Here is a 204,739-nt window from a genome sequence, read left to right on the forward strand (position 1 = left end):
CCGCCAGCGTTCGTCCTGAGCCAGGATCAAACTCTCCATAAAAAGAAATTTGATTAGCTCAAATTGTTTTGCTGGCATCATGTTTGATGTCCAAATTTTGTTTCGTTCACCAACTCAAGGTTAGCTACTTAAAACTTTATTGATTACGTTTTGCTTGTTCAGTTTTCAAGGTTCATTTCGTCACCATTTGTTTTCAGCGACTTTATTATCATAACTTGTATTCAACAAGAAGTCAACAACTTTTTTAAAATCTTTTTTTATCAAGTCGTCCTTCTTGTTAAGGACAAGTAATAATATATAATATAGCATTTTAAAAATCAAGCTTTTTTAGAAAAAAACTTAAAAATCTTTTTCTCATCGACTATAAACAATAGAATTCCTACTATAACAATGAATCCACCAATAATTTGTGTGGCTATTAAATACTCTTTAAAAATTACAAGAGCTAAAATGGCCGCTCCAATTGGTTCAAATAATATCGCAATCGAAACTACATTTGTACTAACGTATTTGATGGACCAATTAAATAGTGTATGACCAAATAAATTAGGAACTATCGCTAATAAAATAAAACATATCCAGTCCATAATAGAATAAGGGCCGAATGATTCACCTTTAATAAGAACATAGATCAATAACGTAATTGTACTAACAACATAAACAATCATCGTGTAAGTCACAAGAGATAACCTTTTACGTACATCCTGTCCAAATAAAAAGTAGGCTGTAACAAGTACACACGCAATCAAAGCAAGCATATCTCCATAAAATGCAGTTCCACTAACTTTAAAATCTCCCCAACTAATTAAAACACTTCCGATTATCGCAATTGCTCCTGCAATAATAGTTTTTAGAGTAATCTCCTCTTTAAAGAAAAAATATGTACCTACAAATGCAAACAATGGCTGAAGGGTAACCAAAACTGTAGAACTTGCTACAGAAGTGTAATTGAGTGATTCAAACCACAATATAAAATGAAAAGCTAAAAATATGCCTGCAATTGAAGAAAATAGCCAATCACGTATTCTTAATTGTTTTACCTCGTTAGTGTATTTCCAAAAAAACAGAGGAGCCATTATTAAGACTGAAAACAACATACGGTAAAACGCAATAACTCCTGCTTCTGCATTTGCTAATTTTACTAATATGGCAGATAAGGATACAGAAACAACGCCAATAAAAATAGGGATGTATGGATGAATTTTTGGTTTCTCCATAAAATCCAACCTCCAATTAATTATGCCTCGGCATAATTGCGTCCGGAATCGCCCGAGGATTTAACTGCTTTCAGTGAATGTTTGGACACCCGCTGAACACTCACTTAAACCCACATTCACCTCACTACCTATAGAGGCGAGTGACTTATGCCTAAAAGAAGTTAAAAAATACTTATACATCATTCCGATCGTGATGTACAATACAAAAAAGTAATGTACATATAATAATGACACCTTGCATATCTCTTAGCAATACGAAATATCTGTGGAGGGTTGCTTATGGAAACCTTATTTGGAAATATGATTACATATGAAGTTGGCATAAAATTAGTTATTGCAGCCACATTAAGTTTAGTAATCGGCATTGAAAGGGAATTAAAAAAGAAACCTGTAGGATTAAAAACAAGCTTAGTCATTGCTACATTTAGCTGTTTATTAACTATTATTTCGATTGAAACCGCCTATTCAACACCCCCAAGGTCTGACATCAATATTACAATGGATCCTCTTCGCTTGGCTGCCCAAGTTGTTAGTGGAATTGGATTTCTTGGAGCAGGCGTTATTTTAAGACGCGGAAATGATAGTATCTCAGGTTTAACTACCGCTGCAATGATTTGGGGAGCAGCTGGGATAGGAATTGCAGTTGGCGCAGGATTTTATATGGATGCTACATTAGCTGTTATTATCATTGTCTTCGGAATTGAGGTTTTATCGCCGTTTCTTATGAAAATAGGACCAAAACGGATTCGTATGCGAGAAATATCATTGAAAGTTCAGATTAACAATGATGAAAACAGCGAATCTTTTCTTCAATTTCTAAAGGAGAACAATATTATCATCGAAAACATTCGTATTCAAGCTGTTCCAAACAATGATAATGTTTTACATGAATTAGATTTACGTTTATCATTAATTATCTCTGATAACTTACTGTCATTTTATCGTTCATTACGAACACTATCTTATATAGAAAAAATAGAAATGGAAATTTTAAACTAGTTGGAGGATTCTTCGTGGCAGAAATATTAAAACTATTAAAAGACGGTAATAAACCCTCTCTTATGGCGGCATTTGTAAATGCCTTTTTAGGAATTATTAAAGGTGCTGCCTTCTTCTTTACAGGTAATGTTGCTATGTTTGCAGAAATGATGCACTCTTTGGGAGATGCAGCAAACCAGTTTTTCGTTTATATCGGCTCAGCTCTTTCGAAAAAAGCACCGACAAAACAATTCCCTTCAGGCTTTGGTCGAATTGTAAATTTAGTTTGTCTTTTTGCCGTAATTATCGTAGCTATCCTTTCTTATGAAACAGTAAAAGAAGGCTGGCATCATTTTATACATCCTGCAGAAGAATCTAAAGGAATGCTCATTGCACTTGGAGTATTATTGATCGGGATTGTTTTAGAAGGGGCTGTGCTTGCTAAAGCTGCGGTTGAAATTCTCCATGAAGCCGGTCAGGAAAAAGCAGGAATACTAACAGCAATTCCTAAAGCTTTTGGCTATTTGAATCGCGCAAAACCAGCAACAAAATTAGTATTTATGGAAGACTTAGTTGCTACAGGTGGTAATGTTTTGGCCTTCGCTGCTATTTTAATCGCACATTTTACAGGCTGGACAAATATAGAAGGACTTGTTTCAATGATTATTGGCTGTATGATGTTCTATGTAGTAGCAAAAGTGTTCCTTGATAATGCACGTGGCGTTATTGGTGAAACAGACGAAGAAATGCTCAACCATATTGCTCATATTGTCATGGATGACCCGAACATTCAAGATATTGTACGCTTAGAGGTTATTAAAGAAGGCGAATTTTTACATGTGGAATTAGTTGCTGAAGCTGACGCTAATCTATCACTCGCTTTTCTAGATGACGTACGCGACCATTTAACAGAGATCATTTCAAGTCAGAAGGGCGTAACAAAAGTGACCATTTTATTTGATGAGGATGATGGCACAATAGATTGGGTGCATATTGGCGAAAGACCAGAAACTAAACATTAAAACAGTAACATCAACCTTATTATCCAAAATATTTTTTCTATAATAAGATAAATAGCCAATTGCCATATTTCAGGCACTTGGCTATTTTTTAAATTAATTGTAGACGCCCTCGTTTCACTTAATCATATCTTCAACGAAGCCACCTTGAACCTCTCCATTACATACAAAAATATGATTCTGACACGACAATAAAAATATGAGACCACAATGCGTAGCCTCATATCCATTTTCAATATTAAAGTGAGTTTTGCAAAATAGTACGGACATCTTCTTCTTGTAATTTGTTGAAGTTTCCAAAAGGTCCATTTTGCATAGCATGTTCTACAATTTGATTGAATTTCGAATCATCAATATCATAATCTGCAAAGCGACTCGGAGCTCCTAATGAAGTCCAGAATGAAGATATACGATCAATCCCCTCATATGCAACTTCTTCCGGTGACTTCCCTGTCGCATCAACGCCAAAGACACGTGTTGCAAGGCCTGCAAAACGTTCTGGATTCACCGATACACTTAGACGCATCCAATGAGGCTGTAAAATTGCTAATCCACCTGCATGAGGAATATCGTAAACTGCAGATACAGCATGCTCAATATTATGTGACGCCCAATCACCGCGAGAGCCAATTGATAAGAATCCATTTAACCCAATTGTTCCAGCTAATAAAATTGTTTCACGTAACTGGATATTCTCCAAATCGTCAAGTAATTTAGGCGCTGTAGAAATGACAGTTCGTAACACACCTTCACACATTTCATCTGTAATTGGTGTATTCGTCGTACTATGGAAATACTGTTCAAATACATGTGACATCATATCAACGATTCCATAAACTGTATGATCTTTTGGTACTGTCACTGTATACACTGGATTTAAAATTGAAAATTTCGGGAATGCAGCAGGACTACCCCAACTTAGTTTTTCTTCTGTAGCTGCGTTTGTAATAACAGAGCCAGAGTTCATTTCGGAGCCTGTTGCAGCAAGCGTTAAAACTGTTCCGAGCGGTAAAGCGTCCTGCACGAAGACTTTACGTTTCACAATATCCCACGCATCGCCATCATATTTTGCACCAGCAACGATTAATTTTGAACAGTCAATAACGGAACCTCCGCCAACGGCTAGAACAAGGTCAATTCCTTCTCTTTTACAAATATCAATACCAAGTCTTGCCGTTTCAACACGCGGATTTGGCTCGACACCACTCAATTCAAAGATCGTTTTATCCGCTTCATGTAACTTTTCGATGACGGCATTGTATACACCATTTTTCTTAATGCTACCTCCACCATATACAACTAACACCTTTTTACCGTATTGCGCGATCTCTCTTGGTAACTTTTCCAGTGCATCTTCACCAAAATGTAACTTCACCGGATTATAAAATGTAAATGAATCCATTCAATTCGCCCCTTTCTAGTTGGATTTTCTCATATTTCTATTAGGGAAAGCAAAGATTAAATTTTGACGTGTAGTCGTTATAAATCTTATGAAATGAATCTATTCGGGAACTGGGACATTTATTTCTGCTTATTTCTCCTGTATGAACTCATAGCATTTTAAACAATCCTAGTTTTTGTTTTACTCGATTAAAAATTCTAACAGTAAAAACATATACTGCTCATCAAAGTATCAGCGATTTTCTCGATGTTATCAGAGTGAAGCGGCTCATTAGACGCCCCCAAGAATGCGCCCAGCCGGAACGGAAATCACTCCCTCGTTTTGCCCAAGAGCCATACTTTATTTAATTTGACGCCTTAATTTCATTGACACAATAAGTCTTTAAAAACATGAAACGAGCCATCCCATTAAAGGAATGACTCGTTTCATATTTATATTTTGATTAAACCCATCCACGGAAGCGTGAAGCTTCTGCAGTACGGCGAACACCTACCATATAAGCTGCTAAACGCATGTTAATGTTACGTGTTGTTGCTGTTGTATAAACGTTTTCAAATGCATCAACCATTTTTTTGTATAGACGTTCTTCAACTTCTTCCTCAGTCCAGTAATAACCTTGGTTATTTTGTACCCATTCGAAGTAAGAAACTGTTACCCCACCAGCAGATGCTAATACGTCTGGTACAAGTAAAATGTCACGCTCAGTTAAAATTCTAGTTGCTTCAGCAGTTGTTGGACCATTTGCTGCTTCTACTACGATGTTTGCTTTAATGTTGTGTGCATTATCAGCAGTAATTTGATTTTCAATAGCAGCAGGCACTAGAATATCACAATCAAGCTCTAATAATTCTTTGTTTGAAATTGTGTTTTCAAATAATGTTGTTACTGTACCGAAGCTATCGCGACGATCTAATAAGTATTCGATATCTAAACCTTCCGGATCATGAAGTGCACCATAAGCATCTGAAATACCGATTACTTTTGCACCTAAATCATGCATGAACTTCGCAAGGAAGCTACCTGCGTTACCAAAGCCTTGAATAACAACGCGTGCACCTTTAAGATCAATGCCACGTTTTTTCGCTGCTTCTTGGATAACGATTGTTACACCTTGTGCAGTAGCACGGTCACGACCTTGAGAACCACCAAGCACTAGCGGCTTACCTGTGATGAAACCTGGTGAGTTGAATTCATCCATACGGCTGTATTCGTCCATCATCCAAGCCATAATTTGCGCATTCGTAAATACGTCTGGAGCAGGAATGTCTTTTGTTGGTCCTACGATTTGACTAACTGCACGTACATAGCCGCGGCTTAAACGTTCAATTTCACCCATAGACATTTGACGTGGGTCACAGATGACACCGCCTTTACCACCGCCATAAGGTAGATCCACAATACCGCATTTCAATGTCATCCACATTGAAAGCGCTTTAACTTCTTCCTCAGAAACTGCTGGGTGGAAACGTACCCCACCTTTAGTTGGTCCTACAGCATCATTATGTTGTGCACGGTAACCAGTAAATACTTTAGTTGTACCATCATCCATTTTCACTGGGATGCGTACTTGTAACATGCGAAGTGGTTCCTTTAACAATTCATACATTGCTTCGTCATAGCCAAGTTTATTTAGAGCATCTTGAATGACATCTTGTGTTGATGTGAATAGGTTTAAGTTTTCAGACATATTAAATCGCCTCTTTGTTTTATTTAATGATAGTATATCGGCATCATTGTAACATACTTCCGAATTAAAATGTGAACATTTTGTTAAAGATTAAAAACTTTTTCAATTTGTTCAATTGACCAATCTAAATCTTCTTGAGAAATAACAAGTGGTGGTGCAAAACGAATTACTGTATCATGCGTTTCTTTACATAATAAACCTAATTCTTTAAGCTTTTCACAGTATGGACGTGCTGCCTCAGTTAATTCCATTCCGATGAATAAACCACGACCACGAACTTCTTTAATAACCGGGTTATTAATGTTGCGTAATCTACCTTTGAAATATTCACCTAGTTGGTGTGAACGCTCAGCTAATTTTTCGTCTAATAATACTTTAATTGAAGCAACGGAAACAGCACATGCTAAAGGATTACCACCAAATGTTGAACCATGTGACCCTGGATTGAATACACCTAAAATGTCACGATTAGCCGCTACGCAAGAGATCGGGAATACACCGCCGCCTAAAGCTTTACCTAGGATGTACATATCAGGCTCTACTTCTTCCCAATCACACGCAAACATTTTACCTGTACGTGCTAAACCAGCTTGAATTTCATCCGCAATAAATAATACATTGTTTTCACGGCATAACTCGCGAGCTGCTTGTAAGAAGCCTTCTGGTGGAATAACAATACCCGCTTCACCTTGAATTGGTTCAATTAAAAACGCTGCAGTATTCGGTGTAATTGCTGATTTCAATGCTTCTAAGTTACCATAATCCACTAACTTAACATTCGGTAACATCGGACCGAAGCCACGACGATATTCTTCATCAGAAGATAAAGAAACAGCAAGCATTGTACGGCCATGGAAGTTTCCGTTACATGCAATGATTTCAGCCTTGCCATCTTCTACACCTTTTACATCATATGCCCAACGACGAGCTGCTTTAAATGCAGTTTCTACCGCTTCTGCACCTGTATTCATTGGTAAGACCATTTGTTTATTCGTTAATGTACCAACAAGCTCATACCATTCACCAAGGTTTTCGCTATAAAATGCACGAGAAGTTAATGTTACTTTATCAGCTTGCTCTTTTAACGCAGCGATAATTTTTGGATGACGATGTCCCTGATTCACAGCAGAGTAAGCTGATAGCATATCTAAGTATTTGTTTCCTTCTGGATCTTTTACCCAAGCACCCTCAGCCTCTGAAATAACGATTGGCAGTGGATGATAGTTTGCAGCACCAAAATTTTGAGTTTGTTCAATAACTTGTTGTGTTTTTGTCATATAGTATTCTCTCCTTACTTTCATCATGAAAAATCTATGGAAGACTAAAAGCTAATTTACTAGACAGCATTTTCTGAATAAAGAAAAAATAAGAATCTACTCGCTTCCCCTAGGTAAAGCCGCCTCGACGTTAGCTACTGCGGTTCTTGCCAGGCTTACTTTCCCAGGAGGAGTTTCGCAGATTCTTTTTAATTCTAATACTTATAGAAAAGCCTTACCTTAAACATTAAAGCATTTCTGAAGTTGTTTTTGCTTGCATGTGAAGTTGTAGATAGTCAGGGCCACCTGCTTTTGAGTCTGTACCTGACATATTGAAGCCACCAAATGGTTGGTAACCTACGATTGCACCTGTACAACCACGGTTGAAGTATAAGTTACCTACATGGAAATCTTCACGTGCTTTTTCTAAATTCACACGATTATTTGTAATAACCGCACCAGTTAAACCGTATTCAGTATCGTTTGCAATATCAATTGCTTCATCGAAATCTTTAGCTTTTGTAATAGCTACAACTGGTCCAAAAATTTCTTCTTTCATAACACGTGCATTACGATCTACGTCTGCAAATACTGTTGGTTGGACGAAGTAACCAACTGAATCATCAGCTGTACCACCAGCAACAAGGCGACCTTCTCCCTTACCAATTTCAATGTATTCTGTAATTTTGTTGAATGCTGCTTGGTCGATAACTGTTGCCATGAAGTTGCTGAAGTCTACTGGATCACCAACTGTTAGTGCATTCGTAAGCTCCACTACACGATTCACAACTGTATCATATACATCTTCAACGATAACAGCACGAGAACATGCTGAACATTTTTGACCTGAGAAGCCGAATGCTGATTTTACGATAGATTGTGCAGCAAGTTCTAAATCTGCTTCTTTATCGACAACGATTGTATCTTTACCGCCCATTTCAGCGATTACACGTTTAATCCAAATTTGACCATCATTTAATACCGATGCACGTTGGTTAATACGTAAACCTACATCACGTGAGCCAGTGAAGCTGATGAAGCGTGTTTTTGGATGATCAACTAAGTAGTCACCTACTTCTGCCCCAGAACCTGGTACAAAGTTCACAGCACCTGCTGGCAGACCTGCTTGCTCTAATACTTCGATAAATTTATAAGCAACTACTGGAGTTGTAGAAGCTGGTTTTAATAATACAGTGTTACCTGTTACTAAAGCTGCAACCGTTGTACCTGCCATAATAGCGAATGGGAAGTTCCAAGGTGAAATAACAATACCAACCCCTAATGGAATATAGTCATAACGGTTGTATTCACCTGGACGGCTTTCTACAGGTTGACCGTCTTTAATACGTAGCATTTGACGACCATAGTATTCTAAAAAGTCGATTGCTTCTGCAGTATCTGCATCAGCTTCAGCCCAAGGTTTACCTGCTTCTTTTGTTAAAAGTGCAGAGAATTCATGTTTACGACGGCGAATAATCGCTGCTGCTTTAAATAATACATCTGCACGAATAGCTGGATCTACTTTTTTCCAAGTTTTAAATGTTTCATCAGCCGCTTGCATCGCTTTTTCAGCTAACTCTTTACTTGCTTTTGATACGCGACCAATTACTTCTGTTTTCTTTGCAGGGTTATATGAAATGATTTTATCTTCTGTAGTAATACGTTCGCCACCAATAATAAGTGGATAGTCTTGACCTAAATAACTCTCAACTTTATTTAAAGCCTCTACATATGCGTTGTAGTTTGCTTCTTGAGTAAAATCCGTGAATGGTTCGTGTTTGTATGAAATCATAATTTATCCTCCCTAGTGAGATGTATTTTAGTGTGCAAAAAACATTGACGCAAAATATTTTTGCGTTTAGAATATTCTTACACTTATTATAATGCAAAATTTCGTTGCATATTTCAAGTAAAAATTTTTTTGAGGTGCACATTTTATGAAAATTTCTGAACCCTTACTACCTTTTTATGAGTTTATTGCAACAAATGTAACTGTTGGTATTCACGCCGTAGACCTTTCTGGCAAAACAATTATTTATAATACAAAGATGAAAGAAATTGAGGGATTTCATTTTGATGAATTAGCAGATCGTTCTGTTATTGAAATGTTTTCCTTCCGCCAGCATGAAAGTACTTTAATGCGTGTTTTACAAACTGGTCAAAAAGAAATTAATGTTAAACAAACCTATTGGAATAAAAATGGTCATGAAATTACAACGATTAATGATACTTTCCCACTTTATACTGAAAATAAACTAATTGGAGCAATTGAATTTGCTCGTGACATTACATCACTCGAAAAGCTTGTTTATCAGCCTCTTCGTCGATATGGTGAACCATTAACATTCGATGTCATTACTTCTGTTTCCGAATCGATGCAACAGGTTATCGCAAATGCCAAAAAAGCAGCAGCTGTGAAATTACCTGTTTTACTAATTGGTGAATCCGGTACAGGAAAAGATTTAATCGCAGAGGGTATTCACCATGCAGCATCTTCTGATCCTGAAGCATTTGTCACTCTAGTGAGTCGTCGTTCTGCACAATCTGTTTTAGATAAATTACAGGAGCTCTTACAGGATGACAAAGCATACACTTTTTTCTTTGAACGCATTGATTTTTTAAGCCTAGATATCCAAGAGCAATTATTAGAAGTATTGCAATCCCTTCCACAGTCAAAGTACATGCTCATTGGGAGTGTTGGTAGCGATCCAATTACATTAATTGCGGAAAAGAAGCTTTCAAAATCACTCTATTATTTCTTTGCAACAATGGCCATTACCATCCCAAATTTAACAGATCGAAAAGAAGATATTCTTCCATTCGTAGAGGATTATTTTAGCCGCCATCGAGAACGCTTTGCTTCAAATGTAGCGGAACTTGCACCTGATGTACGGGATTTATTCTTGCAATATGATTGGCCGGGGAATTTAAAGGAGCTTGAGCTATTACTAGATGAAATTGTGTCGTTTATGACGACTGAGTCAACAGTTACCTCAGATTTACTCCCGCTGCATTTTCGTTTCAAGGTACAACAGCAAGATGAATCCAATCGCGAGCCGGAATTCTTTATGTTCCATCAACAAAATGATGTAATGCCGCTCGATGCTTATTTACGTGAAGCCGAATCATATTATGTGCAAAATGTCTTAAATTTATATGAAGGCAATATTACAAAGGCTGCTAGCGCACTTGGCATGAGTCGCCAAAACTTACAATACCGAATTCGGAAAATAAAAAATCAGTAATTTTGAATATAAAAAACGAGGATGCCTTCAATATGAAAGCATCCTCGTTTTATTATCCCGCATTAACAGGCAGTAATTTTTGCTGTATCGAAAGTGAATTCACCTCACCAACTATAGAAGTGGGAGACTTCCGCTGAAAGAAGTAAAAGATTCACTTTATTGTCCTGACTGCTCGATCCAGTCCTGTAATTTATCTTTTAGTGAATTAAAACCATTCGCATCCGATTCATCTACACGGTCCTGCAATGATTTACGTGGTGGTGCATCTTTTTTACGCAATGTTGCTGGGCGCTCTTGCAAAGCTCGAATCGATAAACTAATTTTTTCGGCCTCTTCATCGATTTCAAGTATCTTCACTTCTACCTCTTGCCCAACTGATAAAAACTCACTAACATCCTTTACAAAGCCATACGTAATTTCGGAAATATGCACAAGGCCTTGTGTATCTTCATCAAGCGCAACAAATGCACCGTACGGCTGAATACCTGTAACTTTTCCGTTCAACACGTCTCCTAATTCATATTTTTTCACCATAACCTCTTGCCCACTTTCTTTTTGATTGCTACGTATATATCACCTTAAATTATAACATACGTGTAAAAGTCGGGCAAAAAATCTCCTTAATTGTTAATAGCACTAATTAGGTAACGCGTCCCACCATTTTCAGTTGCTACAGTGGTTAATTTAAAGGATAATTGCTGTCCAATTACTCCATGTGCCGCACTTTTTACAGTGGCTCTAATATTAAGTGACGAATCTCCTATTGCATGAAGAGCCGTAAAATTCCCCATCCCATCAAACTGAACAACTGTATTGATATCCACATCATCAGTTAAAAGTCTCTGAGCTATGTCACGATCACCAACCCCATGAGCATATAAAAATAAACTAACGATATTAATTGGATTTAATGTGTCGATCATTGTATCATCCCTCGTCTCAACATAAGAATTGTAAAGTAATTTAGTTTGCTCAATCCAATTGTCATCAATCGCTATACTTGTTGTTCCATCTTGTGTCTGCATAAATATATCTTTTCGCAAATGTAATATGCCCATCCATATATCGTATGTTGTTAACTGTTCTAGCGTTTTGGATTGTCCAGTTACCTTTATTTCATCTAGTATTAATTGGGCTGTTTCGCGCATGGCCTCACCATAATCCCCATTCGCTATTTTAGCTAATAAATCCATGTATTCAGACTTGTATTGCCCAGTTTTTGTACGAATTGGATTGGTTTCAGTTCCTTTAAAAATGGCAAGCCATGTATTTTCAAACTCTCCCTTTAATACGTTAAAATTATCATTATACTCATCGGAATTATCCGCTAAAAGTGTTTGTTCATAGAGACGCAGAATCGTTGTAGAGTCCTCTATAGAATAGCGTAATTCCCCGCCAATAAGTAATGAACCTGTAGCTAAATGTTTGAAATAACCTAATACATCCGGATGAAGACGGTCAATATATTCAGGTGCGTCTTTTCCGAAAACGGCATTTGGTTTAAATTCAAAACTTTCTCCATTATATCGTAATTCTAAATATTGTTTATTAGCCGAAGCAATTAATTGATTTAAGTCTGCAGGAAAACTTTTTGGTTTTTGAGATAAAACTTTTTCATACTGAGCAAGTTTATTGGAATAATAGAGTGCAATGTCTTCAGCTCTGTAAGAATATATACTATAAAAATAATAAGATTCTTCAAATGTCATAAGACCTTCGTAAGTTTCGATATACTGTATAAGCTCACGTGGCGTTTGTAGATCATCCAATATATCTGTTTCTAATCCTTTAAAAAAGTCATTATTTACGGTCTGTATCTCTAGAAACATCTCTTTTCTTTTAGGTAAAGAGTAGACTTCATTATCTGCATTTTGAATTAATGATATTTCACTAAACTCTTTCTCTGGTATGTCGAGCTCTTTACGCATTTGCTCACGCTTTTCTTGATATTTCTTTGTAAAGTTTGAAAGCCATTCGTCATATTCTTGGTCCTGTTTTTGTTCTTGTTTTTGTTCAGTTGTTTGAACAAATGTCGATGGATTAATTACATACGACGAAACTAGCACACCCACTAAAAGTACACTTGCGATACTTGCTATCCAAACAGCTGGCTTTTGCCATTTTGAGGGAGGCTTTTGAGTGGTATTGGATTCTTCTGCTTGTTGCATTGTATTTTCTGCCTCAATTTGTACGAAAACAGCTTCTGGATCTAGCTGTGGTTCTATCCGATCGTAGGATTTTTTTAGAAGCTCCATTCGTTTTTCAAACTGTTTATCGTCCATTTTTAACACTCCCCTCTTGCATTAACTCTGCTTTGAGTTTTTCCTTGGCACGTAATATACGAACTTTGACAGCTGATAACGAGATATTTAGTACCTCCGCTATCTCCTCATACTTTAATTCATGGAAGTAAAATAATATGAGCGGGTAACGATATTTTTCATCAAGTGCTTGAATGGCATTATGTAATAGCCTATCCTCCTCAAAATTAAGGACATGCTTCTCTGCTGAAGATGAGGGCGTTTGTTGCTGAGCACTTAGCCTTTCTTCTTTCGCCTGCTCTCGTTGTTCTTTGCGATAATAATCACGTGTGGCATTTAGTGTGATTTTATAGAGCCATGTTGTAAAACGATCTTGCTTAAATTGATGTAAAAAACGGTAGAGCTTCACAAATACCTCCTGCGAAACGTCTGCTAGGTCATTACTATGTACGCCGCATTGAAAGGCAAATTTTTCAACTGTTCGTTGATGTATTCGGATAAGCTCTATATAAGCGTCTTTGTCTCCTCGCTGAGCTCGTTCGATTAATTCAGTTTCTGTCACTGTCATCCCTCCTTTGTACATGAAACGAAACATTTCTCCTAATTGTTACATATTTTACTTATTATTAAAAATCCATATACTTTTGCCGGTAAGATTTGCAAATTCACCGGTTGAACCATTAATTTCGCCGCTAAGATTCAATACTCCGCCGCTGGAACCTCGAATTCCGCCGGTAAGACCCCTAACTTCACCGCTAACACCTCTAACTTCGCCGCTAACACCTCTAACTTCGCCGCTAAAACCCCTAACTTCGCCGCTAACACCTCTAACTTCGCCGCTAACTCCTCTAACTCCGCCGCTAACACCCCTAACTCCGCCGCTAACACCTCTAACTTCGCCGCTAAAACTCCTAACTTCGCCGCTAACACCCCTAACTTCGCCGCTAAATCCCCTAACTCCGCCGCTAACACCTCTAATTCCGCCGGTAAGACCTCTAACTTCGCCGCTAACACCTCTAACTCCGCCGCTAAAACCCCTAACTCCGCCGGTTGAACCAAATATTAAGTTACTAGAACAACCTCTGCCGCATGTGCGAGCTTAATTTACTGAAATTTGCTTGTGTTATGAAAATATTGCGGTAAAATAAAACTTTAGTATAAGGAGGATGTATTTTCGTGTCTTCAAGAGATCAATTTACAACTAAAATTGGGTTTATTTTAGCTGCCGCTGGAAGTGCTATAGGGTTAGGAGCTATTTGGAAGTTTCCTTACATGGCGGGTACTAATGGCGGAAGTGTCTTTATTTTATTATTCATCTTATGTACATTTCTCATCGGCTTACCGGTGTTAATTGCAGAATTTATGATTGGTCGTCGTGGGCAAAAAGATGCCGTCACGTCGTTTAAGGAACAAGCACCAGGAACTCCGTGGTACTTGATAGGATGGGGTGGCATGATTATTGCCGGTCTAATACTTTCATTCTACAGTGTTGTTGGTGGCTGGATTTTAAGTTATTTGGGCCGTGCCTTTACATTACAGCTGAATAATCCTGGTTCAGATATTAATTATGCAGATTTGTTTAATGACATCATTTCAAACCCACTTGAAGCAGTACTTGTACAAGGGTTATTTATGTTATTAACTGTAACGATTGTATCAGCAGGTATTAAAGGTGGTATTGAAAAAGCTAGCACTTGGATGATGCCTCTTTTATTCATCTTCTTCATCGTGTTAGTTATTCGCTCCTTAACATTGGATGGCGCGATGGAAGGCGTCAAATTTATGTTCGTTCCTGATTGGTCATACTTAAACGCGGAAACATTTTTAAAGGCGCTTGGACAAGCATTCTTCTCGTTAAGTGTCGGGATCGCCGTAATGATCACATATTCTTCCTATCTATCCAAAAGCGAAAAAATTGGAAACTCGGCCATCAATGTTGCATCCATGAATATTATCATTTCTTTACTTGCAGGCCTAGTAATTTTTCCAGCAGTGTTCGCACTCGGCTATACACCTGATCAAGGTCCTGGCCTCGTATTTATTATTTTACCTGCTGTTTTTGAGCAATTACCTCTTGGTGGACTGTTCTTAACGATTTTCTTTGTTCTTCTACTATTTGCAACAGTAACTTCTTCCATTTCCATGTTAGAAATCGTCGTGGCAATCGCAATTGGAGATAAGCCTGAAAAGCGTAAAAAAATCGCTTGGATCGGTGGTATCATTATTTTCATCATTGGTATTCCAAGTGCCCTATCATTCGGCATCCTATCCGATGTAAAAATTTTAGACCGCTCTATTTTTGATTTTGTAGACTTTTTAACCAATAGTATTGGTATGCCAATTGGAGCCTTACTAATTTCCATCTTTGCAGGCTACTATTATACAAAGGACATTTCGCGTAAGGAGCTTGCCTCCTCAAATCTGATGTTCAATATTTGGTATTATTCAATTCGTTATGTTTCTCCGATTGCAATTTTAATTATTTTCATTCAGGGGATTTTACCGTTATTTAAATAATTTGAATCTAAAAAACGAGGTTGTCACAACATTGAATGACAACCTCGTTTTCTATAGAAAAGCAAAAAGCATAATTAGATAATGCATTTTGCTTCAAATTTTATCGCAATAAGTTTGTATGAAATGGCTACACAATTTTCAAATGGAATCCATTCTTCAAACGAATGCTCATACGTTTCTTGAATAACCTTTGCAAGAACGGATGGGTCATCAATGCCTTGCAATGCTGCTACAACATCTGCCGTTTCAGTATCATAATGGTCTGGACCTAAGTTAAATGGATCCCACTCCTCTAGCAGATGTACAGCTGCTCGATTCATTTTTATATTTTCCAAAATGCTCACCTATTATCCTTTTATCATACTCGTATGATACCATAGTAAAAAAAAAAGAAAAGAGTGATTTGCTTGTCTATTTTCGATCAAACTAATAAACGTCGATGTACAAACTCTGTAAAATGGGACGCAATGGAAAACGTCTATGGATTAAAAGATGCTTCAGACATACTGCCAATGTGGATTGCCGATATGGACTTTTCCGCACCAGCAGCGGTGTCAAAGGCGCTACAAGAGCATGCTGAAAAGACTGTTTTCGGTTATAGTTTTGTAAGCGGGGAAGCCATACAGTCGATAGTAGACTGGCAATTTATTCAACATGGTTGGCACATTGAAAACCAATCTATTCTATTCTGTAACGGTGTTGTCGCTGCTTTAGCTAATAGCATCACAGCACTGACAAATCCCGGAGATAAAGTACTAATTTCCACACCAGTCTATCCGCCATTCTTTAACATAACAAAAAGTAATGCTCGAGAGATTGTTAGCTGTCCTTTAGTCGAAAAAGACGGAACATTTGTCTATGACTTTGAAGCTTTTGAACAGGCACTTGCTCAAAATGTGAAAGCCTACATATTGTGTAATCCGCATAATCCAGGTGGCTATGTATGGGATGAAGCAACTTTAAAGGAAATCGTGCGCCTTTGTGCAAAATATGATGTAGTGATTATTTCCGATGAAATTCATTCCGATTTGATGTTAGATGGCTCAAAACATACGCCACTAGCAAAAATTGCTGGGGATGAAATGGATCGTATTATTACATGCATGGCACCAACTAAAACATTTAATTTAGCTGGTATTCAGGTTGCCTATATGATTGTTACGGATAAGAAAAAGCGTATGTTGCTAGAGGCAGTGAATATGGCTAGTGGGCAAGGCTCATTAAATACCTTTGCTTCGGTTGCACTTCAGGCTGCTTATACTGAGGGGTCTCCATGGTTAGAAGAAATGCTTACTTATATTTCTAATAATATGGACTATGTCATTGCTGAATTAGAACAATTACCTGGTATTCATATTACAAAACCTCAGGGCACTTATTTACTTTGGATTGATTATCGGGAATTAGGACTGGATGAAAAAGAAATCATGAAACGCTTGCTAGAAGATGGCAAGCTTGCATTAGAGCCAGGAACAAAATATGGCGAAGAGGGACGCGGCTTCTTGCGTATGAACATTGCTTGTTCATTTGATACAGTAAAAGACTGTGTTCAACGCTTTAAGCAAGCACTACAGGCATAACAGTAAATTGTAAAGGATATCTCGAGTTGTTCGGAGATATCCTTTTTATGTTTAGAAATATGTATTGGTTGAAAAGTTTGTTATCCCGAATAATGAGAAAGGTAGTAGAGATATTTATCACTTGTACTCGTTTGCTTTACAACTTTCAAAAAAGTAGCAATCCTAAAAAAATTGCCTCACAGTCATTTTTAACTGCGAGGCATCTGGCTTTCTACACTTTAAATATTTTGCTGATTGTTTGTATTTTTTCTCTCAGCTAGAATACGTGCTTCGATTTCCTTTGTTTTCATTTCTTGTTTTTTAGAAATTTTACGGAAAGCAATAAATACAATAATACATAAAATAAGCATTATTAAAAATTCAAAAGCTGCAGGAATATAGCCTGATTTATCTTCTGGGAAATATAAAAATTGATACATTAAATGTTCCATGTTTTACACGTCCTTACAATTATTATTCAAAAACTGTAATTGACTCAATTTTCACATCTTCTAACGGTTTATCACGGAAGTCTTTTTCTACATCTGCGATTTTGTCTATAATGTCCATTCCTTCAACAACATGACCAAATACTGTATGTTTATGGTCTAACCAAGGTGTACCACCATTTTGAGCATAGGCTTCAATAATTTCTTCAGGGAAGCCCGCACCTTGTAATTGGCGAAGCATATCACTTGGAAGGTGCTTCATTTGAACGATAAAGAATTGTGAACCATTTGTGTTTGGACCTGCATTTGCCATTGAAAGGGCACCGCGAAGGTTAAATACATTATCAGAAAACTCATCCTCGAAAGAGTTACCCCAAATTGATTCGCCGCCCATACCTGTACCAGTTGGGTCACCGCCTTGAATCATAAAGTCTTGGATTACACGGTGGAAAATGATGTCGTTATAGTAACCTGATTTTGCATGACCTAAGAAGTTTTCAACAGTTTTTGGTGCATGCTCTGGGAATAATTTAATTTTGATGGCACCTAACGTTGTTTTCATTTCTACAAGTACTTCACCTGTTTGTACTTCTGTTGTTAATTGTGGAAACATTCAAGTCTCTCCTTTAAATGTAAAATTTCTGTTTTCATGTAAATGATAGTAGTATATCATTTCTGACCTCATTTTAGTCTACCATACTTCTTAATGGTTTTCTTCACCAAAGTATTGACGATTTATGCACTTTTAACTTTTTAGCTCATTATCATAACGTTGGGTTGATTTCCATTCCGACTGGGCGCTTTTCTGGAGTCGCCTAGCCTCCACTCCAATCAACACATAGCCAAATGCCATCTCCCATTTTCTATAATGAACCAACTCTATAAAAAAATATTATGTACTTAAACATGTCAACAGTTCTTAATACAGCTATCTAAGATTTTCGATAAAGTGCAAATAGGTCAGAACGAGTATTTGGAAACCATCCAAATTATGTTATTCTGTAGAATGACCCATATTTAGAGTGGAGGCACATATGAAAAAGGCTTGTGGTTTTTTTATCATTTTACTATCCTTACCTGCCCTTTGGTGGATTAGTACAAATATTAGGACAGAAATCAATTCAGCAAAAGCGCATGAGGAGCAAATTGTTGATGCGATTCATTTACCGGAAGTACAGTCACAGCTTCCAGTAATACTTATTGACCAAAACGGGGAAACATTTAGCGAGGAATATGTCGAATGGCGGCAACCTCTAACATTACAAGAAATTCCACAAATTGCCCAGGAAATTTTTATTGCAAGTGAGGACGCTAATTTTTATGAACATATCGGCTTTGACCTCAGTGCGATCATTCGTGCAATGGTTGCCAACTCAAACACAGATTCTACTTCACAAGGTGGTAGTACCATTACACAGCAGCTCGTTCGTATGCGTTATTTATCCGATGAAAAAACATATGAACGAAAATTAACTGAGCTTTTCTATTCCTATGAGCTTGAGAAAGAATTTGATAAAGACGCGATATTAACGATGTATTTAAATGAATCCTATTTTAGCAATCAAGTTTATGGAATCGGAGGAGCAGCTACATATTATTTTCAGAAACCACTCCAAGAATTATCTGTTGCTGAAATTGCATTTATTTCAGCCATTCCAAATAACCCCTCACTTTATAATCCTTTAAAAAATTTTGATAAAACAAAAGCGAGACAGGAGCGGTTATTAGATACTCTTGCAGCGAGTGGGGCTATAACAACAGAAGATGCTATTACATATAAAGCTGAAACAATCACGTTAAATGTAAAGAATAAAGTTCAAAACTATCCTATGTACAGCACTTACGTTCTACAAGAGCTTAGATGGTTAGTTGCAGAAAAAGAGGGCTATGCAGATCGTCTTGCAAATACGCAAAGCGAGGAAGAAAAGAAAAAAATTAAAGCGCAGTTAGACAATCGACTAAATACATTATTTCAAAATGGATTAACGATTCATACCGCACTTGATCCTAACAAACAAGCGCATGATGAGAAAGAAATGACAGCAATTCTAGGTTCGGGCAAATTACAAGCAGCTGGAGCAGTTATTGATAATAAGTCCCGTGAAGTCGTTAGTCTTTATGCGGGGAAAAACTATGAAAAATTTGATTTTCACCGAGCCTTTCAAGGTACAAGGCAGCCAGGCTCTGCCTTTAAACCGCTAGCGGTATATGCACCTTTGTTTGAAACGACAACATACACACCAGATTCTACAGTCAGTGGTGGCAGTTATTGTGTCGGTTCATTTTGTCCACAAAACTATGGAGGCTTTACGTACGGTGATGTTTCAATTCGGACAGCATTTCGATATAGCTACAATACATCGGCTCTCCGACTCTTTAACACAGTTGGGATTGAAACAGCCTTTAGTTATTTAGATCGCTTTAACTTCCGCTCCATCGTTGAAAAAGATCATAATTATGCTGCCTCGTTAGGAGGATTAACATATGGTGTTACAGCACTTGAGCTAGCAGATGCCTATACGAGCTTTATAGACGGCTCATATGTACTAGCCCATAGCATCCGTAAAGTGACAGCAGCTGATGGAACGGAGCTTTACAGCTGGGATACAGCACGCGATCAAATTTGGTCACCGAAAACGGTAAAGTATATGCGTGCATTGCTTGCGGATGTTGTCGCGAATGGTACAGGACAAGGTGTTTATAGTAGAAGTAACTATGTCGGTGCCAAAACCGGAACAACAAACAACTATCGCGACTACTGGCTTGCTGGATTAAATGATGAATATACGGCGGCAGTATGGCTTGGCTATGATAAGCCACAATCTATGGAAAACTTAGAAGCTTATAAGATTCATCATCAGCTATTTAATGTATTGATAGAATAAAGATTCTCGATTAAAAGGAGCAGCCCTTTGTGACATTCATCACTCTAGGGCTGCTCCTTTCATTGTTTAAGTTGCTATTTAATTTGCAAACGGTAAACTCGCCAAGATGCCATTATACAATTTTAAAACGACATAAACTAAAAGTGATAATAATATTGTCCACATAAAAAGCTCAAATACTAGTAGCCCAATCGTTCCACTCATAGACATATAATGGCTCATTTTATAAATAAGGTAAATAAAATAAATAAAGACAGTTAAGACAAAAATCCCTATTAAAATATAAATAAATTGAATAGCAAAGGCTGAGCATATTGCACCTACAACTAAAATTATGTAACCGCCTCGTGCTTGATGGACTGTCGCACCTTCATTGTCTTTTGAGAAAAATAACATCCCCAGCTCGTGAATAGTTTCCCCTACTAATTTTAGTGCTGAAAATAGCATAAAAAAGATGACAGCAAAGACAATTAGCAAAAAAACACGTAGTTCGAAATCGGATAAAAATTCACGCATGCCAGAATATACGCCAATTGCTTGAAAAATTTGCAACGATTCACTTACAGCATACATCCCAAATGTTAAACTAAATAACAAAATCGTAATTAATGGTAAATAACCATAAATATAAGGGTTCTTCATAAAAATTTTTTTCCTCTGATTCTATTGATAACTTCCTATTTATAATATAGCCAAATTTCTTCCACTATCGCAAGCTAAATCCTATTAGTGCATATGCATTCGTACAAAAAGTACGTTATAATTGACATACTACCTGCATAAAGGAGGATTTTTTTGTTACAAGTACTTTATATTTTCATTCCAATGCTTGCCGCAATATTTGTGCCATTTTTATATAAAAGCATTAAAAATATTCATACAGGCTGGTTTGTTCTTGCAGTACCTGCTACACTTGCGATTATTTACGCCTCTTATATCCCAAAAGTAGCAGATGGTGAAGTATTTCTTGAAGAGCTTCCTTGGATTCCATCGCTCGATATTTCCGTCGTTTCTTATATCGATGGACTTAGCTTGCTATTCTCATTACTAATTACTGGAATTGGCTCATTGGTCGTACTTTACTCGATTTTTTATTTAGACAAACATAAAGAAAAATTACATAATTTTTATGTTTATTTATTATTATTTATGACCGCGATGCTTGGAGTAGTGCAGTCGGATCATTTAATTACTTTGTACTTTTTCTGGGAGCTAACATCTATTTCATCATTTTTACTAATCGGTTACTGGTATAACCGTGATGCCTCTCGCCTTGGTGCACTTAAGTCTATGATGATTACGGTCGGTGGCGGCTTAATGATGTTAGGAGGATTCATCCTTCTTTATTTAATGGGAGGAACGTATTCAATCCGTGAACTTATTGTCATGGCACCTAATTTAGTGCAGGATCCGTTATTCACTTGGTCGCTCGTTTTAATACTTCTAGGTGCCTTTACGAAATCCGCACAATTCCCATTCTACATTTGGCTACCAGATGCAATGGAAGCGCCAACACCAGTTAGTGCATACCTTCACTCCGCAACAATGGTAAAAGCAGGTATTTATTTAGTTGCACGTTTTACACCGATTTTTGCTGCTTCTGAACTTTGGATATGGCTCGTTACAGGCGTTGGTATCTTAACTTTATTCTGGGGATCTTTCTTTGCAGTGAAGCAAACAGATTTAAAAGGAATTCTTGCATTCTCTACCGTGAGTCAGCTTGGACTTATTATGTCATTGCTTGGAGCTAGTGCCGTAGCGTTTCATGGCAATGGAGCAACAGATTCTATTAAATTTGCTGCTTTTGCGGCGATTTTCCACCTTATAAACCATGCGACGTTTAAAGGTAGCTTATTTATGATTGCAGGTATTGTCGATCATGAAACAGGTACGCGTGATATTCGTAAACTCGGTGGTTTAATGAGTATTATGCCGCTTAGTTTCACAGTCGCAGCAATCGGAAGCTTATCAATGGCTGGTCTACCACCATTTAATGGCTTCTTAAGTAAGGAAATGTTTTTAACAGCAATGCTTGCACTTCAAAATTTCGAATTTTTCGGCTTTGATACATGGGGAGCACTCTTCCCTATTATCGCTTGGGTTGCTAGTATTTTCACATTTATCTATAGTTTCTATTTCGTCTTTAGAACATTTACTGGTAAATATACACCAGAGAAATTACCTCATAAACCACATGAGGCACCAATTGGCATGCTAATTTCGCCAATGATTTTAGCAGCATTAGTCGTAACAATATTCTTTATTCCAAACTTTGTTGGTGATACTTTTGTAAAACCAGCAGTACAAGCTATTCAACCATTCTTATATGATTCACCAAAGGATATTGATATTCATGTGTCAGCTTGGCATGGAATTACACCTGAATTACTCATGACAATTGGCATAGTGATTATTGGGGTTCTCTTGTTTGTAGCATTACCGAAATGGCAGAGCATCTATGAAAAATTCCCACGAGCTTTGACATTAAATAATGCATACGACAAAATTATGCTCGGACTAGATGTTGGGTTAAATCGTGTATCACGTCTTTATATGACAGGCTCTATGCGTCACTACCTGCTATATATGTTTAGTAGCATTGCAGCAATTGTTATAGGTTCTTTATTTGTGAAAGATGCTTTTACAGTTTCCTTCCAAGACACTGCTCCTATTCGTCCTTACGAAATCATTTTAGTTGTAGTTTTAGTCATTGGAACGTCCATTACAATTTTGGCAAAGTCACGTTTAACAGCCATTATAGGTCTTGGCGCTGTCGGCTACACAGTGGCATTATTCTTCGTTATTTTTAATGCTCCTGATTTAGCATTAACACAGCTTGTCATTGAAACGATTTCTGTAGCACTATTTTTACTAGCGTTTTATCATCTGCCTAAGCTTGGCAAACGAGAAGAACGTATGAGATTCCAATTAAATCGCGCGATTGTTTCAATTGCAGTCGGTGTTATGGTCACTCTTGTAGCGCTGTCTGCACAATCACAAAAATTGATTCCAACTATTTCGAAGTATTACGAGGAAACAGTTTATTCAAAAGCCGGCGGTGGAAACATTGTCAATGTTATCTTAGTAGACTATCGTGGCTTTGATACATTATTTGAAATTACAGTGCTAGCTATTGCTGGGATGGCCATTTTAGCAATGATCAAGCTACGCATGAATAGAAAGGAGAAATCACATGAAAACAAATGATGTAATTATACAATTTACAGCAAAAATTGTATTCTTCATTATTTTCTTCTTCTCCATTCATATTTTTCTTGCTGGACATTATACTCCTGGGGGCGGCTTTGTAGGTGGACTGTTAACATCGAGTGCCATTGTGCTCTTAGTCCTTGCCTTTGATTTAAATACGGTTCGTAAGGTATTACCAATAAATTATACGTATTTAACAGCAATAGGTTTACTACTAGCCTTTGCAACAGCCGCTTTCCCTATGTTTTTGGGCGAACCGTTTTTTACACATTTCTTTGATTATTTCGATTTACCGCTTCTAGGCAAACAGTCATTACACACGGCTATGCTTTTTGATAGCGGTGTCTATTTGGTTGTTGTCGGCGTTACGATGACCATTATTCAAACAATTGGGGAGGATGAATAATGGAAATAATTATGGCGTTTGTCATCGGCTTTCTGTTTATGGCAGCGGTTTATTTAATCTTATCTAAAAGTTTATTGCGCATTATTATTGGGACAGGTCTTTTAAGTCATGGTGCCCATCTTCTCATTTTAACGATGGGTGGACTTGGCGGTGAAGCACCCCCTGTTTTAAAAGAAGGGGCGAAAACATTTGCAGACCCTTTACCACAGGCGCTAATTTTAACAGCGATTGTTATTAGCTTTGGGGTAACAGCGTTCTTCCTTGTACTTGCTTACCGTTCTTATCAGGAGCTCGAAACAGATGATATAAGCTTAATGAGAGGAAGTGATGAGGATGAATAACTTCCTTCTACTACCAATTATCATTCCGTTCTTCTTCGGCATGATTTTAATGTTTGGGCAAAAGAATTTAAAATACCAGCGTTCATTCGCATTACTTGGTATAGGACTTGCACTTATATCAGCCATTTCACTGCTTATAAAGGTGAAAAATGATGGTATTCAAAAGGTGACATTCGGGGATTGGCCTGTGCCATATGGCATTACGATGGTTTCAGATATGGTGTCTGCACTACTTGTCACAACAACGCTGCTTATCACCTTCTTTGTTGTTTGGTATGGCTTTGGTTCCATCACAAAGGAACGTGAACGCTTCTTTTATTACCCTGGAATCATGTTTATTTTAACTGGGGTTAACGGGGCATTTACGACAGGCGATATTTTTAACCTTTTCGTGTTCTTCGAAGTATTGTTAATGGCCTCGTATTTACTCATCGTTCTCGGTGGCGAAAAAGGGCAGCTTAAAGGTTCCATTAAATATATTTTAATCAATGTTATTTCATCTGCATTATTCGTTATTACAGTTGCCTTCCTTTACTCTGTAGTAGGTACATTAAACATGGCAGATATTGCAGTAAAAATTGCTGAAATCGATCAACCAGGCATTATTACTGTTATAGCTGTACTATTTTTAATGGTATTCGGGTTAAAAGCGGCTATTTTCCCGCTATACTTCTGGCTTCCAACATCTTATGCGGCAGCACCTATACCCGTGTTAACGCTATTTGGTGCACTACTAACAAAGGTCGGTATTTACGCGATTACTCGAACATATACTTTGTTCTTTGTTCATGATTTATCGTATACACATGATTTACTAATGGCATTAGCAATTGCAACAATTATTGCAGGCTGTATTGGCGCACTTGCCTATCACGATGTTAAGCTCATCATTATATATAACATCGTCATTGCTGTAGGTGTTATTTTATTCGGTGTATCTCAAATGAATGAGGTTGCTCTAAAGGGGGCAATGTTTTATTTAATTCATGACATGCTTATTAAAGCAGCACTCTTTATGTTGATCGGTATAATCATCTACATTACCGGCACATCTGATTTACGAAAAATGGGCGGTCTTATGAAGAACTATCCTGCTCTTGGTTGGTGCTATTTAATTGCTGCATTGGGTTTAGCAGGAATTCCCCCACTTAGTGGCTTTGTCGGAAAACTCTTGATTGTCCAGGGTGGTTTTGAGGCAGGTAGTATGTGGAGTAGTATATTTATTTTAGCTTCATCACTCCTCGTTTTATTGTCTGTTATTCGTATTTTCCTTTATGCCTTCTGGGGTGAAGAAAAAGAAACAAAGGGTACTGTCGATAAAAAAGTTTATCATACACTGTTTGTACCTACTGTCCTTTTAGTGCTCATTACCGTAGCATATGGTGTTGGATCTGAATGGATTACACCATTCATGGACGATGCCGCAAAACTTTTAAATGATCCATCTATTTATATAGATGCTGTATTGAAGGAGGATTAGAGTTATGGCATTTCAAATTATTTTAAATTTTGTACTTGCCTTCGTCTGGATGTTCCTTTCTTCTAATTTCACAGCAACAGGCTTTATTGTTGGGTTCATTCTCGGTATTATATTGATCATTATTATGCGTAGATTTTTTACCACACGTCTTTACGTCTACCGTATCTGGGCAATTATTAAGCTAACTTTACTCTTTTTAAAGGAATTAGTGTTAGCGAATATTCAAGTTCTTCGAGTGGTCTTAAAGCCAAAGTTGGATATGCAGCCTGCATTCTTTGCCTATCCGACTGTTTTAACACAAGAATGGGAAATTACTTTATTATCGAGTCTTATTACTTTAACGCCTGGTACAGTAGTAGTGCATGTATCAGATGATGCAAAAACTTTATTTGTACACGCAATCGATATTAGCGATGTCGATGAAGCGGTTGCAGCAATTCGAGATTCATTTGAGCAAGCAATTTTGGAGGTGAGTAAATCATGACAACGTTTATTATTGCTGCGATTGTAGTGATTTGCTTATCGATGATTGCAGTCGTTTATCGAATGGTTAAAGGTCCTTCTGCATCTGACCGTGTTGTAGCATTGGATTCATTAGGTGTGTCAGTAATCTCGCTAATTGGACTGTTTTCAATATTGGTTGAAACAAGCTTCTTCCTTGAAATTATATTATTGTTAGCGATATTATCGTTTATCGGTACTGTTGCATTCTCTAAATTCATAGAGAAAGGAGATATCATTAAACGTGACAATTCTCGCTAATAGTTTAGTTATCTTTTTCATTTCTATAGGGGTGCTATTTATTGTCGTGACAGCCATCGGTCTTATCCGTTTACCTGATTTATACACACGTGCTCACGCTGCTTCAAAAAGTGCAACGCTCGGTGTCATGTGCGTACTCATTGGCGTATTCTTTCACTTTTGGCTGATTGAAGATCACTTCAATCCCCGCATTTTGCTAGGTATATTATTCCTGTTCATTACAGGTCCTGTTGGAGGACATATTATGACCCGCTCCTCATACATCGCTGGCGTAAAGCCTTGGAAAGGCACAGTACGTGACGATCTCGGGCCTGAAATTGATCGAATGAAAAAAGAACAAGGCATTAAATAACTTATCTAAAACATATGGCCAATGAAATCATCTAGACTTCATTGGCTATTTTTTAATTACTTGATAGCATAAAAAACTCTTTTTCTAATCCGATCCCTTCCCAAAAGTTTAATGCTAAGTCATTTTCTAAATCTACATAAACATTTATTACAGACGTATCGTGCTCTTCGTCAATCCAATTCACTAAATCATCTACTAGACGTTTAGCAACCTTCTGTCTTCTATAAGTAGGTATTACATAAACTTCATCTATTTGGCCATAGTTCATATCATAAATTAAATCTTTTTTTATCGAAGCCATTCCAAAACCAATAATTTGATTGTTGTCATTAGTTGCGATATAAATAACCCCATATTTTGATTGAATATATTGTTCTAGCTGTTCTTGAATACCTTGTCTTTCACTCTTCTCTAATTCACTATCTGCCGTTTCTTTGGCATTTTCATTCCACAGTTCCACTATTTCATTTAATAATTTCGGGTTCACGTCATCTTTGGTTAGTAATTGAATATGTATGCTCATTTTTTTCATCTCCTATAACATTTGATAATTAAATCATCTCACAACAAATGGAATAACTCTATAAAAATAGAAAAATTTGGACCATAACCAAAAGTTGTGGATGACATTTTAAAATATATGTCCTTTATATTAGTTGATCTTCGTTCCGACTGGGCGACTCCTTGGAGATTAGCGATAGAGGAACGAAGGCTAAGAGCATCACGTCCTGTGATAACGCCTTCGTGACCTACATCGTGTAGGCCCAAGCGGCTCATCAAACGCCCCCAGAGGCTATGCTCTGTGCGAAGGTGAAGCGTCAGCAACAAATGTTTTATCTGCGCGAAAGTGAAGCGTCAGCAACAAATGTTTTATCTGCGCGAAAGCGAAGCGTCAGCGGCTAAGCGCCCAGTCGGAACGGAAATCAAGCACACGTTATGGTGATGAGCCAAAAATTTCTCACAAAAAAAATCTGCTTCATCAAAAGCAAGCAGATTCTTTAAGAAAGCAATTTTTATTAAATATATCCTTTTGAAGTTAAAATGTCTGTGAGCCGGTCTACACATTCTTCAATGGAATAACGTTCTGTGTCTAAAATAATTTCTGGATTTGCTGGTTCTTCATAAGGCGCACTAATACCTGTAAAGTTTGGGATTTCTGCATTCCGTGCTTTTTTATAAAGTCCCTTTGGATCACGCTTTTCACACGTTTCTACAGAGCACCTCACATATACCTCTATAAATTCTCCTTCTTCTACCAGCTCACGTACAACTTGACGATCTTCCCTATAAGGAGAAATAAAAGCTGTTAATACAATTTGACCACTTTCTACAAAAAGCTTAGAAACTTCTCCGATGCGACGAATATTTTCCTTCCGGCCTGCTTCGTCAAATCCTAAATCCTTATTCAGGCCATGACGAACGTTATCACCATCTAAGACAAATGCTTGATTGCCACGTTCAAAGAGCCGGTGAGCGAAGGCATTCGCCACAGAAGATTTTCCTGAAGCCGATAAACCAGTGAACCATAAAATAAAGCTTTGATGTTTATTTTGTGTATGACGCTGCTCTTTCGTAATGGATGCTTCATGCCAAACGATGTTCGAACTCACTTTAAAACCTCCTTACGCATTCCTTTAATCAGTACATCAACAACCTCTTTACGACTAAATGTACTTGGTGGCACTTCACCATTACGTAACATTTCACGAACTTTAGTACCCGATAAAATGACGTGTGCTGAGCTATCATGAGAACAAGTTTTCGTCGTTGCCATGCCCTCACATTTGTTACAATAGAAGCTATGCTCAAATTTTAACGGAACAATCCCTAATTCATCTTCAGAAAATTTTTCAAAGATTTTTTGTGCATCATATGTGCCATAGTAATCACCAACACCCGCATGGTCACGCCCAACGATAAAGTGCGTACAGCCATAGTTTTTTCGTACAAGTGCATGGAAAATGGCTTCCCTTGGTCCTGCATAACGCATTGCGGCTGGAAATACGCCTAATTGCACGCGATTTTCAGGATAATAATTTTTAAGTAGAACCTCGTAGCTTTCCATACGAATTGCAGCTGACACATCGTCTGATTTCGTTTCCCCAACAAGCGGGTTTAAAAATAATCCATCAATTGTTTCAAGTGCCGCCTTTTGAATATATTCATGTGCCCGGTGTACCGGATTACGTGTTTGGAAGCCAACAATCGTTTTCCAGCCCTTTTCTGCAAACAGATGACGTGTTTCAATCGGATCAAATGAATAGGCGGAAAACTTTTGCTCAAGACGTTTTACTAATGTAATTTTGCCGCCCACATAAATACTTGGACGTTCATGCAGCTTTTTAACACCAGGATGCTCTAAATCCTCTGTTCCATATATTAGTAATGCCTCTTTCCGCTTATTCGGTTCATAAATATCAACAACTTCGATAACGCCATAAACAGCATCACCATAAACTAATTTTGCCTCATCGCCAGACTGTAATGTTGCCGCTACTTCCTTTGTTACAGGTAGTGTAATCGGAATACTCCACACCACGCCTGATGCTAAACGTGTATGCTCAACAACGGATTCATAATCTTCCTGCGTTAAAAAACCTTCAATTGGACTGTAACCGCCGATAGCAATTAACTCTAAATCACTAAGTGAAATGGCATCAAGTTCAATAACTTTTTTTATTTGTGTTACATCCTTCTCTGGATTGAAAGCTTGCACTAATCGTCCACCATGTGGTTGTAAACTCATCAAAATCTCCTCCTATTTTTATTAAATTACTTTGTTTTATATTTAAGCAGATGTGTTGATTAACCATTTTTATCCATCCTAATGTTTATATGCGCATTGATTGGGGTTCCACACTGATTTAATTGACTCCCATTAAATACCTTCACCTGCGTCATATATTGAGCGCTCTTCTTCACGCATTGTTCGCATTAAGCTAATGACACCAAGCGTTCCGACAATAATACTGCCAGTTAATACGATGGCATAGATATCTTTCTCTAAGAATAGCTGTACTAAAAAATAAGAAATGACTAAAGAAAAAATTGGGGAGACAATCCAAATACGGATTATTTTTTTCACGATATACTTATGAAAAATTTGTTTACCGTTTTTGGCCATCCCCATCCCGATGATGGAAGAGGATGTTACTTGTGTTAACGGCACGGGAAGCCCAAAAATAGAGCTAATACCGACAAGGAGTGCTCCTGTACTCGATATCAATATCCCCTCTGGCTTCTCAAAGTGCATAATTTTTTTACCGTTTGTTTCAAGTACTCGTTTTCCTAGTAGCATAGCACCGAGCGCCACAAATGCCCCACCAAGCCATATTCCACTTGTTACGCCCATCACTCCTGCACCAACAAGAGGGCCAACTGCATTTGCTACGTTATTCATCCCTGCTGAAAATGCTTCGAAAAATCCGGCAAAGACAAGAAGAATCGTTAATATCGGTCGATCCTTTAACAAGCCCTTGCCTCGTAATTTATATAGCCACTTACCAAAGACAAGTGCTATAACGAACGCAATAATCGGAATAATGACCCAAAATGAAATGATGACAAGCAATGATTTTACATATAACACTTTATAGGCAATCCCAACACCTACAACTGCTCCCACTGTTACTTCACTCGTCGATAGTGGGATGCCCAAAAGATTAGCAAGGAATAGTGAGCTTGTGGCAGAAATCAAAATAATTATGACAATCTTTACAGTAATGTACTCCTGCGGCATTATCCCTGAGCTGATTGTTTTTACTACCTCTCCACCACCAAGCACAGCCCCACTAAAAACACCCACTGAACAAATTAACAATGCTTGCCAAGCTTTTTTGATGGCACCTGCACCGTAAGCAACCCCCATTGAGGCTGCCGCTCCACTGGCCCCTATATTCATCGCAAAAAATAAACTAATCGCTATCGCAACATATTCAAGCATGACAAAACCCCTTTATTCATGTAAACCACACTCGGTTTTACCAGATTCCTGCCATCTCCCTGAACGTAAATCATCCATCGTAAATGCTGGTTTTGTACAGTGCTCACAACCAATGCTTGGATAACCTCTGTCGTGTAAAGGATTGTAAGGTAAATTAAACTTTGAAACATATCGCCAAACATCCTTCCATGTCCAATGAATAAGTGGACAAATTTTAATCGACTTAAATTTATCGTCACGATTGATAAAGTTTGTATTTTGTCGGGTTGATGATTGTTCACGACGCAAGCCTGAAATCCAAGCTTTTGCACCTGCTAACGCTTCATGTAGTGGCTTTATTTTGCGAATTTCGCAGCATTTATTTGGATTAGACTTCCATAGTTCTTCGCCGTATTGTGCTGCTTGCTGTTCTAATGTAAGTGCTGATTTTTGCATAATTATGTTAAGCTGCGGATATTTTTCTTTTACTCTGTCAATCGTTTCATATGTTTCCTTAAAATGAACATCTGTATCTAAAAAGACAATCGTAGCATCAGGCTTCACTTTTGAAATAAGGTCAATCAAGACAATTCCTTCAATCCCAAAGCTACATGCATAGACGATATCCTCTCCGTATTCAGTATAGCTCCACTGTAAAACCTCCAGTGCAGCTTTATAAGTTTCATCAACATTAAAATCCATTGTTGGCTCATGCCAAGTTGCATATGTTAACATAATAATCCCCCTCGAACGAAAAAAGACGTTCTAACGAAAGACATCGTAATAGACATGCCTTTGTTAAAACGCCTCTAGTTTGACTAGCCAGCTTATTATGAAACGATGGTATTAGCTACCTCGTTCTACAATATTCCCTCTTATCACCAAGATATACTAAGTACACCTAGCAGACAACTAGGTTTTATAAGAAAATTCATTTTTTAATGCGCGAACATCCCCACGAAATCCACATTGAAACAACCCTGGCATCGTTCTCGTTAAATAAGCCATATCTACTTGCTTGAACTTATCGTGCAGATGGAGCTATGTCGTGAATATATTGATGAATGTTTAGAATCAATTAGCTTAAGGTTAGTGATCATGGAATTGTCAGTTCACAGCGATTAACGGGTTAATTATGAAAATCTCGCCCGTCGTGAACAGCTGTTACATAACCTGCACGAATTACAAAGTCTCCGAAATGTTCACCCTCTAAACGTTCCTTTGCATAGTGCAGAAGGATCGGACGAAGCTCTGCTAAAATCTCCTCTTCCCCAATATTTTCACGATAGATTTTATTGAGACGATTACCAGTAAAGCTTGCTCCTAAATACAAATTATATTTCCCTGGGCCTTTACCGATAAAGCCAATCTCAGCCATTGCCGCACGTGAGCATCCATTCGGACAGCCTGACATACGAATAACAATTTCTGTATCGTTTAAGCCTGCCTCATCGATGATTGTTTCAATTTTTGTAATTAGAGAAGGCAAGTAACGCTCCGCTTCTGCCATCGCTAAACTACATGTTGGTAATGAAACGCAAGCAATCGAATTACGACGCAATGCAGAATAGTGCGCACCATCTGAAAGCTTATATTGCTCAATAATAGCAGCGATTTTTTCCTTCTTTTGTGATGTTACATTACTAATCATTAAATTTTGGTTTGGTGTTAAGCGGAAATCACCCGTATGCACTTTAGCAATTTCACGTAATCCTGTTAGAAGCTCATAATTTTCAAAGTCTTTAATACGGCCATTTTGAATAAATAATGTATAGTGCCATTTGTCGTCTGCACCTTTAATCCATCCATATTCATCACCTGTACGCTCAAAGGTAAATGGACGAGCTTGTTGGATGTCCCAGCCTAGACGACGCGTCAGTTCATCATTAAACCATTCAAGTCCTCTAGCATCAATTGTATATTTAAAACGTGCATTTTTACGCACTGAACGATTCCCATAATCGCGCTGAATCGTAATAATTTTCTCCGCTGTTTCCAATAGTTTATCAGGAGTAATAAAACCAATTACGCGAGCGAGCTGGGGATATGTTTCATGATCACCATGTGTCATACCCATTCCTCCGCCAACTGCCACGTTAAAGCCTACTAACTGATCATCCTCAACAATGGCAATAAGTCCAATATCTTGGGAGAATACGTCCACATCGTTACTTGGTGGAATAGCAATACCAATTTTAAATTTACGCGGCAAATATTGCGCACCGTATATAGGTTCAATTTCTTCATCCTGACTATCGACTACCTTTTCACCATCCAGCCATAGCTCATGGTATGCTCGTGTTCTAGGTAGTAAGTGCTCACTTAATTTTGCGGACCAGTTATAAATTTCCTCATGTAATGCGGATTGGTTTGGATTCACATTACACATCACATTACGATTTACATCCCCACAGGCAGCGAGAGAATCCAATAATACCTCATTAATTTCCTGCATATATTTTTTGACATTCCATTTTAATATCCCATGCACTTGGAATGCCTGACGTGTTGTTAATTTTAAGGAGCCATTGCCATACTTTCTCGCCATGTCATCCATTACTAGCCATTGTGCTGGTGTGGCTGCCCCTCCTGGTGTTCGTACACGCACCATAAATTGATAAGCTGGCTCTAGCTTTTGACGTTGGCGTTCATTCCGAAGATCACGATCATCTTGTAAGTAACTACCATGGAATTTCATCAAACGGTTATCATCCTCTGGAATACCTGAGCTTAATGGATTATTCATCGTACGTTCAAGTGTTCCACGTAAATAATTACTATCGCTCTTAATACGCTCTACATCACTAGGTTTTCCTAGTTGTGGAGGTAAAACAATTTTTTCAGTCATTTGTTATCGCTCCTTTAATCAATTATGCCTCGGCAGAATTGTAGCTTACGCATTACTTTCGCTACATAAAACATTTGCCGAAAGAAGTTAATAAACGTCACGTTGATAGCGTTTCTGTTGTTTAAGTTCATTGACAAAGGCTTTTGCTTCCTCTGGCGTTTTTTGCCCTTGCTGCTCAATGACGCGATGTATTGTTGCATCAACATCAGCCGCCATCGATTTCTTATCACCACAAACGTAAATGACAGCTCCTTGTTCTAGCCATTCATAAAAGTCCGCAGCATTTCCCTCAATTTTATGTTGTACATATATTTTTTTATCTGTATCACGGGAGAAGGCGACATGCATTTGACTTAGTGTGCCTGAAGCAAGCCAACGCTGCCAATCTGTTTGATAAAGAAAGTCTGTGACGAAGTGCTGATCACCCAAAATCAGCCACGCTTTTCCTTCGATACCTAGTTCCTCACGCTCCTCTAAAAATGCACGGTACGGAGCGATACCTGTACCGGCTCCAATCATAATAATCGGTGTGTCCTCATGCTCTGGCAATCTAAAGTTCGGATTTTTATGAACATATATTGGTAATGAATCACCAATTTGTACACGCTCTGCAACGCTACCAGAACAAACGCCAAGACGTTGTCGTCCATTTGTCTCATAGCTTACTTTCCCAATTGTTAAATGTACCTCTTCACTGTTTGCCTTCTGACTACTAGCAATTGAATAAAGTCGCGCCGGAATTTTACGCAGTAAATTAACCAATTGCTGTGCATCCCATGTAAATGGTGCAAAGTCTTCTACAACATCGAGCAAATCTCTTCCTTTTGCATAGTCTTTCCAGGCACTCGTGTCTTCAAGTAGCTTTGTAAATTCTTGATGCACCGTAAAGGCACCCATTTTTTGTAACAACGGCTTAGATAGAACTGTTATTTCTAGCTTCTTTTGTAATGCATTCTTTAATGGCAGTGTTTCTTCAAATACGTTTACTTCAGTTTGTGGATCAAACTGTAAGGCTGTTATTAAAGCATCGACTAGTTTTTCATCATTTTCTGGTTGAATCCCAATACTATCCCCTGGTTCGAAATGAAAATTTGCATCCTCGATTGATAATTCAATATGACGTGTTTCTTTGTTTGAACCGCGGCCATTTAAATTAATGTTTTCAAGTACTTCAGCATAAAACGGATTTTTACGAGAATATGTAGTGTCTCCTTGTGCTGGCTGATTTTGTGTAGTAGACGTAGTAGCTATATCCGTTTGTTGAAGCAATTCCCGCTGAACAGCTGAGAACCATTGTGCTGCCACATCATCATAATCTACATCGCAATCTGTGCGAGGGACGATTCGGGTTGCCCCTAACTTGGCAAACTGCTCATCAAAATCCTTTCCTGTTTTACAGAAAAACTCATAGGAGCTATCGCCTAAAGCTAACACTGAATAATGAAGATGCTCTAACTTTGGAGCACGCTTACTATGCAAAAATTCGTAGAACTGAATCGCTTGATCAGGTGGGTCCCCTTCCCCATGTGTGCTAACAATGAGTAAAAGATTTGTTACCTTTTTTAAATTGTTTGGCTTAAACGTTGCTAACGATGAGATTGTTACGTCAACTCCATTGTCTTTCAATGCTGAGGCGTATTTTTCAGCTAACCCCTGGCTATTGCCTGTTTGTGATCCATATAAAACGGTCACTGTTTTGGTGATTGGTTTTACTGTCGGCTTTTCTTCTTCAACAATGGCATCAATAGTTGCTAGTGGAGCACTTAAATAGCCGTTTAACCAAATCCTCTGTTCTCCTGTTAGTTTAGGAAGCAACTCATTTAACAGCTTTACCTGCTCCTCATTAAATGGACTGTTTATTACTTGCAGTTTCAATCTTGCCACCTCACGTATTCGTATCATTTTCTTCTCTTAGTAATTTGTCTGAATTTGAGCTCATCACCATAATGTAGGGTTGAACATACTAGACCGACGCTATACTTTAACCAATATAAAATTATCGGAGTCGTATTTTTTCCTTCTTTTCAATTTGGACCACGTAGGAATTTTGTACAATCAATGTAATGGATCCATGATTCATCGTATTTAAAATTTGGCGGACATGATCTAATGCTAGATTTATATTTTCAGTCCTTTTATCTACCATTACAAACACCTTCCTCATTCAATTGTAGTAATTGATAAATACGTTCCACTAAAACTTTCTTTACATTGTCGTCATAGCCTAAACTTTCACATAAAATAATATTATTGTTTTCATAGACCTGTAATCGTCTTGTTATGCTTTGGCGCAAAATCCCAGTAAACAATAAATACGGTACTATAAATACTTGATTGGACCCATTCTTCTCTTGCTGTAGCCAATCTTCCAACGTAGGACCCGTTCCATATAAAAAACATGTGTCTGCAGCTTCATAAGCATATTTATCACGTAATCTAGTTGCAATTTTGGCTAAATCACTCTTTACTGCAGGATCACTACTCCCACGACCTATAAGTAAAACACTTGCATTGTTAGTAGGTAACCTTGCTTCTAAAATTCTAGTCTGTAGTGTATCAATTAATAGTTCATGGACACCAAGCGGTTCACCGTATGTAAAGCGCACTTGTGGATGCTGTTTTTTTGCTTTCTCAATCTCACTTGGAATATCATGCTTTGCGTGCTGAGCAGCTAATAATAAAATAGGCATGACGGCTATAGCTGTAGCCCCTCGTTTAATACAACTATCTATACCTTCAGCAATAGTTGGCGCCGCGAGTTCTAAAAAACAAATTTCTTGGATTGGTATCTCAATCTCCTGTTGTACGCTCTTTAGAAAGGTAACCGCTTGCTCCACTCCCGCCTTTACACGACTACCATGAGCGATATATAAAATGGCTTGCATGAACCCACACCCTTACACAGAATTTTCCGCCAATTTAAGCTGTGGAATCTTTTGCTCGAACCATTGAATTTGTTCCCTTAAAGCAACAACTTTTCCCACTACAATTATGCTTGGATTTTGAATATTTTCTTGCTGCACTATATCTTCAATATTGGCTAAAGTACCAGTGACTGTTTTTTGCTGAGAAAATGTGCCCCAATGGATGAGTGCTACCGGTGTTTCTTCGTCACACCCATACTTGAGTAGCTGCTGACGGATATAGGGAAGATTACCGACCCCCATATAAATCGCAATTGTCTCAATCCCTTTTGCAAGACTTTCCCATCGAATTGCATCGTCCTTGCCCTCTTGCATATGTCCAGTGACCATTGCAAAACTTGAGCTTAAATCACGATGTGTAACGGGAATCCCTGCATAGGCTGGCGCTGCTATCCCTGAAGTGATACCTGGTACAATTTCGAAAGGAATATTATGCTGTGCTAATACCTCTGCCTCCTCAGCTCCTCTGCCAAAAACGAATGGGTCACCTCCCTTTAATCTCGTGACAACCAATCCTTGCTGTGCATAGCTGACAAGTGATCGATTTATCTGTTCTTGAATCATGGCATGTTGCTGAGGTAGCTTACCGCAAAAGATGAGCTTAGCTTCTCGTTTTGCATAAGATAATAGCTCTTTATTGATGAGTCTGTCATACAGAATGACATCTGCACATTCGATACACCGTAATCCTTTTACAGTAATAAGATCAACATCGCCAGGACCAGCACCTACTATAAAAACTTTCCCCATTTGTTTTCACTCCTTCTCGTCTCTTGATAGATAGAGATCAATTTCGCCTTGGCGTAATTGCGTCCGGATTTTGAATTGTGTTTGGACACATGCTGAAATGGAACCACCCCCGTATTCATCTCCTCACCTTTAGAGATAGTAGTTTTCTCTGAATGAAGATAAAAAGAGACTCAAATTATCCATAGGCATAGCAGTACCTGTGAATAATAAGAGCCTCTAGTTTACTAGTCAGCTTCGTTTTTAATCCTTAGTAATGTAATAAGAATAATAAACAATTAGGTGTATTCTTGTCAACAATTTTTTTAATACTTAGTTAATAATTTTCATTCGATTACAAAACGCCTTTAATTTTTCGTCATTTCCAAATAAATGTTATTTACTTAATTTATTTAGGAAATATTAAAATGGCTACAATTATTATTAAAGGAAAAAACCAGCTGTCGATATTGTTACCGACAGCTGGTTTGCAATTTTTGTGTTGATCGATCTTTATTTTTTTCGAATTAATACGGTCGATAACGAGGCCGTCTATATGGTGGATATGGTGGGTATGGTGGGTACGGTGGATATGGTCGATAGCTAGGATAGTATGGATATTGATTAAATTGCGTTCCTAGTAAACCTCCTAAAAACCCTCCAAAAAACGGCGCACCGAATGTCCAAAAGCCTCCTCCTGGATAACCTCCGAAAAATGGCATATGCTTCCTCCCTTTTTACTCTATCGTATGAAGGAAGATACATATCTCACATGTATATCGCCTACTCTATTTTTCTTCTCCTAAACGTTGCACAAAGTTTGCTAGTGTACGTACCATTACACCTGTACCACCTTTTGGGCCTAGGTCATGTACTGCAATCGCATCTGATGTCCCTGCAATATCTAAGTGAATCCATGGTGTATCACCAACAAACTCACCAACGAAGCCTCCACCAAAGATCATATGTCCATCACGACCTGGAGAGTTATTTAAATCAGCGACATCTGATTTACGAATTCGTTTTTTATCACTTTCTGTTAAAGGCATACGCCATACAAACTCATCAGTCTCTTGTGCAGCTTCCATGAAATCCGCAAAGAATTCATCATCATTAGCCAGTGCACCAGTTTTATCCATACCAAGTGCAGTAATGACTCCACCTGTTAACGTTGCAACATCGATAAGGGAAGTAGCACCTTGTTGCTTAGCATATGTAGTAGCATCTGCTAATACTAAACGTCCCTCAGCATCGGTATTTAAAACCTCAACCGTTTTGCCACTATATGTCGTAATAACATCATCCGGCTTAAACGCTGTGCCAGATACCATATTATCGGTAGAGCCAATAACTGCTACAACATTTTTATTAGGGCGTAATTCACCGATGATTTTCATAGCACCTAGTACTGCTGCCGCACCGCCCATATCGCCCTTCATGCCTACCATTGCATCTCTTGGCTTTAAGGAATAGCCACCTGTATCATACGTAACCCCTTTGCCGACAAGGCCAATTGGATCGTCGAAATCTTCAGTCGCTTTATATTTTAATGTTATTAAACGAGGTTCTTCATGGGAGCCTTGATTGACACTTAAAATACCGCCCATACCTAGTTCTTCTAGTTGTGCTTTATCTAAAATTTCAACTTCAAAATCATACTCTACTGCTAAACTCTCTGCATAATTAGCTAAATCTGTTGCTGTAAGTAGATTTGGTGGTAAATTGATTAAGCTACGCGCTTCGTTCACTGCATCTGCATAAATAACACCAACCTCAAAGCTTGCCACTACCTCATCTATGTCATCGGCAGTAGTCACAAGATGAACCGCGTCAATACGCTTATCTACTTCATTTGAAGTTGTTTTGTAATGAGGAATTGAATAATAACCAAGACTTGTTCCTTCACCAGCTAAAAACGCAACATCTGCCACAGTAATAGCATCTGTCGTAAACGATTCAAGCCAAATTGAATATTCTTTAACTTTTAAGGCTCTAAGTTCCTTGCCGACCAATCCAAAAGCTGCACGAACATCGCCTTCCGTTAGGTTTTTACGCTCATCCAAACCAACAAATATAATACGTTTAAGATTTGGGTGAACTTTCAAGAATGGCAATTTCGTCATTTTTTTTAGCTCTGTCGATACGTCCCCTGCACCAAGCCACGCATCAAGGGATTCTCCATAAAATGCAGAAAAACTTGCCCAATCCTGCATTTGCTCACGATGTTTAGTGACTCCTACTACTAACACCTCAGTAGAAATCGTTTCAAACGTTTTTGCTTCTTTTTCAATATGCATGTAAATTCCTCCATTCAATACTTTATTATACCTAAATTTCAGAAAACACGTAATATTTGGCTTTTAGAAAAAAATGAATGGTATAATAAAAGCATTATAAGTGAAGGTTGTGATGATTATGAGTTTACTTCAAAATACCCCTTTACTCGTTGCCCTCTTTGCAGTTCTCTTTGCTCAGTTTGTAAAAATTCCTATTCATTTTTTAATGACAAGACAAATTAACTGGGGACTAATTACTTCCACTGGAGGTATGCCTAGCTCACACTCCGCTTCCGTAACAGGACTAACAACCTCTATTGCCTATGAAACAGGGCTAGATTCCCCAATTTTTGCCGTAGCCGCTATGTTTTCATTTATCGTCATGTATGATGCGAGTGGAGTACGCTATCAGGCAGGTCAACATGCAGCTGTTTTAAACCAACTACGTAAGGACTTTCAAATACTGCTTCACGATTTTAAAAAATGGCCACAAATGGATGGGCAAGAAAAAATGGAAGAGCTAAAAACATTGCTGGGTCATAAACGAAGCGAGGTATTTTTTGGGGCACTAACCGGGATTTTTATCGCCATCATAACCTACCAGTTTATTTTGTAAAAAAAAAATGGACACATCCTCCTGTTGAGGCTGTGTTTTTTTATTTATCGGAACACTTTTATGATTTATCGGAAACATCTCGAGTTTTATCGGAAACTTTTCACGATTTATCGGAAACATTCAAAAAAAAATCAGCGGATGTTTGGGCATCCGCTGAAAGAAGTTAAAACATTCGATATCCACTTTTACGTAAAAAAATCATGACAATTCCAGCTACAATTGAACCTGCAAAGCCACCCGATAAGATTGCAATATCTACAAATTGCAGTGCTTGTAACTTATCTAAAAGAGCTGGAAATGCGGATCCTGGTTTGAAAATATAATCAAAAAAGCTGACCTCATCAACAATAAATATAACAACAATTGGATACACAATCGCCATTAACCAAGTCATTCGCAGAAGCATATTCAATAAAAATCCGATACCAAAGAACATGACGAAAAATAACAAAATTGAAATGATTAACTGTACTATTGAAACTGGACCTTCCATGTATGTATAACCTCCGTTTTCCTCTCATTAGTTTACATGATTACTACAGCGCTTTCAATGAACTTATCCTTGATTTCGCTTGTTCGTCATATTTAGGAAAATCCACAAGTACATCCCTTACATACTTTTTCTTCCACTTCCTCTGTCACTTTATTTTTTAAAGAACAATCTATAAGAGGAATATCCAAATATATCTCCTGGATTAATACCTTCAATTCCTTCCAATTGATGCTTTTCAAATTGGTTGGATGCCATTTCCTTTAACATAACTGATGTCATTTCATCTTGTGCAAGCTCCTTTGGGTACATCCATTTCGCTTCTAATAATTCATTTTCCTGAATGTAAATCTGCTGCTGCTCATCTTTCATCCGACAATAAAATATCGCCATATTATCGCTAATGTCACCACGAATAACACCCGTTCGAAAACCGATTAAGCCAGATACACAACAATCAATACCCGTTTCTTCCTTTAATTCACGTACAACCGCTTCATCCACAGTTTCACCAGCATTAACAAAACCGGCAGGCAATGACCATCTTCCCTTTAAACCGCTATATGCTTTTTTGACAACTAGCCATTGACCCAGCTCATTTACAGCAACCCCTGCAACCCCTAACCAAACTTTTCCTCTATCTTTTCTCATAACATTCACCTCTATATCGATATTATAACGGCTCATTTTCAATGTATAGAAGTATTAATTCAGAATTTTATGGTTACTTCATACTCTTAGTCATAAAATTCGTGTAAGCTCATCACCATAACGTGTGGTTGACTTCCGTTCCGACGGGGCGTCCAGTCTCCACTCCAATCAACTTATATTCAAGGCATACGTCTAAACAAATGTCATCCACAACTTTAGGTAATGAGCCTTATGTAATCCTTATTTATAAATATGTTACACTCAGATGAAATAACCGAATATTCAAACACCTAAAATAGGGGGAGGTTTATGCTTAACGAACTATCACCTAGTGCAAGGCTTTTTATTTTAGCGATAGCGTTACTTTTAGTATCACCCATCATTGTTTTCATATTGCCATTTGCTATTTCCCAAACGTTTTATTTTAGTAGAGATAATATCGTACTAATCACTCCAACAAACAACCTCACTATGCTTGTCTTAGCAATTGCATTAATTATTTTAACGTTGATCATGCTTGAATTCAAAAGAAATAAATACACCTATTTGATTACGATTATAGTAATAGTGAGCAGTCTGGTTTTAGGCTATTTTTCTCTTATTAATTATATCGCTATACAGAAAACACAAATTGTTTTCAAAGAATTTCATCATCAAACCACATATAAATGGCAGGATATTAAAGAAGTCATTTATGAGTATGAAATAGGTACAGTAGGCACTTATTATTTCCAAACGAAAAATAACGAAGAGTTTGTCATTGCAGAAAACGGGCAATTTGGCACAGAAGAAAAAAGTGCCATTTACCATTTAGCACATGAAAATGGAGCTACATTCATAGAGCGCGAGAAGGTAGAGTAACTATTATTGTTTAAAAAAAGCTGGGTTAAAATCTAAAAAAACAATTGCTTATTTTCGATTTCTCATCAAGATTTTCCTCGATATCGATATTATAACAGCCCATTTTCTTCGCTCGGCAGTTAATATCCTTGCCACAAAGAGCCTCTTTCGTATAGGACGAGAGAGGCTTGCTAACTTTTTTTGCATCAGTATTTGGTCTACTTGCCAAAAATAGTGTATTACTTTTTTCATTCATATACTTGTTTGCATCACTAAATCCAACGAATCTTATGCTTTCAAATGCTCCATATTCCAATTAAGCTTTAATATTTTTTTTAATTTGGTCACTTGATCTTCTCCAATAGTATTGATCAGCTGTTGTACAATCACAGCTTTATAATATTCGTTCTTTTCAAAACAGTCTTGACCAAATTCAGTCATTTGAATTGCTTTATGTTTTTTACTATGTTCGACATCGATAACCTTCACTAATCCTTTTGCTTCCAAACTTTTAATAAATTTATGGGTTGCTTGTCTTGAAAAATCAACATCCTTAGCTACCTCTGAAATCATAAGTTCCTTTTTATATACTCTTCCCAAAATACACCATTCTGAGTTTGAAATATAAATATTATGATGTTTATTCCACTTCTCTTCAACAAGTCGTCGAAGTAGTTCGTGACGTTCGCTCAACAAATCAATTACATCTCGACTCTTCAATTCGTCCTTCAGCTAGATCACCCTCATTCCATATTTTTTGTTATTAATATACAAAAAAACAACAGTAATCGTCAATCAAGTTGACAAATTTCTTTAAATTGCTTACAATTACTTTAGTCAACTAAGTTGACAAAAAAGTTTGTTGGAGGGAATATACATGTATAATGTTGGCGATGTAGTCATTTATTCAACACATGGACTTTGTTCTATTGAAGATATTTGTGAACAAACTTTTAACGATATTACAAAAACTTATTACGTTTTACAACCACTAAATGAACCACAATTAATCATTCGTACCCCAATTGACAATTCCAAAAAACAGCTTAGAGGCATTATTAAAAAAGAAGAAGCACTCAAAATTTTACATTCATTCACATCACCTGGCGTGGAATGGATTGAACAAAGCACTCATCGATCGAGATTTTATCTAGAAATAATTAAATCCGGTAATCGCCAAAAACAAGCAAACCTTTTAAACACATTATTACGAAAAAAGCTCGAATATAGCGTTACTGAAAAAAAATTCCCTAACCAAGAAGAGAAATTACTGCAATCTTTACAAGACAACATTTTTTCAGAGTTTTCCATAGCTCTTGATAAATCATCAGATGAAATTTATGATTATGTATTAACAAAACTTTGCTGACTGTGAATTGTTAGTGCATTAATAAGCCACGATTAGAAAAAATAATCGTGGCTTATTTCATATTAAATGAAGTTTATATTCAAAAAGAAATATAAAAAGGTTCTACTCCACAATTTAAACAATGTAATACTTCGTGTTTAAAATCTTCATTTTCTATTAATAACAACGCTTCCTCAACCTCAAAAAATCCGACCTCTAAACTTTCACAACTCGTTTGTAGCTCCCCGCCAATAGGAGTTCCTAGCCACCACATATTACAAATACTATTTTTTATTTCATGTGAAACACCACAAAATTTAATAACTTCGACTTCAATACCTGTTTCCTCTTTTACTTCCCTAATAACCGTTTCTTTAATTGTTTCATTTGTTTCTACACAGCCACCTGGTAATTCCCATCCTCTAATAGGATCCTTTTTCAAAAGTATTTTATTTTGTTTATTTAAAATAACAGCCCCTGACGTTACGATAAATTTGCGAATGGTGGTTCAACTCCTTTACTATTTAATTTAAAAATAATAAATAATCAATTAAAGTAAAAAAAGCCTCCCTCATTCACACTGTTTTACAACATCATAAATCAAAGAAGCTGATTATTTAGAGCCAAAACTAAAGGGGGAATTTATTTATGTTTACTCACAAATCTCAGGTGTCCCTTCACGTTTCGCCGTTTTGAAAGACTTGTCGCATGATACAATTGCATTTGGATTGTCGATGGTGAAGCCACCACTTGTTAGCGATTGTTTAAAAATGCTGTTATATCAACGTTTATTGATGTTTTGATGGATTATCAATCATAACAGTGTGAATTTAGTTGGTTCATCATTTCGTTGTCTATAACGTTCAATCTCAATTGTTGCACATTTACTATATTGATACCAATTCGCAATATGCCATGTTATAATTTTCAATATAATAAATATTCTGTTATAAAAAACCAGCGTAAATTTAGGAAAATAATAGAATGGAGGAGTTACATTGATTAAATTAATTGACATTAGCAATAGAAATAACGCTAAAGAAGTATTATCTATTCAAATACCATCTTATGAAGTAGAAGCTAAAATAATCGGCTACTATGAAATACCTCCATTGAAAGACACCGTTGATACATTACAAAAATGCGAAGAAACTTTCTTTGGTTATTATGAAAATACAGAGCTTTGTGGCGCAATATCATTAAAAGTAGTAGATGACAATATTGCTGATATACACAGATTAATTGTACATCCGAACCATTTTAGAAAAGGAATTGCCCAGCTTCTTTTAAATTTCGTAATAAGTAATTTTGTTGTTAAAAAAGTAGAAGTGGCAACTGGTTCGAAAAACACTCCTGCAGTTAAATTCTATATAAAGAATGGCTTTGAAAAAACTAAAGAAGTTACAGTAAATGAACAATTATCTTTAACCTTCTTTGAAAAGAAATTATAAACTTTTATTGATGTAATGTGACCATATTATAATTTAATGAAGGACATACCCTTCAACTTTCCAATCAATTAATAAAAAAAGCCTCCCTCATTTATCATGTATAAAACATGACAAATCAAAGAAGCTCGTTATTCACAACCCTTTTTAGCCTAATTTAGGGTTGTTATTATCTATTTTTGGGATTGTGTACATACCTTTTAGCTGTGATTCATCATGCATCCAATATTTTTAGATAAACGCTAATTAATCACAAATCTCAGGTGTACCTTCACGTTTTGCTGTTTTGAAAGACGTGCCGCATGATGCGATTGCATTTGGATTATCGATGGTGAAGCCACCGCCCATTAGCGATTATCAGAAATGTTGTTAAATCAACGTTTGTTGTTGTTTTTATGGATTGTAAATCACAGTGTGGATTGTGTATCCCATACCTCTATGATTATGTACATCGCTGATTCAATTGTACCCTAACTAACATAGAATAACCATTACTAAATGTGGTTAATCGTTTCGTTCTTATCACCATTTCGTGTGAGTGCAACAGGTCACATTTATATAGGAAGATACCCTACCTCAATATCAAAACTATTCCCACCTACGAGGGAATTATGCGTAAGATTAGTTATTGAACTCCCATGAAAGAACTTAATCCTCTTTTATTTTCTGTGGTGCAGTGCTGATTTTTACGCTTCATGGATGGCTAACAGGTTGCTCTAGCTTAATAAGAACAGGACTTACGTGTATGATTCAACCTCATTACATGCAAGTCCTTTTGTTATGCTTCCTCAACCTCTCCTGTAGCTTCTCACATGGCTTTGTATCAACAACTAGATAACCTGTATTGATTCCTCTACTCCACAATCAACGCTCACAGGTTCGTTAAATACTTATAAGAGCTTGCTATTCAGTTCTTGTAACAGTCAATCTTTCTTGTTAGCCATACACATTCATCCTACATCAAAATTTGGAAATATGTTACACTAAATCAAACGACTGATTATTCAATTATTCAACTCCCATGAAAGAACTTAATCATCTTTCATTTTCTGTGATGTAGCGCTGGTTTTTGCGATACATGGATGGCTAACGGAGCAATTTAGTATATCAACAAATAAGTTGTTTTCTGAAACGCACTCAATCATGAACACCAAGTTATTTTTCTTTAAGAAATACCTTAGTTTGGATTTGGTAAACTAGTGATTGAATAAGGAGGAAAGATGATTGCGCCAAAAAAATCAAGATAGAAAACAGATGCAAAAAAAGATTCAAGTTTTATATAGAAAGATAAAACAGCAGCAGAAAGAAGATAAAGATGTCAATAAAATTGCAATAGTCATTGTAAATATTTGTGTTGTATTAGCTATTTTAGTACTTATCTTATATTATTTCTGAATGCGTTTATTGAAGAATTCTAGATTGTTTTATTGGGGAATTCGAGCGTAGAAAAAGTAATTAAACTACAGAGCTTTAGTTTAATAAGAATAGGACTTGTGTTTATGATTATTCCTCATATATGCAAGTCCTTTTGTTATGCCTTCACAATCAACTAGTGTAGCTCCTGTATCTTCACACATAGCTCTGTATAATGGTTAAACAACCTGTGTAAATGAATCCTCTGCTTCACTTCCAACTGTCACAGGCTCGTTACACGCTTCTAAGAGGTTGCTTTTCAACTCTTATAACGGTCAATCTAACTTGTTGCAAATTTACCATTTTCCAACAAAAACGCCATATCACTCTGTTATAATCTTATTTAAGAATGATTTTTCAATGAGTTAACTAAAGCCCAAAGATAGGAGAAAAAGATGGAAAAATACAGAAAACTAATCATTATAGGTTCATCTCTAGGAATCGTGGGATTAATATTAAGTTTTTTTAGTGTTAGTTTTGGAACTGCCATAGCTGATATTTGGTTAGACAGACAAGGTGAAGCTGATACATCGAAGTATGAGTTGGTAATGCAATCAAACACAAATAATTTTTTAGTTATTGGGAGCATACTTTTTAGTGTTAGCCTAATTTCTATTATTTTTTCTTGGTATAGGATATTCGATATAAATGACAAATAAGAAATAAATACCACTTTTTTATTACAGAAACAATAACCTTTACACATCAAGCTAAGGGACTCATGCGTAAAATTCCATGCAAGTCCTTTTGTTATGCTCTCACACTTTCACATACTCGCTCCTACAGCTCCGTTCATGGCTTTGTAACTTCATTCAGACAACCTGTGTAAATGATTTCTCTAATCCATTCTCAAACTCATAGGCTCGTTAACCCCATCTAAAAGCCTGTAACGGTCAATCTTTCTTGTTAACCATACACATTCACCTCACTCCAATATTTGTGGATATGTTCCATCTAAATATAATATTGATTATTCAGTCATTTAAACAATAGAACAGTTAATTTCAATATCTTAAGTAGGTTTAAACCCTTATATACAGTCATATATTTAAAGTAAAAAAGGAAGTGTACAAAATAAAAAAGGGCAAAATCATTTTAATCGGAACCATTGTGATTTTATTTGTTGTAACCTTTCTATTTATCAATAACACCTCAATCAAAGAAGAAATATCTGAAGTCCCCCCTTCAATAAGTCCTGAAATACAAGCGGAAAATGAAAAGAAACAAAAAGAAGTAGAAGAAATTTCAAACCTACTTTATCAAGAGGGGGGCTTTTTTGAACAGGTAAACAACAAATTAAAAGAAAAAGGGTATGATTTTCAAATGTTGCTTGCAGTTTTTTCAAAAGATGATATTCGGGTGAAATATATCTTAACAAATAAAGATGCTATTGAATCCATACAGGAAGATGTAAAATCAATTTTCTTTGAATCAGTTGACAATAACAATCTAGATTCCAATTTATTTAATCTTACAGTTGGTGATAGTAAGGATGCATCAGATTGGTAATAAAGTTTTCTATTTCACTAAGGGTGCTTTATCTCAATAAGAATAGGACTTGCGTTTATGATTGAATTTCATATAATGCAAGTCCTTTTGTTATGCTATCTCTATCTCTGCTGTAGCTCCACAAACGGCTTTGTAGCACCTATTAGATAACTCAACCTCTTCCCTATCAACGCTCACAAGCTCGTGTACAAGGTGCTACGGTCGTTATTGTAAGCTAACTCAAAGTTGAATCTGTTAAGATCTTATCGTATCGCTACGAGATAGCAGTCAATCTTTCTTATCAGTCATATACACTTCCCTACGCCAACATTTGTAAATATGTTACACTATTCCAAATAACTGATTATTCATTCATTTGAATAATGGAGCAATTTAGCTTATCAACAAATAAGTTATTTTCTGAATCGCAATTAATCATGAACACCAAGTTATTTTTCTTCATAAGAAATACCTTTATTTAGAAAAAATAATGATTGAAAAAGGAGGAGAAATGATTGAGCCAAAATAAGCAAGATAAAACCCAAATGCAAAAAAAGGTTCAAGGTTTATATAGAAAGATAAAACAACAGCGTAAGGAAGATAAAAATGATAACAAAATTGGTATAGTCATTGTAAATATTTGTGTTGTATTAGCGATTTTGAGTCTTATACTAAATGCATTTATTAAAGAGTTCTAGATTGTTTATTGGGAAATTTGAGCGTTGAAAAGGTTTGCCAATATATAGTTTCAAGGAGGATAGAAAATTGAAAAACTTTAGACCAATTATTGCACTTATGTTGTTACTAAGTTTAGTTACTGCATGTAATCAACAAAAAGTCGACAAAGATGAATTTGTTGTATTTGCACACCAAGAAAATATGAATGATGAATTGAGGGAATCTTTGTTCATATGTTTAAATACTGAAGAAATTATTTATCAGGTTGATAACGATAATAATGTTTTAATAAAGAATAAAGATGTTGACCATGCAGTTACACGTTGTTCATAAAAATTGAGTAATGCTTTTCGCTACTCAACTCCCATGAAAGAACGTAATAATCTTTCATTCTCAGTGGTGTAGCGTTGGTTTTGCGCTACATGGATGGCTAACGGGAAACTTTAGTTGAATAAGAATAGGACTTGCGTGTATGATGACTACTTACTACACACAAGTCCTTTTCTATGCTCCACAATCGCTCTACAGCCCAACACATGGCTTTATAGCACCTAAACTACCTATTATAAATGACTCTTCTGCTCAAATATCAACCCCCATAAACTGTTAAATGTAGATAGAATTATAATTACCGATTGACCAAATGCTAAAATAGTGAAAAATTACACTATCAGAGATGCTTTAGTGGATAAATTGAGCAAATGATTTGTAGCTTCAATTTTACTCGGAATAATAGGGGGTATCTTCATTTTTCAATAAGCGATACAAAGCCTATCACACATCAACCTAGGACTTGAGCGTAAAAAATGATAATTCTGTTATTAAAGAGAAGGAAGAAACAATATTGAGGGGTGATGTAAGATGAATAAAAAAAAGATATTAATTATAACTAGTACCCTAATCGCTGTTATTGTCTTTGCTCTGCCAATTGGTTTTATTTATGTTCTAAACAACGGTAATCCATATACAAAATACATCGCTAATAAGTATGTTCCGAAATATTTAGAAGCGAAGGGATATACAGACGAAAAAATTGAAGAATCACATTATGTTGAGCCAAAGCACTTAATAAATAAAGATTTTTATCACGGACATTATATGGTCATCTTTAAAGATGAACCTAATACAACTTATTATTATGGAATAACTAAAAAAGGAAAACAAGTTCAGCAATTTTGTGAAAAAAATAGACTTTCAAATGGCATTACTGAAATATTTGAGGGTGAGACAAAACATAGTGAACATGACTGTAAAAATTCACTTGATAATAGAGATTAGTATTAAGCTAACGTGTGCTATAGTTTAATAAGATTAGGACTTGCGTGTATGATGAATCTCATATATGCAAGTTCTTTTGTTATGCATTATAACAATCACAAGAACGCTTCTTAGAATCGCTCTGTGAGATTAATCCACGTGACCAATCATCCACTTGAACGAATCTTGATGCTTTACAATGCTGTTCTGTAGCGTTTGAAATAGAAAAGCACACCAAATTAATTGATGTGCTAATTAAAAAAATTCTTCTTCACCGTCTACCAAACGAATACTAATATTTTACCATATCCACAATTCGGCATCAAATTTACGTATAAACAATTCTTGGATTGTCTGAGTGCGTTCTGAGGGACATGAAAAATAAATTTCACATCAAATAATTAATGATGTTCTATATGCTTTAAAATGGCATCTGTGCTTCAATTTCAGACTCACTGTATGAAGTAACTGCAATTAAACCAACTGCCTTTTTTCATCTTCTGTAAGTAAGTCTTCATGAAAAGTTACTTGACCAAATCCGCCCGAATATCTCTCGAAATATTCCAAACACCAATCAAGAAGCTCCACATCATATCCTTCAATCACTTTTGCAAGGATGAAGCTCCTATATCGCTCAAAAAAACTACCATCCAAAGTTGATGAAGCTTCAATGTAATGCGCTTTTACACGCTTCAAAAGAATGTCTGAATAGACCTGTGTAGACAATTCTGGTGCAACTTTAACACTCTCTTTATTCAGAATACGAATAACATTTTTCTTATAGACAAGAATGTCACTTTTCTTTTCCATATGCTCCAAAAAGTCTCTTTCTTTTTCATTGCGAAAACGCTTTTCTTTGGCTCTCATCTTTTGATAGGCGTTCAATGTGTATCTAGTATTATTTCTATAATTGAAGTCATCTATTTCAGACTCTATCTGTGCCTTCATAGCAGTATAACCAAATTCATCAACTTCATTGTTTCCTGTTTTGTCAGCAACAAAGTAACGAAATGATAATATTATTCTGTCGCTTTTCTCAAGTGCATTAAGAGAACTTGTTAAAATGTTACGATTTGTATCTCGAATATAACCTCGAATATACTCAGTGATTTGATGTGCGTAGACTAGCTTCGATTCACCAAAAATATTATCATGGATTATTTTCAAAATTTTTTTATGCTCAATTTCATTTGGATTTATCAGAGCATAATGTTGAATAAGCTCCGTTGTTGTAATTTCAACAGTATCTTTTTCATAATTCCAGTATTTTGGTTCTAGCTTGACAATGGTTCTAAAGATATGTTCGTCAAGAAGATTTCTGTCTTCTTCTCTGTTAGCCCCATTGCTTCTCCGACCATCTAAACGTTCTGCTCGTTCGCTACGTTTCTCACTTAAAAGGAATCTGCGCTCTTTACCTTTTAGAATCTCGCCTTCTTCATCTGTTTTAAGTTTACAAGTTACATGAATTGTAAGAAGGTCTTTTATCAAAGCTTCTAGAACACTTGAATTATCAATTCTCCCTCTACGTTCATAGCTTTGTAACCTTTTCTCTGCTCCCTCAATACCTTCATCAATAGTTAATATAATCACGGAAAATCTGTGGTGTTAGTTCATCAACTGTCTCAATCTCATAGGTCTGCTCTAACCATTTAACAAAGTAGCTCCAATCTTTACGATAATCTTTTAATGTTCTTGGTCGAAGCCCATCTGCACTTTTAGCAGATACCACAAGGTCAATTGCTTGCTCAAATCTTTGGATATTCTTTCTCCATTGCCATCTTACCTATAGCTGTTCGTTTCTTCTTTTTTAAAACCATACAAAAAAGCCTCCTCAATTTGTTATGTTTTCGCAACATACAAATCAAAAAGGCTTGGTATTCACAACCCTAAATACGCTAATTTAGGGTTGTGTTTACATATAATCGGGATTGTGTACACTCATATTTTCACTGCAATTTACAATCCTTCTTCTACATTTATATCACGTTCAATTACTCACAAATCTCAGGTGTACCTTCACGTTTTGCTGTTTTGAAAGACGTGCCACAGCCGCATGATGCGATTGCATTTGGATTATCGATGGTGAAGCCACCGCCCATTAGCGATTGTTTATAGTCAATTTTTGTTCCCATTATAATCGGCGCATCTTCACGGGAAACAAGAATTGTTAAACCATGTTGTATATCTTCAAAATCATCTTCTTTTTTCTCTTTATCAAAATGCATGCCATACGATAGACCGCTGCATCCGCCACCATTAACAACTACACGTAAAAAAGATCCTTGCTCTTCATTGTGCTCCATCATTTCATTAATATGAAAGATTGCAGCTTCAGTAACTTCAATTACTTGCTTACTTGTCATCCCAATCACCTTCCTTATTTATTATCATATCAATTTTGACTATTGTATGACAAACATTCAGCTCAAGAGGGTTTTTAGTAAAAATTCTAATATCTTTCACATTATCAGTAATTTTTATTCATGTTTATAAAAACTACCTTGGTATAATAGTTATACTAAGTCAATGAAAGAGGTATAAAATATGGAGATTTCACCTTATTACGAAAAAAAAATTCAATGTCATAATTGTAAAAAAGAATTTCCAACATTAAAAGTACGCTCTAAATTCATAAAAGTAGATCATACAGAAACAGATTTTCACCCTATCTATGCAGACGGTGTAAATGCCCTTTATTATAATGTATTTGTTTGTGAGCATTGCGGCTTTTCATTTACAGAAGACTTTACAAAATATTTTGCGCCTGGCACGCAGGATGAAATTCGCGCGCACATTACTGAAAAATGGGTTCATCATGATTTTAAAGGAGAGCGCACTGTATTCCAAGCGATACAAGCTTATAAATTAGCATTTCTTTGCGCTACAATAAAAAAAGAAAAATTTGTCGCAATAGCGGGACTTACGTTGCGTCTTGCCTGGTTATATCGTTCACTTAAAAACGAAGGCCAAGAACAGCGCTTTATGACAATGGCTAGAGATTACTATATGGATTCTTATTCCACTGAGGATTATAGCTCAACTCAAATGTCAGACGTACGAATTATGTATATGATTGCCGAATTATCACGACGTATCGGTGATTTAGAAAATGCGACACGCTTCTTTTCAAAAGTTATTGAAAAGCAAAGTATTGGCGGAGAAGCAAAAATAATTGATATGGCTAAAGAACAATGGGCAATTATTCGTGAGGAAAAAGAACACGCTCGCCAAATATAAGAAAAAAAAAGTTCTAGTCTGAGTGATCAGCTAGAACTTTTTTATAATCAATCGATTAGAATACTTGCTCAACTTCAATTATACCTGGTACTTCTTCTAATAATGCGCGTTCGATACCAGCTTTCAGTGTAATTGTTGAACTTGGGCAACTACCACATGCACCTAATAAACGTAATTTTACAATGCCGTCTTCTATATCTACTAATTCACAGTCTCCACCGTCACGTAGTAAGAATGGGCGTAATTTATCTAATACTTCTTGAACTTGGTCGGTAATTGTTACTTCAGCCATTTGTCTCGACTCCTTTCCTTATAATGATTATAATGTTAGCAACAGAAAAAATCCAATATAGAATCACAAGGAGAGGAAATACTATGGAACAAACAAAACCGATGATTGAAATTTATGGAACAGCAGTAATTTGCGCGAGCTGTGTCAATGCGCCATCTTCAAAGGATACATATGAGTGGCTACAAGCGGCCATAGATCGAAAATATCCAAACCAAGCATATGATATTCGCTATATCGATATAGAAGGACCAATTGAGAATGAGCGCGATCAAGATTATGCTACACGTATTCAGGAAGATGAATTTTTCTATCCTCTTGTTCTTATAAATGATGAAGTCGTAGGGGAAGGCTATGTGCAGTTAAAGCCTGTATTCACAACACTTGAAAACTTAGGCTTCACGCCAGACGAAACTGTATAAAGTGAAACTTTAATCCGGGAGGGTTCTTTATCCCGACTGATTATTAGTCTTCACCAATCGGGCCTTTACGGGAAGTTCATCTTCCGCCTAATTTCTTTGCTTTCGATGAATTTTGAAGTGAGATTCTTGTACCTGACGCTTCGCTTTTGGTACAGATAAATTACTGCCCGTTATTTCGGGATAAAATAAGGGATTGCTTCGAAATTTATTTCGAAACAATCCCTTTTTATAAGGCTCAACGAATTAATCATTTTGACGTTTGTAATACCATAATAATCCTGATTTCATCAAGCGAGCAATACGTCCTGTTACTGTTGTATCTGCTAAATATACAAAGCCTTGTTTTTTACCAAGGGCTCCCATGAAACCTTTTAATTTAATGTCAGGCATTTTCTCAGGTAAGTTTTCGCCTTTCCAACGCATGCGAAGTACTTTGACGATTTGTTCTGCTTGCTCCTCAGCTAACTGAGCAGTTGGAGGTAAATCTGAAGCAGCACAGTCACCTACAACATATACATGCTCATCATCAAGAAGATTGAAATATTGTGTTACAAGTGGACGACCTTGTTTATCTTTTTCAACTTCCAAATCGCGAACAATTTTGACAGGCTGTACACCAGCAGTCCAAACTACAGTATCGAGTGCAATTTCTTCTTCGTGATTGTAAATTTTACCTTGCTCAATTTTTGTAATATTTGAATTGGCAATGACTTCAACATTATGTTTCACAAACCAGTCTTTCACGTATTTACTTAACTTTTCTGGGAAGTCCTTCAAAATACGAGGACCACGGTCGAATAGCTTTATTTTTAAATCTGATCGACTTTCACGTAACTCACTTGCAAGCTCAATACCACTTAAGCCAGCACCTACAATTCCGACTGTAGAGCCTGCTGGTAAACCACAAAGTGATTGGAATGTTGAACGTGATTTCGCCATTGTCTGAATGCTATATGTGTACTCCTCTGCACCTGGTACACCATGATATTTATCCTCACAGCCAAGACCAATTACTAAATCATCATATTCAATACGTTGACCATCTTCTAGAATGACTACTTTTTCCGCACGATTAATTTCAACGACTTCTCCATAGACAGCCGATAAACGTTCATGCTCTGGGAAATCTACACGAATTTCTTTATCTGTTGCAGTCCCTGCTGCTAATGCGTAAAATTCTGTTTTTAAACTATGGAAAGGGGCTCTGTCTACTAGCACAACTTCTGTGTCTAATGGAATGTTTGGTAATAATCGAAGCATCAGACGCATATTGCCGTAGCCGCCACCTAAAAGTACTAATTTACCCATAATAGTCTCCTTTTATATCTCTTGTAATAATTGTTCACAAAGTATCCACAAATGAGTATAACCGATTGTGAGAAGTTTCACAATATCAGAATGCAATTTTGTGAAAGATTTCACAAAACGACTGATAACTTGCTCTTTTCTAACGATAATTGCATCATTTACTACTTAAAATACGCCAAATATATTGTTTTCTGTTACTTTATTCTTGTACAAATCACTTGTCCCTGTAGTTTATTTTTGTTTACGTCCTAATTCAACACTTAGTATTTGCTGTTGTTCATGATAAATTTAAATCATTGACGAATGTTTTAAAAGCGAGTAGCATTACTTTGGTGAGGTGACATGTATGAATCCAATGGTTGAATTTTGTATAAGTAATTTGGCAAACGGCTCTCAAAAAACTTTTGAAATACTAGAGCGCGATCCTAACATTGATGTTTTGGAATATGGCTGCCTCAGTTACTGTACAAAGTGTTCAGAATCATTTTACGCAATCGTCAATGGTGAATTAGTTGAGGCAGATTCTCCTGAAGAGTTGACGAATGCTATTTATCAATTTATCGAAGATAACCCTTTATGGTAATGAAAAACCTTCTACTTATAAATTTGAACATATGAAAAGGATGTTATGCCAAAAAATTCGACATAACATCCTTTTTTTTGTTTAGTCCCAATAGACTAATCAATTATGCCTCGGCATAATTGCGTCCGGAGGCTTTCATTTCAGCAGGTGTCAAAACACCTGCTGAAAGAAATTAAACTAAAGCTTCCACTACATAAGTAGGCTGTTGCTCTCTTTCTAGCACAACCTTTGTTGGGGTAACACCTGTATTAACATGGATTGTGTCACAGCCAAAACGAATGCCACACATTATATCTGTGTCATAATTATCGCCAATCATCACCATCTCATTTTTTGCAAAGCTATGCTCTGTCGCAATGACTTCAAGCATTGCAGGTGATGGCTTACCGATGTAGATGGGCTCAACGTCTGCAACCTCACCTACTAATCGGGCGAAGGACCCATTCCCCGGGAGAAATCCATATTCTGTCGGAAATTTAATATCTTGATTCGTTGCGATAAACGTCGCTCCGTTTTGCACGGCAATCGTCGCCTTTGCAAGTGCCATATAATCTAAGTTTCGGTCAATCCCCATGACAAATACTTCAGGCTCTTCCTCGATAGGTTCAATACCTTCATTAAGTAACGCTTTACGTATACCATCAGAACCTAACATGGCTACTTTTTTGCCTGGGAAATTCAACGCTACATATTTCGCTGTAACTAATGCACTAGAGTAAATATGCTCTAACGGTGCTTCCACACCAATAGCGCCTAAAGCTTCCTGTAGCTGCTCTCTTGTCTTAGAAGAATTGTTTGTTACGTAAAATGGCTCAATTCCTGCTTGTTGTAAACGATGAATAAAAGTAATCGCAGAAGAAATACCTTCTTTACCACGGTAGACTGTACCATCTAAATCAAAGCAATATGCCTTGTACGTTTTCATTGATGATCCTCTGGCAAAAAAGCTGAAACAGGGCCTAGTTCATTTGTTAAATAACTACTCACGGCAGGTGAAAATTGCTTTAACACAGATTGATTCGCTGTTAACACATTTATAACTTCCTGAATATCTACATCTATAAATTCACGAACAAGCACTTTACGTAAGCCAACTACTGCTTTTAACGGTGCTTCCATTTCAGTTGATACGACTTTTTCATCGATTAAAATATCAATAATATCCTCATAGCTTCCTGGATCACGCATAATGAAACCGTCTATCATTAAATTTCCTACGTCCATCATCGACTCCATCACATTGTGACCAATTCGCTCGATTGCTAATTTCTTAATATCGTTTTCTAGCCAGTTATTTTCTGCCTCTAAAATAGCTAATAGTCCATCTAAGTACTGTAAATTTTTTGTGATTTTATTACGATCTACAAAATACACAAGGAAAGCCCCCATTCAAATCTTTAAAAGTTGATAGTCATTTCTCTTCTATAGTACCATATCTATAGGACTGGAAGGAGATTAAAAGATGGAACGGTTTTTTTTATATGATGATGTAGAGGATACGAAAACACGCTTTGTTAGTTTTGCTGGAGATAAGTTACGTTATGATTTAGCCATTTTGCAATCAGGTCGCTTCTTTGGTAAAGTGCTTGTCATGGATATCCAATTTGGACGCTTTGCTATAATAGGGCCAGATGATGTAGAAGAGCCCGGCTACCTAGAACATGTTTACAATCGTACAGAAGAAGACACAGTAGAACTACGTGAATATTTACGTGAATTATTGAACTAACACCCTTGATTGGGTGTTTTTTTATGCTTCCATAATAAGATTCAATACCAGGCATATTGATTAGGAAAAACTAGGTTTATTATAGAGCGATAAAAGATTTATTTCGTTACTATTTTGCTAATATATTTCCATTTTAACTGATTGTAGCGTAGGGCTACTCGAGTGCTCCTGTCGCTTCGCTTTCGTCGCAGAGCAAAGCTTCCCGCGGGAAAGCGAGACAGACGAGACCCTGAGGCCAACACGATGTTGGTCACGAAGGCATTGTCACAGGACGTGACGCACTTAGCCTTCGTTCCTTAAGCGGAGGAAGCGGCTCGACGCTCGCCCGCAGGAAAGCGAGTAGCCCGTAGCGGAAATCAGCCTCTTCGAATTAATTCGAATGTGTAATGGTTAATTAACACACCTGATTCAATACAAAAAAATTCCGCTCTTTCTGCAAGCATATAGTAGCTTTGTGCACCGTTCGGCAGAAGGTAAGCGAAATTTTTTTGTAAATATCTCAAATTTAAACCTGAATGGAGAGCATTTATCGGGCCGTTCTATTCATTATTATTTACAATTGCAGGATTATCCTTATTGTGAGGCTTGTCTTTATTTTCATTATCATTTTGCTTTTTCGCTTGTTGATTTTGTCCAATGACAGCCAAATCATCTACACTAATATCAAAGCCAAAACCATATTCTTCTCGGTCTAACGGTTTTTTATTGCGTTTTTCTTTAGTCAAATTCATCACCTCCAATAAATAAATTATCCTTTTTTAATGGATTTATACGTATCTTGGATGATGCTTTGCTACATCGAATTATGCTGTTGCATCCTTTATAATCCAAACAGCAGCACTTATTAAATCTGGAAAAACGGCATCAGCAAGTGGATCTTTCTCACCTAAGAATACTCCCTTAGTCCCTGCTCGTTTACCTGCTATAATATCTGTATCCGTATCTCCCACCATATAGGATTGTGTTAAATTAATATTATACTTTTCACCCAGATCAACGATTAATTTACTATTGGGCTTGCGGCAGGCACAGCCCGACTTTGGTTTATGGGGACAATATACGACTTCATGAATAGTAGCCCCTTCCTTCTTCAATTCCTTAATCATGTGCTCATGTATTTTTTGAAGCTGCGTTTCTTTCATATACCCTAATCCAACTCCACCTTGATTGGTTACCACAAATATATAGTCAAAGTACTTATTCAATTTTTTTATAGCTTCCGGAACATGCGGCAGGAAATAAAGCTCCTTAGGCTTATTCACAAATTTAACGCGATTCGTTAAGACTTCATTGATGACCCCATCACGGTCCAAAAATACAGCTTTTTTCATCTAAACAACACACACCTTTAATTAAGACTAGGAAAAATTTAACATTCATTCCTTTTGATTCACCACCAAAAATTGAGGATGTTATTTGTTGAAACGTATACCATGTATTTAGGTTGATTGGAGTGGAGGCTGGGCGACTCCTTGGGGATCAGCGTCACAGATGAGACCCTGCAGCGAAGCGAAGCGGCTCATCGGACGCCCCCAGGAAAGCGCCCAGTCGGAACGGAAATCAACCCCACGTTATGTTGATGAACCATGTTATTATTATTCCCAATTTTAAAAAAACCTATCACTACAAAGTAAAAACCTGATGCAAATTACATCAGGCTTTAAAAGTTTATTCTGCTAGTTGTTCATTCTCAACAGGCTTTGTCACTTCGCTCGCTTCACTCACTACAACTTCTGGCTGTTGAATAGACTTACCAGATTTGTGCAAAACAAAATATGCACAGCCAAAATTACAATACTCGTATAAGTAATCTTGAAGTGTACTAATTTTTGTATCGAACGTAGCTTTCTGGTTTTTATCGTCAAAAAAGCCTTTTAAGCGTAATTGATTATAGCCCCAGTCGCCCACAATATAATCATATCTGGCTAAAATATCTGAGTATCGTTCCTTGAACACTTCTTCTTGAAAAGCTTCTCGGTAATCTTCAATAAGCTCGTATTCATATCCTTCAATATTAATCAAAGGGACACCACCTTCTATTTCAACATATGTTTTTACAGTTCTGCATGTAACTGACGCGCTTTTGTTGCTTCGTTAACTTGTTCATCAGCATGATAGCTACTACGTACAAGTGGACCTGCTTCACAATGCTTGAAACCTTTTTCCATCGCTATTTTACGCAGTTTACCAAACTCTATTGGAGAATAATACTTTTTGACAGATAAATGCTTTTTCGTTGGTTGTAAATATTGGCCAATTGTCATAATATCTACGTCATTTGCTCGTAGATCGTCCATAACTTCTATAATTTCTTCCTCTGTTTCCCCTAAGCCAATCATTAAAGATGACTTCGTAGGGATATCTGGCTGCATTTCTTTTGCTAAACGCAGAAACTCTAATGAACGCTCGTATTTTGCACGTGCACGTACTCTTGGCGTTAAGCGACGCACTGTTTCAATATTATGATTTAAAATATCTGGCTTCGCATCCATTAAAATTTGAAGGTTTTCTTCCAAGCCACCTAAATCAGATGGTAATACTTCAACAGATGTAAGCGGACTTTTACGACGAATCGCACGCACTGTTTCAGCTAATACTTGTGCACCGCCATCCTTTAAGTCATCACGTGCTACCATTGTAATAACAACGTGCTTTAAGTTCATAATAGCTACTGAATCTGCTACGCGTTCTGGCTCTGCTAGGTCTAACTCATTTGGTAAACCTGTTTTAACAGCACAGAAACGGCAAGCACGCGTACAAACCGACCCAAGAATCATCATTGTTGCTGTACGTCGTTCACCCCAGCATTCATGAATATTAGGACAGCGTGCTTCTTCACAAACTGTATGCAGATTTTTTTCACGCATGAGCTTCTTTAGCCCTTTATATTCATCATTTGTGTTTAGTTTTATTTTTAGCCAATCTGGTTTTCTTAAATGTTGTTCTTTATCTTTGCTTGTAGGTTTACAAGATGTCATACGAATATCGCCCCTATCAAAAATATGCATTTTTATAAAACTATCTTCACTGTTGTCAATGTAACATAATATATGAACTCCAACAACTATCACAGTAACTTTTCTATTGATTATCCTTAGAAAGAGGGACTTCAATTGACGGCTGTGTTGCTCCTTCTCCATTTGAATAAACATTTGGCACTTGACCCTTCACTATGCCCATTGCTACCGGAATATCCTGAGAAACTATAGCGGTTTTACTAGCAAAAGGGACAATAATTTGTACATTTACCTCTAAATGAATTCCTATCTTCACAAATGCACTATTAATACCATATTCCTCTATTGAAGAAGTAACATCACTATGCACATTACCCATTACATGGAAGCGTACTGGAATTTTAGGTCCTAAATTCCCGAGTAAAGGGATATTGGCCGCCTGGCTGAGAGGTACATAAAATACAATACCTTCCTTCTCTTTTATCTTGTTGTAATCATATTCTATGTTATCAAGATTTGGTAAATGCGATAACTCCCCTTGCTCAGCCTGTTCTAAATTCATTTTTACTTGCTTTACCGTTTCGGCACGAACTCGATTAATCATTTCTGTATTAATTTTCAAATTAGAGTTATCACCAGGGGATACTTCTACAAGAATATCATTAATATCTAAAACATTTGTTGTGGCATTACTGACAACATAAGAGGCAATCTTGTTCGTTTGTGCTTCAGCATATTCTAAATAGGTTGGCATAAGTCTTTCATTGAGAAGATAAATAAATAAAAAAACACCAACAATCACGCATACAATTAATAGGGTTAAACGATTTAATCGACTTCCCTTTTTTCCATGGTTTCCAGAATTGCTATATGATCGTAATTTCATCCTTTTTCGAGGGAAAAACAAAAAAATCTCCTCCTGTTCCATAACGTATGAACAAGAGGAGATGTTTATTCGATTTTCTATGGTATATAATCCGCTTCAACACTTTCAATTGTTACGGATGGGTAGTCCACTAAATTAATTTCATATGTAGCTGTCAATACTTGATTTTGCTTCTCAAAAATACGAATCCATGGTAATGCTGCACAAGATGTATTTTGTCTAGATACAATACCTCGACTTCCATCCGATAATTTCAAAATAACACCGTTTGGATAATGGACAACAGACTTTTTCAATGCTTGCACAATACGTGCATCGTATATAGTTCCAGAGCCTGCTTCTACAATTGCTAGGCCCTGAGAAGGTAGCATTTTTTCACGATATACACGACTTGTAGTCACCGCATCAAAGACGTCTGCTACACCAATAATTTTTGCAAACGGATGGATTTCTAAATCAACTAAGCCCCGTGGATAACCACTCCCATCAATTCGTTCATGATGTTGGAAGGCACAGTGTGCAACAAGCAATGATATAGAATGTAAATTACGTAACAAATCAAAGCCATATCGAGTATGCTGCTTCATCGTTTCAAATTCCTCATTCGTCAGTTGCCCTGGTTTAGTTAGGATCTCTATTGGTACCATCAACTTCCCTACATCATGTAACAAAGCGCCAATCCCAATCAAACGTAAATCCTCAACTGAATATCCAAGCTCTTTAGCAATTGCTATCGAATAAAGAGTGACTTGAAAGGAGTGTTGATATAAATATTCATCAAATAAATAAGCATCTGTTAGGATTGTTAGAATTTCATCATTACTACTAATTGCAGACAATAACTCATCTACAATTGAAATAATTGCTTTTGATTGCTTGTCAAGTACATAAGAGGCATTTACTGAATTTAAACCATTGATTGATTGGAAAGACTCTTTAATGGTTGAAATTGCTTTATTTCGAATAACAGTTGGAACGGTTTCCTTTACCTCAATACCTTCAGAAATTGCATCATTTATATATACATAATGTGTATTTAATTGTTGTAGTCTTTGAATAATACGTGCATTAATGACAACGTCTTTCTTTAAAAGAGGGTGTCCTGCCTCATTCCAAATGGTTCTCCCTAATAGCATTCCTTCTTTTACTGCATCGATTGAAATTAATCGCATGACCTCTTCCCCATTCCATTCTAAAGCATCTTTATCTATTGCTTAAAGAATCTTTGCCCATAATCTATCATAATATTTCGTAAAAATTCTGGTAGAATATATTTCTTCTTCGCATATTTAAAGCTTGGATAAAAATAACCGAACGTAAACAAATCCAGCGTTACTAATTTATAAATTCGATCGTTATCTGCAACCTTACCATTGATAAGTAATTGACGATCCTCATTCATTGAAAAGCCATAAGTCAGCATCTTTCCAAAGATAACGCCTCTAAACCCTAATCCTTTGAGCTCAATATAGGGCCACTCTTCATTTTTAGATTCCTGAAAAATCTCTTTCATTTCAGCAACTGATAATTCAATCGTACATAAATTTATAGGATGAGGGAAGATTCGATGCAAATCTAGTGCAGTCACTGTTCCTTTAGGTAAACCATCTAAAAAAATACCCGCATTAAATAACGCACAGTCCGCTCCACTTTTTTCTAAAATGGCCTGCGCAAACAAATCGGATAATTGCGAATAATGGAACCATTCCTTGTTGTACGATTTTTTCGTGGTGAATACTGGAATATCAAGTAATCGTTTACCTTCTTCCTCAAAAGACTGTACAATATTTTTTTCGTATTGAACAGTTGGCAAGTCCTTATTATGAATTAATATATCCTTTTTTTCAACAATCTTCCTCATTTTTTTATCAAATTCTACAACAAGATGACCAGTATATTGTCCAAATTTACCGCCACCTGTTAATAAAACGCCATTCACTAGTTTTCCATTCGGGAGAACATGATGTGTATGTGAGCCGAATATAACATCAATTTCTGGGCATTCCTCCGCTAAAAGCTCATCCTCTGTTATCCCTAAATGTGACAGACAAACAATAATATCTACTTCTTTACGGAGCTGCAGTGCTAAGTGAATGAGTGTACTTCGTGCCTCATTCATCTCCCAGTTTAATTCCTTATAATAAATTTCAAACATAGCAGTGGCTGCAATAACTGCAAGCTTTGTACCATGAGCAGTTGTTAATACAACATACGGCTTCATCCACGCTGGATTTGTTCCTTGTGAGGCATACACATTAGCAACGACAACATCAAAAGCTGCTTCATCATACAGATGATATAGCTCCTCATGGGACAATGTTATCCCTTCATTATTACCAATTGTCACTACGTCATAGCCAGCTTCATTCAATAACATCACATTGCCCTTACCGACTGTTGCTTCTGTATAAATATTTGAACGATCTAAATGATCTCCTACATCAAATAAATAGCTTGTTTCTCCCAGGTTTGTAAGCCCGATACGCATCTCTCTCACATAGCTTTGCATTCGTGGCCAATACTTAAAATGACTGTGCAAATCATTCGTATGAAAAATATGAATTTTTTCCTGCATAAAAGCCACCTCATCTTTAAAATAGCTTCTGTCTCTGTATAAGTGCTATAAACTCATCAGACCTTAATGTCTGTATAAAGTCGATTTCTAGACACTTCCAATCAAGTTGACAATAAACCCTCGATAATAGAACGAATTCCCAATAACAACAAAATAACTCGAAGTGCTACTACAAGAGTATCCGATTTAATTCTTTTGTTTAATGCTGCCCCAAGCTTTGCTCCAATATAAGCTCCTGGAATAACTGGTATTGTATAGAGCCATGGTACATGCCCTAAATAAATATGACTCGCTGAGTTAACAAGCGACGATAGAAATACCATAAACATCGATGTTGCCACTGCAACATGTGGTGGAAACAAAAATAAAATAATCATAGCAGGTACCATCATCGAGCCCCCACCGATACCAAATAATCCAGAGGCAAAGCCTATGCCAAATGTTAATATAATGGCAAACCAAATTGGATAGCCGTATACAAAGGTATTTCCTTCATTATCCGTGAATTCCTGTTGCACACCATTTTTTACAAACCATTTTACAGGTTTCAATCGATCACGTACAAGTAATATCGTCGCTAAAATGATCAATAAAATACCAAAATATAAATTAAATGATGGTAAATCTAATCCCTTATTTACCCATGCCCCCAGCATTGTCCCAGGAATACTCCCTATGAAAAATATAAAACCGCTTTTATAATCAACTGTTTTCGATTTCATAAAGCTTAACGTAGAGGCAAGACCAGTGAAAATCATCATGACAACAGATAAACCAACCACTTTTTGGGGAGTCATATCTGGAATCATCCCTAGATTTAATCCAATGAATAATGTTGCAGGGACTAAGATAATTCCTCCACCGAGCCCAACTAATGAGCCAATTAACCCTGAAAATAATGCAATAATCGCTAAAAGAATAAATTCCATTATAGTTCCCCTTCAAACATGTTTAATTGTTTAGGCGCTAAACCTACATCTCTAATCGCTAAAATCCCTTGTAACTCCTTTGCATTTTTAGCAGCATGGAGCCCTGAATTATTATTGAATAATACATACAGATCCTGTACCTCTGATTGGAGACGTTTCACATGCTGACCAAGCTGCTGTAATTCTTCACTATTATAATCATATAAAAAACGAACCTTGCGCCAGTTTTCGGCATTACCAGTATTGCGCCACCCATGAATGTTACGTCCATGAATACGTACAAGTGCCTTAGTCGCAGTAACAGTCGGATAAAATGGTACAGAGCCTACGCCAGCCTGTGGTTCATCACAAATAGTGTGAATAAATTGATGCTCTCGTAATAAATCCATCGTTTGCTGCACTACATTGTCCGCATACCATGTCCGATTGCGAAACTCTATAGCTACGTCAAAGCCTTTGAGCTGCTGCCTAATATACAAAAGATATTGAACATTTTTTGCCTGACAATCAAACCAAGGCGGAAATTGTGCAAGTATCATCGCTAGCTTCCCATGACGTTTAAATTCATTAGCACATTCGATAAAGGCATTAAACATGTCATTCTTCGATTCAAATGGTATGTCCCCACGTAAATGACCAGTCATCCCTTGATAGGCCTTCACAACAAAACGAAAATTTTCTGGCGTATCCACACACCATTTCCGAACATTCTCTATCGAAGGTATGGCATAAAAAGAAGTATCTACTTCTACCGTTAAAAAATGACCTGTATAATCGAATAATTTTTCCTTTGAGGCAGTCACTCCACTATAAAGTGAAGGATGATCACCCCAACCAGTTAATCCAACTCGAATCATGTGACTCCCTCCTCTATGTACATTATCATAGCACACACTTTGCTAAACGAAATATGAACGTAACATAAAAAAACATAGCTCATAAACAAGGGAAATATGGATAATTCCCTTGTTTATGCAAAATATAGGATTATCATCAAAACGTGTGGTTGATCTTCGTTCCGGCTGGGCGCTTTGTTGGGGGGCGCTTCGCTTTCGCACAGAGCAAAGCTTCCTGGGGGCGTCCGATGAGCCGCTTGGGCCAAAAGGATGTTGGTCACGAAGGCGTTATCACAAGACGTGATGCTCTTAGCCTTCGTTCCTCTATCGCTTTATCCCCAGGGAGTCGCCCAGCCTCACTCCAATCAACTTATACGCATAATATACGTTTTTATAAATGTCATTCCAAACTTTAGTGATGAGTCAAAATATATGAAATTTAACATGAAAGGGATTTGATTGAAATGATTACCGAACTACAACAAAATGAATTTTACAAGTGTAATGGGTTACTAAATGAGGAAGGGCAATTAGAAGTGAAGGCAGTCGTAGAGGGAGTTAATCCTGGACGAATATTTGTTGATCAAATCGATACACCTCAATCAGCACTTATTTGGTTAGGTAACAATGATGGATTTTTATTTATAGGAAATGAAGATAATGAACAATTTAATAATCAAATAAATGATTTTATTGATCAAGTAATTGTACCCGAAGGAAAAAAAGTGGGGTTACATTACTTTGAAGGCATTGGTAACCATCCGAAGTGGAATCAAAAGATTGAAAAAATATTTAAACATCGTGAACTTGGTAGTTGGAAGCAAAGAGTATATAAGCTCCATAAAAATAACTATCTAGTAAATAATGAGCCCGATGTTAAAGAAGGATACACTGTTTTAAAAATCGATCAAGCTCTGTTTGATGATAACGCCATTAAAAATCCTGAATTTTTACATTCAAAAATTCTTTCGTGTTGGTCTTCTCCTGAGTGTTTCTTGAATAAAGGAAATGGATATTGTGTCGTTTACAATCATCACATTATTAGTCTTTGCTTTTCAGGCTTTGTCGTTGAAAATGTTCACTGTATTGACATTGAAACATTAGAAGCTCACCAAGGAAATAAATTAGCCCAAAAGTTAGCTCACTATTTTGTAAAAGATTGTTTAGCGCAAGGTTCGATTCCATATTGGGATTGTATGGACTCAAATAAGCCTTCCATCGCTGTAGCAGAAAATATAGGGTTTACCAATGTTTTTAACTATGTAGGATACGAGTTTTCATTTAATTAATATATTTAAAACCCCGTTAAGGGAATCGCGTCCACTTAACGGGGTTTAATTGTAGTTAGGCTTTAATTAATAAAACTTCACTACATCTTCAAAAGGTAAAGAAGTTTTTTCTCCTGGTTGTTCATTTGGTTCACCAAATGGCATTTGAGCTACTAGGCTCCATTCTGCAGGAATATTCCAAGTTTGTTTAACTTCTTCGTCAATAATTGGATTGTAGTGCTGAATAGATGCCCCAATCCCTTCAGTCGTTAAAGACATCCATGTTGCGTATTGTAATATAGCGCTTCCTTGATGTGACCAGAACGGGAATTGCTCTTTATAGGAAGGTGCATTTTCTTGCATTTGTTTGATTGTTGCTTGGTTCTCAAAGAATAATATTGTTCCAACACCATCTTTAAATCCTTGTAAACGCTCTACAGTAGCGACAAAACTCTCTTCTGGAACACGTGCATGCAATGTTTCCTTTACAATATCCCAAAACTTTTCATGTTCATTTTCCATTAAAACAACAACACGTCCACTTTGCATATTAAATGAAGACGGTACATGTAAACTGATTTTTAATAGCTCTTCAATTTTTTCTTGTGTAATAGCTGCGTTCTTTTTCACCTTACGGATTGAACGACGATTAATGATTGCATCTTTTAAATTAGTTGTTGCTACTGACATTTGTATTTCCTCCAAATTTTAATTAATATATGCTTTTTTACAAACAGCTTTATTTTATACACTACTGTTTCTATCTAGTGTTTACATTACCTATTTTTTTAATTGCTGGTCGATTACTTGTGCTATTCTTTCTTTACTAGCTAATCCTTGGATCATTTCATCACCAATGATTAGTGTTGGAACAGCAGTAATATTTGCTTCTTCATAAGCATGCTTTAAAGCCTCTTGATGAGCTTCACTATATTTACCTGAAAGTAATGCTTCTTTGAATTCTACTTTAGGTAGACCTACCTCATTCGCTAATTGAGTTAACACTTCTACATCCTCAATATTTTGTTCCTCTTGGAAAAACGCTGTAAAAACTCTATGATGAAATTCATTTCCTTTTCCATGTACTTTAGCGAATTGATATCCTTCAAAAGCTAAATTTGTATATGGATGTGGAGAAACACGTGGTAATCGCATATCAATCCCTAGCTTGTTAGCTGTAGGGAGAATATAGGAATCCCATGACCCTAATTTAGCAGGCTCTTTCCAAGGATCGATTTTGGGATATGGTTTTGGTCTTAATTCAAATGGCATCCACTCTACTTCAATATCCTTTTCTTTTGCAATTTCATCTAATGGCCCTTTCCCTAAAAAACAGAAAGGGCAAATAAAATCCGAATAAGCTTTTATTTTAAGCGTCATCCAATAAAACCTCACTTTCTCTTTTCCGTTGTAACCATCTCAATTACAACTCAGTCAAATAAATATGCATTCAGTGAAGAGAATGCATTTATCATGATTGTTGAATTTCTTATTGGCACCTATAGGACAATCAGGATGTGAATTTTCATGTAGATGAAATAACTTATCTTCTTCTACAACTTCCACTAAACGAAAAACCTCTAGCAATTTGATAGAATCTAAATCTTTTACTAAAGAACCTCCAGCTGTAACTATTATAGTTACAACTCAAAAAGAAGTCAACTGCTTAATAAAAAAATATTACATTACGTCAACACTAATCGACTGAATGCTAGTCCTTCTCTCATTTGAAAGTCCACCACATTAGTTGCCCTGACCAATCGGAATGACATATCCAAGCGACTTTCTAACCGTCGCTCTACTTATCCATCCATCTTCTACAGTGGTAAAAAAAAAATCCCGTCACAAACAATAATGTGACAGGATTTAAAATATATTAACCGATAGAACCTTCCATCTCGAACTTGATTAATGACTATATAAATAGGAAGAAACACAATAAAATGATTACTCTATATAGTCGATTTCGCTATTGTTTATCGAAATACTAAAAAATAGTTCGAAATGGATTTGTGGTCATTTTGTGGGTTGTCCACATTTTTAACTAATAACCTTACACATTATATGTAATTTACTAGTGTTTCACTTTATTTAAATCAATTACTCTATTGAAAAGTACATCATTCATAAATATTAGGACATCGTTATCATAACATCCTAATACATTATTATTATGTAATAGATAAAGTAACTCTATTTCCATATCATTAACTACTTGCTGCCACCAACTACCAATATCATTTGACCAAGGTGGTGGTATATTAAATATTTTTGAAAATTCCTCTAGTACATTAAATAGTTCTTTTGTCGTTTTTTTCATTTTAATGTGCCCCCTCTAAGTTGGGAGTAACATCCACTTCTAATTGTAACAATTAAATGTTACAATACAATATAGTTTAATTGGGGTGTATGTCACTCGGATTACTACCACATTTCAAGTTGCACCTTGAGATGTGGTTTTTTCTATTTGTCGCCTTTATGGTAGCACTGGAATCATTATATTGGAATGGGTTTCACGCCCAATTTGAAAATAAATGCAAGGTTATTACAATATTCGACAAAATCATACATAATTAGAGTGAAATAATCGCAACCAATTCACCACTTGGTGTTAGAATAACTTTTTTTACCATTACTCTACGTTTGCATCTGAACAATCCAAAGAAAGCAAAATTTACATCTCCTTCTTCTGCGTATGAATAAATATTTAAAAACTCACAATTAGATCTCATATGTTCAAAATAATAATTAGCTACGACGTGTAATGTCTCGATGTCCATACTTTAGTATTTGTGCATTTCACAAATTCTAATCGATGAACTATAAATATAGACCGTTTCGCTAGTTTGATGCGTTAAAAACGACACTGACAATACTTACTATTATTGATATAATTCAATTGATACAAATATATACATTAAAGGAGACTACTTTACAAATGAAGAAAAAATTAATTTTCAGCGCAGCACTTGTACTATCACTTGGATTAGCTGGATGTGGCACAGATTCAGCGAAAGAGGAAAAGCCGAAAGAAGAAACTACAACTGCATCTACTGGTGAAAAAGATGCAGCTAAAGAAGATACAACTAAAGAAGAGAAAAAAGATGCAGATAAAAAAGAAGATAATGCATATGAAGATAAAGACCTTAAAGGTATAGATACTTATTCAAAAGAATTAAACATTACTGGACAATCTGGACCATTGAAATACAATATTGAAGATGTAGTGTTAAAGAAGGCTACTCCAAAATCCGAAGAAGCTGCTAATCTATTCGATGTTCCTGTAGGGACAGAAGTAGATTTAATTACTATCTTTATGAATGGTGAAAATACATCTACTGAGGATATGAGTTTTTATCTAGGACAAGCAACGATCATTACTAATACAAAAGAACAATTAGAACCTGATATGATTCTATCCGAACATATAGAAGGTAATTATCTTGGACAAGTAAAACAAGAAGGTTATAATGTATATGTTTTAAAAAATTCCAAGGTTGAAGATTTAAAAACTATTGAAATTCGTATAGACGCACCTCTTAATTCTAATATGGATAGACAAGGTGAAGATATTACTCAAACTTTTGAAGTAAATAAGTAATTAAAATAAGCCACTCATTATTTTTCAAATGAGTGGCTTATTTTTATATAAAACTGTTCATGGCTTCTTTCGTTTCGAATGAATATGACTCATCTTCTTGTAATATCGGTTCATTTTTATCTATCCTGATTTCATTACCTGTACCGCGTTTCATATCTTCCTCAATCAACCTTTTTACATATTTACTGAAATTCCGCGGCTTATTAGTAAGTGGGTTGATTTGTTCAGCATGGGTTAACAGTGCAAGATCATGCTCATCATTAACGTTAAAGCTAACAGGCTTATTCTTCCTACCTTCATTACTCATCCAAATGCCCCTTTCGCTATTGCATAAAATCCAACAGCATTTGCAAAGACAGGATGTAAAGAAGTCACCCCATTTCCGCGCTGAATTGTTGGATTGATGATTTCTGCATTAGTGTAATGTTCTATTATATATGGTGCTATTCCTTCTGTAATACCTCCACAAATCAATATTTTGTCGTTTTTATCCCATTTTAACTTAGTTGTGTTCCTGATGATTCCTCTAGCTATCTTTTGAAGATCATTCTTATTCGCCACTGTTTCTACCCCGAAATTAAAAGTGGTACTGGCATTATTGATATGCCTTTTATCAATGATTGTAGCTGCATTCACGGTACCACTACCCACATCAATTATCCGGATTGTTCCATCACTAGGTTGTGTCCAAAATGCACCACTACCTTCTGGAGCTACAGCAACCTGTTCAATAGTTACTTTTCTACTCTTGCCATTCACTTTTACCTCGTGTTGCCCTCTTAACATCTCAATAATTGCTTCTTTTTCATCCCGTTTATGCCGTTTAATTGGTTGACCTGTTACAAAGCTCACCTTCTCTATATGCGAGCAGTATCTACTTAAGTAGCGATGTATTGCAAGTAATACTCTAATCTCTGTATCCTCATGAGCCTTACTATCTCCGTATCTGGTGCCGTCCCCAAACTCATCCTCAAATTGTGCTATAGTACCAGCAAATCCCTTTCGACCAGCTATTTCAAACTCCATATCATCTGGACCGAAGCTCTCCTCTACATCCCGCTCAAACCAATCGCAGATATTCGTTTTAAATGAATCAACACCGAATGGCCCAACTACTTTCGCTTTGTGATTCCCAGCATCAATACCCAAGATAATTCTATCCAGTACAATCCCCTTTCGTTTTGTATTACAAATGTAGTACATTTTATTGCTTTACGATCTTGATTATTACAATTGTAATAAATATTTTTATCATGGTTCTTTTACGAAAATCGGCTGCGTATACCTACATTAAGTCTAGGAATCGATTAAGTTTAGGATTAATTCCTAGGGATACGTTATTAAAAGGTACGGGGAGGAGGGAAATTTTTCGATGGGGAGCAGGAGATTAACTCGCTCAGATAAGAAAGTTGATGTGAAGCCCACTATCTCGGAGTCCTTGAAAATCACTTTGTATCGATTTGCTGAAATTTGTGATGAACATGTAAAAGATGTTGCAGAAAGGTTATGTAATACTGGGGCAGTATCGGAGATCGTCGTTGAAGATATAAGAAAATGGTTCCGGAGAGATTATCGATGGAATAACACAATTACTATGGGCTATCCAGAAAGACCAAAACTAAGAATAACAACTGAATCTAATACAGGAAAAGTGACCATTAAATTTAAAAGAAGAGACTATGATCAATTGAGCGTGTTGGCCTTCGCTCTAGATATAACACCAACCACTACTGCAGCTGTACTTATTCGTATAACGCTCGGTAATAAAAAGTTCATGCAATGGTACTTGTCAAAATACTTGTTACATCTAGACCAAATGAAGATTCGTGAGATTTATAGGTTGTTAAAATTATAAGGAGGTTATACATGGGGATCATTGATTTTGTTGGTTATACATTTAGTGGTGGGATAATCATTTTGTTTGTTATGGAGAAGTGTGAAAGGGTAGTGCGTATCATTAAGTTGATGTTTGAAGAGAAGATTGATGAAGTTGTTATGACCGTTAAAAAGATTGTCCCTAAAAAGAAAGAACATGATGAATTAGAGGTTTAATTTAAAAATGACCAGGTTCACAAATGTTTGTGATTACCTGGTCTTCGTTGTTATGCAGCTACTATATTAGCAACTTGTGCCAATTCTGCAGTTTTAATTTTATTTGCCCCATCTTTTGCGGCTTCGGCACCAGTAAATGTACCTGTTTTAACTCGCCATAACTTGCCGTCAGGCTCGATATAAGCGACCCATCCGAAACGATGTTTTAATACATCCGTTACATTTTCTGCTGCTTTATGTGTACTGTACGTGCCTGTTAAAACACGATATTTATTGTTATCTGTAATTGGCTTAGGATCCTGTGTAACACCAGCATTCTGAATCATTTTTAAGAACTCACTCCACGGAACATTGCCTGAACGGATCTCTCTAGGACAGTTCTTACCACTGTAATGATTATGCTGCACTACATCATTAATTGTAAGCTTTTCATCCTTCAAGATCTTAGCGATTAATGTAGCAGCGTTTTCTAAAGTTTTTTTATAATTACCATCACTATTTACACACGTTTCAACGTGTATACCTTCTGAGTTACCTTTAGATGTTCCTGCAGCCCAACATTTCCATTGATGTAAAAATGATTGAACAGCTTCCTTATCATCCACTGTCCAGTGCCACGAAGCATTACGACTGTTACCATTGAATTGTAGTCGAGCGTGAGCGTCTGCATCAGCTCCGGTTTTGTAGTTATCTGTACCATGTACAACAACTTTTTTCTTTGTATTACCTTTTCCATTAGTTACTTTGGCTGCCTGAGATTCAGATACTAACTTTTGACGAATTGTTACCATTATTGAACACCATCCTTTGGCTTGTCGTAATCCATTGCTTGTGTGCTATCTGAAACTCCCGATGTTGTCGGGTCGATAATAATACCAAGCAACGCTAAAACACTTAAAACAGTCTCAGAAATAGCTGTTACTTGGTCGTTATAAATAGTAATATCGACATTAAAAATGCCCGCAATTTGATTTGCGAGCACGATAAGTAATGCGATTAGTGATACCAAAAATTGTTTGTGTTGTAAGCGTACTTTCCAGTTAATTTTCATGAATGACTCCTCCTAAAAAATGTGTTTTTCCATGCGGTCCATACGACCTTCAAGTGATGTTAAACTTTTACTAATTTCTTGCATCGCTGCAGCTTGCTCACCTTGTGCTTTCGTTAATTCATCTAAATTACTAAGTAAGCGTTCTTCTCGTTGATTAGAATGCTTTAGTACATAAATAGCTAATCCGATACAAAGTATTGACCAAACCACTTGTGAGTTCGCTACCTGACTTACTGCTGTTACTGTGGATACAATATCCATACAATCACCAATCCTTTGCCCTATATGATTAAAATGTAAAGCCATGAGAAGCATCGAGAATCAGTACCACGTACCGTTGCCCATCTCGATTGCTCTCACAGCACTTAAAAAATGCATAAAAAATAACACTAAGCTTCTGCTTGCGTTTTTTGCTCATCCATTACAGTTAGTAACCCTGTATATTCATCATCTTTTAACTGATTATTAGCATAAAAGACATTTACCTTATTTAACATAGCACTCTGCTCATAGCGTTTACGCTCAATTAAAAATTTACATAATTCGTAGACTGACATTTTACATTCCTCCTAACAGATCGCTTTTTGATATTAAGTATTCGGTGTTTAAAAGTGTTTGTGCCTGCATTTCTTCTAACGTTGGTTGCGGCGAGATTGGCGGCGACTCTACGATGATTGGCGCTGTAAATTCGCCTGTTTTTGCATCGTAGTCCCAGCCTTCTTTTACTTCGGGTTTGTCTGTCACATCGACAAGTAGTACATCGTCTGGAAATGGGGGGCGTTCTTCCACTTCGTAGATATAAAACACTTTGTTTTCCTGTATTTGTGCGTAGCGTTTCATGTTGTTAGTCTCCTTTTACCATACGATTTCTATAATGCCGTTACCACCATAGCCACCATAGTTTTTAAATATACCGTTGTTCATTACACCGCCACCTCCTCCTCCAGCACCGAAACCTCCTATGTTACCTGACGTGTTTGTACCACCATAACCACCGCCACCATAGCCAGCACCGCCACCGCCACCTGTCGCATAGCCACTCACTATGAAAGCTGAGTGACCTCCCACAGCTTTTGGGGTATTCCCTCCTATGCGATAGGTTGCATAGTTTTCGTTCACAGCCATACCTAAGCCACCATATGCACCCTTACTTACAACGTTACCAGATGATACAGTACCTCCAGGAGTTATTGGGGTAGCTGAATTATTAAAAGAGCCTACCCCGCCAGACCCCCCATTACATGTGAAACCAAATGCGATTGACGCACCACCGTTACCACCATGAGAACCCTCTGTAGGTACACCCCCCAAACCTACAAACAAGTCGTAGGTTTGACCTGGAACTACTTCTATTACATGGTCAATAATAAACGCACCACCACCTCCCCCAGCGCCTGCCGCCTGGTTATTCGTATTTATATGAGCACCACCACCAGCGCCACCAGCGCCGAACATTGTTAATTTGACGAACTTTACGCCCTCGGGGGCTGTCCACGTAGCCGCACCTGGCGTTGTAAATCTCGCAAAGCCATTTACGGCTTTGTTTCCTATTGCTGCAACTTTTGTGTTTAAGTCGTTTACACCTTGTTTTATTTGGTCTGATTTTGTGTTAATTTCATCTACTCTTTGCTTAATAGCCATTTGTGTTGCTTTATCCGGTAAATATGTTTTTTCTATTTCAGCCATCCTACTCAACCTCCTGCTGAATTATATAAGGTCCTCCTGCATCGATACCAAATCCATGTCGATAAGTTTTACCGTTATCTGAATTCGTGTATTTATGAGGCATTGGATCATTGAGATGATTATCGAAATTTTGTTTTAATGTATTTACTAGCTGTTCCAATGCTGAAACATCACCATTTTCTATAAGATGATTAATAGCTAAATAGATACGATTAAAAAGCCAGTTCATATGTTGTGCAGATGGTTTCATACCCGGTTGCCATCCTGATGTTTTTAAGCTTTCAGGAGGTTCTACACCAGGGTCTAACCATACTGGTAATTCATTTTCCAATATCTTCACGCTCCTTTAAATTGGTAATTCAGTATCTTGAGAAGGTGTATATACAGCACCGAAGTAGCCGCCTATTGAGGCATCGTTTATGTCGCCTAGCCCTTTATGGTTATCGATCGAGTTTGTAATATCACCAAACTCAAATGTACCTGTAAGCTCGATTACCCCTACCTTAACTCCTGCTGCAACGGTCCTTTGTACGATACGAACAAAGTTCGTAGGGTCTAATCCTGCCTCATTCAGCTTTGTTAAAGGAAGCTCAATAACTTTGATTGCAGCTGGTTCGGGTTCTTCAGGATCGTTCCACTTTTCCTTAATTTTTATCATTTTAGGCTCAACTGATAAGGCAATGGCAAGTACTTGTATGATTGTATCGATTGTTCCATCACTTAAGTTTCTAGCGATTTTCGACTTTAATAAGATTCTATATACTTCATCGTTTGCGACACCGCGAGGCTGATTGACGTTTTGCCCTATTAAATCAAGACCAACACCTTCAGCATCGTCTATGTTTCTCCACTGCCTGATGCGGTCATTTGTAACTTTAACTTCTTCTGCTTCAGCAGCGAAAATACTCATTAATTTCGATATGTTCGAATCAGGTGTCTTGTCAAAGTAATCGGAAAATCGTTTAACAATCGATTTTGTACTAAACATTGATTGTCACCTCAATGTCATTAAAATGCGTTTGAGCTACCTCTTGTAAGCCGATAACCACGTTTGAATCATTGTAATTAATACCGTCCTTTGATACCTCAACAATTACATCTTCAATACCATCAACACTGTATGTTTTGGCGATTAAACGAGATACTATTACATCGTCACCCATGTTTAATCCAGAGTAAGCATTATTGTTAACGTCAGTGCCTCCGACATATTTGATAAGAGCTGTTTTGATTTGATTAACGCCATTAGATGTAAACGATGTATTTGTTGTTACATTTACTTTAATGAATACATTTACTTCATCAGCTCTTGTGAATCCTATTTGTTTCACATCACCACTTAAATCAAGTACATCCACATAAGTTGTTCCGAACGGTTGAATGCCTCCAGCTTTCTTTTCGTGAATTGCCTTGGCAATTTCATCATCACCACCACCTAGCACAAAAGCTTGAATGGAACGTGGTGGAGTACCATATTGATCTACTACATCTTTATAATTTTCAATTACCTTCGCCGCGCGAATACTTGGGATATTTAAAAGATTAGTACGTATTGCAGCTGTTGTAGCTGAGCCAATACCTTCAACAGTTATGTCAGATCGTTCTCTAGCTTCTGCATCAGTTTCTTTTTCGCGGCCACCATTAGTTTTCAAAAGGTTATTCACACTTAAAATGTCCGCATCAGGATTTACTATCTGAGTAATTGTATTTGCCCCTACATTACCAATAGCACCGTCATCTAACGCTACAATTTCAACAGTACCCTTACCTTCTGAATCTAGTGTTAGATCGTATAACGTTTCAAAGAAAATATCGTTATTGGTAGACACTAAAAAACCACTCCCGATGAAGTGGTTGGGTGTACCGGTTATTTCGATTTTCCCATAAGCAAAGTCAGCTAAATTACGAGTGATGCCTGCGTATGGTAATAACATATCTAACTGGACACCTTGGGCTGTCTTTCGATATGCGCTGTGGTAAACATCTTCCGTGTCCTGCCAAAGTAACGAGAAAAACCACGCCATAATGCGAATTAAAATACCGAGGAATGAACGTTCTGTAGTATTAGCATCAGCACCGAATTTTTCTTTTGCTTTAGATGACATGCTATCAACTAAATCGTTATAGGTCTTACGCTTAAAACCGTTCTTATCCAATGCCACCGACAGCCACCTCCTTGTTTATTACTGTGCCATCGATAAGTGTTACTGCAAATACGATTGTTCTAATCCTATTAGCATCGTTTATTTCAACACTATTGATCTCTTTAATTCGTTCTTCTTGCGAAAGAACACGCATAACCTCGGCTCTCGCTTCATTTTTTGTTGATTTCTCCAACACTCGTTTGAAATCAAGACCGAATTCCTCGTTTAAAAACCATTCTTTTAAGTTAGTGCCAAGTGATATAGCTATACATTGATCTACCTCTTTTTCATCTTCATCAATCTTAAAATCACCGTTTTCAAAGAGTAAATCTCCGCCTAATAGCGCTAATGTTTTCACTAAAACACCCCCACTATTACGGCATCATGAATATCGAACATTCTAGCTGTACCAGGGAAAGCATTTTTTCCGTTCATTGCTTCATCGATGGACCTTTGGTTAAAAATTACTTGCACTATATCGCCATTTCTTAAATCTGGAATCATTTCAACTGATTCTGTAAAAGTAATTACATTATGCACATGTTCACCAGTACCTGAATATTGAGCGTGTGGTGCAGTATCTGTTGTTATTGAAATCGGTGCATTGTTATGCACTTTATAACGCTGAAATATTACCGGCACATTTTCGATAGGAGCCAAGGAGCTTTCAGTTTGGCCATATTCTTTCACTTGAAATAAAGGCTGTATCTTAGCTCTTCTTTTGGTTTCATCATATGCGAGCACTTCACAAGGCATAGCAGTGTTTAAATTCATGAGTATACTTTGTTGTTGGCCATTAAAAAATTCTGTTACACTCGTCATAATATTGCCTCCACTTCTGTGTAGAACGAGTTCCCTTTACAAACGTGCTTGCCTTTTTTCACACGCACTTTGCTTTTCGTGACGATTGATTGAAGTTCGATAATCGATGCTGTATTCATCCGATGTTGTAGTAATGATTTTGCTTTGTACCCTTTCATTACTACACCTTTACGTTCAGTTTCAAAATATTCTGGTGATCCAACAAGACCAGTATCAGGACTAAGGATAAATTTATGATTATCTCCTTCCGTGATAGGCCTTATATATGTTTGTTGTCTTGATATATAAGCTGAAGCACCACAATCATTCGCAACATCCTGAATCTTCTTAAATATCTCTCCGTTAACCGAAAATCCTTTGTCATACACTTTATTTTTTGGCAATTTTAGCACAGCCACTTTTAAATTTAGAGCTTTTACTAAATCCTTGATAATAGCATCAGCCTTTATTTTTCCTTTATATGAGCGTTGGAGCGTCTTTTTAGTATTGAATGAATAAGTATCCAATACTTTGATTACTGTAGCTCTGTCGGCTCCTAATGGTGTTGTGTGGATGCTATTGATACGACCACTAAGAATTAATCCCTTGTCCTCTACATACCCAGCATTAATTGATATGACCTCACCACGTTTCAACTTATTTCTAGTTGATTCTGATAAATTGTAAATAGTGATTTCGCTGATGTTTGGCTCTAAGTCGTCATCGAACGGTACCTCAAACTCAATATCTAGGTCGGTGTTATTAAATTTTAAATTCCCTGTTACAACCTCTACATATCGTTTAAATAATTTACTCATTGCTGTTCACCAACTTTAAAAATACTGTTTTATTCAAGTTTGCAAATGTCACACGTGTTTCTTTATTTGATGGATCAATAGGAATAATAGTTGGTGCTGGGAAACGACTGTCAAACACCTCATTAAATAAAGGCATAGCATACACAATCTTTTCACCATGCACCAATACTTCTCCGTCCTTTTGTAGGTCCAGCGTGAAATAATCATGCAGCTCGTTATATCTAATTTCTATCACAAACAATTCAGCGCCCAATTCCACCTCGAAACGATAGGGAATGAGCGCTTTTTCTATTTCTATATATTCAAAGTCTAGCATTATCACACCACCCTCAATTTTGCACCGATAGGGATTTTCTTCGGATCATAACCGTTCCATTTTTGAATGTCTTGCCACTTAGTACCGTATTTTTTACCAAGAGAAGAATAAGTATCACCTTTTTTTACAACGTGATATACTTCTTTCCCCTTTTTGTTCTCAGTTTGTTTACGCCCAGCCTCGGCAACAGGTGCTGTAACTGCTTTTACTTTTGGGTCTACATAAGATGATTGAGCAATTCGAACCTCAGTTAAGGTACAACTGAAATTATGGCCGTTCATAACTTTCGAACTTGCCTTAATAGCCAATCCACTCATAAGCATATTCTTATAGATTCGACGACCTTCATAAGTGACTGGTTGACCTTTTATTTCAATGTTTTTTAACTTATTTATGAGTGATTCAACTCGCTCATTTGTTGGACGTACTAAAAGACCTGATAATTTAACAATCTCTGACTTTCGCTCAACGTGGTCCGATAAATTAATTCCTTTTTCAACTTTATGAGTAGGGGTGTCAACGTCAAAGTTGGCATCCTCACCCGTCACATGTATCAACAGACCATTAATACGTGACTTACCCACTAATTCTTCAGTCACTGACTATCCCTCCCTTGGCGTTGGCATAACACTCATTAAGTCTGCAAAGAAATCTTCGAGCTCTTCTTTGACACTGCGAGCTGTTTCTTGTGGGTTATCTGTGCCTTGTACAGTGATACTTACCGATGCACTCACTTTGTTGGAATTGGTATTTGTTGAATACGTCGTTTTATAACTTCCACTGTCGTTTCCACTTAAATCTAGTTGTGGACTACTGCCATCACCTTTTAATACACCTATATCTCGCAATGCATTTGATTGGTCAGCGGTTAAAACAGCTTCATCTTTATGCAGTTCAGCAGCATATCCGTCGAAAGGTACTCTACCTAATCCAGTTGCGTGTGAACCATTGAAGAAATTACCTACTGCACTAGCCGCACCCTTTATTTTTCCACCTACACTAGACATCCAATCCGGAACCTTGACATTAGCAAACGCGCTGACTAAATCTTTAACAGCTCCAACAACTATTTCTATCGCACCAGTAACATTGCCAAACGCTCTAACTATTGCCTCAAGGATAGGTTTTACTATCGACCACATATTAGAAATGAAATCACCAATTTTAGGAATCATAGGCGCAACGACTTCATTTATTAAAACTACGATTGTGTCACCGATTGTAGAAAGTAGACTTTTCAATGGATCAAGAATCGGTTTAACAACTGACCATACTTCAGAAATTACTGTTGCTATCATAGGCAACAAAGGAATCACTACATTTTGTATAAGAGAACTTATGATATCATATAAACTTGTGAATACCTCAACAACTATAGGAACAACCGTCATAACAATGTCTTGTATAGTAGGGAAAATAGCTATAAACGTCTCTACTAGTGCTTGTCCTAAACTCATCAGGTTGCCGAAATATTCCGCTAAAACAGGGAACAACTCCTGTGCGAGTGGACCTAATGCTGACATAAGAGTAGAGAATGCTTCGCTTAATAAAGGCATCAGTTGCTCTGCTAACGGCATAATTGCTGGCATTAATTGATCAATGAATGTTCCAGCCAATTGCGTAATCCATCCGCTAAATTCGACGAATAACGGTGCTACATTGCTCGCTATAAATCCTGTTAGTAACTGCAGACCTGACAATACCACTGAACCTAGTGGAGCAAGTGCGGTTACTACACTACCTATAACACTAAATACACTCCCGAATATGTCCATCAGCTTAGGTCCGTTTTCCACAGCGTAGTCTATAAATTGTTGGAATCCGTTAGAAGATGATAAGTTGCCGGCCCACTCACTGAAACTAGCGGTCATTGACAGCAAACCTTCCTCAATGCTTGCGCCTATTGGAGAAAATGCACCTAACATCTTGAAGATGCCACTGAACACATTCCCGAAAATATGAGCGAAATTATATATTGCTCCCGCCGCGTGAGTTTCTAACCAGGTAAAGAAATCTTTTAAACCTCCGCCAACAACAGAATTATTCATTTCGTTCATCAATTCGCCTATGACACCAGCAACAGCATCAATCGTCGGTGCTAAACCTGTTAAAATATTTTGTACCAATGACAACCCTTTTCCGAATATATCGAAAACAGGCGCTTCAAATTGCTGCACAAAACCTTTCCAAAAATCCTGGAACTTTTCTAACTCATTTCTGGCGGCTTGTTGTGAGGCGGTTAAATTGTCTGCTCCTTCTATTACTGGACCTAACGCACTCATGGCAACTGCACCAAATGCGGCTATACCTATTCCGGCAGCTAGGAATGATGCACCCAATCCACCAACTAGAACGAGTAACGGTGCTAAAATGGCAATGATTCCACCTATCGCACTAGAAACCCCCAACCCCATCATGACACCATTCATTCCAGCCATCATAAATGCGTTGCCCATTAATAACGTTGCAACACTTGCTTTCATTATGTCTGTGGTAATATCCTCAATTTCATCTTCAAGAATGTTTGCTAAAATAGAAGCTTCGGCTAGTTCGGAATTCAATCTATTGAGAGTATTATTATCTAAATCATTTACTCCTCTGTCAGCTTGTCTGAGTTCTCTTGATAAATCTTCAAACTCTTCTGCCACTTCACTAGCTCTTCTTTCGATTTCGTCTAATCCACTAGAATCAAAACCTCCTAGGGATCTCTTCACTTCATTAATAAGCTCATCAAGTTCATCTAAGGGATCATCATCGATTTCCATTCCGATTTCAACGAATAAATCACGAACGCTACTCATTTACTCGCCTCCCTTGCTTGATTGATTTTCTCAACATGAATATCGATAGCTGCATTCGCTTCACGGATTTCGTGTTGCGTCATTCGTTGTACTTCTTCGTATGACAATACTTTTTCGACTATTGGACGCCAAAAAAGCCATCTACTTTCAGCTTTTAATCGATAAATTGAGTCCTCATATTTATCGAAAAAGGAATTTAAGTGCCTCTTTCATTACTTCTGTAAACACCTTCATAGAATCAAAGTTTTCTTCGAAGTATGTGAAGTTTATCTTTTGAGGTACACCATCAACGTCAACAAAAACAACATGTTCCAAGATTTCTGCATAGAGTTCTTTGTTCGATAAATTTCCGTTTCCATCATTTGCTCGTTCTCGTAGTTCTAAAGATGATTCCAGTCCTGGATGTTGAAAAATAAATGTTTTCCCTGAAATTTCTTTTTTCTCTTGTTTGTTTTTAATAGCCATTTTGTATCTCTCCCATTCTTTTCGTTTTAAATGATTTGTAATGTGTCGTTTTTTCATTGCAAATAAAAAGAGTGAGCAAATAGCCCACTCACTCCTTCGATTTATTTAACGCCGTAATCAAACACTTTAATTACATAAACACGGCTTGATATTTCTTTACCAAACTCTTTGTCAGCTGGCTTAGTAACCATCGCTTTTGTTCCACCAACAATTTCTTTTGTTTCATTGTTTGAGTTAACCCAAGCCGTTACCATAGCACTGGTTGTTGCTAACTTGTCCATATATGATACTTGGGGCGATGTTTGGGATAGTGTAACCTCAATTGTCCCTAATCCATCACCGTTAATAGCGATGGCTACATCACCCTGGGCTCCTGAAGAAGCTACAAAATTGTCATTGTCCTTAGAACATTTGACCATTGTTCCGTCGGGAAATCCTGTTAAAATAACGCTGCCTATTACTGTTGTAACTTTACGAGCGTCATACGTTGCGATATGTCCTGACATTTAAAATCCTCCTTTATACTAAAATCTCACCATGAATGCCGGCTTCGTGAATTGCTCCTTCAAGCTCAAATCTAAACGACAGACCATTATACTTACGTGCTGCACGATCAGAAGCTAAGACTTCATTTCTACCTTTTGCTGTAATGGTATATAGATATTGACCAGCGTCGTCAGTAGCGATAATGCCGTTTTGTCCTGCAATTTCTAATACAGTACGAACAGCACTTTCGATTTGAGCAATACCACTGTCTGTGTAAGGAATTTTAGGATTAGTTGATAACAAATACTGAACTTGTTGCTCGATGTTTAATTTAACCCAATCCTTACCGTGAATAACGTCAATGTATTCTCCACTAATCATCTTGCCTTCAGACGTTTGGTCAATACCCGCCTTTGTTACATAAGCGAAAGCACCACCAGTATGAATGTCATTTAACTGTGTTGGTGTCAGGTCTTGTGGCGTTACAAATTTAAGTGTTTTAAACTTCCATGAAACTGAACCTACTGGCTGTGAACCAACTTGTCCGATTAATGCGGCATGTGGTAATTCAGCAAGTGTATTATGTTGAATAACAAAAGTTCGGTCATACTTCCCAGCTTTTAAAATCTCTAAATCAGTAGCACTATCAACTATATGAGCAGCCATTTTCAACGCCTTCGCTTCTACCACATCACTGATTTCTTTGTACTCAGTAGCTGAACCAGTGTCCAACATCACAAAGTACCAATCGTTATAAAAATAGTTTTCTAGTACCGATACTGCTGTAATTGGAGTTTGACCTGCAGTATCATAAGTTGCAATAGCTACTTTCTCAGGTCTGTTATCTCCTTGTGCAAAAATTTGTTTCGCAATCTTATAACCATCAGATGTATCGCCTATCGCCTCCTTGATACCTTCTAAATCAAGGTATTCTTTGTAGGTACTTGCACCGGCTTTATTAACTAAAATCAACGGTGTACCTAGTCCAATAAGCGCTGATGGCTTCTTAATGTCAATTGTGACTGTTACGTCTTGTAATGGCATTAAATTCCCTCCTTAATTTCAATATTTTCAATAGTTCCTGTAGCTTCAATGCTTTTGATTACATCAACTTCGAATGATTCTCGCCCTCGAACTCGTAATCGAATATCGAATCCTACACGACGTTCATAATCGACCGTTAAAAAAACATCACGGTTGTTAGCGTCAAGCACCTCTACAACTGCGATGTTTACATCTGACAATTCAATTGAACCTTTACCTAAAAAATATCCCCGTGCCTTATTGGAATAATCCTCTGCATCTTCAATTTTCCCAGCGTTGCACGTGATAGATAAAATAATTTCTACATCTTGTTCTATAGTCATTATGTTATCTTCTACGTATTCAGTGGCCTGCCCTACACCAATTGCAGGTGATATATTTTTTATAGAGAAAAAAGGATATGGAGGCTGTTTCCCCATCCCATCAGCTTGGATTACCTCAATTCCTGTGTAACGCGAGAGTCCACTTTGCAGAGGTAACCATACATCATCGTACCTAAACATTAAATCGTGTTCCCTCCTTCAGCATTTTCTCTATATCGCATGAGATAAATGTGTACGTCGGTATAGACTGATAAATCTTTAAATGACTGAATTGTGTAAGTATCACCTTTGTATTCCACTTTGGTGTCTATTTTTATTGGATCAACTACAAATAATTTCTTTTCTTTTACTGTGTACACTCCACTTTCGATGTACTTTAGATCATCATTGTTTAGTGGCAATATGATACCAGTCATTGGGACTTTTGTAGTTTTACCTGGAACCCATTTACCGTTAATGTGTTGTCCTTCTTGATCTATTAAAGCGACAAAAGGAACACTATTTTGCTCAACGACTTCTTTAAAAATCATTAATTCAGGCATTATTTCGCACCACCTTATAAGTGACACGCATTCGTAAGCCACCAGTATCAATAAGTGGATTGCTTGAACCTTTTTTAGCAATGGTAGAAGGGGCATTAGGTGGAGCATCTAAATCAGTGATTTTCTTTTGAATATCTCCTACCATACGAGCACCTAAGCGTTCAAATGACGTTTTAGGATCCATTTCGAATGCAATGACTCGTTTAATCTGCTTTTTAAAAAAGTTAAACCATTCCTCATTTTTTTCGTCAAAAGTAGTTCGTATAAAAGAACGTTCAGGTATTGTAATGGTACCTCCACCTTTTCGAATAGTGGCACCGAACTCATGGACACTTGCTATCATCACATATTCATCGCTTCCAAAAATACCAACTTCAACGGAGTATTCTTTGAGTTCTTTTAACACAGCTTTCAAACGGACAGTATTATTTTTATCCGTGATTTTTACATTGATTCTGGCCATTTACAGCACCACCAAGTTAATTGATTTCTTTGGTTTCAACTGTTCTTCTAACTCATCTAGAATTCGCTGATATTCTTGACCATATTTTGTTGCTAAAAGCCCAATATTTTTATTCGGATCACTGTATTGACGTTCGATTACATCAACCTTTTCACGAATGACTGCTTGACCTTTGCTGACACTTAAAGTTGCTAAGTGAGCAGCTAAATAACGCGTTAATCGCTCCTGATATGTTTCCATAACAGACAAAGAGGACACTTCAAGTGAAGCATCCTCAATGTACATTGTTAATCGTTCATCCGAAATCGAAGTGAATTCATCACTAAGCATGCGAATACGTTCGATTGATGTTAATAACATGTGAATCCCTCCTATTTTTCGGGATTTGTTAATTCTTCAATGCGTTCGTCAATGGCATCAAGTACAGTTTTACGTTCTTCTTCAGCTTTCAAAGCCTCTAGCATATCAACATCAAATGAATCCTTAATCATAGCGATTAAATCTTTTGCGGAAGGCTTTGATTTTTCATTGTCATAGACAAATTCGCCTTGTTTATCTAAATGGGCCATTAATGGATGAGAGAGAAACTTCTCGAAATTTTTCTCATCCACTTTATTTGTACCTGGAACAAGCGTAAGTCCATTAGCTTGGTAAGAATGGTTTCCTTTGTTTTGAACTAACATTGATAAGTGTCCTCCTTAAATCCCATCTGCACGGCAAATAGCCATCGGATAACGAATAATTAAACCTGTTGTACGTTCTTCAAATGGCACTTTTGTGTTAGGGAATGCGTATTCTTGCGGATGACGCATAATATCTAACGGAATACCAAGTTCCACAACATCAGGTGAAGAATCAAGTACTACCAAACAATCCGTACCTGCTAAACCTTTACCTTTTAGATCATTAATCGTTTCAATAGTTTTGAACATTTTTTCCGATTGTAGATATTGAAGGGCAGTTTGCTTCGTGAATTCATTAAACACTTTCTTTTGAAGTTGTTTCTTTGCATCAGGTGTTAAAAGCAATGTATCAGCTTCGTGGCCGTTCAACATATCGACTTTTGACTTCGCTTCGATAATGTCATCAATAATTTCCTCACCTGTTTTATCAGCCCACTTTGTAGATGTACCAGCATCATTCTGTGGTGTAGCATATACTTGAATGCCTACAGAATCTGTTAAGCCTTTAATACCATGGGTTTTATCACCTGAAAAAGCAATTTGATTTTCCTTTTCAGCAATAGCTTTACGTACAGTATCAGCTTTCGTAACTTCGATAGGACGACCAGACATCTGCGCCTCTCGTACTTCCTGTACGGAAATATTGAATGCTGCAGCAATAGAATAAATTTTAACCGTTTCTTCCGTTAAATCTGCATCTACTAAAGGTACATCTGTTGCACCAGGAGCTAAGATTTTAGCAGCACCTGAGCGTGTTAAAACATCATAGCTATAAGTCTTTGCTCCTGCCGGAATATCCGTTTTTAATGAAAAAATAGAACGTGCTTTTAATTCTGAAGCATGCGGTTCATACACACGCTTGTCAATTGCATTTAAGTCTTGCGGGCGGATTAAAGCATCTCCGCGATATGATGGAATTGTCATGTAAAGTTTCCTCCTTAAGGTAAGTTAATTTCGATTTCTACTAATTGATTTGCTGTAGCATTGGCTTTAAATACGGCACCATTAATGGCGATAGCCCCATCTACCGTAAACTTTTGAGTAGTAGGGTCCACTTTGACAGTTTGGCCGTTAATAACATCTCCACCAGCAACTACAAAAATACGACCACGTTTAACAATCGCTGCTGGTTCACCAACAGGATAGTTTTGGTCATCCTTCTTTTCCACCCAGTCATGAATGTTTTGAGCTAAAGCGATACCGATTACTGTACCACCTGTTGCGATTGGTTTAATTGCTGTGCCAGTTGCATTTAATTGTACAGCTGCACCGAATGGTACTGTCGCTTCTACTGCGTAAGTATCTGCTAAATAATCTTGATAGCTAGATATTTGACCAGCTTTACCGGCAGGTTGCATATAATCAGGATAATTTGTAATAGGCATTTATTTGTCCCCCTTATTACGCATGTTTAAGCGTTTATTTTTTAATTCTTCTAGCTCTTTATTGGTAGATGCCGCATCACCTGTGTATGCGCTATTGGTACCAGTACTAGAGAAGCCACTTGACTGTACTTGCTCAACCGTTGCATCAAAAAAGGCGTTGATATAGTCATCTGACTTACCATCACCTTTAAATTCTGCCTTAGCAGTCGATATAACAGCCTCTTTGATTTCGCGCTCTGATTTACCTGTAAAATCAAATGAATCGCCAAGAAGTGGCTTTGCTGTACTAATTAATGTCACTCGTTCTTCTACTTTTTTATCAAGTTCATCTTCTGACATTCGCTTTGCCTTTTCGTCAGCAAGATCTCTTTCAGTGTTTTGTAGCTTCACTTCCAAAGCATCAAAACGCCCTTGTAAAACATCCATAGCATCTGTCTTTTTCTTTTTATTTTTCGGCTCTTCCTCTTCCTCTTCCTCTTCATCTTTTGAAGATGCTAAACTTTCAATGTGCGCCTTTACTGCTGGATCAATCTCATATTCTTTTCCGTTAATTTTGTACTTTACCAAAGTTGTTCCTCCTTTATCTTTATCCTCTTCGGAATCTATTTGCCATGCATCACTATCCGAACGTATAGCAACCTCTGGACCTGCTCGCCCTTGATCTACAATGGCAATGTGATTAATTTCAATGTTTCGTTGAACATATTCGTAGTTCTGTCCATTGTATGTGCCAGTTTCAGCAACTACATCACTAAGGAATCCAATGCTAATCTCACGCTTTCCATCAAAAACCTTTTGAATTAAATCTTTGTCTGTGATTGTTAATGACACATACAATTTAAGGTCCTCTACACGTGAATCGGTATGACTCATACCTTTCGAATACTGCTGATGGTTGTCGATTGTTACTGGTTCATTTGGATGTTCATCTGTCACTGGTTTAGAACGTGCTGAATAAATAGTACGGTCACTAAATATTTCGTCTGGTAGTTTTGCCTCCATCTGAACAGTGCCATCTTGTCGTTGATACGGAAAAACACCAGGACGAGTGATCGGCACATTAACCGTTAAATACCCTTCTGATGTTTCCATGTAGTCTTTTATATAAGACGTGTCGTAGCGTTGTAGTTTCAATGTTTCACCTCCTTTTATCCAATGAAATCAATAGAAATATCACTCTTGTTCATGCAATTTATTTTGTAATGCATATCCTTCAAGTTCCCATAAACGATTTTTAATGTTTTTCATTGCTAAATCATATCCAATCTGCTCATCATAATTAGCTGGATCAACACAAGCTGATTCTCCAACTACTGTAAAGCCATTTGGTAATTTTGCTACTACTAAACATTGCTTTTCATGCACTCGATGAAATACTTCAAATTCAGAATGTTCGACGATGTTATCGATTTGTTCTTGAGTTACTGTGTTTTTAGACATGTTTAATCACCTTTTCCAAATAACTTTTTAATTCTTCAGCAAAATCTAAGGCTATAACTTTATCACCACTCGGTGCTACACAAATGTGAAAGTTGTTAGTTGTCTCATTCGTCTCATTCGCACGAGTAGATTATAATATTTTAATTACATCATCTACCGAACCGTCAATTGTTAAAGTTTCACTATATTCACCCACGCTTGTTATTACTTGGCAATGTACTTTTTGCAATATTTGACCAGACATATTCAATCCTCCTCTTCATCATCAAAATTAGGAATAGCAACACATCTACAACGATAATCCTCACCGGGTAATACCACTCTTCCGTTTACAGTAGGTGGGTCATTATACGAAAACACCTTTCCACTAAGTTCTTTATGCGATTGTCGCACACGTTCATCAGCCGCATCGTACCAAGTGAATTTATCAATCCCGATATTTTGGTGGCGCTGAGCTGTCATTTGTCCTAAGATGGTACCTGCTTGGTCAATAGCGATAAACTGCGCCTTATTCTTAGAAATCTTGACTTCTTCCACAAGTTGCTCACGTATTTTTTTAATCGAGCGCCCTTCCTTCACGCCATCATAAACAACATTCTCAATACTAGTGAAATAATCCTCGTGGATAGTTTTGATATAGCTTACATTGTCTGAAATTTTCGTGTGCAGAAAATCTTTTAACCATGGTTCTGTAGCTACTAAATCAATTCCCTTCACTTTCATTTGTTGCTCAAGGTTATGGCGATTAAAGCGATTGATGCCCTTTACGAAAGACGATGCAGCAAGTTCAATTCGAGTAGTAGTGAAAATCTCACTCACCTTATTCTTCAACAAATGAAACATTTTCTTTAAGTCGTCCAATATGCCATCTAAAACATAATAAGCATCTTGCCTTGTTGTTAGTTGTGGCACAATGTACTTTTCGAATAACTTTAATGTTTCAGCACCAAGCGTTGTAATCATCTTTTCTATAGCTCGACTATAACTAACAGTTGCAGCATTTGGGAAACGAGTAACAGGCACCTTCTTAGTCATTTCGACCACTCCACCCTTTGTAAACGTTGTTAGCTAGGTTCTTTAGATCATCTTCATCTCCACTAAATTTAAGAGTATCTGATAAACCAAACTGACCAAAGCGCGCCTCACGGATTTCATCAGCCATAATAACATTGTTAAGTAAGTATATCTGGTCTGTTTCTGCAACAAGCTTACGAATCTCTGCATCCGTCTTAGCATCGACGTTCCAAAGAGGGTTAAATTGTATCTCCCATTCCAAGGATTCTGGGTCAATGCGTCCACCTAGCTCCTTTTCAGCCATTAACAGCATTCGGATAAGTTTTTCTAAATGCGGCTTCATTTCGTTCTCTTGGTCAGCAACGATACGAGAATAGTAGTTCATAACATCATATTGAGCGCCAGTAATAGTGCCTGATTCTTGCCCTTTGATAACCGTTTTAGGCATTCGCGCAGCACCAGCTAACAAGTCCCAAACAAAATCAAGTAAGTCTTTAATACCTGATACTGATGTACTTTGTTTCGTAAGATCCTCATCACTCGCAATCATTGCTAACGCTTCTGTACGGAACATGAAGTCCATAATCATAGATAGTTGCTGTTTGTCCTGCGTTGATAAGTTCTCAATATCCTTAGATTTATACACCTTAAACGTAAAATCATGAAGGATTTGACCAACCGACCATACAGACGTGTCAAAAACCGTCAGAATGTCGTATAAAGGCTCTAACAGTGAACGTCCTTGTGCTTCCCCTTCGAATCTCCTCGTCTGACTGTGAAGCAAACGTGATACGTGTACAGCCGATTCAGTTGTTTGCGTTTGTAACCCATGACTAGATGCACGATTAATACGTAATTGCTCTAATTGACCGTATTTAATATCAAATACGTCCTCATTAATCAGGAATTCATTCACCTTCATGGAACTGAATGCATGTAGATAGTCAACTTTCCACAATTTATCTAATTTTAATTCTTCACTTAAATCGAATTTATGGGCTTGTGTTACACCTAATGAAATAAAACCATCTCCTCTGAGACGGTCATAAGTAAACATTTCTTTGAATGCTTTCTTGGCTTTTAGATCAGCAAGCTTACTCATGATGTTACGCGCTAATTGCTCATCTTTCATCTTAAGAGTGAACCAGTTGCGTGTCATATCTTCAGCAGGAATATCGATAATATTTTGTACAATACGGCTGTCACCATATAAGTTCGTGATTTCATCATGCGTTAATTTACGACCAACACCAGCAACCTGTCGGGTCAGTTTATCTTTATGATTCGCCTTGCCGTTACCTTGCATGAAGTCATTACGTAATTCCTTTGCTTGATCAATTGTTTTCATCGTTCTCACCTACTTTCCTAATAAGTTTTTATAGCGTTCTAACGGATTAGAATTGCTTGTATACAACTGATTCAATGCTTGTGTTATCATATCCACTAAATCGTCATGCGCTGCGTTAGGGAATGATACAAGCTCTTCCATTAGATCCTCAACCCAAGGACACATATTTGGATGTGGTAGATATACATTTCCAGCCTCAAATAAAGGAGACACCGCATTAGCACGTGCCTCCTTACCACCTTCGGGATCAACTGGAACAATACCACTTATCTCATCTTTTAACATTTCGATGATAGCTGAACCATTTGCTTTATCCTCAATATATTTACTTCGTGCATTGGGCCACTTATCAGACATAGCACGAATCGCTTTCATAGTATCCGCAAAGCCCATTCGCCTGTGGTCAATATCAAATAAGAAATACTGCGCTTTTTTACGCCCCCACACGCCACCAGCTACATAGTCGCTAGTGTCAGTTCCTTTAAAAGTACAATCCCACGATTGAGCCATCTTATCGAAATGAGTCGGTAAAATAGCCACGGCATCTGATAAAGCCCATTCTCGATGTTGCTCTTGAGTGCGCACGTAATAACGGATCCATTCACGTTTAAAGATAGAGCCGCCTGCCGGAGAAGGTCTTTGTTGGTATAAAGCGTTCCATGTTCGACTACCAACTTCTGCTTTTTTATCAGCAGCCCATTGTTCATCAAACCCAAGCTCCCTACATAACGGCTCGCCTGGTGCACGACCTAATAAATCATTTTCATCCTCTGCAATAGCAGGTAAACGCAAGCGTACCCAATCACGAGGACTACGCACTAACAATCGACCAATTAAATCATCTTCATGCCAACGTGTCATAATCACGATTACTGAAGCACCATCATGTAAACGTGTAGAAAGTGTTGCCTCCCATTCATCCCAGATGTTATCTCGGATAAGCTGAGAACTTGCTTCTTTCATGTTTTTGATAGGGTCATCGATAATCATTAAATCTGCACCTTGACCAGTGATAGAACCACCAATACCTGTGCTGATCATTCCACCACGTCTATCTTGTACGCCCCAATCTTTATTGGCTGCATTCGCTTCAGATAATTTAATATCAAACAGCTCTGACGAAAACTCATTGAATTTATTACGATTCATGCGTCCGAACTTTGTAGCAAGGCCATCTGAATAGGCGGCAGTAATAACACGTTTTTCTGGATTACGCCCGATATAGTAACTAGGAAATGACTCAGTCACTGTCATTGACTTACCATGGCGCGGAGGCATCTCGATTAAAATGAACTTCTGTTTACCTTCTGCGATTTCTTGCAATTCATCACAAACGATTCGAGTATGTGGATAATGCTGATAGTGCCCATGGTGTACATACTCTACATAATCATGGTAAGAACGACGAGCAAGTTCCTTCTCAGCCTCTTTAGCTAATACTTCAATCTGTTCCGCGTTTAGAGTTGGCAATTGCTCTCAACTCCTCTGTACTTAATCCGCTGAAATCTACTTTAGTTGATACAGAACCACTAACATCAACTTGTTGTTTGTCAGTCCACATGCTGTAACGTTTTCCCAACAATTCAGCAGCTTTGATTCGTTCAGCCATAGTTGGCGGCATATCATTCGTAATATCTTCCTCGCCACCACCAAGACCAATTAACGTTGCTGCTCTCGTTTCACCTCGTGCCACTGACGTTAACAGCTCCAATATTTCTTGTTGGTCAGCAACACGCGCTGATTTTAATTGTTCCATGCGTTCATCAATATAGGCTTTTACCTTAGCATTTCCAAGCATACGGCTTCCATTTGTACTAGCTGTCGTTTCCTTCTTCACATTCGGATAAGCTCTTAAATACGCTTGTGTGGCGTTTCCTAGTTCGATGTAGTAATCAGCAAATGCTAATTGTTTATCTGTTAATTTATGTTCAATCAATGGCATCACCCCATTACGTTAATCACTTCATGTATTTCACTCTCAAAAGCAAGTACCGTTGCCCAGCAGTAAAGGGGGTAACTGCTCGATACTCACTTTTCAGGGTAAAATAAAAACACCTTTTATCAAGGTGTAAATTTTTTGTAATATATTTTTCCTGAAATATCTTCTATACCGATATATAATTTTTTTATATCATTCGTTTTAGTCCCTGTAAGTCTCATGAAACTGTCACTATCGAAAGTAATTTCTTTGTTCACCATTTCACCATATGCTAACGATGCTATAAGAACGTCTTTACTATGCGTAGTTTTAGATAACATTTTTTTCTTTATTAATTTTCTTTTATAAAATCCTAATGAACGAATATGAACAGTTCTGACTCTTATATTCGTTACGCACACATCATAAGTATTACCATGACCTTCGTTTCCAAAAGCCCTAAATTTATCGTTGATTATTTGAATATCCAGTTTAATTCTGTTGTCCCTTGTACCAAAATATAAAGCAATTAGCGCTGCAAATATAGTGCCTGTCCCACTTACCCAATCAGCTATACTACCCCAATCTATTTTCATAAGTTATCCCTCCACTTCAATCATAAAGTGTTAGGTTGATATTTGGAACAATTTTCTTATACTCTCAAAACCACACCAAACCCCGCCCTATCGGTTACTAGTGCATGCCCAGTGCTCTTTGGTATCTAATGCTCCTGAGATACTTAGTCACCCGTAAACTAGTCCTTTGTTATTTGTTTTGGCTGTTTGATGCAGTTTTCAAAGCAAAAGAAAAAGCCTTACCGTGCTAGGGATAAGGCTCGTCTACTGCGGTAAAGTATTTAGTTGTCGAGTTAGCTCACTTTCAGATTCGTGGTAGATCTGCACCACGTTATATTTGTAAAGCGAATTGCGTTTTTATTTATAGTGCGTATCCGCGCACTTTGTTGCTGTAGTAAGTTTGACTGAATTATGGAAAGTGGACGAAGTTCACATAAAAACCACTCCTTCAGCAATTTTTAGCCTTTTATATTAATTAAGATACCTAATCTCTTAAAAATATGGGCCGGCCGTGTTTGTCTTGCTCCGAACAAATTTGCGGAGCGCAGGTCGGTCGTCGGTCTGTCTTTCCCTAATATTTAGGATTTTATAAATACCAAGGGAGGAAAACATTGCCGCGCCGTCCTGCCTCCAATTTTACAATATTATTTTATCCTCACCTAATGTGTAACTAATGTAACGTTTGTAACATCTATCACATTTGTAACATGTTCTAGAATTATTCAGTTATCTATAACTTCAAAACCACCCGATAACTGATCCCATACCCATTCGTTATAGGCTTCTCCGATAGCTTCTTCTAACTCTTCTGCTGGAGTCTCATCAATACCAAGTTCTTCGAATGTATAAGTTCTTTCTTTGTATGCTCCTTGCACATTCATTGATACTGAGAAGTGAACTTTTCTCATTAGATCACCTTCCTAAAATATCTTTCATAGGGGCACGAAGACCCTGTTGTTATGCAATCATCTGTTTTACAATGTTATCCTTAATGCGCTTAATGCTAGTTGCTGATAAAGCCATGTGTTGCCCTATCCAGCGTTGTGACTTGCCGTCCAGCATCCAGTTCAACACTTGAACCTCCCTATCACCAGTAACTCTATCTAGTAGATTTTGAACCTCTAACAGCTTGTTCTCATACTCTGTAACACGTTTAATATTTTTCGAACGTCTAATAGCCTCCTGCATAATTGGATCACCTACACCGCCTACTGCCTTTGGTAATGTAGCCTCGATACCATACTGTGCCGTTTTTGCCCCAATAACCATTTCTGCTCGCATTTCTTTGATGGCGTTAACCATCCAGTGGTAGTCTGTAATCATTGAATCTAGCTTGTCTTGTGTTAGTAATTTCATAGGTTTGCCCTCCTACGGTGTGTTATAATAATTTTGATAAACCTCAAAGGGCATGAACCAATTCTGAGCTGTAGCGTGTGACGACGCTGCGGCTTTTTCTTTTACTTAGCTTCCTACATAGACAACAATCACAGGTTCCCATTCATAATTTTTTATTTCTTCCTTTGCTAACCGTTCTATTTCAGCATTTTCTTCATCTGTTAAAATTTTATTTGCATACTTTTCTACATAAATATCTTCTTCGATAGTTTCTAATAACTCTTCCTGCTCATCACTAAAATAAACTCTTTCGTCATTGTAAGTGGTCGTTTCGGTAACTTCGACTTTTTGAATCTCTCCGAGAGTGTATGCATAGTCGCTATTGCCATTTTCAGAGTCGTACAAAACAACCAATCTGCGCTCTGGGTTTTGTGTTATTGCATTAATAAGCTCCTGTTTTTTATCCATGGTTATCCTCCTACACAACATCTTCTTTAAATTTTGATACCAATTCAGATTTCCTCATGTACTTACGCTCTTTTGTCTCTGCGTTATCTAACCAATACACAAGTTCTGTCATAGTAAGACCATCTGGGTTATCAGCAATTATTTCTGAAGTAGCTGTAATAACTTTATAATCAATTCCGTCAATTTCGTAAATTTCTCCCGGTTGAATTATTGGTCTACCGTTATAGAATTTTGGTTTTTTCATTTTCTATCTCCCTTTCTGTGGCTTTTTTAAATGTATAAGTAATGTTAACTTGCACAAATTATCATCGAGTGTTTCGCACGCACTTGCTGTGGCGTTTGTTGACCGTCACAGCCTCCCTCATTTATAACTTAGGGTCACTTCCGACTTAGTGACCCTTTTATAATTTCTTTGATCAAAATGTTCATTAGTTTTTATTTTTTTCTGTGCGAATGTATTTTACGTTGTTAGACCTGCAATAATCTTTTCCTATCTGTTCAGCTTCTTCAAATGTCATTTTGTTTTTCATAACAGCATTCACAGTACCATAAGAAGTTTCATACACAGTTTGATGTTTGGATTTCATCTCTTTTCTAACTCCTTTCTTGTTAAACAATTTCTTTCAAATATTTGCTGCATACTCATTCCAACACTTTGCTTCTGCATCGTTTTTACCTTGAATGATTTTTTCATACTCCTCTTTATCTTCAACCGTTCCTTTAATTAGTTCACAGTCCATAAAGTTTTCGAATGTATTTCCAAAAAGGTGATAAATACTATCAACCTCTTCGCATTCTTCATTATAAATTCCTGGACATTCAGTTTCATAAGAGTAAAGACCATTGTCATCTTCAAACCACTGTGGCGTGAATTTAATAACCTGATTTAAAAGGTCTTCCCTTCCATGTTCTTTACACCACTTCTCTCCAAATTTCACACTATCCCCGCGTTCAATATTCATTACGACTTCACTCCTTTATTCCACATTTTTTTATTGAACAATATCTTTCAAAGATTACACAGCTCTAATTCTCTATTCTTTTTAAATCCTTCAAACCAATCATCATAATCACCATCTAGCCTCTTACCAATCAATCCATGTTTCCTAGGTTTAATTACACCTAACAACTCCAGATCCATAGCGATAAGAGCAGCACTAACCTTATGAATATTTAGCTTTCGATAAATCAAATTAAGAGAGAAATCAGCTTCCCACATACCAATGAATTTTTCTATTTGCCAATGAGTGAAATCCAGTTGTACCATCCCGTGTTCTTCTTGCGAGAATAAGATGTATCTACCTTTTACTTTTCTGCCCATTCGATAGTCACCTCAGCCCTCGGATTATCCGAATACCACTTACGAGCAATCAATTCTGTTACTTGACTGTCGTCATACCATATAACCTTGCTAAGACCGTCTTTGATACCTTTTGCTAAATTGTCGATGTCTGGCTTAGTTGTTGGTCTTAATTCACCGTTTAGCGCCTGCTGTAGCTTTTTCTTACTGTTGCTGATAGCTTTTGGCATCTTACGGTACACATCAATGCTCAATTTTATTTCCTCGGTAATAAGCGTATCTGGCGCAACCTGTGAGGCTACCAACCTTACGAATGATTTATAGTCCTTAGATTCTTTTGGATCAAATGTGCCGTTTCGTGTCACTCGTGGTCGTTGCTGTGCCTGCACATCACCTGGTATTTCAATTTTGAGTACGTTCATGTTTGCCCTCCTGTTAGCACTCTTATAAATCTGCTGATAAAACAACCAAATGCCGTTCTACCAGCAGCGTGTATTTAATCCTCAAGCCTTACTAGTTGTAACCTGTTGTTATCTTCACTCGTAAAACGTCTTTGCCAACATGGTGTACCGTAAAATCTAATCGTCCTAGGTTTAACACCACGTTCCTCAGCTATTTCTTTAATCGTTCCTACGGCTACCATCTGATCACCTTTGTAAAGTGCGTATTCTTTCATTTGGATGCACCTCAGTAGCCGTTTACTTGTCTAGCATAGTTAATCTGATTCTTAGTGTAATAAGTTTCTTCTACCTGTTCCCAAGTAAATCCTAAATTTTCAATAAGACCTTTAAAAAGCTTCCAAAGTGATAAAACATGCTCACGTTTTTTATTTGCATTTGGATACATTGCAATAAATGATGCTGCGTGATGCATAGCGATGAAATGTGTAGATACATCCGTATACCTCACTGCACCTAAACCATTAATGTCTTCCTCTGTCACCTTGAAACGATTGGATAAAGAAGCTAGAAAATGTGTGACATCTGCAATTTCCTCTAATGTTGTATCTTTTTGTGCATTATTAACTTTCCAGTACTTAAAACCTTGCCAATCGTTAGCCACTTCGCTTAATTCCGTTAGCAAAGATAAGATCACTTTCGGTAATTCAACGTACTGTAGGTTATGTTGTTTTAAAATGTGCTCGTCCAATTTTTCTTGTGCTTCAAATAATTTTTTTAAGTTCATGTTTACGCTCCCTCGCTAACCATTCTTTTTCTACTAAAATCTGATAAGGAAATTTTTCGTCTTCGTAATACTTAACCTCACTTATTGGTACATAAGCTGCCTTTTCTTGAAACTTAATTTGTTTCTTTAACTCTCCGAGTGTTCTTGCATACAATATCCTGCGTTTATCTGTATTGTTCACTTTAATCACTCCTAATTACCTTAAAATGGTAAATCATCCTCAGAAACCCCTATCGGTGCCTTCGTATTTGCAAACGGATCTTCATCTACCCTCGTAAAACTTGGCTGGTTGTTGTTACCGTAATTCTGCCCTTGTGGAGCCACTGTATTAGCTCCTTGATAATTTGTACTAGATTCGTAGCTTGAAGTGCTCTGTGAGCCTCCTGTGCCGTTTGAACGTGGTTCTAAGAATCGGATGCTGTCAGCTACCACATCAGTTGTGTAGACTTTTCCGTTTTGCCCCTCATAGCTGCCTGTTTGGATTCGCCCTTCCAAACCTATTAAATTTCCTTTCTTTATGAAGTTCGCTAGATTCTCAGCCTGTTTTCTAAAGGCAACACAGCTAATGAAATCTGCCTCACGTTCACCCTGTTGATTTTGAAATGTCCTGTTTACTGCCACCTGAAACTTACATGATGCAATTCCATTAGTGGAATACTTGAGCTCAGGATCTTTTGTAAGTCGGCCAACTAAAACAACTCGGTTAATCATGCTGTTACCTCCTGGATGAACTTTTGTAATCGCTCAAGTGACATTTTATCTATTAATTCATGGGCTTCATTGCGTGCATTAGCTGTGTCAATTTTACGCTGTACAGATGCTTCAAAATCTTCTTTGCTAAACCAAACATGATAGGTAGTTCCAAAAGTACCACCATCACCCGATAAAGTTTTCTGCGCTATTTTACGTTCATATACTTTTTCAGCATCTAAATCCTCTATATCAACCACATAAGCACTTGTTTTGTTTGCTCTAACGACTTCAACTTCTGAAATTCTTCTATCATAGCCACCACCTCGCCACATACGATAAAAGCGTATTTCTAGCCATACACGTTGACCAATTTCAAGCTTTAACTTTTTAGTCTTACTCATGCTGAAACCTCCCTCTTATCCCACTTCTCAGTGATACGATAACCTTCTTTTCTTAACTTCTGGTAATCCGGATGCATCAGCGGAACCATTGTCCAGATTTTTTGACCACCATCACATTTGTACATAGTTACATACACGTTGTACTGGTTGTATTCTGCAGGTTTTTGAGTTTTAACCTTTGGAACCTGTTTACGAGCACTAGGTACGTCGATTGGTATGCCGTTACGTTTTCTCATGCAGGATCCTCCTCATATTCACCTTCGTTTAAAATGTCATAAGCACTACATCCATCTTCATTTTCCGTTTCTCCCAAAGGCTCTCCGTCCAACATTGCGAAATATCCGGTTGGATAAAGATCAACACAATCTTTGTGGTATATTTCATCGTTTACAAGAATTACATCATCATTCCAACTAAATGTTTCTTCACAGGCTTCACACCGTTTTAATTTTTCACTCATGCAGCCTTCACCCCTTCTGTACATGCAATCGCATAATCCAATGCATTATCTTGATTACTAAAACCTTTCAGCTTTCTTAGATCCTCAAGGTTTTGATAAAACCCTATTTCGTTTTCTTTATACTGATATTTCTTATACAGCTGTGAATGCAAAATGATTTGATCGATTAGGTATTGTTCATTCATTAGCTTCACCACCTAAAGCTTCACACGCAATTTTGTAAGTACTTGTTTCCCAACCTTCCATGATAGGTTCTTCGGCTTCCATGATTTGTTCTAGTGCTTTACGCAATCGTTTAATTTCCTCTTTCTGTTTTTCAAGATTTATCGCAATCATTGCTAATTCAATACCTGATAACTCTCTAGCTTCAGGTAGTGGTTTTTTCTTCATCACTCATTCACTCCCCACTAATTTATTAAAAGCCTCACGGTCGCCAGTAGCCAAAGCGACATCGATAGCAGCATCTTTGTAATTTCGTTTGTTGAAGTCCTCAAGATCACTCATGAGATTGTTCAGTTCAAATTCACGATAAGCTTCACCCATCCTTGCCACGAAATCAGCGACTTGTTGAAATGGATTAGGATTGGTCATTGCCTGCACCTCCGTTAAAATGTCTTTCCGCATATTTCGCATTCGTCGTATTTTGGTTCCTGCGCGTAATCCTCACCGAAAATCAACCCCCATACTGTGTGACTCTTCGGATGTTTGCATTTATCTGAAGTTACGAACTTTGCAAAACGTTCTTTTTTACGTTGAATTTTGTAGTTACAACGAGCGCAATAATATAAGTTCCAAGAAACAATCCCAGTGCCTTCCACAACTTCGTTAAAGACTTTCCTTTCCCGGTAATACACTTCACCAGAATTAATTGATTTGTTACAACAGATACACCGCTTGGTTGATTTGTATTTCGCAACGAAACGTTTCACATTCACCCTCCAATCAAGGGGCTGTGCGCCCCTCTAAAATCCGATATTTTTAATACGCTTGTCCGATGTTTCTGTAAAAAGAATTGTTTCTAATTTTTTCATCATGCGGCTAATTAACTTAGGATCATACATATTCATCAGCGCTTTACTTGATAGATTCGTAGTAACAATTGTTGACTTGTCCTGCCGTCCATTAACAACAGCTCGTAATACTTTGCTAGTGAAATCTGTTGCTTGTTTGTTTGTATCAATATTTCCTGTTTCTGCTCCTAAATCGTCCAGTACCAAGTAATCAACGTTTGTTAGCAGATCAATGAAATACTGTTCAGTAAATGGAGATTCTTTGTCGTTAAAACTGGATCTTATCTTTCTTAACATTTCATCGATGTCGATATATAGACATGAAACATGTAAGCTATTAAGTACTTTTAAAATACTCATAGACAAATGACTTTTCCCTACACCCGGCTTGCCGTTAAACCATAGATTGAATTGGTGCCCTTGTTGGTATCGTTCGACAAAACGCAATGCTTGTTGTTTGTTTGTCTGTTCCTCAGTTGACTGTGCAATATAACTATCAAACGTGGCATCTAGTAACGTTTTGTCCTGTATCAAACTTTTATTTGCGAGTGTATTAAACTTAACCTTTGCTTGTTGTTGCTGAAGTTCAGCTTTAAATTCAGCTTCAAATTCAGCATTTTCTTTCTCGCAAAAGCATCTAGGACAAGATTCTTCGCCATTCAGAATCAACATTCGTATATCATGTTTTTCGCATTTATTAGAAGCCCACATTAACCCCGAATTCACTTTCTGTAGTACGTTGTCCCTTTGTAGCGCTGTGCTGATTGCTTCCAAGTTGCTGATCCTCCTTTTTTGCTAATAATTCGATAGATGTTACGCCTTCATGTTTCCAATTGCGTAATGTGCCTAATGCATACTTTTCTTTTTTAGTAACCTGGCCATTTATAAGTGCTCGTTCAAATGCTTCAATAATGAGATCTGCATCCTGATAAGTTGCTAGGTAGTAATCAATATCTTCTCGTAACTTATCACTAGGAAACTTTTGCAGACGACTGACAAAGAACTCATATAGCTTTTGAGCATGCTTCGTGTCTGTAGTCAGTACTTGGTTATTATCAATATTTGGTTTATTCAATACTTGGTTATTATCAGTACTTAGTAGTGTTCGATTTTCTACTTCTTGAAAACCTACTTCTTGGTTTTCTACTTCTTGCTTTTCTACTTCTTGAAAATCGGTAAGTAGAGAATTTATAGGTACTTCATGAACGATTGTTTCCCATTCTTTAATTCTTTGCCCTTCACGAATAGGTTTTCGTTCGATGTAACCACATGTCTTTAATTCATTGAAACCAGCTCTGAATGATGCCTTACCATCTGTTGAGTGAGTCATTAATTCGTCCATATAAAACACCCAATCATCCGGCATTGAAAGCATGTATGCCATTATGCCTTTAGCTTTCCAAGATAGCCTGTTGTCGTTCAATGCCGTTCGATTCATCACTACATAGTTGCTGTTCTTAGCCACTCGGATGATGCCCATTTGCCCTCACCTCTCCTACCACATTAAATCTATGCCATAACGCTTTTTATCTCTGTCGAGAGTCGCAATCCTACGTAACATACGTTCCGGAATATCTTCTTTCGCTTTAATAAAGCCTTTGAAGTCATACACTAAGTAATATTCTGCACCACATTTAATACATTCATCGTGACTAGGTTCACTTAAATGTTCTTCACCTGGTATTGGTGCCCAACGTTCTTTCCAATCATGTTGGCAATTAATCAAAATTTCATAGCCTTTATCGATTAATTGAGCCGAGCTTTTGCAATACTCTTCTTCATGGATTTTGGCACCGTGTTTAGTGAGCAATCGCTTGCCACAGTGATCACATTGAAATAAAGTTTGGTTTTCCAAAACCTTCATGATTAGCCCCCATATTTTCAATATTCAAATTTTTAATCATAGGTTTATTTGAGAAATTCAAATTGTTTAGCGATTACTTTTCGAATTTAGCCTTTAAACGTTCGTATTCGGCACGTTCTTTCACTTCTTGCTTTTTACGATATTCCTCTTTTTCTTTTTCTTGTTTGATACGCTGTTCTTCTTTATATTTTTCAATATCAAAAATACCTAACTTGCCTAATTCATTACGTATCCAATCATGTCTGTTAAGGACTTGAATTACGGAATGAGGGTACATAACCCTTACCCTTGATTCTTCTGCCATATCGTCATAATCAAATGTCGCCATTAATACACAACCGTCTTCAGTTGCTAATGTAATTTGTTCAGCAAACTGAGCCATGTGTGAAAATACTATTTTCTTACCAACTAAGTCTTTATAATCTGTTAAAATCTCCAAATTTAACTCCTCCTACGGAATAAAAATCATCTTGCCTGTTACCCTTGCTACTGCTTTAAAGATGCGCTCCGTGTTGCTGTTGCCATCGGATAAATGCAGTAGATGTATTTCTTCGACTTTTGATAAGTCGTTAGCTTTAAAGAACTCTAGTAAATTTTCTAAGCTGAAATGCGATCGCATAACACGCTTTCTCATAGCTGGATGTACTCGACCACTCTCAACATTTTCGTCTAAAGTTTGTTGGTCGTAGTTACATTCGATCATGATATAATTCAGTCCACTGAATCGATATTTAACGTAGTAAGTATCCGTTGCAAAAAGTAACTTCGAGCCATTGTCGCTTTGTAATAAAAATCCTAACGGCTCATTAACGTCATGCTGTACATCAAACGGCAATATGGTCCATGTACCAACTTTAAATCGCTTCTTACTTTCAACTGTTTTAATTCGGTGATGATTAAGCTGCAATGCCCCTTGAGTACCTTTTGACATATAAACATCAAGCCCTCGATTTAACACCGATTCCACGCCTTTACAGTGGTCTTTGTGCTCATGGGTAACAAGTACACCACCAAGGATAGAAGTCTCGAAATTAACGCCCTGCTGTATCTGTTTGAAGCTGATACCACACTCCAGGAGTAGAGGAGTGCTACCATCTGTAATGTGATAGCAATTCCCCTTACTTCCAGTTGCTAGAGTTTTGATTTGGATCATCAGAAATTTGGCCCATCTGCAAATGATGCTTGCTGTTGTTCTTGCACTGGCTGCTGTGGCGTCTCTACAATTTCTGCATCTTGAATAGTTACAGTTGGTTGTTCCTTAATATCAATTTCTTCTGTATTGGCGTTCTGCTCTATTTCTCGCTTCACTTCTTCAATATCGCCCATATCTTTTACTTGTGGTTCAAACTCGTTTTCTGTTGTTCGATTTAAAGATTCTATTAATAGATCGCTATCATCAGATGTGTTAATAAAGGCTTTTGAAGCTCGATTGATAACTGTACGTTTTGCCATTTCCTGCGGATATTTATTTTGAACATTTTGAGTTTTAGCCGTTGACCATGCTGTTAAGATTTCATCAATTGTCATAACCGTTAAGAACTGCGTGCCATCCTCACGCTCAATGATGCAATATGCACCTTCAATATCCTCTTTCTTACCTGTTGCAGCTTTCCAGTTAACCTTGTGTGCTTTGAATGCAAGTTGACCACGTTCGTTGTATTCAACCTCAAATTCTTCACCTTTCCAGATAACGTTTGCCCATAAATCTTTTACACCATGTAATCGTTTAAGAACTGCTTGAGTACCGTGGTATGAGCGCAAGAATTGTAATTTGTCACCGTATGGCACGAAATAACCTTGTTTCTTAGCTACTGATAAACCTTGAATCGCCATATCCTGTAGCGCAAATGCAACCGATTCAGGAGTTACTTTATCAATTAATGCTTGTTTACTTCCGAAATCTACTGCAGTTAAGGTGAAGTAAGCTGCTTGCAAGGCATTAACTGCCGAATAGTTATCTGGCAAGTTGATTTGACCTTGTTGCTTCATACTTTCAATCTTTGTGGCTACCTGTGTAACGAAAGCGTTTTGTTTTTCCTTTTGAGCTACTTGGTTTTGTTGTTGTGCTACTTGATTCGTCATTATTAAATTGCCTCCTTAAGCATTGGTTGTTGACCTTCTACTTCTACACGTAATTGCTTGTCCTTCTCTGAAACTACTAAGCTAACAAGTTGAGTATCCACATCTATAAACTTGGTTACAGCTTCGGCATTGTCCACAAAAATTGGTGCCTGGATACCATAATGAGCAGATAGTGTATTGATGATGTCTAAGCCAACATTAATTTTTGCTGCATTGTTTAGGCCTGTGCCGTATGGAACGCCTTTGAATGTCGTTTCACATACTTCGTTAAGACCACCGTTTACCTGAGTATCGAATAGTTTGAATCGTGCATATTTGAACTTGCTGTTAATAAGATCTGTGAGCATGTTTACTTTAGTACGAATAAATTCTTCTATTAAGAATGTTGTATGCTCTAGTTTTTCGTACTCTTGAGCAAGTTTCGCTTGTTGATCTTCAAGTTCAACAATACGTTCTTTACTTGCTTCAATGTTTGCATGCTGAGCAATAGCACTATTACACTCATTACGCTCAAAATTAAGCTTCGTGATTTCTTCATCAATACCAGCAACTGCCTCGTATGCATGCTCATTTAGTTGCTTAATATCAGCCTGTAACGCTTCGATTTGAAGATTGATAGATTTGTATTCGTCTGTAGTTGCTACATCTGGTACCAATGTCTGTGCTTGCTGTAATTTATCAGTGAACTTAGTCAACTCTTTCTGAGCAGTTTCAAGTTTGTTCTTAGCAGCATCGATTTCTGTGTTGATGTTGAATACCTCTTTGTTTATTGCATCTTTACGTTCTTCCTTCTGTGCCTTTTCCTGAGCAAGCGCCTTTCCTCTTTCATTTACACCTGCAAGTAGAATCGTTCTTTTATCATTGAACTGTGCTAAAGCTTCATTTCGTGCAGCTTCCACTTGATCTACTGGTAATGTCTGTTTACATGTTGGACATTCGCATTTATCTTCATATTCAAACTGCATAGTGTTGTGTTGATTCCATTCGTTACGAAGTTTAACTAAGCTGTTTTCAGTGTGCTGAATATCATTTGAAAGTTGATTTAACTCAGATTCTTTCGATTTCTTGAAAGCTTCTTTATGGTTAATATCTGACTGGATGACCTGAACATTACCTTGGGCTTCTTGAACTCGCACTCGGAGCTTAGTAACATTCTGTAAGCTATCAGCTTCAAAATTTATTTTAAGATCACTACGCTTCATTTCTAGCTCTTGCAACTGGCGCTGTTTATCAAGTACCGATGCACCATTCTTCACACGTATTTTTTGTTCCTGCAGCTCTTCAATATCAGCCTCAATCTTAGCTACCTGTTGTTGCATTTTTTCAACATCTACAGTTGTTTCAGGCATCATTTTATTGATTTCATCAATACGTACCGGAATCTTATCTAGCTCGTCATTGATATGCTTTTTCTTACTGGCGATGATCTTTTTCATTTCATCTAATGTTTTGCCACTAAGTAACTCATTTAACTTTGCTAAGGCCTTGTTTGAAGCGATAACTTCCTCATCTGAAATATCACCGCAAATTTCTAACAATAGCTTGCGTTTATCCTGCCATTTGATTTGTTCATTAAAGTAAGTTGGTGATGTTAGAAGCTTGAATACTTCTTCATCTACGATGCTTTCAACCTTCGTTGTGTACTCTTTTTTAGACATTGGTACATCGTCCACAAAATGTTCTACAACGTGGCCAGTAAATTCAGCTACAGCTTGTCCACGCTTTTTAGTCCACTTCTCTTTGTAAATTTTCTTTAATGTAACTGGCACACCATCAACTAAAAACGTACCTTCAACTGTATGCTCCAGGTTATGTCGTTCGGATCCATCGTTGTTTAATGTCTTGATAGCAAAATCCTTTTTGTTGTTGCTGTCTTTATCGAATAACAGCCATAAGAACCCATCAAACGTTGTAGTTTTACCTACCTCGTTATCACCATAAATCTGCGCATTACCACCATCTAATTGAATGTCTAATGATTTAATGCCCTTAAAATCACGTAATTTCAATACTACTAACTCAATTTTCTTCATCTTTTTTGCCCTCCTGTGGTAGAATGATTTAAATAATGTTTTTGCAGACCACTGTTAGCGCAGTGGTTTTTTATTTTGATGGTTTGTCCCATCAAGCAGCCTGCAAATTCCTTAGAGGATACGGCTAACCAACCATTTGCAAACTGCTTGACGAGAGCGAGATAACACTCGCAAACGTCTTATTTAAGGTCATACGTTGTTGTCATGGCTTGACCGTATGCTTTACGTTCCAATACGTTTACTGCATCGATGATGCAGTTTATCGCTAGTCCTATATCGATGTCTTGATTAGCTGCATATATTTCATACAAAGCTCTAGCTTCGTTTTTCAAATTGTTTATGATTTCGTCCACTTTATGACCTCCTTGTGGTATACTGGACTTGTGTAAGTAGTCGAGCTGTTTAATCACTCCAATGATTAAGCAGCTTTTTTATTGCCAACATGTGATTATTGTTGGTACTCCGATAACTAACATCGTTAACATGGCACCAACACAAAATTTTCTGTGTGATTCTGGTACATCTTCTTCTGGTAAGTAAAAATAGTTATCAAGCCATTTCCACAACCTCTTTCACCGCCCTTTGTAGTGTTCCGTTCTTATTTAAATCAGCCACAGTAGACCATAATCGTTTGCATTCCCGGAGTTTTTCTAGTTGTTTTAACGAAAAATGTAAGTCTTGTTTACGTTGATGCGCTTTACCAGTTTCACCTTTACGTGCAAGCATGCTGATTTCTTTCGTTAGATCATCGATACACAATAATTCACGTTCAATTTGTTCTTCTATTTGAATAAAACTCATATAATAAATCCCTTCTGTCTCAAATCCTCATAATGTTCAGCATAAGCCTCTGAATAACTCATTCCGACATACTCTATAGCTCTCATAAGCCACATTTTCTTTGCTGTTTCAGCCTCTATTCCTTCCTCAATAGCTTTTTTAATATTTTCTTTTTCTTCAAAAGTTAAAGCATGAGCTGGTTTAGAAAAATTAGTGCGCTTAAGTGCTGCTACAAATTCTTCTTCCTCTTCTATTGTTTTTTCTCGGACACTACAACGGTGTAGGTCAACATTCGGACCATTTAGCAACACTGGACCCGTTCTTGTGTATTCATATTGAACAGCTATCGCAAGCTTTGGATCATCGTATTTTTTCATCAAAGTTTGACTAATATCTGATGGTAATTTAGAGCGTCCGGTTTCAATTTTTGATACAGTCTCTCGTGACAAATCTAATTCCATGCTGAGTTGCAATTGTGTTTTACCACCTCTTATCCCTCTAAATGCTTCGCTTACTAAATTGGTAGTTGCATTCATATTTCCATTCCTCTCTATTCAGTTAAGGTCACATATCACACTAAAGTTAACTCGTATGCGACCATCAATTTTAAGTAATTTGTGTATAATAATGTTAAGAGGTAGATTTGCCCCTACCTCTTAGATTTCTACTAGATTGGTAGTTTGATTTATACTGAGGCCATTTGCCCTGGCCTCTCCTAATTTTTCGGTTGTTTTTGCCACCACTTGCGAATGTATTCGTTAGCGAGTTCGGCATCCATCCACCACTTAGAACCGATTTTCTTTTTTGGAAAATCTTCATCATAAAAGAAATGCTCTTTTATAAATGGAATACTCATTTTTGTTTGTCGAACCAATTCTTCCATATCCCAAAGAGTATGTTGAATAATTAATGTGTCTAGCCTCTTTTGAGCCTCTTCACGTAGAATAGATTCAGCTTTTTTTTCGTAGTAATCAGTATCGACTGTAATCATTCTGATGACCTCCTACCAAAGGTTGCTTTGCCCAGCAGCCTTTTATTTAACTAATTTAAGTTGTGATTGTTTGTTATAACTTTCAATTTCGATTTCAAGCGATGTACTTGGTCGCCATTTAGATATGAAGTAAACAGCATCGTCAAATTTTGTTTTTGGCAACTCACTATAACGAGGTAATTGGAAGTGACGTTTGAAGTCACGCCATAATTCTCCGAACGCTTTGCGAGCTACTGCGTTATATGCCGATGAATCGTATCCACCAAGAACTTCAAATACTTTAGCTTTACCTTGCGAATTCAGTGCGAACTCTTGGGCACCGTTAATTCTCATGTGATCTTTTAGATATTCAACATCACCTTTGATATTTTTTATTTCTTGGTAGTTTTTGAGTGATGTTTGTAATGCAAGTTCAATCGGATCTTGTTGTTTTGTTTGCTCAATGACTTTGTAATATTCATCAACTAACATTTCGTAAGCGTTCCAAGCTTCATTAGTATTCAAAGACTTTGCGTGCAGTAATGCACCTTTTTCTGTCCATAAATATAAAGAGGCTGTATTTTTCTTAACCAACCCTAAATTTTCGAAGTGGTCTTTAAAGGTTTTTAACTCTGCACCTTGTAATAAGAAGAAGTGTTTTCCTTCTTTAAAACGACCTTTGTTATTACTGAAATTTTGTTGTACTAATTTTTCTTCAGCTCCATAACTTTCAGCGATTTGAGCTGTTGTAAGTACTCTTCGATTGTCGTGTACGATAATTTGTAATTGATTCATAACGAACCTCCTTTTTGTATTTAATGCTAAAACATTAAGCTAACTGCTTTTCTATTGATGAAGAAACACTCGTAACCTCTTTTATAACGGATTCCGTTAGTTTTTCATCAAAAAAAGTCGCTACTGGTACACCTAGTATTGTAGCTATAATTTTTAAGTGTTCTGCACTTAACTTACTAATTCCATTTTCGATTCGACCATATGTCATTTCTGTTACATTAATACCTTTTGCAACACGTCTTTTAGTTACACCGCGTATTATACGAATTTTTTTTACGTTCTCGTGAATCATGTAATCACCTCTTTCCGACTAACGTAATCCGTTAATAACACTATACTAACGATTTCCGTTAGTGTCAACTAGTTTTATATTATTTTTCTCAAATTCCGTTAATAATATATCAAATTCCGTTAGTTTTGGGTATGCTTCAATTATAGAAAAGAGGTGTTTAAATGAGTGATATGATTGGTTCTCGTATTAAAGAACAACGAAAAAAGATGCACCACACACAACTACAATTAGCTCAAAAAATTTCTGTTTCGCCTCAAGTGATTTCAAACTGGGAGCGCGGTTACACTGAGCCAAGCGCTGAAGATATAGCTAGATTATCAGAGGTTTTATCATGTCCTAGTGATTACCTATTGGGTAAAACAACCGATACTTCTATTAAAGAAAATAATAAACTATCTAAAGATGAACGTGATATAGCTAAGCGCATGGACGAACTACGAGGAGACTTATCATCTGCAGAAGGTTTATTATTCAACGGTGAGCCAATGAGTGATGAGGCAAAAGAATCTTTGTTAGAAGCAATGGAGTTTGGCATCCGACTCGCGAAGAAAAATAACAAAAAATTCATTCCTAAAAAATATAGAGATAGAGAAGAATAACTGATTCGAGGGATGCAAATGGATTTTATCCAGTCTAAGGTCGATGATTTATGCAAAAAATATGGTACTAGAAATCCATTTGAATTAGCAGAGTTTCTGAATATTAACGTTATCCATTGGGATTTACATTATGAAATAAATGGCTTCTATCAGTACGAAAAACGTAATCAAATTATTTTTTTAAACAACAATCTTTCATACGATGATCAACGTGTGGTTTGTGCGCATGAATTAGGACATGCTGTTTTGCATAGATGTTCTAGTGTTCCGTTTATGCGTGCTAACACTCTTTTTTCTATTGATAGACTTGAAGTAGAAGCAAATAAATTTGCTGCTTATCTATTAATTCCAGATGAAAGTTTATTTGATTCATATGATCAAATGACTATCTATGATATAGCTACCTTATTTAATGTTCCTGTAGAATTTGCGGAACTAAAATTTAAGGGGCTATTTTAATACGTAAAAAAGAACATATATTCTGCTCCATAGGAGGGGTTGCACGATGGCTAGTTTTCGCAAACGAAATAATACCTGGCAATACCGTATTAGAATAAAAGATCATCAAACAGGTCAGTGGAAAGAAACAACTAAAAGTGGATTCAAAACTAAAAAAGAAGCTCAGCTTGCAGCAAGTAAAGCTGAAATAGACAATGAATATTACGGTTTTCAAGAGGATGGCAAAGAAACAATAGCTCAATATATGCCAAAATGGTTCGACTTATATAAACGACCACATTTAAAAGAAAGTACCATCAATCTGCAAGAACGAACTATAAATAATGTTATTTTGCCAAGATGGGGCAACTATGCATTAAAAGATATAACGAGAGCTGAATATATGAAGTGGATTTTAGAACTAAGCGATACCTACTCTGACGGATCTATTAGACGATTCCACAGTATTTTCGCAAGCGCATTAAATGATGCTGTTTTTGAATTTAAATTATTAAGGGAAACCCCTTTATCTCGATTGAAATTACCGAATAAAACTCGAGATAAAAAAGTAAAGTTCTTTACTATTGAAGAAATGAACTTGTTCCTAGATGCAACAGCATTAAAACCAAAAAACGCAAAGTATCAGCACTCAGTTGAAAGATATGCAATGTTCTTTACCATGGCTCGAACAGGATTACGTATAGGCGAGATTTTATCGCTTGAATGGGAAGATATTGATTTAGTAAATAACACCATCGATGTTAATAAAACCGTCTATTATGACAATGATACAAATAAACCTGTTGTATCTGATACTAAGACGACATCTAGTGAAAGAGTTATAGAATTTGATGAAGAAGTGGCGAAGGTTTTAAAAAAGTGGAATATCAATCAGAAAGAAATCCATTTGCGCTATCCATATATGAGGCCACAAATTAAAGAAAAAGAAAAAATGTTAGTTTTCCATAATACAAGTGGTACCTACTGGCAAGCTAATGTAGTGCGAGAACATTTTAAAGAAATTTGTAAACGTGCAAATGTTCCTGTATTATCTCCTCACGCTCTTAGACATAGCCATGCCGTTCATCTTTTAGAAGCTGGCGCAGACCTAAAATATATCTCAAGAAGATTGGGACATAAAACAATAAAAACAACTGCAGATACATATCTGCATATAACAAAAAAAATCGAGCGCAATGCACTCGATTTATATAAAAAACACGTTAATTCGTAAATTCGTGGGCAAAATGTGGGCAAAAAGGGTTTTTGGCACTTAACCAAGTAACCACAAACCCTTATATACCAACGTTTATCGGTGTTTTATCCGATAGACCCTTCCATTTCGAACTTGATCAGACGGTTCATTTCTACTGCGTATTCCATTGGTAATTCTTTTGTGAATGGTTCAATGAAGCCCATTACGATCATTTCTGTCGCTTCTTCTTCAGAAATACCACGAGACATTAAGTAGAATAATTGTTCCTCTGATACTTTTGAAACTTTCGCTTCATGCTCTAAAGAAACATTATCATTTAAGATTTCGTTGTAAGGAATTGTATCTGAAGTAGATTGGTTATCCATGATTAACGTGTCACATTCAATGTTCGCACGTGCACCACTTGCTTTAGGGCCGAAACGAACTTGACCCATATATGTTACTTTACCACCTTGTTTTGCAATCGATTTCGAAACGATTGTTGAAGATGTGTTTGGTGCCATATGAATCATTTTCGCACCTGCATGTTGGTGTTGCCCTTTACCTGCTAGCGCGATTGATAATGTCATACCACGAGCGCCTTCACCTTTAAGGATACAAGCTGGGTACTTCATTGTTAACTTAGAACCGATGTTACCGTCGATCCATTCCATCGTACCGTTTTCTTCAACAACTGTACGTTTTGTTACTAAGTTGTATACGTTGTTCGCCCAGTTTTGAATCGTTGTATAACGGCAGTATGCGTCTTTACGTACAACAATTTCTACTACTGCTGAGTGTAAAGAGTTTGTTGTGTAAACAGGAGCTGTACAACCTTCAACGTAGTGTACGTGAGCACCTTCGTCTACGATAATTAGCGTACGTTCGAATTGACCCATGTTTTCAGAGTTAATACGGAAGTAAGCTTGTAACGGTGTTTCCACTTTTACACCTGGTGGTACATAGATGAATGATCCACCTGACCAAACAGCTGAGTTTAGTGCAGCGAATTTGTTGTCAGTGTAAGGAATCACTTTACCCCAGTACTGTTTGAAAATATCTTCGTTTTCACGTAAAGCTGAGTCTGTATCTTTGAACACAATACCAAGGTCTTCAAGATCTTGTTTCATGTTGTGATATACTACCTCAGATTCGTACTGAGCAGATACACCAGCAAGATATTTTTGTTCTGCTTCTGGAATACCTAATTTATCAAAAGTAGCTTTGATTTCATCAGGTACTTCATCCCAAGATTTTTGTGTAGCTTCTGATGGTTTTACGTAGTACGTAATTTCATCAAAATCTAAGTCTCCTAGGTCGCCACCCCATTGCGGCATTGGTTTTGTATAGAAAGTTTCAAGTGCTTTTAAGCGGTATTCAAGCATCCACTCAGGCTCTTGTTTCATATTTGAAATTTCACGGACGATTTCTTCAGTTAAACCACGTTTTGAACGGAAAATTGATACGTCCTTGTCATGGAAACCGTATTTGTAATCGCCAATATCAGGCATTTTTTTAGCCATTGTTTCTCCTCCGTTCATGAATTATTGTTATTTATCTAGTCTAAAACGAAACCCCTCGTCCTGAATGAAAACATGTATTATTGCTTTTATTCAAGTGTTTATTGGGATAAAATTATTACTTTACGCCTTTTTCCATCGCTTTCCAAGCTAACGTCGCACATTTAATACGTGCAGGGAATTGTGAAACACCTTGTAGTGCTTCAACATCCTCAAGGTCATATTTCTCGCTATAGTCTTCACCCATCATCATTTTAGAAAAGATATCAGCAAGCTCTAATGCTTCCTCAACCTTTTTCCCTTTGATAATTTGTGTCATCATGGATGCAGACGACATCGAAATTGAACAGCCTTCACCGTCAAATTTCGCATCCTCTACAATACCGTCAGTCACTTTAAGCGTTAAGTGAATACGGTCACCACAAGTTGGATTGTTCATATCTATCGTTACAGCATCTTCTTCAATCGATCCTTTATTACGAGGATTTTTATAATGATCCATAATGACTGAACGATATAGTTGATCTAAATTATTAAAAGACATCGCCAAAATACTCCTTCGCAGAACGTAACCCTGTAACTAGGCGGTCAATATCTTCCTCTGTATTATACAGATAGAAACTTGCACGCGCTGTTGCTACTTGTTGAAGACATTTCATTAGTGGCTGAGCGCAATGATGTCCTGCACGAACAGCAATACCGCTCATATCAAGAACCGTTGCCACATCATGTGGATGTACATCGTCTAGGTTAAACGTTACAAGTCCACAACGCTTCATTGGATCACGCGGGCCGAAAATTTTAAGTCCGTCAATTGTTTCAAGCTGATCCATCGCGTAGCCTGCAAGCTTATGCTCATGCTCCGCAATATGATCAAGCCCAATTTCAGTTAAGAAATCAATAGCGGCTCCTAAACCTATTGCACCTGCAATAATAGGCGTTCCACCTTCAAATTTCCACGGTAATTCCTTCCACGTCGAGTCATAAAGCCCAACAAAGTCAATCATTTCGCCACCAAATTCAATTGGCTCCATCTTTTCAAGGTGTTCCTTTTTACCATATAGTACACCTATTCCTGTTGGTCCGCACATTTTATGCCCTGAGAATCCTAAGAAATCTACATCCAAATCCTGGACATCGATTTTCATATGTGGTGCTGCTTGTGCCCCATCAGCTACCATTACAGCACCATTAGCATGTGCAATTTGAGCAATTTCTTTAATTGGATTAATCGTTCCTAATACGTTTGAAGCCATTGACACCGACACAATTTTTGTTTTAGGCGTAATAGTCGCACGTACCTTCTCCAAGTTAAGTGTGCCATCTGCTTCAAGTTCAATGTATTTCAGTGTTGCATTTTTTTCCTTTGCTAGTTGCTGCCAAGGAATAATATTAGAGTGGTGCTCCATGTGAGTAATGACAATTTCATCACCCTCAGCAACATTAGCACGACCATAACTTCCTGCCACTGTATTTAAAGCGGTTGTAGTACCACGAGTAAAGATAATTTCTTGTGTTGATGTAGCATTGATAAACTTACGAACCTTTTCACGTGCTCCTTCATACTTGTCAGTAGCACGATTTCCTAATGTATGCACACCACGGTGAACATTGGAATTATCGAATTCATAATAATGCTTCATTGCTTCTATCACTTGAATAGGTTTTTGAGAAGTTGCTGCACTATCAAGATAAACAAGCTTATGACCGTTTACTTCCTGATTTAAAATTGGGAAATAGCTTTTAATGTCTTTATTCATCATTAGCGAACTTTCCTTTCAATAACCTCCGTCAGTTGCTTTTGAACGCCCTCGATTGGTAATTGCGTAACAACTGGCGCAAGGAATCCATGGATAACAAGGCGCTCTGCTTCTGCTTTTGAGATACCACGACTCATTAAGTAGTACAGTTGTAGTGGATCTACTCGACCAACAGATGCTGCGTGTCCTGCTGTTACATCGTCTTCATCGATTAATAGAATTGGGTTTGCATCGCCACGAGCTTTTTCAGAAAGCATTAATACACGTGATTCTTGTTGTGCATCAGCTTTTGTTGCACCGTGTTCGATGTAGCCAATACCGTTAAAAATTGATTGTGCTGCGTCTTTCATCACACCATGCTTTAAGATATGACCGTTTGAGTTTTTACCCCAGTGACGAACTTCAGTAGTAAAGTTAAGTTTTTGTTCACCGCGACCAACAACTACTGTTTTTGTATCAGCATGAGAACCGTCACCGATTAGATGTGAAATGTTTTCAGAAATAGTATCTGAATCATTCATTAAGCCAAGAGCCCAATCTACTTTCGCATCACGAGCTAGTCGAGCGCGACGATTAACATAAGTAGTATATCCTTTTGCAAGTACATCAACAGCACCGTAAGTAACTTGTGCATTATCTTGCACTACTACTTCTGCAATAATATTTGCTTGACCTTTTGCTTCTTCAACTGTTGAAATATATGTTTCAACATACGTTACAGCTGAATTTGCTTCAGCTACAACTAATACGTGGTTATATAAAGAAGCTTCTGCGTTATCGTTTAAGAATACTACTTGAAGCGGCTGTTCGATAATTACATTTTTCGGTACATATACGAACACACCACCATTTACAAGTGCCGCATGAAGCGCTGTTAGCTTATGCTCATCAACTTTTACTGCTTCTGTCATAAAGTACTTTTTAACAAGCTCATCATGTTCACGAATTGCTGTTAAAATATCTGTAAAAATAACACCTTTATCAGCAAGTTCTTGTGATGTTTTAATGAAAGCTGGTGTGTTATTGCGTTGAATATAAAGATTTTCTTGTGCCTCAAAATCAATTAAGCTTTTTGCTTCTTCTGGTAATGCATCAAGTGAAGCGAATCCTTCACTGTCAACTGTATGCGTTGGGAAATTCACAAAATCCCATTTTGTAATATTTGTTCTGTCTGGTTTTGGCAAATCTAAACCAGTTACTTTGTCTAGTGCTGCCGCGCGAAGCTCTGTAAACCAAGCCGGTTCACCATTTGCTTCTGAGAACGAGCGCACGTCCTGTACTGTTACAGGCAAGTTAAGTTCCACTGTCATGCTAGTTCGTCCTCCCTCTTATGCTTCTTGTTCTTCTGTTTCTTCTTCGATACCTAATTCTTTTTTAATCCAGTCATAGCCTTCTGCTTCTAAACGTTGTGCTAATTCTTCGCCACCTGATTTAACAACACGACCTTGCATCATTACGTGTACATGGTCTGGTGTAATGTAGTTAAGTAGGCGTTGGTAGTGAGTGATCATTAAGCAGCCGAAGCCTTCTCCACGCATTGCATTGATGCCTTTTGATACAACTTTAAGTGCGTCAATATCAAGACCAGAGTCAATTTCATCTAAAATTGCGATAGTTGGTTTAATCATCATTAATTGAAGAATTTCGTTACGTTTTTTCTCACCGCCAGAGAAACCTTCATTTAAATAACGTTGTGCCATATCTTCATTCATTTCAAGGAATTCCATGTTTTTATCTAGTTCACGGATAAATTTCATTAGTGAAATTTCATCGCCTTCTTCACGACGTGCATTAATAGCTGAACGTAAGAAATCAGCATTTGTTACACCAGCGATTTCAGAAGGATATTGCATTGCTAGGAATAGACCTGCCTGAGCACGCTCGTCTACTTCCATTTCAAGTACATTTTCGCCATCAAGTTCAACTGTACCAGATGTTACTTCATATTTAGGGTGACCCATGATTGCAGAAGCTAGTGTAGATTTACCAGTTCCGTTTGGTCCCATAATTGCGTGAATTTCATTTGTATTGATAGTAAGGTTTACGCCTTTTAATATCTCTTTCCCGTCGATTTCAACGTGAAGATCTTTAATAACTAAAGTTGACATGAAAATACCTCCATAGTGTGTTCAGTGAATGGTGAACCATTCCTTAATTATCATCATTCTAATCTTAACTGAAAATCGTTCTCTATGCAAACCATTTCAATCACTTTCATTCTCTTCTGATATAATCCCTAAAAACAAAGACTTTGTAAGCATTTTCAGATTATTGCCAATCATTATTGACAATGAGAATCGACTTCCTTCATTTTCAATAAATAAGCTCTAATTGAGAATGAATTTCATCTAGCAACATAGTGGAAACCTCGCAGGAAGCGTTAATTGTAGCGGTTTTGTGACAGTTTTGCATAAATAACAATATCTATACTATAACCTTTTTCATTAGAATGGAATCAATTAAGGGAAAGAAATAAGGGACGTAAGATTTTATCGGAATCTTATTCTGCTTACTATAAAGATTCAGGGATGACATTAGTAATAAAAACGTATGCCATGTAAATACGTTGATTGGAGTGGAGGCTGGACGACTACTTGGGGATCAGCGATATAGAGGAACGAAGGCTAATAGCATCACGTCCTGTGATAACGCCTTCGTGACCAACATCCTGTTGCTGACGGTGCGTTTGCAACAAATGTTTTATCTGTGCGAAAGCGAAGCGGCAGCGGCAAATGTTTTATCTGTGCGAAAGCGAAGCGGCAGCAACAAATGTTTTATCTGTGCGAAAGCGAAGCGGCAGCAACAAATGTTTTCTGTGCGAAAGCGAAGCGGCAGCAACAAATGTTTTATCTGTGCGAAAGCGAAGCGGCAGCAACAAATGTTTTCTGTGCGAAAGCGAAGCGTCAGCAACAAATGTTTTATCTGTGCGAAAGCGAAGCGGCAGCAACAAATGTTTTCTGTGCGAAAGCGAAGCGTCAGCAACAAATGTTTTATCTGTGCGAAAGCGAAGCGGCAGCAACAAATGTTTTATCTGTGCGAAAGCGAAGCGGCAGCAACAAATGTTTTATCTGTGCGAAAGCGAAGCGGCAGCAACAAAGCGCCCAGCTGTAACGGAAATCACCCCTTCGTTATAGCGCAGACCCTTTCTTGCCAATACTTAATTGATGGAGACATCTGTTTTATTTACAATCATTTTTCATCTTAAATAGTATATAATTGAGGTATAATCAATCGTATTTTTCGATTAATAGAGGTGAAGATCTAGTGGAGTTACGTCAATTACGTTATTTTGTTGAAGTTGCTGAACGTGAACACATTTCTGAGGCTGCTGAACATCTTCATGTTGCTCAATCTGCAATTAGCCGACAAATTGCTAATCTAGAAGATGAATTAGGCACACCACTTTTTGAACGGGTAGGACGAAATGTTAAATTGACACCGATTGGAAAAACATTTCTTGAGCACACAATTACCGCTCTGAAAGCCATTGATTTTGCCGCAAAGCAAGTAGAAGAATATTTAGATCCGGCTAAAGGTACGATAAAAATCGGTTTTCCAACAAGCTTGGCTAGCTATGTATTGCCAACTGTTATTTCAGCCTTCAAACGTGAATATCCAGATTTGCAATTCCAGCTCCGTCAAGGCTCCTATCGCTTTTTAATTGATGCAGTCAAAAATCGCGAATTAAATTTAGCATTTTTAGGCCCGCTTCCACCGAAGGATGAAGCGATTCAATCAACAATTTTGTTTACTGAAAATATCGCCGCTTTACTACCAGCAAAACATCCATTAGCCAAAAGGGAAAGTATCCAACTCGCTGATTTACGCAACGACTTATTTGTGCTATTCCCAGATGGATACATATTACATAAAGTAGCAATGGATGCCTGTCGAGCTGCCGGCTTCTCGCCAAACATCATCTCCGAGGGTGAAGACTTAGATGCACTAAAGGGGCTTGTCGCTGCAGGCATTGGGGTCAGCTTATTACCAGAAAGCTCCCTGTATGATTCAGCTGCCCGCTTCACAGTAAAGGTGCCAATTACATCACCTACGATTCCAAGAACAGTAGGCATCATTTCACCCGTAAATCGTGAAATTGCACCATCAGAAAAAATATTTTTAAATTTTGTTACGAACTTCTTTTCACGCCTTTCACAATTCCAATAAAAAAATCGCCAGCTACGGCGATTTTTTTGTTTATGTGATTCTTTCCGTCAGATCGGCTGTTCTTTCCACGACTTTGACTGTTCTTTCCGTCGCTCTCGCCTTTCCATCCGTCGTTCTTACCTTTCTTTCCGTCGCTTTGATATCCATCCGTCACTTTGGCTCTTCTTTCCGTCGCTCTCGCATTCCTATCCGTCACTTCAGCTCTTCTTTCCGTCGCTTTGGCGTTTCTTTCCGTCGTTCTTGCCTTTCTTTCCGTCGCTTTGATATCCATCCGTCGCTTTGGCGTTTCTTTCCTTCGTTCTTGCCCTTCTTTCCGTCGCTTTGATTTCCATCCGTCGCTTCGACTCTTCTTTCCGTCGCTTTAGCGTTTCTTTCCGTCACTTTGGCGTTTCTTTCCGTCACTTCAGCTCTTCTATCTGTCGCTTTGATGATTCTTTCCGGGCTTCCCCTTTTTCGGGGGTCCTTTTAACATGGGGCACAAAAACGACACTTTACTATATCAAATTGCTTAAAAGAGTTAAAAGCAATACAATTGTAATTGGAGGGATAATTATGATTAAGACAGCTATCTGTGATGATATACCCCAAATGGCGGATGCAGTAGAAGAATTGTTAATACAATATAATCAAAAATTATTTGAGTCCAATGTTTTCTATTACCCTGAAAAGCTAATCAGACATATGAAAAAAACTGAATTTGATTTATTTATTTTAGATATTGAATTTCCTAATACTACAGGTATTGATCTTGCTGAAATAATTCGCCAAAACAATTTAAATGTTCCTATTATATTTTTAACTAATTACAAAGAGTATATGGAGGACGTCTTTAAGGTACAAACCTTTGATTACATAATCAAACCTGTAACTAAAGAGAACTTATTTCCAGTTTTAGATAGAGTAATGAGATATCTAGATGTAAGAGAAGAGAGGTTCATTTTTTCCTATAATAAAATATCTTATAGCCTCAAAATAAATGATCTTGTTTATTTCGAGAAAAATCGTCGCCAAGTTATTATTCATTCGTTAAATGAAGATTATGTCTCTAATATGTCTACCACTACGATTCTATCTAAACTAAATGACTGTTTTGTTCAAGTACACACGTCTTTTATAGTTAATGTAAAATATATCAAAGAAATCGGGAACAATTTCTTGATATTAAAAAAAGACAATAATTCTATTGAAATACCCATGAGTAGAAAATATAAAGAAACCGCTCGAGATAAAATACTAATGAAATTAAGGGACATAGTATGATAATCAATATATTTATTCGACTACTAAGCTTTGTAACTTATATTTTCTTACTTAACTTTTTTTTTTCAAGCTGGTCTACGTCCCAAAAATTATTTAGTAAACTAAATTTGTTAATTATCCTACTTCTTTTCCTGACTGTAGGAAGTTCCTTCATTATTAATGGAACTTTTTTGCCCTTCGTTAATATCCTACTAACCGTTTCATTGATATTGATAATTGCTAAGCAACATGATGTTCCCATTAAAGAAACTTTTTTTTGGACAATAGTTCTTTTATCAATTAACTTCATATGCGAATCACTGTCACTTGCATTATTCAAAAATTTATTCTCATCAACCGTCTATTACTCAAATAATACCATTTTCATTATTATTACTACTAGTTTTACAACGATTTTTGGAATACTAATATTTTCTGGAATTAAAATCTTATTTCTTCAAAAAGACAATCTTTTTCAATCCATTAATATTTCTGCATTATTAGCTCTAATTTCAATCCCTGTTATTTCGATAATTGTTTTGTTAGGCTTCTTATTATCCGAGATAAACATCAACATGAACTCACAACTAATTGAGTTTTTAGTAGCATCGGGTATTCTATTTATGAACATATGTGTTTTGTATTTGTACAATAGTCTAATCAAACACTTAAGAAAAATAAATCATATTTCAATCCAAAAAAAGGCACTTGAATCAGAAATAAAATATATTGAAGAAGTTAAAAAAAATCAACTAAATATCAAAGCTATAAAACATGATTTAAAGAATCAGTTTCTAGTTTTATTAGGTCTACTTGATCGTGAAGCTACCGAGGAAGCAAAAGATTATTTGATGAATTCCATTGAAGGACTAAACCAACAATCAAATTTTTACACTAACGACAGTGTGCTAAATTATTTATTGAATGAGAAAATCTCAATTGCTAAAAAGGAACAAATTGATTTCAAAGTTAAGATCTTTCTATCAGAAAAAATTAGTATTGATAACGATATTCTTGCAATAATAATTGGAAACTTAGTCGACAATGCTTTAGAAGCTTGCATTAGAATAAAAAAAAGTGAAGACAAAGAAATATTTCTAGTAATTAAGCAGTTCAATAGAAACCTCTTAATTGATATATCTAATACTTTCGATCCCTTAGAAACAAAATCTAGAAGAGATCGTCAAAATGAAGGAATAGGTGTTAGAAGTATAAATGCTTTAGTTGAAAAGAATGGTGGTTTATATAAGCATTGGATTGAAAACAAGAAGTATTTCGTAAGTATTGTACTTTTTGATATCTATTAACTTTATGACAATCTATTCTTAACCAAAATATTTTTAATAGATAAACACTCGACCTCAAAATTTTAGCTATTAAGGCTATAAAGGTCGAGTGTTTATCTATTTTTTGTTTCTTCTGAAAAGGTGCATTTGATTCCGAACAAGAAACATAACACTAATATAGCAAGATCGAATAGCTATAAAAACATTACTAATAAAGTTCGTTAGATAGTCTCGCTTTCATCTATTCTTTTACCAACATAACGAAGTATAGGAAGCATTACCAATAATACACATGAAGCTCCTATGGATGCGGCAAATTGAAAGTTTATCAACGACAGTGCAGAAACGTTAGCTAATATAACAATAGAAATAATGCTAGTAATTACTGTATACATTGTTGATGAAAAATAAATGCCAATAAAGCTAGAAAAGAGGACGATTGATAAAGTTAATAGTACACAAACTACAGCAACAAAAATAAAATCCACCCAAAAACTTTTAATTGGTTTACCCAGTATTGGAAAAATAGTTTCTCCTATTGAAAAAATTAAGTTGACCAATAGTAGTGCTACAAATTGAGACGAACCAAGGATGCATCCAAATACTATGTTCTTGATTAAATACAATCTACTCCGCTTTATTGGAAATAAAAAAACTCTATTTCTATTATCACCAACATAATTTTTAACAATGTGACGGCTTATTACTACAGCTCCATATACTGAAATAATACACATAGTTATTGTGCTTGCTAAACTAAGTATTGCTGGGTAACTTGTTAAAATATCATCTACATCATTTTCCTCAAATTTCCCCACGATTACAAAAAAATAAGTAAAAATCAATTGTGAAAGAAAGGTTAAAGTAAATGTTGGGAATATAATTTTCTTCATTTTAGAAACCTCAAAATGATAATAATTCATTAAATAAACACCTCCATTTACTTTCACTTTGTTGCAGTTAATTGGTGGTAATAGTCTAATATTCCACCTTCATAAATACGATTGATATCATCAATTTTTCTCATCTCACTCGTTCTACCATTTGACATAAAAACAATGTCAGTTGATATATCTTCTAGGTCAGCGAAAGTATGACTTGTTATAAGTATAATTTTTGTTCTTGCTAAAGATTTCAAAATGTTCTTAACTAATTCAATTCCATCAGGGTCTAGTCCATTAAAAGGTTCATCTAAAACTAAAATTTCCGGATTGTGTGTTAGAGCTACTGCCAACTGTAGCCTTTGCTTCATCCCTAAAGACATTTTTCCAATAACCGCTTCTGGAGAAACATTCAATTTCACCTGCTGCAAAAGAGGGAGCCATGAACTAGGTTTTTTTAACCCATAATAGTGAAAATGTTCTTCAAATAACTCATGAACAGTAAGTTCAGAAATACTGTCTAAAGAAGTAAATATCGTTCCTATTTTCAGTAAGTTTTTAAAATTATCCTTTTGTGAAACAAGATTATCACCAAACCAGATTTCTCCCTCATCAACAACAACCAACCCACAAATACTTTTCAACAAAGTAGTCTTTCCAGCACCATTGGGTCCTATTAAAGCATGTATTCCTCCTCGTTCGAAACACAAATACTCTACGTCTATCACTAGATGATTCTTAATATACTTTTTTAAGTTTTTTAGCATGACTTGATTCATATTGACTTACTCCTTTCTCGATAGGGCAAATAATGATAATCCAAAAGTAAATAGTGCCCATATAATAACCACAAATAAATCCACAAATGAAATTGATCCTAGGCCAAATAGTGTAGCCCTAATCAGATTACTCGTTGGTACAAAGGGAAGTACATTGTATATAATCGTCATCCAATCCGGAAGTCTATCAGCAGGGTAAGTAATGGGAGAAAACAGTAGGCCACCTATCATAATAATTTGTGTCACCAATGCAACAAAATTCGATGGAAGCCAATATGCTATCGCGAAGCCAATAGAAATCATTGCTACTTGTGCCAGCAGGGTAATAAGAATACTTGTAAGAGATACGTTGATTGATATATTAAATCTAATCATAGCAGCAAAGCATGACATAAATATTCCCGGTAGTGAAGCGAAACCCCAAATGATAATATCCGCAATTAGAATACTCATACGATTAACAGGTAAAGTCTTTTGATATCTTACAATTCCATCTTGTTTAGCAGTATTAACTATTTGAGCTGCTAAAACACAACCAACAGCAATAATCCCCAAAGTAATCGCACCTGAAGATAGATATAGTGAAGTTACTTCATCTATTTCCGGTATCAATAAAGCAAGCCCATATACAATGGCGAGAGCTAAAGCTGCTTGAGCTATACTAAAAGTTGGCAATAAATATTTGTGCCTAATCAGACTCCAACGCATCAAACCGCAAAACTGTAGTAAACTATAGTTTTTTAGCATTGCTTCAAAATGTATGTCAAGTTTACGTTTCATTTATCAACTCTCCATATAGATTATTTATTGAAGATGGTGCAAGCCGATAGTTGACTACTTCTTTTTGACTGATTTTTCTTAACACCCAATTTAAAGCATCTGGAACTTGTTCATGTGTTAGCTCGAAATCATATTGCATTTCCTCATCATTAAAATCAATATCTAGTGCTTCTGGAAAATCATTCAAGTCCAAAGAATTACTAACCGTTATCGTTAGTATGTTTGATACAGATAACCCTAAATTCACCTCTCTAATAGGAGAATCCTTAATCAATTTTCCTTGATCCATTAGAAGATATCTGTCAGTGTATTGTTCTACTTCTAACAAATTGTGCGTGACTACAACGATAATATGTCCTTTTTGCGCAAGCTTCCTCAAGTATCTCCAGATGATTTTTCTTCTCACAGGGTCTACATCATTTGTAGGCTCATCTAATAAAATAATAGGTGGCGGTGCTACAACTGCCATAGCAAATGAGGTTAGTCTTTGCAATCCCCCAGATAATTTTTCTCCAGATTTATTTGCCCATTCCTCAATCTGCAATTCCTGAATTATGTCATCAGTCAATTGCTTATTTTTATATCCACTAACACCTTTTATTCTTAAAACTGACTCAACAGATTGTCTCAATGTCACACCAGCTAACGGTGCATGAAACTGCGGCATCATTGATATTAAGCGTCGGGCAACTTTAGTTTCTTTAACCAAAGAATGTCCCTGATAAGTTATAAAACCACTATCTGGTTTTGTTACACCAATTATTTGGTTTAAGAATGTTGTTTTACCAGCACCATTGTGACCTGTTAGAGCTACAACTTCACCCGCAGAAAAACAAGTCGATATGTTATCGTTTGCTTGTACATTACCTTTTCGATAGCTTTTACTAATTGAGTGAATGCATAAATCATTTTTCATTTCTTCACCCCTCGTATTCTCTTATAAAATTTAGTGCACTATGTTAATTACACTATGCACAAAAGGAATAAACCATAGAAAAACTAATATGAGCGTAACGAAGTATCCTATTAAGCGAATTTTACTTAAAAAGGGAATCTGGCTGTTTAAAGCCTTTGAACTAAATTCTGTGAAAGGATCGTCAATAATCATAGAAACTAAAAGTTGTCCATCACTTTTTTTATGAAAGCGCAACTGCCAAAGAATTCTGATCCATAATATGGAACAAGATACAGGAAGAACCCAGCTATTAATCCAGAACTGAGAATAAGTCAAAATTGAAAGGAGAAATAAATCAAAAATTACTCCCGCACTAATTGCAGTAATTCTACCTAAGAATGACCATACCCAGATATGGGACATTGCAACTGTTGCGGTTGCCTTTTTAAAGTTTAGCTTCAATCCTCCTTTTGTTCTTTTCCAACTATTAGCGAATAGCATGTGCATTACCTCATGAATAGAAGTAGTCACCATGGAGAAGAGTATAATAAAAAGAATATTTACCCATATGTTTGTATCTTTTGAGATTAATTTGCTACCAATTGGAATACCAAAAAAGAATGTAGAAACAATTATACTTATTAAAGAAACGAAGCCAACAATCAATATCCCTTTTCTAAGAGCAGTCCACTTTTCCGCAACATTTTCTTCAGAAAAAACAAAATTTTCTAATTCTACAGACTGAATAAATCCAGTTTCAGTAAGAGTGTTTATGAACTCTTGGTCATAAATTTCTGGATTAAGAACCCCTGATGATAAAACAGTAACAATCTCTTCGTCAACAACAATTGGTTCGGATTTAGTTGATAAGATTATATAGTCCCCACACTTAAGTTTTCTACTAAATGTTGGATTCAAGACCAATAATTTAGACATAATATACTCACTTTCCACCTTCATAGTATTGAAAGATTTCCCAATCATCTACCTTCCCTTCACCACAAGTTGGACATTCTTTTGGAAATCTCGGCCATGAAGGATGTCTAAAAGAGGAACCATCTTCATAATTGATTTCGTATTGAGTTCCTAGACTTCTTGGTGTGGCATAATTAGTCACCAATCTGACTAATTCATCAACAATTCCTGAGGTTAATTGAAAAATTCCCGGTCCGTATGCAATTGATGGGGGATCAAAATTAATTTCTCTAAATCCAACAAATTGTTCGATGAACTTTGGATCATTTTTACTGAAATTTAAATTTAAACAGTCGAAACAACCTGTTTCCCTTGGAATCACTGTGTAAACTCGTCCTCTACTTACTTGAGAAGCTCCAAATACACATGGTAATCCAGCCCGTACAATTGCTTGGTTAACAATTCTATGAATAACAAAAGGAGGTTCATCAATTGCGCAAATTACCACATCCGCATCATTCGTAAATAATAGAACATCCTCAACAGTGACAATTTTTTTATTATGACTCTCAATGGTTATGTTTGAATTCATTTGAGAGAGTGCTTCCTCAGCTACTTCGATTTTCAACCTACCAATATCAGATTCTCTATATAGAAATTGTCTCCCAAGGTTACTTGCTTCAACTCTATCATAGTCAACAATAGTAATTTTTTTTGGGCCTAATCCAGCCAGAAGGGTCAAAATATTTGACCCTCCACCTCCAAGTCCCAATAAAAGTATACGTGTATCATTCATTTTTCTTTGAATGTCAAATCGATTACCTTGAGTATTCGTGAATCTGCTGAAATAGTTAACATTGGCAATGTATCTATCTTGAATTTCTTGTTCAGGCAGTGCTTCTTCAAGGACTCCTTCACTTTCAAGTAATTCTATTCCACCAATTACGTCCTCCTCAGTTAAGCTAGGAAACAAAGTCTGCATTTCCTTTACTACTTCATCTATATGTCGTCCGTCCAGTATTTTGGCTAGTTCCCAATACTGGTTTTCTGGATCTTCGAATTCTGTTGTAATCCCCAGTTGCGCTCCAATTCTGAATACTTCGGGATTTAATTGATATAAAGGATAAATCGGTTTTATTCGCGGGTTTTGAAATGACATAACTAAAGACCTCCTTATGTTATTATTTATCTGGCGTGTTTATTAGCGAAAGTCATAGAGTAGATTTTTGATAAATCAGCTGTGCAGATTTCAAAATATCGTTTATGTGTTCTGAAATAAGTTAAATAAAAACCAAAGGCAAGATTATTAGATAACCTCGCTTTTGGTTTTCGTCTGTCCTTAAACGATAATCCACCATGCTGTAGCATCAACCTTTACCGCTTTGCTAACTTTAACATTTTTCATAACTATCCCTCCCTTCGTATTAAATTACACTTTGCATAATAGGTTAGGGCGTTTGATCACATATAGGGTTTAAATAACAATAGTATTCTTTTAACCTAAAAATTAAAAGATTTTCCTTGCTATCGTTACATTCATAATAATGTTAAATTCCAAAAAAATTGGTGAGCTGTAACAATTGACAATCTAGATGTAATAATTAACCCCGTATATGACTCATAAATCAAAAATATGGTCAAATTCTTTCGTCTCCAATCGGAAACAAGAAATGAAGTTATTTTTATTTTTTTATTAATGCAGTGTAATCCTTACTAAATATCTTTTTGGAGTACACTAAAATTGCTAAATCCAATGCATCTTTACGGAATCTTTTCGATGAAGCAGCGAACAGCAATTTCAAACAACTAACACTAGAGTTAATACATAAAATGAGCGAGAAACCTATTGTTCATGAACGAGATACAAGCACACAAAAAATTGAGATTCATTATAGTTTTGGTCTTGGAAAATTAATCATCACAGAAGATGAATTAATCAAACAGGAAAAAATAAGAAAAACAAAAAAGCAATATGACCACAAATGCGATCAATATTGCTTATTCGTAAATATTTCCTTATGACAAGTTACCTAAATGGCGATGTCGAGCTTAATTTATTCTTTTTGTCACTTTAGCGATTCTATCAATCATTTTAATGGCTCTATCCACGATTTTGACGTTTCTATCCACGACCTTGGCTCTTCTATCCACGACTTTGGCGGTTCTATCCACGACTTTGGCGGTTCTATCCACGACTTTGGCGGTTCTATCCACGACTTTGGCGGTTCTATCCACGACCTTGGCGGTTCTATCCACGACCTTGGCGGTTCTTTCCGTCGCTCTCGCCTTTCTATCCGTCACTTCAGCTCTTCTTTCCATCGCTCTGGTTTCCATCCGTCACTCTCGCATTTCTATCCGTCGCTTCAGCACTTCTTTCCGTCGCTCTGGTTTCCATCCGTCACCTTGGCTCTTCTATCCGTCGCTTCGACTCTCCTTTCCGTCGCTCTCGCTTTTCTATCCGTCACTTCAGCTCTTCTTTCCGTCGCTCTGGTTTCCATCCGCCACCTTGACTCTTCTTTCCGTCGCTCTCGCCTTTTCATCCGTCGCCTCGGCACTTCTAGCCGCCACTTCGATAGTTCTATCCGCCACTCCGACGTTTCTATCCACCGCTCAGCATGTATTAATTCGTTTTTTTACTAAAACGATCCACAATCATGGATAATGCACCATCTCCAGTTACATTTGTAGCTGTGCCAAAGCTATCTTGCGCTAGGTACAATGCTATCATCAGTGCAACCATTGTTTCATCAAAGCCGAGCATTGTTTGCAGCAAACCAATCGCTGCCATAACAGCGCCCCCTGGGACACCTGGTGCGGCAACCATCGTAATACCTAACATAAAAATAAAGCCTATATATTGTGCAAAACTTATATCCATACCATTCATCATCATAACACCTAAAGAACATGTCACTAATGTAATCGTACTGCCTGATAAATGAATTGTTGCAAACAATGGGATTGTAAAGTTCGTTACTTTTTCTGAAGCGCCCGTTTTTTGTGCTTGACGCAATGTAACCGGAATTGCCGCTGCTGAAGATTGTGTGCCCAATGCTGTAAAATACGCAGGAAGCATAATTCGAAGTAACTTAAGAGGGTTTTTCTTATTTAAAATTCCCGCAGCTGTATATTGAACTAGTAATATTACCCAATGCATCACAATTATTAGTACGAATACAATTGCGAAAACAGATAAGATTTTTGCTACTTGACCACCAAATGTCATGTTCAAGAAGATACCGAAAATATGGAATGGTAAAAGTGGAATAATAACGAATGCTATCAATTTTTCAATGATAACATTAAACTCTTCAAAACCACGTTTCATAACATCACTTTGAATGGCGGCCATCCCAATACCTATAATAAACGCAAAAATTAGTGCAGCCATCACATCCATTAATGGTGGCATGTCAACTTTAAAAAATGCCTGCGCTAAAAATTCCTCAGGGTTTTTCATACTTTCCATTTCACCGTTTGCAATGAAATTAGGCAATACATTTCGCGCTACGAAAAAGGCGACTATACCAGCCAGTATTGTTGAGAAATAAGCAAAGAATGTTGCCAACCCTAATAATTTCCCTGAGCCTTTTCCAAGCTGGGCAATACCTGGCGCAATAAATCCAATAATAATAAGTGGTACAACAAAATTTAAAAAATTACCGAATAAACCATTAAATGTTGCAAATATACGTACAAATGGCTCTGACACAAAATTCCCAAGTATTACCGCTAATAAAATAGCGATAACGATTTTTGCCAATAGACCCAATTTTAGTTTCATCTCAATGTCCTCCTTAAAAAAACAACTGTCTTCCCTGAATGTATATTAGTAATTTATCATAAATTGTTGCTCTAATAAACCGTTTGATAAATAGACAGAATCGCAGAATTATTATTTATAATCTAAAAATAATCCTAACCTCGTTCTCAGAAAAGATAAAAAACCTTAAAGCAGACAAGTACAATGTGTCTACTTTAAGGTTCCTTTTCAATTTACTACTATTACATAGAGAACTTATAGCTTAGCAAAGGATTAGCTTCATTCGTTACGTTCAAGTTGTATGCTAGTCTCAAATATTGACAGCTACTGATTTTTGGATTCCACTTTCCTATTTAGTGAGCTGTAATCCTTCCTCTGTACTCACTGGTAAAATTGAATCTTTACCTAAACCATTAATATATTTCATAATCTGTTCTAAAATTTCTGGCGTTGTTTCATACTCTTCCAATCGCTCTTCTGTAATACCGTGCAACATAATAATGACCCAAGATTTCTCAGCAACCGCTTTATCAATCCATTTTTTCACATCCGAAAATTCTGTTGTATTTGTAATAGCATATGATTTTAGCCAGTACGGATCGTAATTATTAGGTACATTCGTTTCTCTACCTAATACACGTATACCGTCAAAATATTGCATAGCAATTTTCCGTATTTCTTCATTATAATCAGAATAAGGAATCGCAACAGTTGAAACGACACCTTTACCTAGTAAAGACTCGATTGTTTTTATGCTTTCAGCAAATTCATAATGAATATCGCCCACAGATTTTTTTGTTAGGAATTGATGATTTTGTGTATGAGATGCAATTTCTAACCCTAAATCATGTGCAACCCATACTTGAGATGGTGTCATATAAATCTCATCGTCTGAGTACAATTTATTACCGATAATATTAAAAGTTCCCGGCATATTATATTTCGAATGAAGTGGTAGTGCCTTATCATACCAATTTCGATAGCCATCGTCATAGGATAAAGTTACAAGTGCCTGTCCATGATAATCAGAAGGATTTAAAGGCGTGATTTTTTTAATATTTTCAATCGCAAAATTGGTCGTAAAAATCAACTTAAAACTATTTTTTAAACGCTTTGATTTATCATTTTCAATATCAGTTTGGACATTTAACGTGTATGTCGTATAGTTTTCGTATGGTTTTTTAGGCTTCACTTTGACTTTATTCTTATTAATCTCTAATGTAATCGGAAAATCATTTCCCGCTTCATCTTTAAGCGTAATTGACGAGCTAGTAATCGATTCTTTATTAATTGGATGGTTAAATGTAATCGTCCATTCCTTATTCAAATCTGTAATTTCTTTGTGCTCTACCAAAGATTCCGCTTTTGTTATAGTAATACCATTCATGCAAAAAAGCACAAATGGTATCGCTAATACAACGATCAGCTTTCTCCACTGAATCAATCGTTCTCTCTCCTTTAAACCACTATTCAAACCTCTTAAATGTTTCTTGCATAATTCCATAGGATTTTTTTAAGCGTTCTTCAGTTTTAGGCATATTCCAATTATCCCATGTAAAACTATGCAATTGATTAAGTTCACCTTTTTCAATCTCTGGCAACGAAGAGACAACCTCATGCTTATCATTAACAAACAATGCACCTATATTTATTTCATCTACAAAAACTGATACTTCTCCGTTTTCTTTATAAAAATCCCCTATAAATTCTTTATGGCTAGGATCTTTTGATTGAAGAAGTAACCAAGGAATACGTAATTCTATAGTTCCGTCGTCGCTCCAATTATAATCGACAAGTGAATTATAATTCTCTGCCTCCGGATTACCATTCCCCTCTATTAATTTGCCTGTTTCATATGCTTCAAAAGGTACAGTTATATCCCGTTCTGGCAGGTATAGCTCCTTATTTAAAGCATAGTAAATCGGGCTGAACGTAGTGTTCTCCTTCATAACGTTTGGAGATGGTATGTCGATAAGCTTTAATTCATGCCCATATAAATAAGAATAGAAATCATAATACGGGTCGATGACAATACGTGACTCTTTATTCTTATTGAGCTCGACAACAAACTCAATACCATTACTAAACGTTACTCCTTTTAAATCTGATTTGGCTGTTTTTCCTTGATTCGGAATAACATCTAATAGAATTTGAGTCGAAGATGTTTTATTGAGTAAATCTCCATTTAATTGAAGGTACAAGTATCTTTCATCATAATCCACGCTCATTGAAGGCTTGTTTTTTTGTTGTTCATATATGGGAGGAGCTTTCCATTCTGACGTATCTCCGTCAACCTGCACCTTATGCTGATCAAAGCTTAGTAAACCAAATTGTTGTTCATTTGTTTGTGCATTAGACCAATAAGGGCGTTGGTTTGGATTATCATAGTCCATCGTATTCCATGTGCGTTTAAACCACTCATCTTGCCAGGTAAATACTAATCCGCCCAGTAAATCCTCTGCCATAATATCCTCAAACAGATGTGTTAATATTTCACCTTGTTCCTGCTCTGATACAAATCCTTGAGTCCAGCCGTACGGATTATCATGAGTTAAACCGCGTGAACCAGGGATTCCAAACTCAGCGATTAATATCGGCATACGATGTGCAGCGTGTAAGTCTGCTAAATAACCAGCATAACTATTTTTTTCTCCACGATGATCCACATACGACAAGTATTTTTGATCATAGTTAAAGAAATCTGGGTAGTATGGATACACATGGTACGATGCAAATTGACCTGTTTGTTTCGCCAACCCTTTTGTATAAATAACATTCGGATTAACACTTGCAATATCTTCATCTGTATTCGGCTCAGATGGATGATTTAATAAATCTGTTGTAACCCAGTTTGTAAAGCTCATAGGGTGCATCCAGCCATAATTATTTTGCTCATATTGCGTAAGGTAATCCATTTGCTCTGCAAGCCAATACTCAAATGGGGTAGCATCTTTCGTTTCGAAATAAACACCATCATATTGTCCAATATTTGCATGCTTTTCATTTGTTCCGTTTACCATATGAGGGTACCATTCAATACCAACAACCCAACCGATTATATACTGAGAAACATCCGTATCATAATAACCAGAAGCATGTCCTACTTCGTGTTCTACATATTTATTACCGTGAATAACATCTACAAGGGTTTTCATTTCTGCTCGGAATTTCTCAAGCGTTGCAGGATCATAAGCATCTAAAGTTTCCTCTAAACCTTCTTCTTCAATCCACACTCCATGTAGTACATATAAAGGATTTTCTGCTTCTTCATTATATCTTTTCAAAGCTCTATAAAAGCCAGGTGGATGTAACGTATAGACTCGAATTGTATTGGCATTCATTTCACCAATCTGTTGGAACCAACGATAATATTCATCCTCCGTAATGGCTGCCTCTCCAGGGAAATAACCGGGTTTTGCCATCCCCAGATTAACGCCTTTAAGGGTGATCGCTTCCCACTGTCCATCTTTTAAGATTTCAAATGTTTGATCATTAATACGTGCATTATAACCTAATTTATTTGTTGCTGAATCGTTAGCTTTCTGCTTAACTTCTTTTTTCTCGAACTCTTCTAAAATAGACTTCATCATCGGTACATAGGCTGACCAATAAAAATCATCATCTGAAAAATGTTGTAAAACTTTATAGACCGATGCTAGCCCTTTCATCTTATAGAAAAATGGCACTTTATTCATATCATTAAAATCGCCTGCAAAATAATAATTTGTAGCGTTTTTTCGTTCACCTGAAACAACTGCTGCGAATGAAAGGGGAATATCATGTTCATTTAATAATTTTTTACCTTCATTCGTTAAACTCCACTCATAATTCGCTAAAACATCTTGCTCATTTTCCGCGGTAACAATATCAAACCAGTAATCATAACGTGGGCTTGATGAAACATCCAAGAACTTTTGTCCTTCTTTAGTGAAGTTAAGATAAATACCTTCTTTATCAATATGTTTATTGAATTCTAAAACAATAACCTCATCTGTAAAGTCATTCACTAATATGAAGCCCCCACCTTCATATTTCCAGTCATCCTTAAATTTATCAACAACCCATTGTGGTATTTCATTATTTTTTCTATAGTCTAATTCTTCAAAATAGCGACCAATCCAGCCAGTCCAATCTATTTTCAAATACTCTAGCACTTGATTTCGAACTTCTGGAGACGTTGGTGATGCAATAGAGTTAAATTCTGCTATAAATAAACTTTTTTCTGCACTAGTTAAACGTTTCATAATAGCATCCCATTCTTGCGATTCTAATCCACCAACCATTTTCTTTGAGCGTGCCCCCAATCTTTCTTGCTTTGGGTTAAGATCATCTTCATAGACACCATACGTATCTGCTAAATAGATGGCATCATAACCTTTGTAATCTTTTGGCATTTCAGAAGTAGACACACTGTTATTTTTCACATCTGGAATTGTACCAAAATAATCTTCGGACTCATCATATTGGCCTTCTTTATGTTCGTACTTCAAATAATTTAATAGCCAAGTTAACCCTAAATGCTCTCGATATGAATCATCCTTCACTGTTTTATCAATGATTGCAACATTCAGTTGTTTATTAGGTGACACAAACCAAAGAGCTATTGGTATCACTATAAGTAATAGCACTACTATTATTCCCAAATAAATACGTTTCATATCGATTCTTGCTCCTTGCTTGAAATACCTTTACGATCCATTCTGCCCCACTCTCGTCTTCTTACTAAAAAGTTTAAAAGACCTTCACAGCGCCAAATGAGTGTAATGGGACGATACCAAAAAATTTCTGTGAAACTTAATAACATCATACGTAATAAATCAGCAACCTTGAACGTTTTATTTTTGCTCCATGCTTCAAATAACACCGCCATCATTGAAAATACAACACCATAAAGCACAAATGCTAAAAGTAGCAAAATGGCTATCTCATAATAGATATCACCTAAGAAAAAAGCACAAACAATATAAATATACCCACCTAGTTCGATAATCGGCCCTAAACCTTCTACCAGCCAAAAATACGGGACGGATAATAACCCAATACCGCCATATCTCGGATTTAAAGTCATGGTTTTATGGTTCCATAAACTCTCCAATAACCCTTGATGCCATCTCCTTCTTTGTCGCCTTAAAACAGCCATCGTTTCTGGTGCCTCTGTCCAACAAACAGGGTTCTCTACAAATTCAATACGTTTATTTTCTTTCTTTTTACGGATATATCGATGCAGTTTTACTACAAGTTCCATATCTTCACCAATCATACTTTTAGTATAACCACCTGCTTCTACTACCCATTTTTTTGAAAACACACTAAATGCACCTGAAATAATTAAAACCAAGTTAAATTTACTTAATGTAACGCGACCTATCAAAAAAGCTCTAAAGTATTCAATAATTTGCATAGTAACTAAATAATTTTTAGATAAGTTTGTTTCTAATATGGAGCCAAGTTGCATGTTCATTCCATTGGCTATTTGAACATTTCCTCCTGCCGCAATAACCTCACCATCAGATAAGGCAATTGGCTTCATCAAACGCAATAAAGATGTACTCTCCAGAATTGAATCTCCGTCAACAGAGCAAAAATAAGGATATTTTGCAACATTAATACCTACATTCAAAGCATCTGCCTTTCCACCATTCTCTTTCTCTACTAAAAAACAATTTGGGTGTATTTGTGATTGATAGATTTGAATAATGGGACTTGCTGGGGTTTCCATCTTTATTACTTTTTCAATTTTTTTCATTTGAAATTGCTCAATAACTATTTCTTGAGTACAATCAGTAGAACCATCATTGACAATGATGATTTCAAATTCTGGATAGTGTAAACTAAGTAGAGAATGAATACTATCCACAATACCTACTTCTTCATTATAAGCAGGTATAATTACAGATACTGGCTTAGAATAGAACGCATCAATATACGTATCATCCATTTCAGATTGATCAAGCCTATATTCTTTTCGTAGCTTTAAAAGGGCAAAGAAGAACATAAGTCCATACGTTACTATAACTAGTAGCATATAAATTATGATTAACCCGCCAAAAAACCACATTAAATAGTCAAGTATTATCATACTGCACGCATCCTTTTTTCTAATACTTCATTAGCCATATCAATTGCATATTGGTCATTTGTTGTTGCAATGAATTCTTTTAATCTCTGATAACCTCGTGGATCTTCAATGATCGTGTTTGCTGCTTGTGATCGCACCCACCAATTACTATCCTGTAACAATTTTTCTAAATGCTCGGCAGTATATGTTAAAGGTGCATATTTAAATAATTTTGCGATCATTAATTTTTCTTCCCATATAGACGAATTGACAAATGGAATATACGTCTCTAAACTTCGAATAACGCCAATTCTTTCAAGTCCTCTAAGAGTACGAATACGAATTTCAGTATCCTCACTTACTAGTAATTCTTCAAGTCCCTCTATAACAGCCATACTGCCCTTTGCTGCAATTGTATCAATCAATGCATATTGTGCTGCTTGTTGTAAATTCTCCATCTTTTCCATAAGGCGTTGAAGCATCTCTACTTCTAAATATGAGAATAACTTTTTATATTCACTTTCTGAAAAAGAATAATTACATAGCAATATTTCTTGTATAAATTTTTCTTTTTCAAGAATAGAATATATTTTTAATAGCTGAAATACTTCTATAGAATGTTTGTGTTTAATCGATACTTCGCAAGTACCGATAAGCTCTTGTATATGAAAATCAGCAATGCGGTACATAGCATTCATTTTCCTACTCCAGTTTCTGGATTTTAATTCATTTTGGTAATATTCCTTTAAATACATCTGTGCAAAAGTATAGATTTTTTGTTGAATAATTGGATTGGATATATTTCTTAAATACGATAAAAATATGTGTTCTACCGCTAATATTTGATGTTTATTTTTAGGAATTAGCGTCACAGTTAATTGGTCGTCGCCTAGAAAGTACCCCTGCCAAAGTATTTTTGTATTTTGTATATACTTTTCCATCTCTTGATTCTTTCTTTCTTCGTTCCTTCTTTGATAAATTAAATAGATCATTGCTACACCACAAAATCCTAAGAGAATAGCAATAATATACAAAAACAATTGAATAGATAATTCAATCATAATCATAACCTCGCAAATGTTCTTTTTAATTGTGCTTGAAATAAATTTAAATCAAATGGCTTAATTAAATACTCATCAACGCCACTTTCATATGCGTAGATCATATCTGACTGAGATTTTCTATTTGTCATCATATAAATAATAAATTTCTTTTGATTAGCCATTTGCCTTAATGCGTGTAAGACATTGAGGCCATTTTTACGAGGTAAAATATCATTCATAATGACGATATGCGTATGTCCAGATAAATACCAATCTGACTGTAAAAATTCGTATCCATCTGAAAAAACTTTTGTTTCCAATTGAAAGTGATCTACTATCATTTTTTGAACTGTCAATTCTAATACTTCGCTAAAAATAGCATTTTCCTCTAAAATACTGACTTTCACTCTTTTAATTGGCTGTGCCTTAAAGCTCGTCACGATTTCGATTTCCCAAGGTTCCGATAGTTGACTTAAAACTTCAAACTGTTTATCTATTAAATCTTCAAACATTACTTGATCATTTTTAATCTCTACAATGATTCCCTGCAATGTAAAAGCTGAATCGATTTTAGTAGGGAAGTTCTCATTTTTTACGAGTTGAAAAATTCGATTTAAAAACGCTTTTCCCTCCTCCTCACCATTTTGTGGTAGCAAAATTCCCCATCGTAAACTTCCCTCTAACTTAAAAAGCATATCGGTGTTCCGAACTTCGGATACAAAAAAATGAGCAATTTGTTCTTCTAATTTTTCAATCACATTAAATTGATGGGAATCAGTTACAGTTGCCTTTAAAAAAATAACTGTCATTTCCATATGTGAACGAATAACATTTGCCTTTAATACATCAAAAAGTGGTATAATATCACTTTCATTCAAAATTTTTACTTTTTGTGTAGCTTTAATTAAAGTGTCCATCCTATACTCCTCTTACATTTTTTTAATATGATATTTGATTGTTCTGTAAAACTATCATGATCAATAGATAGTTTTCATAGTTTCATGCGATTTTCTTATTTTTAAGTTCACTTATTGAAGTGCGGGAATCCATTACTGTAAAATTAAATAGAATATATTCCACAAAAAAATTGATGATTGCTAATACAATATCCGCTATAACAAATTTGTATAGACTCAATCATCTAATCCACCCTAAAATAAACTTAGTTTTATCAAATGAGTATAACTGCTTCTAGAACTTTCTACATAGAGGTACAAGCATTCTGTAGCTGACGCTTTGCTTTCGCAGCAAAACATCTACTGAAGGAAGATAAAAAATAGTTAACGGTCACACGAATATATACAAGATATTTTTCCTTAGTAATATGTGCTTCTTGGAGATACAGATAAAGGTAGGATATTGCTTTTTACTCGATTTCGTTATGTGCTTTTTCAACGTTTTACAGTATATCATATTAGAATCCTTTTTTAAGAATATCAGTTCAAACTAAACAAATTCTAAACAAATCAAAAATTTTAAAAATTCCATCAAAATACCATAGGATAAAATGAAAAAATCTGCTGTTTCCCCCACATAAGCTGAAGAAGTTTTACAGATTATTAGCTCATCACCATAACGTGTGGTTAATTTCCGTTCCGACTGGGAGCGTCCAGCCTTCATTCCAATCAACCTATAAACATGGCATTTTAACAAATGTCATCCACAACTTTTCGTGATGAGCTAGATTATTTCCTTTTATGACAACGAACAAATAAAGGAAAAATGCCTTTTTATCGCTGATTACAAGACAACTTTATCTCGGTTAATTAAATAGCCGATAAGATATTTATGGTCGCATTTCAATCCAACTTTCAAGATGGTGGATTGCAATACCATTAAAGCTCTGTTTTTCGGAAAAATATTTTTGAATTTTGTTCAATTGTCGATTCATATACGCTTCCCCTTCTTCTGAGAAGCTAACTAAGTCGCCCTCTGCTGACTTCAAAGATTCAACACCTACAACAACTTTTTTGTCCATTCGTTTAGCATATTCAATTTCATTTTTTACGATTTGTATAATGTCCTGTGAATTATCTCGATAAGCCATTATCGTCACACCATCTGAATAATTAATTAACCATTCAGATAAAATGCCTTTACCATATTTAGTCTCAAATGAAATTTCGTCATACCAAAAAGGTATATCTAATTCTAGAGGTAATTTTAATGACCTTGCTTTCATTTTGGCATGTATAACTAACTGTTGATAGGTTTGAATCGCGGTTGTTTGTTTTGTAGACCAAATATTTGTATCATATGGCTCAATATCTAGATGAATTCCTAAAAAACGTTGTGCCTCTGTTGCTTCACGTTGATAAAGCTCTAGCCAATTCATAAGTTGATTTTGATACTCAATGCCATTCTCTGTAATCCAATAGGCTTCCCCAGCAAGTGCGTATATTTGGATGTTTTTTGCGGTAGCCTTTTCAATAAAGCTTCGATAAACGCTTCTCGACATTTCATAATCAATTTGTAAATAAACTTTGTTTATTCGTTTACTTTCTAAAAATTGCAATGTACTGGTTTCGTTATCTACAAGTATCCACGGATTCCATATCCATGTAGAACGTTCATCTTCTGTAATACTATCTGCCTTTATAGTTGTACTATTTAGCGACATAAACATTATGCATATGATCACCAACTTTAACTTTCGACTATTAATAATTTCAGCCAGCCCCATTCATTCAAACTAGTTATACCATATCGAAAATTTATGTAAATAGAAATAAACAAAAAGAAGGATATCTCTCTTTTTACTATTATTCCTTATAAAGCAGGATTTTCTTCTTAGAAGACTGGTCAATCCCTCTCTATTTTTACAAAAAAAATAGTACAAACCTAAGTTTGTACTATTACATCCACTGAATGAGGATAAATTATTTAACTGGAACAACCGAGCCTTTCCACTTTTTAACGATGAAGTCTTGGATTTCTTTAGACGTTAATACTTCTACTAATTTTTTAATTTCTGGTTTTGTTTCATCACCAGCGCGTACAGTAATAATGTTGACATATGGAGACTCTTTATCTTCAAGAGAAATAGAATCTTCCATTGGATTTAGACCGTTGTCGATTGCGTAGTTAGAATTGATAAGAACTGCATCACCTTCATCATTTTCATACATTTGTACAAGCATTTCAGGACCTGTATTTGCGTCGAATTTGAACTTTTTAGGGTTTTCTTCGATATCTTTAAGCTCAGCAGATGTTTTATCTACTCCATCCTTTAGTTTAATTAAGCCCTTAGCTTCTAATAATGAAAGCATGCGCCCGTGGTCTGTAACGGAGTTAGAAAGTAAAATTGTTGCACCTTCTGGTAGATCATCAAGAGATTTATACTTTTTAGAGTAGATACCGATTGGCTCGATATGAATACCACCAGCGTTTACAAAATCATAACCTTTATCTTTAATTTCCTTCTCTAAATAAGGAATATGTTGGAAGTAGTTTGCATCAATTTCTTTAGCTTCTAAATCTTGGTTTGGTAATACATAGTCTTGATATGTTGCAATTTCAAGATCGATACCTTGTTTAGCTAAAATTGGTTTTGCTTGTTCTAGAATAACTGCGTGAGGTACATTTGAAGCACCTACTTTTAATGTTACATTTTCTTTACCGTCTGTTCCGTTTGTATCTTCTTTTTTACCAGCACCACAAGCAGCTAAAGCTAGTACCAGTACTGATAAGAATAATCCTGCTAATAATTTCTTCATTTTATTACACTCCTTTAATCTTGTTTAAATATGTTAGTGGTATAAAACCAAAATAACCCTGTAATTCTTAGCGTTTATCGGTTTTCGCTGTAATCATATCGCCAATCCATTGAATGATAAATACAACTACTAAGATTAAAATAGTCGCCATTAATGTCACATCTCCATGATTACGTTGGAAACCGTCTAAGAAAGCTGAATTCCCCAAACCGCCTGCACCGATAATACCTGCCATCGCAGTATAACCAACAAGTGCTACGGCAGTAACTGTAATACCTGAAATAAGTGCTGGTAACGATTCTGGAATTAGTACTTTCCAAATAATCGTTGACGTTTTAGCCCCCATTGAACGAGCTGCTTCAATAACACCCTTATCAATTTCACGTAATGCAATTAATACCATTCGTGCATAGAATGGTGCAGCACCAATAATTAATGCTGGTAAAGCTGCGTTCGCTCCGCGAATTGTGCCAAGTAAAAATTTCGTAAATGGAATTAATAAAATGATTAGCACAATAAATGGAATAGAGCGAAAAATGTTAACAATCGAATTTGTCAAAAAATTCACAATTTTGTTTGCCCATAGTTGAGTTGGACTTGTTAAAAATAGTACGATCCCAATTGCTAAGCCAAGTATAAATGTGATAACTGTAGAGATCGTTGTCATGTACAGTGTTTGATACGTAGCTTCCCACATTTTTTCCCAGTCGACATTCGGAAAGAGACTAGTTAGCATTTGCAATCACCTCCGTTTGTACTTCGACTGTATTTAAGTAGTTAAGTGCATCCGCAACATTATCCTTTGAGCCGTTTATTTGCACTATAAGTGTACCGTACGCACCATTTTTCGTTTGCGAAATATTACCATGTACAATGCTGACTTCCACATCAAACTGTTTCACAAGATGTGAAATGACAGGTTGCTCTGTTTTTTCTCCTACAAAGATCAGCTTTACAAGTTGTCCAGTAGGGTAATTTGCTTTAATTTGAGCCACAGTTTCCTGTGTTTCTTTCGTATCTGTAATTTGAGAAACGAATTTTTTCGTAATGGTAGCTTGCGGTGCTTGGAATACTTGTAATACCTCACCACGCTCTACAATTTCTCCGGCTTCCATAACCGCTACACGATGACAAATTTTGCGAATAACGTGCATTTCATGTGTAATTAATACGATCGTTAGACCTAAGCGTTCATTAATATCGACAAGTAGATCAAGAATAGCATCTGTTGTCTCCGGATCGAGTGCAGACGTTGCCTCATCGCATAATAATACCTCTGGGTTATTAGCAAGCGCGCGCGCAATACCTACACGTTGCTTTTGTCCCCCTGATAGCTGTGATGGATACGCCTTAGCACGCCCCCCCAAGCCAACAAGTGTGATCAATTCGTTCACTCGTGCTTCACGTTGTGCCTTTGGAACACCTGCGATTTCTAGTGGGAAAGCGATATTTTCCTCAACAGTTCTTGACCAAAGTAAATTAAAATGCTGGAAAATCATACTTACCTTTTGTCTAGCATCTCTGAGCTTTTGCCCCTTTATAGATGAAAATTCTTGATTGTTAACCGTCACCGTACCAGTTGTAGGCTTTTCTAAACCGTTTAATAAGCGAATCATCGTACTTTTACCAGCGCCACTATAGCCGATAATGCCAAAAATTTCACCTTTATTGATAGAAAGATTGACGTCTTTGACTGCAGTTAATTCGCCATTCACGGTTTTGTATTTTTTTGTAATATTCTGAAGTTGAATCATAGCGAATTCTCCTTTTCTCATATCAATTATGCCCCGACATAATAGCGTCCGGAATCGGTTTGTGCTTAGGCCTGCACGAGGGACGACACGATGTCGGTCATTTCGGTAATGCCACAGGACGTGGCGTTTTTACCGATGCAGGTCAGTTAGCCGTTATCGCATGGATGCGATGATTTTAGGCTAACATCCTATATTGAACTCATTTCCGATTCCATGACATCCGCCGAAGGCATTGAGCCAACGTGATGTTGGTCACTCAGTCGTGTGTTGGAAGTAGTTAAAAAGACCCCTTCACTTATAGACAAGTAGAAGGGGTCACGTAATTATACGCTAAACCGTTCTCTCATCTTTCAAAGATCAATCTTTGAGTGATTTGGCACCTTTTCACTTTGTGATGGTTGCCGGGCTTCATAGGGCACTTCCCTCCGCCACTCTTTATAAGAGTTCGATATATTTATTTTTTTTAGTATATTCGTACTTTATCACGCTATCAAAGTTCAGTCAATTGATTTTTTTAGCAATTCGTATAAAAATGGTACGGATTGAAAGGCATATACCTTTTCTGTTACTTTTCCGCCATCACACACGAGTAAACATGGTACACTTTCGATTTTATTATCAAAAGCTATGTGCTCTATAAAATTAATATTCGCTTTACCAACCTGTAGCTGTGGCAGCAATTGCTCGACAATCGTCATCATTTTCGATGCAACTGCACACGTTCCACACATAGGCGTATATAAATAAAAGGCAGCCTTTTCACCGGACTGTACAGCCGTATCCCACTGCTCTTTTGACCATTCTTCCATCTTTTCACGCAACCTTACAAAATATATTCATTATGGATTGAGAAGTGTGCACGCAGCAATATCATCGCTAACACCTTTCTCGGAGTTGTCTCAACTTCCTTATATGTCGGCATCGTACGTAAATGCTCAGCCTCTGGATAATGTCTGTCCATTAATGCCCGTAGCTTATCACCCGATGTATCTGCATCAAAAAATGTATAAAGCTCACAGCCCTCATATGGATCGAGTAACTCTTCTAATTGATGCACACCAATTGTACCATTCGTACAAAGTATTATAACATCTTCACTTAAAATAGGTTTAATTTGAAGTTTATCCGAACGACCTTCGACAATTAAGCATTTTCCCTCGAACATCACGCCACCCCCATTAGACATATACCTTATAGCTCATTATATCCATTACGCTCTGTCGGTGATCATATAAGACACCCATTGATAAGGGCCTACAACGGCTTTCGCCTCCCCAACTATAGTGGGAAATGAATGAAGATAATAAAAAACGCCGGTGATTTCCGACGTTTTTTAGGGCTTGTCTTATTCAGCAATCATTTCTTCGTATTGCTCAGCTGTCATAAGCTTTTCAACTTCTGATGCATCAGCAAGCTCTACAACGATCATCCATGCTTTTTCATATGGTGATTCATTCACGAATTCTGGGCTATCTTCTAAATCTGCATTTACTTCAACTACTGTACCTGAGATTGGTGCGTATAATTCAGAAACTGTTTTTACAGATTCTACACTACCGAATGGATCATCTGTTTTAATTTCGTCGCCAACTTGTGGAAGCTCAACGAAAACGATATCTCCAAGTTCAGATTGTGCGAAGTGAGAAATACCGATACGTACTTTACCATCTTCTAATTTTACCCATTCATGCTCTTCAGAGTAACGTAAGTCTTTTGGTGTGCTCATGCAATAAACCCCTCCATAAAATATGTAGTATATTCACTTTCAGTTTGCCATACTTCTCCTATAAAAACAAGGATAAATAGGGTTATTTCCAAGCTTGCTCAAAATCTGATTCTTTAAACCCTAAAGTTACTTTTTTCCCATCTGTTACGATTGGACGTTTAATCAGCATACCATCTGAAGCAAGCAGTTCAAGCTGCTCCTCTTCAGTCATGTCAGCAAGCTTATCCTTTAAGCCAAGCTCACGATACTTCATACCAGAAGTATTGAAAAATTTCTTTAACGGCAGTCCACTTTCTTGCCATAAATTTGTTAATTCGTCCTTTGTAGGCGGTTGCTCGACAATATGTACCTCTTCGAATGAAATCTCATTGTCCTTTAACCATTTTTGAGCTTTTTTACAAGTAGTACATTTTGGATAATGAATAAATTGAATCGTCATTTAAAGGCTCCTCTACAATCATTTTTAGGACACTACATTTTCAGCGTCTCCCTCATTTTCTGTAGTATACCATCATAACAGTTATGAACCAAAATGAAACTCATTATGACAAAGCGTGGGGGTGATTTCCGTTCCGGCTGGCTGTGCGAAAGCGCAGCGGCAGCAACAACTTGGTTTTGTCTGTGCGAAAGCGCAGCGGCAGCAACAATTTGGTTTTGTCTGTGCGAAAGCGGAGCGGCAGCAACAATTTGGTTTTGTCTGTGCGAAAGCGCAGCGGCAGCAACAATTTGGTTTTGTCTGTGCGAAAGCGCAGCGGCAGCAACAATTTGGGCGAAGGAAATGTCTCGTTGCTCCAAAATGTCGATCGCTGATAAAATATCTAGAACCGCTGATAATAACATGAAAACCGCTGATAAAATACCAAGAATCGCTGATAACAACATGAAAACCGCTGATAAAATACCAAGAATCGCTGATAACAACATGAAAATCGCTGATAAAATACCAAGAACCGCTGATAAAATAGAATCGCGCGCCTAGCTGGAACGGAAATCCATCCCTCGTTTTGCCGAAGAGCCTTATTTTTATTTTCAACAAAAAACCTAGCTATCTCATCTATGCGGATAGCTAGGTTAGTCTGCAATATTAAACTACATATTTTTCAGCTTCAATTAATTTAACAGAAGCTTCGCGTTTCTTCGCGATTAAGTTGTACGGATTGTTGCGCGTTAACTTACGTAGTGCAGACAATGTCATGCGTGCAGCGTCGCCGTCTGCTGAAGCAAGAATCGTATCTTTTGCTTCTTTTTCAATTTCTGCAAATGCTTCTTGGCAGAAGATTTGAGTGTAAAGTAATTTTTGATGTGCTTTTTCAACTCCGTCACGAGCAATCGCTTTTTCTGTACGTAATACAGCTGATTCCATAGCGAACAGTTGGTTTGTGATATTTGCAATATTCACCAATACTTCTTGCTCTTGATCAAGCTTTGCGCCGTAGCGTTGTGCTGCTAAACCTGATGCTAATACAGCAATTTTCTTCGCATTTTTCACAAGATACTTTTCTTGTGCTAGCGGCTCTGTGCCAACATCCTCAGGCATTAGCATAAGAAGCTCCTGTTGTAAGTTTTGAGCAACTTGTAGCAATGGCAATTCACCTTTTAATGCCTTTTTCATAAATGTACCTGGTACAATCATGCGGTTAATTTCATTAGTACCTTCAAAAATACGGTTAATACGTGAATCGCGATAAATACGCTCTACTTCGTATTCAGCCATAAAGCCGTAACCACCGTGTAATTGAACCGCTTCATCTGCAATGTAATCTAAAGTCTCAGAACCAAATACTTTCGCAATAGAACATTCAATAGCATACTCAGCAATTGCACTAGCAATAACTTTCCCTTGCTTTTGCTCATCTGGGCTTAGCTGGCTTAAACGATCCTCAAATAAACCTACAGTACGATAATTTAATGACTCAGACGCATACAATTGTGAAGCCATTGTCGATAATTTTTCTTTTGTTAGATTGAAATCAGACAACTTTGTTTTAAATTGTTGACGTTGGTTTGTATATTGAATCGCTAGCTCTAAAGCACGCTTCGAGCCACCAATCGTTCCTACCCCCAGTTTATAACGACCGATATTTAAAATATTAAAGGCAATAACATGACCGCGACCCACTTCACCTAATAAGTTTTCTGCAGGTACTTCCGCATCTTCAAGTACTAATGTACGAGTTGATGAAGATTTAATACCCATTTTCTTCTCTTCTGGTCCAACCGATACACCATTGAAAGTACGTTCTACGATAAATGCTGAGAATTTGTCGCCATCAATTTTTGCATAAACAACAAATACATCTGCAAAGCCTGCATTTGTAATCCATTGCTTTTCACCATTCAAAATATAATGTGTACCTGCATCATTTAACTTCGCAGTCGTTTTTGCACCTAATGCATCAGAACCTGAACCTGGCTCTGTTAATGCGTAGGCAGCAATTAATTCACCTGACGCAAGCTTCGGTAAATACTTTTTCTTTTGATCTTCATTTCCAAAAAGTACGATTGGTAAAGAACCAATACCTACATGTGCACCGTGTGTAATAGAGAAGCCACCAGCAACAGACATTTTTTCTGCGATTAATGCAGAAGAAACTTTGTCTAAGCCTAGACCCTCATATTCTTCAGGTACATCTGCACTTAGTAAGCCGAGCTCACCTGCGCTTTTTAGTAGACGAACTGAATGCTCAAATTCATGGTTTTCTAATTTTTCAACGACTGGTAACACTTCATTTGCAACATACTCTTCTGTTGTTTTAGCAATCATCTTATGCTCATCTGTGAAATCTTCTGGTGTAAATACACGATTTAATTCCACATCTTCAATAATAAATCCGCCGCCTTTAATGAAATCCGTTGTTTTTTCTGTCATTCTAAATTCCTCCCTATGCATCTATTGTTAATGGCTTTTTTTCCCGATATATAGAAAAGCTTGAAGCACCTTGTCCGGAGGCAACCAGAAACGCCGCACTCCAAGCTTATCTAGCGAAAATAAAGAAGTTAAAGAATTTCAAATACTCCTGCTGCACCCATACCGCCGCCAATACACATTGTCACGACACCATATTTTTTACCTTGGCGCTTCAATTCATGAATAAGCTTTAATGTTAAAATGGCTCCCGTTGCACCGAGTGGGTGACCAACGGCAATTGCTCCACCATTGACATTTACTTTATTTTGGTCAATGCCTAATTGACGTACGACCTGTAAGGACTGTGACGCGAATGCTTCGTTAATTTCCCATAAGTCAATATCATCTATTGATAAACCTGCAATTTCAAGTGCTTTTGGTACTGCCACGATTGGACCAATACCCATCACCTCAGGAGGTACGCCACCAACTGCAAAGCCTAAAAACTTAGCCATTGGTGTAAGCCCTTGCTTTTCAGCTTCCTCACGATCCATCACAAGTACTGCTGCTGCACCATCAGAAGTTTGAGAGGCATTACCAGCTGTAACACTTCCCTGTACATGGAAGGCTGGACGAAGCTTCGCTAAACCTTCTACAGATGTTCCTGGACGTACACCTTCATCCATGCTAAAAGTGAATTTTTTCACTTGTGGTTTGTTGTTATCATCTACATAATGTTGTTCCACTTCGATAGGTACAATTTCATCATTGAATTTACCTTCTTTAATCGCTTTTTCTGCAAGCTCATGTGAACGAACAGCAAATGCATCCTGATCTTCTCGGCTAACATTGTACTGACGTGCCACTTCCTCAGCCGTATGCCCCATCCCCATATAATATTGCGGAGCAGTTTCTGCTAAAGTCGGATTTAAGCGAGGTGTATTACCGACCATTGGCACCATACTCATAGACTCGACGCCACCCGCAAGAATCGCCTTAGAATGTCCTAGCATTACACGCTCTGCTGCAAAAGCAATTGCTTGTAAACCTGATGAACAGAATCTATTAATTGTCAGTGCTGGTGTTGTATCTGGTAACCCTGCAAGCGCTCCTATATTACGTGCTACGTTCATGCCCTGCTCAGCTTCAGGCATTGCACATCCTAAAATTAAATCGTCAATCGGACCTTCATAGCCCGCTCTTTTCAATGTTTCTTTGACAACAACTGCTCCAAAATCATCTGGTCTAACTGTTGCTAAAGAACCCTTCTTCGCTTTTCCAATCGGAGTTCGTGCTCCTGCTACAATAACGGCTTCACGCATCGTATTAATCCCCCTTTGTTTCATGTGCAAGTATGGTTAATTCAGTCTTAACGTTAGTTACGCAGTGGTTTTCCCTTTAAAAGCATGTGTTGCATTCTTTGTTGAGATAACGGATCTGCAACTAAGCTTAGGAACGCCTCACGCTCAAGGTTTAATAGGTATTGTTCATCTACTAATGTGCCATATGGAACTTTACCACCAGCAATGACATACGCTAATTTTTTAGCGATTTTTAAATCGTGTTCACTAATATAGCCTGATTCAAACATTCCTTGCGCACCGATTAGTAGCGTACCGTAGCCTGATGCACCGACTACAGGAACTTTCGTAGGTACAGGTGCTTGATAGCCTGCCTCATAAAGCGCTAGTGCAGCTTGTTTTGCATCATATAGTTGGTGATCTGGGTTAACAGAAATCCCATCAGCAAAATTCAAGAAATTATTATCACGCGCTTCTTCACCTGATGTCGAGACTTTTGCCATCGCAATTGTTTCAAATACTTTATTAGCAATAGTTTGATAGTCTACCTCAACGCCATTTGGTAAGCCTTTAAGGAATTTTTGGTAAAGTGCCTTATTCCCGCCACCGCCAGGAATTAACCCTACACCGACTTCTACTAAGCCCATATACGTTTCCATTGTTGCTTGAATATGTGCAGCTGGTAAGCAGACCTCCGAGCCGCCGCCAAGTGTCATGCCAAAAGGTGCTGCCACAACTGGCTTGCGAGAGTATTTAATCTTTTGCATGGCATCTTGGAATGCTTTAATAACGAAGTCTAGCTCAAAAATATTATCATCCTGCGCTTCTACTAAAATCATTCCTAGATTCGCACCAACACAGAAGTTTTTCCCTTGGTTACCGATGACTAAGCCTTTATAGTTAGCTTCTACTTCATCGATCGCAAAGTTAATCATTTGAATAATGTCTAAGCCTATTGCATTTGATTGAGAGTGGAATTCAAGTAAAGCAATTCCGTGACCTAAATCTATTAAGCTAGCACCTGTATTTGATTTAATTACGCCATGTTTTTTCTTATAGCGTTTTAAGTTAATTTCTTTTTCATTAACTGGCACTTTAACGTATTCAGAGCCATTATAAAATGCAAGGTCACCGTCAATTTCTGAATAGAAAGTTTCAAAGCCGCTTGCTAACATATCTTTGACAAATGCCGGGACCTCACGACCCTCAGCCTCCATTTTAGCTACGGACTCTTTCACGCCAATTGCATCCCATAGTTCAAACGGACCTTGCTGCCAGCCGAAGCCCCATTTCATGGCATTGTCAATTGCAACAATATCATCAGCAATTTCACCGTGTAGCTGTGCCGAGTAAATTAACGTTGGCGCGAATATCCCCCATAATAACTCTCCTGTACGATCCTTAGCATACGTTAATGCTTTCACTTTATTTGCTAAGCCACGAGTTTGTTTCACCATTTCGATAGATGGTGTTTTTAATTTTTTCACTGGGCTATACGTTAATGTACTTGGATCAATTTCAAGTATTTCTTTACCTTGCTTTATGAAGAACCCTTGACCAGATTTTGCTCCTAGCCAACCGTTTGTGACCATTTTCTGTAGGAATTCTGGTACTGCAAATACTTGCTGCTCTTCACCTGTCGTTTGATCATAGACGTTTTTCGCTACGTGGATAAATGTATCTAACCCAACTACATCTAGCGTTCGGAAGGTAGCAGATTTGGGACGCCCGATTAATGGACCCGTTACAGAATCCACCTCACCAACCGAATAACCACCTTTCATCATTTCTTGTAAAGTGATGAGTAAACCGTACGTTCCAATTCGATTGGCAATGAAGTTCGGTGTATCCTTAGCAAGTACGACACCTTTCCCAAGTACATCTTCGCCAAATGTTTTCATAAAGCTTACAACCTCTGGCGCTGTTGTGTTCGCCGGAATGACTTCCAGTAATTTCAAATAGCGAGGTGGGTTAAAAAAGTGAGTTCCCAGGAAATGCTTTTTAAAATCTTCGGAACGCCCTTCTGCCATTGCATTTATGCTTATGCCAGATGTGTTTGAACTAAGAATTGTGCCAGGTTTACGTACTGCATCAATTTTTTCATATAGGCTTTGTTTAATCGCTAAATTTTCAACGACAACTTCAATGATCCAATCTACATCTTTTAATTTCTCTAAATCGTCCTCAAAGTTACCAACCGTTAGTAGTGATAAATTTTTCTTAGAAGTAAGTGGTGCTGGCTTTTGCTTTAATAACTTTTGAAGAGCCCCGTTTACAATACGATTTCTTACCGCAGGATGCTCTAAAGAAAGACCCTTTGCTTCTTCCTCTTTTATTAGTTCCTTCGGTGCAATGTCTAATAATAATGTTGGAATACCGATGTTTGCTAAATGTGCTGCAATCCCAGAACCCATTACTCCAGAACCTAGAACAGCCGCTTTTTTAATGTTATAAGTCACAAGCAATTCCCCCTTATTCTCCCATTGAATGAATAGCCATTCATTTTTTGTTCAAAAAAATATCAAGTTTACCTTAGTGTATTTTCGTCCAGGTTTTGCATTGATCTAGTTCAATTCAAGTTTAACGCGCTTGCGCCTTCTGTGACATACGACTGAGGCTTATCTTCGTTCAGCTACCATTTTTATATCAGAGGTAAATATTTTCCGCTGAATGAAAATAAAACTACTTTTTCTGATTTTAGTGTAGATTATTTTGTTTAATTTAGCAATCTTTTTTCATCATTATTTTTACATTTTACAACTTTTTTTGTTTTTTACGAGCGAAAACGAAACAATAAGTAGATAACAATCATACCAAACAGAAAACTTTCAGGTTGCGCAAAAAATGTGTAGAATGGAAAGCAAGGAGAGTGAAACACTAATGAAAACAATTACAACTGCTGAACAATTTAATGAGCTAATTTCTGGTGATAAAAAGGTTCTAGTGAAATTTTACGCTGGCTGGTGCCCAGATTGCACACGCATGGATATGTTCATCGATCCAATTATCGAAGAGTACAGCCAATATGACTGGTACGACCTTAATCGCGATGAGCTTCCAGAAATTGCGGACAAATATGATGTAATGGGTATTCCAAGCCTACTAATTTTCCAAAATGGTGAAAAATTAGCGCACTTACATAGCGCCAATGCTAAATCACCTCAGCAAGTTATTGAGTTCTTATCTGCACAACAATAATTAGCTGGGCTAAAATAGTAAGGTTAATGTAGAAGAGCTACTAATCTGTGGCGAAAGTGAAGCGTCAGCCACAAATGTTTTATGCGCGAAAGCAAAGCGTCAGCCGCAAGTTACGGAGTTCTTATCTGCACAACAATAATTAAAAAAGGAGCTGCATTTCTTATTGAAATGCAGCTCTTTTTTAGAAAGGAAATTATGATGCGCAAACAATTATCACTGCTCGGAAAATCACAATATGATGCATCGATTTCGCCAAACTATCGTAATTCTGCCTGTGGACCTACAACTGTACACGTAGTCTTAAACTATTTAGAAGATCAAGCTCCTTCGGTAAATGAACTTTATAAACTTCTTGGCGGCACAAAAATCGGGTTATTTAAATGGCGTCTAATTCGCAATCTTCGCCGGCTTCGTCCAACATGGGATATTCGTGATTGTACATTAAAGGAGGCAATGCAGGAAATCGATGCAGGCCGCCCTGTCGCCATACGCTTCGACCGCTATTTTAGCCTAAATTGGCGCGATAAAAAATCGGCCTTCGCCTATCATTGGGTACCTCTTATTGGCTATGAAATACGAAATGATGAGCTATTGTTACTATTCCATGATAATGGTGGCCGTGATCGTGAAAGTAAAATTCGAACGGCTCCTTTTAAAGATAATAAAAAAGTATTGAGCTTCGTGAAAATTACACCGAACTAAGTGAGAGCGTGCCTGCAATGTTTAGACACGCTCTTCTTTTAATTCAACGCTTATTTGCTTTTCTCAAGAATATCCTTTAAAACTTGTGCCAAAATATCTGTTGACCTATACGTTTCTTCCAACGTATTTTCTATACCCCCGATGTTTAATAATAGAGAATTATCGTGGAGATCCTGATTATAGGTATTTGGAGGATCAATCCCTTTTTCTACTACCCCCCTCGATAACCCAGGATATAATTCCTCAAGTTGTTCATGAAGTTGCGTTGCAAATTTTTTATTCACCTCATAGTTTTTACTCGTTTTTGATACGATAAATTGAATTCGTGCGTACTCTTTCCCTTTAATTTCAATTGTGGAGCCCAGTCTTTTATTAGAGTCTCGATGTATATCAAAAACCATACGAATACTGTCATTTTCAGCTAAGACTTTTTGTAAATTTTCCCGTGACACTTTATATGAATCAGGAAAATGTAAACCTTTTTGTTTTAAGATTCCGGCTATATCGGTCTCATCATGAATTGATGGAACCTGTATTTCCTTTAATGCTCTACTTAATTCTTTCCCTACCAATGTTACATTTTTCGTATCACTATACGCCTGCCCTCTATACACCTGCTCACTATACGCCTCCTGTGCAGGAAGCTCTGGAATAAATGATTCTATATTATGCGAATGATATATATATACAACAGGTTCTTTTTCGTCCATTGCGTAGGAAGATGACGCCCCTCCAAAACTATGGATGACCTCTGAAACTTTACCATTTCCATTAAAGAAGATTAACCATGAAAAAATAAATGTACACACTAGAACGCTGCTTGAAATCACAGAGAACTTTGTTAAGATTCTTTTTTTCCTCATACTTCGTGCTCGTTGCCTAAGCGTATTCTCAGTTGCAGAAACAAATTCCTTTCTAGGATGTTGAGGGTACATTTCTTTCAACATATCAAATAAATCTTTTTCATTTTGCATTTGTCAAAACCCCCTCTATTTCAATATTCAGTTTTCTTTTAAGCTCTTTTAGGGCTCTGTGATAATCAACTTTTACCTTCACTTCACTACATTGAAGAATTTCTGAAGTCTCGATAATGGAGAACTCATTAATACCTCGAAGTATGACTACTGCTCTGTAATTAGGTTTTAATTTAGCAATGGCATCATGTATAAGTCGTTTTAATTCTGTTACTTCAAATTCCTCATCAGGCTTCTTTTCATTCGATGATAACTGATTAAAAAAACCGTCCTTGAATAGAGAGGTAAACCTTTTCTTCCTATAGTGATCTATTGCCACATGTTTTGCGATCGAAAAAATCCATGTTTTTAAGTTATATTTACCATCAAAGTTCGATAAACCTTTTAAGACACGAATAAACACTTCTTGGGTCAAATCTTCCGCATCATTTTGATTTCCCGTAAAACAAACAAGAAATCTATAAACGTCTAAGTAATACAGATTGTAGATTTCAACTATTCTTGTTTCCAAGTTATTTGAATCAATCAATCTTTCCCCTCCTTTTACTTATTTGCTTATAATTCGTTTGAAGTTAGGAAAAGGTTACAAAAATTTGTATAAAAAAGCAGAGCATATTTCTATACTCTGCGTTGATGACCATGATGTTTGTTTTTAAATAAGTGAATACAGTGAGCGTGCCTGCTTGGCGATTAATGTGTAGCCATGTTGTTCTATTTCTTTGAACGTTTGAGGTTCGTAATTAGGTAATACTAAGCTCGCTAATTCTGCCTCGATTGGTACGTTTGTTTGAATGGTTGCAAGCTCGTGTGACAATTTTAGCATGTCTAGATTTTCTTTAATTTTTGTACGTTGACCTGGCTTTAATTCATCTATTGATGTAAGAACATTTTCAATAGAACCATACGTTTGAATTAATGTAAGTGCTTGCTTTGGTCCAATTCCTTTAACGCCTGGATAACCGTCACTCGTATCCCCCATAAAAGCTTTAACCTGTGCAAATTGAACTGGTTCGATGCCATATTCTTCTGTAAAGCGTGTATGCGTATAAACGTCATACTCTGTGTAGCCTTTTTTTGTAAAAGCAATTTCCGTTGATGGTCTTAAAAGCTGTAGTAAATCCTTGTCGCCACTAATTACCGTAATGTCAGCCTCATCCTGCCATTTCGTAATCATCGAGCCAATTAAATCATCTGCCTCCATCCCTTTAACACCGAAATTTTGCCAGCCGATTTGTTCAGATAAATTTTTCGCCATATCAAATTGTGGCAGCATTTCCTCTGGTGGTGCTGGACGATTAGCCTTATAGCCATCAAATAATTCGTTACGGAATGTATGGGCACCCATATCCCAACAAACAGCAAGATGTGTTGGCTTCATGATAGATTGTGCCGTTAATACATGACGCACAAATCCTTGGGCACCATTTGTTGGTGTCCCATCCGCGAGGCGAATATAATGCCCCATCGCAGCTGATGCAAAAAACGAACGGAATAATAACGCCATGCCATCAACAATTAATAATTTTGGTTTTGTAGTCATGATAAATAATCCTCTCTATAACAATACAATGATTGTAGTAATTCATTATTAAGCATTGTTCTATTATAGCAAACTATCATTAAACTTCATTGTAAATATATACAAGCCATTATTCCACGTCCCGCTTTATCACTACCTAATACTAGTTTTTCCTTTCTTTGAACTACATGTATTTTGGTGATGAGCCAAATTGAAGTCAATTGCCTTGTGTTAATTTATCGTCCACTTGAAATTACCTAGAGAAATACCTTCAACATTAATAGGACCATTCCATTTACCCCTATAACATAAAAAGTAGCAAACTAGGCAATGTTCTAGTTTGCTACTTTTTTTGCTTGGATAAAGTGAACACTAATCTAATCCACTCCACTTCTTTGCTTTCGATGAATTTTGAGATGGGCGTCTTGTACCTGACGTATCTCTTTCGGTACAAATAAATTACTGTCCGTTAATGCGAGACAAGTTTTGGCAAAGCTCCGCAACCTCATGCATCGTATAACTTTGAAAGTTATATTGATGACGTAATTCCTGATAATACTGTAAAATTTCTTCAAGCATAGCTAAATTTTTTTCAATATTTTTGCCAAAATTATGAGGATGCCACCATAGATGATAAAAAGCTTCAGACGTTGCAGCTGCATGCATGCCCTCTTTAATACGTTTAATCTTAAAGCCCTCAAAAAAACGTAATGGGCTACAATATGGCCTTAAAAATGCACTTGAACGAATGTTAATAAATGAATCCTTTTGCATTTCAGCTAATGTTACTAGATGATTTCCTGTTACATTAACATAGCTATCCAGCCATTTCTTCGCACCTAATAGCCGACCTTTTTTCGTAAATTTTCGAGGATCGTACAACGGGTGTTTTTCATTCCCTCTATAGCAAACAAACCCCACTTCCTGACAAGCTGTGAAATACGCTTCATTCACTTGATTTCGTGGAAATACAATCGACTTCATCGGTGCGATATACTCTTCACAAATCATGGCAGTAGCATGTAAATCTGCACGAAAATTCGCTTCAGTTTGGCCAGCTTCTAAACAATAAAAATGTGAAAATGTATGACTTCCTATTTCCTGATGTGGTGTACATTTAATCTTCTCAATTAAGGAGTTGCCAAAATGTAAGAGGTCCTCCTGCTCATTTTCTCCTACTTTTATAAGTTGTGTATGTGCTGCATAGCGCATGTTTTTATATTTTACCGGGATACCTCGTAAGTAATGAGCCATTTCTGCTTTTGTTTCTGCAAACAATAAACCAACTGTTGCCCAGGTTGCATGAATACCGTATTGTTCAAACAACTCCAGTATTTCAGGCAATGCCTCACGTACACCGTATAAGTTTTTATTGTATTGACCGTATTTAAATACATCGTGGACACCCCAATTTAGCTCAAAATCTAAAGATATGACAAGACCCCCACGGTTTACTTTGATTGCTACTTCCTCCATTTTTGCACGCCCAGTAACAGTGCACTTATTTTGGATTGAGTAATGTAGCCGGAATAAACATTGACAACCTGTCCACCGAAGCCCAGTTTAAACTCACGAACATTTTGGTCATCTGTTAGCTTCCCCATATCATATAAATCAAAGCCTTGCTCCTTTAAATGCAATAAATTATGCCATAGTAAGAAACGATTTGCATAACGAACTGGTCGTTGTAAATCATCTGGCATCATTTGTGAATGACAAGTCGCTGCATAGTAGGACATTGCTTTTTTAGCGTGTACAATATCAAGTCTATAGCATAATGTTTGTCCACAAATACTTCGAATCTCGGACAACCATAGTGCCCCTTGATCCTTTAAGAGCGTAATGGCTTCCATTTGAGACTTACTAATTAGCTCGAGTTTTTTCCTTTTGGCAAAATTATTATAAAACTGCTGAAAGGCTCGTAAATTTTCTTCTGATGGTTCCTTATAAATAAAAACTTGATAGGACTCTTTTTGTGCACGACGAAGTATTTTTCGATTACTTTCTGAAAGTGCAAGATATAATGATAACTCACTTTCTGTAAGGTGAATATGAACCGTTTCACTTTTAACAAGTTTACGGCTAGGTACAAGTGAATGTGTATAACCAACAACCTTCATTGATTTTCTAAAATTAGCTGGCTTTTCTACAAAATAAAAATGCTGCATTGCGATATTCCATCGCTTACTTTTAATGGACAGAATGAACATCGCCCCCACTCTCTGTGTATTTTTCTACATGATTTCGTTCATAACGAGCACATTTGAAATGTTTCATTCGAGAAATACGTTTATAACCTAGCTGCAATAGTCGTTTACGCTTTCGCCATTGCCAAAAGCTTGCTGTAACCCAAAGTGTTTGTGCAGGTTTCATTTTTTGGAAAAAAGCTGTTATAATATCGATATTTTTATAAACATCATAGGTTAAAAAATAGGTCTGCTTCGGCAATGCTTCAACAATTTGCAATTCATCTACACGCCAGTTTACAGCATGTAACGCAAACGCAATTTTATTTGTTTCAGCAAAGGAATCTTTAAAAATGGTATATCCCTTATAAAATAGAGAAATAATTTCTTCATCATCGAGTTGCATCGCCTCCTGTATTGACAACTCCTCAAACAAATCTCCTACAGGTCGATGCGGTGTGACACTATCTGATGGGGATAATTCATATAAATCCACTTGCTTAAAACGAATAAATTTTTCTACGAATAGTTGTCCATATTCTAGCCAATCTTTTACCTTTCCATACTTTACTAAGTACCGTAATTGACCGAGCGTATTGCGTTTCCATTCAACAACACGATAATTGCCTTTTAACAATTCCTTTATTCGTGCCTTCATCGAATAATGACCTACTAATAGCTTTGCCCGCTTCGTTCCACTGCCTACAAGCATACGCCTTGTAAAATCAATACTAGAGCGCCAATCGAACTTATAAGGCTCATAACCAATACTCATATCGAATAAATGATAGTTTTCAGAAAAGGTTCGCTTGATCATTTCCTGATTAACTAATCTACCAGGCCCAAATATATTAAATGTCGGCTCATGCGCAAGGGCGTAAGTGACATAACGTCCTCGACAGCAAATTCCATAGGTAAAGGCAATCCATTGGTTTTCAAAAACAAGTGCGTCTACCTCGACTAGCAATGACTCCCCTTTAAGAAGTGTTAGCCGTTCGAAAAAATCTCTTTTCTTTCCTTTCGTAAAATCACTCGTATCTAGCTTTTTGGCCCATCGCCGATCAAATAATCTAAACATTTGCCAAAGCTCGTCCTGCGAAGGTACTGTCCTCGTTAATGAACCTAAATTCCGCAGCTTTCGTTCCCTTCTATCCACACCATGCATTTTTCTACGTTGATTGAAATGCTTATGGAAATCTATATCGTGAAAGGCAAGATACGGTGTCACTACACGAAAAATACTCGGATGTAACTGCCTTTCAACAAAATATTGTTCAATCACCTTTGTAGACTCTTTGCTTTCCAATAATCCATGAAACGAAAATATGACATGTTTATGCCGTTCGATGAGCTGATCAAATACAAAGGTTATAGCGGGCAACAGCCATTCCTTTTTCGCTACAACACCTGAATAATTTGCAATATTTTCTCCCGTAAAGGAATAAATTCGTATCCCCCATCGAAGTCGAACTGTGAATGGGAAAAAGGCAATGATATGACCATTTTCTTCTACAGCATAGAGCTCAACACGCGCTCTTCGCCCAACTATTTGCCACCAGTTATAAAACCAAGCAAATTCTATAAATGGATTATCATTAACCTCAGCTGCTAAAATTTCATCCCAAATATCCTTGTACCACATGAGCTCATCATCTGTTCGAATGCGAATTAATTGCAAATTAATCACCTTTCTTAGCCGACTTTGATACAGCCTGTTCGTAGACAAATAGCGTTTTCTGATACATTGGTAGAAACGTAAAATTCCTTAAAAAGCAACGTTCACTGGCGTCGCCCATTTTTTGACGCAAGTTCTCATCCATCAACAATTGTTTAAGCCTTTTCTTTAGTAAATCTGTATCATCTCGGTTCATTAAAAATCCATTCTCATGATCAGAAACTAGCTCATTGACGCCACCTACATTCGTGGCGATAATCGGAAGTCCTGCCCGCATCGCCTCAATAATTGAGATCGGTAAGCCCTCCCAATCGGATAGCAAGACAAATAAATGACTGTCCTCAAGCAAAGATGTGACTTCTAATTGGTTGCCTAAAAATGAGACACGATCCGTTAAGCCTTTATTAGCAACAAATGTTTCTAAATTAGGACGCAGTGAGCCATCACCTATCAATTGAAGGCTCCAAGGAATATCAGAAAGCTCTGCTAAAGCCTCTAGCAGTAAATCCTGTCTTTTTGGCACTTCAAAGCGAGCAACCATCACAATTAGTGGATGCTCCTCTTTCTCTCGATTAGGTGCTACTCGCTTATCTATTTGGTCAATGCCATTATGAATGGTCAGCATTTTATGGGCAGGAGCAATTCTTTTTGTTAATGCTAGCTTGCGATCATATTCAGATACCGTAATAATTTTAGCTGTTAACGTCTGAACTGATTTTTCCATCCGACTATACAAAATCTTTTTTTTATGCGGTACACCTTCTGTAAAACTCCAGCTATGGGCTGTAAAAACAGTTGGAATGCCTAAAAGACTACCTACTACACGTCCAATTGCACCCGCTTTTGATGAATGTGCCGCAATAATATCGGGTTTTATTTTTTTAAAAGCGGCTCTCAATTGCCACAAGGATTGTAAATCTTTTTTTAAATGAATCGCTCGTTGCATGGCTGGGATACTGATAACATCAATTTTTTCTGCTTGTAAGCGCCACAGTGATGGATCGTATAGGCCTGTTACAATAGTTACCTCATGTGCGTCTTGCTTTAATTTTATGGCAAGTGCCTCCACATGCTTTTGCGCTCCGCCAATCTTATCCATACGTGTAATAAGCTGAACAATTCTCAGTACCTAACACTCCTTATTTTTATCAATTGTGCCTTGGCATAATTGCGTCTGGAATCGACTTTGTGCTTAGGCCTGCGTGATGCAGGTCAGTTAGCCGTTATCGCATGGATGCGATGATTTTAGGCTAACATCCTTTAAGAACTCCTTTCCGATTCCATGACATCCGCCGGAGGCTTTGGGCCAACACGATGTTGGTTACTCAGTCGTTGCCACAGGACGTGGTGTTCTTAGACTGAGTTCCTCTCTTTCAGCAGGCGTTTGGCCCCCCTGAAAACAGCTTAAATTCGCATCCATCTCACCACTTATAGAGGTAGGGGACTTCTGCTGAAAGAAGTTAATAAGCACCTGTTCTCGCTAACACTACGTAAAATGTTTTGATGATAATTCTCAAATCCATCCAAAACGAATAATTTTCAACGTATTCTAGATCATATGAAATTTTTTGCCCATGAGAAATATTAGATCGACCGTTAATTTGAGCAAGCCCTGTTAATCCTGGCCTTACTTCTAATCGTCGAGCCTGGACAGTGTTATAAGCATTTGTGATGGGTGGAACTTCCGGGCGTGGTCCAACAATACTCATATCTCCTTTTAAGACATTAATGAGCTGTGGAATTTCATCAATACTTAGCTTCCGAAGAACGGACCCAACCTTCGTGATTCGTGCATCCTGTTCAGTTTTAAAATAATAATCCTCCGGAATCCCGTCTGCACACACAGTAGGCATATTCACTGGAACTGCCTGTATGGTCATTGACCGTAGCTTCAAAATAATAAAGCGTTGATGAGCCAATCCAGTACGGATTTGTTTAAAGAAAAAAGGGCGGCCTGTACTAATGAGTAAAATGAGGAATACAGGTAACATGAGAGGAATGGTTATGAAAAGTAATAGGAGTGCCCCAGTAATATCAAAAATTCTTTTGCCGTACTGACTATAAAATGTGATAGTCTGAGCTGATTGCTCGTGCAATACATCATCCTTTGCATTTTTTTTGCACTTAACTTTATATATTCATCTGGGACATTTATAGAACTACTTTCGAAAAGCATTTACATAATAAAATATAAAAAGGGATTTTGTTTCGATAAAAGCTCAAATAGTTTCGATAAAATGAGGTTTTGTTTCGATAAATACTCAAATAGTTTCGATAAAATGAGATTTTGTTTCGATAAACCCTCAAAGTGAATAACCCTTATCTGTTCAGCCATTTATTGATCCTTGTATAATTTGTACCTCGCATTCTATTTGAACGTTTCCTTTTAACGCTTTACTAATCATACAAGATTGTTCAGCCTTCTCAGCTAATCGATCAATTCGTTTTTGCTGTCGTTCAGATAAATCTTGCACAACAATTCTTGGCTTATGCACGATCTTCTCATAAGTAAAAATGCCATTCGTGACATCAACAAAACCTTCAGCTTGCATAGACAAATCCAACACAGCAATCTTCGAATTTTCAAGTAACGTAGCCAGTGTAATTAAATAGCAAGTTGCTGCAGCTCCAAGCAGCATTTCATCCGGATTTGTCCCAATCCCTGGTCCATTCATTTCTCGAGGGATAGAGATTTTCGTTTTTAAATTGTCCGCAATAATATTACCTGTCCCATTTCTCCCCTCCGACCATTTTAAATTCATACTAAATAAATGTTGAACCATAAAAAATCCTCCTTTTGATGATGTAGTGTACGAGTTACTTTTCACATGACTTTTTAGAGGTACATACTGTATTTTGACCCTTCGTAGGTGAGCGGTTGCTAGGGGACCCGATTACTTCCTTGGCTTACCCGAGCAGTTCGCGTTACTACCTGAGCGGTTCTATTCCTCACCTCTTATTAAAAATTAACAGAACAATAATGAAACATCAAAACTATAGAAAAACAGGAAAACTAATTTTATGGTAGAATAGAAAAAACAATTCTTTAGGAGATTTAAAAATGATTTTAACAAAGCAACAAGCAGTACAAGCACTAAAAAAGAACAAGTTTATCGGTTTTACTATTGCAACAGGAAATATTATTATTAAAAAAATGAATAAAACCGATTATAATATTTTCGTTTTTGAAGAAGGCAAAGACAAACCATTGCGTTATGTCGGTTCCATTATGAATGTAATGGCTACAATGAGCGATAAAGCTTCAAATAAGGATTTTGTCATTGTGGAACAGCTTCAAACTCAAAGTAAAGAAGAGGCTAAACCAGTAGTGAAAGATGAAGTCAAAGAAGCAGCTAAACCTGTAGTGAAAGACGAAGTCAAAGAAGCAGCTAAGCCTGTAGTGAAAGACGAAGTCAAAGAAGCAGCTAAGCCTGTAGAGAAAGATAAAGTTAAAGAAGAAACAACAGCTGACTTCGATGAAGAAAGACGTGCCATTTCAGGCTACGAGGGCCTATATGATGTTACAGCGAGTGGTCGTATCATTACAGTGCGTGAAAATCGTCCATTAGCTCGATGCAATGATGAATATGGTTTCCATATTGTTCGACTAACAAAGGACGGCTCTGCTTCAAGTCACAATGTGTTTGAACTTTGGAAACAGGCATACCCTGAACTTGAACAAACTAATTTTAAAGGTGCCTTAAAAGCAAAGTATGGCACAGGCTGTAAGCTTACTGATAAACCAGGTATACACTTTTAATTTCTTTCAGAAAAAAATCCTCAGCGCCGCTTCATAAACGCTGGGGATTTTTTAAATAAAAAAGGTAATAGCGCTAAATGTCAGAGATGATAAATACTATTCCCTTGTGATTGGAGATATTTTAACCAATTGTTTACTTGGCGATATACCTTTTTCTTTTTCAATACTTGAATTATTGTTATCCTCTCTACCCTTTGAAATCCTAACTGTACTAGCTCTCGTCTTCTTTTCCTTTCATACCAATGAACGGAAGTACAGACGGCTCTTCCTTCTTCCTGCATGGTAGCGACGATTTCAGACAGCTGATGATTATTGTCCTGAATGTATGAAACATTGGATGGAAGCTCGTGTGTAAATCCTGTCGCTTCTTCACGAAATATTTGATCATGTCTTAAATAAGCTATATCGTTCGTGCTATTTCTAAAGATCCGATAGCCCTTATGAAAGTTCGAAACGTAGTTAGCACGTCTTCTACTTACCATCACATCCTGAATAAACACTTCATTAAAGTTTGATGTAGTTTGACCTTGGCCATTCTCAGCAACATAAATATCAAAAATATGCACAGCTATTATGCGATTAATCCCCTTCTTGAAAGAATGGAACCAATCCTTTGAACGGGCACTTTTTAAAAAATAGCGTAGCTCTCCTAATCGATCTCGTTTCAATTTCACGAGCTGATGATTATTCGTTAATTGACCTTTCAATCTATTAAACAAGACCATCATTAGCCTTAAAGTACGTTCCCTTTTGCCTTTCGTACTCATCACAAATTTTCTAGTAAAATCAACATGTGTATACCATTCAAACTTATAAGGCTCATAACCACTGCCTAAATCATAGAAACGGTAGTTCGAAGCATGTGCTTTGAGCATATTTTCTCGCTCTATTAAACGGCCAGGCCCAAAAATATTGAAATCAGGCTCATGTCCCATCGCCTGACAAAAATTCCGATCTCTACAGCAAATATCGATCGTAAAGCCGATCCAATGCCCCTCAAACTGAAGACTATCTACTTCTACTCGTAACGCGTTACTTTTCTCCGTTGCCAAACGCTCAAAAAAACGACGCGTTTGTTGTTCTGTAAATCCACTTTTATCGATTTTCTTTTGCCATCTTCTCGTAAACAAGTCGAACATGTCAGCTATCCTTTCACGATGTACCTCTTGAAAGGTTACTTGACCAAGAGCCTTTAATTTTTTTTCACGCCGCTGAATCGTTTTAAATTTTTTTCTATGCTTATAAAGAAAATCCTCAATTTTTATAGATTGAAAATCAATATAAGGAGTGACAGTACGAAAAATAGAATAAGGTACCTGATACTCTATTGCATATTTTTCTAGAATTTGAGATGTATGTTTACTTTCTAATAAGCCTTGTAACACTAGAATAAATCGTTTATATTTCCGAGAAAGCTCCTTTAATAAGTATTCAATTGCAGGTTCCTTCCATTGCTTCTCTGCAATTACTTCCATATAAGTGGCAAACCCTTGTCCTAAAAAAACAAAATAATGTATACCACCAAATCGTACATAACGAACAAATGGGAAAAATGCTACTGCTACTCCGTTTTGCTCGACTATGTAAATCTCAACATTGTCATTAACACCTAACGTCGTCCACCATGTCGAAACCCATTCAAACTCAATGAACGGATTATCATTTTTTTCACGTTCAAGTATATCTGACCAAGTATTTTTATAGGACTCTAACTCTTCCATCGTTGTTACGAGTCTATAAGATAGCACGTGCTGATTCACTCCTTTTTATGTTCCAATGAATTATCGATTTTACCGCTCATTACCATAACGTGTAGGCGCTTTGTTGCTGTCGCTTCGCTTTCGCACAGAAAACATTTGTTGCTGTCGCTTCGCTTTCGCACAGAAAACATTTGTTGCTGTCGCTTCGCTTTCGCACAGAAAACATTTGTTGCTGTCGCTTCGCTTTCGCACAGATAAAACATTGCCGCTGTCGCTTCGCTTTCGCGCAGAGCAGAGCTTCCTGGGGGCGTCCGATGAGCCACTTCGCCTGCGCTCCAATTAACCTATATATGGCATTCATTTTAACAAATGTCATTCACAACTCTTGGTGAAGAACCAATTTAACACTTAATATCCACCATATTCCTAGCTCTTATCTTATAGAACCCTTTATTCAGTAAGGAATTGAATGAAAATAAGCAAAAACCTAAATCCAGTAAATTACTGAACTTAGGTCTACAAATAGCAACTTTTATTTTATACCTCTAGCAGCGTTGAACGTTCCTTTTTAACTACATTTGCTATATGCGTTGTTGCAATATAGCTTAATGTCATACCAGGTCCTAATGTTGCACCTGGCCCTGGGTATGTTTCGCCCATAATAGAGGCCGAACAATTTCCTGAGGCATACAACCCTTCAATTACCGTACCATCTGCCTTTACAACGCGAGCATGCTGATCCACTACTAAGCCACCCTTTGTCCCGATATCTCCCGGATATAAGCGAAGAGCGTAAAATGGAGCATTCTTCAGTTCTGCTAGATTCGGATTCTGCAATGTGGGATCTCCATAATAATTATCATAGGCACTATCCCCTCGAAGGAAATCATCATCATGACCATTACGAGCAAAAGCATTAAAACGTTCCACAGTGTCCACTAAATTTTCTGGAGAAACATTCATTTGCCATGCAAGCTCTTCAATTGTTTGTGCACTTTTCACAATACCACTGTCAAACCAACTTTTTGGGAAGGGCTGTCCAGGGAAAAGTCCCGTGAAAATATAACGACTCTTTGCCGTTGCATCAATCAAGATCCAAGAAGGTATAGCATTGTTGTTTTTTTCATGGTGAATATGCATATTGTCTACAAATTCATGATAAGGTGCCGCTTCGTTTAAATAACGTTTTCCTGCACCATCTACAACCATCATATTAGGAACGCCTCGATCTGCAACTAGGAAGAAAGGATGTCCTTGTGGATCAATCACTGAAGGTGCCCCCCATACTTTATCCATTAAATCTAGTGACGCCCCTATCTTTACGCTTGGATCGATAATGTCACCCGTTTGCCCTTCTGGTGTAGAAGTCCATTTTGTGTTTGTTGGAGCTGGCAAATATTTTTCGCGATATGCTTGATTATGAGAAAAACCACCTGCAGAAAGCACAACCCCACGCTTTGCTTCAATACGCATCTCCTGCCCATCTCGCTCAACTACGATACCAGTCACCCGATCATTTTCAACGATAAAATCTTTAAATGCAGTCGAGATCCACAACTCTCCATTCGCTTCAGCAAGTGACATTCGTAAGCGAGCAATTAATGCTTCCCCTAATGCAACAGGCAGATTTCCTGTAACTTTCGACTTCACCAATCGCATGCCTAATTTTAATGCTGTCGTTTTCCCCTTTGTCGTGCGTCTAATCATATTGACCTTATGAAATTCATAGCTATTCATCGTAATGCCTTTAGTGGACAAGGTCGAACGACGCATCGTGTCTGCTAATGAGCCCATGTTCTTCAAATCAAAAATACGTGGCTCAATCGACCGTCCTTGCGGTAAGCCACCTGGTTTTTCAGGATAATAATCAGAATAACCTTTAGCATATTGGAAACGCATATGCCTCGTATGATTATTTAAAAACCTTAACATCTCTGGTCCTCTTGTAATATAAGCCTCCTTTAAAGCCTCTGGCACACGATCACCAATGGTTGAATCTAAGTATAAACGTGCTAAATCATGTGTATCTGGAACGCCTTCACCCTTAATTACATGATTATTTGGAATCCATAATGCACCACCAGACAAGGCAGAAGCTCCACCATAACGATCTGTCTTTTCAATAACTAGTGATTTCATGCCCTGTAGCTTTGCTGTCAGACCTGCTGTTAACCCTGCTGCTCCTGAACCTACGACTACTACATCATAACTCGCATCCCATTTCATACTTACATTCCTCACCTTCATTAGTAGTTACTAAATCAATGAATCTGGTATTATCTAAAAAGTATAGAATTAAATAAATTTTCAGTCAATTAATACCTACATAGCATTCGATCATCTAATAGCCTTTTACTACATTGAATCCTTTTCTTCTAAAACGTCCGCTTATCATATTCATTTCTATTTAGCATATATTTTGTAAAACGGCGATGGGGTGGAGGAAATTTGCAGTTGAATGCAATGATATTAGGTGGATTTCTTTTGTTCAGTGTTAGCATCGGAGGAGCGATAGCATGGGTATTTTCTAAGCTATTTCAGCATACAACTCAAGGATTATCATTATTATGTGGTGGATTTTTAGTTGGCTTACTTATATTAGACATTATTCCTTCTTCTTTTCATCTATATAAATCATTTGGTCTTATACTTGGAATTCTTATTGGCTATTTAATTTTTCAAATACTCAATAGTTTATTACACGCTTCCCATACACAAAACCCCTCTGTAACGCTACTTGCAATGGCTATAATTATCCACACCATTCCAATTAGTCTCACTGTCGGAAATTTATTAGGGAACTCAGCATTAAGTATTACCATTACAGCATCCATTATTCTACATCATCTGCCAGAAGGCTTTGCACTTTCAACAGCATTATTATCACAAGGAGAAAAGCTATGGAAACTCTTTCTCTATTTCATAGCATTTTCAATTTTCTTTAGTATCTTTATACAGATTGGTCAGTATTGGGAATTAACCGAGAAGGCACAAGGGCTACTAATGGGCATATCAATCGGGTTAATCGCAACCGCCAGTATTTCAGAATTTATTTTGCATCATTTTCGTTCAGTAACACGTAAATCCTTTTTAACATATATTTTATTAGGTTATTTTTTAAGTTATGTATTTCATATGCTAGTCGAATAAAAAAGCAATCCACCAAAATAATGTGGATTGCTTTTTTCATATTAAAGAAGAATAATATTATTCTTCTTCACCTGCTGCTAATAATGTAAGTGATAAAATTTTAGAGAATTGTGCACGTGTAAGATTACCTTTTGGATTAAATTTACCACTTGATCCGTCAATAACACCTAATTGTTGTAATAAACCGATTGATTCTACAGTTTCTTTACGCATTTGATTTTTGTCTGTAAATGTGTTATTTTTGCTAGCCTTAGCTACATCAAATTCCATTGCTTCTAATAAGCTTGCTGTTACATAGGCCATTTCCTCACGTGTTACAGGTTTGTATGGCTCAAAATTAGCACCATCAAAAATATCGATTAAGCCATAATCCTCTAAAATCGCTACTTCTTTAGCACCTGGGTATTTCCCCAAGTCCTTATATGTAGCAGGGCTTTCGTAATCTTCTTTCACATCTAATCCACCAGCACGGAAAATCATAGAAGCTAATTGTCCGCGTGTTACTTGTCCATTTGGATTAAATGTTGTAGCCGATGTTCCATTAATAATGTCAGCTTGGAACAGTAATTGGATATAACTCTCAGCCCAATGTCCAATAGTATCAGTGAAGTAACCACCTGGTTTTAAGTCTAAAAGATCATCGTTAATCGAATCTATGAAAGCATTTTTCCCTTCATCATCCAAAACCTGCCATTTCCCTTCACTAAAAATCTCTGCTTTGAATGTATTTCCTGATGGAGCAAATTTCATTTGCATAGCGTCACCGAAAAGCTCTTTAAATTCTTTTTGGTCTTGTGCAGTTAGATCAGAGAATTTCATAAGTCCTTCCAAGGATAGTTTTAATGAAATACTATCCTTTGTACATACTAAGCTCATTTCACTATCGACGTAGCTTAACTTAGCAAGTACAAGCGTTTTGTACATATCTTGGTAGGACATTGATTGTGCTTGTGTAGTAGCCGCAACTACATTTTTCGGGTGGATGAAGCTAGAAATATCTATACTTTCTTGTGTATTAGCTTGTGCATTTGCTTGTACACCAAAGCCTCCTGTTAAACATGCGATACTAAGTGCTCCAGCAATAATTGTTTTCTTCATGTTCTTTCCCCTTTCAATTCATAAATTCAGTGTACTAAAACAACTGTTAGTAAATCTATAAAAATATGTAAATTTATCAAAATTATATAAAAGTCCTATTTTTCACAACAAAGAAAATTACTAAATCTTCATGTAAACCCAGAAAATATATTACATGATTTCTACAATGAATTAGGTAATTTTTTTCAATAAACCTAATAAATTGTATCGTTTTCTCTAATTTTGAATAAAAATACTATCGCAAATATGTTCATTTCTATTTTGGATTTATAGAAAAAAATTAGTAAATTCGTTCTTACTCTCCTAGGTATAAAGTAGTTATAAAGTTCTAATCCTGCAGCATTGTTATATCACTAGAAAGTGATTAGAAAGCGCCATTAACTTGTTTAAAGGTATTTTTATTCCAGTTAATGCATTTTGCTAGTAACGTTTACCCTCAATTTCTTCTATAAGTAAGGTTCAGCCAAAATCGTCTGTAGTTCATTTCAACAAAAAGAGCAAGTAGAAGCTTGCCCTTTTTTCTGTCGTCCTACTTGAAGTCAGGTATATACCTTCGACGTTCTTTTTTCATAAGAATTACAAGAAAAAATCCCAAAAACTAGGTGCATTCTGAAACTTTACTGTCGCCAGCTTTTCTATAATTTTTAATTTGATTTCTTGTTCTAAATCTTCCCTTTCTTGATAGTCTGTACTGTGTAGACATTGTTTAATTTTAGGTGTGAAATTCTCTATAATTGTAAGCGTTTCTTCGTTAAATTGGTTTTCTAAATTTGCCATATAAATTATTCCCCCTTTTTTCTGAGTGTATGATGAAGCTTATTTAAAGCTTTGCGATGAAGATTGGATATATTCTGTGGTGTTGTTCTTAATTTTTGAGCTATTTCTTTTGTAGTAAGATCTTTTACATAAATCATCTCTAAAACTTGTAGCTGTTTAACCGTTAGTTTTTGCAAGGACTTTAAAAGCTGTTCATCCTCAATATTGTCTAATAACCCTCCTCCAACTATATTTTCAAGCTCCTTTTCATTGCTTGCATCTTCTATTTGCTCTTTTGCAGTCGTTCCACCTTCTTCTGATAAGCCCTTATCTAATATTAATAAAGTATGCTTTTGCAGCTTTCTCCTTTTTTTATCAAAATCTAAACTGAAGAAATAAATTAAATTACTGACGTATTTGATCTTCCTAACATTTATATAGTGAGATTGAAAAGATTCATCCACGAGTTTTTTATTACTATCAGTTGGATATAAGATCGCTTTTTGTACCAAATAAAGATTTTCAGAATCCGACAAAAAGCTTTTTATAATTGGATTGTTTACCTGTTTATTATTCCTATAGAAGAATTCCTCTACTTTTTGATTATCTTTCTCCATTTAATAATCCCTCCTATATATCCGCCTTCTTTCTATATAAAGTGAATGTAGTATCTATATTATAAACCAAAATAAGAACAAATGTTCTTAAAAAGAGAATAAAAAATCACCTTTTATACAAAAAAGGTGATTTAATCCAACTTCTTCAACTATCTAAAATAGCTTTTATTTTCTCTGGCTGATAGCCTATAATTTCCTCCACTTTATTATCAGCGACTACTAAAGTAAATGGGATAGCGCTACTATTAAATTGCTTAAACTCCTGTAATACGTGTTCTTCATTAATGTCCTTATTAATATAAGTAATATTATTTGCTTCTAACCATTCCTTTAACCTGACACAATATTGACATCCATCGCTTGAATAAACCGTTAAATCATACTTCATCTTAGAGACCTCCTTTTTTCTATAAAGAGGATTAAAACATAAGATATGAAACCATAACAAAATAATACTTTTTTTAACTGGAAGGTTGTTTTTATGAAAGAAGGATTCACTTTACATAGTACAGTTACAATTTTGGTGATATAGCCAAGCGGTAAGGCATGGGTCTGCAAAACCTGGATCCTCGGTTCGAATCCGAGTATCACCTTATAGTATTAATTTGGAGTAAGAGGGAGGGTGATTTATAGTATGACACCAGAAAATGTTCCAATGTGGATTAGCTTAATAGGAAATTTTGGATTCCCTATTGCCATAACAGTCTATCTGTTCATTCGCTTTGAAAGGAAAATAGATAAATTAGAAGCTGTCATCATGGAGTTATCTGAAGTTATAAAATCTCTTAATTACAAAAAAGGAGGGTAATCCACATGGAAATTGAAAAATTAATGGCTTGTTACTGTAAAGCAAGAGAAGTTCAATCATTTTATTCAAGTTGTTTAACGAATGACAGTCTTTCTCCAAAAGAACGCGATTTACTAATAAACCTTATTAAAAATGCCAGTATTTCTTCTAAATTATTGAAGGAATATTGTCAGATTCATGCTAATGATAAATGATCTTTTTACAAATAAACCAACCAAATAATTTAGGTTATAGACTACCTAATGTTATTTGGTTGGTTTTAATTTTTAATGGAATTATTCCATTACCAATTTCCTTACATCTTTCATCTAATTAATGTATGATTGTATGAACAGGAGGAGAATTTTATGATAGCCTACAAGAGAATAGCTATACTATATCTTCTTATAATAATCTTTAGTATTTTTATTGCTACACAGATGAACAGTATATTAAATGGATTGTTGGTTCTTGCTTTTTTGTTTTTGTTGTTTATTGGCCTTCCTTATTTATTACAAAAAAAGGTGAAGTTTTTCGGGATATGTTGGAGTTGGTTAACAACCGGTGGAAGAATAGGTCCTAAAAATTAAAGAGATGAATCCATTGAGTTAATGAATATTGTAACTGACAATACGTATCCTGTACTCCCCCGAAAATGTTAGACCTTTCCTAACATTTTCGGGGTATTTTTTTCTTTAAATTGCGAATTTCACTTTATTATCATCGTTCTTTCTTCACTTTATTATGTAAAAGGAGATGAAGATAATGAACACTGAAATCATTTTAAAACCAGTAAAAATTGTTAAGTTGTTTAAAGTTCTAAATGCAGTTCCCGATAACTTAGATAAGATTCGGGCAAGGGAATTGTGGGAAGAAACAGATCAGGGTTTGGGATCTGTTGTTGCTGTATTAGATAGTGGCGTTCAGATTGACCACCCGAGTTTAAAGGAAAATATTATTGATGGCTATAATTTCACAGATGATGATGAAGGTAACCCTTCCATTTATAAAGACTACCTCGGTCATGGGACACATGTGTCTGGGATTATTGCAGCCGTCGATAACGGTAGAGGCATCACAGGTGTAGCGCCAAAAAGTAAAGTTCTTATATTAAAAGTGATTAATCATATGGGCAGAGGTAGCTTTGAGAATTTGATTAAGGCAATTATATATGCCGTTGATTGGACTGGGCCTAATGGAGAAAAAGTAAACATCATGAATATGTCGCTAGGTAGTCCTGAACCACAAGAAGAATTGCATAAAGCCATAAAATATGCCCGTTCAAAAGGAATCGTATTAGTAGCGGCTGCTGGTAATGAAGGCGATGGAGAAAGCGAGACTATCGAAATATCATACCCTGGATTTTATAAAGAAGTCATACAAGTCGGCTCCATATCTGAAGCAGAAACACCCTCAAAATTTTCTAATACGAATGTAAATTTAGATTTTGTAGGGCCTGGTGAAAATATTTTATCTACACATTTAAACAGTAATTATGTAGAGTTGACTGGAACATCTATGGCAGCGCCTTTTGTTGCTGGTGCCGCTGCTCTTATTATAAAAACAATAAATCGTTCTGAATCACGTTTGATTCCTATGTATGTGTATGATTACTTACTATCGCATGTTCTTCCACTGGAAAACTTCTCGATCAATCATATTGGTCATGGCTTTATTCAATTGAAATAAACCATGCTCCCCCCCATTGCCCCAAATATGTAAAAATATATGATGTACGTAATCAAAACCATAATAACCACATTATTTTTTCTAGCATACTATAAATAAAAGGATCGCAAATTTATAGATTGGAGGGAATTATGATGAGCAATAATAAAATCGCATCGAGCAATATCGCGCTGACATTTTTACTTATTCTCAGTATCGCCTATAATTATTTTTACGATCAATTACCAATTCAAATTGAGTTCCTAAGTAATCTGGGTTTTTGGCTAGTATTCCCGTTATCATTAATCATTATAGTGCTGAGCGTAAAGCTAATGAAAAATAAAGCAAGCAACGTCAGTCCCTACATCACTTTCATCATTGCTGTCATTATTTTAATCATTGCTTTATATTCACTATTTCATTGGGGCTCACCTTAATAGTCAAAATTGAAATACTCCCATTTGATAGACAGATGAAAAAGCTGCTGATCTAATGGGAGTATTTTTAGTTCATCTTATTTATTTGTACTTTCTTTTTGCAATTTTTGTATAATAATTAGGAAGAGCTTTTTATTTTTGAAACTTTTAGAGTTACGCTAAAACTTATTTAAACGAAGCAAAGAAAGGGATGGGATAAGAAAATGGATATTCTAATTCCAATTGGGATAGGTTTTTTTGCTAATGTGGTAGTATTTGTGATAAGTATGTTAGTCGTTAAAAATAAAAGAAAAGCTACCCAGATCACACTTATTTTTTGGGGAATCACTGTTCTTCTATCTTTTATTATCGGTAGTTGGCGTGGAATGGGTTTATTTGTCATAAGCTTAGGAATGTTAATACTTTCTATATGCTTGTATTTATATATTTACATTGAACGTAACTTTATACAAAAAGACGTCTAGAAAAGCCTTTGAAGGGTTCATTCCTTCAAAGGCTTTTTCTTTACTACTAACAGAGTAATGCTTGTGGTCCGAAGAATGCGCGAATTCCTGCTGCAGCTACAGTAGTATGACCTGAAACACATGAAACCAACTCTTTATCGCAGCAATTATCTCCATATCCAAAGACGTCATAACATCTGTCATGTGACACACAGCAAGTATCTGTTGCATTAATTGGTTTCCCTCCTCCATGAGTTGAACCATAACCACAGTTGCCACCACAATGCTGATACCCTCCTGGTAAGCACCCATCAGACGTCCACCATGCTAATAAACTAACTTCATTATCGATTGAAATATTTTCCTCAGCAAATTCAAATTGAACAAGATTTGTTTCGTATTGCTTTTCAATCACTTCTTCCTGTTCAAATGTAAAAGTGACGATATTATTAGAATCTCCTTTTTGTAAAACTTGTCCGAAGTAATGATCCTGATGAATTGGCAATTCATTAAATAAGATCGTAACGGTCTTATCCTTATTTACCAGATTAATAATAGTTGAATTAAACTGAATTAGACCTTTCGCTTTTTGCCCTACAGCCGCTTCAAAAGTATAGGCTTTTTCCACTTCTAATTCTTCTACTTTAAACATTTCCTTCTCTTGCATTTCTTTCACTATTTTTTTGAATTTTTCTTGTTGATATAAAGAGGTTAGTTTAATTTGCAAATCATTGCCTGTTAAATCTACTTTAGCTAGAACTTTTACTATCATGCTAATTCCACTCCTTTTCATATAATGATTTTTAAGTAATAACGCCGCCTCCGCCTTTACACCCACAATGATCAAGTATCCATGTAGATCCTGTTAGAGGAACAAATGTACCTAAACAACCTTCGTATAGGCAATAACTCCGAATAGGACTACAGAAACTTTGAGCTACTACCTTGTCGTTTCCTTCTGTCGACTTTTTTTCCTTCTCACTCATGTGATCCCCACCTTTCCTAGCTAAGTAAGATACATTTTTGTATCTCTGTCATATAAAGAGAGCCCTATCGAAATAAATAAAACTTTTATCGAAAAATTTTAAGAAAAAAATTATTGAATATCGCCAAGACATAAAAAGACCTCCTAATCGTTTTGATTAGAAGGTCCATACTGTAGGTTTATGACAAGGTCACCCACTGTAGCTTTAGAATAATGTTTGATTAAAAATCACTCTAAATCCTTGATTTTACTGCATATAAAAACCATCGTTTTGTAATTAAGATTGAACTTTTCATTTTGATCGACAATGACTAGTAGTGTTTAATGTACTTTTATAAAACAGTTGCCTAAAATGGAAATAACAGCATAAAGGAGAATCAATACTATGAAATCAAACAGTATGGCAACCCATTTTCACACTTTACAGGAGCAGCGAGCTCATTATCTGCCCTATATTCAATCACTCCCGCAAAACCAACTATGGCATCGAGAAGTGGAAGGTAAATGGTCAATTGGGGAACACTTTTATCATCTTTATTTGATCCTGAAAATGCTTAAAACCGCAACAAAATGTTCCTTACTACTTACCCCTTACGCGAAAATACGAAGAAACAAGCCTTTCGCCACTGAAATAAATGATGTTTACGAAGAATTTAAAAACAAAAAAGGAAGAGGCATGAGAGCTCCTGCAATATTAGTGCCTCCCAAAAAGATACGCTTTGTGCTAAACAGCGACGAAATCGAACAATTACTAGTAACCGAAACAAGCGCAATGAAAGAATTGGTAAAAGATATTGAGGAGAATATAGCCGGGCATATCGTCTTTCCCGACCCACTTGCCCACTATCCTAACCTTATTCAATCCATTCAGCTACTTGCCATCCACGAAAAACATCATTTTAGGATTATGGAGCAACAATATCAGAGGTTGATTACGTCTAGCAAAATCTTAATCTAAGCGTTTTGAATATCGGAGGTTTTAAAATGCCAAAACTATTGAATCGAGGAACTAACTACTGAACTCTCATATGGCCAAGCTTGCAGACTTTTGAGCCTTTGATAATTCCATTGAGGTTGCGGCGGGGAAAGAGGACTTTTATTAACAGCTTTTTCTATTTTACATAATTCTAGGGCACACCCCTTATTCAGTATGGTTTAATTTAGTTTCGTCGCTACCTTCATACTGAATTTGAGGAGGTGCCTGTTTGTTATTGTTTTAAAACCCCTGAGGATTACCAATAAATATATAGGCTTATTAGCAGTTATTTCAATTTCCCCTGGATCAAAAGTCAAGTAGTACTATTGATTATACTTTAAAAGAGAAATTCAAATCTTCGACCACAAAGGAATAATCCTCCTTTTATCAAAGTTTGTTTAATTTACGGAAAAATCTGATTTTGGAATTCTTATAGCTAGTGATATGGTATTCACATAACAATATATAGTCAAAATAGATGAAAAGGGGAAATCATCTATTTTAATAGAGCCAGTGAAAGTGAAAAGTAACAAACCTACATATATTTATTTTGATTCTCAACAATTAAAAGGCTAGGCGACTCCTTGGGGATGCCCCTAGGAAAGCTCCCAGTCAGAACGGAAATCAACCACAAGTCATGGTGATGAACCTATTTATTGTAAAATAATTTATAAATCTAAAGGAGTTAAAAATGAAGATAATAAAATTAGTAATCTATTTTATCATGATTGTTTTATCTCTTATAATTACAGAACGTGGAATCATATATGTATTGATGTTAATTTCAGAACCTGGAATATATAATCCAGTAAATCCTTACCCACTATCTGAAATATCACCATTTGTGCAACATTCTATCGCGGCGGTTATTGTGCTAGTAGCTCTTTGGATTACAAATAAAACAATGCATTTTTTCTCGTTTATAAAAACGAAATTAATAAAAAATCCTTCATAACAAATGACCACCCGTCATGGAGTGGTCATTTTCATGTCTTATTTAATTAACCATTTAGTGTTAATTAATGATGGAATGGCTAAACAATTTATAGGTTTTATCACTAAACCATCTAATTGATCATCGTTATAGATGGTCCTGATATTACATTCACATAGTTTAATCTCAACCTTGGACAGGATTAATCCCTCTTCTTTTATAGTGGCTTTTTCTTCTGCCCAGGTCTATTACTTAATGATCTTCAATTCTAGTAAACTCTTCTAGCCATTCCGTCATTCTGCTCTTAGCATAATTCTGTTCAAATTCGTACCAATGATTTTCGATGCCTAGTTCATTAATTTTTTCCTTAAAAAATCGAAAAGGCTTGTTTCCGTTAAGTACGTTCATTAAATGAATCGTAATCGAATCTGGTTGTTTTTTAGCAAAGCTGATCATGACATCATACATTTCAGACGATGAAACGCTTGGAATCATCACTAAATCCGCAGCCACTTCCTCATCATCCCAATCAATCTCGGGCTCGCCAGTTAAAGCTTCTGGCGCATCCAAAAGCACTTCACCCGTTCGACGGTTTAACACATACGACATTTCCTCATCATTTCCATATAAAAATACATCCACAAGTTCATCTAGTAGTTTCAATTTTCTCACCTCATATAAGCACAATTCACATGTTCATATTACAAAAAATGCCCGCAACCATCAATTGTGGCTACGGGCTTCCATCTTAAGTTCAGTTGCAAACTGCATAAAAAAGAACCGAATAGATTCGATTCGGCATTTATTCATACATTCCTATACTGAGCTCCCTACAAAATGATTCTATCGTGTCACGCTCTTCCTTTGGCAATGCTTCGTACTCAACCAGATATTGTGCTGAAAGATCTTCTAGCTCCATATAACTGACTTCTCTTGTCAGGACGATCCCATTGATCTCATGAGCCAACTGGTTTGCAGTTGCACTATCCTTAAACGCAAAGGCCTGTTCTTCATCATCCGTAAATGTAAGAAAGTCAATTTTCCCCTCGTAATAACGATCATCTACTTGCACTACGTAATATCTAATTGAATCCATTATACACCTCCCCTATTTAGGATTTTACCTTTTCAAAGCAGTCCGAGATTTCTAAAGTAGCATTCGTAAAAACTTTTCAAAATTCACGCCTGCCTCGCGCGGAATTTGCTCCTTCGACGTTGCTTCAATCGAAGCGGCTAAAAACGCCTCCGCAAGCTTCATCGACTCAACTAAATCCTGCCCGCGCATCATGCCACCCATAATAACTGATGCAAACAAATCACCTGTGCCAGAATAGCTCTCACCGTTATAATCGCGGATGCTAGAAAATGAACGATCTGCATCGACATACATATTGCCTACATAACGCTTGCTCGCATCTGTTGGCGGTGGATTTAATCCAGTAATAATGACATTCGCCCCAGTAGCCTGCTGTAGCTGATGGCCCGCTTCTTCTAGCGCCTGAAGATAATCTGAATCTTCTTGATAGCTCTGTAGCTTCTCATACGACAAACCTGTAAGCAAACAGCACTCTGTAATATTTGGCGTAATAATGTCTGCACATTTCACTAGCTCTTTCATACGATCAAGCAACTCGCCCGTAAACATTTTATACACTTCGCCCAAATCGCCCATCACCGGATCGACAAGCAGCGTCGTGTTACTCGAATGAAACACGCTTAAAAATCGAAAGATATTATCGATTTGCTCTTTTCCTGTCACAAAACCTGTATGAATACCATCAAAGGTAGTACCTAGCTTGCTCCACTCATCCACAAAGTAATCCATTTTTGACGTTAAATCCTCACAATAAAAGCTTGAATACCCTGTTTGCGCCGTTAAAATCGCAGTTGGCAATGGCACAGCCTGAACCCCCATCACCGACAGCACAGGCATCGCAGCTGTTAACGAGCACTTCCCAAAGGATGACATATCTTGAATTACAGCAACTTTTTTCATCATACTCTCCACCTATATCCTGTATGTACTCACTTCATCGTATCATAATTAGAAAGATGCGAAAATGCACACAACTTAAATTCGAGAGATGAACAATCATAAATAAACAATCTGACCTTTAATAATTTTATCAAATTGACACTTTTACCATAGTCAGTCCTTTGTTAAAGTTAAAATTATCAAAAATTTCATCTTAGTGAGGAAGATACAGATGCAAAATATACAAGGGCAAAGCTATACAAGAACACGCACAAAAACATTTGATTTAGTCATAACATCAATTTTAGCAGCACTTGTTTTCGTCGCAACAGCGTTCATCAATCTTAAGCTGCCATTCGGTCAAGGTGGACTTATTCACTTAGGGACATCCATGCTTTTCATCTCGGCGATATTATTTGGTCCTAAAAAAGGGGCACTTGCTGGAGCAATAGGGATGGGCTTATTCGATATTACAGGTGGTTGGTTAATTTGGGCGCCAACTACAATTATCTCCCGTGCATTACAAGGTGCCATCGTTGGGAAAATCGCTTGGTCTAAAGGTCATAAAGGCGACAGCGTTGGATTAAACATTTTAGCAGCAGTTGTTTCAATGCCCGTGATGATTGCGGTCTACTATATCGGGCAAGCAATTATGTTCAAAAGCTGGATTGCCCCTATGGCATCCATTCCAGGAGACGTCATCCAAAACGTTGTCGGTTTACTGATCGCAATTCCAGTATGTATCGTGCTGAAAAAAACACCATATTTCAAAAAGAATTTTTAACTTCTTTCAAAAGAAGTTAAAGCCTCCGGCGGATGTCACGGAAATCGGAAAGGAGTTCATACAGGATGTTAGCCTAAAATCATCGCATCCATGCGATAACGGCTAACTGACCTGCATCACGCAGGCCTAAGCACAAAGCCGATCCCGGACGCAATTATGCCGAGGCATAATTGATTACTACAAAATAAACACGCCATCTTGCTATTTGACCATTAGCATAGATGGCGTGTTTTTAACATTTTCTAAAATATTGGATATAGTGATATAGCGATCACTTACATGAAACTGTTCTCGATATCGAAAAAACCTTCGAATCTACTCAAATATCATACGTATTCTCACCTTGTCCGACTGAATAATTTTAGTTTTGGGGACATTTAAAATTTCAAATGACAATAATGTACGCTTTTTTTCATACGATATGGTGGAGGTGAAAAAAATGCCAAGAGCAAAATATCGAGATGCAGACGTTGACTTAATGGCAAGGATGATGAGAGCCGAAGCTGAAGGTGAAGGAAATCAAGGAATGTTATATGTTGGCAATGTCATTGTGAATCGTCTTGTATCAAATTGTTTAGACTTTAAAGATTTAAGAACAGTAGAAGATGTTATTTATCAGGTACAAGGAGGAAATTATTCGTTTGAGGCTGTTCAAAAAGGGAATTTATTTTACCAAAGAGCGCGATCTTCTGAAAAAAAATTAGCTAAGATGAATTTGGATTATTGGAGACAACATCCAGCAAAATTCGCACTGTGGTATTTCAACCCATATGCTCCATGTCCTCCAACATGGTACGGTCAACCATTTACTGGTCAATTTAAAAATCATTGCTTCTATGAACCAGCACCTGATACATGTGAAGGTGTTTATATCGGATAGGAAGCTATTATGCGTTTTGGTGCTGCTTCAATCGATGTAACTCTTGTAGATAATACTTTTTTAAATGTTATGTTATTTTACTTTTATCTAATGAAATAAAAAGAGGGAACTTCCTTAATAACAGGTGTTCCCTTTAAAACACACACACATTTAACTTTGCTAAAGTCACGGAAATGTGTGGTCTGGTTATTCACTATTCTTCAAATAAATCCATTGGCATGTTTTTCATAGATTCTCTTACTTCTCGAATACCTGGGAGTTCACTTTCTACAAACTCTCCCCTACAATTTTTGCTAGTTATTGAAAAATCGTTCTTATCTCTTTAGGGACAAAAATTTCACCTGGCACGCATCCGAAATTTGTAAATATGACCACGAAATAGTTTGTGCAATTGGTGGCGTTTTAGCCATAGGTAAAATGTTGTGTCTATTAACCATATTTACAGGATGTTTTAACTGCTCACAGACTACAAGTAATAAAAAAACGTTGTGAGAGTAGGGTTTTTTATTAAAGAACTTTGAGAAATAATCGAGTCATTTCAAGCTGATCCTCAAGTATTCAATATTTAATCTATCCCTCACTCTTTAATCATATTTACAAAATTACTTTTTTTTGGTAACGTAGTTAAATAAAATTAACTGGTTAAAAAGGGGATTAAAAATGAAAACAATTAAAATAATCCAAACATATGAACAATTAAAAGCAATAAGTGACCCCTTACGCACAAAAATACTTATGTATTTAGTAGAGAGACCTTTTACATGTCACCAATTGGCTGAAGAATTAAACTTAACTCGTGCTAAAATCCTATATCATTTACGCGAACTTGAAAAACATGGTTTTATTAAACTGGTGAAAAAAGTCGAACAAGGGGGGAACCTTCTTAAATATTACCAAGCGGTTGCAAGAGGCTTTATTCCAGCAGATAATCTATTGAATTTCGTAGAATCACAAGAAGCTACTCGACAATCCTATTTAGAAGTATTAAATCGAGCAAAAACTCGGGTATTGACAGCTCCTAATTCATCATTTGAAATCAATTCTTCAGAAGTTAAAGAATGGGATAGTTTATCATTACAAAGTGAAGTTTCAGTGACTAAGGAAAAATTTTTGGAATTTACAAAGAAATATAGAGAATTGATAAATGAACTTGTAACGAATGACGAAATAGCAGAAAAAAATAATTACTATGTCATGATTACTGCCTTTAAAATTGATGAGTTCATTTTTTCTGAAAAATCATAAACTTATAGAGGTGTTAGTATGGAAAGTAAAGGTATATCATTAATCTCCAAAAAATTGATAAAACCCGAAAAACCTATTAATCCAAATGATCGTTTACTTCTTAATAGATCTTTCCTTTTTCTTTGGCTTTCAAGTACTTTCTCTTTTCTTGCTCTATCAACTTATCTTTTTGCTGAACAATGGTACATTGTAAGAGTATTAAAACAAGAGGCTGTATTAGGAATTGTATTGATGGTTACAATGATTCCTAGAATATTTTTAATGACCATTGGTGGAGTATGGGCAGACAGAATAAAACGTTCGAAGATAATGTTATTTTCAAGTTTAACTAGATGTATTTTAGTTCTTATCATGATATTGTTTTTACAATTAAGCTGGTTACAGATATGGCCTTTAATTTGTTTTGCCGTACTCTTTGGATGCGTTGATGCTTTCTTTTCTCCAGCTAATTCCTCTCTATTACCTATAGTAGTTTCAAAAAATCTACTCACAAGAGCTAATTCGTTCATTCAAAGTTCTAATCAAATTGCAATGTTTTCTGGTCCTATGATTGGCGGGCTAATTATAACACTTTCTGCTTCTTTCAAAGTTCTTTTTTTAATAGTAGCAGTTTTCCTATTTATCACATTTATATTTTCATTGTTTATTAGAGAAAATCAACCAGAAATAAAAATAAATAATTCACACCAAACCTCTACTAAATTAGAGTTCAAAGAAGGCTTGAATTATGTTTGGAACATGCCTTTTTTGAAAAATATGATCGTTATTTTAATAATTATTAATTTTTTCTTTTTTGGCCCTTTATTAATTGGCATACCTCTTCTAGTAAATAATGTTCTCTCTGGCGAAGCCATCGACCTTAGCATTCTTCAAGGATCATATCAAATTGGGATGTTGTTAGGTGCTTTATTAATTGGCATCTTAAACCTTACTAAAAGAAAAGGATTGTTTATACTTATTCTGATTAGCCTTCTCGGCATAGCTCTAGCCACTTTAGGTCAGATTAATTCTGTATGGCAAGGTGTAATTTTATTATTATTAATGGGTATTTTTTCCTCTGTGATTAATGTATTATTAATATCATCAATACAAGAGAACAGCCACGAAGATAAAATAGGGCGTGTGATGAGTATTGTCAATGCTTCATCTAACGGACTAGTTCCATTATCCTATGCATTCGTTTCATTATCACTATTCATAAACCTATCTATTTCGCATTTGATGTTGTTTTGTGGGATTTTAATTTGGATTATATCAATACTATATATTTATAAATCAAAAGTAATTAAGTATTATGACTAATGTTATGGTTTAATTCTTCACATATCTTCTTTACAAGAAAAAACATTATATCCAAATGACATGTGCAAAATAGCCGTTTATCTGAAATTTTTTTCAGATAAACGGCTATTCGTTGTGCGTACCGAAAAGGCGCGCTTTTATTATTTCCGGCTTACGATTATATTTTAAATTTCTCTTCTACTACGTCGTAATAACAAGTATGCTAGCGCTACTAAAATCAAACCAATTACTTGGTATAGGGTTGTATTACTTTCCCCTGTTTGAGGTAAGCGTTTCGCTTGATTTGGCGTATCTTGATCCTTTTTGTCAACTTTTTGATTCTGAACAACGTTGTTAGTTTGCTCATTTGATGACATTTCTACTACATTACTTTCATTTTTTGAGTCATTTGGTTTTTCACTAAGTTCCACCGATGTTTCTGGTTTCTCTTGAGTCTTTGGTTCCTCTACTACATTACCCTCATTGTTTGGGTCTTTTGGTTCTTCACTTGGTTCCACCGGTTTTTCTGGTGTTGTCGGTTTTTCATTTGGCCCCATCGGTTTTTCTGGTGTTATCGGTTTTTCACTTGGTTCCACCGGTTTTTCTGGTGTTGTTGGTTTTTCATTTGGCCCCATCGGTTTTTCTGGTGTTGTCGGTTTTTCACTTGGCCCCATCGGTTTTTCTGGTGTTGTTGGTTTTTCACTTGGCCCCACCGGTTTTTCTGGTGTTGTCGGTTTTTCACTTGGCCCCACCGGTTTTTCTGGTGTTATTGGTTTTTCACTTGGCCCCACCGGTTTTTCTGGTGTTGTTGGTTTTTCACTTGGCCCCACCGGTTTTTCTGGTGTTGTCGGCTTTTCACTTGGTTCCACAGGTTTTTCTGGTGTTGTCGGCTTTGCTGGTTCAGCTTGATTCACTACTTTTAACTGAATAACAGATTCTTCGTTTACCAAACTAACTTCAAAGTCGATTGGTTTTGCATCCAGCTGATAACCTTTTGGTGCTTTTGTTTCCACAAACGCATATTTACCCGGACGTAAGTTATCTACTTTAATTTGACCGTCCTTATCTGTTACTAATTTTATTACTACTTCTTTACCCTCTTGATTAATGAGTTTGAATTCTGCATCAGGTAATACTGGACCTTGCTCATCTTTAGCATGCTTTGTCAATACTACCGTTGTCTTGTTATAGGAATTTTCTACTGTTACTTGAACATCTTCTTTTTGATCGTTTTCAATTGTAAATTCCATTTTTTCATGTAAAGGTTTATATCCATATAACGCTTTTGTTTCCACAAACGCATATTTGCCCGGAAGTAGATTGTTAACTTTAATTTGACCGTCTTTATCAGTTACTAATTTTTCTGCAATAACTTTGCCTTCATCGTTAATTAACGTAAATTCAACGCCCTCTAATTTGTCTTTAGTGTCAGCATTTATTTTCGTTAAAACAATTGATCCTTTAGGTATTTTTGTATTTACAATATTATAACCTTCAACTTTTGACTCATATCCCGCTACCGGTTGCTCTTTCACAGCATATTTGATTTCTTTACCGTCTACTGTGTATTGGTCTAAGTTTTCAAAGCTATACTTCCAACCATTTTCTGCTGTTACTGCTTTTGTAGCAATAACCACACCGTCTTTTAGTAAATCTACTTTGATTTCTGAAGGACGATCTTGTTCACGATCGTTGCTCCAAGTTTTCGTTCCATCAATCGAGGTTTTTTTCAAACTGTTAGCAATCGGTAATTCAATACCTTTTGCAGCATCCGTTTCCATTGTAAATGGAATTTTATTACTTGCATCAAATGTTACATATTCAGGAGCTGATACTTCTAGTACATAGTACTCACCAGCTTTCAAGTTTGGTACTTCTACGATTCCTTTGTCATTGGTTGTATATTGATCACCAATTTGTTGCCCATTTGATGAAAAAACTTTAAATTGAACATTTGGAATGACTTGTTCTTTATGACCATCTATATGTTTCAGTATTCTTAATGTACCTTTAGCTGGTAAATCCCCTACAGCCCCACCATTGGCTGAAATATTTTTTACTTGGGCCACATTTTTCTCATGTACTTCCTTTTGGTTGTAAACTTTGTAAGTCAAATCATATTCATTCTTAAAATATTCTTCATTTAACCCTTCAGCTGTAATAGTTGTTTTATAACCTACAGTGAACTCCGAAAAACTTGCATACTCACTATAAATCACTACATTAAATGAATTATCATCCGTGAAACTCACAGATCCATATCCCTTACTTTCAAACTCTTCAAGTGTGAACCGATGATTGCCTAGTTGGCCACTTGTGTTGATATAGAAACTATCTCTCTGTATTTGTTGACCGCCTTTTGAATAATCTTGTAAAACGATATCACTTTCAAGGTATTCCTTCTTACCGTTGAAGACTAAAAACCATCGAACTTCATCAGCATTTTCTGGTATAATATCGCCTGCTTTATAGAAAAAGATTCTTGAACCATCACTAGTTGGGTGAGTAACTGTTACAGCTTGCTCACTTAAATCTGTTCCAAAGCTCGTATTAATCTTTTTTGTAACTCCATACTCTACATTCGTCGCCATTATAGTAAAATTAAAGAAACCTTTTATATTTTCACGTTGATCTACTTTACTATTGAACGTACATACAACTTGTTCGTTTGTCACATTACATGAACCGTAATCATCTAGTTGAATAGTCTTATTAAAACCTCTTAATTCAGGTGGTAATGTCATCGTAAGTGTATCGCCTGATTTTAATTTCAGACCAGGCTTTTCACTAAATGTTACAGAGACTCCTGTTTGTTCACCGTATATTAAATCTGTTTTTGTGATTTGCACACTATCGAGAAGTCCTGTATTGCTGTGTTCTCGTGCTTTTTCTACAGGAGGTGTATTTGTTTGAGTTTGTTCAGGTTTTACTGCGTTACTATCTTCTACGACAGTTTTAGATTCTTCTGCAAGAGTACTTGACTTGTCTGTAGGAGCATTGGAGCTGTCTGTTTGAGTGCTTGAGTTCTCTATAGGAGCACTTGGGTTGTCTGCTTGAGTGCTTGAGTTGTCTATAGGAGCATTTGGATTTTCTGTTAGAGTACTTGAGTTGTCTATAGGGGCACTTGGATTTTCTACTTGTTTAGGCGAAACAACGCTGTTATTTTTTTCTACTGCCCCATCACTTACACCAGCGCCTTCAATGGCATTCGCTCCGTTTCCTTCTACTGCTGGTGCTTCTTTTGTTTCAGTTGTTCCTGTTGCTCCAATATTAGCATCCGCTTCAATCGCAAACGCTGAGATTGGTGATAGTACTGTTTGTAATACGATTAGTAATAAGATTGCTACTATGTTTAATTTTTTCATGTTTTTCTCCTTTCTAAATCCTGAGAGATACCTATTGGTGTTTGCTGACGACGTTCATACATTCATAATGTTGGTAAGGATGTCACAGACAATAAGTTGGTACCTCTATCCTTCCATTCACTTCTTGTCATAAATGAATACATTTCTAATAAATTCTTCAAAGCATAGGACAAAATCGCATGTATAGGTCCTATTTTCACCTCTCCTCAAATAATGAATCTCACTTTATAATCATTACAAAGTAGGCCGCTGAACAAATACTAAATGATTCCAGACTTTTTGTCTACATAAATTTTAAAAAGTTCTCCATTTTTTTCATTTATCTTTAAACAACAAAGAAAAAACAGTAAAAATTTACTAGCAATGAGTATTTTTTTATTATTTTTTATTATAAATATGATGGAAATCTACTAAACTACTCTTGTTTCAAAAACATTTTATTAAAATAGGAAATGATATTATATTGAGAAAATATTAATTGAATTGATATTCACAATAAGTAATTATCATGCATGATGGGCTATACTAAATGTAAAAAAACGTCCATATATAAAACCACACATTTAACTGTGCTAAAGTCACAGAAATGCGTGGTCTCGTTATTCACTATTCTTCAATTAAACCCATTGGCATGGCTTTTATAAATTCTTTCACTTCACGAATACTAGGGAATTTACTTTCTACAAAGTCCATCCTAATAGTATTTTTTCTGATTTTTCTCAACTTTTGTTTAATTTATAACAAAAATTGATTTTGTAATATTTATAGCTACTGATATGTTTATCATATACCCGGGGGAAGTAAAGAAGGAAATACCATGCTAAAATTTTTTACCTGTGTTTTCGATTAAGATTTATCTCCTTGTAGATAAAAACACAAAATATGGATTAAGTTAACGAAACTAAAATATATCATATTACCATAAATAGGTAGTTCGTGGTAAACATCACTAAATCTTAAAATTCTAAATTACTCGAATATCCCAAATTAACACAGAAGACCAAAATAGTAATTATAAGCACAGACAGAGAGGAGAACAAAAAGATGGAATCTCAAAAATGGTTGAAACAATTAGTTGTAGCAGTACTTTTTGTATCGGGATTGATGCTAAATGTAGGGGTAATGAAAAGTTCGGCAGAAACAATTAGTAAAGATGAAAACATGGAGGGTATGGAGTCCAATGATTTTTCAACTCCAGTAGTTAGTGAAGAAGAAGCAGAAACGATTAGTAAAGATGAAAACATTAAGAGTATGGAGTCCAATGATTTTTCAATTCCAGTAGTTAGTGAAGAAGAAGCAGAAAACGGATATATGAATGACGGTACAGAACTTCCGGATGTATTTATTGTTAACAGTAATGAAAATACGAACCCGTTGTTAAGAAGTGCAACATTAGGGACTGAGGAATGGACAAAAGAATCAACTACTAGAAAAATTTCTAATGACTTTATCGCTTGGCATCCAGGTTGGAGCGAATATCAATACAATATCTCGTATTATTATTTTAGCAAATCTACTATGTCATTTAGTGCAAGTATTGGATATGGATATTTTTCTATTTCTGTTGCGAAAGCAGGATCTAATGGGCAAGCTATTAAAGCTGATCCAAAAAAATGGACAAGACCGGGTATTTATGGAGATGTAGATGTGACTAAATACAATGTGAAGAAATATAATGGAGCAGGAATATACACTGGTTCCACGACAAAATATGTAAGCAAGGCATCAAGTACGTATGTTAAGAGTAGCAATAAATAGAGAGTAGTGTGCAATATGAAAAAAAAAATATTTTGGATTATTAGTATAATAATACTAATAATCTCCTTGCTTATAACTGCTTATAAATTTGACGAGAGCAAAAACAATCTTGTGGAGATGCTGAAAATTCAAGATACAGTCTATGTAGTAACCAATGAACCAGTTGGAAAATCGCAAGCAGTAAGGAAATTGGGTGAGATTAAGCAAAAAATAGATAGAAATCAAGTTCCGAATACTAATTTTGAGTCTAATTCTTTAAATGAGGGTACTCCTATATATAAAAGAAAAAACGGAGATGAGTTTCCAAAATCTGTATTGTATAAACGAGATGGTAAATTTTATATTGCTACTGAAGTAATAAACCGTAGTAATTATGGAAATTGATTGAGCAACAACCTCTTTTTTAGAGATAAATTGTAAAAATGGCTGACTTTTTTTGAAGGTTAGCCTCTGAAATACTTGTACCACGTATTTCGGCTGTTACTACTTGAAGTGATGAAAAGCATTTTTGATTTAAAACCATGATTAAAGTAAGTTACGAAATATCTTTTTTCACCTTAAAAAAAGAAAATCCCACGGAAAAGTCTTCAACCTTTCCGTGGAATTTTGTATGATTGGATATTCACTAATTCACTATTCTTCAAATAAATCCGTTGGCATTGGCATAGTTTTCATAAATTCTCTCACTTCTCGTATACCAGGAAGTTCACTTTCCACAAGCTCCACCCCGACAATTTTTGCTAGTGGTTGAAGCATCGGTTTTACCTCTCTAGAGACAAATATTTTACTTGGTCTTACCTCTAAGCTTTGTAAATATGCCCATAAAATACTTTGTGCGATTGGTGGCGTTTTGGGCATCGGGAACATTTCGTGTCCAATAACCAAATTGCTTCCTCGTTCAACAAGCATACCAACAATCGGATAAACAGTGCGGTTCGTCAGTTCCGTTTCTACGCCAAAAGGCATGTAAAACACATCATATTCTAATTGTAACGCACTTTTAGGCTTTTTCTTATATTGTGCTTTTTCAAACATCGAAATTTCCTCGTAGCACTCATACGTTGGCTTCGGTATATTTATTTGCAAAATATAGATTTCTTGTAACTCACCATCCATTTGTACTTTAAACGTTGGATATTGATGTGCAGCTACCTGTGGATATTCCCAGCCATCCTTCCGAGCTTCTGTAATATTAATCATCCTACTTACAACATCAATTAATAACTCTACCTCTAGATAATTTGGTCTTTCAGGATGCGTTCCTTCTTGATAGCTACGGAATTGAATCCAGTTCTTCTTCCCTCTATACGACAGCCCACAATCTTTAATTAGCAGATAATCTGCTGGATCTAACTCTTCTCTATCAACAAAATTCACAGTTAAAGCGTTTAAACTATAGGAAAAATCACTCGATATATTTTTCTCAAAAAGTATTTTCGCTAAGCTGTCATAGCCACTTTCCATATCAAAAATCATTAATCCAAACTCTTCACCACCAGCTCCCATTACAGAAACAAGTACTTTGTAATCTATATCTGCAAAGTGAATGACAACTACTTCATCATCCCTTAAATATTGCCATGGTTTTAATTTTTTCAGGTCATTAGTAAGCTCTAATAAAGTAAGATAATCTGGCTCCAGGTTTTCTAGTAAACTATTTGCCTCTTCATCCTCCCGTATCAGTTCATTAATTTCCTCCAAATTAATCTTGTCCATTTTACCAGTATGAATATTGCCTGCTCCAGCAATACATATAGGAGTTTCCGTGTTCATCGGTAATTCCTCATTGCTCTCGAATCGAATCGTAAATGATTCACTATTATCAATTACATGAGCAATGGCTTCATCACCCGATTTTCGAAGCCATTCATCGACCAACTCTTCATCTGTATCTAAATCCGTATCATTTTTAGGTAAAAAACAAATCTTCTCTTTAGATACTCGTCCATCTTTTTTAACAATTTCAAAATTAAAATAGTCCGAACCATCCAAATCAAAACTTAGTAATATCATTTCATCTAGCATGGAAAAACTACTGTTCTTCGGTAACAATAACTTTCGATAAATCTCCGGTTTTTTCTTACTTTCAATATGCAACTGGATCATTGTTTTACCTCCTACTTCTACTTGTTATAGCTATTCTGATGAGTTCGGCATAATCTTCACTCATATACAAATGTATTAATCTCTTGCGCTATCTCTTTATTGAATATTTCAACTTTGTAGCTATTCCCTAAGCGAACCACTCTTTATTCACTTTACTGACAATCTCTCCATTCTGCAACACTTCAAACTTCATCCCAACCAATTGCTACACATCTCAATATCTGTTGCATTAATTGTACAAAACACCCTAAGTGTTGTTCTAGCAACAGCTACGTATTGTAATTACAATGTTCACATTTTAGAAAGCTGAGATTAACCTTCCGACTTTTCTCAATTTTTGTTTAATTAATAACAAAAATTGATTTTTAAACTTTTACAGCCAATGGTATGGTACTAATAGTAGGGGAATTTTATATTCACCAGTGTAGAAGTTATTAAAATACCTTTCCAAATTCACGGAAAAAGAGTAGGAGGAAAAGATGAAAAAATCGTATAAAATGATCGTTGCTATTCTTTTGAGTATTTTCACTTTTACTTCAATTACATTTTTAGGAACTATTGCTATTGTGTTATCTAATGTAGAATTTTTTAATTTTCAATCTACGTTTTTTGGTCAAGATATTGTTTATGTTCATATTCAAGATAGTGTATTTCAAGCTAATGTAACATGGACAGGTGTACTAATATTTGGTCTTTTAGGAGGTGTTATTCAACTTCTTATTAATAAATTTAGTAAATCAGATAACCACGCGTATTGATTAAATAAATCAGCCAATCTTCATTCGTAAAACTTCTGATAAAACACCAAAATTTCATTAATTCGACAAGCTCCATTACGAGGAGGATTGAATGTCGCCTATGACTACAAATAAGAAAAAGTTGAATGAAACTGGAGTTCTAGGTCCATTGAGTAATGGATTTTATGTAGCATTAGTATACGGAATGTTATTCGTTTCTTTAATGCTCGTAACAGGAAAAGAGCTGACAATTAATGTTTTAGCTATACCAGCTTTAGTCTTATTTTTGGTTGTTAGATTTACTGAAAATTTTGTGACAGGAAGCGAAAAAAAAGATATGCCTCAATGGATTATAGTGGGGGCATTTGTTATCGCTGTTCTTACTGCAATAGGTATGACGGTTATTTTAAACTAAATCAAGATGGTCATAATGGAGGAGTATGGAAAGGCCCAGCTCTATAAAAATTTAGGTTCAAAGAAAATACGTTCAGGAACCTATGATGCCGAATTAAATAGGAAACGAGATTTATAAATTTTGGTAAAATTAAAAGACTTTAATATTGATTTTGACTGTACTCAAGTGACACCTTTTTTCCAAGTCCATGAAGACAATCGGATACGATTTGATATTGAGAAACTAAGCAGCGTTAACCTACAATTAATTATTAATCAAATATTTAATAGGTACAAAGATATTAATGCTATCTTTGTTTCTGAGTATATTTTTAATAAAAAACGTAAGTCAGCCAAAACAAAGATTGGTCAAATTATTCACTTAAAAAATTGGAAAGAGGATGTATTATTAGAAGGCTATACAAATGATGGATTAATTTATGCTTCTATAAAAAACTTAGATCCTTTAGATGTATATAATTACTGTTTTAGCATTAAAAAAGGTTTAACAGGAGCATATATTTCATTCTATTCCAATGAATATTTATTATATGTAAATAATGATGTTATTGATATTATTTCAAATGACTCCATGAATATTAATAAGCTAAAAGATAACTATAAAAACCTTTATGATACGTATTATGAGATCTCTAATAAATAATTAAAACATTTATTAATTTACTAAATAAGTAAAGTAGTATTGTACTTAGGTGCTTTCCTTGAAAAAAGGGAGTCCTTTTGTTATGTAGCTAAAGGGGTAGCATTCTTGTATTAAATGAAGTGGAAAAAGAATAACATTGTGAACAAATATACTTAAACCTAGATTATTTAAATGTAAGCGCCGAACACTACACACTTTCTAATGAATTAATAATCGTGAGACAACCTCGATGATCATTCATTAGGAGGTTTTTTCATAGCCCGATCAGAACTCACCTCTTAAATAATAGACACTGCATAAAATATGTTTTTCCTTGGCCTGATTTACCGGAAATCAATAAATGTCGCCCTGTTGCTGAAAGTACTTTCATGGAGGTAAACTTTCAATGAATGAAGTAGATTTTTTTGGTTGGAAAATTCGTTTTAAAGATGAATTAAGAGCTATAAAAGATAACGATGCAAAAGAGATCATTATTATTGAAGGTATTCTAGAACTAAATGCAATGATTCGCATTGATGAACACGGTGAACTTCAAATTAAACCTACTTGGGATACTGTTGTTTTAGTTAATCCAAACGATAATATTATTACTATTCGCCATGCTAATAAAATGAAACTTTAATCAGCGGTGTAATAGGTCCATTCGGTGCTGCTTTAATATTATATCCATATGAACAGGAGTGGTTAGGAGCACAAGACGATTATAGAAAAATTTAATTTTATAAAAAAGGGTATCAATTCTTCGATATCCTTTTCTAACCTTTTAAAAGAAGGTGAAAACTTTGAGTTATATATTAATAAATATATTTATTTTATTTCTTATCATTTTATTTGCTGAGTCATTAATGTATTTAATTACAATAAAAAATACAAAATTAAAAAGCATTTTAACTTATATAGTAATGGCAGTAATAGCGTTTATCACCAGTCAATATATACCTAATGATTATAAGGAATTTACAAAAACAATAGCTACAGCATCTTTAATTTTAGCATTAGTATCTTTATTCAAAAAAATACCAATATTAATTAAAATAGAGGGATTAAATGTCGACAATGACTACAAATAAGAAAAAGTTGAAAGAATCCCGGGTTGTAGGTCAATGAAGTAATGGATTTTATGTAGCATTAATTATTTGTGGTTGTTAGAGTTACTGAATATTTTGTGACGAGAGACGAAAAAGATATGCCTCAATGAATTATTGTAGGGTCATTTGTTATCGCTGTTCTTACTGCAATAGGAATGACGGTTATTTCAAACTGTAGGGAGTGAGAAGATGCTACATAATGGAATAAAATATATCGGATTTTTAGCTATGCTAATGTTTGGAGGCATTTTTATTTTCAGATGGTTTCTTCGAGATGAATTATTATTAGATCAATTCATTGGTTTTTTGGTAGGTTCTATTCTTTTTATAGTGTCTTTTTTTGTTAAAAGAAACTAAATTAGTCTGGTCGTCTCTACGATTACTATTGAGCTTTATAAATATGTCTCTTTACAATAGATGATTACTATCTTTTGCTTCACATTTTCTATACCTTCAATTTCTGCAAATGCACCTACATCTTTGTAATTCTCCTGTATTATAACTAAACAATCTAATTGCCTATCGTCGTGATAGATGGTTCTATGATTACACCAATATTTTTAACATCTTAATTTAGCACTTCATGAATCGCTCCTCTCTTTTTTACCGTGGTCGCCTTAAAGCGGATTTTCTTTCTTGAAAAAACGTTTTTATGTGCTTTGAAATAGTATTTAATTAAAAACATGTTGCAATAATAGATGTTTTATTATAGTATTTCATTATTGTGCAAAAAAATAATATTTTTTCTTCTTATCAAGAGAGATGGAGGGACTGGCCCTATGATATCTCGGCAGCGGAACTTAGTGATTAAGTTACTGTGCCAAATCCAGCAAGCAATGGCTTGATAGATAAGAGGAGTGTTTTATAAATATAAGACCTCTTCTTGTTATTTCGAGAAGAGGTCTTTTTTTAGAAAAAAATGGACAAGGATGTGTCCATTTTTAATTTTTGGAGGTAGGACAATGAAGAAAGAGAATCCATGGGCGCTGATCCCATTTGTTGTTTTTTTGATTTTATTTATTGGTTCAGGGGTTATTACAGGTGATTTTTATGCCTTTCCTGTCATTGTAGCCATTGCCATTTCGGGCGCTGTGGCTCTGGCGATGAATCGAAAAGAATCGTTTTCGCGAAAGGTTGATATTTTCTGCAAAGGCGCAGGAAATTTAAATGTCATGCTGATGGTTGTTATTTTTCTCTTGGCTGGAGCCTTTTCAGAGGTAGCAAAAGGCATGGGGGCAGTGGATTCCACTGTTAACTTTGCTTTATCGGTCATTCCGCCAAACCTGCTTGTCGTAGGCTTGTTCATCATTGCCTGCTTTATCTCCCTGTCAATGGGTACATCGGTGGGAACGATTGTTGCACTGGCGCCGATCGGAGTTGGGATAAGCGAGCATATCGAACTTCCCATGGCTTTAGTAATGGCAGCGATTGTTGGCGGTTCGATGTTTGGCGATAATTTATCCATTATTTCAGATACAACCATTACTGCCGTTCGTTCACAAGGCGCACAAATGAAGGATAAATTTAAGGTGAATTTTTGGATTGTGTTGCCGGCAGCTATTGTAACGAGCATTATTTTAGGGGTTATCACAATGGGTGAAACCGCACATGTAGAACATTTAAGCTATAGTTGGGTAAAAATTGTTCCCTATGTTCTGGTTATTATTTTAGCGTTAGCTGGAATGAATGTTTTCTTTGTTCTGGCATTTGGGATTGTTCTCGCCGGGGCTGTAGGCTTAGCGGATGGCAGCTATCATTTAATGAGCCTTATGCAAACGATTGGCGAAGGAATGTCAGGCATGTATGAAATGGCATTTCTTGCGATATTAATAGCTGGAATGGTGGAGGTTATTAAGTTTAACGGAGGAATTGACTTTCTACTTCACCTTACGACACGAAGAATTAAATCGAAAAAGGGTGCTGAATTTGGGATTGCTGGCCTTGTGGGTCTAACTAATTTATCTACGGCCAATAATACGATTGCTATTCTAATTGCTGGTCCACTTGCAAAAAATATTGCTGATCAGTATGGGATTGAGCCAAGAAAGTCCGCAAGTATATTAGATATTTTCTCCTGTACGGTCCAAGGTCTTCTCCCATACGGAGCCCAATTCCTGGCAGCCGCAAGCGTAGCTGGAATATCGCCAGTAAGCATGCTACAATACTCTTTCTATCCGATCTTGATAGGAATTTGCGGGATCATCGCTATCCTTATTGGATACCCCGCACAAAAGAAAGCCTGAACTTCATCACTTTAGAGTGATGGGTGTGGCTTTAGAAAATATTGATTTTACATCGAAAATAATCCAATTGTTTTGAAAGAAAGATTAATCAAAACGATTGGATTTTTTTATGAGGTTGGTAAGGGTATAGATGATCATTCCTATTGAGCTTTTTAAATACGTACACGTGTAATTGTTCTAAAGTCATAGAAACGTGTGGTCAGATTATTCACTATTCTTCAAATAAATCCATTGACATGTTTTTCATAAATTCTCTCACTTCTCGGATGCAAGGAAGTTCACTTTCTACAAGCTCCACCCCGACATTTTTTGCTAGTGGTTGAAGCATCGGGCTTAACTCTTTAGAAACAAATATTTTACTTGGTCTTACCTCTAAGCTTTATAAAAATGCCCATAACACGCCTTGTGCAATTGGTGGCGTTTTAGGCACAGGGAACAATTCGTGTTCAATAACCAAATTGCTTCCTCGTTCAACAAGCATACCAGCAATCGGATAAACAGTGCGGTTCGTTTCTTCCGATTCTACGCCAAAAGGCATGTAAAATATATCATATTCTAATTGTAACGGGCTTTTAGGCTTTTTCTTATATTTTGCTTTTTCAAACATTGAAATTTCCTCGTAGCACTCATACGTTGGCTTTGGTATATTTATATGCAAAATATAGATTTCTTGTAACTCACCATCCATTTGTACTTTAAACGTTGGATATTGATGTGCAGCTACCTGTGGATATTCCCAGCCATCCTTCCGAGCTTCTGTAATATTAATCATCCTACTTACAACATCAATTAATAGTTCTACCTCTAGATGGTTTGGTCTTTCAGGATGCGTTCCTTCTTGATAGCTACGGTATTGAATCCAGTTCTTCTTCCCTCTATACGACAGCCCACAATCTTTAATTAGCAGATAATCTGCTGAATCTAACTCTTCTCTATCAACAAAATTCACAGTTAAAACATTTAAGCTATAGGAAAAATCACTCGATAAATTTTTCTCAAAAAGTATTTTCGCTAAGCTGTCATAGCCCTTTTCCATATCAAAAATCATTAATCCAAACTCTTCACCACCAGCTCCCATAACAGAAACAAGTACTTTGTAATCTATATCTGCAAAGTGAATTATAACGACTTCATCATCCCTTAAATATTGCCATGGCTTTAATTTTTTCAGGTCATTAGTAAGCTCCAATAAAGTAAGATAATCTGGCTCCTGATTTTCTAGTAAACTATTTGCCTCTTCATCCTCCCCTATCAGTTCATTAATTTCCTCCAAATTAATTTTGTCCATTTTACCAGTATGAATATTACCTGCTCCAGCAATACATATAGGAGTTTCAGAGTTCATCGATAATTCCTCATAGCTCTCTAATCGAATAGTAAATGATTCACTATTATCAATGACATGTGCAATGGCTTCATCACCGGATTTTCGAAGCCATTCATCGACCAACTCTTCATCTGTATCTAAATCCGTATCATTTTTAGGTAAAAAACAAATCTTTTCTTTAGATACTCGTCCATCTTTTTTAACAATTTCAAAATTAAAATAGTCCGCCCCATCCAAATCAAAACTTAGTAATATAATTTCATCTAGCATGGAAAAACTACTGTTCTTCGGTAACAATAACTTTCGATAAATTTCAGGTCTCTTCTTACTTTCAATATGCAACTGGATCATTGTTTAACCTCCTTCTTCTACCTGTTAAAACGATGTTGATGAAGCTACGGCTAATCTGCTTTCATACACAAATGCAATAATTATTTGATCCATTTCTTCATTGAATACTTAATTTAATTGCTTCTCCAAAGTGAGCCACTCTCTATTCACTTTACTAACAACCTAACCGTTCTGCAACACTTCAAAATCCATTCCTCACCAATCGTCACACACCTCAATACTAGCAGTGTTATTTGTGCAAAACACCCTGAGTGTTGTCTAGCACTGTGCTCTATTGTAATTAAGAAAATTCACATTTTAGAAAGTAAAGTATAACTTTCTAACTTTTATCAATTTTCGTTCAATTGATAACAAAAGTTGATTTTGAAACTTTTATAGACTGGTGGTATAAGGTTCTCCGCAGGACTTTATGAGTACTTTAATACCTCTATTTAAATGTAGAATTCTAGTTTTTACTAGAATTCTTTTCTTTCTTATAAGGATCATCTGTGATACCAAACTCCAAGCAGAGATTAATTTCCTGATTTTTATCAATTTTTGTTCAATTATCAACAAAAATTGATTTTAAATTTTTATTAGCTAATGGTATTGTACTACTCAGGAGGTGTTTTTGGAATATTCAGTTAAGTATAACGCTGATTATTTGTATGTATTTATAAAACCTTTTCAAATCCATGGGGCGAATATTTTAATAGCATGCTTAGAAACCGTAAATTTTGTTGTGTCTTTTTAATGATGGATACAATATTTTACCCACCAAAATAATTCGCAATATTTTGTTTTTATTCTATTAGAAGGATTATCAAAACAATTCAAAGGAAATTGGGAGGTAGCGTGGTTGAGATAAAAAAGTCACAAAAATTGTTGTTGCTATTCTATTTGGACTTAAATTACATTTTTAGGAACTATCTTCATTGTGTTATTTAAAGTAGAATCTTTTAATTTTCATTTTTGGTCAAGACCTTGTTTATGTTCATATACAAGATGATGTATTTAAAACAAATGCACCATGGACAGCTCTGCATAACTCACCCTAATAAATATTTATTTCAATACTAAATCGGAAGTGAAACTAAATGAATTCTTTTGTGATGAGAACCGATGCATCTACAAGTTTGAATTTTTTAATTTATATTCAAAATATATTCCTTAATCAAAATAGAAAAACTAATAAATTTAAATATCCAAATTTTACGTTATCTCCTTCTTTTTTTAAACCTAATTTTGAAAATCGTTTTAAAACATTATGGAGTGATGTCTGCCAAACTATTGACAAAGATGTTTCAAACGATTTTTTACTAGGGGATTTTTATTATCAAGAACTCTTTAACTCTAATGAAGAAAACTTACAAAAATTTAACGAAATACGACAAACCTTTCAAATATGGTGGGATAGTTTAGCAGGTCAATTTTCAATTGAGAGATCGATTGATGAACAAAGAGATTTGCTTTATCAAGATTTGAAAATTTTATTTGATAAATATAATTTCTCACCAGAGCAAGTTATATCAGTTTATGTAATTTATGACGATTACGTATTTGAAACCAGACTAGCTACTCCATATTTTATAGTTGCTTCAATTAATACTTTTTATATTCATTATAAAAATTTATTAGGGGAAATCGAAAAAATGTTAATTTGATTAGACTTTTCAACAGTGATCTCTTTTACATTTATTGATTTAATATTAGAACCGTCTGATATCACTTTCCTTTCAAAATTATTTAGAAATAAACGAACATAGTAGGTGTAATAATCAGTATAAAACTAAGACTTTAATCAAAGAAAAGGTATTTAATCAATTAGCTATAACACAGCATAGTCATAAAATCCAAGTCATTACGAACCAAAACAATAAATAAAAATAAAATTTTTTTCTAAAAAACTAGTCAAAACATTGATAAATCAAAGTTTATAGAGAAAAGGAGTTTAGGATATGAAGAAAAAACAATTATTTGTTGGAATTTTTACAGCTTTAATGTTTACAATGCTAATTGGTGTTAAGGTTTCTGCTGAAGAACGTCCAGAAAACTCTATTACCGAACCAATTATTATATCAGATGAACAATTAACAGAGTTTGAAAGTATAACTTTTGACGTAATAGAAGAACAACTAGATAACCAAATAGTTTCACCTAATTTAAGGTTAAGTTGGACAGGTTCAGCTGGCACTTCTAGATTAGTATACATGGGCGGTGGAAATTTCAATTGGAGTTTAATTGTCCATGAAGCGGCCGGTCAACCTATGATATTTTCGGGTATAATAGACATTTATACTGAATCTACAAAAAAATACAAGGGCACAATTTATCTTGCTGGAGAAGGTACAGGTAGTATTTCAGGGGTTAATAGTGTGGATTTCAAGTTAAAAAAGGGAAGTAGATACACAGCAAAGTTTTCTGGAGTAGCTGCAACTACTAAAAAAAGATACTCTGTAGTCCCTGAGGCTTATTCAGAAGGGTTAGGTTTTGAATATTAAATAATAAATGTGCTAATCTCTTTATACATTATAGGTAAATTAGGAAATCAATTGAACATAGAAAGCTTAATAGGCATGGTCATCCCTACGATACCTATTGAGCTTTTAAATATGTTTCATAAAATATATGACTACTTATTCAAACTTTCTACTTGAAGTTTTAATAATCTTTCTCTAAGTGCACCATCACTAGCATTAATATATAATCCTTTAATTCCTCGTTTCGGACACCCTTGCTCTCGGCTATCCTCTACTTCTGTCTTCAGGGATTGGGACTTACACCCTATAGTACATGCGTATGCGGGCTTTTTTGAATATTAAATTGCAATTTTCACTCTTCTTTTTTCACATCATCCATCGTAATAATCTCTTGTAATTCATCACCAATACGTTTGATAATGCTTGTCACTAACGCATTTCCCATAAAGAAGTAACGCATATGATCACTTACTTCAACTTTTTCGCCATCATGTAACTTATAGCGAGTCCAATCACTCGGGAAATCATTTAATCGCTCTGCCTCAATCGGAGTAATTAAACGATAATGTTCCCCAATTTTCAAGAAGTGAGTACTTCTGTTTACTGAACCTTCGCTTGTTAACATTGTGCGCCCCGGTAAATTAAAATCATCAAATGGAGCCATTCCACCTTCTGAATACGTCCATTCATGACCATCAACAGTAGTACGCTGAATTTTCTTCGGTCCACGCAAATAGTGGAATTTTTCTAATTTAGCTTCATCTGTTATATAGAAACACTCGTCCACTTCTTCGACTGATTGTGCGATTGAACCAAGGGTACGTACTTTTGCTAATTCCGAGTCAGTTGCTTGTGTATCAATCGTAAAATATCGACCATATCGCATAATACCAGAATTCCAAACCTTACCTGTAAAGCTATCAGAAACTTCTACTGTATCATCGGATAGTCGGTCTGAATAATGACGTGCTGTTCTTCATACTTCATTTCTTGTTTAATAGGGAATTGGCGTGCGAATAACCCATCTTTGAAAATATATTCATCAAATGCATGGTCATCCCAATCGAGAATATCATTATTCTTCATTACCCCGTATTTTCCATCCATTGCCATAGCAAACGGCTTATCATTACGATAAACGAAGAAGAATACTCGACGACGACGTTGTGCACCACCATGTTCAGCAGCGTTGATAACTCTCCATTCAACTGAGTAGCCTAAATTATTAAAGGCAGATAGCATAATTGCGAAATCACGTCCGCGTCTCCCTGTCAATGGGTACATCTGTGGGAACGATTGTTGCACTGGCGCCAATCGGAGTTGGGATAAGCGAGCATATCGAACTTTCCATGGCTTTAGTAATGGCAGCGATTGTTGGCGGTTCGATGTTTGGCGATAATTTATCCATTATTTCAGATACAACAATTACTGCCGTTCGTTCACAAGGCGCACAAATGAGTGTTATTTATTATAACTAAATGCATCAATAGTGACAATGATGATAAATTATTAGGCATTTTTGTAAATGTTTAAAAGAGTGGTGAAGGCTACTCTTTTTATTTTGAAAGTAGCATACAAGAGATTCTACCCATTGAAATCAACTTTATTCGTTGATTTAATGCTCCTAACAGGTAAAGAGCTTAAGCTATAAAATAAACACGAACTTTGCAACTTGATTGGATAGACTTATTGTTAGTCAAGAATCCGAATTTGGGTTATGGTAAATTACTCTATGGATTTAATAATGATTAATCCTTTTTCATTTAATTGTCTAAACAAATATCTCCGTGAGCAAAGCACATCCCATACCATCCGGGTTGTTGTTGTCTTTCCAATAAGTCATTACATTTTTAGGGGGATTAGAAAGATCTAATTTTCTAATTACTTTTCTATTGTTTTCATCTGGATAATAAAATAAATTTCTATCTTCTTTATGTGGTCTATTCACACCGTAGTGCTTTCTATTTCGATCATTTACAATGTACGATCGGTCAAAGTTTGCATTTTTTAATGTTTTGCCTGATGTTTCTTTCACTATATTACTTACCCATTTTTTTAAATCTTCATAATTTATGTCTTTTTCAAACGGTGAACTATCATAAAAGTCTTTTATGTATTGAATGACTGGTTTTCCATAGTCTGATTTCTCTATTAAAAGATTTTTTTCTTCTTTATATGATTTAAAGCCTGAGTAAATGAAAGAGATAAATGACTTAATGGTATGCTTCGTGTAATCATAAATCGGTTCAATTTTTCCAATGGCTTCTTCTTTAAGAATCTTACTGAGCAAATCAACTATAGTAATCTCCATGCTATCTAGTTCTTCCCCACCCCAAGTCAGATGATAACAAGGTACTGATAAACCTTCTGCTTCTATAGTAGATAATAATTCATTAAATTCATTTAAAGCTCTCTGACTTCCACTATGTGTTAAGAATATAAAGGAAACTAAAGGTTGTTCTTTTTGTAATGATGAAGTTGTATAAAAATTAACTAATCCAATGATTTCCTCAAAAAGCTGATTATCACCTTTTTGAATAGCTCCATCTTTAATTTTATTTTCCACACAAAATGAAAACTTTGGAAGACTTTCAGAAAATGTTTGATCAAAAAGTTCAATTACAATATCTATATCCCTTGTTTTTTTTGCAATTTCACTCTCTGAGCTTATGACCTTTACTTCAGCTTGCACTCTTACCTCATACTTCGAATTTCGAGATAAATCTCGAATCCGATTATTGTATATAAGCTCTTTATACTGCTCGTTATTTGCTAATACAATAGGTGCTAAAAAACTCTCAACAAACCTCGATCCTAAACCATGATTTTCATTAGGATCTAACAAATAAGCCAGAAACGAAGTTACATTAGGCTCATTGATAGAACCATCATTAGAAGATAAAACCTTAAAAATATTCATCCTTAAACCCCTCTAATTATTAAATTACTTACTTTTTCAATTCGAAATTATATTTCTTGTTTATTTTAGTAGCAATTTTGTCTAAAAACTCACTTACTGTCATTTTCTCAAATTCTCTTGTATACCATGCCAACTTAGCCCCTTTAGAAACACCATTATGATAAACCTCTAAAGGCATATAGTTCTTCGTAGCATACGTATAATCAAATCTAATGAGTAGTACACTACCATCTTCACATTCTAATTTTACTTTATAATTTGGATTCTTGTATTCCGTTAGAAGCTTAACTCCTTTTATCTTCGCTAACACGCCAAAGACCTCCAATATTTTCTAATATATTAATAGTTATAAATTTATTCGTTAGAAGCGCTCATTAAATCATCCACCACATTTCGTTCAATATAAGTTATGGTTGATTATACCATCTTAGAAAACAAATTCAAAAGACACCTTTGCTGCTGAAGCGATAATCCTTCCAATAGCCAGCGAAGCTTCTGTTGCGTTAAGTTACGTACCTCATTTTCATCTTTTATACACTTTATAAATTAAAGCAAAATCACCACCATTTAACAGAAGATGCATTTATTCATTCAGATCAAGGATTCCATTATACGAATCCACAATTCCAGAAACTTGTGAAGAAAATGGGACTAGGGCAATCGATTTCACACCGAGGAAACTGTTGGGATAACGCCCCCAAGAATCCTTCTCCGGTCATTTTAAAGATGAAACCAATATGAATTCCATCACCCCAATCTTGAAGAGCTCAAGCCTATAAAAAACCCGCAGTATCCATTTATAGATACTATGTGCTTTCAATAACCTTATTTAGCTTTTCTCCTTTACAGCTATAAACTTCCGCTCCGCTTCTTCATAAATCTCCCTCATCTTTCTTCTTTCCTCAATAATCCGTTCACGTTCAACTAACAATTCATTACGCTGCTCCTTGAAATAAATATCTGCACATTCTTTTGAACAAAAGCGACGACCAATAGCGTTTTGACCTTTCCGTGTAATTAATGAAATAAAGTATTCATCTGCTACATTACTTACTACTTTTTCGCCGCAATGACATTTAAAGCTCCATGCTCTTTTCGTATCTTTACGGAAATACTTTTTCTTATATCTTGCTTCCAACTCTTCTAGCTTCAACTCTATATCTTTTAAATCCGTCATTAAACTATAATCTAAACCCATCATTAAACTATAATTTAAATCCATTTCAACACACTCCTTTTAAATTAATTAATATCATTTTAATACCGAAAGATAATATAAATCAATCGAAATAAACTTATAAGTTATTTTTATTATACTTTAATAGTATGTAATATTTGTTTTACCTCACATAGGCTTAAAGTGGGGGGATATAAATGGATTTAACAAAACGCGTAGGAATGAACATCAGAGCAATTAGGAAGGCTCAAAAATTAACAATCGACGAACTAGCAGAGAAATGTGATTTTCAAGCCCCGTATTTATCAGATGTTGAACGTGGAGAGAGAAATATTACGTTACAAACTTTAACTAAAATATTAGATGCCCTAAAGGTCGGTCCAGGTAGCGTACTTATACCTGAAATTAGCGGAAATGAAGACCCAGAAAATAATAAAGATGAGCTTTTAAAACTCTTAATGAACACGCTTGAAGATAAAAATGAAGACGATATTCGAATGATACTGAATATATCAATTGAAATCTTCGCACGCTTGCAAAAAAATTAAAAAGGAAGCTTGTGTATTTTTTTCACAAGCTTCCTTTTTAACTAATAATCCCTTCTTTATAATTCATTTTTTAATCTTACTTCTAACATAAAAAACTATATCTGGCTTTTTAAAAAAATAATTGAATCCAGTTTATTTCCATAATATATTATAAAACTATTAAAATCCTAGGGAGGAATTGCCATGAAAAAATTCCGTACGTATAATCAAGCAAAAAAGGATCTAAAAGTTTTTCAAGACTACATCAGTTTAATTGAAAATTATCAACCCAAAAATTTTACTCAACGTGTCATACAAGAATATGCTTATCAGGGAAACATTAATCGTACTGCTGAAATTCTTAACCGTCGTAGCTATAAAACAGATGATCGTAGTATTGAACCGCAGGATATTTCAACGATAATTAAAAGTAAACCTGCTTCAGAGGACTTACTTCATAAAGAAATACGTAGATTGTACCTAAAAAAAACTAAAAGCAATCAAGGTTCTGTTTTTAAAATATATCGATAATTCTTCTACTGTCTATTACCTAATGTAACTTTTCCTAATATGTTATATCACTTTTGAAACTAAGGTTATGCCTTAATTTTTCTTCACTTTTATTAAAACTTTAATTCATCAAAAAATTGAACCTTCCGCACACTTATTATTGTTAATTTTATTTTCATTAAAACAGAAAATTCCCGTTCAATTCATGTAATTCTTGTCCTCAATTGTAGTGGTGAACCTCTGTTTTACAACATTATTATTTTTAATAATGGACATATCGTTTCGTTTTCAAAATCAATTAGTGAGGAATGGATATCTGATGACGAGTTTTTTGTCACCGAATCTGGAATTTAGGAGAATAATAAACTCTATCATCAATTGAAAAAAAGAACTTCGAATAAGAAAAACATAGGGAGATTTTAGTCTTCCTATGTTTTCATTCATATTATTTATCTGTTTGTTTTTGCTTTTTTTTCAAATACTCCGCACGTATTTTTTCAAGTTGCTGCTTTTTATCAAATTTGGCAGGCTTTTGTTTTTCATGATACTTTGCCACAGCCACCTGACCTTTGGTATCCAATTGATATTTCCCCACTTTGTTCACCTACTTTTCTTGTCTTTAAAGAGAATCCATTCAACAAATATAATATACCTTATTTTACTGAAGTAAACCTTTTTACTTTATTAGTGTACTGCCTAACCTTGCAATTATACTTATCTTTACGCCATTAAATTTGCTGATTCATTTTAAAGTCATCAATTAATATGGCCTTTCAAACTCCTCAAGACCGAAAACCGCTTCACAATTAAGTCAGTTTTAGAAATTAGCAAACCTTTTTACTAAGTTTTGGCGCACACTGGATCTACGTCAAGATTATAGACACACTCAAGTTAATTTTTTGTGTGTTGCGCAACGTCCATTTTTGGAGTGTTCCACATCCCGAGTAGCCCGTCAAAGTGAAAGGAGCCTTTGACCGCCTACTCGGGATGTAGAGCGGAAAATGCATGGAAGTTGCGCCCGAAAAATGTGGTGGGGTAGATTTCTTTGTACCCCTTTTTTACGCTGCTGCTCGGCACATTTTCTCATACGCATCGGGTGTGAAATAATCAATGCTACCGTGGATTCG

The 204,739-nt window shown here is 36.3% G+C and carries 243 protein-coding genes, 1 tRNA gene, 7 pseudogenes and 2 riboswitches; of the genes and pseudogenes, 74 read left to right on the top strand and 177 right to left on the bottom strand.

Annotated features, from left to right (window positions below):
- Positions 1-317: 317 nt before the first annotated feature.
- Positions 318-1,217: a DMT family transporter gene (locus ACVWXS_RS05005; RefSeq protein WP_456956586.1), complete on the bottom strand. Its 900-nt coding sequence runs from the start codon at positions 1,215-1,217 to the stop codon at positions 318-320.
- A 279-nt stretch (positions 1,218-1,496) separates the two neighbouring features.
- Between ACVWXS_RS05005 and ACVWXS_RS05010 the strand changes: the two genes are divergently transcribed.
- Positions 1,497-2,216 carry an MgtC/SapB family protein gene (locus tag ACVWXS_RS05010; protein WP_368637765.1) on the top strand — a complete coding sequence of 240 codons (720 nt, stop codon included), beginning with the start codon at positions 1,497-1,499 and terminating at the stop codon, positions 2,214-2,216.
- A gap of 14 nt (positions 2,217-2,230) precedes the next feature.
- Positions 2,231-3,217 carry a cation diffusion facilitator family transporter gene (locus tag ACVWXS_RS05015; protein WP_374965544.1) on the top strand — a complete coding sequence of 329 codons (987 nt, stop codon included), beginning with the start codon at positions 2,231-2,233 and terminating at the stop codon, positions 3,215-3,217.
- Positions 3,218-3,452: 235 nt separating this feature from the next.
- On the opposite strand, the gene ACVWXS_RS05020 is transcribed toward ACVWXS_RS05015, so the two are convergent.
- The 4 genes from ACVWXS_RS05020 to pruA all read right to left on the bottom strand — a co-directional run bounded on the left by ACVWXS_RS05020 (position 3,453) and on the right by pruA (position 9,351).
- The gene (locus ACVWXS_RS05020) at positions 3,453-4,616 is read right to left on the bottom strand and encodes an iron-containing alcohol dehydrogenase (protein ID WP_456956589.1); all 1,164 of its coding nucleotides are present in this window, start codon (positions 4,614-4,616) and stop codon (positions 3,453-3,455) included.
- A gap of 442 nt (positions 4,617-5,058) precedes the next feature.
- Positions 5,059-6,303, bottom strand: coding sequence for a Glu/Leu/Phe/Val family dehydrogenase (locus ACVWXS_RS05025; protein ID WP_456956591.1), 1,245 nt, complete (start codon positions 6,301-6,303; stop codon positions 5,059-5,061).
- 83 nt (positions 6,304-6,386) lie between these two features.
- Entirely contained in the window at positions 6,387-7,580 is a 1,194-nt protein-coding gene (locus ACVWXS_RS05030) for an ornithine--oxo-acid transaminase (protein WP_456956593.1), read from the bottom strand.
- Between the two features lie 226 nt (positions 7,581-7,806).
- Positions 7,807-9,351: an L-glutamate gamma-semialdehyde dehydrogenase gene (gene pruA, locus ACVWXS_RS05035; protein ID WP_402991699.1), complete on the bottom strand. Its 1,545-nt coding sequence runs from the start codon at positions 9,349-9,351 to the stop codon at positions 7,807-7,809.
- 145 nt (positions 9,352-9,496) lie between these two features.
- Between pruA and ACVWXS_RS05040 the strand changes: the two genes are divergently transcribed.
- Positions 9,497-10,804 (top strand): AAA-type ATPase lid domain-containing protein, encoded by a 1,308-nt coding sequence (locus ACVWXS_RS05040; protein WP_374965538.1) that lies wholly within the window; start codon positions 9,497-9,499, stop codon positions 10,802-10,804.
- Between the two features lie 156 nt (positions 10,805-10,960).
- Here ACVWXS_RS05040 and yugI read toward each other — a convergent pair whose 3' ends face one another.
- From yugI to ACVWXS_RS05060, 4 genes are all read right to left on the bottom strand, one after another.
- The gene (yugI, locus tag ACVWXS_RS05045; protein WP_368637772.1) at positions 10,961-11,338 is read right to left on the bottom strand and encodes a S1 domain-containing post-transcriptional regulator GSP13; all 378 of its coding nucleotides are present in this window, start codon (positions 11,336-11,338) and stop codon (positions 10,961-10,963) included.
- Between the two features lie 86 nt (positions 11,339-11,424).
- Complete coding sequence (locus ACVWXS_RS05050) at positions 11,425-13,086, bottom strand: hypothetical protein (RefSeq protein WP_456956596.1); 1,662 nt, start codon at positions 13,084-13,086, stop codon at positions 11,425-11,427.
- Positions 13,076-13,627, bottom strand: coding sequence for an RNA polymerase sigma factor (locus ACVWXS_RS05055; RefSeq protein WP_223555781.1), 552 nt, complete (start codon positions 13,625-13,627; stop codon positions 13,076-13,078). Before ACVWXS_RS05055 ends, ACVWXS_RS05050 begins: the two co-directional genes overlap by 11 nt.
- Before the next feature lie 137 nt (positions 13,628-13,764).
- Entirely contained in the window at positions 13,765-14,124 is a 360-nt protein-coding gene (locus ACVWXS_RS05060) for a hypothetical protein (RefSeq protein WP_456956599.1), read from the bottom strand.
- Between the two features lie 117 nt (positions 14,125-14,241).
- Here ACVWXS_RS05060 and ACVWXS_RS05065 point away from each other — a divergent pair, with 117 nt between their 5' ends.
- Positions 14,242-15,582 (top strand): sodium-dependent transporter, encoded by a 1,341-nt coding sequence (locus ACVWXS_RS05065; protein WP_456956601.1) that lies wholly within the window; start codon positions 14,242-14,244, stop codon positions 15,580-15,582.
- A gap of 74 nt (positions 15,583-15,656) precedes the next feature.
- Here ACVWXS_RS05065 and ACVWXS_RS05070 read toward each other — a convergent pair whose 3' ends face one another.
- Complete coding sequence (locus ACVWXS_RS05070; protein ID WP_083227047.1) at positions 15,657-15,917, bottom strand: DUF1871 family protein; 261 nt, start codon at positions 15,915-15,917, stop codon at positions 15,657-15,659.
- Between the two features lie 72 nt (positions 15,918-15,989).
- On the opposite strand from ACVWXS_RS05070, the gene ACVWXS_RS05075 reads away from it, so the two are divergent.
- The gene (locus ACVWXS_RS05075; protein WP_456956603.1) at positions 15,990-17,162 is read left to right on the top strand and encodes a MalY/PatB family protein; all 1,173 of its coding nucleotides are present in this window, start codon (positions 15,990-15,992) and stop codon (positions 17,160-17,162) included.
- A 218-nt stretch (positions 17,163-17,380) separates the two neighbouring features.
- On the opposite strand, the gene ACVWXS_RS05080 is transcribed toward ACVWXS_RS05075, so the two are convergent.
- Positions 17,381-17,593 (bottom strand): hypothetical protein, encoded by a 213-nt coding sequence (locus ACVWXS_RS05080; protein WP_456956605.1) that lies wholly within the window; start codon positions 17,591-17,593, stop codon positions 17,381-17,383.
- Between the two features lie 22 nt (positions 17,594-17,615).
- Positions 17,616-18,203 carry a peptidylprolyl isomerase gene (locus ACVWXS_RS05085; RefSeq protein ID WP_368637779.1) on the bottom strand — a complete coding sequence of 196 codons (588 nt, stop codon included), beginning with the start codon at positions 18,201-18,203 and terminating at the stop codon, positions 17,616-17,618.
- A 421-nt stretch (positions 18,204-18,624) separates the two neighbouring features.
- On the opposite strand from ACVWXS_RS05085, the gene ACVWXS_RS05090 reads away from it, so the two are divergent.
- Positions 18,625-20,475: a transglycosylase domain-containing protein gene (locus ACVWXS_RS05090; protein WP_456956607.1), complete on the top strand. Its 1,851-nt coding sequence runs from the start codon at positions 18,625-18,627 to the stop codon at positions 20,473-20,475.
- 78 nt (positions 20,476-20,553) lie between these two features.
- On the opposite strand, the gene ACVWXS_RS05095 is transcribed toward ACVWXS_RS05090, so the two are convergent.
- Complete coding sequence (locus ACVWXS_RS05095) at positions 20,554-21,117, bottom strand: DUF5366 family protein (protein ID WP_368637781.1); 564 nt, start codon at positions 21,115-21,117, stop codon at positions 20,554-20,556.
- Positions 21,118-21,270: 153 nt separating this feature from the next.
- Between ACVWXS_RS05095 and ACVWXS_RS05100 the strand changes: the two genes are divergently transcribed.
- Genes ACVWXS_RS05100 through mnhG form a run of 7 tightly spaced genes read left to right on the top strand, consistent with a single transcriptional unit; the run spans position 21,271 to position 27,026 of the window.
- Complete coding sequence (locus ACVWXS_RS05100) at positions 21,271-23,682, top strand: Na+/H+ antiporter subunit A (protein ID WP_456956610.1); 2,412 nt, start codon at positions 21,271-21,273, stop codon at positions 23,680-23,682.
- Entirely contained in the window at positions 23,669-24,091 is a 423-nt protein-coding gene (locus tag ACVWXS_RS05105) for a Na(+)/H(+) antiporter subunit B (protein ID WP_368637783.1), read from the top strand. Before ACVWXS_RS05100 ends, ACVWXS_RS05105 begins: the two co-directional genes overlap by 14 nt.
- Entirely contained in the window at positions 24,091-24,432 is a 342-nt protein-coding gene (locus ACVWXS_RS05110; protein ID WP_053593262.1) for a Na(+)/H(+) antiporter subunit C, read from the top strand. The genes ACVWXS_RS05105 and ACVWXS_RS05110 overlap by 1 nt, the downstream gene beginning before the upstream one ends.
- On the top strand, positions 24,425-25,912 hold the full coding sequence (locus ACVWXS_RS05115; protein WP_402991729.1) for a Na+/H+ antiporter subunit D: 1,488 nt from the start codon (positions 24,425-24,427) through the stop codon (positions 25,910-25,912). The genes ACVWXS_RS05110 and ACVWXS_RS05115 overlap by 8 nt, the downstream gene beginning before the upstream one ends.
- Before the next feature lie 4 nt (positions 25,913-25,916).
- Positions 25,917-26,396: a Na+/H+ antiporter subunit E gene (locus ACVWXS_RS05120; RefSeq protein WP_456956613.1), complete on the top strand. Its 480-nt coding sequence runs from the start codon at positions 25,917-25,919 to the stop codon at positions 26,394-26,396.
- A complete protein-coding gene (locus ACVWXS_RS05125) occupies positions 26,393-26,674 on the top strand; it encodes a Na(+)/H(+) antiporter subunit F1 (RefSeq protein ID WP_068985297.1) in 282 nt (93 codons plus the stop codon). Before ACVWXS_RS05120 ends, ACVWXS_RS05125 begins: the two co-directional genes overlap by 4 nt.
- The gene (gene mnhG / locus ACVWXS_RS05130) at positions 26,658-27,026 is read left to right on the top strand and encodes a monovalent cation/H(+) antiporter subunit G (protein WP_368637787.1); all 369 of its coding nucleotides are present in this window, start codon (positions 26,658-26,660) and stop codon (positions 27,024-27,026) included. Before ACVWXS_RS05125 ends, mnhG begins: the two co-directional genes overlap by 17 nt.
- Positions 27,027-27,078: 52 nt before the next feature.
- Here mnhG and ACVWXS_RS05135 read toward each other — a convergent pair whose 3' ends face one another.
- The 12 genes from ACVWXS_RS05135 to ACVWXS_RS05190 form a co-directional block, all read right to left on the bottom strand.
- Positions 27,079-27,549, bottom strand: coding sequence for a GNAT family N-acetyltransferase (locus tag ACVWXS_RS05135; protein WP_456956615.1), 471 nt, complete (start codon positions 27,547-27,549; stop codon positions 27,079-27,081).
- Between the two features lie 493 nt (positions 27,550-28,042).
- Positions 28,043-28,636 carry an adenylyl-sulfate kinase gene (gene cysC, locus ACVWXS_RS05140; protein ID WP_456956617.1) on the bottom strand — a complete coding sequence of 198 codons (594 nt, stop codon included), beginning with the start codon at positions 28,634-28,636 and terminating at the stop codon, positions 28,043-28,045.
- Complete coding sequence (sat, locus tag ACVWXS_RS05145; protein WP_456956619.1) at positions 28,633-29,772, bottom strand: sulfate adenylyltransferase; 1,140 nt, start codon at positions 29,770-29,772, stop codon at positions 28,633-28,635. Before sat ends, cysC begins: the two co-directional genes overlap by 4 nt.
- Positions 29,773-29,904: 132 nt before the next feature.
- On the bottom strand, positions 29,905-30,969 hold the full coding sequence (locus ACVWXS_RS05150) for an anion permease (protein WP_456956621.1): 1,065 nt from the start codon (positions 30,967-30,969) through the stop codon (positions 29,905-29,907).
- 12 nt (positions 30,970-30,981) lie between these two features.
- Positions 30,982-31,683, bottom strand: a complete 702-nt coding sequence (locus ACVWXS_RS05155) for a phosphoadenylyl-sulfate reductase (RefSeq protein WP_423474718.1) — start codon at positions 31,681-31,683, stop codon at positions 30,982-30,984.
- Positions 31,684-32,077: 394 nt separating this feature from the next.
- A complete protein-coding gene (gene cysI / locus ACVWXS_RS05160) occupies positions 32,078-33,796 on the bottom strand; it encodes an assimilatory sulfite reductase (NADPH) hemoprotein subunit (protein ID WP_456956624.1) in 1,719 nt (572 codons plus the stop codon).
- A gap of 87 nt (positions 33,797-33,883) precedes the next feature.
- The gene (locus ACVWXS_RS05165; protein ID WP_456956626.1) at positions 33,884-35,671 is read right to left on the bottom strand and encodes an assimilatory sulfite reductase (NADPH) flavoprotein subunit; all 1,788 of its coding nucleotides are present in this window, start codon (positions 35,669-35,671) and stop codon (positions 33,884-33,886) included.
- Positions 35,672-35,792: 121 nt separating this feature from the next.
- The gene (locus tag ACVWXS_RS05170; RefSeq protein ID WP_456956628.1) at positions 35,793-35,942 is read right to left on the bottom strand and encodes a YezD family protein; all 150 of its coding nucleotides are present in this window, start codon (positions 35,940-35,942) and stop codon (positions 35,793-35,795) included.
- On the bottom strand, positions 35,932-36,681 hold the full coding sequence (locus ACVWXS_RS05175) for a sirohydrochlorin chelatase (protein ID WP_456956630.1): 750 nt from the start codon (positions 36,679-36,681) through the stop codon (positions 35,932-35,934). The genes ACVWXS_RS05170 and ACVWXS_RS05175 overlap by 11 nt, the downstream gene beginning before the upstream one ends.
- 12 nt (positions 36,682-36,693) lie before the next feature.
- Complete coding sequence (cobA, locus tag ACVWXS_RS05180; protein ID WP_456956632.1) at positions 36,694-37,470, bottom strand: uroporphyrinogen-III C-methyltransferase; 777 nt, start codon at positions 37,468-37,470, stop codon at positions 36,694-36,696.
- A 503-nt stretch (positions 37,471-37,973) separates the two neighbouring features.
- The gene (locus ACVWXS_RS05185) at positions 37,974-38,168 is read right to left on the bottom strand and encodes a uroporphyrin-III methyltransferase (protein ID WP_456956634.1); all 195 of its coding nucleotides are present in this window, start codon (positions 38,166-38,168) and stop codon (positions 37,974-37,976) included.
- Between the two features lie 66 nt (positions 38,169-38,234).
- On the bottom strand, positions 38,235-39,743 hold the full coding sequence (locus ACVWXS_RS05190; protein ID WP_456956636.1) for a leucyl aminopeptidase: 1,509 nt from the start codon (positions 39,741-39,743) through the stop codon (positions 38,235-38,237).
- 112 nt (positions 39,744-39,855) lie between these two features.
- On the opposite strand from ACVWXS_RS05190, the gene ACVWXS_RS05195 reads away from it, so the two are divergent.
- The gene (locus ACVWXS_RS05195; protein ID WP_374965518.1) at positions 39,856-40,338 is read left to right on the top strand and encodes a divergent PAP2 family protein; all 483 of its coding nucleotides are present in this window, start codon (positions 39,856-39,858) and stop codon (positions 40,336-40,338) included.
- A gap of 163 nt (positions 40,339-40,501) precedes the next feature.
- Here ACVWXS_RS05195 and ACVWXS_RS05200 read toward each other — a convergent pair whose 3' ends face one another.
- Both ACVWXS_RS05200 and ACVWXS_RS05205 read right to left on the bottom strand, forming a co-directional pair.
- Complete coding sequence (locus ACVWXS_RS05200; protein ID WP_068985312.1) at positions 40,502-40,831, bottom strand: YuiB family protein; 330 nt, start codon at positions 40,829-40,831, stop codon at positions 40,502-40,504.
- Between the two features lie 150 nt (positions 40,832-40,981).
- Positions 40,982-41,479: an NUDIX hydrolase gene (locus tag ACVWXS_RS05205; protein WP_456956639.1), complete on the bottom strand. Its 498-nt coding sequence runs from the start codon at positions 41,477-41,479 to the stop codon at positions 40,982-40,984.
- A 309-nt stretch (positions 41,480-41,788) separates the two neighbouring features.
- On the opposite strand from ACVWXS_RS05205, the gene ACVWXS_RS05210 reads away from it, so the two are divergent.
- A complete protein-coding gene (locus ACVWXS_RS05210; RefSeq protein WP_456956641.1) occupies positions 41,789-42,340 on the top strand; it encodes a hypothetical protein in 552 nt (183 codons plus the stop codon).
- A gap of 267 nt (positions 42,341-42,607) precedes the next feature.
- Here ACVWXS_RS05210 and ACVWXS_RS05215 read toward each other — a convergent pair whose 3' ends face one another.
- On the bottom strand, positions 42,608-43,039 hold the full coding sequence (locus ACVWXS_RS05215) for a MarR family winged helix-turn-helix transcriptional regulator (RefSeq protein WP_456956643.1): 432 nt from the start codon (positions 43,037-43,039) through the stop codon (positions 42,608-42,610).
- A 157-nt stretch (positions 43,040-43,196) separates the two neighbouring features.
- Between ACVWXS_RS05215 and ACVWXS_RS05220 the strand changes: the two genes are divergently transcribed.
- Positions 43,197-43,688, top strand: a complete 492-nt coding sequence (locus tag ACVWXS_RS05220) for a CarD family transcriptional regulator (RefSeq protein ID WP_456956645.1) — start codon at positions 43,197-43,199, stop codon at positions 43,686-43,688.
- Positions 43,689-43,767: 79 nt separating this feature from the next.
- Here the strand turns inward: ACVWXS_RS05220 and ACVWXS_RS05225 are convergent, their stop codons facing one another.
- Together ACVWXS_RS05225 and ACVWXS_RS05230 are read right to left on the bottom strand one after the other, a co-directional pair.
- A complete protein-coding gene (locus tag ACVWXS_RS05225) occupies positions 43,768-44,169 on the bottom strand; it encodes an NUDIX hydrolase (RefSeq protein ID WP_456956980.1) in 402 nt (133 codons plus the stop codon).
- Between the two features lie 150 nt (positions 44,170-44,319).
- A pseudogene (locus ACVWXS_RS05230) lies at positions 44,320-44,436 on the bottom strand (iron-sulfur cluster assembly accessory protein); the annotation flags it as partial.
- A gap of 229 nt (positions 44,437-44,665) precedes the next feature.
- Here ACVWXS_RS05230 and ACVWXS_RS05235 point away from each other — a divergent pair.
- Positions 44,666-45,118 carry a GNAT family N-acetyltransferase gene (locus ACVWXS_RS05235; RefSeq protein ID WP_456956647.1) on the top strand — a complete coding sequence of 151 codons (453 nt, stop codon included), beginning with the start codon at positions 44,666-44,668 and terminating at the stop codon, positions 45,116-45,118.
- Between the two features lie 243 nt (positions 45,119-45,361).
- Here ACVWXS_RS05235 and ACVWXS_RS05240 read toward each other — a convergent pair.
- Positions 45,362-45,469, bottom strand: a pseudogene (locus ACVWXS_RS05240) (iron-sulfur cluster assembly accessory protein); the annotation flags it as partial.
- A gap of 870 nt (positions 45,470-46,339) precedes the next feature.
- Between ACVWXS_RS05240 and ACVWXS_RS05245 the strand changes: the two are divergent.
- The 6 genes from ACVWXS_RS05245 to ACVWXS_RS05270 all read left to right on the top strand — a co-directional run bounded on the left by ACVWXS_RS05245 (position 46,340) and on the right by ACVWXS_RS05270 (position 49,972).
- Positions 46,340-46,510 carry a hypothetical protein gene (locus ACVWXS_RS05245; protein WP_456956649.1) on the top strand — a complete coding sequence of 57 codons (171 nt, stop codon included), beginning with the start codon at positions 46,340-46,342 and terminating at the stop codon, positions 46,508-46,510.
- Positions 46,511-46,923: 413 nt separating this feature from the next.
- Entirely contained in the window at positions 46,924-47,187 is a 264-nt protein-coding gene (locus tag ACVWXS_RS05250; RefSeq protein ID WP_456956651.1) for a hypothetical protein, read from the top strand.
- Between the two features lie 406 nt (positions 47,188-47,593).
- Entirely contained in the window at positions 47,594-48,037 is a 444-nt protein-coding gene (locus ACVWXS_RS05255; RefSeq protein ID WP_456956653.1) for a hypothetical protein, read from the top strand.
- Positions 48,038-48,531: 494 nt separating this feature from the next.
- Positions 48,532-48,714 carry a hypothetical protein gene (locus tag ACVWXS_RS05260; protein WP_456956655.1) on the top strand — a complete coding sequence of 61 codons (183 nt, stop codon included), beginning with the start codon at positions 48,532-48,534 and terminating at the stop codon, positions 48,712-48,714.
- A gap of 67 nt (positions 48,715-48,781) precedes the next feature.
- A complete protein-coding gene (locus ACVWXS_RS05265; RefSeq protein WP_456956657.1) occupies positions 48,782-49,027 on the top strand; it encodes a hypothetical protein in 246 nt (81 codons plus the stop codon).
- Between the two features lie 528 nt (positions 49,028-49,555).
- Complete coding sequence (locus ACVWXS_RS05270) at positions 49,556-49,972, top strand: DUF3139 domain-containing protein (protein ID WP_456956659.1); 417 nt, start codon at positions 49,556-49,558, stop codon at positions 49,970-49,972.
- A gap of 453 nt (positions 49,973-50,425) precedes the next feature.
- Here ACVWXS_RS05270 and ACVWXS_RS05275 read toward each other — a convergent pair whose 3' ends face one another.
- The 3 genes from ACVWXS_RS05275 to ACVWXS_RS05285 all read right to left on the bottom strand — a co-directional run bounded on the left by ACVWXS_RS05275 (position 50,426) and on the right by ACVWXS_RS05285 (position 52,314).
- On the bottom strand, positions 50,426-51,541 hold the full coding sequence (locus tag ACVWXS_RS05275; RefSeq protein ID WP_456956661.1) for a hypothetical protein: 1,116 nt from the start codon (positions 51,539-51,541) through the stop codon (positions 50,426-50,428).
- Positions 51,522-51,680 carry a hypothetical protein gene (locus tag ACVWXS_RS05280; protein ID WP_456956663.1) on the bottom strand — a complete coding sequence of 53 codons (159 nt, stop codon included), beginning with the start codon at positions 51,678-51,680 and terminating at the stop codon, positions 51,522-51,524. Before ACVWXS_RS05280 ends, ACVWXS_RS05275 begins: the two co-directional genes overlap by 20 nt.
- 262 nt (positions 51,681-51,942) lie before the next feature.
- On the bottom strand, positions 51,943-52,314 hold the full coding sequence (locus tag ACVWXS_RS05285; RefSeq protein ID WP_456956665.1) for a HesB/IscA family protein: 372 nt from the start codon (positions 52,312-52,314) through the stop codon (positions 51,943-51,945).
- Positions 52,315-52,495: 181 nt separating this feature from the next.
- Between ACVWXS_RS05285 and ACVWXS_RS05290 the strand changes: the two genes are divergently transcribed.
- On the top strand, positions 52,496-53,188 hold the full coding sequence (locus tag ACVWXS_RS05290) for a DUF2225 domain-containing protein (RefSeq protein WP_456956667.1): 693 nt from the start codon (positions 52,496-52,498) through the stop codon (positions 53,186-53,188).
- 55 nt (positions 53,189-53,243) lie between these two features.
- Here ACVWXS_RS05290 and ACVWXS_RS05295 read toward each other — a convergent pair whose 3' ends face one another.
- Positions 53,244-53,480: a NifU family protein gene (locus ACVWXS_RS05295; protein ID WP_423474724.1), complete on the bottom strand. Its 237-nt coding sequence runs from the start codon at positions 53,478-53,480 to the stop codon at positions 53,244-53,246.
- Between the two features lie 83 nt (positions 53,481-53,563).
- Here ACVWXS_RS05295 and ACVWXS_RS05300 point away from each other — a divergent pair, with 83 nt between their 5' ends.
- Positions 53,564-53,899, top strand: coding sequence for a YuzD family protein (locus tag ACVWXS_RS05300; RefSeq protein ID WP_374965490.1), 336 nt, complete (start codon positions 53,564-53,566; stop codon positions 53,897-53,899).
- 243 nt (positions 53,900-54,142) lie between these two features.
- On the opposite strand, the gene ACVWXS_RS05305 is transcribed toward ACVWXS_RS05300, so the two are convergent.
- Positions 54,143-55,207, bottom strand: coding sequence for an NAD(P)/FAD-dependent oxidoreductase (locus ACVWXS_RS05305; RefSeq protein ID WP_068985322.1), 1,065 nt, complete (start codon positions 55,205-55,207; stop codon positions 54,143-54,145).
- Between the two features lie 346 nt (positions 55,208-55,553).
- Here ACVWXS_RS05305 and ACVWXS_RS05310 point away from each other — a divergent pair, with 346 nt between their 5' ends.
- Positions 55,554-55,790 carry a YuzB family protein gene (locus ACVWXS_RS05310; RefSeq protein WP_068985323.1) on the top strand — a complete coding sequence of 79 codons (237 nt, stop codon included), beginning with the start codon at positions 55,554-55,556 and terminating at the stop codon, positions 55,788-55,790.
- 172 nt (positions 55,791-55,962) lie between these two features.
- On the opposite strand, the gene ACVWXS_RS05315 is transcribed toward ACVWXS_RS05310, so the two are convergent.
- On the bottom strand, positions 55,963-56,715 hold the full coding sequence (locus ACVWXS_RS05315; RefSeq protein ID WP_456956670.1) for a TIGR01457 family HAD-type hydrolase: 753 nt from the start codon (positions 56,713-56,715) through the stop codon (positions 55,963-55,965).
- Complete coding sequence (locus ACVWXS_RS05320; RefSeq protein ID WP_402985495.1) at positions 56,712-57,164, bottom strand: DUF86 domain-containing protein; 453 nt, start codon at positions 57,162-57,164, stop codon at positions 56,712-56,714. The genes ACVWXS_RS05315 and ACVWXS_RS05320 overlap by 4 nt, the downstream gene beginning before the upstream one ends.
- A gap of 88 nt (positions 57,165-57,252) precedes the next feature.
- Between ACVWXS_RS05320 and ACVWXS_RS05325 the strand changes: the two genes are divergently transcribed.
- Complete coding sequence (locus ACVWXS_RS05325; RefSeq protein ID WP_049669114.1) at positions 57,253-57,519, top strand: DUF3055 domain-containing protein; 267 nt, start codon at positions 57,253-57,255, stop codon at positions 57,517-57,519.
- A 539-nt stretch (positions 57,520-58,058) separates the two neighbouring features.
- On the opposite strand, the gene ACVWXS_RS05330 is transcribed toward ACVWXS_RS05325, so the two are convergent.
- The gene (locus ACVWXS_RS05330) at positions 58,059-58,250 is read right to left on the bottom strand and encodes a hypothetical protein (protein WP_368637809.1); all 192 of its coding nucleotides are present in this window, start codon (positions 58,248-58,250) and stop codon (positions 58,059-58,061) included.
- A gap of 72 nt (positions 58,251-58,322) precedes the next feature.
- The gene (locus ACVWXS_RS05335; protein ID WP_368637810.1) at positions 58,323-58,850 is read right to left on the bottom strand and encodes a D-glycero-alpha-D-manno-heptose-1,7-bisphosphate 7-phosphatase; all 528 of its coding nucleotides are present in this window, start codon (positions 58,848-58,850) and stop codon (positions 58,323-58,325) included.
- A gap of 117 nt (positions 58,851-58,967) precedes the next feature.
- Here ACVWXS_RS05335 and ACVWXS_RS05340 point away from each other — a divergent pair, with 117 nt between their 5' ends.
- Positions 58,968-59,099 (top strand): hypothetical protein, encoded by a 132-nt coding sequence (locus ACVWXS_RS05340; RefSeq protein ID WP_456956673.1) that lies wholly within the window; start codon positions 58,968-58,970, stop codon positions 59,097-59,099.
- An 88-nt stretch (positions 59,100-59,187) separates the two neighbouring features.
- Here the strand turns inward: ACVWXS_RS05340 and ACVWXS_RS05345 are convergent, their stop codons facing one another.
- The 8 genes from ACVWXS_RS05345 to ACVWXS_RS05380 all read right to left on the bottom strand — a co-directional run bounded on the left by ACVWXS_RS05345 (position 59,188) and on the right by ACVWXS_RS05380 (position 65,983).
- Positions 59,188-59,541 (bottom strand): YutD family protein, encoded by a 354-nt coding sequence (locus ACVWXS_RS05345; protein WP_456956675.1) that lies wholly within the window; start codon positions 59,539-59,541, stop codon positions 59,188-59,190.
- A gap of 32 nt (positions 59,542-59,573) precedes the next feature.
- Entirely contained in the window at positions 59,574-60,497 is a 924-nt protein-coding gene (lipA, locus tag ACVWXS_RS05350; protein ID WP_368637812.1) for a lipoyl synthase, read from the bottom strand.
- Positions 60,498-60,600: 103 nt separating this feature from the next.
- Entirely contained in the window at positions 60,601-61,404 is an 804-nt protein-coding gene (yunB, locus tag ACVWXS_RS05355; protein ID WP_456956677.1) for a sporulation protein YunB, read from the bottom strand.
- Positions 61,405-61,439: 35 nt separating this feature from the next.
- Positions 61,440-62,534 carry an HD-GYP domain-containing protein gene (locus ACVWXS_RS05360; protein ID WP_456956679.1) on the bottom strand — a complete coding sequence of 365 codons (1,095 nt, stop codon included), beginning with the start codon at positions 62,532-62,534 and terminating at the stop codon, positions 61,440-61,442.
- A gap of 35 nt (positions 62,535-62,569) precedes the next feature.
- On the bottom strand, positions 62,570-63,937 hold the full coding sequence (locus tag ACVWXS_RS05365; protein WP_456956681.1) for a bifunctional metallophosphatase/5'-nucleotidase: 1,368 nt from the start codon (positions 63,935-63,937) through the stop codon (positions 62,570-62,572).
- A gap of 101 nt (positions 63,938-64,038) precedes the next feature.
- The gene (locus ACVWXS_RS05370; protein WP_374965480.1) at positions 64,039-64,866 is read right to left on the bottom strand and encodes a sulfite exporter TauE/SafE family protein; all 828 of its coding nucleotides are present in this window, start codon (positions 64,864-64,866) and stop codon (positions 64,039-64,041) included.
- Positions 64,866-65,723 (bottom strand): DUF72 domain-containing protein, encoded by an 858-nt coding sequence (locus ACVWXS_RS05375; protein ID WP_374965479.1) that lies wholly within the window; start codon positions 65,721-65,723, stop codon positions 64,866-64,868. Before ACVWXS_RS05375 ends, ACVWXS_RS05370 begins: the two co-directional genes overlap by 1 nt.
- Positions 65,724-65,836: 113 nt before the next feature.
- Entirely contained in the window at positions 65,837-65,983 is a 147-nt protein-coding gene (locus ACVWXS_RS05380) for a hypothetical protein (RefSeq protein WP_456956684.1), read from the bottom strand.
- Positions 65,984-66,166: 183 nt separating this feature from the next.
- Between ACVWXS_RS05380 and ACVWXS_RS05385 the strand changes: the two genes are divergently transcribed.
- Positions 66,167-66,991: a GNAT family N-acetyltransferase gene (locus ACVWXS_RS05385; RefSeq protein WP_456956686.1), complete on the top strand. Its 825-nt coding sequence runs from the start codon at positions 66,167-66,169 to the stop codon at positions 66,989-66,991.
- Positions 66,992-67,057: 66 nt separating this feature from the next.
- Here the strand turns inward: ACVWXS_RS05385 and ACVWXS_RS05390 are convergent, their stop codons facing one another.
- The 4 genes and pseudogenes from ACVWXS_RS05390 to ACVWXS_RS05405 all read right to left on the bottom strand — a co-directional run bounded on the left by ACVWXS_RS05390 (position 67,058) and on the right by ACVWXS_RS05405 (position 69,290).
- The gene (locus ACVWXS_RS05390; protein ID WP_456956688.1) at positions 67,058-67,660 is read right to left on the bottom strand and encodes a nitroreductase family protein; all 603 of its coding nucleotides are present in this window, start codon (positions 67,658-67,660) and stop codon (positions 67,058-67,060) included.
- 90 nt (positions 67,661-67,750) lie between these two features.
- Positions 67,751-68,350 carry a DsbA family oxidoreductase gene (locus tag ACVWXS_RS05395; protein WP_456956690.1) on the bottom strand — a complete coding sequence of 200 codons (600 nt, stop codon included), beginning with the start codon at positions 68,348-68,350 and terminating at the stop codon, positions 67,751-67,753.
- 111 nt (positions 68,351-68,461) lie between these two features.
- Positions 68,462-68,593 (bottom strand): annotated as a pseudogene (locus tag ACVWXS_RS05400) (Rrf2 family transcriptional regulator); the annotation flags it as partial.
- Between the two features lie 451 nt (positions 68,594-69,044).
- Complete coding sequence (locus ACVWXS_RS05405) at positions 69,045-69,290, bottom strand: hypothetical protein (protein WP_456956692.1); 246 nt, start codon at positions 69,288-69,290, stop codon at positions 69,045-69,047.
- Positions 69,291-69,908: 618 nt separating this feature from the next.
- Between ACVWXS_RS05405 and ACVWXS_RS05410 the strand changes: the two genes are divergently transcribed.
- The gene (locus ACVWXS_RS05410) at positions 69,909-70,571 is read left to right on the top strand and encodes a hypothetical protein (RefSeq protein WP_456956694.1); all 663 of its coding nucleotides are present in this window, start codon (positions 69,909-69,911) and stop codon (positions 70,569-70,571) included.
- Between the two features lie 43 nt (positions 70,572-70,614).
- Here ACVWXS_RS05410 and ACVWXS_RS05415 read toward each other — a convergent pair whose 3' ends face one another.
- Positions 70,615-70,878, bottom strand: a complete 264-nt coding sequence (locus ACVWXS_RS05415; RefSeq protein ID WP_456956696.1) for a hypothetical protein — start codon at positions 70,876-70,878, stop codon at positions 70,615-70,617.
- Positions 70,875-71,720, bottom strand: coding sequence for a ParM/StbA family protein (locus tag ACVWXS_RS05420; protein ID WP_456956698.1), 846 nt, complete (start codon positions 71,718-71,720; stop codon positions 70,875-70,877). The genes ACVWXS_RS05415 and ACVWXS_RS05420 overlap by 4 nt, the downstream gene beginning before the upstream one ends.
- A gap of 223 nt (positions 71,721-71,943) precedes the next feature.
- Here ACVWXS_RS05420 and ACVWXS_RS05425 point away from each other — a divergent pair, with 223 nt between their 5' ends.
- On the top strand, positions 71,944-72,426 hold the full coding sequence (locus tag ACVWXS_RS05425) for a hypothetical protein (RefSeq protein ID WP_456956700.1): 483 nt from the start codon (positions 71,944-71,946) through the stop codon (positions 72,424-72,426).
- 11 nt (positions 72,427-72,437) lie between these two features.
- Positions 72,438-72,623, top strand: coding sequence for a hypothetical protein (locus tag ACVWXS_RS05430; protein WP_456956702.1), 186 nt, complete (start codon positions 72,438-72,440; stop codon positions 72,621-72,623).
- 50 nt (positions 72,624-72,673) lie between these two features.
- Here ACVWXS_RS05430 and ACVWXS_RS05435 read toward each other — a convergent pair whose 3' ends face one another.
- From ACVWXS_RS05435 to ACVWXS_RS05750, 64 genes are all read right to left on the bottom strand, one after another.
- Positions 72,674-73,414: an N-acetylmuramoyl-L-alanine amidase gene (locus tag ACVWXS_RS05435; RefSeq protein WP_456956704.1), complete on the bottom strand. Its 741-nt coding sequence runs from the start codon at positions 73,412-73,414 to the stop codon at positions 72,674-72,676.
- A complete protein-coding gene (locus ACVWXS_RS05440) occupies positions 73,414-73,674 on the bottom strand; it encodes a phage holin (protein WP_456956706.1) in 261 nt (86 codons plus the stop codon). The genes ACVWXS_RS05435 and ACVWXS_RS05440 overlap by 1 nt, the downstream gene beginning before the upstream one ends.
- A 12-nt stretch (positions 73,675-73,686) precedes the next feature.
- Entirely contained in the window at positions 73,687-73,935 is a 249-nt protein-coding gene (locus ACVWXS_RS05445; RefSeq protein ID WP_456956708.1) for a BhlA/UviB family holin-like peptide, read from the bottom strand.
- Positions 73,936-74,063: 128 nt separating this feature from the next.
- Positions 74,064-74,231: a hypothetical protein gene (locus ACVWXS_RS05450; RefSeq protein WP_456956710.1), complete on the bottom strand. Its 168-nt coding sequence runs from the start codon at positions 74,229-74,231 to the stop codon at positions 74,064-74,066.
- Between the two features lies 1 nt (position 74,232).
- Positions 74,233-74,514 (bottom strand): hypothetical protein, encoded by a 282-nt coding sequence (locus ACVWXS_RS05455; RefSeq protein WP_456956712.1) that lies wholly within the window; start codon positions 74,512-74,514, stop codon positions 74,233-74,235.
- A 15-nt stretch (positions 74,515-74,529) separates the two neighbouring features.
- A complete protein-coding gene (locus ACVWXS_RS05460) occupies positions 74,530-75,360 on the bottom strand; it encodes a glycine-rich domain-containing protein (protein WP_456956714.1) in 831 nt (276 codons plus the stop codon).
- A 1-nt stretch (position 75,361) separates the two neighbouring features.
- The gene (locus ACVWXS_RS05465) at positions 75,362-75,691 is read right to left on the bottom strand and encodes a hypothetical protein (RefSeq protein WP_456956716.1); all 330 of its coding nucleotides are present in this window, start codon (positions 75,689-75,691) and stop codon (positions 75,362-75,364) included.
- 15 nt (positions 75,692-75,706) lie between these two features.
- Positions 75,707-76,348 (bottom strand): hypothetical protein, encoded by a 642-nt coding sequence (locus tag ACVWXS_RS05470; protein ID WP_456956718.1) that lies wholly within the window; start codon positions 76,346-76,348, stop codon positions 75,707-75,709.
- The gene (locus ACVWXS_RS05475) at positions 76,341-77,522 is read right to left on the bottom strand and encodes a baseplate J/gp47 family protein (protein ID WP_456956720.1); all 1,182 of its coding nucleotides are present in this window, start codon (positions 77,520-77,522) and stop codon (positions 76,341-76,343) included. The genes ACVWXS_RS05470 and ACVWXS_RS05475 overlap by 8 nt, the downstream gene beginning before the upstream one ends.
- On the bottom strand, positions 77,509-77,862 hold the full coding sequence (locus ACVWXS_RS05480; RefSeq protein ID WP_456956722.1) for a DUF2634 domain-containing protein: 354 nt from the start codon (positions 77,860-77,862) through the stop codon (positions 77,509-77,511). The genes ACVWXS_RS05475 and ACVWXS_RS05480 overlap by 14 nt, the downstream gene beginning before the upstream one ends.
- Positions 77,862-78,326 (bottom strand): hypothetical protein, encoded by a 465-nt coding sequence (locus ACVWXS_RS05485; protein ID WP_456956724.1) that lies wholly within the window; start codon positions 78,324-78,326, stop codon positions 77,862-77,864. The genes ACVWXS_RS05480 and ACVWXS_RS05485 overlap by 1 nt, the downstream gene beginning before the upstream one ends.
- The gene (locus tag ACVWXS_RS05490) at positions 78,323-79,123 is read right to left on the bottom strand and encodes a phage protein (protein WP_456956726.1); all 801 of its coding nucleotides are present in this window, start codon (positions 79,121-79,123) and stop codon (positions 78,323-78,325) included. Before ACVWXS_RS05490 ends, ACVWXS_RS05485 begins: the two co-directional genes overlap by 4 nt.
- Positions 79,116-79,439 carry a phage baseplate plug family protein gene (locus tag ACVWXS_RS05495; protein WP_456956728.1) on the bottom strand — a complete coding sequence of 108 codons (324 nt, stop codon included), beginning with the start codon at positions 79,437-79,439 and terminating at the stop codon, positions 79,116-79,118. The genes ACVWXS_RS05490 and ACVWXS_RS05495 overlap by 8 nt, the downstream gene beginning before the upstream one ends.
- Positions 79,440-79,441: 2 nt before the next feature.
- Complete coding sequence (locus ACVWXS_RS05500; RefSeq protein WP_456956730.1) at positions 79,442-80,038, bottom strand: LysM peptidoglycan-binding domain-containing protein; 597 nt, start codon at positions 80,036-80,038, stop codon at positions 79,442-79,444.
- 3 nt (positions 80,039-80,041) lie between these two features.
- Positions 80,042-82,240, bottom strand: coding sequence for a hypothetical protein (locus tag ACVWXS_RS05505; protein WP_456956732.1), 2,199 nt, complete (start codon positions 82,238-82,240; stop codon positions 80,042-80,044).
- Between the two features lie 180 nt (positions 82,241-82,420).
- On the bottom strand, positions 82,421-82,705 hold the full coding sequence (locus ACVWXS_RS05510) for a hypothetical protein (protein WP_456956734.1): 285 nt from the start codon (positions 82,703-82,705) through the stop codon (positions 82,421-82,423).
- Between the two features lie 101 nt (positions 82,706-82,806).
- Positions 82,807-83,211 carry a phage structural protein gene (locus ACVWXS_RS05515; protein ID WP_456956736.1) on the bottom strand — a complete coding sequence of 135 codons (405 nt, stop codon included), beginning with the start codon at positions 83,209-83,211 and terminating at the stop codon, positions 82,807-82,809.
- Positions 83,212-83,224: 13 nt separating this feature from the next.
- Positions 83,225-84,235 carry a DUF3383 family protein gene (locus ACVWXS_RS05520; protein ID WP_456956738.1) on the bottom strand — a complete coding sequence of 337 codons (1,011 nt, stop codon included), beginning with the start codon at positions 84,233-84,235 and terminating at the stop codon, positions 83,225-83,227.
- Entirely contained in the window at positions 84,235-84,738 is a 504-nt protein-coding gene (locus ACVWXS_RS05525; protein WP_456956740.1) for a phage neck terminator protein, read from the bottom strand. Before ACVWXS_RS05525 ends, ACVWXS_RS05520 begins: the two co-directional genes overlap by 1 nt.
- Complete coding sequence (locus ACVWXS_RS05530; protein ID WP_456956742.1) at positions 84,738-85,100, bottom strand: hypothetical protein; 363 nt, start codon at positions 85,098-85,100, stop codon at positions 84,738-84,740. The genes ACVWXS_RS05525 and ACVWXS_RS05530 overlap by 1 nt, the downstream gene beginning before the upstream one ends.
- Positions 85,093-85,563 (bottom strand): hypothetical protein, encoded by a 471-nt coding sequence (locus ACVWXS_RS05535; protein WP_456956744.1) that lies wholly within the window; start codon positions 85,561-85,563, stop codon positions 85,093-85,095. Before ACVWXS_RS05535 ends, ACVWXS_RS05530 begins: the two co-directional genes overlap by 8 nt.
- Positions 85,564-85,923 (bottom strand): DUF4054 domain-containing protein, encoded by a 360-nt coding sequence (locus ACVWXS_RS05540; RefSeq protein WP_456956746.1) that lies wholly within the window; start codon positions 85,921-85,923, stop codon positions 85,564-85,566. It abuts the gene before it with no gap.
- Positions 85,924-85,934: 11 nt separating this feature from the next.
- Complete coding sequence (locus tag ACVWXS_RS05545) at positions 85,935-86,246, bottom strand: hypothetical protein (protein WP_456956748.1); 312 nt, start codon at positions 86,244-86,246, stop codon at positions 85,935-85,937.
- A gap of 15 nt (positions 86,247-86,261) precedes the next feature.
- The gene (locus ACVWXS_RS05550) at positions 86,262-87,170 is read right to left on the bottom strand and encodes a DUF2184 domain-containing protein (protein WP_456956750.1); all 909 of its coding nucleotides are present in this window, start codon (positions 87,168-87,170) and stop codon (positions 86,262-86,264) included.
- 14 nt (positions 87,171-87,184) lie between these two features.
- Positions 87,185-87,631 (bottom strand): structural cement protein Gp24, encoded by a 447-nt coding sequence (locus ACVWXS_RS05555; RefSeq protein ID WP_456956752.1) that lies wholly within the window; start codon positions 87,629-87,631, stop codon positions 87,185-87,187.
- Positions 87,632-88,765, bottom strand: coding sequence for a DUF2213 domain-containing protein (locus ACVWXS_RS05560; protein WP_456956754.1), 1,134 nt, complete (start codon positions 88,763-88,765; stop codon positions 87,632-87,634). It lies immediately after the preceding gene.
- Positions 88,766-88,804: 39 nt separating this feature from the next.
- Complete coding sequence (locus tag ACVWXS_RS05565; RefSeq protein ID WP_456956756.1) at positions 88,805-89,071, bottom strand: Gp49 family protein; 267 nt, start codon at positions 89,069-89,071, stop codon at positions 88,805-88,807.
- A gap of 246 nt (positions 89,072-89,317) precedes the next feature.
- Positions 89,318-90,106: a minor capsid protein gene (locus ACVWXS_RS05570; RefSeq protein WP_456956758.1), complete on the bottom strand. Its 789-nt coding sequence runs from the start codon at positions 90,104-90,106 to the stop codon at positions 89,318-89,320.
- Positions 90,099-91,433 (bottom strand): anti-CBASS protein Acb1 family protein, encoded by a 1,335-nt coding sequence (locus tag ACVWXS_RS05575; RefSeq protein ID WP_456956760.1) that lies wholly within the window; start codon positions 91,431-91,433, stop codon positions 90,099-90,101. Before ACVWXS_RS05575 ends, ACVWXS_RS05570 begins: the two co-directional genes overlap by 8 nt.
- Positions 91,434-91,442: 9 nt before the next feature.
- Positions 91,443-92,903, bottom strand: a complete 1,461-nt coding sequence (terL, locus tag ACVWXS_RS05580; RefSeq protein ID WP_456956762.1) for a phage terminase large subunit — start codon at positions 92,901-92,903, stop codon at positions 91,443-91,445.
- Complete coding sequence (locus ACVWXS_RS05585; RefSeq protein ID WP_456956764.1) at positions 92,875-93,369, bottom strand: terminase small subunit; 495 nt, start codon at positions 93,367-93,369, stop codon at positions 92,875-92,877. Before ACVWXS_RS05585 ends, terL begins: the two co-directional genes overlap by 29 nt.
- 125 nt (positions 93,370-93,494) lie before the next feature.
- Positions 93,495-93,947, bottom strand: coding sequence for a hypothetical protein (locus ACVWXS_RS05590; protein ID WP_456956766.1), 453 nt, complete (start codon positions 93,945-93,947; stop codon positions 93,495-93,497).
- Between the two features lie 701 nt (positions 93,948-94,648).
- Positions 94,649-94,834, bottom strand: coding sequence for a DUF7167 family protein (locus tag ACVWXS_RS05595; RefSeq protein ID WP_456956767.1), 186 nt, complete (start codon positions 94,832-94,834; stop codon positions 94,649-94,651).
- 49 nt (positions 94,835-94,883) lie between these two features.
- A complete protein-coding gene (locus ACVWXS_RS05600; RefSeq protein ID WP_456956769.1) occupies positions 94,884-95,282 on the bottom strand; it encodes a LuxR C-terminal-related transcriptional regulator in 399 nt (132 codons plus the stop codon).
- A 105-nt stretch (positions 95,283-95,387) separates the two neighbouring features.
- On the bottom strand, positions 95,388-95,729 hold the full coding sequence (locus tag ACVWXS_RS05605; protein WP_456956771.1) for a hypothetical protein: 342 nt from the start codon (positions 95,727-95,729) through the stop codon (positions 95,388-95,390).
- Between the two features lie 10 nt (positions 95,730-95,739).
- A complete protein-coding gene (locus ACVWXS_RS05610) occupies positions 95,740-95,973 on the bottom strand; it encodes a hypothetical protein (RefSeq protein WP_456956773.1) in 234 nt (77 codons plus the stop codon).
- 184 nt (positions 95,974-96,157) lie between these two features.
- Positions 96,158-96,316, bottom strand: coding sequence for a hypothetical protein (locus tag ACVWXS_RS05615; protein ID WP_456956775.1), 159 nt, complete (start codon positions 96,314-96,316; stop codon positions 96,158-96,160).
- Between the two features lie 36 nt (positions 96,317-96,352).
- On the bottom strand, positions 96,353-96,691 hold the full coding sequence (locus ACVWXS_RS05620; RefSeq protein WP_456956777.1) for a hypothetical protein: 339 nt from the start codon (positions 96,689-96,691) through the stop codon (positions 96,353-96,355).
- Between the two features lie 47 nt (positions 96,692-96,738).
- Positions 96,739-97,050: a hypothetical protein gene (locus ACVWXS_RS05625; RefSeq protein WP_456956779.1), complete on the bottom strand. Its 312-nt coding sequence runs from the start codon at positions 97,048-97,050 to the stop codon at positions 96,739-96,741.
- Positions 97,035-97,451: a RusA family crossover junction endodeoxyribonuclease gene (locus ACVWXS_RS05630; RefSeq protein ID WP_456956781.1), complete on the bottom strand. Its 417-nt coding sequence runs from the start codon at positions 97,449-97,451 to the stop codon at positions 97,035-97,037. Before ACVWXS_RS05630 ends, ACVWXS_RS05625 begins: the two co-directional genes overlap by 16 nt.
- Positions 97,452-97,525: 74 nt before the next feature.
- Positions 97,526-97,705: a hypothetical protein gene (locus tag ACVWXS_RS05635; RefSeq protein ID WP_456956783.1), complete on the bottom strand. Its 180-nt coding sequence runs from the start codon at positions 97,703-97,705 to the stop codon at positions 97,526-97,528.
- Between the two features lie 11 nt (positions 97,706-97,716).
- Complete coding sequence (locus ACVWXS_RS05640; protein ID WP_456956785.1) at positions 97,717-98,214, bottom strand: dUTP diphosphatase; 498 nt, start codon at positions 98,212-98,214, stop codon at positions 97,717-97,719.
- The gene (locus ACVWXS_RS05645) at positions 98,192-98,395 is read right to left on the bottom strand and encodes a hypothetical protein (RefSeq protein WP_456956787.1); all 204 of its coding nucleotides are present in this window, start codon (positions 98,393-98,395) and stop codon (positions 98,192-98,194) included. The genes ACVWXS_RS05640 and ACVWXS_RS05645 overlap by 23 nt, the downstream gene beginning before the upstream one ends.
- Before the next feature lie 20 nt (positions 98,396-98,415).
- Positions 98,416-98,925, bottom strand: a complete 510-nt coding sequence (gene ssb / locus ACVWXS_RS05650; RefSeq protein ID WP_456956788.1) for a single-stranded DNA-binding protein — start codon at positions 98,923-98,925, stop codon at positions 98,416-98,418.
- Complete coding sequence (locus ACVWXS_RS05655; RefSeq protein WP_456956790.1) at positions 98,922-99,308, bottom strand: beta barrel domain-containing protein; 387 nt, start codon at positions 99,306-99,308, stop codon at positions 98,922-98,924. Before ACVWXS_RS05655 ends, ssb begins: the two co-directional genes overlap by 4 nt.
- Positions 99,305-99,544 (bottom strand): hypothetical protein, encoded by a 240-nt coding sequence (locus ACVWXS_RS05660; protein ID WP_456956792.1) that lies wholly within the window; start codon positions 99,542-99,544, stop codon positions 99,305-99,307. Before ACVWXS_RS05660 ends, ACVWXS_RS05655 begins: the two co-directional genes overlap by 4 nt.
- Complete coding sequence (locus ACVWXS_RS05665; RefSeq protein ID WP_456956794.1) at positions 99,541-99,768, bottom strand: hypothetical protein; 228 nt, start codon at positions 99,766-99,768, stop codon at positions 99,541-99,543. The genes ACVWXS_RS05660 and ACVWXS_RS05665 overlap by 4 nt, the downstream gene beginning before the upstream one ends.
- Positions 99,765-99,953, bottom strand: coding sequence for a hypothetical protein (locus tag ACVWXS_RS05670; RefSeq protein WP_456956796.1), 189 nt, complete (start codon positions 99,951-99,953; stop codon positions 99,765-99,767). Before ACVWXS_RS05670 ends, ACVWXS_RS05665 begins: the two co-directional genes overlap by 4 nt.
- Complete coding sequence (locus ACVWXS_RS05675; protein ID WP_456956798.1) at positions 99,946-100,158, bottom strand: hypothetical protein; 213 nt, start codon at positions 100,156-100,158, stop codon at positions 99,946-99,948. The genes ACVWXS_RS05670 and ACVWXS_RS05675 overlap by 8 nt, the downstream gene beginning before the upstream one ends.
- Positions 100,159-100,161: 3 nt before the next feature.
- On the bottom strand, positions 100,162-100,401 hold the full coding sequence (locus ACVWXS_RS05680; RefSeq protein WP_456956800.1) for a hypothetical protein: 240 nt from the start codon (positions 100,399-100,401) through the stop codon (positions 100,162-100,164).
- A 329-nt stretch (positions 100,402-100,730) separates the two neighbouring features.
- Positions 100,731-101,552 (bottom strand): ATP-binding protein, encoded by an 822-nt coding sequence (locus ACVWXS_RS05685; protein WP_456956802.1) that lies wholly within the window; start codon positions 101,550-101,552, stop codon positions 100,731-100,733.
- Positions 101,476-102,258 carry a DnaD domain protein gene (locus ACVWXS_RS05690; RefSeq protein ID WP_456956804.1) on the bottom strand — a complete coding sequence of 261 codons (783 nt, stop codon included), beginning with the start codon at positions 102,256-102,258 and terminating at the stop codon, positions 101,476-101,478. The genes ACVWXS_RS05685 and ACVWXS_RS05690 overlap by 77 nt, the downstream gene beginning before the upstream one ends.
- Before the next feature lie 15 nt (positions 102,259-102,273).
- Positions 102,274-102,633 carry a hypothetical protein gene (locus tag ACVWXS_RS05695; protein WP_456956806.1) on the bottom strand — a complete coding sequence of 120 codons (360 nt, stop codon included), beginning with the start codon at positions 102,631-102,633 and terminating at the stop codon, positions 102,274-102,276.
- An 82-nt stretch (positions 102,634-102,715) separates the two neighbouring features.
- The gene (locus ACVWXS_RS05700; RefSeq protein WP_456956808.1) at positions 102,716-103,081 is read right to left on the bottom strand and encodes a hypothetical protein; all 366 of its coding nucleotides are present in this window, start codon (positions 103,079-103,081) and stop codon (positions 102,716-102,718) included.
- A 12-nt stretch (positions 103,082-103,093) separates the two neighbouring features.
- Complete coding sequence (locus ACVWXS_RS05705) at positions 103,094-103,795, bottom strand: MBL fold metallo-hydrolase (RefSeq protein ID WP_456956810.1); 702 nt, start codon at positions 103,793-103,795, stop codon at positions 103,094-103,096.
- Positions 103,795-104,724 (bottom strand): recombinase RecT, encoded by a 930-nt coding sequence (locus ACVWXS_RS05710; RefSeq protein ID WP_456956812.1) that lies wholly within the window; start codon positions 104,722-104,724, stop codon positions 103,795-103,797. Before ACVWXS_RS05710 ends, ACVWXS_RS05705 begins: the two co-directional genes overlap by 1 nt.
- 2 nt (positions 104,725-104,726) lie before the next feature.
- On the bottom strand, positions 104,727-106,757 hold the full coding sequence (locus ACVWXS_RS05715) for an AAA family ATPase (protein ID WP_456956814.1): 2,031 nt from the start codon (positions 106,755-106,757) through the stop codon (positions 104,727-104,729).
- Positions 106,758-106,936: 179 nt separating this feature from the next.
- Positions 106,937-107,110, bottom strand: coding sequence for a hypothetical protein (locus ACVWXS_RS05720; RefSeq protein WP_456956816.1), 174 nt, complete (start codon positions 107,108-107,110; stop codon positions 106,937-106,939).
- Between the two features lie 78 nt (positions 107,111-107,188).
- Positions 107,189-107,323 (bottom strand): hypothetical protein, encoded by a 135-nt coding sequence (locus ACVWXS_RS05725; protein WP_456956818.1) that lies wholly within the window; start codon positions 107,321-107,323, stop codon positions 107,189-107,191.
- The gene (locus ACVWXS_RS05730; protein ID WP_456956820.1) at positions 107,307-107,558 is read right to left on the bottom strand and encodes a hypothetical protein; all 252 of its coding nucleotides are present in this window, start codon (positions 107,556-107,558) and stop codon (positions 107,307-107,309) included. The genes ACVWXS_RS05725 and ACVWXS_RS05730 overlap by 17 nt, the downstream gene beginning before the upstream one ends.
- Positions 107,555-108,073, bottom strand: coding sequence for a helix-turn-helix domain-containing protein (locus ACVWXS_RS05735; protein ID WP_456956822.1), 519 nt, complete (start codon positions 108,071-108,073; stop codon positions 107,555-107,557). Before ACVWXS_RS05735 ends, ACVWXS_RS05730 begins: the two co-directional genes overlap by 4 nt.
- 179 nt (positions 108,074-108,252) lie before the next feature.
- Positions 108,253-108,528 (bottom strand): group-specific protein, encoded by a 276-nt coding sequence (locus tag ACVWXS_RS05740; RefSeq protein ID WP_456956824.1) that lies wholly within the window; start codon positions 108,526-108,528, stop codon positions 108,253-108,255.
- 42 nt (positions 108,529-108,570) lie between these two features.
- Entirely contained in the window at positions 108,571-109,302 is a 732-nt protein-coding gene (locus ACVWXS_RS05745; RefSeq protein ID WP_456956826.1) for an ORF6C domain-containing protein, read from the bottom strand.
- A 34-nt stretch (positions 109,303-109,336) separates the two neighbouring features.
- Positions 109,337-109,594, bottom strand: a complete 258-nt coding sequence (locus tag ACVWXS_RS05750) for a helix-turn-helix domain-containing protein (protein ID WP_456956828.1) — start codon at positions 109,592-109,594, stop codon at positions 109,337-109,339.
- 161 nt (positions 109,595-109,755) lie between these two features.
- Here ACVWXS_RS05750 and ACVWXS_RS05755 point away from each other — a divergent pair, with 161 nt between their 5' ends.
- The 3 genes from ACVWXS_RS05755 to ACVWXS_RS05765 are packed head-to-tail and all read left to right on the top strand — an operon-like array spanning position 109,756 to position 111,865.
- The gene (locus tag ACVWXS_RS05755) at positions 109,756-110,193 is read left to right on the top strand and encodes a helix-turn-helix domain-containing protein (RefSeq protein WP_456956830.1); all 438 of its coding nucleotides are present in this window, start codon (positions 109,756-109,758) and stop codon (positions 110,191-110,193) included.
- A gap of 18 nt (positions 110,194-110,211) precedes the next feature.
- Entirely contained in the window at positions 110,212-110,652 is a 441-nt protein-coding gene (locus ACVWXS_RS05760) for an ImmA/IrrE family metallo-endopeptidase (RefSeq protein WP_456956832.1), read from the top strand.
- 46 nt (positions 110,653-110,698) lie between these two features.
- On the top strand, positions 110,699-111,865 hold the full coding sequence (locus tag ACVWXS_RS05765) for a site-specific integrase (protein ID WP_456956834.1): 1,167 nt from the start codon (positions 110,699-110,701) through the stop codon (positions 111,863-111,865).
- A gap of 86 nt (positions 111,866-111,951) precedes the next feature.
- Here the strand turns inward: ACVWXS_RS05765 and sufB are convergent, their stop codons facing one another.
- From sufB to sufC, 5 genes are all read right to left on the bottom strand, one after another.
- Positions 111,952-113,349 carry a Fe-S cluster assembly protein SufB gene (gene sufB / locus ACVWXS_RS05770; RefSeq protein ID WP_031417705.1) on the bottom strand — a complete coding sequence of 466 codons (1,398 nt, stop codon included), beginning with the start codon at positions 113,347-113,349 and terminating at the stop codon, positions 111,952-111,954.
- Positions 113,350-113,464: 115 nt separating this feature from the next.
- Positions 113,465-113,890 (bottom strand): Fe-S cluster assembly sulfur transfer protein SufU, encoded by a 426-nt coding sequence (sufU, locus tag ACVWXS_RS05775; RefSeq protein ID WP_423475491.1) that lies wholly within the window; start codon positions 113,888-113,890, stop codon positions 113,465-113,467.
- A complete protein-coding gene (locus ACVWXS_RS05780; protein ID WP_402985486.1) occupies positions 113,880-115,109 on the bottom strand; it encodes a cysteine desulfurase in 1,230 nt (409 codons plus the stop codon). Before ACVWXS_RS05780 ends, sufU begins: the two co-directional genes overlap by 11 nt.
- On the bottom strand, positions 115,109-116,416 hold the full coding sequence (gene sufD / locus ACVWXS_RS05785) for a Fe-S cluster assembly protein SufD (protein ID WP_456956837.1): 1,308 nt from the start codon (positions 116,414-116,416) through the stop codon (positions 115,109-115,111). The genes ACVWXS_RS05780 and sufD overlap by 1 nt, the downstream gene beginning before the upstream one ends.
- Before the next feature lie 18 nt (positions 116,417-116,434).
- Complete coding sequence (gene sufC, locus ACVWXS_RS05790; protein WP_276563163.1) at positions 116,435-117,214, bottom strand: Fe-S cluster assembly ATPase SufC; 780 nt, start codon at positions 117,212-117,214, stop codon at positions 116,435-116,437.
- Positions 117,215-117,672: 458 nt separating this feature from the next.
- On the opposite strand from sufC, the gene ACVWXS_RS05795 reads away from it, so the two are divergent.
- The 4 genes from ACVWXS_RS05795 to ACVWXS_RS05810 all read left to right on the top strand — a co-directional run bounded on the left by ACVWXS_RS05795 (position 117,673) and on the right by ACVWXS_RS05810 (position 120,533).
- Entirely contained in the window at positions 117,673-118,311 is a 639-nt protein-coding gene (locus ACVWXS_RS05795) for a hypothetical protein (RefSeq protein ID WP_456956840.1), read from the top strand.
- 59 nt (positions 118,312-118,370) lie between these two features.
- The gene (locus ACVWXS_RS05800) at positions 118,371-119,273 is read left to right on the top strand and encodes a LysR family transcriptional regulator (RefSeq protein ID WP_374965474.1); all 903 of its coding nucleotides are present in this window, start codon (positions 118,371-118,373) and stop codon (positions 119,271-119,273) included.
- Between the two features lie 73 nt (positions 119,274-119,346).
- A complete protein-coding gene (locus ACVWXS_RS05805; protein ID WP_456956842.1) occupies positions 119,347-119,598 on the top strand; it encodes a hypothetical protein in 252 nt (83 codons plus the stop codon).
- A complete protein-coding gene (locus tag ACVWXS_RS05810) occupies positions 119,553-120,533 on the top strand; it encodes a LytR/AlgR family response regulator transcription factor (RefSeq protein WP_456956844.1) in 981 nt (326 codons plus the stop codon). Before ACVWXS_RS05805 ends, ACVWXS_RS05810 begins: the two co-directional genes overlap by 46 nt.
- A gap of 37 nt (positions 120,534-120,570) precedes the next feature.
- On the opposite strand, the gene ACVWXS_RS05815 is transcribed toward ACVWXS_RS05810, so the two are convergent.
- A complete protein-coding gene (locus tag ACVWXS_RS05815; protein WP_456956846.1) occupies positions 120,571-120,852 on the bottom strand; it encodes a hypothetical protein in 282 nt (93 codons plus the stop codon).
- A gap of 235 nt (positions 120,853-121,087) precedes the next feature.
- Between ACVWXS_RS05815 and ACVWXS_RS05820 the strand changes: the two genes are divergently transcribed.
- The gene (locus ACVWXS_RS05820; protein ID WP_456956848.1) at positions 121,088-121,819 is read left to right on the top strand and encodes a sensor histidine kinase; all 732 of its coding nucleotides are present in this window, start codon (positions 121,088-121,090) and stop codon (positions 121,817-121,819) included.
- A 200-nt stretch (positions 121,820-122,019) separates the two neighbouring features.
- Here ACVWXS_RS05820 and ACVWXS_RS05825 read toward each other — a convergent pair whose 3' ends face one another.
- The 6 genes from ACVWXS_RS05825 to ACVWXS_RS05850 are packed head-to-tail and all read right to left on the bottom strand — an operon-like array spanning position 122,020 to position 127,207.
- Entirely contained in the window at positions 122,020-122,721 is a 702-nt protein-coding gene (locus tag ACVWXS_RS05825; RefSeq protein ID WP_456956850.1) for a hypothetical protein, read from the bottom strand.
- 23 nt (positions 122,722-122,744) lie between these two features.
- A complete protein-coding gene (locus tag ACVWXS_RS05830) occupies positions 122,745-123,458 on the bottom strand; it encodes an ATP-binding cassette domain-containing protein (protein ID WP_427498899.1) in 714 nt (237 codons plus the stop codon).
- A gap of 6 nt (positions 123,459-123,464) precedes the next feature.
- Complete coding sequence (locus ACVWXS_RS05835) at positions 123,465-124,238, bottom strand: ABC transporter permease (protein ID WP_456956853.1); 774 nt, start codon at positions 124,236-124,238, stop codon at positions 123,465-123,467.
- The gene (locus ACVWXS_RS05840; RefSeq protein ID WP_456956855.1) at positions 124,228-125,154 is read right to left on the bottom strand and encodes an ABC transporter ATP-binding protein; all 927 of its coding nucleotides are present in this window, start codon (positions 125,152-125,154) and stop codon (positions 124,228-124,230) included. The genes ACVWXS_RS05835 and ACVWXS_RS05840 overlap by 11 nt, the downstream gene beginning before the upstream one ends.
- 30 nt (positions 125,155-125,184) lie before the next feature.
- Positions 125,185-126,069, bottom strand: coding sequence for a hypothetical protein (locus ACVWXS_RS05845; protein WP_456956857.1), 885 nt, complete (start codon positions 126,067-126,069; stop codon positions 125,185-125,187).
- A gap of 7 nt (positions 126,070-126,076) precedes the next feature.
- Positions 126,077-127,207 (bottom strand): ThiF family adenylyltransferase, encoded by a 1,131-nt coding sequence (locus tag ACVWXS_RS05850; protein WP_456956859.1) that lies wholly within the window; start codon positions 127,205-127,207, stop codon positions 126,077-126,079.
- A gap of 566 nt (positions 127,208-127,773) precedes the next feature.
- Here ACVWXS_RS05850 and ACVWXS_RS05855 point away from each other — a divergent pair.
- Together ACVWXS_RS05855 and ACVWXS_RS05860 are read left to right on the top strand one after the other, a co-directional pair.
- A complete protein-coding gene (locus ACVWXS_RS05855; protein WP_456956861.1) occupies positions 127,774-128,070 on the top strand; it encodes a hypothetical protein in 297 nt (98 codons plus the stop codon).
- Positions 128,071-128,082: 12 nt separating this feature from the next.
- Entirely contained in the window at positions 128,083-128,688 is a 606-nt protein-coding gene (locus ACVWXS_RS05860; protein WP_456956863.1) for a hypothetical protein, read from the top strand.
- On the opposite strand, the gene ACVWXS_RS05865 is transcribed toward ACVWXS_RS05860, so the two are convergent.
- The 14 genes from ACVWXS_RS05865 to ACVWXS_RS05930 all read right to left on the bottom strand — a co-directional run bounded on the left by ACVWXS_RS05865 (position 128,669) and on the right by ACVWXS_RS05930 (position 144,547).
- Positions 128,669-129,832 carry a dicarboxylate/amino acid:cation symporter gene (locus tag ACVWXS_RS05865; RefSeq protein WP_456956865.1) on the bottom strand — a complete coding sequence of 388 codons (1,164 nt, stop codon included), beginning with the start codon at positions 129,830-129,832 and terminating at the stop codon, positions 128,669-128,671. The two genes, ACVWXS_RS05860 and ACVWXS_RS05865, sit on opposite strands and share 20 nt — an antisense overlap.
- Before the next feature lie 328 nt (positions 129,833-130,160).
- The gene (locus tag ACVWXS_RS05870) at positions 130,161-131,255 is read right to left on the bottom strand and encodes a polysaccharide deacetylase family protein (protein WP_456956867.1); all 1,095 of its coding nucleotides are present in this window, start codon (positions 131,253-131,255) and stop codon (positions 130,161-130,163) included.
- Between the two features lie 22 nt (positions 131,256-131,277).
- A complete protein-coding gene (locus ACVWXS_RS05875; protein WP_456956869.1) occupies positions 131,278-134,469 on the bottom strand; it encodes a hypothetical protein in 3,192 nt (1,063 codons plus the stop codon).
- Positions 134,466-135,890, bottom strand: a complete 1,425-nt coding sequence (locus ACVWXS_RS05880; protein ID WP_456956871.1) for a glycosyltransferase family 2 protein — start codon at positions 135,888-135,890, stop codon at positions 134,466-134,468. The genes ACVWXS_RS05875 and ACVWXS_RS05880 overlap by 4 nt, the downstream gene beginning before the upstream one ends.
- Positions 135,887-136,930, bottom strand: coding sequence for a HEAT repeat domain-containing protein (locus ACVWXS_RS05885; protein WP_456956873.1), 1,044 nt, complete (start codon positions 136,928-136,930; stop codon positions 135,887-135,889). The genes ACVWXS_RS05880 and ACVWXS_RS05885 overlap by 4 nt, the downstream gene beginning before the upstream one ends.
- Before the next feature lie 2 nt (positions 136,931-136,932).
- Entirely contained in the window at positions 136,933-137,829 is an 897-nt protein-coding gene (locus ACVWXS_RS05890) for a response regulator transcription factor (protein WP_456956875.1), read from the bottom strand.
- 869 nt (positions 137,830-138,698) lie between these two features.
- Positions 138,699-139,538 carry an amidase gene (locus tag ACVWXS_RS05895; protein WP_456956877.1) on the bottom strand — a complete coding sequence of 280 codons (840 nt, stop codon included), beginning with the start codon at positions 139,536-139,538 and terminating at the stop codon, positions 138,699-138,701.
- Positions 139,539-139,791: 253 nt separating this feature from the next.
- A complete protein-coding gene (locus tag ACVWXS_RS05900) occupies positions 139,792-140,628 on the bottom strand; it encodes a MetQ/NlpA family ABC transporter substrate-binding protein (RefSeq protein ID WP_456956879.1) in 837 nt (278 codons plus the stop codon).
- Between the two features lie 67 nt (positions 140,629-140,695).
- A complete protein-coding gene (locus tag ACVWXS_RS05905) occupies positions 140,696-141,364 on the bottom strand; it encodes a methionine ABC transporter permease (protein WP_427420585.1) in 669 nt (222 codons plus the stop codon).
- A complete protein-coding gene (locus ACVWXS_RS05910) occupies positions 141,354-142,382 on the bottom strand; it encodes a methionine ABC transporter ATP-binding protein (RefSeq protein ID WP_456956881.1) in 1,029 nt (342 codons plus the stop codon). Before ACVWXS_RS05910 ends, ACVWXS_RS05905 begins: the two co-directional genes overlap by 11 nt.
- A 340-nt stretch (positions 142,383-142,722) precedes the next feature.
- Positions 142,723-142,826: riboswitch (SAM riboswitch) on the bottom strand.
- Between the two features lie 53 nt (positions 142,827-142,879).
- Positions 142,880-143,191 carry a thioredoxin family protein gene (locus ACVWXS_RS05915; protein WP_068985360.1) on the bottom strand — a complete coding sequence of 104 codons (312 nt, stop codon included), beginning with the start codon at positions 143,189-143,191 and terminating at the stop codon, positions 142,880-142,882.
- A 14-nt stretch (positions 143,192-143,205) separates the two neighbouring features.
- Positions 143,206-143,547 (bottom strand): toprim domain-containing protein, encoded by a 342-nt coding sequence (locus ACVWXS_RS05920; protein ID WP_068985361.1) that lies wholly within the window; start codon positions 143,545-143,547, stop codon positions 143,206-143,208.
- Positions 143,548-143,727: 180 nt separating this feature from the next.
- The gene (gcvH, locus tag ACVWXS_RS05925) at positions 143,728-144,108 is read right to left on the bottom strand and encodes a glycine cleavage system protein GcvH (RefSeq protein ID WP_368637829.1); all 381 of its coding nucleotides are present in this window, start codon (positions 144,106-144,108) and stop codon (positions 143,728-143,730) included.
- Positions 144,109-144,190: 82 nt separating this feature from the next.
- Positions 144,191-144,547 (bottom strand): arsenate reductase family protein, encoded by a 357-nt coding sequence (locus tag ACVWXS_RS05930; protein WP_223555842.1) that lies wholly within the window; start codon positions 144,545-144,547, stop codon positions 144,191-144,193.
- Positions 144,548-144,652: 105 nt separating this feature from the next.
- On the opposite strand from ACVWXS_RS05930, the gene ACVWXS_RS05935 reads away from it, so the two are divergent.
- On the top strand, positions 144,653-145,087 hold the full coding sequence (locus ACVWXS_RS05935) for a hypothetical protein (RefSeq protein WP_456956885.1): 435 nt from the start codon (positions 144,653-144,655) through the stop codon (positions 145,085-145,087).
- Positions 145,088-145,192: 105 nt separating this feature from the next.
- Here the strand turns inward: ACVWXS_RS05935 and ACVWXS_RS05940 are convergent, their stop codons facing one another.
- The 3 genes from ACVWXS_RS05940 to ACVWXS_RS05950 all read right to left on the bottom strand — a co-directional run bounded on the left by ACVWXS_RS05940 (position 145,193) and on the right by ACVWXS_RS05950 (position 150,716).
- Positions 145,193-146,977 carry an acyl-CoA dehydrogenase family protein gene (locus tag ACVWXS_RS05940; RefSeq protein ID WP_456956887.1) on the bottom strand — a complete coding sequence of 595 codons (1,785 nt, stop codon included), beginning with the start codon at positions 146,975-146,977 and terminating at the stop codon, positions 145,193-145,195.
- Between the two features lie 128 nt (positions 146,978-147,105).
- Entirely contained in the window at positions 147,106-148,278 is a 1,173-nt protein-coding gene (locus ACVWXS_RS05945) for an acetyl-CoA C-acetyltransferase (RefSeq protein ID WP_374965453.1), read from the bottom strand.
- 53 nt (positions 148,279-148,331) lie between these two features.
- Positions 148,332-150,716 carry a 3-hydroxyacyl-CoA dehydrogenase NAD-binding domain-containing protein gene (locus ACVWXS_RS05950; RefSeq protein WP_456956890.1) on the bottom strand — a complete coding sequence of 795 codons (2,385 nt, stop codon included), beginning with the start codon at positions 150,714-150,716 and terminating at the stop codon, positions 148,332-148,334.
- A gap of 385 nt (positions 150,717-151,101) precedes the next feature.
- Here ACVWXS_RS05950 and ACVWXS_RS05955 point away from each other — a divergent pair, with 385 nt between their 5' ends.
- Together ACVWXS_RS05955 and ACVWXS_RS05960 are read left to right on the top strand one after the other, a co-directional pair.
- The gene (locus ACVWXS_RS05955) at positions 151,102-151,455 is read left to right on the top strand and encodes a thioredoxin family protein (protein WP_374965451.1); all 354 of its coding nucleotides are present in this window, start codon (positions 151,102-151,104) and stop codon (positions 151,453-151,455) included.
- Between the two features lie 198 nt (positions 151,456-151,653).
- Positions 151,654-152,157 (top strand): C39 family peptidase, encoded by a 504-nt coding sequence (locus ACVWXS_RS05960; protein WP_368637836.1) that lies wholly within the window; start codon positions 151,654-151,656, stop codon positions 152,155-152,157.
- A gap of 50 nt (positions 152,158-152,207) precedes the next feature.
- Here ACVWXS_RS05960 and spoIIP read toward each other — a convergent pair whose 3' ends face one another.
- The 9 genes from spoIIP to ACVWXS_RS06005 all read right to left on the bottom strand — a co-directional run bounded on the left by spoIIP (position 152,208) and on the right by ACVWXS_RS06005 (position 161,294).
- Complete coding sequence (gene spoIIP, locus ACVWXS_RS05965; RefSeq protein WP_456956892.1) at positions 152,208-153,131, bottom strand: stage II sporulation protein P; 924 nt, start codon at positions 153,129-153,131, stop codon at positions 152,208-152,210.
- Positions 153,121-153,660, bottom strand: coding sequence for an RNA polymerase sigma factor (locus tag ACVWXS_RS05970; RefSeq protein WP_456956894.1), 540 nt, complete (start codon positions 153,658-153,660; stop codon positions 153,121-153,123). Before ACVWXS_RS05970 ends, spoIIP begins: the two co-directional genes overlap by 11 nt.
- Before the next feature lie 123 nt (positions 153,661-153,783).
- On the bottom strand, positions 153,784-154,671 hold the full coding sequence (locus ACVWXS_RS05975) for a 5'-3' exonuclease (RefSeq protein WP_374965448.1): 888 nt from the start codon (positions 154,669-154,671) through the stop codon (positions 153,784-153,786).
- Between the two features lie 438 nt (positions 154,672-155,109).
- The gene (locus tag ACVWXS_RS05980) at positions 155,110-156,126 is read right to left on the bottom strand and encodes a polysaccharide deacetylase family protein (RefSeq protein WP_456956897.1); all 1,017 of its coding nucleotides are present in this window, start codon (positions 156,124-156,126) and stop codon (positions 155,110-155,112) included.
- Positions 156,114-156,860 (bottom strand): hypothetical protein, encoded by a 747-nt coding sequence (locus ACVWXS_RS05985; protein ID WP_374965446.1) that lies wholly within the window; start codon positions 156,858-156,860, stop codon positions 156,114-156,116. Before ACVWXS_RS05985 ends, ACVWXS_RS05980 begins: the two co-directional genes overlap by 13 nt.
- A complete protein-coding gene (locus ACVWXS_RS05990; protein ID WP_456956899.1) occupies positions 156,841-158,514 on the bottom strand; it encodes a GNAT family N-acetyltransferase in 1,674 nt (557 codons plus the stop codon). Before ACVWXS_RS05990 ends, ACVWXS_RS05985 begins: the two co-directional genes overlap by 20 nt.
- 1 nt (position 158,515) lies before the next feature.
- Positions 158,516-159,610 carry a glycosyltransferase family 4 protein gene (locus ACVWXS_RS05995; protein WP_456956901.1) on the bottom strand — a complete coding sequence of 365 codons (1,095 nt, stop codon included), beginning with the start codon at positions 159,608-159,610 and terminating at the stop codon, positions 158,516-158,518.
- Between the two features lie 361 nt (positions 159,611-159,971).
- A complete protein-coding gene (locus ACVWXS_RS06000) occupies positions 159,972-160,607 on the bottom strand; it encodes a sugar transferase (protein WP_456956903.1) in 636 nt (211 codons plus the stop codon).
- A gap of 231 nt (positions 160,608-160,838) precedes the next feature.
- A complete protein-coding gene (locus tag ACVWXS_RS06005; RefSeq protein ID WP_456956905.1) occupies positions 160,839-161,294 on the bottom strand; it encodes an SACOL1771 family peroxiredoxin in 456 nt (151 codons plus the stop codon).
- A gap of 278 nt (positions 161,295-161,572) precedes the next feature.
- Between ACVWXS_RS06005 and ACVWXS_RS06010 the strand changes: the two genes are divergently transcribed.
- Positions 161,573-162,271 carry an NUMOD4 domain-containing protein gene (locus ACVWXS_RS06010; RefSeq protein ID WP_456956907.1) on the top strand — a complete coding sequence of 233 codons (699 nt, stop codon included), beginning with the start codon at positions 161,573-161,575 and terminating at the stop codon, positions 162,269-162,271.
- 80 nt (positions 162,272-162,351) lie between these two features.
- Here the strand turns inward: ACVWXS_RS06010 and ACVWXS_RS06015 are convergent, their stop codons facing one another.
- The 3 genes from ACVWXS_RS06015 to ACVWXS_RS06025 form a co-directional block, all read right to left on the bottom strand.
- Entirely contained in the window at positions 162,352-164,019 is a 1,668-nt protein-coding gene (locus ACVWXS_RS06015; RefSeq protein ID WP_456956909.1) for a GNAT family N-acetyltransferase, read from the bottom strand.
- 52 nt (positions 164,020-164,071) lie between these two features.
- Positions 164,072-164,347 (bottom strand): hypothetical protein, encoded by a 276-nt coding sequence (locus tag ACVWXS_RS06020; protein ID WP_456956911.1) that lies wholly within the window; start codon positions 164,345-164,347, stop codon positions 164,072-164,074.
- A gap of 161 nt (positions 164,348-164,508) precedes the next feature.
- Complete coding sequence (locus ACVWXS_RS06025) at positions 164,509-166,197, bottom strand: FAD-dependent oxidoreductase (RefSeq protein ID WP_456956913.1); 1,689 nt, start codon at positions 166,195-166,197, stop codon at positions 164,509-164,511.
- A gap of 237 nt (positions 166,198-166,434) precedes the next feature.
- Between ACVWXS_RS06025 and ACVWXS_RS06030 the strand changes: the two genes are divergently transcribed.
- On the top strand, positions 166,435-167,121 hold the full coding sequence (locus ACVWXS_RS06030; RefSeq protein WP_368637880.1) for a ZIP family metal transporter: 687 nt from the start codon (positions 166,435-166,437) through the stop codon (positions 167,119-167,121).
- 57 nt (positions 167,122-167,178) lie between these two features.
- Here ACVWXS_RS06030 and ACVWXS_RS06035 read toward each other — a convergent pair whose 3' ends face one another.
- From ACVWXS_RS06035 to ACVWXS_RS06050, 4 genes are all read right to left on the bottom strand, one after another.
- Complete coding sequence (locus ACVWXS_RS06035) at positions 167,179-168,219, bottom strand: S-layer homology domain-containing protein (RefSeq protein ID WP_456956915.1); 1,041 nt, start codon at positions 168,217-168,219, stop codon at positions 167,179-167,181.
- Positions 168,220-168,795: 576 nt separating this feature from the next.
- Entirely contained in the window at positions 168,796-168,996 is a 201-nt protein-coding gene (locus tag ACVWXS_RS06040) for a hypothetical protein (protein WP_068985381.1), read from the bottom strand.
- Between the two features lie 5 nt (positions 168,997-169,001).
- Entirely contained in the window at positions 169,002-169,592 is a 591-nt protein-coding gene (locus ACVWXS_RS06045) for a sigma-70 family RNA polymerase sigma factor (RefSeq protein ID WP_456956918.1), read from the bottom strand.
- A 145-nt stretch (positions 169,593-169,737) separates the two neighbouring features.
- Positions 169,738-169,980, bottom strand: a complete 243-nt coding sequence (locus tag ACVWXS_RS06050; RefSeq protein ID WP_068985383.1) for a glutaredoxin family protein — start codon at positions 169,978-169,980, stop codon at positions 169,738-169,740.
- Between the two features lie 134 nt (positions 169,981-170,114).
- On the opposite strand from ACVWXS_RS06050, the gene ACVWXS_RS06055 reads away from it, so the two are divergent.
- The 6 genes from ACVWXS_RS06055 to ACVWXS_RS06080 all read left to right on the top strand — a co-directional run bounded on the left by ACVWXS_RS06055 (position 170,115) and on the right by ACVWXS_RS06080 (position 172,484).
- Positions 170,115-170,185, top strand: a tRNA-Cys gene (locus ACVWXS_RS06055).
- A 41-nt stretch (positions 170,186-170,226) separates the two neighbouring features.
- On the top strand, positions 170,227-170,400 hold the full coding sequence (locus ACVWXS_RS06060; protein ID WP_083227054.1) for a YvrJ family protein: 174 nt from the start codon (positions 170,227-170,229) through the stop codon (positions 170,398-170,400).
- Between the two features lie 5 nt (positions 170,401-170,405).
- Positions 170,406-170,594 carry a hypothetical protein gene (locus ACVWXS_RS06065; RefSeq protein WP_368637855.1) on the top strand — a complete coding sequence of 63 codons (189 nt, stop codon included), beginning with the start codon at positions 170,406-170,408 and terminating at the stop codon, positions 170,592-170,594.
- Positions 170,595-170,747: 153 nt separating this feature from the next.
- Positions 170,748-170,969, top strand: a complete 222-nt coding sequence (locus ACVWXS_RS06070) for a hypothetical protein (protein WP_456956921.1) — start codon at positions 170,748-170,750, stop codon at positions 170,967-170,969.
- Positions 170,970-171,144: 175 nt separating this feature from the next.
- Entirely contained in the window at positions 171,145-172,068 is a 924-nt protein-coding gene (locus ACVWXS_RS06075; protein ID WP_456956923.1) for a S8 family peptidase, read from the top strand.
- A gap of 134 nt (positions 172,069-172,202) precedes the next feature.
- A complete protein-coding gene (locus tag ACVWXS_RS06080; RefSeq protein ID WP_456956925.1) occupies positions 172,203-172,484 on the top strand; it encodes a hypothetical protein in 282 nt (93 codons plus the stop codon).
- 510 nt (positions 172,485-172,994) lie between these two features.
- On the opposite strand, the gene ACVWXS_RS06085 is transcribed toward ACVWXS_RS06080, so the two are convergent.
- On the bottom strand, positions 172,995-173,699 hold the full coding sequence (locus tag ACVWXS_RS06085; protein ID WP_456956927.1) for a hypothetical protein: 705 nt from the start codon (positions 173,697-173,699) through the stop codon (positions 172,995-172,997).
- A gap of 31 nt (positions 173,700-173,730) precedes the next feature.
- Positions 173,731-173,913, bottom strand: coding sequence for a hypothetical protein (locus tag ACVWXS_RS06090; protein ID WP_456956929.1), 183 nt, complete (start codon positions 173,911-173,913; stop codon positions 173,731-173,733).
- 384 nt (positions 173,914-174,297) lie between these two features.
- Here ACVWXS_RS06090 and ACVWXS_RS06095 point away from each other — a divergent pair, with 384 nt between their 5' ends.
- Together ACVWXS_RS06095 and ACVWXS_RS06100 are read left to right on the top strand one after the other, a co-directional pair.
- Entirely contained in the window at positions 174,298-174,870 is a 573-nt protein-coding gene (locus ACVWXS_RS06095) for a DinB family protein (RefSeq protein WP_456956930.1), read from the top strand.
- A 709-nt stretch (positions 174,871-175,579) separates the two neighbouring features.
- Complete coding sequence (locus tag ACVWXS_RS06100; protein WP_456956932.1) at positions 175,580-175,843, top strand: hypothetical protein; 264 nt, start codon at positions 175,580-175,582, stop codon at positions 175,841-175,843.
- 231 nt (positions 175,844-176,074) lie between these two features.
- On the opposite strand, the gene ACVWXS_RS06105 is transcribed toward ACVWXS_RS06100, so the two are convergent.
- From ACVWXS_RS06105 to ACVWXS_RS06115, 3 genes are all read right to left on the bottom strand, one after another.
- Positions 176,075-176,485 (bottom strand): UPF0158 family protein, encoded by a 411-nt coding sequence (locus ACVWXS_RS06105; protein ID WP_456956934.1) that lies wholly within the window; start codon positions 176,483-176,485, stop codon positions 176,075-176,077.
- 139 nt (positions 176,486-176,624) lie between these two features.
- Positions 176,625-176,918, bottom strand: a complete 294-nt coding sequence (locus ACVWXS_RS06110; RefSeq protein ID WP_456956936.1) for a hypothetical protein — start codon at positions 176,916-176,918, stop codon at positions 176,625-176,627.
- Positions 176,919-176,969: 51 nt separating this feature from the next.
- Positions 176,970-177,818: a pyridoxamine kinase gene (locus tag ACVWXS_RS06115; protein ID WP_068985395.1), complete on the bottom strand. Its 849-nt coding sequence runs from the start codon at positions 177,816-177,818 to the stop codon at positions 176,970-176,972.
- 211 nt (positions 177,819-178,029) lie between these two features.
- On the opposite strand from ACVWXS_RS06115, the gene ACVWXS_RS06120 reads away from it, so the two are divergent.
- The 4 genes from ACVWXS_RS06120 (at position 178,030) to ACVWXS_RS06135 (ending at position 182,008) form a co-directional block, all read left to right on the top strand.
- Complete coding sequence (locus tag ACVWXS_RS06120; RefSeq protein ID WP_456956938.1) at positions 178,030-178,581, top strand: ECF transporter S component; 552 nt, start codon at positions 178,030-178,032, stop codon at positions 178,579-178,581.
- A gap of 439 nt (positions 178,582-179,020) precedes the next feature.
- Complete coding sequence (locus ACVWXS_RS06125) at positions 179,021-179,461, top strand: cell wall hydrolase (RefSeq protein ID WP_368637865.1); 441 nt, start codon at positions 179,021-179,023, stop codon at positions 179,459-179,461.
- A gap of 660 nt (positions 179,462-180,121) precedes the next feature.
- Positions 180,122-180,706: an ArsR/SmtB family transcription factor gene (locus tag ACVWXS_RS06130; RefSeq protein ID WP_427460901.1), complete on the top strand. Its 585-nt coding sequence runs from the start codon at positions 180,122-180,124 to the stop codon at positions 180,704-180,706.
- Between the two features lie 18 nt (positions 180,707-180,724).
- The gene (locus ACVWXS_RS06135; RefSeq protein ID WP_456956941.1) at positions 180,725-182,008 is read left to right on the top strand and encodes an MFS transporter; all 1,284 of its coding nucleotides are present in this window, start codon (positions 180,725-180,727) and stop codon (positions 182,006-182,008) included.
- 164 nt (positions 182,009-182,172) lie between these two features.
- Here ACVWXS_RS06135 and ACVWXS_RS06140 read toward each other — a convergent pair whose 3' ends face one another.
- The gene (locus ACVWXS_RS06140; RefSeq protein WP_456956943.1) at positions 182,173-185,352 is read right to left on the bottom strand and encodes a SpaA isopeptide-forming pilin-related protein; all 3,180 of its coding nucleotides are present in this window, start codon (positions 185,350-185,352) and stop codon (positions 182,173-182,175) included.
- Between the two features lie 1,044 nt (positions 185,353-186,396).
- Between ACVWXS_RS06140 and ACVWXS_RS06145 the strand changes: the two genes are divergently transcribed.
- Positions 186,397-187,110, top strand: a complete 714-nt coding sequence (locus ACVWXS_RS06145; RefSeq protein ID WP_456956945.1) for a hypothetical protein — start codon at positions 186,397-186,399, stop codon at positions 187,108-187,110.
- Between the two features lie 15 nt (positions 187,111-187,125).
- Positions 187,126-187,494, top strand: coding sequence for a hypothetical protein (locus tag ACVWXS_RS06150; protein WP_456956947.1), 369 nt, complete (start codon positions 187,126-187,128; stop codon positions 187,492-187,494).
- A 249-nt stretch (positions 187,495-187,743) separates the two neighbouring features.
- Here the strand turns inward: ACVWXS_RS06150 and ACVWXS_RS06155 are convergent, their stop codons facing one another.
- Positions 187,744-189,216: a DUF7309 domain-containing protein gene (locus ACVWXS_RS06155; protein ID WP_456956949.1), complete on the bottom strand. Its 1,473-nt coding sequence runs from the start codon at positions 189,214-189,216 to the stop codon at positions 187,744-187,746.
- A gap of 479 nt (positions 189,217-189,695) precedes the next feature.
- Here ACVWXS_RS06155 and ACVWXS_RS06160 point away from each other — a divergent pair, with 479 nt between their 5' ends.
- The 7 genes and pseudogenes from ACVWXS_RS06160 (at position 189,696) to ACVWXS_RS06190 (ending at position 194,341) form a co-directional block, all read left to right on the top strand.
- The gene (locus tag ACVWXS_RS06160) at positions 189,696-189,974 is read left to right on the top strand and encodes a hypothetical protein (protein ID WP_456956951.1); all 279 of its coding nucleotides are present in this window, start codon (positions 189,696-189,698) and stop codon (positions 189,972-189,974) included.
- 91 nt (positions 189,975-190,065) lie between these two features.
- A complete protein-coding gene (locus tag ACVWXS_RS06165) occupies positions 190,066-190,368 on the top strand; it encodes a hypothetical protein (protein ID WP_456956953.1) in 303 nt (100 codons plus the stop codon).
- Between the two features lie 2 nt (positions 190,369-190,370).
- Positions 190,371-190,485, top strand: a pseudogene (locus tag ACVWXS_RS06170) (toxin C-terminal domain-containing protein); the annotation flags it as partial.
- Positions 190,486-190,488: 3 nt separating this feature from the next.
- Positions 190,489-191,010 (top strand): hypothetical protein, encoded by a 522-nt coding sequence (locus ACVWXS_RS06175; protein ID WP_456956955.1) that lies wholly within the window; start codon positions 190,489-190,491, stop codon positions 191,008-191,010.
- A gap of 385 nt (positions 191,011-191,395) precedes the next feature.
- The gene (locus ACVWXS_RS06180) at positions 191,396-191,632 is read left to right on the top strand and encodes a hypothetical protein (RefSeq protein ID WP_456956957.1); all 237 of its coding nucleotides are present in this window, start codon (positions 191,396-191,398) and stop codon (positions 191,630-191,632) included.
- A gap of 160 nt (positions 191,633-191,792) precedes the next feature.
- A complete protein-coding gene (locus tag ACVWXS_RS06185) occupies positions 191,793-192,080 on the top strand; it encodes a hypothetical protein (RefSeq protein WP_456956959.1) in 288 nt (95 codons plus the stop codon).
- Between the two features lie 765 nt (positions 192,081-192,845).
- Positions 192,846-192,953: riboswitch (SAM riboswitch) on the top strand.
- A gap of 107 nt (positions 192,954-193,060) precedes the next feature.
- Entirely contained in the window at positions 193,061-194,341 is a 1,281-nt protein-coding gene (locus ACVWXS_RS06190) for a Na+/H+ antiporter NhaC family protein (RefSeq protein ID WP_456956961.1), read from the top strand.
- A gap of 211 nt (positions 194,342-194,552) precedes the next feature.
- Here the strand turns inward: ACVWXS_RS06190 and ACVWXS_RS06195 are convergent.
- Positions 194,553-196,019: pseudogene (locus tag ACVWXS_RS06195) on the bottom strand (DUF7309 domain-containing protein).
- 1,076 nt (positions 196,020-197,095) lie between these two features.
- Between ACVWXS_RS06195 and ACVWXS_RS06200 the strand changes: the two are divergent.
- Positions 197,096-197,662, top strand: coding sequence for a hypothetical protein (locus ACVWXS_RS06200; protein ID WP_456956963.1), 567 nt, complete (start codon positions 197,096-197,098; stop codon positions 197,660-197,662).
- 294 nt (positions 197,663-197,956) lie between these two features.
- Positions 197,957-198,499, top strand: a complete 543-nt coding sequence (locus tag ACVWXS_RS06205; RefSeq protein WP_456956965.1) for a hypothetical protein — start codon at positions 197,957-197,959, stop codon at positions 198,497-198,499.
- 331 nt (positions 198,500-198,830) lie between these two features.
- On the opposite strand, the gene ACVWXS_RS06210 is transcribed toward ACVWXS_RS06205, so the two are convergent.
- Positions 198,831-199,364 carry a DNA cytosine methyltransferase gene (locus tag ACVWXS_RS06210; RefSeq protein WP_456956967.1) on the bottom strand — a complete coding sequence of 178 codons (534 nt, stop codon included), beginning with the start codon at positions 199,362-199,364 and terminating at the stop codon, positions 198,831-198,833.
- Positions 199,365-199,408: 44 nt separating this feature from the next.
- The gene (locus ACVWXS_RS06215) at positions 199,409-199,762 is read right to left on the bottom strand and encodes a DNA cytosine methyltransferase (RefSeq protein WP_456956969.1); all 354 of its coding nucleotides are present in this window, start codon (positions 199,760-199,762) and stop codon (positions 199,409-199,411) included.
- On the opposite strand from ACVWXS_RS06215, the pseudogene ACVWXS_RS06220 reads away from it, so the two are divergent.
- Positions 199,741-199,935 (top strand): annotated as a pseudogene (locus ACVWXS_RS06220) (Na+/H+ antiporter NhaC family protein); the annotation flags it as partial. The gene ACVWXS_RS06215 and the pseudogene ACVWXS_RS06220 sit on opposite strands and share 22 nt — an antisense overlap.
- A gap of 314 nt (positions 199,936-200,249) precedes the next feature.
- Here ACVWXS_RS06220 and ACVWXS_RS06225 read toward each other — a convergent pair.
- Positions 200,250-201,398 (bottom strand): PD-(D/E)XK nuclease family protein, encoded by a 1,149-nt coding sequence (locus ACVWXS_RS06225; RefSeq protein WP_456956971.1) that lies wholly within the window; start codon positions 201,396-201,398, stop codon positions 200,250-200,252.
- A 28-nt stretch (positions 201,399-201,426) separates the two neighbouring features.
- Complete coding sequence (locus ACVWXS_RS06230) at positions 201,427-201,708, bottom strand: hypothetical protein (RefSeq protein WP_456956973.1); 282 nt, start codon at positions 201,706-201,708, stop codon at positions 201,427-201,429.
- Positions 201,709-201,932: 224 nt separating this feature from the next.
- Here ACVWXS_RS06230 and ACVWXS_RS06235 point away from each other — a divergent pair.
- A pseudogene (locus ACVWXS_RS06235) lies at positions 201,933-202,132 on the top strand (IS3 family transposase); the annotation flags it as partial.
- Between the two features lie 95 nt (positions 202,133-202,227).
- Here ACVWXS_RS06235 and ACVWXS_RS06240 read toward each other — a convergent pair.
- On the bottom strand, positions 202,228-202,620 hold the full coding sequence (locus tag ACVWXS_RS06240; protein WP_456956975.1) for a hypothetical protein: 393 nt from the start codon (positions 202,618-202,620) through the stop codon (positions 202,228-202,230).
- Between the two features lie 152 nt (positions 202,621-202,772).
- Here ACVWXS_RS06240 and ACVWXS_RS06245 point away from each other — a divergent pair, with 152 nt between their 5' ends.
- Both ACVWXS_RS06245 and ACVWXS_RS06250 read left to right on the top strand, forming a co-directional pair.
- Positions 202,773-203,123 (top strand): helix-turn-helix domain-containing protein, encoded by a 351-nt coding sequence (locus tag ACVWXS_RS06245; protein WP_427522471.1) that lies wholly within the window; start codon positions 202,773-202,775, stop codon positions 203,121-203,123.
- A gap of 183 nt (positions 203,124-203,306) precedes the next feature.
- The gene (locus ACVWXS_RS06250) at positions 203,307-203,633 is read left to right on the top strand and encodes a hypothetical protein (protein ID WP_456956977.1); all 327 of its coding nucleotides are present in this window, start codon (positions 203,307-203,309) and stop codon (positions 203,631-203,633) included.
- Between the two features lie 424 nt (positions 203,634-204,057).
- Here ACVWXS_RS06250 and ACVWXS_RS06255 read toward each other — a convergent pair whose 3' ends face one another.
- Positions 204,058-204,207, bottom strand: coding sequence for a hypothetical protein (locus ACVWXS_RS06255; RefSeq protein ID WP_430352725.1), 150 nt, complete (start codon positions 204,205-204,207; stop codon positions 204,058-204,060).
- Between the last annotated feature and the right edge of the window lie 532 nt (positions 204,208-204,739).

It is taken from the genome of Lysinibacillus sp. TE18511 (assembly GCF_054062295.1).

Coding starts and splice junctions, on each gene's coding strand:
- ACVWXS_RS05005 (WP_456956586.1), bottom strand. CDS start 1,217: ATGGAGAAACCAAAAATTCATCCATACATCCCTATTTTTATTGGCGTT.
- ACVWXS_RS05010 (WP_368637765.1), top strand. CDS start 1,497: ATGGAAACCTTATTTGGAAATATGATTACATATGAAGTTGGCATAAAA.
- ACVWXS_RS05020 (WP_456956589.1), bottom strand. CDS start 4,616: ATGGATTCATTTACATTTTATAATCCGGTGAAGTTACATTTTGGTGAA.
- ACVWXS_RS05025 (WP_456956591.1), bottom strand. CDS start 6,303: ATGTCTGAAAACTTAAACCTATTCACATCAACACAAGATGTCATTCAA.
- ACVWXS_RS05030 (WP_456956593.1), bottom strand. CDS start 7,580: ATGACAAAAACACAACAAGTTATTGAACAAACTCAAAATTTTGGTGCT.
- pruA (WP_402991699.1), bottom strand. CDS start 9,351: ATGATTTCATACAAACACGAACCATTCACGGATTTTACTCAAGAAGCA.
- ACVWXS_RS05040 (WP_374965538.1), top strand. CDS start 9,497: ATGAAAATTTCTGAACCCTTACTACCTTTTTATGAGTTTATTGCAACA.
- yugI (WP_368637772.1), bottom strand. CDS start 11,338: ATGGTGAAAAAATATGAATTAGGAGACGTGTTGAACGGAAAAGTTACA.
- ACVWXS_RS05050 (WP_456956596.1), bottom strand. CDS start 13,086: ATGGACGATAAACAGTTTGAAAAACGAATGGAGCTTCTAAAAAAATCC.
- ACVWXS_RS05080 (WP_456956605.1), bottom strand. CDS start 17,593: ATGGAACATTTAATGTATCAATTTTTATATTTCCCAGAAGATAAATCA.
- ACVWXS_RS05085 (WP_368637779.1), bottom strand. CDS start 18,203: ATGTTTCCACAATTAACAACAGAAGTACAAACAGGTGAAGTACTTGTA.
- ACVWXS_RS05090 (WP_456956607.1), top strand. CDS start 18,625: ATGAAAAAGGCTTGTGGTTTTTTTATCATTTTACTATCCTTACCTGCC.
- ACVWXS_RS05095 (WP_368637781.1), bottom strand. CDS start 21,117: ATGAAGAACCCTTATATTTATGGTTATTTACCATTAATTACGATTTTG.
- ACVWXS_RS05105 (WP_368637783.1), top strand. CDS start 23,669: ATGAAAACAAATGATGTAATTATACAATTTACAGCAAAAATTGTATTC.
- ACVWXS_RS05110 (WP_053593262.1), top strand. CDS start 24,091: ATGGAAATAATTATGGCGTTTGTCATCGGCTTTCTGTTTATGGCAGCG.
- ACVWXS_RS05115 (WP_402991729.1), top strand. CDS start 24,425: ATGAATAACTTCCTTCTACTACCAATTATCATTCCGTTCTTCTTCGGC.
- ACVWXS_RS05120 (WP_456956613.1), top strand. CDS start 25,917: ATGGCATTTCAAATTATTTTAAATTTTGTACTTGCCTTCGTCTGGATG.
- ACVWXS_RS05125 (WP_068985297.1), top strand. CDS start 26,393: ATGACAACGTTTATTATTGCTGCGATTGTAGTGATTTGCTTATCGATG.
- ACVWXS_RS05135 (WP_456956615.1), bottom strand. CDS start 27,549: ATGAGCATACATATTCAATTACTAACCAAAGATGACGTGAACCCGAAA.
- sat (WP_456956619.1), bottom strand. CDS start 29,772: ATGAGTTTACAACCACATGGTGGACGATTAGTGCAAGCTTTCAATCCA.
- ACVWXS_RS05150 (WP_456956621.1), bottom strand. CDS start 30,969: ATGCTTGAATATGTTGCGATAGCGATTAGTTTATTTTTTGCGATGAAT.
- ACVWXS_RS05155 (WP_423474718.1), bottom strand. CDS start 31,683: ATGTTAACATATGCAACTTGGCATGAGCCAACAATGGATTTTAATGTT.
- cysI (WP_456956624.1), bottom strand. CDS start 33,796: ATGACTGAAAAAATTGTTTTACCTCCACAACTAGGAAAACCTAGTGAT.
- ACVWXS_RS05170 (WP_456956628.1), bottom strand. CDS start 35,942: ATGGTAGATAAAAGGACTGAAAATATAAATCTAGCATTAGATCATGTC.
- ACVWXS_RS05175 (WP_456956630.1), bottom strand. CDS start 36,681: ATGCAAGCCATTTTATATATCGCTCATGGTAGTCGTGTAAAGGCGGGA.
- cobA (WP_456956632.1), bottom strand. CDS start 37,470: ATGGGGAAAGTTTTTATAGTAGGTGCTGGTCCTGGCGATGTTGATCTT.
- ACVWXS_RS05185 (WP_456956634.1), bottom strand. CDS start 38,168: ATGCCATTTTTCGGAGGTTATCCAGGAGGAGGCTTTTGGACATTCGGT.
- ACVWXS_RS05190 (WP_456956636.1), bottom strand. CDS start 39,743: ATGCATATTGAAAAAGAAGCAAAAACGTTTGAAACGATTTCTACTGAG.
- ACVWXS_RS05195 (WP_374965518.1), top strand. CDS start 39,856: ATGATTATGAGTTTACTTCAAAATACCCCTTTACTCGTTGCCCTCTTT.
- ACVWXS_RS05200 (WP_068985312.1), bottom strand. CDS start 40,831: ATGGAAGGTCCAGTTTCAATAGTACAGTTAATCATTTCAATTTTGTTA.
- ACVWXS_RS05205 (WP_456956639.1), bottom strand. CDS start 41,479: ATGAGAAAAGATAGAGGAAAAGTTTGGTTAGGGGTTGCAGGGGTTGCT.
- ACVWXS_RS05210 (WP_456956641.1), top strand. CDS start 41,789: ATGCTTAACGAACTATCACCTAGTGCAAGGCTTTTTATTTTAGCGATA.
- ACVWXS_RS05220 (WP_456956645.1), top strand. CDS start 43,197: ATGTATAATGTTGGCGATGTAGTCATTTATTCAACACATGGACTTTGT.
- ACVWXS_RS05250 (WP_456956651.1), top strand. CDS start 46,924: ATGGAAAAATACAGAAAACTAATCATTATAGGTTCATCTCTAGGAATC.
- ACVWXS_RS05270 (WP_456956659.1), top strand. CDS start 49,556: ATGAATAAAAAAAAGATATTAATTATAACTAGTACCCTAATCGCTGTT.
- ACVWXS_RS05285 (WP_456956665.1), bottom strand. CDS start 52,314: ATGACAAGTAAGCAAGTAATTGAAGTTACTGAAGCTGCAATCTTTCAT.
- ACVWXS_RS05290 (WP_456956667.1), top strand. CDS start 52,496: ATGGAGATTTCACCTTATTACGAAAAAAAAATTCAATGTCATAATTGT.
- ACVWXS_RS05295 (WP_423474724.1), bottom strand. CDS start 53,480: ATGGCTGAAGTAACAATTACCGACCAAGTTCAAGAAGTATTAGATAAA.
- ACVWXS_RS05300 (WP_374965490.1), top strand. CDS start 53,564: ATGGAACAAACAAAACCGATGATTGAAATTTATGGAACAGCAGTAATT.
- ACVWXS_RS05305 (WP_068985322.1), bottom strand. CDS start 55,207: ATGGGTAAATTAGTACTTTTAGGTGGCGGCTACGGCAATATGCGTCTG.
- ACVWXS_RS05310 (WP_068985323.1), top strand. CDS start 55,554: ATGAATCCAATGGTTGAATTTTGTATAAGTAATTTGGCAAACGGCTCT.
- ACVWXS_RS05315 (WP_456956670.1), bottom strand. CDS start 56,715: ATGAAAACGTACAAGGCATATTGCTTTGATTTAGATGGTACAGTCTAC.
- ACVWXS_RS05325 (WP_049669114.1), top strand. CDS start 57,253: ATGGAACGGTTTTTTTTATATGATGATGTAGAGGATACGAAAACACGC.
- ACVWXS_RS05330 (WP_368637809.1), bottom strand. CDS start 58,250: ATGAATTTGACTAAAGAAAAACGCAATAAAAAACCGTTAGACCGAGAA.
- ACVWXS_RS05335 (WP_368637810.1), bottom strand. CDS start 58,850: ATGAAAAAAGCTGTATTTTTGGACCGTGATGGGGTCATCAATGAAGTC.
- lipA (WP_368637812.1), bottom strand. CDS start 60,497: ATGACATCTTGTAAACCTACAAGCAAAGATAAAGAACAACATTTAAGA.
- yunB (WP_456956677.1), bottom strand. CDS start 61,404: ATGGAACAGGAGGAGATTTTTTTGTTTTTCCCTCGAAAAAGGATGAAA.
- ACVWXS_RS05360 (WP_456956679.1), bottom strand. CDS start 62,534: ATGCGATTAATTTCAATCGATGCAGTAAAAGAAGGAATGCTATTAGGG.
- ACVWXS_RS05365 (WP_456956681.1), bottom strand. CDS start 63,937: ATGCAGGAAAAAATTCATATTTTTCATACGAATGATTTGCACAGTCAT.
- ACVWXS_RS05370 (WP_374965480.1), bottom strand. CDS start 64,866: ATGGAATTTATTCTTTTAGCGATTATTGCATTATTTTCAGGGTTAATT.
- ACVWXS_RS05375 (WP_374965479.1), bottom strand. CDS start 65,723: ATGATTCGAGTTGGATTAACTGGTTGGGGTGATCATCCTTCACTTTAT.
- ACVWXS_RS05385 (WP_456956686.1), top strand. CDS start 66,167: ATGATTACCGAACTACAACAAAATGAATTTTACAAGTGTAATGGGTTA.
- ACVWXS_RS05390 (WP_456956688.1), bottom strand. CDS start 67,660: ATGTCAGTAGCAACAACTAATTTAAAAGATGCAATCATTAATCGTCGT.
- ACVWXS_RS05395 (WP_456956690.1), bottom strand. CDS start 68,350: ATGACGCTTAAAATAAAAGCTTATTCGGATTTTATTTGCCCTTTCTGT.
- ACVWXS_RS05405 (WP_456956692.1), bottom strand. CDS start 69,290: ATGAAAAAAACGACAAAAGAACTATTTAATGTACTAGAGGAATTTTCA.
- ACVWXS_RS05410 (WP_456956694.1), top strand. CDS start 69,909: ATGAAGAAAAAATTAATTTTCAGCGCAGCACTTGTACTATCACTTGGA.
- ACVWXS_RS05415 (WP_456956696.1), bottom strand. CDS start 70,878: ATGAGTAATGAAGGTAGGAAGAATAAGCCTGTTAGCTTTAACGTTAAT.
- ACVWXS_RS05425 (WP_456956700.1), top strand. CDS start 71,944: ATGGGGAGCAGGAGATTAACTCGCTCAGATAAGAAAGTTGATGTGAAG.
- ACVWXS_RS05430 (WP_456956702.1), top strand. CDS start 72,438: ATGGGGATCATTGATTTTGTTGGTTATACATTTAGTGGTGGGATAATC.
- ACVWXS_RS05435 (WP_456956704.1), bottom strand. CDS start 73,414: ATGGTAACAATTCGTCAAAAGTTAGTATCTGAATCTCAGGCAGCCAAA.
- ACVWXS_RS05440 (WP_456956706.1), bottom strand. CDS start 73,674: ATGAAAATTAACTGGAAAGTACGCTTACAACACAAACAATTTTTGGTA.
- ACVWXS_RS05445 (WP_456956708.1), bottom strand. CDS start 73,935: ATGGATATTGTATCCACAGTAACAGCAGTAAGTCAGGTAGCGAACTCA.
- ACVWXS_RS05450 (WP_456956710.1), bottom strand. CDS start 74,231: ATGTCAGTCTACGAATTATGTAAATTTTTAATTGAGCGTAAACGCTAT.
- ACVWXS_RS05455 (WP_456956712.1), bottom strand. CDS start 74,514: ATGAAACGCTACGCACAAATACAGGAAAACAAAGTGTTTTATATCTAC.
- ACVWXS_RS05460 (WP_456956714.1), bottom strand. CDS start 75,360: ATGGCTGAAATAGAAAAAACATATTTACCGGATAAAGCAACACAAATG.
- ACVWXS_RS05470 (WP_456956718.1), bottom strand. CDS start 76,348: ATGTTTAGTACAAAATCGATTGTTAAACGATTTTCCGATTACTTTGAC.
- ACVWXS_RS05485 (WP_456956724.1), bottom strand. CDS start 78,326: ATGACGAGTGTAACAGAATTTTTTAATGGCCAACAACAAAGTATACTC.
- ACVWXS_RS05490 (WP_456956726.1), bottom strand. CDS start 79,123: ATGAGTAAATTATTTAAACGATATGTAGAGGTTGTAACAGGGAATTTA.
- ACVWXS_RS05495 (WP_456956728.1), bottom strand. CDS start 79,439: ATGCTAGACTTTGAATATATAGAAATAGAAAAAGCGCTCATTCCCTAT.
- ACVWXS_RS05505 (WP_456956732.1), bottom strand. CDS start 82,240: ATGAGTAGCGTTCGTGATTTATTCGTTGAAATCGGAATGGAAATCGAT.
- ACVWXS_RS05510 (WP_456956734.1), bottom strand. CDS start 82,705: ATGGCTATTAAAAACAAACAAGAGAAAAAAGAAATTTCAGGGAAAACA.
- ACVWXS_RS05515 (WP_456956736.1), bottom strand. CDS start 83,211: ATGTCAGGACATATCGCAACGTATGACGCTCGTAAAGTTACAACAGTA.
- ACVWXS_RS05520 (WP_456956738.1), bottom strand. CDS start 84,235: ATGCCATTACAAGACGTAACAGTCACAATTGACATTAAGAAGCCATCA.
- ACVWXS_RS05525 (WP_456956740.1), bottom strand. CDS start 84,738: ATGTTTAGGTACGATGATGTATGGTTACCTCTGCAAAGTGGACTCTCG.
- ACVWXS_RS05530 (WP_456956742.1), bottom strand. CDS start 85,100: ATGCCTGAATTAATGATTTTTAAAGAAGTCGTTGAGCAAAATAGTGTT.
- ACVWXS_RS05535 (WP_456956744.1), bottom strand. CDS start 85,563: ATGGCCAGAATCAATGTAAAAATCACGGATAAAAATAATACTGTCCGT.
- ACVWXS_RS05540 (WP_456956746.1), bottom strand. CDS start 85,923: ATGTTATTAACATCAATCGAACGTATTCGCATGCTTAGTGATGAATTC.
- ACVWXS_RS05545 (WP_456956748.1), bottom strand. CDS start 86,246: ATGTTAGTTCAAAACAAAGGAAACCATTCTTACCAAGCTAATGGACTT.
- ACVWXS_RS05550 (WP_456956750.1), bottom strand. CDS start 87,170: ATGACAATTCCATCATATCGCGGAGATGCTTTAATCCGCCCGCAAGAC.
- ACVWXS_RS05555 (WP_456956752.1), bottom strand. CDS start 87,631: ATGCCTATTACAAATTATCCTGATTATATGCAACCTGCCGGTAAAGCT.
- ACVWXS_RS05565 (WP_456956756.1), bottom strand. CDS start 89,071: ATGTCTAAAAACACAGTAACTCAAGAACAAATCGATAACATCGTCGAA.
- ACVWXS_RS05570 (WP_456956758.1), bottom strand. CDS start 90,106: ATGACTAAGAAGGTGCCTGTTACTCGTTTCCCAAATGCTGCAACTGTT.
- ACVWXS_RS05575 (WP_456956760.1), bottom strand. CDS start 91,433: ATGAAAACAATTGATCAAGCAAAGGAATTACGTAATGACTTCATGCAA.
- ACVWXS_RS05590 (WP_456956766.1), bottom strand. CDS start 93,947: ATGAAAATAGATTGGGGTAGTATAGCTGATTGGGTAAGTGGGACAGGC.
- ACVWXS_RS05595 (WP_456956767.1), bottom strand. CDS start 94,834: ATGAGAAAAGTTCACTTCTCAGTATCAATGAATGTGCAAGGAGCATAC.
- ACVWXS_RS05600 (WP_456956769.1), bottom strand. CDS start 95,282: ATGAAATTACTAACACAAGACAAGCTAGATTCAATGATTACAGACTAC.
- ACVWXS_RS05605 (WP_456956771.1), bottom strand. CDS start 95,729: ATGGATAAAAAACAGGAGCTTATTAATGCAATAACACAAAACCCAGAG.
- ACVWXS_RS05610 (WP_456956773.1), bottom strand. CDS start 95,973: ATGAAAAAACCAAAATTCTATAACGGTAGACCAATAATTCAACCGGGA.
- ACVWXS_RS05615 (WP_456956775.1), bottom strand. CDS start 96,316: ATGAAATCCAAACATCAAACTGTGTATGAAACTTCTTATGGTACTGTG.
- ACVWXS_RS05620 (WP_456956777.1), bottom strand. CDS start 96,691: ATGAATATTGAACGCGGGGATAGTGTGAAATTTGGAGAGAAGTGGTGT.
- ACVWXS_RS05625 (WP_456956779.1), bottom strand. CDS start 97,050: ATGGGCAGAAAAGTAAAAGGTAGATACATCTTATTCTCGCAAGAAGAA.
- ACVWXS_RS05630 (WP_456956781.1), bottom strand. CDS start 97,451: ATGAACGTACTCAAAATTGAAATACCAGGTGATGTGCAGGCACAGCAA.
- ACVWXS_RS05635 (WP_456956783.1), bottom strand. CDS start 97,705: ATGAAAGAATACGCACTTTACAAAGGTGATCAGATGGTAGCCGTAGGA.
- ACVWXS_RS05640 (WP_456956785.1), bottom strand. CDS start 98,214: ATGAACTTAAAAAAATTATTTGAAGCACAAGAAAAATTGGACGAGCAC.
- ssb (WP_456956788.1), bottom strand. CDS start 98,925: ATGATTAACCGAGTTGTTTTAGTTGGCCGACTTACAAAAGATCCTGAG.
- ACVWXS_RS05655 (WP_456956790.1), bottom strand. CDS start 99,308: ATGAGTAAGACTAAAAAGTTAAAGCTTGAAATTGGTCAACGTGTATGG.
- ACVWXS_RS05660 (WP_456956792.1), bottom strand. CDS start 99,544: ATGAGAAAACGTAACGGCATACCAATCGACGTACCTAGTGCTCGTAAA.
- ACVWXS_RS05665 (WP_456956794.1), bottom strand. CDS start 99,768: ATGAGTGAAAAATTAAAACGGTGTGAAGCCTGTGAAGAAACATTTAGT.
- ACVWXS_RS05670 (WP_456956796.1), bottom strand. CDS start 99,953: ATGAATGAACAATACCTAATCGATCAAATCATTTTGCATTCACAGCTG.
- ACVWXS_RS05675 (WP_456956798.1), bottom strand. CDS start 100,158: ATGAAGAAAAAACCACTACCTGAAGCTAGAGAGTTATCAGGTATTGAA.
- ACVWXS_RS05680 (WP_456956800.1), bottom strand. CDS start 100,401: ATGCGAAATATGCGGAAAGACATTTTAACGGAGGTGCAGGCAATGACC.
- ACVWXS_RS05690 (WP_456956804.1), bottom strand. CDS start 102,258: ATGGGCATCATCCGAGTGGCTAAGAACAGCAACTATGTAGTGATGAAT.
- ACVWXS_RS05705 (WP_456956810.1), bottom strand. CDS start 103,795: ATGATCCAAATCAAAACTCTAGCAACTGGAAGTAAGGGGAATTGCTAT.
- ACVWXS_RS05710 (WP_456956812.1), bottom strand. CDS start 104,724: ATGACGAATCAAGTAGCACAACAACAAAACCAAGTAGCTCAAAAGGAA.
- ACVWXS_RS05715 (WP_456956814.1), bottom strand. CDS start 106,757: ATGAAGAAAATTGAGTTAGTAGTATTGAAATTACGTGATTTTAAGGGC.
- ACVWXS_RS05730 (WP_456956820.1), bottom strand. CDS start 107,558: ATGAGTTTTATTCAAATAGAAGAACAAATTGAACGTGAATTATTGTGT.
- ACVWXS_RS05735 (WP_456956822.1), bottom strand. CDS start 108,073: ATGAATGCAACTACCAATTTAGTAAGCGAAGCATTTAGAGGGATAAGA.
- ACVWXS_RS05740 (WP_456956824.1), bottom strand. CDS start 108,528: ATGATTACAGTCGATACTGATTACTACGAAAAAAAAGCTGAATCTATT.
- ACVWXS_RS05745 (WP_456956826.1), bottom strand. CDS start 109,302: ATGAATCAATTACAAATTATCGTACACGACAATCGAAGAGTACTTACA.
- ACVWXS_RS05750 (WP_456956828.1), bottom strand. CDS start 109,594: ATGATTCACGAGAACGTAAAAAAAATTCGTATAATACGCGGTGTAACT.
- ACVWXS_RS05755 (WP_456956830.1), top strand. CDS start 109,756: ATGAGTGATATGATTGGTTCTCGTATTAAAGAACAACGAAAAAAGATG.
- ACVWXS_RS05760 (WP_456956832.1), top strand. CDS start 110,212: ATGGATTTTATCCAGTCTAAGGTCGATGATTTATGCAAAAAATATGGT.
- ACVWXS_RS05765 (WP_456956834.1), top strand. CDS start 110,699: ATGGCTAGTTTTCGCAAACGAAATAATACCTGGCAATACCGTATTAGA.
- sufB (WP_031417705.1), bottom strand. CDS start 113,349: ATGGCTAAAAAAATGCCTGATATTGGCGATTACAAATACGGTTTCCAT.
- sufU (WP_423475491.1), bottom strand. CDS start 113,890: ATGTCTTTTAATAATTTAGATCAACTATATCGTTCAGTCATTATGGAT.
- ACVWXS_RS05780 (WP_402985486.1), bottom strand. CDS start 115,109: ATGATGAATAAAGACATTAAAAGCTATTTCCCAATTTTAAATCAGGAA.
- sufD (WP_456956837.1), bottom strand. CDS start 116,416: ATGACAGTGGAACTTAACTTGCCTGTAACAGTACAGGACGTGCGCTCG.
- sufC (WP_276563163.1), bottom strand. CDS start 117,214: ATGTCAACTTTAGTTATTAAAGATCTTCACGTTGAAATCGACGGGAAA.
- ACVWXS_RS05820 (WP_456956848.1), top strand. CDS start 121,088: ATGAACTCACAACTAATTGAGTTTTTAGTAGCATCGGGTATTCTATTT.
- ACVWXS_RS05825 (WP_456956850.1), bottom strand. CDS start 122,721: ATGAATTATTATCATTTTGAGGTTTCTAAAATGAAGAAAATTATATTC.
- ACVWXS_RS05830 (WP_427498899.1), bottom strand. CDS start 123,458: ATGAATCAAGTCATGCTAAAAAACTTAAAAAAGTATATTAAGAATCAT.
- ACVWXS_RS05835 (WP_456956853.1), bottom strand. CDS start 124,238: ATGAAACGTAAACTTGACATACATTTTGAAGCAATGCTAAAAAACTAT.
- ACVWXS_RS05840 (WP_456956855.1), bottom strand. CDS start 125,154: ATGAAAAATGATTTATGCATTCACTCAATTAGTAAAAGCTATCGAAAA.
- ACVWXS_RS05845 (WP_456956857.1), bottom strand. CDS start 126,069: ATGTCTAAATTATTGGTCTTGAATCCAACATTTAGTAGAAAACTTAAG.
- ACVWXS_RS05850 (WP_456956859.1), bottom strand. CDS start 127,207: ATGTCATTTCAAAACCCGCGAATAAAACCGATTTATCCTTTATATCAA.
- ACVWXS_RS05860 (WP_456956863.1), top strand. CDS start 128,083: ATGGCGATGTCGAGCTTAATTTATTCTTTTTGTCACTTTAGCGATTCT.
- ACVWXS_RS05865 (WP_456956865.1), bottom strand. CDS start 129,832: ATGAAACTAAAATTGGGTCTATTGGCAAAAATCGTTATCGCTATTTTA.
- ACVWXS_RS05875 (WP_456956869.1), bottom strand. CDS start 134,469: ATGAAACGTATTTATTTGGGAATAATAGTAGTGCTATTACTTATAGTG.
- ACVWXS_RS05880 (WP_456956871.1), bottom strand. CDS start 135,890: ATGATAATACTTGACTATTTAATGTGGTTTTTTGGCGGGTTAATCATA.
- ACVWXS_RS05885 (WP_456956873.1), bottom strand. CDS start 136,930: ATGATTGAATTATCTATTCAATTGTTTTTGTATATTATTGCTATTCTC.
- ACVWXS_RS05890 (WP_456956875.1), bottom strand. CDS start 137,829: ATGGACACTTTAATTAAAGCTACACAAAAAGTAAAAATTTTGAATGAA.
- ACVWXS_RS05895 (WP_456956877.1), bottom strand. CDS start 139,538: ATGTTTATGTCGCTAAATAGTACAACTATAAAGGCAGATAGTATTACA.
- ACVWXS_RS05900 (WP_456956879.1), bottom strand. CDS start 140,628: ATGAAGAAATTATTAGCAGGATTATTCTTATCAGTACTGGTACTAGCT.
- ACVWXS_RS05905 (WP_427420585.1), bottom strand. CDS start 141,364: ATGCTAACTAGTCTCTTTCCGAATGTCGACTGGGAAAAAATGTGGGAA.
- ACVWXS_RS05910 (WP_456956881.1), bottom strand. CDS start 142,382: ATGATTCAACTTCAGAATATTACAAAAAAATACAAAACCGTGAATGGC.
- ACVWXS_RS05915 (WP_068985360.1), bottom strand. CDS start 143,191: ATGGAAGAATGGTCAAAAGAGCAGTGGGATACGGCTGTACAGTCCGGT.
- ACVWXS_RS05920 (WP_068985361.1), bottom strand. CDS start 143,547: ATGTTCGAGGGAAAATGCTTAATTGTCGAAGGTCGTTCGGATAAACTT.
- gcvH (WP_368637829.1), bottom strand. CDS start 144,108: ATGAGCACACCAAAAGACTTACGTTACTCTGAAGAGCATGAATGGGTA.
- ACVWXS_RS05930 (WP_223555842.1), bottom strand. CDS start 144,547: ATGACGATTCAATTTATTCATTATCCAAAATGTACTACTTGTAAAAAA.
- ACVWXS_RS05935 (WP_456956885.1), top strand. CDS start 144,653: ATGACAAAGCGTGGGGGTGATTTCCGTTCCGGCTGGCTGTGCGAAAGC.
- ACVWXS_RS05940 (WP_456956887.1), bottom strand. CDS start 146,977: ATGACAGAAAAAACAACGGATTTCATTAAAGGCGGCGGATTTATTATT.
- ACVWXS_RS05945 (WP_374965453.1), bottom strand. CDS start 148,278: ATGCGTGAAGCCGTTATTGTAGCAGGAGCACGAACTCCGATTGGAAAA.
- ACVWXS_RS05955 (WP_374965451.1), top strand. CDS start 151,102: ATGTGTAGAATGGAAAGCAAGGAGAGTGAAACACTAATGAAAACAATT.
- ACVWXS_RS05960 (WP_368637836.1), top strand. CDS start 151,654: ATGCGCAAACAATTATCACTGCTCGGAAAATCACAATATGATGCATCG.
- spoIIP (WP_456956892.1), bottom strand. CDS start 153,131: ATGCAAAATGAAAAAGATTTATTTGATATGTTGAAAGAAATGTACCCT.
- ACVWXS_RS05975 (WP_374965448.1), bottom strand. CDS start 154,671: ATGACTACAAAACCAAAATTATTAATTGTTGATGGCATGGCGTTATTA.
- ACVWXS_RS05980 (WP_456956897.1), bottom strand. CDS start 156,126: ATGGAGGAAGTAGCAATCAAAGTAAACCGTGGGGGTCTTGTCATATCT.
- ACVWXS_RS05985 (WP_374965446.1), bottom strand. CDS start 156,860: ATGTTCATTCTGTCCATTAAAAGTAAGCGATGGAATATCGCAATGCAG.
- ACVWXS_RS05995 (WP_456956901.1), bottom strand. CDS start 159,610: ATGGATAAGATTGGCGGAGCGCAAAAGCATGTGGAGGCACTTGCCATA.
- ACVWXS_RS06005 (WP_456956905.1), bottom strand. CDS start 161,294: ATGGTTCAACATTTATTTAGTATGAATTTAAAATGGTCGGAGGGGAGA.
- ACVWXS_RS06010 (WP_456956907.1), top strand. CDS start 161,573: ATGATTTTAACAAAGCAACAAGCAGTACAAGCACTAAAAAAGAACAAG.
- ACVWXS_RS06020 (WP_456956911.1), bottom strand. CDS start 164,347: ATGACATTTGTTAAAATGAATGCCATATATAGGTTAATTGGAGCGCAG.
- ACVWXS_RS06025 (WP_456956913.1), bottom strand. CDS start 166,197: ATGAAATGGGATGCGAGTTATGATGTAGTAGTCGTAGGTTCAGGAGCA.
- ACVWXS_RS06030 (WP_368637880.1), top strand. CDS start 166,435: ATGATATTAGGTGGATTTCTTTTGTTCAGTGTTAGCATCGGAGGAGCG.
- ACVWXS_RS06035 (WP_456956915.1), bottom strand. CDS start 168,219: ATGAAGAAAACAATTATTGCTGGAGCACTTAGTATCGCATGTTTAACA.
- ACVWXS_RS06040 (WP_068985381.1), bottom strand. CDS start 168,996: ATGGCAAATTTAGAAAACCAATTTAACGAAGAAACGCTTACAATTATA.
- ACVWXS_RS06045 (WP_456956918.1), bottom strand. CDS start 169,592: ATGGAGAAAGATAATCAAAAAGTAGAGGAATTCTTCTATAGGAATAAT.
- ACVWXS_RS06050 (WP_068985383.1), bottom strand. CDS start 169,980: ATGAAGTATGATTTAACGGTTTATTCAAGCGATGGATGTCAATATTGT.
- ACVWXS_RS06060 (WP_083227054.1), top strand. CDS start 170,227: ATGACACCAGAAAATGTTCCAATGTGGATTAGCTTAATAGGAAATTTT.
- ACVWXS_RS06065 (WP_368637855.1), top strand. CDS start 170,406: ATGGAAATTGAAAAATTAATGGCTTGTTACTGTAAAGCAAGAGAAGTT.
- ACVWXS_RS06070 (WP_456956921.1), top strand. CDS start 170,748: ATGATAGCCTACAAGAGAATAGCTATACTATATCTTCTTATAATAATC.
- ACVWXS_RS06075 (WP_456956923.1), top strand. CDS start 171,145: ATGAACACTGAAATCATTTTAAAACCAGTAAAAATTGTTAAGTTGTTT.
- ACVWXS_RS06080 (WP_456956925.1), top strand. CDS start 172,203: ATGAGCAATAATAAAATCGCATCGAGCAATATCGCGCTGACATTTTTA.
- ACVWXS_RS06085 (WP_456956927.1), bottom strand. CDS start 173,699: ATGATAGTAAAAGTTCTAGCTAAAGTAGATTTAACAGGCAATGATTTG.
- ACVWXS_RS06090 (WP_456956929.1), bottom strand. CDS start 173,913: ATGAGTGAGAAGGAAAAAAAGTCGACAGAAGGAAACGACAAGGTAGTA.
- ACVWXS_RS06095 (WP_456956930.1), top strand. CDS start 174,298: ATGAAATCAAACAGTATGGCAACCCATTTTCACACTTTACAGGAGCAG.
- ACVWXS_RS06100 (WP_456956932.1), top strand. CDS start 175,580: ATGAAGATAATAAAATTAGTAATCTATTTTATCATGATTGTTTTATCT.
- ACVWXS_RS06110 (WP_456956936.1), bottom strand. CDS start 176,918: ATGGATTCAATTAGATATTACGTAGTGCAAGTAGATGATCGTTATTAC.
- ACVWXS_RS06115 (WP_068985395.1), bottom strand. CDS start 177,818: ATGAAAAAAGTTGCTGTAATTCAAGATATGTCATCCTTTGGGAAGTGC.
- ACVWXS_RS06120 (WP_456956938.1), top strand. CDS start 178,030: ATGCAAAATATACAAGGGCAAAGCTATACAAGAACACGCACAAAAACA.
- ACVWXS_RS06125 (WP_368637865.1), top strand. CDS start 179,021: ATGCCAAGAGCAAAATATCGAGATGCAGACGTTGACTTAATGGCAAGG.
- ACVWXS_RS06130 (WP_427460901.1), top strand. CDS start 180,122: ATGAAAACAATTAAAATAATCCAAACATATGAACAATTAAAAGCAATA.
- ACVWXS_RS06135 (WP_456956941.1), top strand. CDS start 180,725: ATGGAAAGTAAAGGTATATCATTAATCTCCAAAAAATTGATAAAACCC.
- ACVWXS_RS06140 (WP_456956943.1), bottom strand. CDS start 185,352: ATGAAAAAATTAAACATAGTAGCAATCTTATTACTAATCGTATTACAA.
- ACVWXS_RS06145 (WP_456956945.1), top strand. CDS start 186,397: ATGGAATCTCAAAAATGGTTGAAACAATTAGTTGTAGCAGTACTTTTT.
- ACVWXS_RS06150 (WP_456956947.1), top strand. CDS start 187,126: ATGAAAAAAAAAATATTTTGGATTATTAGTATAATAATACTAATAATC.
- ACVWXS_RS06155 (WP_456956949.1), bottom strand. CDS start 189,216: ATGATCCAGTTGCATATTGAAAGTAAGAAAAAACCGGAGATTTATCGA.
- ACVWXS_RS06160 (WP_456956951.1), top strand. CDS start 189,696: ATGAAAAAATCGTATAAAATGATCGTTGCTATTCTTTTGAGTATTTTC.
- ACVWXS_RS06165 (WP_456956953.1), top strand. CDS start 190,066: ATGTCGCCTATGACTACAAATAAGAAAAAGTTGAATGAAACTGGAGTT.
- ACVWXS_RS06180 (WP_456956957.1), top strand. CDS start 191,396: ATGAATGAAGTAGATTTTTTTGGTTGGAAAATTCGTTTTAAAGATGAA.
- ACVWXS_RS06190 (WP_456956961.1), top strand. CDS start 193,061: ATGAAGAAAGAGAATCCATGGGCGCTGATCCCATTTGTTGTTTTTTTG.
- ACVWXS_RS06200 (WP_456956963.1), top strand. CDS start 197,096: ATGAATTCTTTTGTGATGAGAACCGATGCATCTACAAGTTTGAATTTT.
- ACVWXS_RS06205 (WP_456956965.1), top strand. CDS start 197,957: ATGAAGAAAAAACAATTATTTGTTGGAATTTTTACAGCTTTAATGTTT.
- ACVWXS_RS06210 (WP_456956967.1), bottom strand. CDS start 199,364: ATGCGATATGGTCGATATTTTACGATTGATACACAAGCAACTGACTCG.
- ACVWXS_RS06215 (WP_456956969.1), bottom strand. CDS start 199,762: ATGTACCCATTGACAGGGAGACGCGGACGTGATTTCGCAATTATGCTA.
- ACVWXS_RS06225 (WP_456956971.1), bottom strand. CDS start 201,398: ATGAATATTTTTAAGGTTTTATCTTCTAATGATGGTTCTATCAATGAG.
- ACVWXS_RS06240 (WP_456956975.1), bottom strand. CDS start 202,620: ATGGATTTAAATTATAGTTTAATGATGGGTTTAGATTATAGTTTAATG.
- ACVWXS_RS06245 (WP_427522471.1), top strand. CDS start 202,773: ATGGATTTAACAAAACGCGTAGGAATGAACATCAGAGCAATTAGGAAG.
- ACVWXS_RS06250 (WP_456956977.1), top strand. CDS start 203,307: ATGAAAAAATTCCGTACGTATAATCAAGCAAAAAAGGATCTAAAAGTT.